The following is a 222178-nucleotide window of genomic DNA, read 5'->3' as shown; positions in this document are numbered from 1 at the left end:
TGGCGCTAAAGCTGCCATAGAGCGGTCAACAATAGGTGTTCTGATCACACTTCCGTGGAAAATCAGCTTTAATTCTGACAAACTGACCTCCGATCGCCCCAATAGTTCGGCCAAAGACATAAAGTTCCCTTTTTCCATACGTTTTGAAATCAGTACCAGCCCTGTCCCATCATAGAAAATAGCTTTGATGCGCTTACGGTTTTTCCCGAAGAACAAATACACATGTCCCTGATCCATAATCGCCTGCATTTGATGGACACATAAAGAATGTAATCTTTCAAAACCACACCGCATGTCGATACTTTCGCGATATACAAATGCCCGAAGCCCCTTGCGGTCTAAAAACATGATTTACCTCGCTGAAGTTCAAGGATGGTTTTTACGGCAATAGATTCTGGTATCTCTAAAATATATCCTTCTGGAGTTCTAACCGTCACAGTTAGACCCAGATTAGTTTTTTCTTCTAATGAAGGTCCAACTGTGACAGTTGGACCTGGTTGGACTGTTAATGCATGAAAGTCAGATTTAATATTTTTCTTGGGCTTCAATCGCCACGACATAATAGTTGCATAGGGGATGTCGATTTGTTGGGCTGTTGCTTTAACTGGTACATCCAGGGCAAATAATTCTTGGATTCTGGACTTTATGGATTTCGGCCAAGGTTTTCTGACGGAGCTCACTTCGGAATGATATTGCCGAGTCAGCTCTTGGATTTCTTCTATTAGTTGGTTCGCACGCTGTGTTTTCATGAATCGCAGCATGCTGGATATTGATTTCAGTTCCTAGACGCGTTTTATGCAGTGGTTACGGATGCTTCCATGAAATCCAATTTAAGCCACAACCAAGTTCAAAATATTTTTGCTCGGAAAAGTATATTTATGTGAACAAATGAAAAACCCCGGTACTTTCGCGCGGGGTTTACTGATTTTAATTTGAATGGATTCGGAGGGTTTTTGGCCGCAAAAAATTAATTCATAAATATGTATAGACGACCAAACCACTATGATCTCGAACCAATAAATTATTTTTTCCAAAGAATTCCACATGAGGGCGATTAGAGAAATCTGGCACTCCCAGTTTAGAATCATAGGATGTGAATGACTCATGAACCAACTTTCCTGTCATAACTTCCACAACTTGATGTGCAAATCCCTCAAGATGTGAATAAAAGGTGGTATCTTTGCCAATTGTTGGAATGCCGTTTGTAACAGATCCGTACAGGTAATTCAAAACAACAAAGCGAGAGTCTGGCGAATAAGTGATCTTCGTTAGTTCTAAGAAGCATCTCGACGTACAATTATAATTACCCGAAGCTTGAAAGCTTGGAAACTGAGATACGGTTTTCCTATCTTCAACATTATCAAAATCAAAAGCGCTAATCCATTTGCCATCTTTTTTGATCGACCTTTCATCTAAGATCAGCCTTCCGTCGGGCGAAAAAACTGAATCCAATCCGCCAGTGAAATTAAAGCCTGGATCGTTATATATGGGATCTTGAGGTATATCTATTTCATAACTATCATCGTTTAATAGCTTGCGGACCCGGATTACATGTGCGGGGTGATAAATGCCAGGCATGTACTCTCGTTTATATCTAATTAATGCGTACTTTCCAGATGAGGCCAGCGAGACACCACTCACAATAGCACTTAGTTCGATACGTGCTGGAAAGCGTTTCACCGAATAATTCTGCAGGTCAACGCTAACAATTTCACGAGTTGCAGCATCGTATGCAGCAAAATATCCGTTCGCCACAGAGCCTGCTTGATAATTTGATGCTGGCAGTTCAAGTATTATTTTGTTTTGATCGATATCCCAAAACTGATATTTAATAGCATACCTACTCGGTTGTTTTGAATCATGAATACCAACAACTATATGATGCGTATTAGGAATAAACTGACTCATTATCAATTGAGAAGAACTATCAAGGTCATTCTGGTCAAAAATATTTTGAATGGTTTTATCAGTCGTGTTCAGAATTTTGTACGTTTGACCGTGTTCACCAACGTAGCTAAATAAAATATATTTTCCATCCGTTGATGATGGACTAAATCCTGAATAACTGTAATATCTTTCATCAAAGAGCAATTTTGATTCAGGGGCAAAAGAGTCTCCATTTGCATTCAAATTATAGATGTAGATCCTGAAACGGTTTTTGGAAGGAACAATAGTTGTCAAAACTTTGCCATCTGAACTCATAAATTCATTGTGTGATAGCGATTTGTATTCTTCTGGAAGCAAAGGATCTCTCAGCATCACTTGCGAAATTTTCGAATCTGCAAATGAAATATATTTCAAAATTCCACGGCCAGCATCACCATTGCTAAAAAATACGCCACTGTTGGTAATCCAGCTATTGGTAAGTTGGTTGTCTTTCACAACGGCTAATTCTTTAAACTGAACCTGGCCAGCTGGTCGCAAATCATCGTTATTGTTTGCAGATTTATCAGGCGTATTTTGTGACCCAGTCTTACTGTTCGAATCTTGTTTTGCGACGATTTCGACTGGCGATGAAGTGGCTACATGATCTGAGTTATTAGCGCAGGCGCTAAGCGTTAACTGAATTACGAAAAATAAGAGTAGTGAGTTATTATGTGTCATCGCGATCTCTCCTGAGTAAGGAGGGGACTGTATCAAAAGCAAATCTGCGCATCAACTGTTATGATTTAGACGATGGTGAAACTTTTACATTTTTAAATTTCATTTCTAAATGGCGGAGCTCGCAGAGCATTGGCGAATAAAATCCAATGTGACCTTGGCATAATGCCGTCAGTTTTGAATGGACCTTTTAGCTCAAGGCCTAATTTCGACTTAAAAACGAAATTAAGCCGGTCGAACTAAAAAGCACTATAATTTGGACCAAATGAAAAACATGAATAATAAGTTCAGTCAAATTGAGCAAAAATCGTCAAGGTCACATTTCTTTTTGCTCGGCTCTTTCCAAACTCTTACCGTCTGCCACAGGCGCTCATACAGTAGATTTTATCTGTCGAAATTTTGGATATAGGTTATTTTTAATTCATCGGTTAACATTGCTTTTTCTAAATCAAAGTGCGTCTTGGGGGCAATTATGAAAAAACTTATTTTCGGGAGCTTAATTTTATCTTCAACTCTATTTGCGGGTTGCAACAAAAACAGTGACACTCCGATCAATACTGCTGAAGTATGCAGAAAAGAAGCGACCGATGCGTCCAATGAGGTTAATAGGCTAGCTACAACTATATCCGTCTCTTTAACTCGCGCACAGATCGAGAACGTCAATATAGCTTGTAATAACTATCAAGAACTTATCAAAAGTCAGTCTTGCAAAACCAGTGTTGCAGATTTAATAGCTTCTTTAAAAAACACCCCTTCAAACGAAAAGTTTTGTACCGACGTGAAAGCCATGGTTGCTGATTTTAAAAAAGTTAATAGCGAGCAAAGCACTTCGTACAAAAGGATTCTCTGCGGTCAAGATGTGTTGAGATATTATGCAGAGGCTGACTATAGGACCCGTGAACTTAGTTACCGTACTTCGCCACATCAAGATGTTGGAATGGCTTTGGCTTTTTGCAATGATTTCAAAAGTAAAATGGGCAACTCGGCTTGTGTTGCTCCTGATGCTTTCCCACGTTATCTTGACTCAACGTCTCTAGCTAGTGCCTGCGACAGAACTCAAAAATTTTTTGCTTCTAGTCTAAAAATTATGTCCGATGAAGAGGGCAATCCAAAAATAGCTCAATTGCACTCAAAGATTAAAATGACTTTATTAGTAGATGATTCTGTTCTAATGGATTCGACTTTAGAATTTCAAGACGGAAAATTATTTAATGCAAATAAAAAAGCGGCTGATGATTTGTCATCTTCTTGCCATTTCACGCTCAATAAAACCAAGCTCGTAAACGGATCTGTCCTTGAGTTTGATAAGTTTAAAGACTATGGATGGAATGTAGTTCTTTCAAATCAAACTACTGGTGGCGACTATCCCGAAATTAGCTGTTCTAATTCAAGATGGAGCGACGGAGCAAACATTAAGATTGATGACCTCAAAAATGCATTTATGGGTATTTTTAAAATTGAAATCGTAAAATGATTCACAAAATGTACATTTAACTTCGTGTAATTAAAGCCCCTACCTAAAAACCCAAATTTCGATCAAAAAGGTTCAACGATGTTGAACCTTTTTTCTTGGAGCTGAATCTGAAGTCAAAGCTCGTGTGTATTTCGAATATGAAATCATATTCTTCTGGGCGGTGGCTGCATTCCCGGCCATAACTAAAATCATTGTTTTGAGTTGGCCCGCAAAAGCGAGCACGATTCCAATTTTAATTATTGCGGCAATAAATTTCATCATGCGACCGAACCTCTTTCTTTTTCACAGCGCCGAATAGCCATGGCCACCGTTGATCGCCGAATCTTGTAGATTTCGGCGATCTGACGCTGGGTAAGGCCCTGTTCCCGATAAAGTTTTGCCAGCTCAAGGGGATTGGGCATTGTTTTTTTCCACTGAACCGCATAAACTCTTCTTAGAGTGAACTCGGTTGGTTCGACTACATTAGCCTCGGGCCTACCAAATTTCTTCTAAGAAATTTAAAAAAACCACCCACCAGGTGGTTTTTTTATTTGTCCTTCCCCCTCCAGTAAATTGAAAAGCCATCTCATGGCTGTGTTTTATTTCCTCTGATGGTCGGCTTCTGCGGACCAGATTTCCAGATAAACCTTTACCATTTTATCTATATCCACCTTCTTGAGAAGGGCGGCATATTGAGTTTCAATTTCTTTTTTCTTACTTATCAACTTGGATTTTTTGGCAATGGCAAAATAGATTTCTCTTTCGGGGAAGGGGGTGTCCATGTAGGAAATCACTTTGGACTTCTTGATATAGCACAGCCCTGCATTAAGGCCGTAGACAGTGTATTGAACTCGGTTTGCCTCTAATAGTTTAAAAACAGATTCGATATCGGGGACTTCATACAGGTTCTTTTTGTAGTTGATATTCTTTTCGGTCAGATAGTCTTTAAACAACCCGATTCCTGCATCACCAATTAAACCTGCTCCGGGTTTATCATAAAGATCCTGAATTGATTTTATTCCCGCATCTTTACGAAAAAAATAACAACCTTGTCCTTCAAATAAGGAGGCTCAAGGTAATCAAGATAGACCAGTCTTTCATTTGTCTTGTGCTGCCCGATTAAAAAATCAACGTGGCCGTCTTCTGCCAACTTCTGAACCCGTTTCCAGGGGCCTGAATAACTGACCCTGTAATCGAACTTCAAGCTTTTGAATAGCTGATGAGCCAGGTCTACCCCCACGCCCTCTAAGGCGGTAGCGCTTTTCTGCCACGATACGGGCGGATATGACGGGCTGCCTGTGATCCTATACGGCTGAGCATAGGCATTTATGCTTAAGCAGAGACAAAGAAAGCACAGGGTTTTGATCATAAGTTAATTTATGTTCAGAACCCTACAGAGGCTATCTAAATTAGCTCTTTGTGATTTTTATGGATTTCCAATTTGGTGTTTAACACCTGATTTTATTTCTCGCGACAAGTGATCGTCGTGCTGCGACCTTGCAAGTTGACTTTAAACGACTTACCGCTGGTTGAATTCAGCATGGTTGAGGCATTCGCAGTCAGATCGTCATTGATGTGAGAGTTAAAGTAGGCATGCTGATTCCAGACTTTACGACTTGGCATCCACGAGCCTGCGGTGGCGGGCTTGAAGACACGAAGGCCTGTGATGGTTTGGGCGATCTCTTTTTCTGCATCTACTTTGTACAGACCTCTCACGCCATAGTTGTTGGCCACCGCCACCAATTCTGCATAGCCATCGCCGTTCACGTCGGCCACCACTGGATATTCACGTAAAGTACCTGAAGGGTTGATGGTTGACCAAACAACTTTCAGGTCGCCGGATTTGTCCATTTCGTAGATACGCAGGAATTGTTCGTCGCCATAGATGATTTCCGGTTTGCCATCGCCATTGAAGTCGAAAGATGTGATGCCCGTAACCAAAGAGCTGCAGTCCTGGGTCACGCTGCCAGCGATTTTATTTCCATAGTTATCAAAGATAGTCAGTGATTTCCCTGTCGCAATGGCGATCTCCAAAGTGTCTGACTTACCATCAAAATCGCCAATCGAAGCCTGGCCGCCGCCAATAACGGGACGCTGTTGGGCGTCCAGCCTACAGATAAGATCAGAATGTTCTGCCAATGCTTTGTCAGAAAGGATTTCTCCGGTAAGACCATTATAGATCGTCAGATAGCCACCACCCGTGACAACGACTTCAAGCTCTGCTGTTTCTGGCATCAAATCAGCGGAAGCCGGTGTGCCCGTGCGTTTGAAGGACCAAAGCTTTTTGCCTGTTTCGTCGTATACAGCGGTGTTGCTCACGATATAAGGTGCACTGCCTTTTATTGTGCTCAGGCTGGTTGCATAGGTGTCACAGGAAGTTGTCTGCTCATCCAAACGGAAAGAGACAGAGGGTTTTTTCGAAGCATCTTCAGAGACAATGTAATTACCGGCAATGATTGAAGATCCAGCCTGACTCGAAAATTGAGCTCCGGCAAAACCACCTTTGCATCCACCCAGCGCCGTCGGCAAAGCCAGAGTCCAGCGCAGAGAACCATCATTGTTAAGGGCAACCATGGAGTTCTTCTTCTGTTGAAGATAGAAAATCTCAGGACGGCCGTCGCGATCAATATCCAATAGCAGAGGGGATGTCGAAGCATAAGGGCGAATACTGTCCTCTGAAGCGCTCCATTTGGTTTCACCTGTGCGACCGTTGATCACACGCAAGATGCCGTCGCTTTCATAGGCTCCATTTTTAAATGTGACGAATAGAATTTCTGGAGTGCCGTCGCCATCCAGATCTCCCACAACAGGAGCAGCCATGACTTGTTTGTATTCCGGAAGCAAACTGGCTTCGGGGTCCCACGCATAGTCCAGAGTGGGTTTGACTTCTTCTGTGATCATCTCACGGCAGATGGGTGCTTCGGGAATTCCGGCTGACTCCAGGGAGGCCATGTCGGCGAACTGAACCTGTTGTGGCGCACAGTTTTGAAAGGTGGTGACCAGAGTGATTGAGCCCAGAATGAAAGCACCATTTTTAAACTTCATTGATTCCCCCGTAATGTTCGTTAAGCAACCTGGGTGCCAGGTTATAAGCATCTGAGTGCATAGGAGCGTCGCTTCTGTTTACATTGTCTAAGGGCTGGTCCTGTTTTAAGAACTACAAGCAATATCAAAAGCTTAAATATGCAGTGAGGAAGAAATGTTGGGAATCCTTTTACAGGACCCCGGCGGATGTCTTGGCTTGAGACAAACTTGAGGCCTGCAAAAGTTGCGGCCAAAAATTAGATAAAAATTATGGGGACAGAAAATAAATAGATTTCCTCTATCGATCATTAGGGAGAATCAATTTTACATTCTATAGAGGTTTGCAAACACTAGAGAGGCCAAACAACCGATTTTATAATCACAAAGGAGAACATCAGTGTTGCAAAAACCGCTTATGGGCGCCGCTCTTATCGCTCTCAGCCTTCACGCTGGGTCTGCATTTGCAGCGTCCTCAGATAAAAACGTCAATGTTCAGCAAGCTCCAACCAATAAGTTCTGATGGCCTGAGCGTCTGGATCTGGCTCCTCTTCGTCAACACTCCGTTGAATCTGACCCAATGGGGAAGGGCTTTGATTATGCAAAAGAGTTTAATAAATTAAACCTGGAAGAAGTAAAGAAGGACATCGCTAAAGTCCTGACGACGTCTCAGGATTGGTGGCCTGCAGACTATGGTCACTATGGCCCGTTCTTCATTCGCATGGCGTGGCACAGCGCCGGCACTTACAGAGTGGGTGACGGTCGCGGTGGCGCAGGAAGTGGTCAGCAGCGTTTTGAGCCGCTGAACAGTTGGCCTGACAACGTGAATTTGGACAAAGCCCGCCGTCTGCTGTGGCCGGTAAAACAAAAATACGGCAAAAGTCTTTCCTGGGCGGATCTGATGATTCTCACGGGCAACGTGTCTTTGGAATCCATGGGTTTCAAAACCATCGGTTTTGCCGGCGGTCGTGAAGATCAGTGGGAACCGGATGTTGTTTTCTGGGGAGCTGAGAAGAAGTGGATGGGCGATGAACGTCGCAATAAAGAAGGCCGTTTGGACAAGTCGCCAGTGGCGGCGGTGCAGATGGGTCTGATTTACGTGAATCCTGAAGGCCCGAATGGCAATCCGGATCCGATCGCGGCAGCCAAGGACATTCGTGACTCCTTCGGCCGAATGGCGATGGATGATGAAGAGATCGTGGCTTTGATCGCTGGCGGCCACTCTTTCGGTAAGGCGCATGGCGCTCACAGACCGGACAAGTGTGTGGGGGCAGAGCCATCAGCAGCGCCGTTGGAAGAGCAGGGCCTGGGTTGGAAAAACAAATGTGGTACAGGCAGCGGTAAAGACACCGTGAGCAGTGGTCTGGAAGGTGCGTGGACTCCGACGCCGACTCAATTCTCAATGATGTATCTTGCGAACCTCTTCCAGTTTGACTGGGTGAAGACCAAGAGCCCGGCGGGTGCGACGCAGTGGATTCCGAAGGGGGGCGCGGCTGCCAATCAGGTGCCTGATGCTCATGATCCGAATAAACGTCATGCACCGATTATGTTTACGACGGATCTTTCGTTGAAAGAAGATCCTGCCTTCAACAAGATTTCCAAAAAATTCCTGGATAATCCCAAGGAGTTCGAAGCCGCATTTGCGCGAGCGTGGTTCAAGCTGACTCACAGAGACATGGGCCCGCGTGCGCGCTATCAAGGGAAGGATATTCCTAAGGAGATCTTCAAGTGGCAGGATCCAATTCCTGCTGTCAATCATAAACTTGTGAGTGGCGCTGAGGTGGCACACCTTAAAAAGTTGATCGCAAGTTCGGGTCTTAGCAATTCAGATCTCATCCGCACGGCGTGGGCTTCAGCGGCCTTCTATCGTGGGACGGACAAACGTGGTGGCGCCAATGGAGCGCGCATCATGCTGGCTCCGGCGAAAGACTGGAAAGTGAATGATTCGCAAGAGATCTCTAAAGTCATCGCGAAGCTTCAGGAAATTCAAAAAGGCTTTAACAAGGGCAGCAGAAAAATTTCAATGGCGGATTTGATCGTGCTTGGTGGAGCCGTCGGTGTTGAAAACGCAGCCAAGGCGGGCGGCTATAAGTTGACTGTGCCATTCAAGCCAGGCCGCATGGATGCCACTCAGGAGCAGACAGACGTGGAATCCTTCAGCGTTCTGGAGCCGAAAGCTGATGCTTTCCGTAACTACTACGGCGAAGGAAACTATCTTTCTCCGGCAGAGGCTTTGGTGGATCGTGCGAATATGCTGACCTTGACGGTTCCAGAAATGACGGTGCTGTTAGGAGGTCTGCGTGTTCTGGATGTTAACTCGGGCCATTCAAGACACGGGGTATTTACTCAGAAGCCGGGTGCCTTGAGCGCGGACTTCTTTGTGAACCTGCTGGATATGTCGACGAAGTGGCAAAAATCTTCTGAAGACGGTCTTTATGAAGGTCGCGACAGAAAGACGGATGCTGTGAAGTGGACGGCCACACCGGTGGATCTGATCTTTGGATCTCACTCTGAGCTGCGCTCAATCGCTGAGGTGTATGCTTCCGCCGATAGTAAAGAGAAGTTTGCCAATGACTTCGTTAAGGCCTGGGACAAGGTCATGATGTTGGACCGTTTTGATCTGAAATAAATGGTTTTGAGCCGGGCCTCTTCTTGGGAGGCCCGGCTTTCTTCGCAAGGTGTGTAAAAATTTTCTGACGAAATGTTACACAACGCGCAATATATGTTCGATCCCTGTAATCTTTCTGCTAGATAGCTGACCCATCAAAAAGACGAATTTTGCCTCGCTAACGGCAATAATTTCAGATGGGGAGACTTCATGAATCGTATGATGGCTATTTTCGGCCTGCTTTTGGTTGCCACCTTGGCCTCTTTCAATGCTTTTGCGCAATCTCGCTCCGAGCTGGAGCGCCGACTGATGGTTGAGGATTCATACGAGGCACCTCGCGGTCGTCTGTTCAATGAACAAGCCTATCTTCGCGGCGAAACTTACCTGAGCCAGTACACCAATGTGATTGTTATCAATAAGTCGGCGAAAGGGCCTCAGGCGCAGACGTTGCGTCTTTATACAAACCGCCAGCTTCAGCTTTCCACTTATGTTTCCACAGGCCGAGAGGATTTGGAATACATCAGCAAAGTTCGTGGTGTTGTGAACAAGATCTTCAAGGGCACCACGTCTTCTCACTGGAGACACACAACCCGCGGATTCTATGCAATCAAGCGCGTTCACGGTTACAACTACCGTTCTGGCGAATCCAAGTTCCAGATGCCTTATGCGATGTTCTTCAATGAAACTCGTGGTTTGGCGATCCATCAGGTGCCGCCGGATCTTTCTGGTGGTGAGGCGGCCGGCGAGGCTATGTTGGGTCAGCGGGCTTCTTCTGGTTGCGTGCGTGTTCACAAGGCTCAGATCCAAACAATCCACCGTGCGGTCACTGCCGCGGGCAAGGGTTCTGTGCCGGTTCTGGATACCCGCACGGGTCAGCCTAAACGTGATGAATACGGCAAAGTTCGCTATGAACAGGGCTACGAAACAATCGTGATTGTTGAGGAATACTAGTATCACGCCACAGGGGAGCGTGGCTTGACCTGCTCCCTAAACGGACATAAAAAGGCTGGGTTATCCCGGCCTTTTTTGTTTTTAGGAGCTTTCCATGAACCTGATTGAAATCGTCAATGTGCCCGATGAAAAACGTGATCACCAGTGGGAGATTGATTTCTTCATGTCCGTCACTCAGGGCAACATCAAGCTTTTGGTGGAAACTCCTCAGCAGGGGCCGGACGGCTGGCCGTATCTTTTGGTTGAAACCGGTGAAGACGCCACAGAGCCTGCGAACAAAGTCATGCAGTGGGCAGCGATGAAAGGTGTGGGTTTGGTTGTCAATCCACGCAAATCCTATCCGGATTATGTTTTCACCTACGGCATGCTTTGGAACTTCAAGGAAACCGGTCGTTTCTATCAAGAGGCGGCACAGGCTTCGGTGGGCAGCGTGGAAATGGAAAAAGGTCAGGGCTTGCACGCGGGGCCGCCTTCTCCGCAGTATCTTCCGCAGTATGTTCGTAATATTTTAAAAGAATTCTTCCGTGATCAGGGCGTTCTTCGTCCGCGCATTCTGGTGATGAGTCAGGATCGTAAGCACTATGATCTGGCATTTTCTTTGGAATCTTTGGGGAATCCTCCAACCAAAGAACATCAGGGCATTGCTGAGGCTCTGAGCTGGTTCCTGCCTCCGCATTATTCTGTGGTGCTGGTCTCTGAAATTGGTCTTCCGACTTTCACGGATCTTTAGTCTTTAAAACTCTTCAGAACGATACCAACAGGCCGGGCGCTCTTTTAACAGAGCGCTGGCGCGGAACGTATCCAGGCGGCATTGGGGACTGGGATAGTCTAACAAGGTTGTCTGAACGATGTCTGTCTCGGCTTTCTCCAGACTGGGAGAGGGATCGTTGTTCGGCAGAACTGTCCACTGCAGCTTTGCTGTGATCAACCCGGCCAGCAGAGCTCGAGGACATATCTGCGGGTTCTGAGTCATGCAAGTCTGCTCCAGCAACATCTCATCTTTGCTTGCAACCTGTTGTGGTGATGAGCTTAGTTGTTGCGCTATTTGATTGAAGCACCCTTGAACAGAGTAATAATCCGCCGCCCCTTCAGCGGAGGCCCAGCTGACATTGCCATGGATGTCGGGGAAATAGGGGGCGCCACCTTTGTGATGACCGACTTCGTGGCAGATCATCAACGTCAAACTGTCCAAGGTCATCGAAGGATGTCGAGCCAAGCCGCCATAGATCACCACCAAGCGGATGTCACTAAAGCGCAGAGCTTGGGCATTGACAGTGTTGTTGGCCCAGCTGCCTTCGAAAATAAGGTCGGAATAATTTTGTGCAAACAGATCCAGTAGTTGATGGAACTGGATTTCAGAGATTTCTTCTTGGGAAGATGCCTTTTCACTCAAAGCCGCAGCTGGCAGCAGAGCCGGGCACAACGAGTGCCTGATGACGATGTGAGCGGGCCACAAAATGGTGAGAATAAGAAGGGCCAAAGAAATCTTCATGGGCCGGGATAGTAAACAAAACTCTGGCGGATCGACTATTCAAATGGCGTCTGATTGAAAATATTGCAGGATTCTTGCGCCTTCGAAAAAGAGTCGCGGGATCCGAAGATCCCGCGACAAGTGGTTTTGGCAGTGATTTAATCCAGCTCACCCGGACGAGGCAGAAGGTCCATCAGACATTCGCGCCAGTACTCGGGAGCTTCCTCTGAATAGTCAATCGCGACATGGAAACCTTTTTTACCCAGAAGCTGCGTGCGTGTGATCACACCCGAGATTTCCAGATTCATTTCTTCCAGGTGCATAAAGACCCGGTCGCCAATCAGACAGTCCAAATTCAGATTCTTACGAAGAGCTGACGGAATCAGGTCTTCGCGTTTAATCAGAAGCAAAAGTCCTGTTGAAGAAGCTTCGATGATCTCACTGTTCTTTGCGATTTTGGCAAAGTCATCCAGTGATGTGAGATACGAAATATGAATGGGAGAGACTTCGGTCCTTGGAGCCACTCTGCGGTTGTATTTTGTACTTCCCATCTTTCACCTACCTTGAAACAAACTACATTAGTGTCGGTTATAAGACTCTTCGGCAGGACTCGACCAAAGTTAAGAGGGAATTACAAAAAAGCAGAAGCTCCACTGTGAAATTTGCCTGACAACTCCGCGCCCTTCAGAGGAGGATTTAAACTCTGTGGCGTTCGTAAGAGTGAATGTCTCAGTCTGAGAATCAATATTTTGCCAGTCCCCTATAGAAATCCGTGAAACCACCGACGGTTGCTCGAAGATTTTAAGCGCTTTAAAACACGCCTCTTTTGCGCACCACAAGGCGGCCGCACTGGGGCTTTGGCGGAGTTCTTCTTCAGAAGAGACACGTGCCACGACCTTCTCCTGCACGCGGGAGGTGATTTCTAAGTCCACTCCAATCGGGGAGTCGCACAGAGCAAACATGCCCAGGTCGTGGGTGTGAGAGACGGAGTGATACAGTGTTTTGCCTTGAGTGCGTTTTTGTATTTCGGCACGCAAGAGACCCCGGTGGTTGGGATTGTGACTGCCCCAATCCGGATGCGCAAAAATCTGTAAGCTGGGGCAGTGAAGGATCTTTTGGAAGGACTCAATTGTGCTTTCAGAGAAAATCATCGGCAGTGAGTCCTTGGGGTGAAAATTAAACAGTGAATTCCGCGGGCCAAGTCACGGGCTTGCCGCTGGTGATATCCATCATGCGATCCAAAGACACTTTGGCCTTCAGGCGCAGGGATTCATCAAGACCCACTTGAGGTTTGGAGGTCTCAAGCGCGTACTTGATCTTTTCCATGGAGTTCATCTTCATGTAAGGACAGTTGTTGCAAGAGCAACCTGAATCCAAAACAGGAGCTTGGATCAGTTCCACATCAGGACGCAGCTTTTGCATCTGGTGGAAGATCCCAGTTTCCGTTGCGACGATGAATTTCTTGGCCGGATTCTTTTGAACCTCTTCCAACAAGCGGGAAGTGGAGCCGATGACAGAAGCATATTGCAATACGGATTCATCACACTCAGGGTGCGCAATCACAACCGCATCTGGGTGCTGGGCAATGAGCTCATACAATTTCTTGGCGTTGAACAGCACGTGCACTTCGCAAGCGCCCGGCCACAACACGAATTCGCGATTGAGTTTTTTAGAAAGCCAACGACCCAGGTGCTGATCCGGCCCAAACAGGATCTTACGATCTTTGGGAATGGATTCGACGATCTGTTGAGCGTTGGAAGAAGTGATGATCACATCAGAGATGGATTTCACTTCCGCGCTGGAGTTGATGTAAGTCACCGCAATCCCATCGGGATGCTGACGACGCCAAGCCAGGTACTTGTCGTAAGGAGCCCCTTTGACCAAAGAACAACTGGCTTCCATATCCGGAACCAGAACTGTTTTGGTAGGGTTGAGGATCTTCACACTTTCAGCCATGAAGACAACGCCGGCCAACAAAATGGTGTCCTGTTGAACCTGTTGGCCCATCTTGGCCAGATAGAAGCTGTCACCGACATAGTCCGCGATGTCTTGAATATCACCCTCTTCATAGTAGTGAGCCAGAATAACCGCGTTTTTCTCTTTTTTAAGTCGCTGAATATCAGCAGCAATATCATAAGCCATAATCAACCTCGGGCCTTATTGTAACCCAGATGAACACAGAAAAAGCTCATATAGCACGACAGGCACAAAAAGCAACCCCACAAAGGTCCAACCATGATCCCCACACACCAAGATGAAGTTAGAGCAAATAGCTGGGATGGCTTAAAACAAGTTTTGCCCAAGTTCCACAGCAGCCAATCCCAAAGGGATGGCGTCCGCGAGGACTGTCCGAAGGGCAAAGCTTGTTTTAAGCCAGCCCAGCGGTCTTGTTCTAAAGAGTCGTTCCGCCTTTGAGGACGTTGATAATGGATTTGGAAACAGTTTTCAGGGATTCAAAGACGCCACGGCCCTCAGAGGCGCAGCCTTCGATTTCAGGAGCATTATAAGGGTTCAGAGCACTTCTTAGCTCTGCCAAGGATGCGACATTCGGCAGATCACGCTTGTTGTATTGCATGATCAAAGGAATCTCACGGATGTCATAGCCTTGTTGTTCCAAGTTTCTCTCAAGATTGCGCAGGGATTCCAGGTTTTCATCCATACGTTCGATTTGAGAGTCCGCCACGAAGATCACGCCATCCAAACCTTTTAAGATCAGCTTGCGGGAAGCATCATAAACCACCTGACCAGGAACAGTGTAAAGGTGGAAGCGGGTTTTAAAGCCACGAATGTCGCCGACGTTCAAAGGCAGGAAGTCAAAGAACAAGGTGCGCTCAATATCCGTGTTCAATGCCACGAGCTTGGATTTTTGATCCTCGGCCGTTTTTTGATAAACCCACTGAATGTTCGTGGTTTTACCGCCCAGGGAAGGGCCGTAATACACGACTTTGCAGTGAATCTCTTTGGCATTGTAGTTAATAAAGGACATTACAGCTCCACTCTGTTTTGCAGGGCACGACCCATAGTTCTATCATCTATGAAATCGATGTCGCTGCCAATAGGAACTCCATGGGCAATGCGAGAAAGTTTCAAACCTTTGCCTTGCAGCTGCTTTGCCAGGTACAAAATCGTGGTGTCGCCCTCAAGATCGGCATCCAATGCGAGGATGACTTCTTTGATAACCGGACCGGTGCCGTTCAAACCATCATCAACACGGTCGATCAGCTCTTTGATTTTCAACTCTTTAGGACCGATGCCTTCCAGCGGGGAAATGGCCCCGTGCAAGACATGGTAACGCCCCCGGAACGCGCCGGAAGATTCAATACGCATGATGTCCGCCGGCTCCTCCACCACGCAGATGGATTCGTCCGAACGGTGCGCATCTTCGCAGTAGCGGCAGATGTCCGTGTCCGTGTAGTTAAAGCAGCGAGGGCAGTCATGCACCTCGGCCTTCACACGCAAAAGTGCCTCGCTCAAACGCTCTGGGTATTCGTTCCCCGTGCGTAAGATGAAATAAGCCAGACGTTGAGCAGTCTTGGGCCCGATACCAGGCAGACGGCTCAACTCGTGGACTAATTTTTCAAGGGCAGAGATATGTAACACTAGCTACTCCAGCTTCGGACACCGGTCGGTGCCCTCAGCACTGTGGCCACAGGCCTAGAACATTCCTGGGATATTCAAACCGCCAGTGATTTTTTCCATTTCTTTTGCGGAAGTATCACGAGCTGTTTTAACTGCTTCGTTGACTGCAGACAGGATCATGTCCTGAAGCATTTCCACGTCGCCGGCTTTCAAAACTTCAGCGTCGATGTTCAAAGAAGTGATCATGTGGTTGCCGTTCACTTTTACTTTTACAGCGCCACCGCCAGAAGTTGCTTCGTATTCAGCCTTGGCAAGATCATCCTGGGCTTTTTTCATCTTCATTTGCATTTGGTTGGCTTGTTTCATCAACTGAGCCATTCCGCCGGGCATACCCTTCATAGAATTCTCCTTTTTAGTGGCCGCGTTTGTTTAGTTCAACGATGGACTTGATCTGCCCCTTGAACACGGTCTGTGCAGCCTTGACCATGGGGTTTTCGTTGATCTTGTTGCGAAGCTCTTCCTCGGCCAACTGCACTTTTTTCTGCTGGATGGCCTGGGCGGATTCTCCGACCTGATCACGACTCATTAATACCTCAAAAGAATACCCAGCACCCCAGTATGAATCAATAAATCCCTGTAGTTTTTTGCGCACTTGGGCGTCGGCCATTTGGTCTTTCAGGAAGGCCAATTTCACAGGAACGCCAAGGCTGATCAGCTTTCCTTCTTCTTTCACAAAAAGAAGATTTTCGACTTTGGCAGCGAACAAAGCATCGTCCTGGCGAAGCAGTTCCACAAAGTTCACCCAGCGTTCTGTGGCAGAAGACCCTGTGGCCAACTTCGGTTTTTCCGCAACTGGCGCGGCTTGGGGGGCTGGGGCAGGTGCCGGAGCACTGGGCGCTGTTGCCGAGGTGGTGGCAGCAGGCTTTTGTGTCGACAGGGATGATACCGCAGGCTTGGCTTTGTTCAAAGCCGCCTTCATGGCCTCCAGTCCTTTGGGACCGTCTAAAACTTTTTGGGCTTCTTCAATGCGATCGTGACCTTTGACTGTGGGGGCTACCGGCGGAACGTAAGGCCGGGCACCACCTGCGCTTTGAGGGGTTGCAGCTCCACCTTGCAACAAGGTCTTCAGGTCCACAAGTTTGGGAGCCGAAGCCATGCGAAGCAAAGTCACTTCCAGAACAATACGAGGATCTTGGGCGCGCGGAATGTCGTTGCCACCCTTTAAGGCCATGTCGAAAAGCATGTGGATGTCTTCTTCAGGAAGACGCCCCGCCATTTCGCTTAAGGCTTGCATTTCAGAGTCAGGCATTTCCAGAATCTGAGACGCTTGCGCTTCGGACACTTTGATCAAAAGCAGGTTGCGAATCATTTCCAGAAGATCTTGCGAAAATAAATGAGGCTCAAAGCCCGCGGCTGCGATCTTTTCAATCACTTTCAAAATCGCCTGAGAATTGCGATCAATCAGTGCATTCAAGGTTTCAAACAGCAACGCACGGTCTGTCAGGCCCAGGATTTCAACAACACTGGCACGAGTCAGCGGACCATTGGCAAAGGTGATCACCTGATCCAGCAAGCTTTGCGAGTCACGCATGGACCCGTCACCTTGACGAGCCACCACCCACAGGGCTTCATCCTCTGCCGTCACACCTTCGCGATCACAGATCAGCTTCAGGCGCTCAGTGATAGAGCGGGTGGAAATACGACGGAAATCAAAACGCTGACAGCGGGATAAGATCGTTTGCGGGATCTTGTGCACCTCGGTTGTCGCCATGATGAAAACCACATGCGAAGGCGGCTCTTCCAAAGTCTTCAACAGGGCGTTGAAGGCGCTGGTGGAAAGCATGTGCACTTCGTCGATGATATAGATTTTGTATTTACCACTGGAGGGCATAAACGCCACAGTGTCGCGAAGTTCACGGATTGCATCCACACCGTTGTTGGAGGCTCCGTCGATTTCGATCACGTCAATGCTGGAACCGCCGGCGATCTCTTGGCAGGAATCACACTCGTTGCAGGGAACAAAGTTTTGAGCATTGGGACAGCGAAGAGCTTTGGCAAGAATACGAGCTGAAGAGGTTTTTCCAGTTCCACGCGGGCCGGTGAAAAGCAGAGCATGCGGAAGGCGGCCGTTTTTTAAAGCGTTGGAAAGTGTTTGGGTAATATGATTTTGCCCGACAACGTCGGTAAATGATTGGGGACGCCATTTGCGTGCAATCACCTGATAAGACAAAACCCACCCCTGACAGTTCGTTTCTCGGTTCGCGCGAAAGATAAAAAAGCGGCCGAGCACCCCATATCACATAGTCCCTCGAGTGCCGTTGCTTCCTTCCGGACCTAGCGGGATTCGTCAAGAGAGCTATTGTATGGGACCCGGCCACCGCTGGATGTAACCCATTGGAGAGGGGATTACATTCGATAACTGGGTGCGGCATAGAAGTAAGTTTGGGGGCAGCTCCCGCTCCGTGGGACACGCCTTCCGGGCTCTGCCAGCGCCGGGGCCCTTGGCCCCGGTTCGGGCCGTCCGGGCCCCGCTGGAGGTCCCACTCCGGGGATCTGCCCCCAAACTTACTTCTATGCCGACGTTATCTCTGGTTTTGAGTATGGAATTTGGGGGTGGTGGTGTTTTTTGGCAGGCTGGCCCCTATGGGGCGCCGCTGGGGAGTTTTGTGGGAGGGTGGGTCGTGGCTTGCTGTTTAGTTGGGGGTGGGGGAGCATTTAGGAATGTGAGGTGATTCGTATGTTGAAGATGGTATTGGTTTCTTGTTTGCTGGGTTCTTTTGCTTTTGCTCAGACCATGGGGGTGAAAGACATTCCTGCGGATGGAGAGACGACGATTGAAATTACAAAAGGCTCCAAAGCTAAAAATGAATATGAAGTTGTCACCAGTGAAGATGAGATCGAAGGGGATGCGGCTCCGCTTTTGAAAGATGCTCGTTTGAATTGGAAGAAGGCCTGTGCTGATTGGAAGGCTGAAACCAAAGAGCTGAATAAAGAAAACCAGGTTCTGACCCTGAACTGTGGGAAGATGACGTGCGCCACAGTTTCTATGGAGTCCACGTGCCGATCTCAAAGTAAAGTGAAGATCAAGACGCGTATCAAGTAGTAGAAATTTCCAGCTACTTCTAAAGAGGCTCAATCTTTTTATAGTTTAGCAGGACATTTCCGCTTCTCATGGTTTTTGCCGAAACCAGCTTCAATCGGAGTGGGCGAGTCAATCCCTGGAACATGGTTGTGCCTTCGCCCAGTGCCAACGGATTTAACAAAATGGAGTAGTCATCAATCAGATTTGCCTCGGCCAGCTGAGCGATGATTTGACCACTTCCCAGAATGGTCATGTCGGGTCCGTCTTCGGCCTTGAGTCGCTTGATTTCTGCCAGCAGATCCCCGTTTATCAGAGTTGTGTTTTCCCACGTGGCTTCACGCAGGGTTTTTGAAAATACGATCTTCTTTGAGCTGTTCATTCCCTGGGTGGTCAAGGGGTCGTCTTTCCACACATCCTTAGAGGTCCAATAGCTCTGCATCATCTCGTAGGTTTTTCTGCCGAAGACCAGGGTGTTGCCGCTGTTGGATTTTTCGTCAGACAGATCCTGTTCATCTTCGCCGAAGTTGTGCCAGCTGATATCTTCGTTAGGCCCCTTGAAGTATCCATCCAAAGTGATCAGATTAAAAACGCTCAGCTTCGCCATTGGTCCTGCCTTTTTCTGAGTAATCTCGTTTTCTTTCTGACGAATGTACCTTGAAAAGCGGGATTTACCAAAACATCACTCGTTTTAGCCTGTCCTTTGTTCCGGATCTTGCCCAGTCCTGTAGATGAAAAAAATGTAAGCAATGTAGTCTGACACTCGCCTGCTAAACGGCAGTGAAGGGGTTCAGATGACATTGAAACAAAATACCGTCGCCTTGGTTCTTGCTCTGGGAGTGGGTTTGCTGGGATGCCAAGGGGGAGCCAACGACTACGTTGAGTCGTCTTCCATGCAAAACGAAAATCAAAATCTGACAGATACAACCGACACAGCTATGACAGACGGTGAGGATATCGCTGATCATGTTCATGATGATTTCGGCATCTCAGAAGAAATTCAGGCTCTGGGATGTGTGAAGGCGTCCTCTTCGCAGAAAACTCAGGTCAATCTCGGGCTCTCCAAAAAAGAAGAGTTTTTGCAGAAGTGCTCAAAGGAAACCAATGGTTCCTTCTGGTGTGATCAGGTGATTCGTCCGAACCCGAAAAGTGTGAACACCTTCCGCTGCACCTATGGCTCCAGTCAGGTGCATAATCTGATTCATCCCGACGAAAGCACCTGGAAGTATCCGATTGCGGGAGTGCGCATTTTGCAGGATCTTTCCGCCAAGGGAATTAAGATCAGTCAGATCTATAATTGGTGGAGACCTGAACCTTATAATAAAAACGTGGGCGGGGCCGCTGGTCGACATCCTTATGGAACATCCATCGACGTCAGATTTGCCAGCAACAGCGAAGCGGACCGCGCCTTTAAAGAGCTTTGCAAAATGCGCAAGGCCAAGCGCCTGAGAGCCATTGGTCATTATGGCAGCGCCTCTTTGCATATCGGTGTGGGCGATAAAACAGCCAACACCTGGGGCAAAAGTTGTGGATCTTGAATGTAAAGAATTTGGCACGTAAAGGAATAAAAAAAGAGGAGCCTTCACGGGCTCCTCTTTTAGTTTGTTCTTTAGGCTTTAAGGCTTACATGGAAAGAGCTTTTTTCAAGTTCTCATCCAACTTCGCCAGGAACGGCTCAGTGTTCATGTACTTGTCAGCTGGAACCTTGTCGCCATAGATGCAAACCGCAAGGTCTTTGGTCATGAAACCAGCTTCAACAGTCTCAACGCAGACTTTTTCCAAAGTCTGAGCGAACTTCACAAGCTCCTGGTTGTTATCCAGGTTACCACGGTGCTCAAGACCGCGAGTCCATGCAAAGATGGAAGCGATTGGATTCGTGGAAGTTGGCTTGCCTTGCTGGTGCTGACGGTAGTGACGAGTCACTGTGCCGTGAGCTGCTTCAGATTCCATGGTCTTGCCGTCTGGAGTGACCAGTACGGAAGTCATCAGACCCAAAGAGCCGAAACCTTGTGCCACAGTGTCGGACTGAACGTCGCCGTCGTAGTTCTTACATGCCCACACGAAGTTACCATTCCATTTCAAAGCGGAAGCAACCATGTCGTCGATCAGACGGTGCTCGTAAGTGATGCCAGCAGCATCGAACTTCGCTTTGAATTCTTTTTGATAGATCTCTTCGAAGATGTCTTTGAAGCGACCATCGTATTTTTTCAGAATGGTGTTTTTAGTGGAAAGGTACAACGGCCATTTCTTAGTCAACGCCTGGTTGAAGCAAGAACGTGCGAAGCCAGTGATGGATTCGTCGGTGTTGTACATGGTCAAAGCGACGCCATCACCTTTGAAGTTGTAAACTTCGTGAGTGATTGGTGCGCTGCCATCTTCCGGTTGGAAGGTGACTGTCAGCTTGCCTTTGCCTTTGGTTACGAAATCAGTTGCACGGTATTGGTCACCGAAAGCGTGACGGCCGATGCAGATTGGTGCTGTCCAGTTAGGAACCAGGCGAGGAACGTTTTTGCAGATGATAGGTTCGCGGAATACAGTACCATCCAAAATGTTACGGATAGTGCCGTTCGGGGACTTCCACATTTGTTTCAGGTTGAATTCCTTTACGCGAGCTTCGTCCGGAGTGATCGTCGCGCATTTGATACCCACGTTGTACTTTTTGATCGCCTCAGCAGCGTCAACAGTCACTTGGTCGTTGGTAGCATCACGGTGTTCCATGCCCAAGTCATAGTACTTAATGTCGATATCAAGATATGGAAGGATCAATTGTTGTTTGATGAATTTCCAGATGATTCTTGTCATTTCGTCGCCGTCGAGCTCAACGACGGGATTGGCAACTTTGATTTTTTTCATAAGTCGTGTCCTTTGTGATGGGATTGTAAAAGCGCCCTGAAAATATAGAATGGTGCCGCCTGTAAGACAAAGGAAAACAGGGCATCAAAGCCAAGGAAGGGGCAGACCTTGAGGTAAAACTCGTTATGTGATGATATAACGCAAGGTATTGAAAATAGGGCAGATACTTTAAACTCAATAAACAATCTGCGAGATTTGTTCGACTTACCTTAAGAGGCCCCGCTCAAGGAAGGAGAGATGGTTGGTCAGGGCTTCATCAATGGCGGCTTTGCTCTCAAGGCTTTGGAACTGTCCATCAATCAGTAAAACCGAGAAGCCATGAATGCCTGACCACACGGATCGGGCGGCAATGGTGGGATCTGTCTTGCGGAAGGTTTGGGACTTTATGCCCGCAGTGATGCACTCGATAAGAATATTTAAAGCTCTCCAGCCGGCCTCTTCGACTTCGGGGCGTTGTTCTTTGGCGCAGCGGAGTTCCTGATGAAACATGCTGCGGTAGTGGCCGCTGTGTAGAAGTGCGAACTCGATATAGACTTTGCCGATGGCTTGCAGGCGCTGGCGGGGCTGGCGATGGTTTTCCAGCTCTTTCAGGAACGCCTGGGTCAGTTTGTTAAAGCCTTCCTCTGCGATATGCGACAATAAGTCCTGCTTGGATTTGAAATGACGATAGACGGCCGTGTGACTCACTTTAAGGCTTTGGGCGACTTCGCGCAAAGTAAAGTCCGCTTCGCCTTTTTTCTGAATGATTTCAACTGTTCTTCTGATGGCGGCTTTTTTAAGGTCGCCATGATGATACGTCTTTGCCATGAAAAAAAGACTAGCAGGTTTTTTCTATGTTTACAATGGTCACATTAATGTTAACATTGGAAACATGAGAAAGCTAAATCCGTTCTATCGTCTTCTTTTGATTTTCACCCTGTTGGCCGTGGCCGCGAAGTTTGGCGGTGCTCTAGCGCAGTGGAAGGACGTTCCGCTGTGGATCATGATTCAGGTCTTTTTTCTGGCGGGGGTCAGTCACTTTACGCCCTTACGTCATGAATTCGTAAAAATGATTCCGCCGAAGATCCCCGCGAAGATGTTTTTGGTCTATTTCACAGGTGCCCTGGAAATTCTGGGGGCTTGGGATCTGACGAATCCTGAAAACAGGGCCATCACGGGATGGGCCCTGATTCTGCTGCTGGTGTTGATGTTCCCGGCCAACTACTACGCCGCTAAAAGCAACATTCACTTCCGAGGTGCCAAACCATTGTCAGTCCTGCAGCGGGGGGCGGTGCAGATTCTCTTTATTGCCGCTTTGTATGTGGGAGCTATCTTATGAAAAAGATCCTGGTGATAAATGGACATCCTAATAATGTTTCCCTGTGTTCTTCCTTGGCGCAGCAATACGCAAAAGGAGCCACAGAGTCCGGTTTTGAAGTTCGTCTGGTGCAGCTCTCGGATTTGAAGTTCGATCCTGTCTTGCATAAAGGCTACTTAAAGATTCAGGAGCTGGAGCCTGATCTGGTTCAGGCGCAGAAGGATCTTCTATGGGCAGAACATCTTGTGATCGTGCATCCGATCTGGTGGGGGTCAGTGCCGGCGTTGCTAAAGGGATTTTTGGATCGCGTTCTTTTGCCGGGTTTTGCTTTTAAGTATCACAAGGACAACCCATGGTGGGACCGGTTGTTGAAGGGACGAACGGGAAGACTGATTGTGACGACGGATGCGCCATCATGGTGGAACAAGTTTGTCCTGCGCGATCCCGTGATCCGCATGATGAAGAACTCGGTTCTGGAATTCTGCGGTATCAAACCTGTCAAGGTCACGCAGTTAGATCGAATCAAAGATCGTCCTAAAGATGTGATCGAGTCCTATCTTAAGAAAGTTTATGAACTGGGTAAAAGGGGAGCCTAAGCTCCCCCTTGCGATTATCGCTGCAAGATCGTTGGATTTTGCAGGCGGGCTTCCAGTTGCTGAAGTTGTACTTCCAGAACTTCATGATTCCGTTCCGGAGCTGAATAGCGTACCAATTTCGGTCCTCTCAATGTAGCAGACGCTAACGCAAGCATGATCCTCGTGCTCTTATAAGCGAGATACAGAAGGAAGCTTGTAAGTTGACCGGCCTTTTTTACGCTTTCAATAGACACATCAGTTGAGGTTTCAACGAGTTTCAATAAGTACCGCTCGTTTTGGAATTCCCATTGTTTTTTTCTACGCAGTAGTGCGTTCATAGCTTCCTCCTCAGGATTGATAATGCTTGCGGCAGCTCTGTGCAAAAGGCCGTTTTGACAGATAGATGCGCAAGGGTTGTTTGAAAGTTCAGCTATGACACCACTTCAGAATCAAAGTGCGGACACGGGTGTTGGGGACCTCATTCAGTACAATGAGACCAAAGCGTCGCCAGAGCTAAAATTAAATTTTGGGTTAAGATCTAAAGACGAAAAGTGACTAACACTTTACGTGCTTAGAGATGCAGTTCAATTGTCGTGGGATTGAATCTGTGACCTATGAATGAATGTCAGAGGCCACGTCCACGTTAGTAGATCCGCAAATATTTATATTTTGAATCATCATAATAATCATGATGGCCTCCTTTCATTAGAGATAAATCCAATATCGAGGATTGTTCAAAAAAAGTAAACTGATTTTTTTGAAATCCTTTGTAGAGGCCAGTTCCAAGATGGAACCTTGATTCTGTGATGGTGAAAATTTAGTTCTTTTTTGTCAGAACTTCGATGAGCTGTTTGAAGTACGCAGGCATTTCCGAGCGGGGATACCATGCCAAAGCGACAGAGTAATCCAAATGCAACTCATCAGCGAGATAACAAAGGCTGCCATCTTTGATAAACGGGCGAGCAAACTCTTCTGTCAGAGACGAATAGCCCAGCCCCTGTTGCAACATGTAGGTGAGCGCATCGATGTTGTTGGCATAGTGGCGCAGCTTCTGCGCTTTTCCTGCCAGTTTATATTTCTTCAACAGATCCAGCGTGACGGTGTCTTGAGGGTCGAAATCAATAATGGGTTCGTTTGCAAGAATGTCGTCGAGCCTTCGTTTTTTCCACGCCGAGGGTCCGACCAGGTAATATCGCTCTGGCGCCATCACCTTGGAATCCAGCTCCAGGCCCACTTGATTTGCGGGCAAGGCGCCGATTTGCGCAAAGCCGGTTTTTAGTTTTCCCAAAACACTGTCGGTGTCGGTGATATCAAAGCGCACGCGCAGCTTGGGATTTTTTTTAACGACGGTGCTGACTTTGGGGATGATGCGCGAGCGCATCAGGGTGGAGGTGCCGCTGAGGCAGACCTCAAAGAAGGCCGATTCTTTTTTTCCGGAAATTTTAGACAGGGTGTCCCCTTCGAGATCGCGGGCCGCCTGGACATAGCGCAGAAGGGATTCCCCTTCCTGGGTCAGACGCATGCCTTTACGGGAGCGGGTGAACAGCGTCACACCCAGTTGCTTTTCCAAGCTCCGGATACGTTGGGTCACCCCTGTCTGGGTGAGATTTACTATTTTAGCAGCTTCCAGGACCGTGCCTTTTTGAACAACGGCCCAGAAAGCTTCAAGGGAAGGGCTTAGTAAACTCATTAATAATGATAATAAAGTGATATATATGAATTATACAAATACTTTCTTTGAAAATAATTTCGCCTCCAACAACGTAGGAGGTTGTGATGAAACTAAAATCTTGGATTGTACTTTTCGGTGTAACTCTTTCGGCGGTGACAGCTCAGGCAGACTGCCTTCCGGATCGCGCCAGCTCTTATCAGTGTTATTTTCCTCAAGAGATCACGTGCTCGTTGAACGGCGATCCCGTCACAGCTGCTGGTCAAAAAATTCTGAAGCTGAAGTATGACAACCATGGCAAGGTTCAATACAGCTATTCAGTCTGGGTGCCGGGCAAGTGCCCAAGCCGAAACTGCGGTTCGGATGTTGAATATACTTATGAAGGATCCAGTGAAGAGGCCGGTAAGACGGGCAGTGTAAAAAACTACAATGATCAACAACTGGTCGCGAGCCTCGCAGGCGCCAATGGGCTGGAGTTTATGATGATCCTGAATCACTCTATTCCAGCAGGATTGAAAGCCCGAGTTCCCATGAAACTGCAGGTCATGCAGGTGAAGGGCATGTATGTCACCGGAAACGGTACTGATTGGTATTGCCAGTAGCAGGTGGATACTTGGGGCTTCTGGGTCGCGGTTTTAAGGGTCCTTTTGACAAAAGCATCAGAAAACCGTCAACTGTTCTAGGGGACAAAGCGCTGTGGTTGCGATTATATTGTCCCCGGACCTGAGGTCCGCTGAAGGAGATCTAATGAAAACGCTGGCTCTTGGAATTTTGAGTGTCCTGTCCCTGGGAATGTCGGCACAGGCGCGCTCGATTTGCGAAGTCAGCGGATTGGTGGATCGTCTGACCTGTCCTTATTTGGTAAAGGAAATTGCGGGGCCTCACCTCACCCGTCAGGTCAAGTACTCCTTACCGAAAGGGCGCGCTCCCAAGGCGGGTTGGCCGACAGTTGTCTTGTATCAGGGAAGTCTGTTTCCGGTGGAGTTTTCCAGAAGCAGTCTGATGATCGCAGGCGGATACAATGAGATCCGCCTGATTCAGTCTTTGTTGGATCACGGTTTTGCGGTGATTGCACCACCGGCCATCGAAGGCATCGCATGGATGACCAATATTGTGGGTGTCGACTACAACACTTCTGAAGATTTCTTCTTCGTCGCAGAGCTTTTAAAAGCCATGGGGAATGGGGAGTTTGGGAAGTTGAACATGGCGCAGTTGTATGCCACAGGCATCTCCAGCGGTGGATACCATTCCAGTCGCATGGCCGTGGCCTTCCCGGGAGTGTTTAAAGCTCTGGCGGTGCATTCGGCTTCCTATGCCACTTGCGGTGGCCCGATGTGTTTTGTGCCTGAAGCGATGCCGGAAAATCATCCGCCAACGATCTTCCTGCACGGCCGTCTGGATCCTGTGGTTCCTGTGCGCACGATGTATCCTTATTATGAAAGTCTGCAGGCGCAGGGAATTGAGACAGCTGCATTTGTCAGCCCTTGGGCACGCCATGAATGGCTCGAAGAAGCCCCAGATCTGATTACAGACTGGTTTTTAAAGCACCCCTAAATAGATTCAACACGTTTATTTCACACAGAGTCGAAGGAAAACCCTTCGGTTTTTTGTTTTCTTTCAGGCTCTTTCGCCCTTCAGGTGTAAGGTTGCAGACCAGTTAAAAATTCGCAGACGCAAAAAAATCTTCAGGTCAACCTAGGCTTCCAAATTCAATCAAACCAACAAGACTAGGAGGTCTTTGTGAAAGCAGCAAAATTATTTGCAGGTATCGTGTTCTTTGCATCCACCTATGCGATGGCATATCCGATGGTGGGGGATAAAGTGGAATGGACCGGCACTGTGGTTGGCACCGACGGCTCTTCAACAGAAATCAAAGGTTCCAAAGAGGTGCTCAGTCAGGATCCGACCACGATGAAGTGGCTGGTGAAGTCCTGGATGCAGATGGGGAAATGGGAACGCTGTGAAACCAAGGAAATGAAAAACCTTTACACGCCCGAGAAGTGGCAAAAGATCATGACCAGTTGTGTGGTTCATGGAGGTGTGATGGAGGAAGTCACGGTCCCGGCGGGAACTTACAACACATGCAAAATGACGAAGACCTGGGAGAGCGGCCACCATGAAGGTGATTCAGTGACCATGTGGTGGGGTGATGTACCGTTCGGTCTTGTAAAGGTGATGAAGACCGACGGAGATTCTGGCAAAGTAAAAACCATGGAGCTCAGTACGGTGACTTTGGGCCAGTAAGGCGCTTATCACGGCACTGATTTCCTCAAGGGCCGCAGCAGCGGCCCTTGTTTTGTAACAAGAGGCTTATGAAAGTGAAGGTCATCAAGGCAGACTTCTCTAGAATGAAAACTGATTCAACAGACCCTCACAACAAGGAGCCAGGTATGAGAGACGAATTACAAACTGCTCGCCGAAACTTCCCGCGGGCTGAATATCAACTTGTAAAAGATAGTTTTCCAGAAACCCTTCATCATCTGTCGGAAGCCCGATTGAATGCGCACATCGCCCGGTGTGAACGTTTGATCGCCAGCTACAAAGTTCGACTTAAGGATAAAGAAAGTTTGGCCCATGTCTGGCGTGGTTCGGCCAAAATAAGCAGTGGACGCTTAATCCGCTATCGCATGAATCATCTCGGCATCAGTCTCAAAAAGTTTAAGGCCGAACTCAAAAAAAGCGCTTCTGCGACATCGGCTCGCAAACCCAAGGACTCTGGTTCTTCTGCAAAATCAAAACGAGCTGGAACATCGAAAATGTCTTCCGCACATGGCGGCACTCGACGTATTTCTGCCACTCGCGCTTCCACAAAAACAAAACGTCAGCTGAAGTATCCTGACTTGCCAGAGTCAGGAACTGAAGAAGTTTCTCACACTTTGACGTTGCAGCCGAAAATGCGACTGGCCCGTCGCGGCGGCAAAACAAGTTCGACGCAGTTCCGGGAAGCTCAGCGCAGGGAAAGTGGACCTTCCAATCAAGTTAATCCGTCCTCGCGAACGCGCTAAAATAAAAGACCCGCTTGTTTGTCAGCGGGTCTTTCTTTATCCGATTTTCCAGGCGATTTTTTCCAAGGCTTCAACTTCTTCGGCCCAATAGGTGTATTTATTAAACTCGGGGAACAGACGGGGGAAGCTCGGGTCTTCCCAGCGTTTGGCAATCCATCCGGCATAGGACACAATTCGCAGACCTCGCAGCATGGGAATCCACGACCATTGATGATCGGGGAATTCGCGCAGTTCTTCGTAGCCTTGAATGATCTGCATTTTTTCATCATCCAGGCTGTCTTCATCACCCGACAATAACATCCAGAAATCCTGAATCACCGGTCCATTGACGAAATCGTCAAAGTCCACCAGGAAGAATTCTTGACCGTTATTCAGCAAATTCCCCTTGTGACAGTCCCCGTGGATACGGATGAACTCTGACGGATCAAAGTTGTCATCAATGGCATACAAAATATCTTCAGCGGCGATGTTGTAGCGCTGGCGCAGTTCCGGGGTGATCCAGTCTTGCAGGAAATCCAAAGTGTCCCAGCCACCATAGTAGCTGGTATCCAGAACCGGGCGGTGTGGAGCTGCTTTCTTCGCACCGACATTGTGAACTTGCGCCATCAGCCGGCCCACTTTGTGAAGTTCGCCTTGTAGGAACTCTTGCGGCATGCGGCCCAGAACTTTCGGGAAGAAGGCGACGTACATTCCATCGACTTCCAACAAGGTGGAATCATGGCCTTGCAGCAAAGGGGCGACGGCGGGAATGCCTTCGGCCTTCAGGGACAGCAAAAACTCATGCTCCTCCAGGATGGCTTCTTTGCTCCAGCGGTTGGGGCGATAAAATTTGGCGATGACGTTTTTATTCAAAGCCCCGGGCGTGCAGGGTTCTTCCAGCTTGATGTCAAAAACGCGGTTTTCATAGGAATTTAGCTGCGTGAACTCGCCCGTTGGATAAAGGCCAGCATGTTCTGTCGCCAGAAGCACTTTTTCAGGGTCTAAACTATAGAAAGAAGAGCTTTTATCCATTATCTGATCTTGCCACTTTTTAAGGCTTAAGTCATTCTCTGACTGATGAGCGGCAAAGAAACCTTTATCTTCGCAAAATGGCCCGTAGAGGTGCATCGACGGAATTTTCGTCGCTCGGTTTCTATTTATCTGTACCCCAATAAACCGATCAAGGTCGTGGCGGCAAAAAGCACCAGTCAGAAAATCATTATCGATTTTTTGATGGCGAAAAAAGACTGGATCGAAAAAACATTCGTGAAATTTTCCGAGATCGCTGAAAAGTTCCCGGAAAAGCGCATCAGGGCTTACGAGAATTTTCCGTTTAAAGGGACCGAGCGAAAGCTCAAAGTGGTGATCACCTTGCACAAAAAAACTTTTGTGTCGATCACGGATGAGCATCTGCTTTTACATATCCCACGCAATGACTGGAGCGCAGATTCCCTGATCGAAGAGCATCCCACAGCCCTGAAGGAAATTCGTCATTTCTATAAGCGCGAAGCGGTGGACTTTTTAAGTCAGCGTGTGGCCTATTGGTCCGAGCAGATGAACCTGCGCCCGTCACAGGTTAAATTCCGCGAACAAAGGACCCGCTGGGGCAGTTGTTCCTCGAAAAAGATCATCAACCTGAACTGGCGTCTGATCGTCTTTGCCGAAGAGGTGATTGATTATGTGATTGTTCATGAGCTGGCGCATTTGCAGCACATGAACCATTCAGATCGTTTTTGGGGTCTGGTCGAAAAGTATGTCGCTAATTACAAGGACATCGTCAGAACCATGAGGGAATCCCAGTATCTGGTGGAATTCCTCTCTGAAAAATCCTAATAAAGTCCGTTTTGAGTCTTTTGACGCATCAGTTGCAGGGCCAGCAAGGTGCCGACGTAGCCCACACACGCACCAAAGATGATATCGCTGACAAAGTGGTCATGCACCACCACGCGGGTTAAGCAAACCAGCATCGCAAACGGAATCCAGAACCAGCGAAAGCGCGGGAAGGCGACACTCATCATCGTTGCCACTGTGAAGATCACCTGGGAATGGCCGGAAGAAAACGAATGCCAGTGCCAGTGCGTCGTAAACGGAGTGAAGATGTGCGGATCAAAATCCGGTGTTTTGTGAGGCCTCTGACGGCCGGCGGTGAACTTAATAATATGCGTGATCACGCCCGCCACCAATAAAGACACCAGAAGATTCAAACCCCAGCGACGATAGTAGTCGACGCGGGACAGGTGGGATTTCAAAGCGCCAACGTGCGGGGCGACCCATTTGCAGAAGGCCCAGATGATCAAGGCGGCTGCAAAATAGTATTCAGACAATGCCACGTCCGTCAGGATGCGTGCGGGTTTTCTCCACAGAGCTGTGACTTCCTTTTCAGCGAAATACAGGGATACTTGCTGGTCCACGAAGTACATCGCCAGCAGGGCCAGCACGAAGCTGACAAGAATAACTTTAATTAGATGTTGGGTCAGTTTTTTAGGGTCGCTCAAAAGCTCGCCGAATTGTTGTACAGGCATGTAATTCCTTCCAAGGCTCAGTCTAAAACCTAACTGTATTGAAATACAAGGCCTGCTGAGGGGTGACGAAATCTGGCCCAGGCCTTGCTTAAGGACCTTTGCGAATTGGTTTATTGAAAGAATACTTGGAGGTTTCTCATGTTGCCAATGCTTCAAAAGCATACCTTGATCACGGCGGCCTTGTTGGCGTCGTTGTCCCTTACTGCATGCGGTAAGAAAAAAGACGTTTTCTCAGAGCCTAATAAACAAGCTAAGCCAACGGACTCGAGCCAGACTGACAATACCAACGGTGAAATCGGTGGTGGTCTGCCTGCTCCGGGCAGCAACGGGAAGGACACGACTCAGCCGTCTCCGATTCCAAACAAAGGTCAAGGTCAGGGGAAAAATCCAACAACTCCTCCTCCGCCACCTCCCACGCCAATCAATCCACAAACTCCTGTGAATCCGACGACGCCTCCTGCAGTGGTGGACACTCGTCCAGCCCCGGCTCCAGGGACTCATGTTATTCCGGGTGACTACAGATCCAATGATCCGTCCAACGTGATTCGCGATAATTTGACGAAGCGGATGACGGGGGGTGTGACAGCCGATGGTTTGGTTTACACTTCTTCCGGTACAGACGAGCTTTTAAACTTCTTGAGAGCTCGTAACGAAAAAGTCAGCTATGAAACTCGTCGCTTGAACTTGGAAGCGGCAGCCTCTGTTCAACATGCGAAGCTTTCCGTGGACAGCATGTCTGGCGATGTGATCATCACTTTGAAAGTCCGAGAAGGCAACGATATCAAAGTTTATAACGTCGCGGGTTCTCAAGGCGAAGGCACGGCTTCTCCGGTGAGATCTGTTGGTGCTGGTAACGGCGAAAGAACCACAGGCACACGTGCATTGGAAGGCACTGTGAAGTGTCTGGATCTGGATGGCGGTTGTGAAAACGTGTTTGCACGTTTGAAGATCGGTTCCAGTCCTTCTTCTGCGATCATCAACGTGGTGTTCAGAAGCTCTTCTGCGGACTTGTATTTCAATTTGCCAGAGCAGTTCTCTGACAATCCAGAGTATCTGATCTTGCGTGATTACGTGAAAAACACGATCCGAAAAGAAAACACCGTGGATAGAATCAAGTCCGTGGGCTTGTATTCTTTCGAAGTTGTGAATGGTCGTTCTGGTTTCACGGTTGTGACTAAAGGTGCGAACAACGAACTTCTGGCATTTGCGGGTCCTTTGCTGGCTCCTGAAGCGGGGACGGGTGTGAATATTCCGCTGACTCGTATTGCGAAAGATCAGGAAGACTCTTTGGATCTGGTTTCCTTGGGCAACTCTAAGCTGACTTATGCAAACTGGATCGGTGAGGCTCGTTTGGTCGCCAACAACGGTTTGGGTCAGATCCGCATTGCTTTAAAAATGAGAAAGCGTGCGTCTTATGCCCAAGATCAGTTCGCTGTGACCTTCATGCGTAAGATCAAACCTCTGGTTGAGATCAACGACGAAAACTTGAAATAGCCCTAAAAGACCCTTCGTTGGGTATGTTTCTTATGCCGGCCACTGATTTCCTCCAAGATCAGTGGCCTTTTTTCGTTCTTTCGGGGTCATTTTGTCTCTTTAATAGTTGGTACGCTGGTTGCTTTAACGGGAAGTGGGGGAACTTCTTAACCACTTGGGGGACATAATGACTCTAAAACGCAGCCTTTTACTTTCATTTGCAGCAATCACTCTGTTTGCAGCCGCAGCAGAGGCTTATATTGTACCAGGGGCACCTCGCCCAGAGACTCCATACCCAACTCCTGATGTCGGCCCTGGTTTCCCAGGTGATTTTGGCCCTGGCGGTGACTTCGGTCCCGGCTATCCTGGTCAGGATGATTTCGGCAATGGCGGCGGCTATGGTCGTCAGGAGCGCAAGGTTGTTTATCTTAACCGCCGTGTGAACAACGAAACTTTGCACCTTCGCCAGTTGGCAGGGATTGGTGAAAGCTATCGCGGTTATGAAGTGGAATCCGTCGAAGCTCAATTCCGCAGCAGCGGCTATAACACCGAAGTGGCTTTGCTGACAGACGGTCGTATGAATGAGTCTGTTTATTCCCCGCAAGGCGCCGTGTTGCTTCGCCCGCGTTATCGCGCGGTTTTGGGTGAAGACATCCGCACATTGCAGTTGGAGATTCGTGGCAATGCACAGATCGAATCTGTGACTGTGAATCTGCGTGAGCGTTCTTACCAGCCTCCAACGAATCCAGGTCGCACGATTGATGTTCCGTTGTATGTGAACCGTCGCTTGTACGGCAATGATCGTTTGGATCTGGGCATGTACTTGGATATGAACCGCTACCGTGGTTATAGAATCCAGGCGATCGAAATCGAAGCCAATGCAGTTTACAACATGGCTTTGATGGATCTTTTGGTCAATGGTTTCAATCAAGGTCAGACACTGCAAGTGGATCGCTACAGTCATCGTCAGTCTGTTTACCCACAAAATGCTGTGATCGGTCAGACAGCTTCTAGCATCGTTCTTTACACTCGCGGAGACTTGGATGTGCGCGCGGTGACTTTGAAGCTGACTCGTCGCTAGGATTTTTGCTTTCAAAACTTGATCGACTTAGAAAGGCCCTCGGTTTCGAGGGTCTTTTTTTATGCTTTGCGATAACGTAACGATCTTCGCGCACAAATCCGCTTGTTTTGGGGATTCAAATCAGGTGAACTAGTTTGGTGCAAAGGAGAACCGTTTCTATGCAAAACCATCAGCCAGAGTTTAGCAAAGGCAAAGAAATTTCAAAGGGTTCGCTCGTTCCGCCCGTATTATCTGATTATATGAACTATCGCCAGTTCTTGGGCGATTTTTATCTGTATAAACGTAAAGCCTCTAAGGGTTCTTTGCGTGCTTATACGTATGCCGTTTTCTCTGCAGCAGCCAATATCAAGTCCCCGAACTATTTGAAAATGATCATCGAAGGGAAAAGAAATCTTTCCGACGATATGATCGGCAAATTCGGTAAGGCGCTGGGTTTCATGAAGGAACAAACGGAAGAATTCCGTCTTTTGGTTCAATTCACTCAAGCCATGGACCCTGCTGAACGCAACATGTACCTCAAGAAATTGAGCGAACACCGTGTGGCTGGGAAGCTGAAGTCTGGCGAAATCGATCGCAAGACCTGGGAAAAGGTTCCGAACTGGGTGGCTTGGATTATCTATGCGATGATCGACCAGGACGGTGTTTCCTTCGACACGGCGACCTTGAAGAACCTTCTGCGTGGCAAGGCTTCTGAAGATGAAATCGATCATGCTCTGTCTACTCTGATCAGCTCAGGCGATCTGCGCCGTGATGAAGTGACGGGAGAGCTTAAAAAAGCTCGCAGTCTGACTGAATCCCCGGAAGAAATCCCGGTGGCGTTGGTTCGTAAACTTCAGTCCCAGTTGATGTACTTGGGGCTTGAGTCCTTGTACCAGGATCAGCCGACCGAGCGTGAATTCGGCACGTTGACCTTGTCTTTGACCAAGACAGAGTTTGAAGAAATCAAATTCAAGCTTCGTCAGATGAGAAAAGCCCTGCACAAGGACAACTCCATTGCGCGCATGAAGGACAAAGGGGAAAGAGTCTATCAGCTTAATATCCAGTTGTTCCCAGTGACCAACGCGGTGGAATCAGTGGTGAAAGCTCCGGTGATGAAGTCCTCTTTGGATATCGTGACCGAGATGCCGATTGTCGAAGCCCCGGCTGCGGTGGTGGTTGAACAAGCCCCCGTGGTTCCAGTGGCGGCGGCTCCGGTAGCCCCAGCGCCAGTGACCAAAGAACAGAAGAATGAACGCTCAAATGTGAGCTCTCTTGCCGCTACGGCCGCGTCCGCTGCCGACCTTTTCCGTTAATTTTGCACAATCCAGGGGCTGTCACCGAACATGACGGCCCCTCGGATAAATTTAAGATTCTTAAATTTTGGTGTCAGTTTTGCCCCATTTTTCAGGCAGCAATGTGGATAACTCTGTGGAATAGACCCATAAATGGTGGATATCTCAATCATTTGGCGTAAATTGTCTCCTGCTAACGTTAGGATCTCGTTAGGATGACACCACCCAAGCAAGACAAAAGTCCTGCGTCACGAAAAATTTAATCGTTGAAAACGGGGGTCCAAATGGGAAGGATAAACGATTTTCATTTTCCCGCAAAATGCGAGACAATGAGAAAGATATGTTTTCACACTATGGGGGCGTACTGGCTTCGACGTGGGTGCTGAAGCATAAGGAGCATACCGGGGCGGATGAGGACCTCGTTAAAAACGTCCATTTTGTAATTGGCAACGATTACGCACTTGCAGCTTAATTAAGCAGCACGATCAACCTTGTGGTGGTTCCGCACTTGGATTGATCGTCATTTAGGGACCTCGGCGTGTTGGGTTTTCTCCAGCAGACTCGCTTAAATTTACTGGGGGAGAGGTCTTAGGGATTTTGTCTGTGGAAGCCCGAGGACCAATCTAAAACACTGACTAAGTATGTAGCGCCTTATCGTGGATCATTTGCGGACGGGGGTTCAATTCCCCCCGCCTCCACCAATTTTTTTCTCGAACATTTTCGAGCAGGACATCGAACGGTTTTTCGTAAGAAAATTCGATAGTTCTGTGTTTTAAAATCGGGTTCGATAGCACAATTTTAACCAAGCGTGCTTTCTCTAACTCATTTCCATCTAAGCTGATGAAATCACTCACTTTAGGTAAGAGTTCGATGATCTTGAGACCATTTTGCAGGATTTTATTCTCAACAGTCTGATAAGTGCGTAGTTCATCATCTAGCGCACCTAACGTCTTACGTTTAATATCCATGACCTCGGCATGTTCGTGGATACTGATGACCTCTTCTTGGTAAAGGCGGTCGATCTTCTGGATGCTGGCATTGATCTCCATTTTCTTCGCAGAAATCTCGCCAGTGCGCTTGTCGATGTAGTAGCTCAGGTCCATAGATCGCTCACCAAGCATCGTGATGAAGGCTTCTGTCGCTTTTGGAGTGAATCCGCGGAATGGCTCAAATGCCATCTTGATTTGCTCGGTGATCTCTTCCTGCTTCGTCATTACTTTGTGCTGATCGCACTTAGGATTGGCGCACTTGTAGTAAACGTAAATCCTGCCTGATGCTTTCTTGTGAGACTCGGCGGTGATCGAGTGATTGCAGAACCCACATTTGAAAATTCCTATGTATGGCTTAGGAATCGGTCCCTTCTTCATAAGTCGATAGTTAGTTGCTCTGATTCCTTTGATTTTCTGGCACTGGTCGAAAAGTTCTTTTGTGATAAGTGCCTCGTGAATCCCTTTCTGCATTTTATCTTTCCATTTTCCACGACTCCCTCTCATGTAGCCGTAGTAAAATGGATTCGTAATCATCTGCTCGATAATGCGCTTGCTGGTGATCTTGTCTGGGTAATGCTTTTTAATCAGCTCGACAAAGTATTCCAGCGGATAGTTGCCAGTGGCGTAGAGTTCAAAAATCTGTTGTGCAATTGGCGCTGCTTTCTCATCAATGACGACGGTTGCCTTGTTGGTCTTCGGATCACGAAAATTTTTGTAACCAAACGGAGCTTTGCTATTCCAGTAACCTTGCTCCCATCGTTGATCGAGGCCCTTATTGATCTCGCTCTTTAGATTGTCGATGTAATACTTGCCCATGACGGTGCTGAGATAGAATCGCAGCAGTTCTTGCGGTGGAGAATCTTGATTGAGAATGAGGTGATCTCTAGTGAAGTGGAATTGTACTTCATGAGACTGGATTAATTCATCGATCAGAGTTGCTGATTTAAAGCCACGAACGGCACGGTCTACTTTATCGAAAATAACGTGCTTGATGCCGTTGTCTTTCACATACTGAACCATCGCGAAGAAATGCTTACGATCATTCTCTTTGGACGCGGACTCGTCCACTTTCCATGAGTGCTTGACGTCGAGATTATGTTCTTGTGCGTACTTGATAGCGAGGGATAACTGCGCATCGAGAGAAAATCCATCTCTCTGATCTTCTGATGATACTCGTGAGAAGATTACGGTCGTGTTATTTCCTTTCTGCTTTGCCATTGTTTGAGTTTCCTTTCCAGCTCAACTGATACGTCTGATAGACGGCTCAATTCGTTTTCAAAAATAATGTCAGCAACTTTAGTGAACTGATGAATCATGCTGTTCGAGTTTGTTGCTGACTGCTCTTGGTATAAAATTCTTCTTTTAGATCGTTTACAGATTTTGCATTCGGAGTAGAGACCTGATCCTCGTTTGTAAAACTCCGATGTTGGTTTCTGTTCGTTGCACCGAGTGCATTTCTTGAGAGATAAATTGTCCATGCGTAGCTCCTCGATGAGAACTACGCATGGGCTTCGGACAAATTTAGTGAGCGATGGCTACGGCTTGATCCGTCTGACCAAGCTCACCAGCGAGGATTTTCATACGATCCTCAACTTGATCTTTCTCGCTCTTGTCATCCAGACATTCGATATAGAGAAAATATCTTTTAGTTTTGATCCCCTCACGAACAATTCGGATGTGATAGTGCTTTCCGTTCTCGGCCTGATATCCAGCATCTTTGTATGATGGATGCTTCTTCGTGCTGCCGTAACCTAAAGCGGTGTTGAGTTCGTTAATCAGACGATCCCGCGAGAACCGGAATCTATGTTTGTTGTTCAAGTAGTCACTGATCTGCTTGATGCTGATACGTCCTTTGCTGGCATTTTTCACTTCATGGACTTCTTCGTACATGAGGCAAATGTCGTCCAGGAAGTCATTTACCGTTGCATCGACGCTATAGTTTGGTTGGTATCCAAACACCTGATTTACAAAGTAAGCGATCACCTGAAAGCCAGGTCTGCGATCACTGATTCGAGGATATTTCGATTCGTCGTTTACGACCTGGCTTAGTTTGAAAAACAATGTTGATAGAAGTTCCGGGAATTTATCGGTCCATCGCTTCATGAAATCCCCGATGGCTTCTGGACGTGATTCAGTCAGAGTGACTTTCACCAATCGTCCTTCCGTTTCATCGGTCAAACCTTTGTGAACGCTGGTAAGTCCGATCACGAAGTAGTTGTCGAGTTCGATATATCCTTGGCGCATCTGACGGGTTTGGATTCGACCACTGGTCAGAAGTGAGTCCAAAGCTTTCAGTTCTTCATCCGTGGCGTTCTTGACCTCATCGAATACGAGAAAGATCGAGCCAGCGGCGTTACCTAAAAATACTCCCACTTCGTAAGGACCGGATGGTAGCTTGGCTACTTTAACAGTGGATTGTCCTCGTCGGCTGTAGAGGTAGCTGACAAGGCCATCTGACAAACAATTCTTTCCCGATTTCGTTGGTCCCAAAAACAAGTAACCTGGGAGTTGCCCTGGAGCCAGATGAGCAAGCATCGGCTGAATCAGATAGCCCAGGTAATTCACGAATGAATTTGAGTCGTGGTCCCATGCAAAAGTTGACTTTAAATCGTCAACGAAACTTTTGAGAAGTGTCTCATCTGTCTTTGTGGAGGTGATTTCTGCGGCATAGGTCTTCTTCGGTAATCGATTGGAATCGTGGTCGTGCCATCCGGTTTTGATTTGATAAACGGGTCGATCGTAAATCACGACCTCATGGAGAGCAGATTTTAAAAATGCCTCTCTTTCAAAGTTCAGAAATCTTACCGTCTCCGATGTTTTATCGATATGAACTTTCTTTTCTCCTCTCCATACACGGAAGGTTGCAGGGGCAAGACGTTCTGCAAGCTTTCCTGAAATAGTCTTCAGAGGACTGTAGCTTTCAGAAGAAAATGTGTGTCTTCGGTTGTCCGTGTGTGGATTAGCCTTGGGATAAATTTTCTGGCAGATTGATCCGCCAAAGTAGAATTCCCGATGAGATGATGGGTAGAGCCCACCAAATATGTGCATGAGCTGCATGCGCCAATCGTTGTCTTTTTCAGCTAGCTCGTTGCAAGTGGCGTCATAGGTTTCTTGAAATAGTTGTCGTGCTTGCTCTTCAGATTTCCACTCACCACGTCGCTTGAGCTCGTGAATAAATAGAGTACCCATGATCTCCACAGGCATAAATCGCTTTGCCCACGACATGACCAAATGATCGTTCTCATTTTTTGTTCGCTCCGCAGTTGTGGAAAGTGTGGGAATTGTGGTGCTGACGGCTTCTGAAGCCACAGTTCCCACGATTCCCGCAGTGTTTTCATTATCGTTTTTCATATTTGAACCTCCTGAGGGGGGTTAATTCGTTATGAGCACGATTATTCGTCCTCACCAGGGGTACGCAGGTGCTTCGGACAAATTCGATTTAGCTAGCTCTTGGAAAATCTGTCCGATTGGCTTGCGTAATAGATAGTAAGGCAATCAGGCCGACCACAAAGAAAGAGGTGTTCCTATGGAACTGCTACTAAACGAAAAATCGGATATTAAATATAAAAATGCTAACAATGAGGTTTTGGCTCGATACAAAGGGGATTTGGACTACTGGGAGGCTCGTTGCCAGATGTGCGTCGATTCTCTAATAGAGAACATGAACGACATTCTTACTGGTGATGCTGAACATGATAAACCGTTCTATGCGATTCAGTTCAAAATTATAGAAGTCTGTTCTCCTCTCAATGATTTCCAAAACTGTTTCTGGCCACACGATCTTTACTACGTCATTTGCTCAGCTTGGAATGAACTAGCTTTTCTAGAGCTACGGATATCGGAGCTATGGAAGGACCAGCATTGCAAATATGAGTTCGATTACCTGCTAAGGAGCCTAAAGGATTTTTTAAATTGTGTTAGCGAATACTCTGAGTCCCTTGATGGGTTTTAATACACGCAAGAGTTCTCGTGAATTTGTCCGAAGTACTTGCGTAGTTCCTGATGAGCAGGAATTAACCTGCCGATGAAAGGAAAATTCATGAGTTTGAGTGAGTCAGAGAATCAATATCCAGTTATCAGCGAACTTCCCGTTGGCGCGGACTATAATGCAGAAGGGGTGGAAAGAATGTCTGTCCAATTAAGTTTCGCCGCTAAGCTTGTCACGGAATTGACGAAAGATTTTCTCGTTGTAGATCGTTGTTCCGAAGTCCGAGCCAGTACAATGTCTTTAGAAAAATGTGCGAAAGACTTAAGTAGAGCTGCTCGGCCCGTTCTAGCAGCCTACTGGAAGCATCTGATTCATACCAAAGACCGATCCACCTCAAGAGGGATAGCAGATGAGAAAAAGGATTCGATCAAGAAATTTAAAGATGCGCTCGCAAGCATCATGAATGTGAACGATGCGATATTTGAATCGCAAAGGACCCTCATGATCCTGCTGGGCATAATAGACCGTTATCAGTTTCATTCGAACGCTAACGACGATTGGGTTGTTCTAAAAACTTTAGGGATTATCTTAGAAGGAGCCATTACAGACACGGATAGCATAAAAGGTCATTATGGTGCTCTTCTTGACGAAATGAACGATCTTATTAAAAACAATCCAAGCCTGCGTCATTAACGTGGTCTTCGCCGTACTTCTTTTCGAGGAAGTATGGCGAAGAAGGTTTTCGGGTATATTCGACGATCTCTAGAGAAAGAGAATTTATCTCTACAGGCGCAGGAGAAATCTATCCGCGCATTCGCGGAGTCCCAGTCGTGGAATCTTTTAAACATCTACTGCGACCCTGGCGATTCGGGTAAGACGCTCAATCGCCCTGGGTTTCAAAAGATGATGAGCGATATTTCTAATCGGTCTGAAAAGATCGATCTAATCCTCGTAATGAAACTTGATCGAGTATCTCGTCATCTAAAAGACATTCTTGTATTGATCGAAGATGATCTGCAACCGAAGAGCATCGGCCTTAAAAGTGTCACTGAAACTTTCGATAGTAGCACTGCCGAAGGTCGTCTGATGATTTCGATGCTTGGTAGCTTCGCCGAATTTGAGCGAAATCGAATCAGTGAACGCATGATGGATGGAAAACTTCAGCTTGCAGAAAATGGTGGCTGGAATGGTGGGCTGATTCCTTTCGGATACCACAAGTGTCCAGCTACTCATCAAGTAGTCCCTCATCCTGCGGATTCTGAAACTGTCCGAAGCATTTTTAACCTGTTCGTGGATCGAGGTCTTAGTTCTATCAAACTGCGCGATCTGACAAGTTGTCCACTTCATCGCGACAGCATTTATGATCTTTTAAGTAATCCGTTCTACGTTGGCCTCGTCGAATACGCAGGACAACTGAACCGCGGAATCCATGAGCCAGTCATTTCATTGCGATTATTCAACAAGGCTCAGGAAATGAAGTTACAGAAGGCAAGAACTCGGTCGGCTTCGTTCTTCAAGATTCATGGCACGAGTAAAATTCCGCTGATTCTTTCGGAATCGGGACGAGCTGATTAACGAAAACCAGTAAGCCGTGAGTAAAGCTGTAACCGAGGGTAACGAGGGGTGAATCACGGTTAACTGCGGCTCACGTTCAAGCGCGCACCGCAGACAGCACCTCATCACGCAATAAACCATCGATTAGACCGTTCGCAATTACGAGCAAAAATATTTTTTACGATCATCTATCCGGCACTCATCGCCGTATTCCACGTTTTCCTCGTTGAAAGGAGGTGATTCGTAATTACGAACGCAGTCACATACAGCGAACAGGATCATTCAAGTTTTTAGTTATATGGCACGAAAAGAATTTTGATGAAAAGAAAGAAAAATAAACTAGATAAAAGTGAACATTGGGGGCATCGCTTAAAGAAGGTGATGACCGAAAAAGATATGTCTCAGCGTGACGTGGCGGCGATCTGCAATACTTCAGTCAGCGTAGTGTCTGCATGGGTTAAGAACGGAAGCTCACCTGCTGATCTGATGGCGGTGAAGATGCTCGCTGATGAACTGAAAGTCAGTTTCTCGTGGCTCGTCACTGGAACATACGAATCAGGAGCTACCCAGCCGTCAATGACCGAAATCTTTGATGAGACCCCTTACTTCGATGGATACGCAAGGGTACGGATTGATCGTTTAATTCCTAAAAAGAAGGAGAAAGAATAAATGAGCACACTAATCCTTAAGGAAGTCGACAAACAGAGAGTCGTTAACGATCTACGTTCAGAGTTTAAACCTCTTGATGAAGTTTGGGATATTGATCTTCTTGAAAATGGTAATATTCAGCTTTCTGCACGTTACTACAAACTGATTCTAAAATTTAAAGATACCAAGCAAGGGTTCAAGTCTTCCGTTTCTATGAAGTGGAACAGCATCTCTTACCTGTTCATTCTAGCATCATTGCCATTCTTCTTAGTACCTTGGATGTTCTACACCTTGTTTTTCGCCAATCCTAAGATGAACAAGGCCAAGCGATTGGTCGAAAGAACTCTGAAAGAGAAATATTCAGAGGTTAAGCATGCTTCGTAAGGTCACAAGTACGTGTTCTTTACTGTTGGCGCTTACTGGATGCGCAAGTATAGACCATGCTCTTGATAACGCCGCTCCTAAAGCAGAGGTCGCTTCCGAAAAGTGGGCCGAGGCCGATAAAACGGGCTCTACAAATGACTACTACCTATGGAATCCAATAAATCCCGGTAAGGATGCTTGCTACGACAAAACAGGATTTAAAACTGACGCTAAGAATTGTGACCTTGCGAAATCCGTACTGCGCCTAAAGTTTGCAGTTAATCCAAGCGCGAGTAGCCAAACTCAATTTGCTTGTAAAAACATGAGTGATGTTAACAACGATTCTCGGTACTACTTAGCCGAGCAATGTGCAGAATACTATCGTAGTGCTCTAAAAAACTTTAAAGACTCCTCTGTCCTAAATACTTACGATAACGATTTTATCAAGAGTCATCTTCCGATAACTTTTAAAGCAGTGAAAAGCAGCATCGAGTCTTCCTCAAAAGAAGATCTCTCAAAAAATCTTGCTGAGGCTGAGGCCATTATAAAATCTGAACCAGCTAAGAATACTTCTTCAGCAGAGGACTCTGAAAAAATAAAAAGAGAGTTTCGCTCTTACTTTCAACAGATTCAAAAATCTCTAGGTCTTTCTGAAAAGGAATTGGGCTACGAGTTAGTGCGTGGTGATGGTGTCGGAGGAATTGGATTCGCACTGGGAGAAGTTCTGTTTCGAATACACAAATCATCTTTGATTGATGATGTTAAAAGCAGTGCGTACTCCAACAAAGCAGGGCGACATATTCTTATCGACGGAGTTTCCGCATATACCAACCAGAAGGTTCAGATCCACTTCATAGTGGAAAAGAAATACGCAGTACTGCTATCGATACGAGCGGGAGACAACGTTACGACTGGTGCTGAAGCCGTAATGCTTTTAGCTCCCATTATTTCCGAACTTGAGGAATGATTAGATTTTCCTCCAGTAGTCACAAACTTCTGATTCGATTCGAACTTCAATGTCGGGAAGTACCGTTCTCATTCCTCCGATCATGATTCCTTCCGCCTCATGCCGTCGGTCATTCAACTGCCCATTATCTGTGAGCTCAATTACAAATTCGTCGTGGATGTAGTTCACGACTCGAAATCCAGCCGACACCAAATTGAATAAACTAATTTTTGTTCCATCTGCAGCTAAACTTTGGAATGGGAAGTTCTTAGCCTGGGTGAATGTGCATCCCGCTCTCATGCGTCCGCTAATTGTCGAGGCCGTAGCTTTAGTTCGATACGCATGCCCCTCAGATGAAAGATAGCTATTCATCTCTGGAAATGCTTCAAGCCATCGAGATTTGAAGTTCTTGGCGGTTCTAAGGTCAAGGTCGTCAATTCCATAGGTGTACTTGGCGTACTCCAAGAACTGTTTCACTCCAAGTCCGCCAGGAAAACCAAAGTTACAAGCCTTAGCGTATGCTCTCTCCTGCTTGGTGACCTCCTCCTGCGGTTTACGCAGAACAATAGATGCGAACCATCGGTGGAGATCCTCGCCCTGGTTTATAAGTTCACCCATTCTGCTAAATCCGAATAGGGTGACACACGTTTGAGCTAAGGCGCACAATTCAATCGTTGAGTAGTCAGCAATTAGAAATTTGTGCCCAGGCTGAGGGATAAAGCACTTTCTAACTTCTTGATCTCTAGGAAAGTTCTGAAAATTTGGATCGTAGCTGCTCGTTCTTCCGGTTGAGACGAGCGTATTGTAGTGGGGATAAAGTATTTCCGTATCGAGTTTGTCGAGATATGTCGACTGCAACTTTCGGAGAGAATGGAACTCAAGATAGGATTTGAAAAACGGGATGGATTCCGAGAGCTCAATCAAATGACGTTCTGCTGAAGAAACTTTTCCGGTTTTTGTGACTGGAAGATGAATTTCATACGTCGATTTTAGTTGGTTTACAATCTCTTCGTATTTCGCCTCACTTCCTGCTCCTGGCCTCCATCCGTAAGACGCAAGGATAGAGAGCTCCTGTTCAATTTTTGTCATAGTATCCGTGACCAGTTTTTGTACTTGCTGGCGATTGATGTGATAGCCAACTCGCTCGACTTTCCTGAGGGCATAATCTGCTTTGACCTGAATGTCCTGAGTAAGCAGGTTTGATCCTTCTATTTTTCGAATCTTCCAATGAAGATAATCGTAACAGACCCTAATCGTCTCATGTTGCACGACGATCGAATCATCATCGGTCATCTCAGAACAGATAAGTCTTCGCAGGCGTAGTATTGTATTGAGGTCTTTGATATTGGAGGGGACAAAAAGAGTTCCATCAGTGGCCAACGACACTAATTGAAATAAAAGTTTGAGATCAATGATCCGCGATTCTTTAAACAGAAACGACAAGTCAGTGCTCAAGTCTCTTTCGATTTCGATAATCGAGTTCACGATATCGAACCCGACGACTTGCCAGTGATCCGCTAGTATAGATTGAAATTGCTCAATCGGAACACTTACGACCTCATGATCCATACGGTATGTGCAGTGACGCCCATTGAACAAAAAGAATACTGGTTTTAGTTGCCGTTGCTCTCCTAGCTCGATCTGCGATTTACGTTCTAAATTCTCCTCTTGTTGCATCGAAAATTTCCTCTATAGCGCCGTAGTTGGCTCATATCGAGCCGCAGCTGCTTGAGCCCGCCGCTCCCCGCGTTGTTGTTGATTGGCCGCTGATAGCGGCGAATGACCTTCCTCAAGCGCGATTACAACGCAACCAACCCTGTTAGTAGCTAAAGCTTTTGGAAATTAAATTTTAATAGAGAAACGATTCGATAAAATGAATTACGTCTTCTCGAAGTTCTTTTTCTTCAGGAGTGTAAAGACCATCTGCTGACTCTACGTTTACGGATTCGACGAGAACGTAATCGCAATAGATCTGATAGCGAATGATGGTTCTTTGCTGTCTTGGAACAGGAGATACTTGTTGAATGGAAATCGAATTTAATTCCTGAGTGATTTTCAAAGACGCAAACTCATGCTTTGAGAGTCGCAGAAGTCTTCTCATGAACTTATCCCATGATTCTTTGTCGAACTTAATCCCTATTGCCGCCCTTGTTTCTTTCATTCACGAGATAACGTGAGTAACGGCCCTTATTGACTCAAATAATTTTATTCGAGGGACATTCACACAAATGAGCGCATAATGATGGTGTGGGCCGTGTGTGAGGTAATGATTGGATACAATGAATCGAGAGCTGTATGAGTCCCTGTTCAAGAAAGGGCTACAGCAGTATCGAAAATTGATCCAGTATAAATGCAGACAATGGAGTACAGCAAAGCTGCACGAAGACGACTTATTTTCTGAGTCTTGCATCGTACTCATGCGAATTGTTCGTCACTATCATCAACTTGGTATTGAATCCAATGAATTTAAAAATCTGCTGATGAAGTCGATCAAGAATCGAGTCGTTGATCTTAAGCGGAAATACTTTACTAAGAGTCGTAATCAATTTTTGGAAAAAGAATACGACCAGAATTTCGATGACCTCATGTTAGAAGACGCATGGTCATTTTCGTCATATTGTTCTGACCCTAGTGAAATTGTCGAAACAATCCAGATCATTGAAAAACTCCAATCCATTTTAAGTGAAGTTGACCGTAAGATGCTTGATGCAATTCTAAATCCAAGTGACGATCTAATTAGGAGAGCTAGGGAAAAAGATATTCAAGTGTTTCAGAAGTCACGACGCAGAAGTCATGGAAGCAAGACTGAAATCCCTGTTCACCTGTTAGGAGCTGAAGCTGGATTGAGTTATCGTCAGGCTATGAGATCACTCGACCGAATACGTCACATACTCAAGCAACTTAACGATGACTGACTCTAGACTGTACTCACAGTATAGGCGTGATTACTTTGTCAAAAATGAATCTATTGATTGGCAAGAATTGCTTTCAGAAAATCTAGCAGTCGAGAAATCTGTTGTTCAGAAGTTATGTCGATGAGCTGTAGTAGCTCATCTTTTTCTGTAATAACTTTCTGGTACTTTCTGACTCTTTCATAAAAACTTTTCTGTTTTATTCCGCCATATATGGCTAATAGTGTATCTAATTTTTGTCCTTCTGGTATATCCATTCTGCCTGTTTCAATATGGGCAATGTAAGAATCAGATTTTCCGATGAGATCACCAGCTTTTTTCATAGACAAATTATTTGAAATTCTAAGATCCCGTAGTACTCTAGCTTCGTTGGTTAAAATTATTCGATTACTGCGACGACTATTTTTTCTGGACATAAGCCACCTATTTATAACAAATACGGTAAGGTCTATGTGAATGGACTTGTGGTTTGTCGCCAAATATTCTCAAAGAATCGGATTATAGAGGTGAGGGGATCATGCAAAGACCAGTATCCAGAGATCATGGGAGATTTAAAACAAATATCCCAGAACAGACCGCGATTTTTCCCATCATGTTGCGTATTCCATCGACAAAAATTGAAGGATTTTTTGATTTTGGTGGATTAGGAACTGGTTTTTTCATTTCTAAGTTTGGAATCTTTCTCACGGCTAAACACGTTCTGGAAAAGCATATGCAATATCAAAATGGAAAAGGTCTTGAAGCTTGGGTTGTAATTGATGGACAAAATTTCACTTGCCCCATCCGTGATATACAGCTTCATCCAACTGCCGATTTAGCTGTCGGGTATATTGCTCCTCCATATAAAGATGGGAAACCAGCAAAAGAATTTGCGATTTCGTTATGCAAAATTTCTTCTGATAAAATTAAAGCGAATGATGCTGTTTACTCTTATGGATATCCAAGAACTATTCTAAAGCATGACGAAAACGATGCGGATACAGTTGTTATCGACATGAAACCAGATTATTATACAGGGAATATTTTGGAGTATCACCCAACTGGAGTAAGCATCTGTAGGTGGCCGATCTATCGTCATTCGATGCCAACTGCTTCTGGAATGAGTGGCGGTCCATTGCTTCATAAAACTAGCAATACTGTTGTAGGCATCAACTGCACAGGTGACAGTACCAATGATGCTGATATTGAGCATGGATCAGCTACGGATGTGACTCTTTGTTTAGATCTACTAATTGAAGCAGAGATACCTAACTACAAAGGAAAATCTTTAGAAGCTCTATTAAAATATGAAAATAATCTTTTTTCTATTACCTAGCGAAGACGACTTATTTGTCGTCGTCTTCGGGTACATGGTGAACATTTCCAACTTCGTCTTTATACAAAGCACCAATAGTTAGGCCGTAGTCGATTCGTTCTTTATCATTTTCAAAAGTTGGAACAAGTCGCTTACTCATATTGATGCCAGATTTGCTAGAGAGAAATCTTCGTTCATATTGAATGATTTGATCTTGAGACATTTTCTTGAACAGTTTGTATGGAATAAATGAGATCAAGGTGTTTGGTTTAGGTGGGTGGAAATAGTTTGCTTTGGTAAGCTCGTCTAAGAAATCGTCGATGCTATTTGGAACATTAAAATCTGGAAATTCGATTTTGCAATTTTCTTTGTTCTCAAGTTCTCTTCTTTTGACTCGATGAAGTAATTTTTCTGAAGACGTAAATGTTGCTGATTTTTCAATGTGTTCTACGCGAAAGTAGCCATCAACAATATCTTCGTCGATGAGACTTTTGATGCTTGATTCTGCGAGGCATCTTGCGAGTTCTGAAATTGTTTTTATACCATAGTTTTTTTCGTTGTTAGCAAACTCTGACGGATGAAAATAGTCTTTAGATTTTTCTGTTGAATAATCCCAAATTGCATTTCTAAATGTTGTTGTATTGATTGTTGTGCATGATTTTCCGTCTGTTAGAGATTCAACTAACAATACCCGCATAGATGGCCGTGCTAGCCATTGATCGAACATCCAATCAACAGTAAGCCGAGCAATATCGTCGCCTAGTCGTTTTTCAAGAGTTTTGAGACGAGGATTTTGAAACATACAAAACTTGTAAGCCTTCTCAAGATTGGCAAGATTCATTTCGTCATAATAAACGGAGCGAATAAGTTGTTGTTTAATTTGTTCTTCTGAAAATGTACCTGACATAAAGCCTCCACAGGTAAAAGTTAATCAGTCTTTAAAGTAAGACTGAAAATTAATCTCTATTACTGTGAACGGTGGTCAGTTCTTTTATATTATCGAAGTGCCATTTCTGCGTTCGTGAGGTTCTTTTATTAAACTCTTAAAGTTTAGTCAATCCTTCAAAAGCTACACGCTTACTAAGTATGTAGCTCATTGTTCTGCAGAGAATTTGACAGTGGGATTTGTTCTCATCACCTTTTGAGAGGGGTATGGTTCAACATTCTGAAATGAGGGCACTATTTCAAATCAGTTTTGATCTTGTAACTACCTAAAATATCTGATAAATTCTGATAAGTCTCTTGTGTGAAGCTGAGAACAAAATTAGGGGCTACCGAACCCCGCCTCCACCATTTATCGGAAGCGAACCACTGTCCATTGGTGGTTCGCAAAGTCCCAAAAACATTGGAAAATTATTTTTGAAAAGGTGTTCGCCTATCTATCGTCTAGGTCAGATGGTGGAGAGAGTCGAACACCTTTTCCTTTGCACGTTACTTCGTAAACCCTGCGTAATACGCGCTATTGACGGATGGCTCGTGCGTGTGCCAGGGGTGTTGGTGGGATTTTTCCTTCGGCCACCATGTGTAGCGCCATTGAAAGGTACGTTCTCGGATCGAGGTCGTTCTTTTTGCAGGATTCGATAATTGTGAATAACGTAGCAGCAGTTTCCGCGCCAGCATGATTTCCAGATCCGTAATAGTTCTTGCGCCCCACTACGGCATGACGGATGGTGCGTTCAGCTTCATTGTTGGACAGCGGGATACGCTGATCCCTCAAGAATAACGTAAACCCATTCCATCTCTTGGTAAGATACTCAATGGCCTTGCGCTTCTGGCTTCCCGGACGGGACTTGGGGTGCTCTTCTAAAAGTTTTTGGTGAAGATCTTCGGCGACGGCGCGACTTTTCTCATTTCGCAAACGCAGAAGTTCTTCAAACGACGTGGCCCCTCGCTCAATCTCAAACAACCTGTCAATGTCATCCAGTATTGGTTTTACGGTGGGATCATGGTCTTCAATTTTTATAAATTCTCGGCGCGCATGCGCCCAGCAAAATGCCTGAGGAATGCCAGCTTCTTCAAGTACGTTGTAACCGCCATAACCATCGGTAACCACGGGACCAGTATAGCCACTTAAAAACTCTTGCACGACTTGCCCAGAACGAGTTGGTTTGAACAAATAGTGACTGCCGTAGCGATTGCTCACGATCCACATGTATCCGTCTTTTTCGTTCTTATTTTGGATACCCCATGGGGTTTCATCCAAGTGAAGTGCTAGATCGCTTGATTTTAGCTCGCTCAAGATTTCCGTCTGAACAGGTTCAAGGCTTGCTGCTGCAAGCCCGCTAAGGCGTGACAATGTACTGTTCTTGATCCCTTTAAGACCAAGGGACTCTATCTCTCGGGTTTGCCGTTCCAAAGGCATGTGACTGATATACTTATCAGCCACGACACTGACCACAAAGTCAGTCGAATAGTTCATGCCAGGCAATAGGCTGGAGGGGCCATTGGCGGTGATGATGACTTCTTTGTCCGGATCCGAGTTAAATTTGGGATCAAGCTTATATTTGTACTTTTTATGAACTTCTTTGACGTAAGAGCGTTCGATTATCTGAATACGGAAGGATTCGTCGTACAGGCCAGTATTTTTCCACATCGCAGGCTGTGGGTTTTCAATGCCACGTGATTTGGCTTCTTCGTTGAGTTCGTCGTCGTTAAGGTGGTGAGCAATTTCTAATTCTGGCAGGTTGGCCCATTTATTCTTCTTTTGATCTTCTCGGGATACTTCCGCCGGGAAAGCTGCCTGACTAAATAGAAGTGCTTCGGTTTGGCTTCTATCGCGGGGACGGTCTGTAGCCTCGGCGCGCTTCTCAGAGGATTTACCGAAAAGACTGCGACGAAGAAGCTTTACTTGCTCCTCCATTGCAAATGCCGACTGCTCTTTCTCAAACCGCTGCTTTTCGATGGCCTCAATCCGAGCTTCAAGCTTGCGATTATGCTCAATAAGATTCGCCATCAGCTGCGCAACCAGCTCTGGGCTTTCCTCTTTGAGGATTTTCTTTATTTTCTTGAGATCATCTTGTGCCATCTATGGATGACTTTGGCTGAGTCCTTTCGGGAGTTCAACAGACTCCCTTTGCGTCACTGGACTTTGTGGCGACAATGATCTGTCAACGACGGGTTTGCGTACAACACTGCCATGAAGAATCAACTTAAGCTCGTCCTGCGAAATCTCGTACCGACCGAGGAGCTCAGATAATGACATGAACCGACCTCGTTCAATCCTCTTTGCAATCAGCACCAGGCCACTGCCGTCATAAACCAGTATTTTAACCCGCTTCCTGTTCTTTCCAAAAAACAGGTAAATGTGCCCTTGATCCATAATGGCATTCATTTGATGTACACACAGAGAGTGCAATCGCTCAAATCCACAACGCATATCAATCTCGTCGCGGTACACAAAAACTCGGAGTCCTTTTCGGTCAACAAACATCACATTTCCCGAAGCTGACTTAGAAAGGATACAGCCTTGTGTTCTGGGAGGCAGATTAGGTATCCATCTGGAGTTGTGACTGTGACCATCTCAACTTTATGATCCGGTGATAAAGTTGGTATTGTGACGGTCCCAATTTTAGTTTTTTTGACCACCGGCAGGCTATGAAAATGACTGGCGGCCTTGCGGCCGCGGCTATCCGGAAGTCCCTCTGGCCGCCATTCCAGAATCGAGTAGTATGATATATCAATGGCCACAGATATGGCCTTGCCGTTCATACCAAGGGCGTACAGCTTGCTAACTCGATCTTTGATGGCATTGGGCCAGGCTTTACGTTCGCTACCAACCTCGGCTTGGTATTGTTCTTTGATCTGCTTGATTTCTTCGATGATTTTATTGGTTTCGCTCATGCCCCGAGCATGACAGGACGGTGGATCGGACGGAAGACGCGTATTACGCAGGGGTTACGGTCAGAAGAATCATTAAAGCCAACCAAACAAAGAAAACGAAAAAGTAGGAGGATCAAATGAATAACCTTATTAAAATCGCGGTCGTATTGGCCTTTGCCGTTTTAGCCAAGGGCGATGACTCTGCCTGGCAGATTGTTTCACAGTCACAAGATTTCAGCGTTGGCTTTCTGGAATAGTCTCTAATCCGTTCTGCAACGGCTTTTCATCAAAGCCCCCAAGGCCGTATGACCTCATTGCCACAGCGACGATCTTATACGCCACCTTGATAGCGTAGGCGTTGAATGGGGAACCGATTGGGTCATCAAGCATATTCTTCAAGAAGAGCTTACATCAATCGATATTGATGAAGTTTTTGAAGATACTGTTCGCCAATGTTATCCAGAAACAGTGACAGTTGGTTGTATTACTGTGGACATAATTAAAGTCCTTAAATCTTAGGACTAAACTTCTAGAAGAATCGCCCGTGATGAGTAAAAAGACGGACTTGAAGCAAATGAAAAAATATCGTATGACGATGGTATTACTTTTTATTGGTAGCAAAAAATTGAAGACTCCCTATTGCAGGAAGTCTCCAATTTAACAACGACATTCAGTTTTACTAAAGAAATCAGATCTATGAAAATAAACAGCGAACGCTATCCAAAAAAAAGTCCTAAAACTCATGGCCACGACCGTTTTTGTTTCGTAAAGCCCACCTTGATAAATATGGACTGCCAAATACAACAATACAATTGAACTAAGTGATGCCAAAACAACGGAAAGCTTTTTCACGCAAGTTTTCATCTTAAAAGTAGAAACTCCGGCCAACAGATAGAAAAATCCTGCTATAAAATTAAACCATAACACGAGAGGAACAATATTTCCTCTCGTTGCAATTCCTTCTTCAGTAAATAAAGAACGCCCACCCGAAACTACTGTCATAATGCCAAAAACTAAAAACAAAACAGCAATTTGAAACTTTCTTTGTTTTAATAAATTCATAAATACACCTTAGTGCCTCCAGCCTTCATGTTTAAAAAGCTTTTCGTAGTCCAATAGGGCCTCATGAATTTTTTTGTGACCACTTTCATATTTACCATTTTTAAAATCCTCTGCTCCGTCAAGGATCAAACCAAGTGCTGGATGAATAGCAGCATCCGCATCTGGCTCAAGTTTACAAGTCTTAAAAATATCATTTACGGTATCTGTTAATTTGTTACCGTATACTTTTACGCTCTTTACATCTTCCTTCTTCTTACTCAATTCCTTCATGTGATTTAAAATTTTTTCCATTCGTACCTTTAAATCATCTGTTGGTTTGAATTGTTTATTGGAAGGAGCTTGTTTTTCAATTTTTTTGGAATGACCAGCATGGTGGTCGTGATTCTGAGCATACGCAAAACTCATGATGAAAGATAACAATGTGACAATAATAATTTTCATAAATTCTTCCTCTTATTTAATTAAATACAAATATGAATCAACTAGGGCATGAACTTCATGCTCAACATTTTCTGGAATTTCAAAAAAAGCTCCAGCTTGAAGGTTGTGCTTTACTCCATCTATCAAAAACTCAACTTCCCCAAACTGGACTATCAAAATAGCTTTTGTAGAAGTAGTGTGTTTTTCAAGAACCTGGCCTTTCTTGAGGCCTAAGCCAATCACCTTAAACGATGGATTAGCTAAAATCTTGACCGTTTTTGAACTTTCACTTAAAACAATTTCATCTTTTAAAATTCGTTTCATTTTTTTGCCTCGCTGTTGTTCTTAAATATTTTACTGCTGACTATTTTAAGTATCTTCAAAGGCACCTTATCTGCCAAAGCTTGTGCGGACTCTTCTATGATTTTCACTCTCTCTATACTTAAGGTATCCATAAATTTTTTACCGGAAGTAGTAAGCGATAGTGTTTTTGCCCTCCTGTTCTCTTGATCTTCTTTTCTTTCAATCAGGTCTTTCTTAACAAGCTCATCTATCATTCTGCTAGTAGCAGACATTGATAGATTTAAACTTGTGGAAATATCGTTAACATTAACGACACCCTCTCGATCAATAATATGAAGTGCTGCAACTTGCGAAAAACTAAGATGCTCTTCACTAACCACAACAGCAAGGCGCTGAATTACCTTACTAAAAAGTATCCTTGTGAAGCGTTCAACGGGGGAATTAATTATTCTATTGCTCATGTCTCTATTATATGCAATAATTGCATAAACGCAACAGTTGTATTGGGGAATATTTATGACCGCTGGTAACTACTTAAAAGTATTAATATTTTTAATTGCGCTTAGCAGCTCACCTTTAGCTATTAGCGAAGAATTGGCTAAGTCATTAAATGTTTTGACTCTGCGGGAGTTGGAATCAGAAATGATAAATCAATCCTTAGATATTAAAATTAAAAGCTATGAAGTCGATGCCGCCAAAGAGAAGCGAGAAGCACTTCCATCTAATTATATTCCAAGGCTTACGCTCGATGGTAACTTTAAGTATTTATCAGAAATACCTGAAATAAACATGGCCCCAGGAAGAACTTTAAAATTTGGAGATAATAAAAATTATAGTATTGGCCCAACACTTTCTATGACCATTTTCGATTTCAATTCAAAAGAAAATTTTCAGACATCATTAGATAAAAATCTGTCGTCAAAAGAAAATGAGGCCAAAGGTTTAAAAGCAAATATTCTATTTAAAGTTCGTTTTCATTACTTGAATATTGTATTCCTTCAGGAAAAAAGAAACCTCATATCTGAATCACTCAAAGTTGCCAATAAGCAATTGAAAGATGTCATCGCGAAGAATCGTTTTGGCTCAGGCTCTAAACTCGATCTTCTAACCGCTCAAAAAGAAGTTCATGAGTTGGAACTACAGCTCAAAGAAATTAATTTCAATGTAACTGCTGAGCAAACAGAACTTTACAAGATTACATTTTATCAAAAAATTAAAAATGCAGATCTGATAGGCAACACCAATCGACTAGAAAATTTGAATGATCTGCAAAGCCGTTTTATGAATTATAAACAATTCGTCCAAGACGCTGGAAGTAATGCAAAAGTTAAATCCATGAAAGACTTATCAGATTCATTTGAAAGCCACGCACAATCAATCAGCAAGCAAAGATATCCAAAAATTAATCTTATTGCTCGAACTTCTCTTGATTATCCAAACGGGCCTGATTTGACTGCGTTTAACCAAAATACAATCGGTGTTTCTCTATCCATGCCTTTGTTTGACGGTGGAGAAATTTCACACAACGTAAATGAAAAAAAACTACAGGCAATGGCCTTGAAAACTCAAGCTATCAACGAAGAAAGAAATATAAACGAATCCATATTTTTGGCGACAAAACGAATCGAAAACCTTCAAGAACAAAATGAAATTATTCAAAAAAAAATCGATGAATCTAGTGAGATTGCCCATCTAATGTATAAAAGTTATCAAGATGGTAGAGCAACTTTTATCGAAGTTGAGAGAGCAAATGTAAAAAGACGTGAATCCAAACTAAGTCTCAGCTCAAATCAATATCAAATCATTCTTAACTTAATTCAATTAGCTAATGTGGCAGGAGAATAAAAATGAATTTTAATAAAAAATACCTACTTATCATCCCCTTGGTAATTATCGTTATTGCCACAGTTAAATTCATTAAAGACAAACTTTCTCCAATGCGTTTTTCAGGGACGGTAGAAGCAACTCAGGTTATCTTATCTTCAAGGATTAGTAGTGTGCTGTCCGAGCTCGTTCGACACAGTCAAAAGGGCAATTTAAGTCAAAAAAATGTGTCGATTTCAGCGTAAATAGCTGAAATCTGGAAGGTGACCCCTGTTCTCAAAGGAGAGCAAACCATGATAAAAGGGAGTCACAATGAGTCAGATCAAAGAAAAGAAAAAGCGCGCAAGAAGATCGCCAGAAAAAATGGCGGAACTGGTTTTGGAAGCAGAACGAGTCGGACAAGGCGTCGTGTGTCGGCGAGAAAATATAGCACCGGCGCAGATGTCTCGATGGAAGCAAAAGTTTCTACAGGCCGGTATTGCGGGTCTCAAAGACCTAAAGCGCGGTCCAAAACAAAAAGCAGATCCAGTAGTGGAAAAGCTTCAAGCCGAAACCGAACGCCTCAAGGAAGCCCTTCTAGAGACAGCCATAGAGTTGCAGGCCTTAAAAAAAAGCGGCTATTAGGACTAGAGGGCCCCCTTTACAATCGCCACCTGACCAAGGCGCACCGCGAGGCTCTGGTGGAGTTTATCGATAAGGCTCGCAAGAGCGAGTCGCTCCTTGCTGTTTGCAAATACCTGCAACTAAATCCAAGAGCCTATTACCGTTGGAAACAAGATCCCGCCAAAGAAAATCATGGCGGGGGCGGTGGCAAAAATAAGATCACACCTCTTGAAGAAAAGCGAGTGATTGCTCTCGCGAAGAGGCGCCCCGATTGGCATTGCCGACGAATCGCTTATTATCTTGAAAAAACCGCGAAGGCTTTCGTCGGAAAAACCAAAGTAGCGGAGATCATGAAGTCACACGGGTTAAATCACCCCTTTGTACCAGAAAAGCCAAGGCCAGTAGTACCACCAGCAGATATGCTTTTGCACGAGCCCTGGCAGAAGAATTTACTGTGGGGTATGGATTGGACCTGGGTAACTGTGAAGGGGAAATTTATGTTTTGTCTGGTTCTTCTAGACTGGTATTCAAGAAAGATTTTATCTTGGGGTCTTTACCATCAGATCACCCAGATCCAAGTTGTTACTGTCGTCACCGAAGCCGTTGCCATCGAGAAAATTGACTTACTTCCGAGTGGTCACCTCAAGCCCTTTGTTGTCGCAGACCATGGCAGTGCCAATATTGCAGCCTATACAAAAACTAACATCGAGGTCCAAGGATTGAAGTTGTGGCTAAGCGGCATCGGTAGACCCACTGGCAACGCCAGAACTGAAAGAGTGATTGGAACATTGAAGCGCGAAGAAATAAATCTTCAAGAGCAGTATGCTGATGAAACGGAAGCAAGAGATCTTATCGGCAAAGCCATTAACGATTATAACTTCAACCGACCAAACCAAGGGAACGGAGGCTTTGCTCCAAATTCAGTTCATCATCAAGGACGGTATGAACTATTGAAGCGCAGAGAAAGAGCTAGACATAAAGCTCAAGAACTGAGAAGAAAACACTGGGAACAGGCAATGACATCTTCAACAGAGTCTTTGACTTAAATTCTCCTCTCGAGACTGTGTCACCCCTGCTCGGACAGAACAGTAGCAACATAAAAAGTATCGCGTTTAATGAGGGAGATAGCATAAAAAAAGATATTGTGCTGGTAAACTTAGATTGTGAAGATATCAATGTTACCTATGCACGTCTCCTTGACGATTATGATCGTGCAAAAAAACTCCTCTCTAGTGGTGCAGGTTCAAAAGAATCTTATGAAAAATCCAAATCATTATTTAACGAAATTGAAGTCAAAAAAAGTTGGTGTTTAATAAAATCCCCTATAGATGGGGTTATTACTAATAGCTTTCGTGAAGCTGGAGAATATGTTACTCCAGGTACAAAGCTAGTGTCTATTTTAGATAAGAATAATTACTGGGTGTTTTTTTATATTCCACAAAATCTAATCAATAGATTCAATACGGGAGATACAGTTTCAACTGTTCTTCCTGAAACAAATGAATCTTTTCAAGGAAAAATCGTAAAGATTAATGAAACAGCAGAGTTCACTCCTAAGAATGTCCAAACTTATGATGAGAGAGCAAGACTTGTTTATGGGGTCAAAGTAAAAGTCGACAACAAAAAAAATCGGCTTAAACCGGGCATGTCACTCGACTGGGAGATTAATAAATAATGAGTTTAAATATCCAAATCAATCAAATCCTGAAGAAATTTGGAGAAGTCGTAGCACTTAATCATATTGATGATTCTTTCGAGTCAGGAAAACTACATGGTCTTATTGGGCCTGAGGGGGCAGGAAAAACAACTCTGCTAAGAAATATCATGGGTCTTCTCATTCCGAACTCAGGGAATATTAATTTTTCGGAAAACGACAATTCCATTATATTTTCTGAGATAAAAAGCAAAATTTCCTATATGCCGCAGAGACAAAGTTTGTATCCTGATTTATCTATAGAAGAACATTTAACTTTTTTTAAATCCCTATATGGAATAGATGATGCCACTTTTCATAAAAAATCAAAAGAACTTTTAGAAATCACAAGGCTCAATAAATTTCTTGATCGCCCCGCAGGAAAATTATCTGGGGGAATGTATAAAAAACTAGGTCTGATGCTTTCATTACTTCAGTCTCCAAAGGTACTTTTATTAGACGAGCCCACCAATGGAGTCGATCCAATAAGTCGTCGTGAATTTTGGGAACTTCTAAATCATTTAATTTCTGACAACATCATTATTATTTATGCCACTTCTTATATGGATGAAGCAGAACGATGTGATTTAGTTCACCTGCTTGATAATGGAAGGCTTTTTTCAAAGGGCCCTCCTGATGAGCTTTTAGAAAAGGCAAAAGTAAAAACCTTTGATGAGTACTATCTGACTCATACCAAGGAAACCGTATGACTATAAAAAACTCTGTAGAAGTCAAAAATTTAAGCGTTCAATTCGGTGATTTTTTTGCGGTTAAAAATATTACATTTGATGTAAAAAAAGGGGAAATATTTGGTTTTCTTGGTGCTAATGGTGCGGGAAAGACGACCACAATAAAAGTATTGTGTGGCGTCCAGCGACCAACATTAGGTGAAGTCAGTGTCAACGGTGAAAGCTATGAGGATATCACGGCACTTAAAGGTCAAATCGGTTATATGTCTCAAAAGTTCACACTTTATGATGATCTCACCGTCTATGAAAATTTTTCTTTCAATTCAAGTCTACGAAAATTAGATCGTTCCTTCTTCCAGAAAAGAATTAAAGAGTTGTTGGACTTTATTGGCTTTGAGTACCCATTGCATGCTTTAGTAGCTGACCTTCCAGGCGGAATTAAGCAACAAGTATCTTTAGTCGTTTCTATGCTACATGATCCAGAGGTTATATTCCTTGATGAGCCAACAGCAGGAGTTACCCCCTACTACCGAAACAAGTTTTGGGATCTCATTAGAACGCTTTCAAAAAAAGGAAAAACTGTTTTTGTCACCACTCACTATATGGATGAAGCAGAATATTGTGATCGTATTGCCTTAATGAGAACAGGAGAAATAATCGCCTTAGATACACCAAAAAATCTTAAAAAGAAGGTTTTTCCTGAGAAATTATTGGAAATTTCAAATTTAGATAAAGCTAGCAATGTTATAGAGCAACTTAAGGAAGATAAAAATATCTTAAGTCTTCTTCCTTTCGGGTCTCGTTACCACTTAATTTTAAAAGACCTTGCTGCACATAAAGAGTTTCAACGTAAGCGCCCCATGACGCCTTTTTGCCGGACCTCTTAAAAGCACATAGTCTGAACTTCACAAGGAGGTTCAGTATGAGATCAATATCCAAACATTCCGACAAAGAGATATTCTGGCGGGACCAGGTACGATCATTCGCCAGGTTTCACGGATCGCAGGCGGCGTTCTGCAGACACCACGGGCTCTCAGTCAGTACATTCCAGTATTGGTACCGCAAGTTTCATCAAACAGATCGCGAAGTACAGATCATCGAGCCATCGCCATTTATTGAGGTTCAAGTTGAGTCCCCCCCTTCAAAGCACAATATGCCCGATGCAAAGTGGGTTGCAGAGCTGATCCTGCATCTTCAGGAGGGCTTGCGATGAAATCCCCGAAAGAGTTTAAAGGAGTCTTTCTTCACAGAGATCCCGTGGATATGAGGAAAGCCATCAACGGCCTCAGCGTTATAGTGCAAGAAGCTGGTATGGGGGATCTAATGGGGCCTTATCTATTTGTCTTTTGCGGTAAGCGCCGGGACGTGATGAAGGTTCTTTATTTTGACAGATCCGGATTCGCGCTTTGGCAAAAGCGATTGGAAAAGGACAAGTTTCCGTGGCCCAAGAAATCCTCTGTGGAAAACGTGCAGTTATCCACAGAACAATTTACTTGGCTACTTGAGGGCTACGATGTCTGGAAGATGAAGCCGCACGCGGAGTTAAAATTTGAAAAAGTTTGTTGAGAGCTTTAGCTGAATGCTTGATACTCGCAAAAGGCATGTCAAAGTCGGAAACACTTTCTACACCAGAACAAGAAATGGCTCTGCGAATTGCAGATCTGGAAAAGCTTTTAAAGCAAGAGCGTGAAAAGAATAAAAACTTTGAGAGTCAGGTCAGTTGGTTGACGGAGCAACTTAAAGCTTTAAAGCGCAATCAATTCGGAGCAAAGTCCGAGCGCTGGGAATCCCAAGAACAGTTAAAGTTTAATGAAGCCGAAGTGGAATCTCAAAGTCCTACCCCCGACAAAGAAGACTACACAGTTGAAGTGCGAGGGCATACCAAGAAGATTCGGGGGCATAGAAAGCCCCTGCCGGAGAATCTGCCCCGCGAGATTGTAAAAGTCGAACTTCCAGAGTCCGAACAAATCACGGAGCAAGGTGAAAGGCTCAAAGTCATTGGCTGGGAGATCTCTGAGAAACTTAGGTACGAGCCGGCCAGGATCAGCGTGCTTGAGTATCACCGGGCCAAATACGGTGTTGGCAGTGGTGATTACGAAAAGACCGCGCCGCCGGTTCCTTCAGTGATCCCAAAAGGCATTGCTACACCAGAGTTATTGGCCGCTATCGTTGTAGGTAAGTATAGCGACGGCTTGCCACTTTATCGTTTAGAAGAGATTTTCGCCCGTCAGGACGTGGAGTTGAGCCGTACAACAATGGCTAGATGGATGGTGCAAGTAGCTCAAGCCCTGATGCCAATCAGAAACGTCTTATCCGACCGGATGTTGAGTGCACACGCCATTTCCTGCGATGAGACGAGTGTTCAGGTGTTAAAAGAAAATGGCCGTTCTGTCGAGAGCAAATCGTGGATGATTGTGCGGGCAACTCCGTGTGAGAAAAGCAAGATCGTATTGTTTGATTACAGCCCTTCTCGTAGCGGCGAAGTGATGAAGAGCCTCTTTGCGGGCTACGAGGGGCGCCTATTGTGTGATGGTCTTGATGTGTACAACGGTCTTGAAAGTGAAACATTGGTTCGCTTCGGCTGCCATATGCACGCGCGCCGCCGGTTTGAACAAGCGGTCAAAGATGGTGCTAAATCCGGAAAAACCATGGCGGCTCAAGTGATGGACATCTACAAAAAGCTTTATGACTTCGAAGAAAAAATACGAGATCACGCACCCGAAGAAAAAGTCAAAGCGAGATTGAGAGATCAAAAACCTCTGCTTGAGGAAATTAAGCAAATCGCGGAATCCAATATCGCAAAGGTTCCAGACAAGAGCAAGCTGGGACAGGCTTTCAAGTACTACTTGAATGAGCATACGTATCTGACGAGGTACTTAGACGATGGGTTGATGGAGCCAGACAATGGGTTCGCTGAGCGCGCCATCCGCAAGTTTGCTATCGGCAGAAACAATTGGCTTTTTAGCGACACGCCCGATGGCGCGGAGGCCAGCAGTATTCTTTACAGTCTCGTGGTGACAGCAAAGCTCAATGGCGTCAATGCTTACAAGGCCCTCTGTAAAATCTTGACTGATGTTCCTCTGGCCAAAACCGTGGAAGATTATGAACGTCTCGCCGACGCCATCTTAACATCCGAGGCACCGGTTTAACAAAAAGGCGTCATGGGGCGCTTACGTTTCAACTGAAATATTCGCACATATTTAATGTTAAAGAAATTGAACCGAATTTAGAAGATGTTTTTGTACGCCTAGTTGAGGGAGATAGATAATGAATAAAGAAATCATTACCCGAGTACTCTCTGTTGCGAAAAAAGAACGCTATCATATTTTAAGAGATCCCTATGCACTCACAATCGCCATTGTCGTTCCGCTATTCATAGTTTTGGTTTTTGGATTCGTCATAGACTTTGACGTAAAGAACATTCCAATTAGCTTTCAAGATCAGGATCAAACAGCTAAATCTCGCGACTTGTTAACAAAACTGGAAAACTCAGGATATTTCAAAATTCATCAGAAACTTTATAGTGTGGATGAAGCCTTTAAAGACATCGAAAATGGAAATTCAAAAGCATTTGTACAGATACCACCAGGCCTAGAAAAAAACATTCTTTCAAAAAATTACTCCCAAGTACAGGTGCTTTTGGATGGAGCTGATAATTCTACCGCGGGAGTTATCCTCGGTTATTTATCTAAATTTACCGCATTTGTAAACGCTGAATATTTTGGTGTAAAACAGAACTATAAAATAAATGAACAATTTTACTATAACCCTCAACTTTTGAGTTCATGGTTCGTAGTGCCAGGATTAACGGCTATTATCCTTGCCTTGATTTCTATTCTTTTAACGGCTCTAACAGTAGCAAAAGAATGGGAAAATGGTTCTATGGAGCTTCTTCTTTCGACTCCAGTTAAGCCAATTGAAATCATTCTTGGAAAAATGATTCCCTACTTAATTATTGGTGTTTTGGCCTTAGTATTGGTGCTAATTGTTTCTTTTATGGTTTTTGAAATTCCATTTAATGGAAGTCTCATCACTTTTATTTTTACGAGCATTATATTTCTTATTAGTTGTCTGGCTCAAGGAATACTTATTTCAATCTTAGCGAAAAACCAACAACTCGCGATGCAAATATCAATGATAACCGGATTACTACCATCTCTCTTATTATCAGGTTTTATATTCCCTATTGAAAATATGCCTAGCTTTTTTCAAGGCCTAACTTCAATATTGCCAGCACGATGGTACATTCTTATTAGTCGATCAATTTTTTTAAAAGGTGCAGATATAACAAATGTCCTTGTTCCTACATTGGCACTAATTGTTCTCTCAAGTGTACTTGTATTTATAGCATTGAAGAATTTTAAACCAAATCTGGAGAATTCATGAACAATTTATATAAATCATTCTTCACGATTCGTGGTTTTATAAAAAAGGAATTTTCCCAAATACTACGCGATACCAAGATGAGAATTGTTTTATTTGTACTTCCTATAGTGCAATTGGTTGTTTTTGCAGTGGCCATTTCAACAGAAGTTAAGAATATTAAAATTGGCTTTCAATACAATGTATCTGATTCTGAATTTGTCCAAGTCATCGAGCATATTGAAAAAAGTGGTTGGTTTAAAATTGTACCTTTAGGGTTTGGTGAAGATATCGCTTTAAAGATGAAGAATGGTGATTTAGATGCTGTTTTGATTGCCCCATTAGAAAAGATGAGCGTAGATCGCGAGCGTGACAATTTAGGATATCAATTAGTAATTGATGGTACCAATTTAATCAGGGCCCAATCTGTTGAGAGATATATAAATACAATTTTATCCAACAAGCTTATGGGGCAAACAAGCCCTCCACTCTCGCTCAATGTTCGCACGCTGTACAATCCAGAAATGCGTAGTCCTTATTTTTTGATTCCTGGCACGATGGCCATGATTGTAGGGCTCGTCACAGTACTTTTAACAAGTATGTCGCTATCAAGAGAAAAGGAAATGGGAACTCTAGAAATGATTTTAGTTTCACCCATTAGCAGTATTGAACTAATTCTCGGAAAAACTATTCCTTTTTTGATTTTAGGAATAATAAATGCTATCACAATTTTATTTTTCGCCATTGTTATTTTTAGAGTTCCAATGAACGGAAGCTATTTGCTTCTTGGCCTATCGGTATTTGCGTTTGTGTTTTCAACAGTGAATGTTGGAACATTTATTTCTACTTTTGCAAAAAACCAACAACAGGCCATGCTTGGAGGTTTTATTTTTTTATTTGTCGCCAATCTTTTGGCCGGAATCATGTTCCCAATCGACAACATTCCTATATTTATGAAGTGGCTGGTAAATTTGAACCCTTTAAAATTCTACGTTGAAATTTTGCGCGGACTTATGCTCAAAGATGCATCATCATCTTTTGTCATTCAGAATATTTTGGCTTTATTTGCAATCGGATCAGGTTTTGCTTATTTAAGTTATAGAAGAATGCAAGAATACTTATCTTAAGAAGAAAACTTAATTTCAGATTACTAAAAATATTTCAAAACTTATTCTTAAATAATAAGGTATTCCATTTTCTCAGAAAAAAAGGAAGCGTGACAGCTCCACCGAATCCTATAACGACCTTAGCTGCTGCTTTAAAAGAAGCCTGCGGAAGTAACGTAACCCCTGCGTAATACGCGTCTTCCGTCCGATCCACCGTCCTGTCATGCTCGGGGCATGAGCGAAACCAATAAAATCATCGAAGAAATCAGTGAACCCTGCGTAATACGCGCTATTGACGAAGAGCCCGAGCATGTGCCAATGGCGTGGGCGGAGCTTTTCCCGCAGCGACTAAATGCAGAGCCATCGACAAATAACTTCGCGGATCAAGGTCATTCTTTTTACAAGATTCAATTACAGTGAAAAGTGTGGCGGCGGTATCTGCGCCAGCGTGATTTCCAGATCCGTAATAATTCTTTCTTCCGACTACAGCATGACGGATCGTACGTTCGGCCTCATTGTTTGAAAGAGGAATACGGTTATCATTTAAGAACAACATAAATCCGGCCCACCTTTCTGTGAGATACTCTATAGCCTTTCTTTTCTGACTGCCAGGGCGTGAATTTGAGTACTCTCCTATGAGATTTTTATGAAGACCCTCGGTAATCAACTGACTTTTCTCTTTTCGTAGCCGCAAAAGGTCTTCAAAAGAGGAAGCCTCTCTTTCAATTTCAAATAATCGATCAATATCATCTAAGATTGGTTTTACTGTTGGATCGTGGTCTTCAATTTTTATAAATTCTCTGCGTGCATGTGCCCAACAGAATGCTTGGGGAATTTCTAATTTCGCTAGTATGTTGTATCCAACATAACCATCAGTAACGACAGGTCCACTGTATCCACTCAAAAAATCCTTAACAACTTGTCCTGATCTGGTGGGCTTAAAACAATAATGACTACCGTAACGATTGCTTACCACCCACATGTAGCCATCTTTTTCAGTCTTATCTTGGATTTTCCAAGGGGTTTCATCCAGGTGTAAGGCAAGATCGCTTGATTTCAATTCTTTGAGAATTTCAGCTTGTACAGGTTCAAGACTAGCAGCTGCAAGTCCAGACAATCTTGAGAGAGTACTATTTTGGATCCCTTTTAAACCCAGCGATTCCATTTCTCGGGTCTGTCTTTCTAAGGGCATGTGGCTGATATATTTATCAGCCACAACACTGATAACAAAGTCAGTTGAATAGTTCATTCCTGGCAATAGGCCCGAAGGGCCATTGGCAGTGATAATAACTTCTTTATCTGAGTCTGGAATGAACTTTGGATCCAGTTTATATTTATACTTCTTGTGGATTTCTTTGACATAGGATCTTTCAATGATTTGTATTTGAAAAGATTCATCATAAAGACCCGTATTTTTCCACATTGATGGATGTGGATTGTCGATACCACGAAGTTTTGCTTCTTCATTAAGTTCGTCATCTGAAAGATGGTGCGCAACTTCGCAGCTAGGTAAACCTGACCATTTATTTTTCTTTTGCTCTTCACGTGACACTTCAGCAGGGAACGCCGCTTGGCTGAATAACATAGCCTCGGTTTGGCTTTTGTCACGAGGACGATCTGTGGCTTCAGCTCGTTTTTCAGTGGATTTACCAAAAATACTTCTACGGAGCAGCTTTATACGCTCATCTAGGTTGAATTTAGACTGCAGGCTAAGCGCTTGCTCCTCTTGAAGTTTGGCAACTAATAGTTTTTGCTGTGCAATGAACTCGAGAGCTTGCGACAGAAGTGCCTGCAATATGCGGGGATCTTTTTCGCTTTCAATAATTTTTCGAGTTCTTTCATCCATCAGCCGGGAGTTTGTAAAAACCCTTGCGGAAGATCAACAGCTTCCCTTTGCGTCACTGGGATTTGTGGCGCTAAAGCTGCCATAGAGCGGTCAACAATAGGTGTTCTGATCACACTTCCGTGGAAAATCAGCTTTAATTCTGACAAACTGACCTCCGATCGCCCCAATAGTTCGGCCAAAGACATAAAGTTCCCTTTTTCCATACGTTTTGAAATCAGTACCAGCCCTGTCCCATCATAGAAAATAGCTTTGATGCGCTTACGGTTTTTCCCGAAGAACAAATACACATGTCCCTGATCCATAATCGCCTGCATTTGATGGACACATAAAGAATGTAATCTTTCAAAACCACACCGCATGTCGATACTTTCGCGATATACAAATGCCCGAAGCCCCTTGCGGTCTAAAAACATGATTTACCTCGCTGAAGTTCAAGGATGGTTTTTACGGCAATAGATTCTGGTATCTCTAAAATATATCCTTCTGGAGTTCTAACCGTCACAGTTAGACCCAGATTAGTTTTTTCTTCTAATGAAGGTCCAACTGTGACAGTTGGACCTGGTTGGACTGTTAATGCATGAAAGTCAGATTTAATATTTTTCTTGGGCTTCAATCGCCACGACATAATAGTTGCATAGGGGATGTCGATTTGTTGGGCTGTTGCTTTAACTGGTACATCCAGGGCAAATAATTCTTGGATTCTGGACTTTATGGATTTCGGCCAAGGTTTTCTGACGGAGCTCACTTCGGAATGATATTGCCGAGTCAGCTCTTGGATTTCTTCTATTAGTTGGTTCGCACGCTGTGTTTTCATGAATCGCAGCATGCTGGATATTGATTTCAGTTCCTAGACGCGTTTTATGCAGTGGTTACAGAAATCAAGCAGATCAAAGAACAATACCAAGCCGAGGTTGGTAGCGAACGTAAAGCCTGGCCCAATGCCATCAAAGATCGAGTTAGCAAGCTGTACGCCCTTGGTATGAACGGCAAGGCCATATCTGTGGCCATTGATATATCATACTACTCGATTCTGGAATGGCGGCCAGAGGGACTTCCGGATAGCCGCGGCCGCAAGGCCGCCAGTCATTTTCATAGCCTGCCGGTGGTCAAAAAAACTAAAATTGGGACCGTCACAATACCAACTTTATCACCGGATCATAAAGTTGAGATGGTCACAGTCACAACTCCAGATGGATACCTAATCTGCCTCCCAGAACACAAGGCTGTATCCTTTCTAAGTCAGCTTCGGGAAATGTGATGTTTGTTGACCGAAAAGGACTCCGAGTTTTTGTGTACCGCGACGAGATTGATATGCGTTGTGGATTTGAGCGATTGCACTCTCTGTGTGTACATCAAATGAATGCCATTATGGATCAAGGGCACATTTACCTGTTTTTTGGAAAGAACAGGAAGCGGGTTAAAATACTGGTTTATGACGGCAGTGGCCTGGTGCTGATTGCAAAGAGGATTGAACGAGGTCGGTTCATGTCATTATCTGAGCTCCTCGGTCGGTACGAGATTTCGCAGGACGAGCTTAAGTTGATTCTTCATGGCAGTGTTGTACGCAAACCCGTCGTTGACAGATCATTGTCGCCACAAAGTCCAGTGACGCAAAGGGAGTCTGTTGAACTCCCGAAAGGACTCAGCCAAAGTCATCCATAGATGGCACAAGATGATCTCAAGAAAATAAAGAAAATCCTCAAAGAGGAAAGCCCAGAGCTGGTTGCGCAGCTGATGGCGAATCTTATTGAGCATAATCGCAAGCTTGAAGCTCGGATTGAGGCCATCGAAAAGCAGCGGTTTGAGAAAGAGCAGTCGGCATTTGCAATGGAGGAGCAAGTAAAGCTTCTTCGTCGCAGTCTTTTCGGTAAATCCTCTGAGAAGCGCGCCGAGGCTACAGACCGTCCCCGCGATAGAAGCCAAACCGAAGCACTTCTATTTAGTCAGGCAGCTTTCCCGGCGGAAGTATCCCGAGAAGATCAAAAGAAGAATAAATGGGCCAACCTGCCAGAATTAGAAATTGCTCACCACCTTAACGACGACGAACTCAACGAAGAAGCCAAATCACGTGGCATTGAAAACCCACAGCCTGCGATGTGGAAAAATACTGGCCTGTACGACGAATCCTTCCGTATTCAGATAATCGAACGCTCTTACGTCAAAGAAGTTCATAAAAAGTACAAATATAAGCTTGATCCCAAATTTAACTCGGATCCGGACAAAGAAGTCATCATCACCGCCAATGGCCCCTCCAGCCTATTGCCTGGCATGAACTATTCGACTGACTTTGTGGTCAGTGTCGTGGCTGATAAGTATATCAGTCACATGCCTTTGGAACGGCAAACCCGAGAGATAGAGTCCCTTGGTCTTAAAGGGATCAAGAACAGTACATTGTCACGCCTTAGCGGGCTTGCAGCAGCAAGCCTTGAACCTGTTCAGACGGAAATCTTGAGCGAGCTAAAATCAAGCGATCTAGCACTTCACTTGGATGAAACCCCATGGGGTATCCAAAATAAGAACGAAAAAGACGGATACATGTGGATCGTGAGCAATCGCTACGGCAGTCACTATTTGTTCAAACCAACTCGTTCTGGGCAAGTCGTGCAAGAGTTTTTAAGTGGCTATACTGGTCCCGTGGTTACCGATGGTTATGGCGGTTACAACGTACTTGAAGAAGCTGGCATTCCTCAGGCATTTTGCTGGGCGCATGCGCGCCGAGAATTTATAAAAATTGAAGACCATGATCCCACCGTAAAACCAATACTGGATGACATTGACAGGTTGTTTGAGATTGAGCGAGGGGCCACGTCGTTTGAAGAACTTCTGCGTTTGCGAAATGAGAAAAGTCGCGCCGTCGCCGAAGATCTTCACCAAAAACTTTTAGAAGAGCACCCCAAGTCCCGTCCGGGAAGCCAGAAGCGCAAGGCCATTGAGTATCTTACCAAGAGATGGAATGGGTTTACGTTATTCTTGAGGGATCAGCGTATCCCGCTGTCCAACAATGAAGCTGAACGCACCATCCGTCATGCCGTAGTGGGGCGCAAGAACTATTACGGATCTGGAAATCATGCTGGCGCGGAAACTGCTGCTACGTTATTCACAATTATCGAATCCTGCAAAAAGAACGACCTCGATCCGAGAACGTACCTTTCAATGGCGCTACACATGGTGGCCGAAGGAAAAATCCCACCAACACCCCTGGCACACGCACGAGCCATCCGTCAATAGCGCGTATTACGCAGGGTTTACTTTAAAAAAGTCAAAAGATTTATGATTAACAACGATCTCGCCATTTTTTGTAATGGTGATGAATTTTTTAAGGCTGTGCTTTTCAGATTTTAAAATGCGATTCTGGATTTCTTTATTCGTTTTAATTTTTAATTTGTCTATGTGGGTAAGCACATCATCGGGAGAAATTCCCGTACCATCATTTTTTAACTGCGAGAAAAAATCCTTCAACTTATCAATGTTGGCATATCGTTTTTGAATTGCTTGTTCTGCACTTTTAATGCGATCCATTTTTTGAAGGACAAGCGGGTGCAGTCCGTAGTTTTCTTTTGTCCTTATTTTTTCTAAATATGGATCAATGATGTCTGTGAATGTATCGCCTTTGATTGGAAATTTAATTGGCTTCTCATTTTCATAAGCGAAGGCCGTATTAAATTTTTCGTGCATGATGAGTTGACGGAAAATGATCTCTGTGTAGATATATCGCTCTCTACTAATATGATAAAAAAAGGAAATATCCTCAAACCACTTGCGGGCTTGCTCTAATCTTTTTTTATCGGTCTTATCGGTAAGCTCTAAAATCAGGCTTGGCATTACTACTTACTCGGAAAATATGGTTTTAGTGTTGTCTCAAGACCTGTTTTTATATTTGAAAATGATGGATCAGATGTTTTCAGGGATTTTTCAACCAAAGAAATAAGCACGGATTTGTCAGTCGCTAAAACCTCTTCAACTTTTGAAATTATGCTTTTTCCGGGGAAATACTCTAAAACCTTATCCCAAGAGTTTTGAATAGCATCATCTAATCTCTGCTTTTCCTCACTCATCAAGTTGGCCTGAGATATTTCGGTATTGATATTGGTGATGGCTGTTTGAAAATTCGTATTCATATCACTAAATTGATCAGCACATGGAACAGAGTTGATATGATTTTGAGCTTTCCTCATCGCTTGTCTTTTGGATCGTTCCAAAATTACTTTATTTGTTGTAGGTGCTAAATTCGCTTTTGCTTTGTCTTGAAAAGTTGCGAAGGATTGACTCGCTTCATCGTCCGCCTTACCTAAATGCTTTGCTAGCAATATGAAAATATCCTTGATGCCAAATATGGATTCCAATTCGTGAATAGGAAGGACATGGACTCCCAAGTTAGTAAATTCTTGTATTTCGTCTGCTGTTCTAAAATCCCTATCAATGATCGCAATCGGGGTGTCCAATCCCACGTAGTTTGACCGGTTTCAAGGGGGGCAAATCCCACGTAAGTGGACCGGCTTTGGGGGAAGTAAATCCCACCTAATTTGACCGGGCAATTGCTTACGTTTTCAGCACATTTTCTCCATCTGATCCCATGCGCTAAGCTGCTGGTTTAACAACCAGACTACAGCAAGGAATACGCATGCGGAAACTCAGAAAAAAGGACTTGGAGAAAATCACAGTGGACCGAAAAATCGTCGAAGGCCTTCGCGAAGGACACTCACTCACCGCACTGACTAAATCAACTGGTAAAGGCAAAGGTTACGTCATAAAAATCCGCGACCAGGCGATAGAGCATGGCTATGTAGCCGTCGCAAACCCAGAGAAGAAAATCTACTGCAAAACCTCAAAAGAAATCCCACCTTACCCAGAGGCGCTGTTTCCGCTGCGCGATGGTCGCAGCGAGAAGGCCATTGAAACGGATGCCATCTTAGATCCCAAGCGCGAATGGATCAAGGAGCGCATTGAACTTGGCTGGAGTCCGCAAAGTATTTTTGAAGAGCTTCCGCTCTCTGTCCCGCGATCTAACTTCTACCGCTACATTCACCGCCACAAACTTATGCGATCCGCACCTGCGCGCAATGTGATGGAGCTTGTTCACTCACCGGGGGAATGTCTGCAGGTGGACTGGGGAAAGCTCTTTGACGTCGTCGATCCTGTCACAAAAAAGAAAAAAACAATTTGGATTTTCGTTGGCGTTCTTGGGCATTCTCGTTACGAGATGGCCCGAGTTGTAGAGAAACTCGACTTTGAAACAACTGCCGAAGTTTTAATAAGCATGTTTGAGGAACTTGGCGGAGTCCCTCGTAAAGTGACTTCTGATAATCCCAAAGTCTTTGTTCATGAGGCATCAAAGCACGAGCCGACGTTGAACCCGGCCTTTGAAAGACTGGCCTCGCACTACGGGTTCGTTGTCGAGGCATTGCCGCCTTATTCTCCAGAGAAAAAAGGCAAAGTGGAGCGAATGGTTCCAATGAAGCGTCGCCTTTTTGAATCCTACGATAAGTCCCAATATTCACTGAGCGGCGCACAGTCACACATGAATAAAAAGATGAGTATCGCCAATGAGAGAAAGCACGGGACTCACCTACAAAAACCTTTGGATGTGTTTCTTAACGATGAAGCCTCGTTGTTAAAGCCTCTTCCTTTATTACGCTACGAAGTGGAAACCATCACTCGCTCAACAGTGAGGTCTGATGGTTATGTTCGCTTTGCAAACAAGTACTACCGAGTAGACACAAGACTCAAAGGCGAAATAGCTTTGGTGATTGGTAATTCAGTTCAAGTAAGTATCTACTGCAACGGTCGACTGTTAGAAGTTTACGAGCGCATCCAAGATAAATTCACAAGTAAAGCCTGTAAAGATCATTACAAGGAGTCTTGGGAGAAGACTCTTCAAGATCATGGTCACTATCTGAAGCAAGCAAAAATTATCGGCGTCAATGTTGAGCGCTTTGTAGGAATTATTTTGGCTCGAGGCGAAGGTTTTGTTGATACACGCAGCGTATGGGGTCTTCTGACGCTGAACAAGAAGTACAGCAATGCCGACATCGACAAGGCCTGCCTTTCAGCGCTGGAGTTATCACAGGTAAATTTAAAAACAGTTCATCAACTATTGAATATTATGGCAAAGCCAAAACCCAAAGCTCCTCGTCATGAGGAGGTTTTATCCGCGCAGACGGTGGGAGGTAAGTTTGCGCGCGACATGAGTGAGTATAAAAACCATTTACGTCTGGTTCATAGCAACCAGGCCCACTGAAAGGAAAGACAGTTATGACAATAGATGTGATACGCGATCAGTTAAAGCAGTTACGAATGCCCGCGGCATCCGCAGAGATCGAGGGTTTAGTTCAAAAAGGAAAACGCAGCCAGGATCTTAAGTGGCTCAGTGAGCTTCTATCCACGGAATTAGATGCAAGGGCAGATAACGCCGTAGAAAAAAGGATTAAGAAAGCGGAGTTCCCAGAGCGAAGAAGCTTTGAGCAGTTCAATTGGGATTTCAATAAAAAACTCCCGCGCGAAAAAATCGAGGATCTGAAAGATTTAAAGTTTATCGAGAACAACGAAATTGCATTGTTTTTGGGAAGTCCCGGCACGGGCAAGAGTCATCTTGCGATTGCTCTTGGGATGAGCGCTGCGCAGGCTGGTCACAGTGTTTTTTGTACGAGTGTAAAAAGACTTGGGACAAAGATCCGTAAAGCGCGCGAGAACAATAAGCTCGATGTTTTATTCAAACAAATTCTAACATCAAAGCTATGGATCTTGGATGACTGGGGCGTCGTAACAATGCCACGAGACGTGAGTGAGGAGATCTTCGATTTATTTGATCGACGCAAGCACAATTCGGCTATGATCTTAACCAGCAACCGCGACGTTGAAGAATGGCCACAAGTTTTTACCGATCCGATCCTGGCAAGTGCTGCCATCGACAGGATGTTCGAGAATGCCCATATTTGCATTTTTGAAGGCCCCAGTCACCGCATGAAGGGACGAATAACTTTCAACGATATTGACAGCGAGTAGAAAGACCAATAAACCCTCAAAAATCAGGTGGTCAAAGTATCTGAAACGAACCCGGTCAAACTAAGTGAAACGGAACAATCGGGGTTAAGTTTTGAACAATTCCAGATTTAACGGCTTCATAACAGGCTTTTACACGGTCGCAACTACCAACGGGAATAACTTTGATTTTTGATGAGCTGAACCAACTAGAATAAATACGATCATCTTTCCCGCCTTCTGGCCCTTCACAAAACACAATTTTATCGACTTTAATATCAGCGGAAACAGCACCTAATAATAGATGTAAAAACTCAGGAGGAAATGAGTTTCCATTTTGTAGAATTTCAGGTGTCTGTCCCGGCCTAACGATTAAGTAATCAGCCTCTCGTCTTGACTCCGCAAAAGAATAGTCGTGGGTGATGTAGATAAATTTAATATCCGGGCGAGCATCCTCAAGTGCATCCCAAAGTGATTTGGCTAAAAATGGATGCAAATGGATTTCTGGCTCATCAATAATTAAAATCTTTGCAGTCGAGTCCAGTATTCTTGCGATCATGTAAAAAGAAACAAGCTCACCATCACTTAATTGGTTGGGTTGATAAACTTGTTCCTTTTCGCTGGATAGGCTAGATTTTACTAAAATTTTATTTTGCTCAACAGATAGCTCTCTTTTGGGGAACACCTCTCGCCAAAGAGCTTGAATTTTAGTTAGGGTAGTTTCAGGAATAGTAAGAGCGGTTTTATCTTGTGCCTTTTTAAACATCTCTTTAAAGGCAATTGATGCGGAAGTTTCCTCCGCAAATAGTTTCATTAGTAATGAGGAAAATTCACTCGAGTATTTGTATAAATCTTGTTTGAATTGATTCTTAGATTGCTCGTATTGTTTTTTTACTTGATCCTCGGAGTTGAACGAAAATTGTTCGGGTGGTGTTATGACCCGCTTTGCTGATATTCTATCTGAGTTCCTATGTTGCTGGGTCAAAGTCACACCTAACCGTGATTTTCCTGCTCCATTTGGCCCGATAATTACAAGTGGGCCTTTGCCGATTATCTCTGTAGTTCCAATTTTTATTTTCTCTTTTTCCATAATAAATCCTTAACTTTTATCCCTAAATCAGTTCGTTAGTTGTGATGTATTTATTGATTTCATCCATCACCGCTTGAATATCGGTGGCCAAATCTTTTTGAACTTCGGGGGCGGTGGCTTTTAAATAAATTCCCCAATACCGTTGGATGTTTTCAATTTGATCCTTGGGAATGGATAATTTTTGAAGGTTGGTTCCCCGATTGGTGAATGTGGCCTTGATTGCGGTCTTTACCGATTTTTTGTCCACCACATCGCCACGGACTAATAATAAAAGGTCGTGATAATCTTTCATGCGACTGTTTTGATCCGCCCGTGCGATGGCGGTTTCTAATTTTTCGGCGAAGATACTTTCAACGGGATAGGCCCACAGATGAATTTCTTTTTCAAAGAGTGGGGCCTTTTCTGTTCCTAAAAGTTTCATTGTGATTTCTGTGGGCTTCACGGCATCGCCCACACCAATATCAATAAAGACTTTGGTTTTTGTGTTTCCTAATTTTCCGATGACCGATACTTGATAACCCGGATATTTCATGTGGGCATGGGGTAATGGCCCTACATCCAAGTTTTCAAAGATAAAACCATCGGGCAATGTTAGTGCGGACACTTCGGTTAGATACTTTTTTACATCATCAATGGATGCGGTCAGGTCTTTGATTAAAAAATCGAGATCCCGTGTTTCCCTTTGAAGGTCAATATATCGGAGTAAGCACATCGCCCCTTTAAAAATAAAGTTTTTTCTATACGGTGAAATAGCGAGCCGTGCGAGCCATCGTTCAAGCACAACTTCTTGCCAAACATCGTTAAAAGTTCGCCCCTGTTTTTGGGCGATGTTTTTTACTTTTTCTTTTGTGGATTGTTCTATGGCCTTGGTGTTGATTTGGTTCATGTGAGTGCCTCAATGTAAGGGACAATATCCACCCGCAGTTTTTTCGCATAACGAGCGAGCTTAGGTAGATCGGGTTTATGTTCGTCTGTTCTTTTGAGATAAGATTTTAGGGAATACATGGCGGATTCTTTTGATAGAAAACGGAAGGCATCCACCACACATCTTTCTTTATCAAAAATGTTTATTTTATATTCGCCGAGCTTGATAGTGGTTCGTCCAAGCTCCACATTTCTCATGCGGACGATTTTAGTTTTTGGCCGTCTCATTCCTTTGGAGTCATTAGGAACAGCGATCCAGTATTGCCTTTGAATTTCTTGAGTAAGTCCATAGTAAGAAAGTGCGGAAATAAGGCAGATCGTCCCATTGGGAATACTGTTAGCGATCTCTAGGAGGTCATGCCATTCAAAAGGGGCGGAGCTTTCAACCTTGGGATTGCGATAAGTCCCATAGGCAACTCGCTCAATGACTCCAATTTTCGCATAATAAGCCAGTAGGCTTGGGCTTAGTCCAAGTTCCTTGGCTTCCTTCGTGGTAAAGGATGGCCGTTTTAGGAGGCGATTAAGGGCCTTATTTGTTCTCATGGGATAATTTTATCAATTTACCTCACTTCGTTCAAGTGAGGAGTTTTTCTAAAATTCAAAAGTCTGGGAATTTAATATTTATATGAGGCCCAGTGAAGCCCAAAAAATCATAAGTATTTAATATCACTCAACTAAATTTTATTAAAGATACCTCCACCACTAGTAACAACAGACGAACCATTGGACACAAGAAATCCAAGGGTTTGTTTGAAAAGACCATTGGTGAAAATTGAAAAGCCATCGGACTTTGAGTCCGATGGCTTACTTTTCTGGTTTTCAAAATCATTCAAATTCGATTGCTCTTCCAATTCATAAAAGACCTTAATGCCATCCTCTAGACGTTTAAAAATAGCTTAAAGCGAGTCGGTTACAACCGCTGACGTTGAAGGCATTTGTTCTTTTCCGGGCATTCCTTCTACATCAAACCAAATAGTTCCCATATTAACTTGCTTGGCTCCACTAAAGGTTTGGATCGATTGTAACTTAGGTTTAGAACGCCATACAACCTTTGCATTTCCCGTGAAATATTGCTTTGTCGAAAACTCATTTGTAACAAGATTACATTCTCCGCCTGCGGTTACCTGCGTGTTCTCAGGTACAAGTTTTTTCATATAGACATAATTACTAGGTAATCCAACCGGTGGAGATTCAAAAGGCGAAGTCGTTGCTTTCAAATAAAAGCATTGTGGAGAGGGTCCTTTTGCGAGAGCCTTGCAAAATGTTTCTTCATTATCTGGCAATGAAAATGATCCACTTTTTAGATTTGGGAGTTTATTAATTTCCTTTGGAGTTTCCATTTTAGCATAGAAAGCGCAGGTTACGGCGGCATTGGTCCATTGATCGGCATTCCATTTTTCAAACTCAGTCTTTGGTTTCATATTTAAGCGGTGGGAAATAATATCTTTTGCCCAAGATTTTGGCTCTCCTGCTTGCGCAAAACAAGCTTGAAATATGACAAGTGAAATGAACAAAACTTCTTTCATGAAGACCTCTGAATTTGATTATTTTATAAATGGTATCTTTTCCCTTAAATTAGCACAAATAACTTTTTACAAAACTATCTGCTAGGCATTCTCATCGCCTTCAGCCACTTGGATGCCTTGGATTCTTGAATGAGCTGAAACTGTGCCTTGCGAACCTGGCTGATGACTGCTGGAAGATTGCCACTAGCAACAGCGGCAAAAGCCAATACGACTGCGATTTTGATAAGACTATTCATTTAGTCCTCCTATTGTTTGGTTTGTTGAATTGGTTAAGTTTAACGATTCTTATAACCACACATGGACTCCATGATTTGCCAGTTCGACTAGGAATCTTTTGGCAATTTAATTCCTTCGCAATGGCATTCCCTGAAAGCCCTGATTGGTGGAGCTTTATAATTTTTCTGACAATAATTTGTTCTTTTGGATCAATGATGAGTTGCCCATCAAGGTAAGCATAACCGTATGGCGTATGACCACCGCGCTTAGTATGTAGCGATCTATGTGGATTTCATTTCCATTGAGAGGATTTCTTAACGTCATTCCGCTCTTTTTAAAGATTCACGCACAGTAGATTATGGAATGCCTGTTCGTTCTTCTATATCTCGAATAGAGAGTCCACTTTTGTAAAGAGGAGCACATTCTTCGAATATTCGCGCTGGTGTTCTGATAGTAAGTTCAATAAAATTGTGATGATGGAGGGGTTCGCTTATCGATACTTCACCCCCACCATCCTTCGCCCTCCGGGCTACGGCTTGGCGGGCCCGTGTTTGTAAAAACTAGAGAATAGATGAAGTGGAATGCACGCGAAGGATGTCACGCCGAAGCTTTTACGCAGGCGGACCGTCTCTTCAAATCTAAGAGGTCCTGCGATAAGCACAAAACATGCAAGCGAAAGCGCGCATGTACGTCTATTCAATTAAAAGCATAAATCACTCAAAATTCTATATCGGAATCACTGCCAATCCAAAACAACGCCTCTCGGAACACAACAGCGGAAAATCCCTGTACACCAACAAATACAAACCCTGGAAAATGGAAGTCTGCATCTGGTTCGCATCCGAGCAAAAAGCTAGAAGCTTCGAGAAGTACCTGAAATCCGGATCCGGCCGCGCTTTTTGTTCAAAGCATTTTTGAGATCCTATCGACTGTAGGAGATTTTTCAGTGCCCTTTCATATTTAGTAATAGAAAGATTGAAAATAGAGGTTATATGCCTCAAGTTGCTATCTTAAAAAAAGGAACTCCTATGGAACTCCCATTCTCTGCCGCCGCTGATCGTAACAAAGAGCCCATTTTGGTAGTTCTTAAGAAAGTCCTTCGTCCCGAAGATCGCAACTTGCTTGAAGTCGGTGCGGGCACGGGCCAACACGCGGTTTATTTGGCGCCCTTCTTCCCTAAGATGGAATGGACCCCCACCGAAGTGGACGACAATTTGCCGATGCTTCGTGAGCGCATCAAACAAAGCGGAATTCCGAACATCAAAACCCCGTTCCGTATGGTCGTCGGGGAAGACGACTTTCCAATTCGCACGTTCGATGTGATTCTGACGATCAATACTTTCCACATCATGTCTTGGAAAGAGTGTAAGACCTTTATCAAACTGATTGCGGGCCGCTTGGAAGAAGGCGGGAAGGTTCTGATCTACGGGCCATTTAATTACAACGGCAAGTTCACAACCCCCAGCAATGAAGAGTTTGATAAATCCCTGCGTGAAAAGGACCCACAAAGTGGCATCCGTAACTTCGAAGATGTCCTGGCGGCGATGTTTAAGAATGGCTTTGAGTTTGTAAAAGACTACGAAATGCCAGCGAACAACCGCATGCTGCTGTTCCGCAGGCTTAAATTCGTCAGAAAGAAGTGAATCCTTAAATGGACGGGGTGGTCATTTTTTTCAAAAAATGCCCACAAGCTTCGAGCGCATCTGTTTCTTTCGATCAAACTTTCTGCCGTCGGCTACAAAGGTGCCATCACCTACGGCATGCAGGGTGCGCTTTTCTTTTCGTGAGGTATCAAAGTAAGCGGCCACTCCCTCAAGCACGACGATGTCGTGTTTCTTGATGAGGTCGACGACTTTACATTCAATGTTCGCAACACATTCGTTGATTAAGGGGGCTTCAACATACTTTCCCTTAACAGGCGTAAATCCAAATTGATCAAACTTGTCAGTGTCCTTGCCGGAACACGTTCCGACGCCGACCACTTTATCCAGCAGATCCACAGTCGGTATGGCAATGACACACTCGCGATTCTTCGCTAGTGCCATGCTTTGCGAAGATCCATTTTCTTCATAGCAGAATCAGACGCCCCGCCAACTTGAGCGTCAAGATTTGGACTGGTGTTTTTAAACAAAGCGCAATAGAGTTCTACAGATATATAACTTCAGATATTGGTCGGGGGATCAATGCCTTACGTTAATGTTCAGATCACAAAGGGCGCTACTAAAGAACAAAAAGCGCAAATCATCGCCGATATCACCCAGTCTCTGGTGAAAGTCCTGGGCAAAAAGCCAGAGCACACCCATATCGTCATTCAGGAAATTGCGGACGAGGATTGGGGTTTTGAAGGGCTGCCCACGGATGAATGGAAGAAAAGACAGAAATAGCCCCTGACGAAACCAAATGCGAAGTTAAGATTGGGCTCATCCCGTCACGACTTTGGTGTAGCCAGCCCCTCATGTCCGTTTGCGCAGTTTTCTTGAATGATCCTTCGGGCTTGTATATCATCCAACGAATGGGTTGTGAGGATCTCATTGGACTTGCGTGAAAAGATAGAATCATCAGAGTATTTTAGTTTCTGGAAACTTCAGAACAAACTTACCCTGGGATCATTAGTTGCCATTTTGTTCTTGTCGGCTCTTTTTGTTATCGGAAGTTTGGCCCTTCCCGAAATCAGCACCATTCAAATAGTTGCCTTTATCGTCATGATCCCAGCTTTGGCTTGCTTTGGGATCGCCACCTGTCACTTATCCAATCTTGAATCCGCGAAAACTCAGAAAGAATACGAAAGACTGCTGGCGCGCCTGGCGGAAACCGAGGATTCGCAGATCACCCTGGATCGCTTTTTTTCGATTGCCAGCGATCTGATGGCTGTCGCAGGGAAAGATGGTCATCTTAAGAAAGTCAGCAAGTCCCTTGTGAACACCTTGGGATACAGTGAAGCGGTTTTGTTAAGCACACCTTTCTTTGAATTTATTCATCCAGAAGACAAGGAAGCCACCCGGGAAAACATTAAAACCCTGAATCTGGGCGTCCGCACGGTTGGATTTGAAAACCGCTACCGTGCCGCAGATGGCAGTTACCGAACCTTGAGCTAGAGTGCCGCCGCAGATACGGAGCTTGGAGTCAGGTTCGCTTCTGCCAGGGATGTGACGGATGAACGGAATTTTAGAAACCGTATGCAGCAGATTCTGGATGCTTCACCGTTTTTGCTAGTGGTGAAAGATAACAATGGCATGATCACAAGCTGCAACACGTCCTATGCCAGCGCCGTGGGAGTTCGCAGAGACTTGTTGATTGGTCAAAACTGCCGGAATTTTATGGCTCCGGAATCTATCAGCTCAATCCTGGAAAAAGAGCAAGAAGTGCATAGTACTCTGAAGTCCATGACCTTCGAGGAAGTTCTTGTGATCCGGGGAGTCGCGGTGAAACACCAGTCCACAATCTTCCCGATTCTGGACCAGCAGGGACTGGTGATCTCATTAGGAAAAGTGTCCTTAAATATAACGCCAATCTAAGCCAGCGGAAACTATGAAAGAAAGCGATTTCGAGGGAACACTAATCATCTCTGAGCACATAGACTGGCGCTCGGGCAGAAGCCTGGATGTAACCATCTCCCATTTGTGAATAAACGTTTCCGCCCCAGCACTTCAAATTTCCCGAAGTGGTGACGGCACAGGTATGGCCTTTTTGGACAGAGGCGTGCACGAAGCGTTCAAAAGGCATTAACTCAATTGGGTTGGTCTGATAACTTGAAAAGGTCGAGCCAGCATCCAAGGCACCTTTGCCGATATCGTGATAGTAACTATAGCCCCAACAGATAAGTTTTTGGCTTGTGCTAATTGCGCAGAAGTTGTTCGTTCCGCCATAGATCTTTGCAAAAGTCTCGGTGCTGTTGATAAGAGTGGGAACGGTGCTGGCCGTTGTTGTTCCATTGCCGTGTTCATACTGGTTGTTTTGTCCCCAGCATTCGATGCGTTTATCAGATTTGCGAATGGCACAGGCATTTTGTATGGCAATCGCAACTTGATCATATTGTGTACTCCAGCCCGGTGCGGTCGGAATCGACTTATCCGCAATATCAGCCCCCAGCCCTAGGGCCCCCGAGTTTCCACCCCAGCAGCGAATTGTATCATCGGTCGTCACACCACAGGTGGAAGAAAACGAAGCCGTCAAAAACTTAAACTTATCGGTGCCACTGACTTTTGTGGGAATTAGCCTTTCTGTGAAGTCCCCTGTACCGAGCTGCCCCCAAACGTTCTGACCCCAGCAATATACATCTTGATTCGTCGAAAGAGCGCAGACACTGCGTCGGTGAGCAACAATCGTCGTGAATTTTTCACTGGTAAGGGCGGCTGTCGGAATCAGGCGCAGGTCTTTGGTGCCATCGCCGATCTGACCTTCTAAGTTACGCCCCCAGCAGTAGGCGGTCCCGTCAAAAGAAAGTCCACAATGGAAAGACTCTCCACTGGTAAGTTCTTTGAACTTCAAAGGGGAAACTATCGGGAAGAAGGTCGGGCGCCAATGTTGGGAGCCAGTTCCAATACGGCCGCGGTCATTCGGACCCGTGCAAAGAGCGTTGTCATTGTTGTCAATTGCGCAGGTGGAAAACCCGCCGACAGTGACTTTCTTCAGCGAGGGCAAAAGAATATTCGGGGTGATCAATATTTGATCTCCGGATCGCGCTTGTCCGGTTTGCCCGTTGCTGTAATTGCCCGAACACAAAAGTTCCTGCTCGGTACTAACCCCGCACCCGTGACCGATTCCGAAATCGTATTTTACAAATTGATGATCCCCAAGCATCCGTGTGGGTGTTGAGTGATATACCCCACTCCCAGTACCAAGATCCGCAAAACCATTGTCCCCCATGCAATACAATGCGTGGTCGTTCATATTGCGTGCGCAAAGATGATTTCGTCCGGCGAAAACTTTGTCATAAAAGGTGCCTGCATGAATTTTAGTTGCCGACGTACTTTGTAAGTTGGCGTCAGTTGCATCTGAAGGATTTTCGTGGAAGTAAAGACCCCAGCAGTAAAGTTCATTGTCGATGGAAATTGCACAGCTAAAATCAGCTCCGCTGGCGATCTCTTTGAAGTTGGTGCCCGGTAGTACATAGTTCGGGGTGCTTTGTGCTGTGGTGTTCCCGGTCCCAAGCTGACCGTAGTTATTCGCACCCCAGCAAAGAATTTTATTGTTGGAATCTATTCCACAGGCATGTTTGTCGCCCACTTTGATTTTTTTAAACTGGATCGTGGCATCATAGAGTGTTGGGGCACCCAGGGATGCGGTTGCGGTTTGAGAGGCAATATTGTTGGTATTGTTACCCCAGCAATAAAGAAGATTTGTCCCTTGTTCGATGGCGCAGTTCGTTTGAGTGCCAGCGTCGATCTCGGTGAACTGAAGTCCACCTTGAACCAGTGTGGGAGTCTGGCAGTCATTGGGGTTAGCACCTGTTCCACAGGCGGGATTATTGGTCACTCCAAAACACATGGCCTGGCCATCGGTTCTGATTGCACAACTATGATCATAGCCGCCAGCGATATCGATAAAGCGTAGGTTAGAATCCACCTCGCGTGGGCTGTTGGCATCGCTAGAAGTTCCCAGGAAGTCCTTGGTGCTGGCCCCGAAGCAGTAAAGTCGGTTGTTGGTATCGAGGGCACAAGTGTGATTAAGAGAAGCTTCTACATCCACATAGCGCCTCTGTTCAGCTCTGTTGGAAAGAATATATCGAGCCGATCCGACCCGACCGACCGAGATGTTTTTCAAGCTGCTTCCGGTGACATTGAAAAGAAGCTGATGGTCCTTTTCAAGAGGACCAAACTGGGGATCTCCTTCAGAAACTAAGGGAACAGTGACGTTATGAACGGTTTGATTGGCCGGGAAAAGAATTTCCAAAGGGGGAATGATTTTATTGTGGGCTGTTATGTCTGATCCGTAGAAGTTGAATGACACGGGCACGTCATACGGTTTCGCAGTGTCGATTTTTAAAGTGATCGTGATCTGGCTGGTTGTTTTCGACAACTTTTGATCAAAATTCATTAGCTCTATGATGGCTGGGGAGGTGTCTCGCACAAACACTTTTGAAACAGCTTTTGACCCATCGATCAGATTGTCCTGAACTGGGGCTACACATAGCTGATAGCTTTGATCTGTGGCATGGCTGAGGGTGCTTGTTGAAGAGACCTCGACGGCGCTGGAATATGCTGAAAGATCAGAGCAGTCCAGTGGCAATGGTCCGAATTGGAAAGCATAGTGAGTGTATTGAGAGCTTGTTACTTGCAAGATGGATGAGCTATCTATGGTAGCTTGCGCGGGAACTCCTGAGACAACGAACGAGGGTTCGGTTGTGCCATCTCCCACCTGTGATCCAATTTGAGCCACGATGGAAGCATCCAAAGAGCAGCCCAGGTTGCCCAGTACCAAATAAAATAAGGTTCTTCCGAGGTTCTTGTGCCCTTACGCCGGGTAGAGTTCAAGTTTTCCGCAGTAGAACAAGATCGCGATTCGGTAGTTGGCAAAGTTTCTGAAGCCACGAGCATTGGCTTTGATGGATTGGATCTTCGAGTTGAACCCCTCCATCATCGCGTTGGTGATGTGGTGGCGTAAGTAGGTCAAGATGTTGTCGAGATGCCGGCGCATGAGCTTGGCGACGTCGCTCATCGGTTTAAGCCTGGAGTGCGTCGCCCACCAATACCATCGGTCGAAGAACTTTCTCGCCGAAGCTTGATACGTGTAGCTCCAAAACTCCGAGAACATCTCCTTCATCGACCACGCTCGCCCTGATTTAAGTTTATCCATGCGAAGCTCGTTGAACCGAGAGGTCTCGGCATCGCTCATGTTCTCGGGGTTTTTCAGAAACAGATATTTCGCACCTTTGAGTGTCTCGACATCGTCTTTCATAAACGCCCGATGCTCTTGGCGCCTCACTTTGTCGACCGCATCGCCCAAGTATTTTGAGATGTGGAACTTGTCGTGCACGATGTCGGCTTGGGGCGCATTCGTCTTTGTTGACGTGATGAAGGCGTCCCACATATCCATCGCAACAGCATCGATGCCGGATCTCGTCTCCTCTGGAAGCTTCTGCCAGAGTGAGTCTGTGGCCTCAAGTGTTCTGCCTTCGACGACATCTAGAACGCGTGCACCACCGATGTCGGTCATCAGTGAGGCGTACTTGTGACCTTTCAAAAAACTTTTCTCATCGATACCGACGTGTTTGATCTCATCAAGCTTGCGACGCTCAAGACCGCGTTCGACCGCGCGCTTTTGGATGTGATGGACCTGGTCCCACGAAAGCCCTAAAAGCCTTGCCGCCTCTTTGAGGCTCTTGGCGGCAATCATGACGTCAATCGCGAGCCTCTCAAAAAGCAGAGTGAAGCGAGAGTTCGGACCAGCCCATGGGACGTTGATTGTCTTCGCCCCATGCTCCTTGCAATCTGATCTTGGTACACGTGAGCGAATGATCGTTTGAAATTGCATCGTGTCCAAATGCCGCCACCTGCGCTCCTCGCGGTGATCTTTGATCGAACACGATCGCCCGCACTCGGGGCACTCCGGCTCGTGGCCTTTCGACCACTCGACATCAACCTCGACGAGACGATTTACGGTATCAAGGTTGACGTTAGTGACTGACCACGGCGGCACAAGACCGAGAAGCTGCTCGAACAACTGGTGTGAATCGGATGGATTTCTCATCCGAAAATCGAAGCTCATAAATTAAGCGAATTCAATTCGTGCGCGCCGGGCTACCCACAAAAAACTCGGAATACCCAAATAAAGAGGCCCAGAGGACGACAGTTCTGAAAAGTTCCACAAGAAACTCTTCGGGAGAGGGGATCTTGATCTAAAGTAAAATGTGTTTTAAACTAAAAAATGTGTTTCGCTGTTGCGAGCCTCAAGAGGAGGTCTTTCCTGTATTGCAGGGCGGCCATAATTTAGACCGCCCGATCGGACTACTTCGCTGCCGGACGCTGGAAACCCAGCTTTTTCTTCGGCTTTTTGAATGGATTGATTTTAGCAGGTGCCTTTGTCGCGGCCGGTTTTTTTACAGCAACCGCTTTGGCTTTAGCGCGAGGGTGAGAATTGTATTTTGAAGAATCAATCTCCCTTTTCCCGCCACGGCCTTCCAGTTTGTTGATCAGAAGCTCGTCACGTTCAGTGACAAGATTGATGACGGTCCCTTTGCGCCCCGCACGCGCGGTACGGCCGGCACGGTGAAGATAATTTTCCATTTGTCTAGGCAGGTGGAAGTTGATGACCCGGTCGACATTCTGAATATCCAAGCCACGGCCTGCCAGATCAGTAGCCACCAGAAGTTTGATCTTGCCGTCGGCGAACTTTTTAAGATTCGCCCTGCGATCATTCTTTTCCATTTCGCCGCGATAGACAGCCACTTCGTGCCCCTTGGCCTCGAGCTCTTTTGCAAGTTTATCGCATTGTTCGCGTGTGTTGGTGAAAAGAATGGTTCCGCCGTCGACTTTTTGGGCTAAAAGTTTATCCAGGTGGGCCCAGCGATCACCATCTTTCACGATCAGGTTTTTGGTGGTCAGGCTTTTGACGACCTTGCCACTGCCAGAACTGCGAATGACTTCGGCGTCAGCAAAAAGATCATTGATCAGATCCTGCACGGTGGGGGAAATCGTGGCCGAGAAAAGCGCCAACTGGACATCCTTCGGGCAAGAGTAATAAACCTTGTTGGAATCCGCCAAAAAGCCCTGATCCATCATCTGATCAGCTTCGTCAAAGACCAGCATACGCACGTCTTTAAGATCAATCTTATCCATGTCCATCAACTGCGCCAGACGCCCAGGGGTCGCCAGAAGAATTTCAAACATGCCGGAAGTGTTTCTTCGGGCTTGTTCCATGGCCATGCCACCCAGTGCGGGGCGCACTCTTAAACGAGTGTCGTGGGTCAGAGTTTTAAATACCTTTGAAACCTGCTCACCCAATTCGCGTGTTGGCACCATGACGATGGCGCGTGGTGAAGATTCGGCCGTGACAGGCTGGTCACTGTCCTCCAGTGATTTCAGAAGATGCAGCATGGGAAGAGCGTAAGCCAGTGTTTTACCGCTTCCAGTTTCAGAAACACCGACAACGGACTGGCCGCTCATAAGCAGTGGCAGGGTGTTGCTCTGGATCTCCGTGGGTTTGGTGATGTGTTTTGCAGTCAGGGTTTTGATCAGGGAAGGTAAAAGGCCGAAATTTGCGAAGTTATTCATGGGGCCGACCCTAACACGGATGGCCCCGGGATTCGATCAGGAAAAAGGCCTCAAGGGCCTTCTTGGAAAATTTATCGGGCTTATTGCTCGGCACAGAGCAGGTGCTGGCTCTGATTGCAGGCACTCACGCCGCTGGAAATCGCTGTGCCCGAGCTTAAAGAGGTGCCTGTTCCGACACGTCCATTGCCGTCAGCCTGCTGATAGGTCCAATTAATACAGTTATCAGTCGTGTACGGGATCCAGCCAGTGGTTAAGCCCGTCCAAGTGTCGGTGGCGGGCAGGTGCTCTTCCAGCTCTCCGCTGAAAACGCCGTGTTCGTTGGTTTTACCATAGTGATAAGTTTTATCTTCATTCACGTAGATCGTATTTGGTAAAAGCACCCAGTTGACGGCTTCAGACATGCCGGTGGCACTGTCGCAGTCATGGCTTGAACAAGGCCCACGAAGGATCGCCGGGGTCGGGCTGAAGTCACCCGGATCCCGGGCGCCGATCACGGCTTTATAAGTCCCGCTCAGCCCTTTGGCTGTCGCGTCTGTCGCGCAGGCAGAATCAAAACCCGAAAGTCCCGCATTGCCCTGACGGGTCGTCACAGACCGGAAAAGAATCTTCTGCGTTCCTGCGGGTGGGGCTTGGCGGGTCTGTACACAGTAAACGGGGTGCTTGGCCGAACACGCCAGCAAATTGGCGTCGTGATCATAGTACAGAGGTCCACCTTGGTATTGGGTCCAACCCAGATCCACAAGCTCCTCTTTGATAGAGGACTTGCCGTAAGAACCCATGGTGGCGCTGGTATTGTCAAAGTCGGAGGTGGTCCAATTGGAACAAGTCATGTCCGAGGCAGTCCAGTCATTCTTGAATCCTGTCCAAACATATTTGGTGGCCGCCGTGATGGTGTTTGTCAGGGGAGTGTCAGGGAAGTCGAATTTGACTCCTTCAGCGGGAACATCGACCGCGGTGCCGATGACGGTGGTCAGATCTTCGCGGCGATACTCTTTGTTTTTGCGCAGAATCCAGTCTGATCCCAAGGGGCGACGGTTCGTTGTGAAGATCAGGGCTTTGAAAACACCCGGAAGCCCTTTGGCCACTCGTTCGGTTTCGCAAAGGGCGTCGAAGGAGGCCAATCCAGAACCGGTACCCGAGGAGGCTCCTGAGCCATTCACCTCTGTGGTGGTCACAAAAATAATGCGGAAGTTTTCTTGGGTGGTGATGGGAGTGACACCACCACTATCACCTCCACCGCCCCCTGTGTCGCCGTCCCCCGTGCTGGGAAGTTCTTCTTCGGGCTCTTTCTTGGCTTCACAGGCTGTCAGGGAGCCGACAGTGGTCGTTGTCATAATGAATGCGAGAAAAATATATAGAAATTTGTTCATTTTTGATGCTCGCAAAATCTTGTGATGAACTGAAGGGGTTTGCTGAATGTTGAATCGTTCCGGTAGTACGTCGGGTCGTGCGACTTGGACCTATGTCCTGGGAGCTGTCCGTCTTGTCATCCCCGGTGACCTATGAGCAAATTATCATCAGATCGAGAGGACAGATGGCAAAGCTTTTTGAAAAATGGAACTTGGGCAGTCTTGAACTTGAAAACCGCATCGTGATTGCACCCATGTGCCAGTACAGCGCACAGGACGGGCAGGCCTCGTCGTGGCATCTTATGCATTTAGGATCTCTTGCTCATTCCGGTGCGGGTTTGTTGATCCTTGAAGCAACGGCGGTGACTCCTGAGGGACGTATTTCGTGGGGGGACCTGGGGCTTTACGATGATTATTGTGAAGCTGCTTTGGAAAATGTGATCACAGAAGTGCGTCGTTACTCCTCTATGCCATTGGCGATTCAACTGGCTCACGCGGGCAGAAAGGCTTCGACAGAAAAGCCTTGGCGCGGTGGCAAGCAGATTGTTCCTTCGCAAGATCACGGCTGGCAGACGGTGGCTCCGTCAGCTATAGCGTTTCATGAAGGGGATCATCCCCCCGTAGAGCTGACTCTTGGGGATATCGCCGATATTAAAAAAGCCTTTGTCGAATCTGCCCAGCGAGCGTCCCGCATGGGTTTTCAGGGAATCGAGATTCATGCGGCTCATGGATATTTGCTTCATCAGTTCCTTTCTCCACTTTCAAACAAACGTCAGGATCAATATGGCGGAAGTTTGGAAAATCGCATGCGCTTCCCGTTAGAGGTGTTTGCTGCCGTTCGCGAAGCGGTCGATGACGATGTCGCTGTATGGGTGCGCATCTCTGCCACGGACTGGGTTGAAGGGGGATGGACCTTGCAAGAGGGCATCGAGTTCAGCCGACGTCTAAAAGAGCTTGGCTGCCCGGCCATTCATGTCAGTTCAGGTGGACTTGATCCAAAACAGAATATCTCTTTGGGAGCTGGTTATCAGGTGCAGTTTGCGGAGAAAATCAAACACGAGGCGCAAATTGAAACCATTGCCGTGGGTCTGATCACAGAGCCCGAACAGGCTGAGGAGATTTTGCAATCAGACAAGGCGGACGCGATCGCACTTGCCCGGGCTGTGCTGTATGATCCCCACTGGCCCTGGCATGCGGCTGCAAAATTAAATGCTTCTGTGAAGTGCCCGCCGCAGTATTTACGCTCACAGCCAAGAGGGTTTACGAACCTTCTTCAATCTGATATCACGGAGTCAAGATGAGTGCAGACCACAGCTATCAAAAAGAAAATGAATTTGCCATCGACTCAGAAGCAGATCTGATTAAGTCATTTCGTCCCCGTGATCAGAAAAAGCTGATTTTGCCTGAACGGCTTCGATTTCCTTTTCGCGTTCGTTCTTACATGACCTGGAAGGATCCATCCGGAGTTTATACCTATCTGGTTTTTAAACTGCCGAATTGGGATTTACCTAGAGGCGTAGCCTTTAAAAGAACGGCCAGCAGTGGAGAGCCTACCGGGGGGCTTTGCAGTTGGTGCCATGCCTATGGTTCGTCCGAGGAAATTGGTTTGTTGTCGGTCGCAATCAGCGCCAATGTCAGCACGTCCTATTTCGTCTGTCAGGATCTAAGCTGCATTGAAAAGATCGAAGAGACCGCGATGCTTGCCGGAAAAGATCCGGACAAAAACATCGCTGAGCTTTTTTATCGGATGGAAAAGTTGTTCGAAAGAATCAGCAACTATAAGCCCGAGAGCTAATAATTTTTAAACCTATTTCTTCAGCGTCAAGCGCACGGGGCAGTGGTCTGAACCCATAACGTCCGGGCAGTGAGCGGCTGCTTTAAGGCGGTCGGAAGCCTCCTTATTCACCAGGAAATAATCCAGTCGCCAACCAATGTTCTTTTCGCGAACTCCGGGGCGATAGCTCCACCACGTGTAGTGTTCCGGGCCTTGTTCAAATTTGCGGAAGCTATCCACCCATTCAAGCTTATCCAGAAAGTGGGTCATCCAGGCGCGCTCTTCTGGCAGGAAGCCTGCATTCTTCGTATTCGTCTTGGGATTTCGCAGGTCGATTTCCTTATGTGCAATATTGAAGTCACCGCAGATAATGACCTCGCGGCCTTTTCTTCTTAAAGCCTGTAAACGTTTTTCTGCCGCCGCACAGAACTCTAACTTAAAGGACAATCGTGTGTGTTCACGCTGACTGTTGGGGAAATAGCTGTTCACCAGTGTGATGGAACCAAAATCAGCCTCCAGCCAACGGCCTTCACTGTCGAATTTGGGAATACCCAAGCCAACGCGAACGTCGTCGGGTTCCTTGCGCGAATAAAGGGCCAACCCGGAATAACCCGCTTTTTCGGCAAAAGCCCACGAGGAATGATAGCGTGCAGGATGGTACAGAGTCTCATCCTTTTCGATCACATCGCTGTTGATTTTGATTTCTTGCAGGCAGACGATGTCGGCCTTTTCTTTCTCAAACCATTCACGGAAATTTTTTCTGTGGACCGAGCGCAAGCCATTTACATTCCAGGATATCAGTTTCATGACCTTACAATGGCGTAATTGCTCTGGGTAAGCAAGCGCGCTATAGTTCAGGGATGAAAATTTCGCGAATCCTTCATGCAGGCTACCTTCTTGAAAGTAAAGGGACTCAGATCGCTTTTGATACGATCTTTGAAAACCCGTTCAGTCGAAACTGCTATGCATTTCCGAAAGTGAGCTTTGATCAGGCTCAGATTCGGAAATTGAAGCTGGATGCGGTTTTCATTTCACACTTTCACGATGATCACTGGTCCTTGGACAGTCTGGCTCTGTTGGATCGGGAAACGCCCATCTATGGATTCTGTGTTTTTGAAGAATTCTTTTCTTTGACTAAAAAGCTGGGGTTTAAGGAAGTACATTCCTTAAAACTCAATCAGCCAGTGCAGGTTGGAGGTTTCACAGTCACGCCTCGTCGTGCTTTGGATGAAGATGTGGATTCTTTATTCCAAATTCAGGCCGAGGGCTTGAATGTTCTTAATGTCGTGGATTCCTGGATCGACTACGACACGTTGGATCTGTTGGTGGCACAGGGCCCTTGGGATCTGATCATGTGGCCGTTTCAGACGATGCGAGAAATCGAAGTGCTTTCGCCCTCGCGCGCAGAACCCGCCTGCGGTGAACTGCCCCCAGAATGGATTGAGCAGTTAAAGCGTCTAAACCCCAAATCCGTCATCCCCAGCTCCTGCCAGTTTCAGATGGAAGACTGGTCTTGGTATAACAAAGCCTTCTTCCCGATCACATATGCGCAGTTCAGGCATGAACTGGTGCAGGCGTTGCCCTCTGTAAAGGTTGTTAGGTTAGATCCCTCTTTGTCGATCGAGCTATCAAAGGAAAGTGTCTTAGCCGCAGCGCCCTTGCCTTGGATGTCGCGGCTGGCGACAGAAGAGGTGGATTACGAGTACGATGCCGAACAAGTTATTCCCAGCACGGCAGAAGTTGCGCAAAAGCTTGGGCCCACGTCTGACGCGGTCAGGGCCCAAGTTCAGAACTACTGTCGATTTGAACTGCCGGAACGATACGGATCTTTGACCGAACCTGAAGAGAATTATTTCGAGAAGCCCTGTCTGTGGCAGCTGTCTGTCTTTGACGACAAAGGAAACGCGGAAGTTTTCTGTTATCTAATTGAAGGTCGGAAAGTTCGGCCAGCCACACAGGTGCAATGTGCGCAGTCCGTCGCATGGCAAACGGAAGTTCCTTTGGCTAAGCTGCATGCCGCCTTGGAGCTGGGGGAGTCTCTGACTTCGATGTATATGCGAATCAATGACGGCCCTGGCGCTCCAGAGGCGGATGTCATGCAGGATCCGCTGGTGCGTTGCCTTTTTGAAGGTCTGTTTGCAAGTTATCAAAAGGCGCAGTTAAAGGCTATGGGCATAGGGTAGGCACCCGGCCCTTGTTCAAGACAGGGTGCCAGCGTGTACATTCAATGCTTATGAGGAGCATTGGTTGCATAATCAACCATACCTTGGAAATCAACCAGCACAACGGGCTCATTGCCGACGACCCAGGCATCGTGTCCTGGAGGAATCAAAGAGACATCACCAGGTTTGCAGATGATTTCTTTGCCATCGTCCATCTTGATGCACAAAGTTCCTGAAACATGATACTGGAAGTGAGGAGCTTCGCAGCTGTCGGTTTTTGCGATTTCTTTCACGGATGTGGACCAACGCCAGCCCGGCTGCAGGGTGGCTCGGCCGATGACGGCGTCACCAAAGTTAACCAACTCAAGTCTGCCTTTGGGGAAGTCGCGGACCTCGTCAGGTTTGGCGAAGTTCTTGGCCGACAGGGCCCCGGTGACTTTGGCAAAGCTTGTGGTGGCGGTTTTTCCTTGAGTCTTTGCGGAAGATGTTTGCATAGCCATAATTGCCTCCTATACGGATCATACCCCTGTTAACCTTTGACGACGAGATGCGGTGTTGTTCTACAATGGACTTAGGTAAACTAGGTAGCGTCAGGGGAGCGACAAGATGAATCCAAAAGTTGAGATGATGACTTCGCTGAAATTAATGGGCCTAAAGACCACGCTTCGCTTAAGTCGAGAAGACCGAAATGACATGACTCAAGTTCCCGTACTTTGGCAGAAACTTGCTTCCCAACAGGGCAAGCTACAAAGAAAGAATCAAGAGCGTATGGCCTTGATCACAGGGGACCTTCCTTTGCCAGCTGAAGAACAGTCTGTCTATCATGCGCTTTTTGAAGTTGAAGAGTTTACTGACATCGAAGGATTTGTTCAGATGACTATTCCAGCGGGAAAAATTGCCAGATTTGTTCATGTGGGCCGGCCAGAGCTTGTCGGGCAAACAGCAATGAGGGCTTTGACCGAATGGCTTCCCCAGTCTGGGGAACTTTTGCGGGCCAATCAGGAACTCTTCATTTATCCTGCAGCCTATGATCGCACCAATCCAGATGCGACATTTGAGTACTGCCTGCTGTTGAAATAAAAAAAGGGCCTGACCGCGTGGATCAAGCCCTTGGAAGGTTCGGTTTCTTTAGAACTTACTTCGGTAAAAAGTTTAGATGTTTGAAGTAAGCCTCAGAAGCAGAGGATGTGTCATTTGAGTCGTGCTGAATTGTAATGGCCACGATTTCCATATCCTGGACATTCTTATCAGGGAATGCACGCTTTAAGTCTGCAGCCAAGTCACGTTTGTAGTCTTGTATCTTGCCCAGCATGTCTGAGTTGTTTAGCAACAACTGTTTTGCTTCCGGCAACGTCGCGACAACTACGTTCTTGTTGGAGTACCAGTTTTCAAAGATATCGCCCGCTTTGCGGTTTTCACCGGCCACGGCACCTCCATAGTAGTAGCCAAACAAGAAGACTTTGTCGTTCTTGGCGTCGATCACGGTTCTGTCGCCGTTCGCGCGACCGTCACGGATCGTGAACCATACCTGGAAGGCTGAATCATCTTTGCCAGTTTTACCTTTTACCGGATCAGCTCCCACAACATCTTTCGTTACTGCCAGCTTCAGACTCATCTCCGGGAATTCCACTGGAGAGAATCTGTAAGCCAAGCTCGTCATGCGGATGGAGTTGTTCTCACTCTTCATCAAGGCCCACTTGTTGCCTTCATATTCGTATTCCGCGGTGGCATAACCAAAGTTTTTGTTGTCATCCAAACCACCTGGAGAGCGGGACTCATAGTTGAACTGGTGGTCCATGCGGAAGTGAACCATGTTTTTATGGTCGTAAACGATACGGATACCTTCTGGCATATTTTGGCGGGTCACGGGATTGACTTTGATGCCAGCCATGACATCCCCAAGCTTCGCCACATCCAGAACTTGGTAGGGATCATAACGAAGACCAGATTGAGGCAATTTCACCTTCACCTCATAGTTATCTGCCGGATCATTTAGTTTTGGCAGAACCTGACGGGAAAGTTCGTAGGTATTGCCGTAAGGGATCAGCTCGACTAAGTGTTCCTGTCCCACACCGAGCTGAGCAACTATTCCCGGGCTTTTCACACGGTAGTATCGTCTGTCTTTGATATAATGAGCATTGGCCGCAGACAGAATCACCTGCGTATTCCAGTTGAAGTTGTTTTGGTCGTTACTGATGTCTAGTTCCGCCAAAGTATTCACAAGACCTTTCATGAATGCTTTTTGGTTGAAGCGGGAAGACAGAATACCTGCCAAGTGATCCGCATGAATGGTACCCAGATCCACGGCTTTCAAATTTGCCGGGAACTTGGAGGAAGACACCGTCACAACGCCGTCATTGTCCTCGTCGAACTGACCAATGAGCTTCGTCGCTTTCATGAAGATATGGGAATCTTCTGGAGCGCTTTCAAAAGTCACAGAGAAGTAACGGGTCAAACCAGTCAAAGAGCGCTCGTTTTTTCTCCAGAATGCATCCATGGCTGTCGGGGTGATGGATTTGGAGGCTGTTTTTTCTGTTTGGCAGATCTCAGGTCCTTGTTTCTCGGAAAGGGCTGAAACCAGGGCAAACGGAACGTCTGTGGTGTTCAGGATGCTAGAGCCATGCAGGGGGGCCGCGATGGAAACCATCCCTTTCACCGTCATAGAGATAAAGTTCGGAGCTTTCAGGAAAGCGTGCAATGTATCCACGGCCCCTTTGGAGTAGCTGAGGAACAGATACTTTGGGGCTGCGTGACCACGCTGAGTGCGTGCTTTATAGTCCTGGCGCAGATAATTCAGAATGATGTCAGCATTCACTTCGGCGCCACAAGTGCTTTCCACGGGTGGTTGAATCACACGCAAACCCATCTCGTCGCTCAGGGCTGAAAGCCCCAGACTGAAGATCTCTTTGTCGAAGATGCTGTTATAGATGCCCGGTACATAAACGATCGTCAGGTCTTCCAGTTTTTGGTTATAGATCTTTGTCAGCGGTGTCGGATAGATTCGGCCTTCTAAGTCCGCTTCCTTGATGGCTTCCTTCAAAAGACTTTGCGCAAGAGACAATTGTCCTTTGGAGTCCGCTTTGGTCAAAGCTTTGAAGGATTGATTGGTATTCTTTTTATCAGAAACCCATTTGCGGGCAAACTGCATGTCGCGCGTTTCAGGCAGGAATGGCTTTTCTTGAACCACGATGGAGTTTTCCAGCAGATAAGGCAATTGATACATCTTCATGACAGCGCGTTTGGCCGGCAAAAGAATTCTTTTGATCGTATCGACAATATCACTGTCTGCGCCATCGAGGTTGACGTTCTGAAGATCCAGATTGGCCGTTTTCTGGTCTTTCAAAAGACCGACTTTCTCTTTTACTTTGGCGATGCGTGGATCATTCATCAGATTTTCAACAGAACCCGCTGTCAGGACAGCGTCAGTCACTGCACCGATGTCCTCTGGGGAAATCATCGTCGTGACATCAAACTTGGAAACGTCAAAGTTCATTGGCGACATGCTGCGCCCGGAAGGATCTTTGAACGGATCGAATTTAAAGGCTTCCATGAAGCTTTTCATTTCAGATACCAGGAAGTAAGGACGTGTATCGGCCACGAATTTGGTCAAGTGGCGGAAGATGCGTTTTTGACTCAGGTCCTTGGCGTCAGTTTGAATGCCCTGGCGAGAATTGGTAATGACTTGTTTCAGGGCCTCCTGGCCAGAATCGTTGTGTTTCTTGACGGCATCAGCAAAGAGATCTTTTGCGGATACTCCGATGAAGGAAAGAATGTCTTTTGAGCGGATTTGGCCGGGAACTTTGCGTTTTGTTGAAGCCACCAGACCGTAAGAAGAAGCCGCCGTCAATGAGCCGTGAGTGCGGTACATCTTCGTGAAGGCCCCCAGGGAGTTCTGGATAAAGTGACCGTCTTTCAAAGTCAGGATAAAGTCCGGGAAATCAAAGTTTCTTTCAGAGGCAGATTCGATGATACGATACAGAGCATCCGGATAAGGTGTCATGTCAGAGGCTTTCATGGCCTCGTTGGACGTGATGGGCTTGGCAAGCGTTGTCGTGGAATGAAGCGCTTTGGCCAACTGCAGGGGATTGCCAGTGACAGGCAGATAGAAGTAAAGGTCCTTTTTCTTGTCGTATTTAACTTTTGCTTCACCCGTTTGAGTGATCACGGTCATCAGGGTCTCAGAGGAATTGTTGCGGTTGATGTAGACTGCCATGTCGAACCAGGATTCTTTGCGGAATTCAGAAATCAGGTTCTTCATGTTGTTACGATCTTTTAGATAAACCGGAGCCCAGGTGCCCAAAGCCATCAAAGGCATGGTCACGTCTTTGTCAGACTGAAGCTGTTGCACGGAGTTGAGGCCGGCACGCTCGACGATTTTGTGAACGTCAATGCCGATGAGTTCCTGTTCTTTTTTGCCTTCCTGGAAGCGTCCGATATTTCCGTGGTCTGACACCAGAACCACTTCCACGTCCTGACCTTTTTCTTTGAAGGATTTAATCAGGCGTTTAACCTCTGCATCCAGTGTTCTTAGGATGGGATACAGACGATCCAACTGGGTGTGTGCGGTGGAATCCACGGCGCCGATGTAACCTGTCATGAATTTCTTGGGTTTTGCTGCCAACAGATCATCCATCACTGTTTTGACTTCCAGTTTGGGAACTTCTTCTGTCGGGAAGTACATCAAAGCTTCAACATAAGGATTAAAGAAAGCATCGAAGGCACCCATGTAGTACTTTGGGAACGCCAGACGACGATAGTAGTCACGGGGATCACCCTGAACTGATTGAGACGATTCATCAAAGTAAGTGGCTTCGACGGATTTGATTCGGCCCGCAGCTCCGAACAGATTGGCGGTATCAGTGACCACCGACCAGGACAAGTCCGTCATTGAAGGGAACGGGGCAATGTGGGCGCCGGCACTAGTGAACTCTTTAAAAAGTCCCTGTCTTTGTGCTTCAAGGAAGGCGAAGTAACTGAATCCATCCACAGCCAGAACGACAGTTTGAACCTGCTGTGCAGCCGGTGCTGCCGCCTGAGCTTTCTTCCAGGGAAGGTCGAAGGCCTGAGCCGAAGGCGCACAAGCCATTGCAATCACACTGGCCGCCAGACCCGCAGTAAACAAGCGAACATAGGCAGATGGACGTTTCATAGATCCTCCAAATAAATTTGTCTCACTATGAATAGAGGCAAGGTCGGTGCCAACCGAGCCGGAGGATTTAGGGCTATAAACGACTATATTCCTTTGCAGACCAAAGGGAGTGTCTCATGTTGAGAGGGTGACATTTCTGAGAAGCCGTTGTCTAAAACTTGCGTTCCATGGTTACAAACGCTGTTTTATCCCCGAACAACGTCATTGTGACCCGAGTGGACTTTCGGGGGGTGTCGGATCGGTAAATTTCATACTCCACCACGGCCAGGTCTGCCATAGAAGGGTTTTTGTCGTAGAGATACTCTTTAGGTACAAAAGTGGAAGCGGCAATGATTGCAGCAAGATGCTTGTTGACGCCTTTGGATCTTAAATAGGTGTCAGCGAGCTTGATAAAGTACCCGTGGCACCAACGGTTTGAATAGTCATCATGGATATGTCGGCGTGAGCAGGCGGCTCCATTTGGATCACCATCCATCGCCAGAACGTCTTTTTCCGTAAACCCGAAAACTCGAACGGGCTGCTGTCGGGGATCTTTGGGGGCGCTCATTACCACCATTCGTCGGTCAGGAGCTGTGTTAATATTGTAAGAGACGGAGCGTTCATAGGTTCGGCTTTGCTCTAAAATGGCCTGACGGATCTGGGGTTCTAAAGAGCTCCAGCTCAGCCGTCTGTCGGAGGTTTGACCCGTGGAGGTCACGTTCACATCATAGACGACGACATCACCAGCGGCTTTGGCAACCGATGAAAGATTTAGAGTCATAAGCAAAGATTGATTTCATAAGCATCTTTCCTATTCGGAGATCGGAATGATGCAAGCCCAGGGCCAGAGAGTATAAACATCTGTTGTTGTTTAATTGGAACTGCGGGCAAGAGCAGTGTCTATAAGCCGATGGGGCTAGCGTGGATTGTCACGACAGGGGATTTACGATTACGAAATTGTATTGATCCAAGCGTCAACAGAAGGGGCGTATCTGCTGACGATTTCGTGAGTCCAGAGGGCGGTGATCGCACCGGCAAAGATATCCATCGTCCAGTGCGCTCTTAATAACAGAACTGCGACCACTTCAAAAATGACAACCGCGCAAGCCAAAGCCATAAAGAAGGGTCCGCCAAGTTGGGCAATCTCCAGTGCTCCCAAAACTGCTAAGGCGGTGTGCCCGGAAAAGAAAAGATCGTTGGAAACTCCATAGGTCACAAAGATCGATGGGACCCCAGGATCGCGCCAAATCATGCCTTCAGGGGTTGGTAAAACAGTTACGGCTTGATTGATCTGTCGCAAGGTGAACAGAACCAGCAAAGCCAACAAAGGGCGAATGCTGGGTCCCAGCAGTGTTTGCGCAATCAGATAGATACCGACAGCATCGATCACCAGAGAGCTGGAAATCAAAAGTCCGTTGGCCACTTTGGGGGTGCGGTTCAGATACTGGCTCCAGCGATCGGTCAGAACATGGAAATAGTCGCCGATGCGATCCTTGAATGGCATCTGACGCTGTCCCAAAAGCTTTTGAGTGAAAAGCCACAGTCCTACGGCAGCAACGGTCAGTCCAATTTTTATGGCGATAGTCATGCTTTTAATCCTGATTTGATAAACTGACTTACTTGCTCCAAAACCCACTTTGGATCGTCCAGAGTTAGATCATGTCCTGCTTCAGGATGTCTGACCAGTGGTACATTCCATTGGCGGGCGATTTTTTCAGAACATTCAGGATGAACCACGCGATCTTTGGCGGACGAAAGGATCAGAACCGGAGCTGGTGGTTCCCTTCGTTGGCGTATCTGAGTCGCCAGACCCAACTGCCAAAGGAAGTTCGCAGGCCGCACGGGCAGTTCTCGACTGCGTGCTCCCCAATGCTTGGCAAGTTCGCTGACGGATTCCTGCGGCGTTTGTGTGGTCGTCATACGAAGGATCATTTCTTCACGCTTATGCAGATCCTTTTGCAGAGCCGACTGGAAAATGCGCCCAAACGAATAAGGCGTCATTCTTTTATAGAACGGAGAGTTGTTCAGGCTTGAGTTAATCAATATCACGGCCGCGACTTCATCGTTGTGGCGGTGAGCCCATTCTAAAGCCAGCATTCCACCCAATGAAAAACCAAAGAGAATCTTTTTGCCATCTGTGGGGGCTTGTTCACGCAAAGCCTGGATATTCTTGGATAGGCTTAAGGGGGTTCTGTGACTATTCAGCCGGCCATTGCCCAGGATGTCGGCGGTGTGAAATTGGTCCAGAGGAAAACGTTCCTGCAATTGGGGAAGAAAGTTCCACCAATGGTAGGACTCGCTCATGATCCCTCGAATTAACACCCACTGTCTCTGCATGCGAACTTAGACCCTCTTTCCCGTCCTCAAGAAATAGTCGAAGTCTGCTGGTGGGTCAAATCCACAAGGGCTGCGTCAAAAGCGTAGCTTTTGACAAAGCTTCTGTCTGAAAATACAGCTTAGACAGTAAGGGGAACGACCATGAACACAGCGACATTTTATCACGAGGCTCAGACTTTCCTTGAGCAGATTTTTGCAATGCTTGTGGCGCAGAAGGTGGTTCTTGAGAAACACTGGCATATTGATCACCTTTGCTATCGTGCTGCCTCACTGCAGTCCTATGAGAACTTTAAAAAGTCTTTCGCAAGTTTTGCTGATTTGTTGATTGAAAGTGATGTCAACGGTCGCCCGATTGCCACTTACAAGCTCAGAAAGTCCGTGCATTTTGAGGGCTGGAGCATTGACGTTGTCGAACTGCCAGCTCCCAAGCCAGGCAAGGTAACGATTGAAGGCTTTGAACATCTGGAAGTGGTCAGTGATTTGACTTTTTCTGAACTGAAGGAGCGCTACCCTCATTGTGAGTTTAACGAATCAGGCCTAAACAAAGATTTCAATCAAGAGCTGGAGATCAATCTGGGGGCTCTTGCGATCAAGTTTCATCCGTTGTCTCTGGAATCCGTTGTTCGTCTTGAAAAGAAGTCCTCAGTTTATAAAGCAATCAAAGAATCTCAGGTGTTGAAGGTCTTTAGGGCCTATGACCCGCGTATCGTGGGCACCTTTCCTTTGGATTTGGATGTGCCTGGATCAGATGTGGATATCTTGCTGTCAGCCGCAGACATGGATTCTTTGCACAACAACCTTCAGCAGCATCTGAGTTCTTATGCTGATTTTACTGTGAGGCGAACCGCTGTCAGTGGCGTGGATTCTCTAGTTGCCTCTTTTAAATTTTATGATGTTCCCTTTGAAATCTTCGCACAGAAGACCCCCACGGCTCATCAAGTGGCAAACAGACACTTTCTTGTTGAAGAGCGTCTGCTGTGTCATGGTGGGCCGACGTTACTCAGAAAAGTTCAAGGTCTTAGAGGCGATGGACTTAAGACGGAACCTGCATTCGCAGCGGCCCTGGAAATCAAAGGGGATGCATATGCAGAGTTGCTGTCTCTGCAACAGTTGGGCGAGAGCCAGCTGAGGGCTCTTCTTTGTTAGAACCACTTCTTGTGCTCAATGATCAAACAGCGGTTTGAGACCACTTTGATTCCGGCTTTTTCCGCGCGTGCTTCGGCTTCCGGATTGGAAATCCCGAGCTGTAACCACAAGACCTCGACGCCGCCCACTTCAAGAACTTCGTCAACGACATCGGGAATTCGATCGGAACTTCTGAAAACGTCCACGAACTTGCGATATTCAGGCGGAACGTCTTTCAGTGAAGAATAAATTTTAAAACCGCCAACATCATGGGCTTTTGGGTAAGTGCCGACAATGTCCCACCCGTGATCTTTCATGTAGGCCGGAACATAGTGGCTGGGTTTTGTGGTGTCGGGACTGAGTCCATAGACTGAAAACTTGCGGTATTTTTCCAACAGGGCTTTGAATTCATGGTCTTGAACATTCATAGACACTCCTTGCTTGATCTACCTTAGAACACCACAGAGCCATTGAAAAGCCAACGCCAACTCAGTTGCTTCCCTTTTGGGTCTGACTTAGTTCTTTTTCTCTGTCAGGAACACCAGGAAAGCCAGAGTGGGCATTGCAAAGCCCACCCATGATGTCAGATTCCAGCCGCCATGGGCATAAGCCCAGGCTCCAAGTGTCGAACCAATAGCGCCGCCAACAAAAATGGTTGCGATAAACAGCCCATTCAGGCGACTGCGATATTCAGCCTGCAAAGAGAAGATCGCCCGTTGACCCAAAACCAGATTCGCGGTGATTCCAGCATCCAGCAGAATGGCCGAAACCACCAGGGCGGCCAAGGCCGCCTGTGAACCGGCAGTAAAAATATGACTCAACAAAAAAGATCCTGCGGAAATCAGCATCGCCGCTTTTGTGGCTTTTTGACTCCAGCCTTTGTCAGCCGCCCAGCCTGCTAAGGGCGCGGCAATGGCGCCCGACACGCCCACTAAAGCAAAAACGGCAATGGCCGTCTGGGACATATTGAAGTCGGGTCCCGCAAGCAGCAAGGGGCTGGCTGTCCAGAACAAGCTGAAGGCGCCAAAAAGAAAAGCCTGATAAAGGGCCCGTCGCCGCAGAATAGGAGTCGTCAGATAAAGACGCCCCATGGATTTTAACAAAGCCCCATAGCGCAGATCTTTGTTCGAGGGAGGGCGCGGGGGCAAGACCAAATAAAGCACGACACCCAAAACAGTCATCAGAAAGGCGGACAGAACAAAGACCGCATGCCACGAGAACAGATCCGTCAGCAAGCTAGATGTTGGGCGGGAAAGCATAATGCCGATCATAAGGCCACTCATCAAGCTGCCGACAACCTGACCACGTCGTGTTTCCGGGGCGAAGTGGGCTACGTAAGGAACAATGATCTGAACCGTTGAAGCGCCCAAGCCTGTGGCGAACGCGGCGATAAAATAGGGAATCAACTGCGTTGCAAAAGCCAGCCCAAGAAGTCCCAGAATCGTCAACGCGATCATCGCCATCACAAGGCGACGGTTTTCCAGCATGTCCCCCAGGGGAACCATCAGCAACACCCCCAAGCCGTACCCCACTTGTGTGAGTGTGACGACCAAGCCCGCTGCTTCGGGTGCTAATCCCAGAGCCTGGCTGATCATGGCGACAATGGGTTGCGCATAATAAAGATTGGCAGCAGTGATACCAACAGCTGCGGCAAGAAGAAGAACCAAGCCTCGGGACAGGGGAGATGAGGAAGACGATGTCATAGAAACTATAACTACGCCTGTCCGACAGGACGGGCAAGATAAGGTTTTGCTTTATCCCTTTTTCAATTTGAACGCGACTTCGTCTCGGATCGTTTGTTTGTGTTCACATCCGATTCGCTTTTTAGTTAATTGTTTTAAGCGAATATTTTATTAAATATTATCGATTTTCAAAAAGACTGAGCCTTTAGTAGTTTATTTAAAAGATCTGGAGGTAAAGAATGAAATGTCCAACCTGTAAAGAACCGAATCTTGTGATTTCCGAGCGCAAAGGAATTGAAATTGATTATTGCCCCGAGTGCCGTGGAATTTGGCTGGATCGTGGAGAGCTGGATAAAATCATTGAACGCTCTCAAGAATTTGAAACAAAGAAGGAACAGCCTTCCTATCACCAGTCTCAGTCGGGTCCTTATCAGCAAAAGCCCTATAAGCGGAAGTCATTCCTGGAAGAACTGTTCGACTAGACGGAGGCTAGAGAGTCCAGTGCTCTTTTGCACAAGGGCTTTCTTTAGCAAGCCTTAGCAAGGCATTTTGGCAAAGCGAACGAATCATCTACCTGTTCTGATTCGGCATTGGTTACCTTGGCGGTGAAGAAAAGTTTAACCAACGCTCGAATCACAGGAGGATGATATGCGTGTCACAACAGGCTTACTTTTAATTTCTTTCGCACTCGGCGCATCACAAGGGGCACAGGCTTTTGTGATGACCGATGCAATCACACCCCCCGTATCTGTTCAGGGGCCGATCACCCCTGAACATGATGATCCACAACCTCCGGGTTGGTCCGCCTGGTCCAGCATCGGAGGTGTTGGAACCTCTGACCCGGCTTCGTGTTCACGTAGTGGCTATCGCACAGATCTTTTTGTACGAGGTACAGACAATGCTCTTTGGTATCGTGCCTGGAATGGAACCTCGTGGGGCTCCTGGAAGTCTTTGGGAGGCTATCTCACCTCCTCACCGGCGGTCGCTTGCTGGGGTTCCAATCGTATCGATGTGTTTGTGCGAGGCGGAGACAATGCTCTTTGGCAGCGCACCTTCCGCAATGGAGCTTGGCAACCGTGGGTTTCTTTGGGCGGATTTTTGACTTCGGGTCCGGCGGCAGCAAGCTGGGCGGGTGGACGATTGGATGTCTTTGTTCGTGGTGGCGACAATGCCCTCTGGCATAAATGGTTTTCTTCCGGTGCTTGGTCGGGTTGGGAATCGCTTGGCGGTGTTCTGACATCGGACCCCGCAGCTGTGTCCTGGGGAGCGAATCGTATTGACGTCTTCGTGCGCGGCACAGACAACGCCCTTTGGCACCTATGGTATGCGGGCGGTTGGTCGTCCTGGGAATCCTTGGGTGGCGTCTTGACGTCATCGCCGGGGGTATCGTCATGGGGAAATGGTCGTCTGGATGTGTATGTGCGAGGAACCGACAATGCTCTTTGGCATAAGTGGTTCCATGGTTCATGGTCGGGGTGGGAATCCTTGGGTGGAGTCCTGACTTCGGGGCCTGATGCAAGTTCTTCGGCGAAAAATAGAACCTTGGTGTTTGTGTTGGGGACAGACAGCGCAGTTTGGTATCGTTCTTACAAACAGTGAAAATAAAAAAGCTCCCCGGAAATTTATCTGGGGAGCTTTTTTTTTACTGACCGGGCATCACGAAGTGCAGCTGTGCTCCTGGTCCCAGGGGCAAGCCCAGTAAAATCCAGGCAAAGAGCAGCAAAGACCAGAAGATGGTGAAGGCGATGGAGTAAGGAAGCATCAATGCAATCAAGGTGCCGATGCGAGCCTTCGGGTCATACTTATTGGCGAATGCGAGAATCAGAGGGAAGTAAGGCATCAACGGAGAAATAATATTCACCACCGAGTCCGCCACACGATAAGAAGCCTGAGTCAGTTCCGGGGCAATACCCAGGAGCATGAACATGGGAACAAAGACCGGAGCCATCAGGGCCCACTTTGCGGAGGCGCTCCCCAGGAACAAGTCCACCACACACGTCAGAATGATAAAGCCAATCATCAGAGGAATGGCGCTTAAGTGCATGTCTTTTAGAACTTCTGAACCTTTCACAGCCAGGATCAATCCCACGTTCGAGGAATTAAAGAGCGCAATAAACTGAGCGGCGAAAAAGACCATGACCAAATAAGGCGCCATGGTGGCCATGGATTCCTGCATGGCATTGGTCACATCAGATTGGGATTTAAAAGTCTTGGCAGCAAATCCATAAGCGACACCTGTTAAGGCGGCCAGGAAAAAGACCATGGGAATAATACCCATCAGGAAAGGAGAATTTAGCAGGGAGCCGTTTTGAGCATTACGCAAAAACCCAGTCTCGGGGACTGTGCCCAGAAGGACCAGTGCGATGAAGACAAAGAAGACAATCCCGGCCCAGCGCAGACCTTTTCTTTCATAGGCATTCAAAGGTTCTGGGGAGGTGTGTTCGGCAGAGCCCTTGTATTCGCCCAGGAACGGGATCGTGATTTTTTTGGCGACCAGGGTTCCCACGCCGATGATCAGGATGGACGACACGGACATGAAATACCAGTTCACAACCGGAGTCACAGTGTATGCCGGATCAATGATTCGTGCGGCCTCTTGCGATAATCCGGAAAGAACCGGGTCCGCCACACTGAGCATAAAGTTGGCGGCAAAGCCTCCGGAAACACCGGCAAAGCAAATGGCCAAGCCCGCCAAGGGATTAAGACCGGCGCTATGGAAGGCCATGGCTGAAAGTGGAATCAGCAAAACATATCCGATATCCCCTGCTGTGTGGGACATGATCCCTGCCAGAAGAACCGCAGGTACCAGAAGTTGTTTCGGGGATTTTAAAACCAGCAAACGCAGCAAAGCCCCCAGCAATCCACTTTTTTCAGTCAGGCTGAATCCCAGCATTGCCACCAGTACGGTGCCCAGCGGGGCAAATCCGGTAAAGTTCTTAAGCATATCGGTCAGCACCATATGCAACCCCTGCACAGACAGCAGGTTGACAGCGGTGATTGTTTCTTTCTTTACGGGATGAACAGCTTCAATACCCAGACCGCTGATAACGGCAGAAAGCAGAACAACCAGGAACGTGAGAAGTAAGAACATCAGAGCAGGTTGTGGCAGCGCATTTCCCGCTTTTTCCACTTTCAGCAGAAACTTATACAGTGGACCTGACTCGATAGAATTTTCCGAATTCGACATGTGACTTTTCCCCCTCACGAAAGTATAGCTTAAAGAAGCATCATGCAGGCAACCACGGAATTCTCAAAAAAAGTTTTAAGTTTTATCATGAAGATCCCACGAGGGAAGATTGCCACTTATGGGCAGATCGCCGCTTTGGCGGGAAAGCCACAGGCGGCTCGGGGAGTCGCATGGCTTCTTCATTCATGCAGTGAGAGTCATGATCTTCCCTGGCAGCGGGTTTTGAATTCCAAGGGGAAGATCTCTTTTTCTCCGGGCAGTGCCGAATTCAAAAAACAAAAGAAACTGCTTGAAAGCGAAGGGGTGGAATTCTCTGGGGCCAACCAGATTGACATGAAGCGTTTCCAATGGAGGAAAAAGCCTAAAACCGCCCCCAAGGACCCGAATAGGCCGGTGATGTTTTCAGGGCGATAATAGAATCTTGTCGAACTCGGACGGCAAATGTATTAGTTTGTTCCTATGGAAAATACGAATTGCTGTGTCTGCCAAAAGCCGAAAGCCACCCTTCAGTGCGGAGCTTGTAAAGAACCTGTCTGTAAGAAGTGTGCGCAGTTTTTAGAAGAAGGAAGCTTTTCGTTCTTGAAAGAGGTCCCGGAATTTCTATCTCATGGGGCTTATTGTGGTCCATGTTATGATGCCAAGATTGTTCCGGAGCTTGGGGCCTACAACGAAACCATGGAAGCGGCGAAGAATATCGCCGTCTTTATGAAAGACCAAAGCAAGGAAACCCGCAATTTTTCCCGCAAAGAAGCGGCTTTAAAGGTCGTGGACTGTGAGGATCGTGAAGAGGCTTTGTTGCGTCTGGCCTTTATGGCGGTGAAGGCTGACTTTAATGCTTTGATTGACGTCGAGCTTTCTTATGAAAAAATTCGCTCTGGCGGGTCTTATAAAACCCACAAGTGGAGTGCCAAGGGAATCCCCACAACTTATCACGGGCGTCGCTAAAAAAGGGTCTTCGGTCGAAGACCCTTTTTACTTTCAACTACTGCACGGTGATCCAGACATTGTATTTGCCATACTGACGGACCAGGCGGTTGAAAATGTAACCATTGTCAGGGTGCATGCGAATGCAGCCGTGAGATGCTCTGGTGCCCAGTTTGGACCAGTTTCCTTGAGGCGTGCCATGCAGAGCAAAGCCTCCGGTGATAAAGACCGCATAGGGCATATTGCCTAACCCCTTATAGTCTCCGCCCGGATACTTTCTTGAGGAGTAGCGGTCATAGATACGACCATCCGGGTGTCGATCAAAATTGGGGGTCGTATAACCGGACATACCCGTCGACACCAACCAAGACCCCCGCAGACTGCCGTTGACATAAAGGTACATGCGCTGAGTGGACTTCACAACCTGCGCCCACACGGCACAGCTGTTGCGGAAGCAATTGGCAAAGCCGATGATCTCATCAATAAAGCTTTCTGGAAGGTGAGACGGTTGGCCCGTTTCTTCTTCGTAGATTCTATCGAATTCTTCCAGAATCTGTTCGATATTGGGATCAAAGGGGTTGATCTCTTCGATGACATTGGGTTCGTGATTTCTCATGCTTTCTATTGGCTCTGCTTGGGCCGTGCCGACTGTCAAAAATAGCAGAGCTGTGATTGCGCCTGTTATTTGTTTTAGTGTTCTCATGTCACACCTCATCCGTTGTGAGTTGTACTTGTCCTCATTGTACTTTGTGGGGACAGAAATCTAAAAAAATCAGTACAGATTAAGACATGTAACAGGGTAATTGTGATAGAGTGGAAAGGCTTGGACACGGAAGTCGTGTTGATGAATCCGAGGTTTTTCGTATTGGGGAAGGATGCCCCAGCAGTTCGAGGTTGAGGGGGCGGTTCTTGTGACACTAAAAAACTATCATGATCAGGCTGTCTATCGTCAGCACTGCCCCGTGTGCATACAACCGCTGAAGGGGTGCTACTGTCCGCACATCCAGCGTTTTGATCCCCACATCAGCTTTGTGATCCTGATTCACCCGATTGAAATGCGCCGAAGAATTGCCACGGGGCGAATGTCTTATCTTTGTTTGGAGCACTCTTACCTGATTTCTGGGCAGGACTATTCTGACAATGAACTGGTGAATGCACTGATTTGTGATCCCCACAGGCACTGTGTGATCCTGTACCCGGGGCCAGACTCACAGAATCTTTCCCTGATGTCAGAAGGCCAGCGCACGGACCTGGTGCCAGCGGGAAAAAAGCTGACCGTGTTTGTGATTGATGGCACTTGGGCCACGGCCAAAAAAATGATGCGCGAAAGTCAGAATCTGAAGACTTTGCCACAGGTCTGCTTTTCACCGACAAAACCGTCAAGCTTCCGGGTGCGCAAGCAGCCCGCGGACTTTTGTTATTCAACGATCGAGGCGATTCATCAAACAATTGAGATCCTGGGTCACAGTCGGGGATTTAAGACCTCCTGCAGACAGCACGACAATCTGTTGGAAGTGTTTGATCTGATGGTTGAACGACAACTTGATTATCTGCGGATGTCTGAACAGAAGAACGGGGCCTATAACTCTCGCCAGGAAAGAAAAAGGCCCGTGGAAAAAGAATCCTAGGCTTTCGAGTTGATCTTGGCTGCCAGGTACTCTTCGTAAGTGATGTGATTGTCGTATACAACCGAAGTGTCAATTTCGATAATGCGGTTGGCGACAGTCTGAATCAGTTCGTGGTCGTGGGATGTGAAGATCACCGTGCCCTTGAAGCGGCTTAAGCCCTCATTCACGGCCGTGATGCTTTCCAGATCCAAGTGATTCGTGGGTCCGTCCAGGATCAAAATGTTAGAACCAGCCAGCATCATCTTGGCAAACATACAACGGACTTTTTCGCCCCCGGAAAGAACCTTGGGCTGTTTCAGGGCGTCACTGCCACTGAAAAGCATTTTACCCAGGAATCCACGCAAGAACGTTTCATCTTTTTCAGTCGAGAACGGGCGCAGCCAGTCCACCAACGTTTCTTCATCCCCATTGAAGTATTTGGAGTTGTCCGTTGGGAAGTATGAAATGGAGGTTGTGATGCCCCAATTAAATGTTCCGGAATCTGCTGCCATCTCGCCAGACAGGATTTCCAGCAAAAGTGTTTTCGCCAGATCGTTTCTTCCCAGCAAAGCGACTTTGTCGCCCTTCTTCAAAGTGAAGCTGACGTTCTTTAGCAGAGTTTCACCTTCCCAGGTTTTGGTGATCTTGTCGACGGTCAGGATGTCGTTACCCAGTTCGCGTTTGATATCAAAGCCAATGAACGGCTGTTTGCGCGAAGAGGCGGGCAGATCATTGAACTCAAGCTTTTCCAATTGTTTCTGACGGGAAGAGGCCTGTCGGGACTTGGAGGCATTCGCGCTGAAGCGCGCGATGAAGGCCTTAAGCTCTTCAGCTTTTTCGGCGCTCTTCTTGTTCTGATCGGCGCGCAGGCGTTGATTTAGTTCGCTGGACTGTCGCCAGAAATCATAGTTTCCGCTGTATGTGGTCACTTTGCCGAAGTCGATATCCGCGATATGAGTGCAGACCTTATTCAGGAAATGACGATCGTGCGAAATCACGATCACAGTGTTTTCAAAGGTTTCCAGGAACTGTTCAAGCCATTGAATCGCATAGATATCCAAGTGATTCGTCGGCTCATCCAGCAGCAGAATGTCGGGACGACCGAACAAGGCCTGCGCCAAGAGGACTTTGACCTTCTCGCCGCCGGTCAGTTCTTTCATCAGTTTTCCGTGAAGCTCTTCAGGGATGGCCAGTCCAGCCAGCATGACGGCCGCTTCGGACTCAGCTTCCCAACCATTTAGTTCGGCAAATTCGGTTTCAAGCTCAGACGCACGAACCCCGTCTTCTTCCGAAAAGTCAGGTTTAGCATAAAGGGCGTCCTTTTCCTGCATGACTTTGTACAGACGCTCATTTCCCATCAGGACGGTTTTTAGAACAGGGAACTCGTCATAAGCATAGTGGTCCTGTTTCAGGATGGAAATTCTCAGGTCTGAGGCAATATGAACCTCGCCAGTGTTAGGCTCGATCTCCTTGGAAAGGATTTTCAGGAACGTGGATTTGCCGGCCCCATTGGCACCGATAAGTCCATAACAATTCCCCGGAGTGAATTTGACATTCACGTCTTCAAAGAGTTTTTTCCCGCCAAAACGCAAACTGACATTGGATGTGCTGATCATGAACAGAGGTCCTTTTGAAAGCTGTTTTTGTACGTGTTCCCAGAGAGAAACGCAACCCTTTACTGGGAACCGCTCTGGCCTTGGAAAAAAACTCTTGTTTCTGGCTTGAAAAGGGCCTTTTTCGGGAGCTAAATTAGGGAATTGTTTAGGAGGAAATATGAGAACAATGTTGATGATGGCTTTGCTGATGGCCGGATCGGTTGCAGGTGCTCAGACCGAAACAAAGGACTTTGATGCCAAGCTTATCCGGTCTTTGGAGCTGGAGAACATCAAAGGTTCTGTGAAGATCGAAGGCGGGCATGAAGACAAACTGGTCGTAACGATCGAAAAGATTGATTTTACCAAGTCTTGTGCACTGGATTTCAAACAAAAGGGCTCGGATCTGGATATTAAAGTTCATCGCAAAGGTGCTTTTAAGAAGTCTGACTGCACGACGAACTTTACGATTCTGGTTCCCAAAGTGATCGATCTTGAAATCAAAAATGGTGCAGGGGATGTGACAATTGCGGGGACCAAGGGTGATGTTGACTTCAAAATCGGCGGCGGTCATCTAAGCATTGATTCTGACGTTCATGAACTCGAAGGCTCCAGTGGCAGAGGCGAAATCACGGTGAAGTCTTTAGCCGGGAATGTGGATCTGAAAATGGGATCTGGCACTGCAAAGATCACTTACGCAGTGGTGCCTGTTTCAGGCAAGTTCGATCTGAAATCCGGCAGCGGCCTGGTGGAGTTAACAATGCCAGCGGATGCCAAGTTTACCACCAGCTTTATTTCTCCTGCAGGGAAACTAATCAATGAGATCGGTGAAACCTCGGGTTCCAAATTCAAGGTGTCTGTGAAATCGGGTGCCGGAAGTCTGCATATCAAAAAAGCACTCTAGTCAGCGGATAAGTTTATGGCCAAAAAAGTTCCCGTGGGCGCAATTGAAAAACTGAACAAGGTTTCCGCGGAGTCGGTGGCCAAACACACCGGAAAGAACTGGGATCAGTGGGTGAAAATTCTGGACACTCAGGGGGCCACCCACATGACCCACAAAGAGATCGTGGCCTTTCTGGGGAAGAAGTACAAGATCAAGCCATGGTGGCAGCAGATCGTGACCTCGGCTTATGAAGTTCATATCGGGCGCAAGTTTGAGGGACGCAATGCCAAGGGCGAGTACATGACCGCGGCCACGCGCACTTTCTATCTCAGCGCCGATAAGCTGTGGGACCTTCTGGAATCCCCTCAAGGGCAGGCGGTGTGGCTGAAACCGTTGTCGCCGTTTAAGTTCAAACCCAAAAATGTATTTGAAACAGAAGACGGTGTCTTCGGAGAAATCCGCACAATGAAAGAGGGCGTGCGTTTGCGCATGACCTGGCAGGATACAGATTGGCCGAAAGCGACCATTCTGCAGGTTTATCTTGGTGAACGTGGGGAAGATAAAAGTATTCTGGTGTTCAATCATGAAAAGATCAAAGATGGACGCACCAAGACGGTTTTGAAAGAACGCTGGCTGCAAATTCTTTCAGACCTGGCGGAGCTGACTCCGCCCAGAAAATCCCCAAAGAACAAGTAAGAATTACTTCTCGTAAAGGCGAGTACGGTCTTTGATGTAGGTCATCAGCGATTCGCGCGTGATCCCACGCTCGCTGACCTTGGTGTCGTCTGAAAGATAAGTGCTTTTTCTGAGCCAGTTTGTCACGGTAGATCTTGCTGACTTGGCCGTGGGAACAAAACCCTGCACCAGATCCAGACACAGTCCGCGGGCCGCGCCGGCGGAAGGGCTCAGTTGGCGGGAACTGAAGGGGCTTTTTCTGGTCCATTTGTTTTCCAAATACAATTCGGGATAGATTCGATGTTCCATCTTCGCCCAGACATCACAGTACTCGGCATTGGATTGGCTTGAGTTCATCTGGTAACTGTAGGCCTCCATGGATTTCAAAAGCCAGTCTGTCATTTCCGGCTGAAGTTTCTCTGCAATCTCCTGGCGTGTTTTCTTAAATTTCAGAATTGATACGCGCAAAGCAGGGTCAAAGAGCGACTGCTGGACCAGATCCGGATATTGTTGCTGATTCTGTTTTTGCCACAGCAAAGTGGCTTCGAAGTTCACACAAGCATCAAAGAAACTGGTGGGCATATGGCCCAGGACCGATTCATAAAAAGGTTTGCGGCAGGATTTAAGGATATAGTCCTTTTCCGCCGGAGTCAGACGATCCCCATTTTGATCAATACTTTTTTGATAGGTTTTAGACACCGGGGCCTGCTGACAGTCCCGGTTGGAGGTGTACTCCAGCCCATCATGCACAAGAAGTTTGATCAGATTGTACTTGTCCTGGGACTTTTGTTTCAGCCAGGAGGGATTAAAGCGATAGGCCGTCAGACTTTCGGCAAAATCCTCAAAAGGATTTGTTTCACCGTAGCGAGAGACAAAGGGGTGACCTTGTTTGGCTTTTTTGCGCAAAGATTCAAATTGGCCGTCCTTATTTTCCTTCCATCCGGAAATAGCCAACCAGCTTGCCGAACGGTCATAGTCCGAGAACTGATTGTCCGAATGGTTGTGGGCAATTTCATGGTAAAGAGTGTACTGGCGCATGATGGAGCTTTGTTCTGTCCAGGCATCGAAAAGCTCAATGGCGGCATTGGCAACAACGTTTCCGCCATCATCGCCGTAAGACGCACGAGTGTAACCTCGCTTAAAGCGAATCAGTTTTTTGTTGCTGCCAAAGGGAAGCTGATTCGGATGAACCAGCTCCAGCGTGCGAATCACATCGGCGATTTCTGCTGCCGTGAAAGGTGAGGCGTTGATAAAGGCGTAAGGGGATGTGTTGATATCAAACTGATCCATCAGATATAACATCTGTGGGTCCACCTCGGGACCAAAGATTTTTTGTGCGACACAAAAGGCCTTGTCGCAGGAAGGACTGATCTTAAAGGTCTGCTGAAAGTTTGCCGGAGCTTCTTTGATTTTTTCCTCGGGGTCTGCCGGGAACAGCAGACGGCTCAGAGCCAGCACAAGTTCAGGTCTTTCATTTCGGAGTTCGATACCGGAAATTGTATAGGTGCCTTCTTCAAAGCCTGGACCTAGAGGCAGGTTCTTGTAATAAGCGGCAATCGCGGCACTGGTTGTGGGAAGCTTGCGGCGGCAGTAGGCGTTTTGAACCTGTTTTTCGCTGGCAGCCCACCACGGAAGATTGTTATTGGCAGGGTGCCGGTGACTTTGCGAGTACGGCACAGGATGATCCACGAAGGCCTTTTCGGGGTTTACCTTGGACAGATGAGTGCAAGCTGAAGTTGTAAAAACGAGAATGGTAAGAACAGAGGCAATAAACTTCACGGGTTATCTCCTGGAACGAAACGGGTGCAACAGTTCCTTTTCGGAGATAGGCGGACCGTCTTAATGCTTTGAGAGAGGAAATCTCAAAATAAGACGGTCTATGTGAGAAGTTCTAGAGGCTTTCAAAAGTTCCCTTTTCGCGGTTCTTGCGAACATTGGGAACGTGGAAGACCTGGTTATGGAAAGAAATGTAAAACCCCGGTTGCAGAAGTTTTGCGGCAAGCAACGCCTCTGTGACATTCTGGGCGGCATCACTGTCGTCAAAACCCATGGGAATCATGGCGCCCGTGAAAACCACCGGAACTTTGGGTGTGCCGATTTCTTTAAAGCAGTGTTCAGCCGAAATGTGCATGGTGTCTGTTCCGTGCAAAACCACAATCGGACAACCGCGTTGCATTTGATCGCGAACCGTGGCGGAAATCAGCGATCGGTCTTCATCCGTCATGTACAAAGAATCTTTGCTGAGCAAAGGGTAGACGGAGATGTTCGTGTATGGCAGACGCATTTTTGACAAAATGCGATTCTTAATACTGGTGCCGCGATTTTCCAGGGATCCATCGAACTCATTATATGTTTTTTCGATGGTTCCGCCGGTCGTAATAATAACAACGTCTTGAATAGGTGTGCCCATGGTTAGCGATCCTATGTCAACTTTCCGGGACTGGCAAGAAATGCCAGAAAAGGGGTTCGTTGGGCGGAGCGTTTGTGATAGTTTTTTGGGGGAGCTGTGGAGGTCGAGACATGGAAGCGCGCCTGACGATGATCACTTTGGGAGTTCAGAATCTGGAGATATCCAGAAACTTCTATGAAAAAGGCCTGGGGTGGAATGTTTCGCCGGCAAGCAACGAAGATGTTGTATTTCTGCGAACGGGAGGCGTGGTTTTGGCCTTGTTCCCGAGTGTGGAGCTGGCCAAAGACGCTGGTGTTGATGCCCGTGGCAGCGGCTTTCGCGAATTCAGTATTGCTCACAATGTGAATACCCGCGAAGAGGTGGCCAAGGTTTTGGCCGAAGCGGAAAAAGCCGGCGGCCGCATCATCAAGCCCGCCCAGGATGTTTTCTGGGGAGGTCACAGTGGATATTTTGAGGATCCGGACCGTTTCTTGTGGGAGGTTGCCTGGAATCCAATGGCGCCCCTGAACGAGCGCGGAGAAATGCAACTGCCTTAATTACCAGACATTGATGATATCGTATTCGCGAATCTGAGGGCCGGCTTCAACCACGGCCACTCCGCCACTTTTTTGATCCAGAAGAGCTTCACCCAAGGGACTGTTGGGTGTGATCACCTGGATGTTTTTTCCCTCAAAGGACACACTGACGCCGCCACCTTTGGCAAGAATCAGAAAGAAACTGGTTTTGCCATTGTGTTCGACTTCAATGACTGCGGAAGAGGAAATCGGATCGTTCGGCCCGAAAGATTTCAAGTTCACATGCTTTAGATGCAACAGGGCCTCTTCAATGTCGGCGATGCGTTTGGCCTGACCGCGGGCCAAATAAGACGCTTCCAATCCCCGGGTGTCATATTCATTTTCCGCTTTGCTTTCCTCATTAGTGGCGGCATCAATCGTGGCCTTGACGGATTCTTTCAGCGCAGCGATGTCGTTTTCCAGTTGTGTGCGGATTGTTTCAATCAGTTTTTTCTTGTCCACGTGATTACCTCAATGAGTTGCAGCTTTCAGTATCTGCTTTCACTGATTGGGTGGCAACCGGAAACTAAAAAAGAGGAGGGCTTGACGGGGGATCAAGCCCTCTTTGGAAGGAGGAGGATTAGTGGGAAGGTTCAGACTTGATATCTTCGGCGGACTTTTTAAATCCTAAGCGCTCGAAGAAACCCCCTTTAGATTGGATTTCGATTCTTTTGGCTTGGGCAACCGGTGTTTTTGGCAGATAAATACTTAAGACTCCATCTTCGTGATGTGCTTCGATTTTTTCGCCATCAACACTGTTGGGAACGGTGAATCTGCGTGCGAAAGTGCTGACGACTTTCTCTTCGCGTTTTCTTTCTCCTGAAATTGTCAGAAGATTTCCGTTCACTTCAATATTTACATTCTCTTTTTTATATCCAGGTATATCCATGCTTAACAGATAATGATCCTGGGTTTCAGACACCTCGCACGCCGGAGTGAGTGTGCGTTCATAAGCCTCGTAAGAGGCGGGCGCTGCGAAGTTATCAAACAAGCGATCCATTTCGTCGAAAAGATTGGTCGTAGCTCGGCGAGTTGGCCAATAAGGTGTTAATAGTCTCATTAAAAACCTCCTTTGTTGGTTTCTTTCTCACATTACAAACCTGTGCGCGGTTTTTTCTTTGTCAAGGCGGTCCTTTTATTTTGTTAATTACCAACTTGGGTTTGGGACAAATGTGATAGAATATAGAATTTTTAGAGGGTGGGGGTAATTGTGAAAGTGGCAATCGCGGGCGCCAGTGGTTTTGTCGGCAAAGCCTTGATAGAGGAACTGCTGGGGCATCACGACATCGTGGCTCTGAGTCGTTCGGCAAAGGTGAGCACCACCCCGGGAATCGAATGGCGCTCTTGTGATCTGTTCAGTTTGCTTGATGCTGAAAAGGCTTTGCAAGGCTGTGACGTGGCTGTCTATTTGGTTCACTCGATGCGACCCTCAGCTCAACTGACGCAAGGAAGTTTTGAAGACTTTGATCTTATCGTGGCTGACAACTTTGTTCGGGCCGCCGAAAAGTGTGGGGTTAAACGGCTTCTTTATTTAGGAGGAATGTATCCCGAGGATTCCCCCACCTTGTCACGCCATCTGAAAAGTCGGCATGAGGTCGAAGAACTTTTCACAGCCAGTAAAATTCCTGCAACCCTTCTGCGAGCCGCCGTGATCCTGGGGGCTGAGGGGTCGTCCTTCCATATGATGGTGCGCCTTGTGCAGCGCCTGCCGGTGATGGTGTGCCCGAAGTGGACTCACACACGAAGTCAGCCGATTGCTTTAAGGGACGTGGTGCGAAGCCTGCACCATTGTATTGATGCCTCGGACACTGCGGATCACACCTACGATCTGGGCGGTCCGGATGTGGTGAGTTATCTGGATATGATGAAGATGATCGCCCGGATTCTGGGTAAGAAACGAGCCCTGGTGCCAATTCCTTTTTTAAGTCCGGAGCTGTCCACCTTGTGGGTGTGTCTGGTGACGGGGGCTCCAAGAGCTTTGGTGCGACCGCTGGTGGAAGGGCTGCGAGTTCCGCTGACCGTTCGGCCTGGGCACGCCCTGAGTATTCCGGGATATTCATTCACGCCGATTGAACAGGCTTTGCAAGTGGCACTTGATCGCTATGAAGAACATCGCCAGCCCCTGGCTTTTCAGAAGAATCCGATGGGGTCCTACGAGGTTCGTTCGGTCCAGCGCCTTTTGATTCCGGAAGGTTTGACGGCGGCCCAGGTTGCCAAGGCCTACATGGACTTTCTGCCAACAATGCGTCCGGGCTTTATGAAAGTGGAAGTCAGTGGGCGCTGGGTGAACTTCAGTTGGAGCTTTCCTTATTTGCGCCTTCTGATTCTGGAGTACTCGCCAGAACGAAGTTGGTCTCACCGCCAGCTCTTCTATGTGCGAGGCGGACTGTTGGCGCAAAAGACAGTTCGTGGACGTCTGGAGTTTCGGGAAATTTTGGGTGGCAAAGCCGTGATTGCTGCCATCCATGAGTTCAAGCCCCGCATGCCTTGGTTCTTGTACAGATGGACTCAGGCGTTGTTTCATGTTTGGGTTATGTATAAATTTGGTCTGTATCTAAAACGACCGCAGGCCGTCCGTTAAGGCAAAGAAGGGAAATCATGGCTCAGGCGACACATTCAACTTTTATTGGCTATATTCTTTGGATTTTCGGTTTTATGGGCGCTCATCGCTTCTATTTTGGTAAATCCGTGTCGGGCACGATCTGGTTTTTCACCTTCGGTCTGTTGGGCGTGGGTTGGCTGATTGATCTTTTCCTGATCCCCGCAATGGAAAGGGAGGCACAGAGAAACTATCGCAGTGGCCGCGTTGACTACACCATTGCGTGGATTCTTCTGACCTTCCTGGGAGTTTTTGGCGTGCATCGCTTTTATATGGGAAAATGGATCTCAGGACTGATTTGGCTCTGCACCGGAGGACTTTTCCTGTTGGGTTACCTGTACGACTATTGGAGTCTTAATGAGCAGGTTTCGCAGATAAACAGTCAGGCGTCCTGACAGGGCCCAAGCTTTTAACAGAACCCACGAAGCCCCCACAGAAGACCATGCGATTAAAAGGGCATCGAAGGGGACACGGAAGCGGTTTTCCGATTTAAAGAACCACACAGTCAGAAACAGGGACAACATCAGCAAAGCCGAGGCCTGATTGAAGGCCTCTTCATCCTTGCGAAGCACCAAAAGCCCCAGCAAGGTCAGGGGCAGAAGACCATAATAGAAGAAGTTTTCCCACGGATAGTAAAGGTCCTGAACATTTGTGGAAATATGGGGCCACAGGGGATTGCCCCAGGCCAGATAGTAGATGTAGCGAAGGCTTTCGATTAGAACCAAAGGATCTTCTTTGATGCAATTCACGCCGGCCTTCCAGAAATAGGATTGATCTGTGAAGGGGCGATCCCATTTTTTGTAAAGTCTTTCGTTGGTGAAGCCAAACATAGGTGACATCCAGCGGGCGCCGGTGGAGTCTTCGTTGTCTTTGCTGGGGCATTTGCCTTCGACGAAATTTAAAGCCCCCGCTGTCGGACCCAGCTGGGGCTTTCCATAATGCTGCCAGGTCCAAGCCATGTGGGGGGCCACAACCAGAGCACACCCCAGTCCCATCACGGCTGCTTTGCTAAAGCCCTTTTTAAACTGGTGACGGTCTTGATACAGCAGCCAAAGTGCAAAAATGGGAATAAAGAAGGCGTGATTTCCTTTAAAGTAAAAGGCCAGCGCCATTAAAAACCCGATTAAAAAGAATCCGCGCAGCTGTGGGTTGTTTAAAGTTCTCAGGATCAACCACAGAATCAAAGAGATAAAAAAGGCATACGCATTTTCTGCCATGTGAAAAGTCGCAAAGCCCGCCAAGGGGACATAGGTTGTGCCGATCGCAGCACTCAAAGCCCCGGCGAGCGCTCCGAAGCGCTGACGGACCATTAGATAGATAAGTATCACTGTGCCCCAGGAAAAGAACACCTGAGCCCAGTTGAAGAGTTCAAAGTCTCCGAGCTCGCGCAGCCACAAGCTCCAAAGCGTAAAGCCAATGGGCTGAAAGAGCTGATCAATTCTGAACTGACCGTTAAGAATTTCCTCTGAGCGAGAAAAATAGGCGCCCATATCTGAAAAAAGACTGAACTGTGGCGGAGCCTCGATGAACACCAGCCAAAAACGGAAAAGAAAAGCGATAATCAAAAAAGTCATCACGAAAAGACGTTCCGCAAGGTGACGAGCGGGAAGTCTGGCGTAAAGTATAAGAGCCAGGGACAACGTCAAAGCGATCAAACCGGCGGCGACGGGAAGATCCGTCCAGTCCTTTTCGAGCAGAACCCCATAGCTGTCGCCGCGGGTGCTGCCCGCAAAATGCCATTGTGTGTTTTGTGAAAGTGAGTCTTTGGTGTTCACCAGCAAAAGACCTTTGCGATTGTCACAGACGTTTTGAAGTCCCGAGGGCAGTTTCCATTCGCCGTGGCTGGTGCTCATTTCATGCACGCAGTTCATGGTGCGCATCTTAAGACGACTCAGGGGATAGATCATGGGCTCTGTTTCAAACTTAAGCCAGTACAAGCCTTCACGGTCTGTGTTGTAGTTAAGATATTCAAAAGACGACAGAGCCCGGGTGTTAACCGTGAGATCGGGACGAATGATTTCGATGTTCCGGGCTTGGGGGGTCAGGGCCACGAGCCAGGAAAAGGCCAAAGCCAGGCCAACGAGGCCGACCACGAGACAAAAGGTAGAGGAGTTAGCACTGTGTCTTTTCATAAGCTTGAGGAGTATCTACTGAGAGATCTTGTTTTTCCTCAAGTTACGAAAGATTCATCGAGAGTTTATTTGTCGTTGAAGCCGTTAGTGAACAAGTCGTAATAAAGTGGCGCTATGAAAGAACAACAACGCCGCATAAGGCAGAGTCGTCGTCACCAGGACCCCCCAGGGCTTGGGATTGTGCAGTACATGAAGTCCGGTCACTACAAACATGATCGGAGACAAAATAGCCAGACTCAGGGGGACACCGAGATGCACAACCAGAAGAGCTCCGCAGAAAATTTCAACAATTTTTACGGTCGGCATGATAAAGCGCGTGTCGATACAAGCCTGCACAAAGCGGTCAATGGCCGGATCTGAGGGGGGCACTTTCACCCAATGAAAGAAACCGTTCAGTCCCCAGAAAAACATCTGCAGACCTAAAATCCATCGACAGGCAATTTCGATATAATCAATCATGTGTTTGAGTGTAGCGGAAGCCGTCGATCAGATCAACAACGCCTTGATTCTTACCACTGGACTTCGTCAAAGCTCCTCGCCGGAACGCCCGGCTGCTAGCGTGTTTGAGAGCTGGAGGTGTTTCCATGGATTTGGAACTTGCGAAAGTGGACCGGGAAATCGTCAACAATGAAGCTTATGATCACCTGGCAGAGCGCTGGTATGAGGCTCAGGATGATCCCATCGCTCTTCTGCGCAATCAGCACAAGGTTGAAATGCCATGGATTCTGGAGTCCATTCGCAAGCACATTGGATATCATGCGGAAGTTCTTGATATGGGGTGCGGGGCAGGGTTTCTGGCGAATGATCTGGCCGAGGCCGGCCACAAGGTGACGGGAATTGATTTGTCCACCTCCAGCCTGAAAGTGGCTGAAGCCCGCGATCACACCCATTCAGTCCACTATCACCAAGGGGACGTCTATCAGGTGCCCTATGCCAACGAAAGTTTTGATGTCGTCGCGGCGATGGATCTGTTAGAGCACGTCTCTGATCCGCAGAAGGTGATCGCAGAAGCCTCGCGAGTTCTGCGCCCCGGGGGGCTGTTCTTTTTTAACACCTTCAACAAGAATCCCCTGGCCTGGTTGGTTGTGATTAAGGGGATGGAGTGGTTTGTGAAGAATACACCTCCGGACTATCATGTGTATTCGTTGTTCATCGAGCCCGGCAAACTGAAGATGTGGATGGAGGATTTTGGCTTGGAGCAACCGGATATCCGCGGAATACGGCCGGTGTTTTTACAAAAGCAGATGTGGCAACTTCTGCGCTCTGGTGAGGTGCCCAAAGACTTCAAGTTCACCTTCACCAAGCTTCCTTTGATTGCTTATACAGGCTTTGCGAAGAAGGTGCGGGTGCAATAACCGGTAATTTTCAATTAAAAAAATGAAACTTGAGTGACAGTAAACAAAAGAATATATGATCCTCCTATGAATTTATCTCTGGGTTTGAAATATCTTGGTTTGCTGCTGCTGGGTTTGATGGCGGGAAGCTCTTTTGCTCTGGTTGTTGGAGTGGGCCCCACGCTGGAAAGCCTGTCGATCTTGGCTTACCTGGAGTTTCATCGTAGTTGGAATCACTCGTTTTCCATGATGAGCCCGATCGTTTACTCGGTGGTTTTGCTGGCTTTGACGGCCAGCCTGTACCTGATACGGGGCCGTTGGAAGTCAATGGAGTTCGTATTGATTGCCTTTGCAGTCGTCTGCGTTCTGAATGAATTGCTTATGACGTACCTGGGAAATCTTCCGCTCAATCAGCTTATCACAAACTGGGATCTGATGTCGCCGCCACCGGACTGGATGGATATTCGCTCTCAGTGGCTGTGGTTTATGTACATCCGCTGTGCTTTGCTGGTGGCGGGGTTTTCCTTGCTTCTGGCTTCAATTCTTATGATGAAGCCTGTTCGCTCTTCGCCGTCAGATGCCTTTGCTGCCGCTTAGGCAGATTTCCTTTCGCTCCCGTGTCGTGCGAGCCACCAGAGGCTTCCGTGGTCTCACCGGCTTTTAGGAACCGTGGCAGCTCTTTTTTACCTGTCGCCCTATAGTCTTCAGCCAAAAGCGCCTTAGCTTTTTCCACAGGCCAGTGACGATGTTCTGTCAGGTAAATTAGCGCAGATTCAAAAAGACTTAACTGGGAAATTCCATGGGACTGGGCATGTCGCTGTGACATGAAGCCATTGAACTCATAGAACTCCCAGAAGAAGGACCGGTGTTCCTTATCCTGGGCCGCAGCTTTCAGGCTGTCGACGAAGTTCTTGAAAGTGCCGCTATTGGCATACAGATCCCAGTATTTTGAAAAACGATTCATCGTCTGCAACGTGGCAAAGTCCATGGACTTCGTGCGCAGAATCTGGAATGGCGGATGGGCCGAATAGACCATTTCCCATTCCTTGTCGTGTCGGGAAATAGGCGCGCCCTTCAGGCGTTTGAGAATACCAACTTGGATTTCATCCGGACGAAGTTCTGCCAGAATATCAAACCCCTTGGCAAAGCTGTGAATGTCTTCACCAGGCAAACCGACGATCAGGTCGGCGTGTGTATGAACACCTGTTTCAGCGGCCAGAAAGCGGAAGTTGTCTTTCACTTTTTCCAGATCGTTGCGACGGCTGACCAGTCGGGCGACGTCGGTGTTCCACGTTTGAATGCCAATTTCAAACTGCAATGAACCTGCGGGGAATTTTTTGATCAGCTCGCGAATTTCCACTGGCAGCCGATCCGGTACCATTTCAAAGTGCAGGAACAGACCCAGATGGATTCGCTCCAGGAAGAATTCCAGAATTTGTGTGCAAGTTGAAGGGCTCAAATTGAAGGTGCGATCGATGAACTTAAACTGGCGGGCGCCTCGATCCATTAGTCTCTGCATTTCGGCCAAGAATTGAGGAACATCGAAATTACGAACGGATTTATCCAAAGACGACAGGCAGTATTCGCAGCGATACGGACAACCGCGGGAAACCTCGACATATAAAACACGGTTTTTGATGTCCTCATCGCTATAGAATTCGTAAGGCGATTTGATGGTTTTAATGTCCGGCAGAATGCCTGCAATGAACTTTTGTTCGGGCAGGGTGCCGTTGAACAGATAGTTTCTGCAGAAGTCTCTAAACAGGAAGTCGGCCTCACCCTTGATGACATAGTCCGCGATGTGACAAAGCGGATTGGTTTCCGATTCATGACTGACTTCGGGGCCTCCTAAGACCACCAAAGTTTCGGGACTGATACGCTTAAGTAAAGACACTAGTTCCAAAGATTCTTGGGCATTCCAAATATATACGCCGATTCCGATGATCTTTGGTTTGTGACGCAGAAGACTTTCGGCGATGTCTTTGGGGTCCCGGGCAATGGTGAACTCAAGGATCTGGGCACGCGATTGCAGCTCTTCCAAATTGGCATAAAGGTACCGCAAACCAAAGGAGCTATGTTGGTAGGTGGAGTTCAAAGTAACCAGCAAAATGTCTGTCGTCATAGGCACTTATCCTAATGCATGTTTAAAAAATAAGCGAATTGTCTTTGCCAAAATGAGGACAAATTCGATAGCATTAATCTGCGGTAATGCTTTTCAAAGGACTGAAAATATGAAAACTGCCACGATGGCTTTGTTATTGTTCGTTGCAACGACTGCGACGGCGCACGTTCCGGATCTGGAAAACTTCGAAACAAAGCCGATTCTGGCTGATTTGAAGGATCTACGCGCCCTCAATATCCCGGTTTTAGCTAAAGATGAACGCATCGAAGTGGGTTACGCGATTGTGACGCCCTTGATGCAGCAAAGAATTCAGGAACGATCCCATCAGGTCGGCAAATGTGGTGGCTTTGAGGATCTGAGTCTGGATATGCACGTTCAGGGTGCTGGATTTAACAGCATTTTGGATAACTTGGCGAAAATTCAGGAGCAGAATGCCCTCTATGACCGGGCGCCGTTTGCTCCTTTGGCTTTGGAAAAGAGTGCAGCAATCGAAGCTGCGTTGACCGAAGTCAGCGAGGACAATCTTCGTTCTTATGTGACTTGGTTGTCTTCCTTCCCAAGTCGTAGCAACCGTGATGCGGAACCGAACCGCCACGTCGATGAGATGAAGACGCGTCTGGAAGCGATGTTGGCTGAATCCAAAATCCCTTATGAGATTTCACTGATCACCCACACCTCCACAAAACAGAAAAGCTTGAAGGTGCGCCTGGTGGGTAGTGAGCGCCCCCAAGAAATCGTGGTCCTGGGCGGTCACTTGGATTCCATCAATCAAAGCTGGGGTGGTGGTAAGACGGCACCTGGTGCTGACGACAATGCCTCCGGTTCCGCGAACCTGATCGAGGCACTGCGTATTCTGATGAGTAAAGCTCAGCCTAAACGCTCCATTGAAATTTTCTGGTATGCGGGGGAAGAGTCCGGTCTTTTGGGCTCGGCCGAGATTGCAAAACAGTACAAAGCAGAAAAGAAAGACGTGGTGGCAGTTCTTCAGTTGGACATGACTTTGTTCCCCGGTTCGGGTGAACTGGTTATCGGCAGCATGACGGACTTTACCAGCGCCTGGCTGCGTGAATACTTAAGAGCCGCAAATGAAACTTACATCCACGCGCGCATCGTGGATGATAAATGTGGTTATGGTTGCAGCGATCACGCTTCCTGGAATCGCCAAGGTTATCCTGCCTTGATGCCGTTTGAAGCGACATTCAGCAAAAGTAACAAAAACATCCATACGACCCGCGACGTGATCACTCCGGAATCCAACTTCAAACATTCAGCCGCTTATACAAAAATTGCGGTGGTGATGGGGATGGATCTGGCAAACTCGGATGCTCGTCAGCCTTATTAAATCCAAAATTAAAGTTCAGAACAAAAAGCCCGCTCTTAACGGCGGGCTTTTTTATTAGAACTTCTCCAGTCGTCGGATGGTCTTTTTAAGATCCATCAAAGTTTCATCTTCCTTCTGATCCTTGCGCGCCAGCAGGTACAGTGTGTGTTTCCAGTATCCGGCCTTGGGGCCAATCAGTGTGATCTTGCCGGACTGAACTTCATCCATCACATAGGGAACGGGCAGAAAGCCCACCCCAGCCCCATCGATCACAGCCCGACCGACCACAGACATGATGTCGCTTTCGAATATCACTTTTTTGCGCGCGTGAATTTCCTGAAAGAACAAATCCGTTTCATGGCGCAGTTTCATCTTGTATGACGGGATGATCAAACCCCACGGGACGGCGTTTAAGAATTCCAGCGCTGAGGTATGGCGTGAGATCCGAATCTTCAGATCTTTTAAATTCTTGGTCGAAACCATCAGGTTCACCGGCATTTCTGCGGTGGCAATTTCTTTAACATCATCGGCATAGATGGGTTTGTTCGTCAGGAGCAGATCGATTTCCTGGCTGCGCAGCTGATTGACCAAGATGTCCGAGGGGGCGGAGCTGACGAAGAAGTGTTTTTCGATGCCACGTTTTTGTTCACGAATCAACGGAGCCAGCAGATCGGCGATGAAGGGGCGTTCCACCTGATCACTGACGCCGATCCGAAAGCGCTGACTCTGTTTTTCAGAGGGGCTTTTTAGTGATTCAGCGAAATCGGCGGCAACATCGAACATCTTTTTACAGTAAGCAAAAGTGCGTTCTCCTTCGGGTGTGAGATGCAAATTTCTTCCGCGCTTTTCGAAAAGTTTTTGATCCAACGTGCTTTCCAGAACTTTTATCTGAGAACTGAGTGAGGGTTGGCTGATATGCAGATATTTGGCGGCATTGCTGACTCCACCCAGCCGGGCGGTTACATAAAAGTAATATAAATGATTGTAGTTAAACATGGTCTAAAACCTCCGAATAACATGGTTTTTTTGGCGCCTTTTTGGAACTAGGCTCTTGATGCGTTTCTGTAAGTTATGAGTTCCTTTTGGAAATCTTCGCCTAGACCCCTTAAATGTATAACTTTAACCTAAGTATGTCTTCTAAATTATATATTTAACGAATTTGTCGATTTCAACGATAATGAGAGCAAGACAAGGAGGTAGATATGCAAACAGACATCTACTACAGAGACATCACTAAAACTGAAAATCTCGAATCTTACCTGATGGAGACAGTGGAAAACGCTGTCGGAGATTTCTTCAAGTATGACAGTGGTGCTCACCTCACCGTGCGAGTCGAGACAGATCGACATCGTACACAGACTCGCAAGCCGAGCTATATGTGTGAGGTCATCTTGAAGCCATCACGCTCAAAAAGTGTGATTAAAGTCGTCAAGAGCGACGAAAACTTCAAACGATGTGTAGCGAAGACAGTGTCCGCTTTAAAAGTGGTGCTGAGCAAACGATCCTCACGTAAATCCCAGCATCGCAGAAATGATCCGATGCTGAACTATCAGCCACCCACACTGGAAGGGGTGGCCTGATTTGAAGGAAAACCCGAGAACAAGCAAGGAGCAGCCTAATGAACACGCATCTTCTTAAAAACCAGATCGACAATGAGCTCGGTCGAAAAATACGCGATCGAATCAAATGGGATAAAAGAGTGAGCGCAGCTGATCTTGAAATTGTTGCCCGGGGCAACCTGGTCATTGTCAGTGGATTCGTGGATACGTCTTACAAAAAGAATGCGGCCTTGGAGGTCATCTCAGACACGGAAGGTGTCTGGGCGATTGAAGACCGCATTGTTGTACCCACGGACTACTACAGATCAGACGAGGAGATTCTTCGTATCCTTGAAGCGCAGCTGGCAGAGATGATTAAAATCGGTGGAGAACACATCGAGGTTGAGGTCGCTGACGGCATTGTGAAGCTTCATGGTGAGGTGTTTAGACCTCGTTTGAAAGCCTTGGCCGTCGCCGCGGCCTGGGAGCTGTCCGGTGTGCAGGATGTCTTGAATTTCATTGAAATCAAAGACCCGCCACGCAGAGTTCCGGTCTCGGTTGATTTTGCTTATGAAGTGTTGTTTCCCCTGGACAGGGGAACAACGATCCAAGAAGACAACCTAAAGGAGGTGTCTTGATGAAAGTTGTCACAATTTAAGGTGCGGTCCTTTTCCCATCCCTCCATGTGCAGGCGTCTGATCCCAGACGCCTGTCTTATTTTTGTCCTTGGATTGTTTCTTCCGAACAGGTCATAATACTTCATCCCCAACGGCATGGAGTGATTTCCGATGAAAAAGATTCTTGTTTTAAATGGCAGCCCTTCCGGTGATCAGGGCAACTGTGCGCTTTGGATCAAAGGCATGAAAAAGATTTTCCCGAAGGAAGTGTCGGTGGATGTGGTGACGCTGGCAAAGTCCGGTTACAGTTCGTCCCTGAAAAAAAGAATTTCGAATGCGGATGCCATGATCTTTGTGACCGGTACGTATTGGGATTCCTGGGGCAGTCCCATGCAAAAGCTGTTGGAGCAGATGACGGAACTTGAGGGCACCAGTGCTTTAATGGGGAAGCCTGCGGCTGTCTTTGTTCTAATGCACTCCGTGGGCGGAAAGGGGATTTTGTCCCGCTTGCAGGGGGTGCTTTCCACGATGGGGTTTTTGATTCCTCCCATGAGCGGCATGGTTTATTCGTTGGTGTCTGATATCGCACTAAAAAGTCCCAGTTCCCATGCCAAGGACTTCTGGCAAAAAGAGGACGCCGAGCTCATTGTGGAAAATCTTCTGAAGGCCTGTGATCTGAATGTCCAGTGGGCGTTGTGGCCTGTGGATAAGAAGGATCCCCGTCGCAAGTGGTTGCGTTCATAGAAGAGCTGTCTAAACTGTTGTCACAGTGAAAATTGTACCGGTGTGAATAGGGTGCGGAGCTATGAGCTGCAAATAAGCGACGGCTCAGAGGGATTCTTTTGGCATCCTATTTGTAATGCTCGCGGGCATGCGCGCGTTTATTTTATCATTCATTTTTCTTTCCGGACTTCAGGCCTTTGCGGGCTTTGATGACGTCATTCCGCCGAAGCGCGTGATCTTCAACCCTGTTGTCAGCACGTCGGCTCGTACTTTGGCTCAATGGCAGTTTGGTTTTCAAAGAACCAGCGGGGCCAACATCAATTCCCACATGTTGGCCAACGCCCTGAGCGTGGGGGTGCACGAACGTGTGGAGCTGGGCACGGTTCCGATTTTTTATGCCACGGTTCCGGGCAGCCGTAACTACACAGCCAAGTTAAATTTCTATCGCGGCGACAAGTTCGACTGGGCGGCGGCTTTCACTGAAAACCGCTTTAAGTCCGAAGTAAGGCTGGACGGCAAAGTGGTCGAGACACCGGATCTGGTTCTGCGTTCTTTCCATATTGGTTTTAATTATCGCCCGGTGGAGCTGGAGGACGTCACCCTGTCGCCATTCCTGAACAATGTCTGCGGGCATATTGACTCCAAGAACACACTGACATTTGTGTATTCTTTGAAGTGTGAATCGGAGTGGGGTCTGGATTTACAGTATCAGATCAAGGACCGCGAATGGTTGACCTTTGCGTGGGGTCATTTGCGTGAAGCGGGGATTTCGCCTTACGAGGACATGAACACCGGCGCAGGTATTGCGTGGTCTCAGTTCCGTCCAAAAGAAATGTTTTCGCGCCCCTCGGTCGGCGTCTACTACACCCCCGACACCGGAAACACCCTCTTCCTCTTGTCCACCACCTTCTTCGAACTCTAAAAGGTACCTGCTTACTTTTGCAGAAGCAGCGCAATAGAAGTTTGAATAAAAAAAGGGACTGCCGTTGTATAGCAGTCCCTTTTGTTTTTTTGGTTCTTCCGAGGTTCTTGTGCCCTTACGCCGGGTAGAGTTCAAGTTTTCCGCAGTAGAACAAGATCGCGATTCGGTAGTTGGCAAAGTTTCTGAAGCCACGAGCATTGGCTTTGATGGATTGGATCTTCGAGTTGAACCCCTCCATCATCGCGTTGGTGATGTGGTGGCGTAAGTAGGTCAAGATGTTGTCGAGATGCCGGCGCATGAGCTTGGCGACGTCGCTCATCGGTTTAAGCCTGGAGTGCGTCGCCCACCAATACCATCGGTCGAAGAACTTTCTCGCCGAAGCTTGATACGTGTAGCTCCAAAACTCCGAGAACATCTCCTTCATCGACCACGCTCGCCCTGATTTAAGTTTATCCATGCGAAGCTCGTTGAACCGAGAGGTCTCGGCATCGCTCATGTTCTCGGGGTTTTTCAGAAACAGATATTTCGCACCTTTGAGTGTCTCGACATCGTCTTTCATAAACGCCCGATGCTCTTGGCGCCTCACTTTGTCGACCGCATCGCCCAAGTATTTTGAGATGTGGAACTTGTCGTGCACGATGTCGGCTTGGGGCGCATTCGTCTTTGTTGACGTGATGAAGGCGTCCCACATATCCATCGCAACAGCATCGATGCCGGATCTCGTCTCCTCTGGAAGCTTCTGCCAGAGTGAGTCTGTGGCCTCAAGTGTTCTGCCTTCGACGACATCTAGAACGCGTGCACCACCGATGTCGGTCATCAGTGAGGCGTACTTGTGACCTTTCAAAAAACTTTTCTCATCGATACCGACGTGTTTGATCTCATCAAGCTTGCGACGCTCAAGACCGCGTTCGACCGCGCGCTTTTGGATGTGATGGACCTGGTCCCACGAAAGCCCTAAAAGCCTTGCCGCCTCTTTGAGGCTCTTGGCGGCAATCATGACGTCAATCGCGAGCCTCTCAAAAAGCAGAGTGAAGCGAGAGTTCGGACCAGCCCATGGGACGTTGATTGTCTTCGCCCCATGCTCCTTGCAATCTGATCTTGGTACACGTGAGCGAATGATCGTTTGAAATTGCATCGTGTCCAAATGCCGCCACCTGCGCTCCTCGCGGTGATCTTTGATCGAACACGATCGCCCGCACTCGGGGCACTCCGGCTCGTGGCCTTTCGACCACTCGACATCAACCTCGACGAGACGATTTACGGTATCAAGGTTGACGTTAGTGACTGACCACGGCGGCACAAGACCGAGAAGCTGCTCGAACAACTGGTGTGAATCGGATGGATTTCTCATCCGAAAATCGAAGCTCATAAATTAAGCGAATTCAATTCGTGCGCGCCGGGCTACCCACAAAAAACTCGGAATACCCGTTTTTTTTGAAGCAGTGCTTCTGCAAAAGCGAGCAGGTACCTTTTAAGTCATGGACTTAGTTAGGTCGCGAACTTTTTTGGAAGCGAAGTTTTCGGAAACGAAGTTCCAGTTTACTTGGCTCCAGAAGGTTTCTAGGTATTTTGCGCGAAGGTTTCTGTAGTCCACATAGTAAGCGTGTTCCCAAACGTCAGCAACCAACAATGGAGTTGGACCGTTGTTTGTGAATGGAACCGCTGCGTTGGAAGTGGAAACCAAAGACAGCTTGCCGGAAGCATCCGCGCACAACCAGATCCAGCCAGAACCGAAAGTTTTTACGCCGCCATCGACGAACTTTGATTTCAGCTCATCCATAGAACCGAAGTCGCGAGTGATCGCTGCAGACAACTCAGCAGAAGGCTGGCCGCCTTGACCTGCCGGAGTCATACCAAACCAGAAGAAGGTGTGGTTCCAGGCCTGAGCCGCGTTGTTGAACACGCCACCAGAGGAAGTCAAAGTGATCTCTTCAAGGGATTTCCCTTTCAAAGACGCATCTGTTTCCATGAACTTGTTCAGATTGTCGATATAAGCTTTGTGGTGCTTGTCGTAGTGGTAAGTCATTTGTTCTTCGTTGAACAAAGGAGCCAAACCTGTTTTTGCGTAGGGAAGTTGTGGAAGTTTGAACATTTACGCCTCCTGTTTGTTTAGTTCTAGATGAAACTATAATGAAAACAGGAGGCGGTCTATCTCAATTAGATAAACTAGGCGTTATCGCCAAGCATCGTTTTAACGAACGTCGGCAGGCAGAACGCCGCTGTGTGCAGATCTTCGTTGTAGTATTTCAGACCTTTGGCCAGAGAGAATTGGCGCGCATGGTCTTTGTTGAAGTCTTTCGCCGGGTGATTTGTCCCCTTCACACCCATCTGCAAACTCCACATTCCTGACGGATAAGTGGTCGCATGGAACAACATCGTGTGGACGCTCTTCTTGCCGAAGATACCTTTCAAGCACTGATTCAGTTCAACGAAAGTGCCTTCATGGAACATCGGGGATTCACCCTGAGTGATCACCAAGCCGCCTTCTTTCAATGCGTTTTTACAGTTTGTGTAGAATTCGGCAGTGAAAAGACCTTTTGCCGGACCGACCGGATCAGAACCATCCACGATGATCACGTCATAAGAGTTTGGTGCAGCATCTTTTACGAACTGAATGCCGTCACCGATAATCAGATTCAATTTCGGATTGTTAAACTCTGAAGCGATCTTTGGAAGATGTTGCTTGGAAGCGCGCACAACCGCTTCGTCGATTTCCACCATTGTTACATTTTCAACCTGATCGTATTTGAACAATTCACGAATGGTACCGCCGTCACCGCCGCCGATAACCAAAATGTTCTTCGCATTCCCGTGCGCCTGCATCACCGGGTGAGTGATCATTTCGTGATAGTGGAACTCATCACGCTCTGTGCACATCACCATATTGTTGATCGCCAGGAATTTGCCGTGAGAGTAAGAGTCCAAAACACGCACGCGCTGGAACGGATTTGTCTCATCAAACAGAACTTCACCCGTGTAACGCAGGGAAAGAGCCTGGTTTTCATCCTTGTCGGTGAACCAGACGTTGCGGTCGATCTGATAACCTTTGGAAAGATCAAAGGAAGGTTTTTCGCGCATGATCTTCGGCTGGAAGTCGGATTTTTGGATCACGTGCAAAGAGCCGCGGTTCATTTCCAAAGCAGAGTAGTTTGCCTGGAAGGCTTTTTTCAGGTGCTCGAAGGAAACCCAAGGGTCCACGGAATCACCACAAGTGAACAGATCCACAGCGGCATAACGGTATTCCGGCCATGTGTGAATCGCCAAGTGACTTTCTTGGATCACAACAACACCGCTTACACCCCATGGGGAGAAGTGGTGGAAAGTGGAGTTAATGACTGTCGCGCCTGCGATTTGTGCCGCTTCAACCATGCTTCTTTCGATGATGGAAACGTCGTTCAAAACCTCAGCGTTGCATCCACTGAATTCAACCAAAATATGACGGCCAAGTGCTTTCAATTCTCATTCCTCCGGCGGCTATTGAAAATACCCCAATCGACTGCGTTGTCGGGTCTTTTCTTTCTCTCCGACGTGCTTGGAGCACGCCTCCGTTTCAGAAAAGCCCCTCCGCCTTGCGCTTGTGGCATTTTGAACAGCCTTCAATATCTGTGATCTTCTAGGAGATCTTATGATTTTAGTATTTGTCTTAAAGCGGGGGTTCTAGGGCTTTTTGGTGGCGGGGGCAAGGTATTTTTGTCCCCAAATTGGAAAAGGGCCCTAGGGGCCCTTATTTGCTTCTGATCTCGAAGCAGTTGTGAATTTTTTTATCATGGAAGTCCTGTGGGATGCTCTCGGTGGTGATTTCTTTCACTCTGTATTTGGACAGAATGTTGTCGGAAATCTTAAACTTCCTCTTGTTGTTCGAGAAATACAAAACTCCCTCGGGAGCCAGCATTTGCATGCAGCTGTCCACCAGGAAATCCTGATCACGCTCGACCTCAAATGTGTCCTCCATTTTCTTGGAATTCGAGAACGTTGGCGGATCCAGGAAAATAACGTCAAAAGTGTTCGAATTTTTTTGTGTGCGCAGCCATTCCAACACGTCGGCGTTGATGAAACTGTGACCTTCCAAGTCGATGTTGTTGAGCTGGAAGTTGTCCTGAGCCCAGCGCAGGTAGGTTTGCGACATGTCCACGCTGGTCGTGCGGGCCCCGCCCAAGGCGGCAAACACGCTGACAGACCCGGTATAGCAGAACAGATTCAGGAATCTTTTTCCCTGAACCGTTTTAAAGACCTTCTGGCGCATCGGGCGGTGATCCAGGAACAAGCCGGTGTCCAGATAATCATACAGGTTCACTTTAAATAAAGCTTGCGACTCTCGCACGACGAAGGTGTCTTCTTTGGCATCCAGCTTTTCGTACTGTTTCAGGCCCTCTTGACGCTCGCGTTTTTTGATTACGACCTTGGGGTCATCACATTTAAACAACGTCTTGAGCGCCTCTTGAACGTGAGGCAGGTGGTTTTTGTCTTTGTCGCGCAAGTCACTTTTGTCGTAGATCAGGTAGTGATCTTTGTAGATGTCAACGATGTAGGGATATTCGGGAATATCACGATCATACAGACGAAAAGCCTCGATTTGGTGGCGTTCGGCCCAGCTTTTAAGTTTTTTGAAGTTCTTTTCCAAGCGGTTTTTGATCATGTCCATGGGGGCTTTTTAGACAATTTGGACGGGATATGGTACCAATTCCTGGATGTTGGCAGAAAAAAAGGCAGAACATATAGCATTTTTACTTGCTCAGAAGGAAATGGACGTCGCTTTCGTCGAGCACGAGGGCAGGATCTACTTTTCGCGCCATTCTCGGGCAAAAGGGCCTCTGCCGTCCTCGGCAGTGGTGAAGCTGCTGCAGGGGCTTTTTGAGCAGTTTGTCGATCACAGCTTCTTTATTCTGCGCCAGCGGATTTACGCCAGCGCGGATCTGACGGAAATGTGCCGGGGGATGGTCAAGGTCGTTGCCAAGCGTGTGACCGCTGGGATTGTTCCTTGTGATCATCAGATTCCCGTTTTGGAGCCAATGATTGAAATCGGTGCGGGAAGTGAGCTTTTGCCAGTCAGCCATCATCTGAACCGAGAAAATCAGGTGCCCTTGGCGGACATCCGACAGTGGTTTTTAGAGCAAAAACCCGCCTCCAAGCAGTCATTTTTGCAAAGCTTAACTCGACTGGCGCAAAAGGTTCCGCGGGGAGATATTTTGCACGATTTCGACCGAAATATCGCCGCCGTGTTGGTGGATAAAGACGGAGAGATTCTGGGTTATGGGGTGAACTCCAACTCTAAAAACAAAACCCTGCATGCGGAAGTGAACCTGATTCAGCGCCTTTATCGAGAAAGCGGTCGGGCCATTCCCGAAGGTGCGGTCTTATATTCCACTCACAAACCCTGCAAGATGTGCGCAGGGATGATTTATCACAGTTCGATGAACCCGCAATCGATCAAGGTGTATTATTCGGTCAAAGAAGAAGGCGGTCTGTCCCGGCAGACCGTGCTGGATCAGTGGAATCTGAATGAGCTGGTGAGCGATAGTTAGTAAATCGCCTCTGGAGCACTGAAGAAAGAATGGATGGCCTTCAGCATGGTGTCCTTGCGCACGGGTTTGGACAGATGCAAATCGCAACCGGCTGAAAGGCTTTTGCGAACGTCTTCTTGGAAGGCATTGGCGGTGCAGGCAAAAATGCGGGCCGGAGTGCGGCCCAGGTCTTTTTCCAAGGCCCGGATGCAACGGGTGGCCTCATAACCGTCCATTCCTGGCATCTGCACGTCCATAAAGATGATGTCATAGTGTTCGTTTTTCACCATTTCCACCGCCTCAGATCCGCTGCTGGCATAGCTGACAGCGTGAATGGTCTTTTGCAGATAAATTCCAAACAGACTGCGATTGTCATCCACATCGTCCACCACCAAAATGCGCAGGCGGCTGTTGGAGATATTGTGTCTGATGTCGGTCAGTTGATAGCGGCCCTGCCATGGGTTGTGCATCGCTGTCTTTCTTTCCGTGGTGGTGGGGACTGAGATCGTGAAATAGAAAGCACTTCCCACATTGAGTTCACTTTCAAACCATATATGGCCATTCATCAGTTGCACGATGTTTTTTGTGATGGAAAGTCCCAGACCGGTGCCACCATATTTGCGCGTGGTGGTGGAATCCGCCTGAGTGAAAGGCTGGAAGATGTCTTTGAACTTCTGTTTGGAGATACCGATTCCTGTGTCAGAAACACAGAACAGCAGATTTCCCGAGTGCGAAGTGCGGTTCACGGCGACTCGCAGGGAAACACTGCCGCTTTGGGTGAATTTTATCGAGTTGTTCAGAAGATTCATCAGCACCTGGCGCAGACGATCCGCATCTCCGACGAAGTACTCCTCGACATCGGGTTCAATCTCGATGTTCAGTTGCAGACCTTTTTCCTTGGCGCGGAAACCAAGAACGGCCACCAGATCATCCAGCATCCCCTGAAGTTTAAAGGGCAGGGGGCGCAGTTCAATTTCGCCAGCTTCGACTTTGGACAAATCCAGAATGTCGTTGATGATCGTCATAAGCTGATGGTTGGCGCGCTGAAGGATTTCGACAAACGAGGCCTGCTGGTCGTCCAAAGTGGTTTCTGCCAGGGTGTCCGTGATTCCGATAATGGAATTCAGGGGCGTGCGGATCTCATGGCTCATGTTGGCCAAGAAGACGGATTTGGCATGTGTGGCTGCGCGGGCTTTGGTAGCGGCTCCGATCAACTCTCGGTTCTTTTTCTCCAGATTTTCAGACAGACTTTTCTTTTCTGTGATATCGACCGCCATCTTGACGATCTTGACGATGGTGCCTTCAGCATTTCTTACAGGAGTGTAAGAGCCTTGGATCCAAATGATCTCCTGCGTTTTGCTCAGACGTTTGAATTCTCCAGCTTGCGCATGTCCTTCAGCAAGTTGATTCCACATTTCTTGATATTCGAGCTCATGTTGGTGAAACTCCGGCAGGAACAAAGAATGATGCTTTCCCTGAATTTCGCTTAGCTCGTACCCGAGTAAGTTCAGGAAATTGGAGTTGGCCCAGAGAATATTTCCCTGGATGTCGAACTCTATCACTGCATTAGAATTGAGAAGCGCCTCATACACCGAATGAGTCATGGCATAAGTGTATCTATACTCTTACAAAGATATAAAATTACAAAACGGCCTGGGGATTAAAACTTTGTAATTGCACCTGGAGTTTGTCGAAGCGCAAAAAAAAGAGCCCTTGGGTTAGGGCTCTTGGAGTGTGCAATCAAAATTTCGCAACAACTTATTTCGCTGCAGGAGTTTCGAACATGGACATTGCAAAGAAACTTTTGCGGAAGGTGCTCCAGTTATTTGATTTAACAGCTGCAACTCTCCAGAAGTAATGTTTGCCAGCTTCCAAACCTGTCACTTCAAAAGAGTTACCCTTAACAGAGTACTCGTTGGCCACCAACCACTTGAAGTTAGCGTCTGTCGCAACTTGCACGTGATACTCGTCAGCGCCAGCAACGGCTTTCCAAGTCAGAGTTGTTTTGTCAGCTTTGATCGCTTGGTAGTAGCCAGGGCTTTCCAGCTGCGGTTTTGCCGGAACCTCGTTCTTTGTAGGGTCTGCTTTTGGCTGCGGGAACAAAGCATTCATTTTTTCGGTCAAACCACCATGACCACCGCCATGACCGCCACCACCGTGAGCCTCTTCAGCTAAAGAAGCAGAAGCAAGAGTCAAAGTCATAACGAACGCAAATAGAGATACCAAGATCTTCATGATTTAATCCTTTTGTAAACGATGCTTAGAAAGTAAAATAAAACTGGGATTAAGAAAACCTTCTTGCACGAAATGCTGGATGGTGTTAGAAATCCCCACGGTTTTGCGGATGATTGCTCTAATAATACTCTAAATTACTGAAATTAGAGAGGAAAGTCCGGACTCCATATGGCAGCGCAAGGGGTAACGCCCCTCGACGGTAACGTTAGGAACAGTGGAACAGAGAGAATGTCCAGGGCATTGAGCCAGACACCGGGAACGGGAGGGTCTGGGGAGCTGCTGGAGTGAAAACAGCCAAACTCTGCGCGGAGCAAGATCAAATAGGGTGACATTAGTAGGGCGGCCAGCCCGTAGTCACCGGGTAAGATCGCTTGAGGGTGTCAGTAATGCCACTCCCAGAGGAATGATCATCCACGATTATCGGGGCAAATTATGGGACCTGGTAGTTGGGACAGAATCCGGCTTATAGCAAAACCGAGATCCCGCCTTCTTTATAGATGACTCTGCAAGTTCTAAGAACCAGAGGTATCTTCGTATTTTGATTCCACTTCACAGTTCTTTTGACCGAATTACAGACCAATGGCTGTGAGGTCCTAGTAGGGCCTTTTTGCACTGGTACGCAGGACTAGATTCATTGTCCTGCGACAAGATCATTTCCGTTTGCGAGGGATTATTAGCTTATTCTGAGAACATTGGAGGGAAATCCCATGTTCTCTAAATTGCTGGCGTTGTGTCTAGTCACAACCTTCGTTGGCGCGTGCTCATCATTTAAATCCTCAAGTGAGAGAGCTCCCGCAGCAGCCTATTATGTCGATCCACAGTACTATGATTTGCAAGCTTTGTTGTCTGAGGCTTTGACCTTTAGATCCACGGCTTTGCGCTTCGCCGATGAAAAGAAACTGGGTGAAACCGGCAATATCACCTTAAGTCGATCTGAAGGTGAGTGGGTGCGCGCCATGGGGACTGACTACCTAAAAACCCGTCAGAAACTTCTGGACCTGGCGATTTCCGAGGGCGAGTACTTTTCTGAAACTAACGAGGTGAAGCTGACCCCGTATCGCGGGACCAAAATTGAAAGAAAAGCCCGTCAGGTGCGTAAGGACTTCTATCAGGATTATAAAGTCCTGAATATTGATCCGAAAGATGCTCAAGGGGAAAGACAGATCTTCCGCATGCATATGGCCCTGGCTTCTGCGCTCATGCTGATGGACAACTATCTGGTGGCAATCCAGCCGTTCAACGATAACGCTTCCTTGCGCTATGTTTTGAACTATGACGTCGCTCAAAAACGTGCGTTGCAGACTTTGGCGGATTCATACTCATCCATCTCGCGCCGATCTCAGCTGGAAAGAGGAATTGAATTTATTGATTCCGTGATGGCATGGCGGCGTTCCCAGGGAATTTCGACCAGCCCTGAAGAAAGTCATTTGTATGCAATGACTCAATCAAGCATCTGGTATTTGGCGGTAAAAAACGGAACAGACAGCAGCGCCTTTAAAGATGCCATTGCGAATCTATGGCACCGTCTGACTTTGCGAGGAAAACGCGGGGTTCGTTCTGTTTCCTACGGGGTCAGTATGGGCTTTGGCAATATGGTCGGCATGGTGGAAACCCGTAAAGGTCATCTGATCAATATGCCTGAGTCAGAAAAAAAAGCTTTGATCGCTGAAATGAAACCCCTGGATATTCTGATGGAAAAAACTCCGTTCCGTCTGACGGATAAGATGATCCCGGGCCACTATGGCCACGTTGCGATCTGGCTGGGGACGGAAGATCAGCTGAAAGAACTGAAAGTCTGGGACAGGATTCCGGCAAATATTCAGGCCAAAATCAGATCTGGTCATCGTATTGTCGAAGCTTTGCGTCCGGGAGTTGAACTTAACACCCTGGAGCATTTCCTGAACATCGATGACTTCCTGGTGATCCGCGATACTCGTTCGAATATCACAGATGAGTACCGTCGCGAGGCAGTCCTTCAGGCGATCGCCCAGATCGGAAAAGAGTATGACTTTAACTTCGACGTCCACACCCACACACGCATCGTCTGTTCGGAAATTGCCTATGTGGTTTATAAGGACGTGAAATGGCCTTTGGAAGAAACTTTGCGCCGCTACACCATCAGTCCTGACAATGTCGCGCAGTTGGCGATCGGCAATCAAAGAATCTTTGAGCCGGTGATTATGTATTACGGTGGTAAGCGTGTTTACAAGGATTTGCCTTACTCTTTAAGTCTGTTGTTGAAAGCGGATGATTCGCATTACGCCGAATTCAGAAAATTCCAGAATCTTTAGGATGTGACTATATGAAGTTGATGATCAAGTCTGCATTGATTGCCTGCGCCGCTTTGACAGCTGTGCACTGTACACATAAAGAAGTCCGTCAGCCAGCCAGCGTGAAACAAATCATCACAGATGGTGAGGCTCAGGCGCTGGGCGAACTGATGGGTGGGGATTCTCCTTTGAATTCTTACCGCCATAAGATGTCCGTGCATTTTCATACCAATGGAGATCAGAAGTATCTTTCAAAAACCGCACGCAAAGCCCTGAACGAGGCTTTGATTAAAACTCTGGGTACGGATGCTCCTGAGCAGGGTCTAGCCAAGATCGCAGGCGGCAATATCAAAGATGCCTTGATTGAAAACTTCGTTAAGACAATGCGCTTTTATAAGATCATCAATACCGGTCTGCAGGTGGATTTGATGTTCAATCCAGAGTTTAATCAGAAAAATGATTACTCTGCCGAACTAGGCAGCAATCAACTGGTCCGTTTGAGTGAAACAGGCCGTTTAAGCTCTAAATGGGAACAACTGGAAAAAGCGACGGTGACGGGAACTGTCTATAACAACTCGGCCCTTGTGCCAGTGACCAAGGGGGCTGCGGATTATATCGGTGGCTCTATGACGATCTATATTGAGATCATGGATATCGGCATTGGTGTGCCCAGTATCAGAAAGTACGGCGTGAAAGGCTTTGTGCGCTATCGCCGCTACTATCGTTCAAACCATGCTCTTCAGAAGCCGGTTGTTTGCGATGGCTATACCTTGTCAGCGAAATCAGCCGGACCGGGCGTGCCTTTGTTATATACCGTCGATCTTTACAAGAACTTCAACCTGAAAGACCTGATTCCGACCGAGGAAACACTAGAAATCTACCCGGGACTTCTGGCTTCCCATAATGAAGGTCGCAGAGAGTTGATGCCGGATACCTATGAAGAAACCGGTAAGTCCGTTCCGACGGGAACATTCCAGGTTGAGGAAAAAAGAAACTCCTCAGGCCAGGTGATCTTTAATCTAAGCAAGATTGTTTACGACCTGAAAGAAGGGGAGCTGGACCGCAGTCGCACGAAGGTGGATCTGGTGGATTATAACACCCGCTTCCATACTGAGAACGCCGCTGACGGACAGCAGGCTCTTTCCAGTGCCAGTCGTAATTATTTGAAAAAGTGTGAAAGCTCGATGGAAAAGTATCTGAATCTGAATTCTCTGGTGCAGGGGGGTGTTCTGTGAAAAAGACCGCTTTGATTTTGACCTCGCTGTTGATGGGTTCGACGTCCTTTGCTCAGGCACCTGTGGTGTCTTTGAAAGAGCGTATTGCAGCAATGGATTTCCATAAATCCAACTTTGACATGATGTTTGGCGCCGAAGCCTGCCGTCGTGTTGAAACCCTTTTAAGTGAAATTAAAAAGTTGCCAGCGGCAGAGCAAAGCCGGGCCCGTGCTTTTGTGAAGACATATGAAAGCCAGGTTCCCGAGAAAATTCTTCTGCCATTGGTTTACTGGAAGTTTGTAAAGAAAAGTTCGGTGAATGAATCCAAGGTTTTGCAATATTGGTTGCAGACCCGTTTGCAGACCTTGCGCGACTATGCCGACCATCCGCTTAAAAAAGACAAGGTGGCCCAGTCAGCAGCCCGCAGTCTGATGACCTCGTGGTCCTCAGCACGCAACTTAAGCCTCAGCAGTTTGGAGCTGACCGAGAATCTGCAACGTCGTTTCCCGGAAATGGATGACTACGCTCTGGTGGCCGGTGGCTTTGTGCCGGGCAATGTGGTGGAGTTGGTCAGTCACAATGAAGTATCTCCGGAAAGAATTCAGTGGTTCAATGATCGTGTGATCTTTGCCGGGGGCAAGCTGGATTTCAGCCAGCCTTATATGAAGATGCCTTTACATAACGACGACGAGGGGCATCCGTCTTTCAAAGATCCGATGTTTGCCAAGATTCGCGATATGATTCTGTCTGCGAAAGAATCCATCTTTATTGATATCTTCCTTTTCGGAGGCACAATGGGTGGAACTTTGAGCAAATTCCTGCTGGATCAGACGGTCATCAAGAAAAAAGCCAATCCGAACTTCAAGGTGCTGATGTTGCATGACTATGCAACCAACTACAACATGAAGGACGAGATGATGCCGATCTTTGAGTACATCAAAAATCGTGCGGCAACGGATCCGGGCCTGAAAGGGTCTGTGTATCTGCTTCAGGCCAACATCCAACGCCATCCACCGGGCATTCCTTTTGGCATCACCAATCTGATTCCCAAAACGGAGGAAACCTTCAAGTCCCTGGAAAAACGCAACACCTACTATGAATCCAAAATTGATCACAGTAAGGTGATCGTCGTGGATGCGGAATCCGATGCGCCTCAGGCGTACTTTGGCTCGAAGAACTGGTCGGACCATAGTGGCGGTTACTATTATGACAACGCCTTATATGTCAAAGGCCCGGCGGCAGCCCTGGTGCAGGCCGCGTACTATGATGACGTCGATGCCGCCTTAACGACAGACGCAAACGAGCGCAAGTGGTTCTATTACAAAGAGCAAGGCTATTCCAACGAAGCTTACCTAAAGAATCGCGATCAGATTCTTTCCTGGTTTAAGCTTAAGCGCATGACATTCCCGGCCGTGGGTGACCAGTCGGTACGACTGGCTGAAGCCAACGTCGATGCCAAGATCAAGGACACGCGCAACATGCTGGTGGATATGATCTCCAAGGCGGAAAGTCATATCTACATGGAGCATCTGTTTATCTATGATAAATACATCAACGATGCTTTGATGAAGCGCAAAGCACAAGTGCCAGGGCTGAAGGTTCGTATTCTGGCTGATCACAATGGAAATTTTGCGATGGGTGGGTTGCCAAACACGCTGTTCCTGGATCAGTTGATGCGTCATGGGGTGGAAGTGAGAGCCCGCCGCACTTTGGGCATTGAGGCGCGCTTCCCGAACGGGAAAACACAAGGGTATCATCAGGAAAATCACCGCAAGATCACGTCTGTTGATGGCAAGGTGATGCTGGTGGGTTCTTCCAATCTGAATCCAGACACCCTGCAGGGCAGCTTCCGCGAATTCGGGGCGCAGATCTTCGATAAAAAAGTTATTGGTGGGTTTGAAGAAGAGTTCCTGACCGCTTGGAATGATGACAAGCAGGTTGGTCCCTTCTACGAGACAGAGCGCTTGCAGTTGCAGATCTCGGGCAAGACACTGTCACCGGAGCTGAGCCGGATTATCAATGATCTGGGAGCCACGCTACTCAGAGCCAAGGACGACATCGAGAAAAGATAGGATTTAATGTGAAAAAGCCGAAGCAAAACTTCGGCTTTTTTGTTTTTTAGGGTATGATCCGGTCATGGAAAAAATGGCTTGGAATATCGAATCAGAATACCCTTCTTATAACTCCGTTGAATTTCAGACTGAATTTGATCTGACAAAGTCTCAGATTGATCAGATCGAAAAAGACGTCAAAGCATTGCGCGAGCCTCTGGAGACGCAGATTGAATCCATTCAAAAGATTCTGGTAAATGCAGATCAGGCGCAGGTGCTCTTGGCCAACATGAGCACATATCTGATGTGCCATCTTTCTGTGGACAGCTCCCTGAATGAGGCGCAGGCCAAAAAATCAGAAGTCAGTGATTTGATGTCTCGTATGTATCAGGCATTGGTGCCGGTGAATAACTTTGTCAAAGCCTGCTCGGATGAAATTTTAAAGAAGATCCTGGCGCATCCGGAACTGGCGGCCAGTGATTTCCTTTGGGCGGAAAAAAGAAGTTTGAAACCTTTTATGCTGTCGGATGGGGAAGAAACCCTGCTTCAGGCCATTTCCACACCAGGCCTGCACGCGTGGGGAGAACTGTATGGAAAACTCAGTGGCTCCATGCGCTGTGAATTAAAATACGCGGATCGCACGGAGACCGTGGGATTGGCTCAAGCAGCGGCGTTAACTCGCAGTCAGGAAGAAAACACCCGTCGTGTCGCTTGGACCTCCATTCAGGAAGCCTGGACCGTTCATAAGGAATCAGCTGCGGCCATCTTGAATGCTTTGGCTGGCTGGCGCCACGAAGAAAATAAGAAGCGTTCGCACACCGTGACGTCTCACTATCTGGATCAGTCCTTGTTCTACAGCCGTATCACTCGTGACACACTGGAAGCGATGTTGTCGGCTTGTCATGATAATGTCGAGCAATCCCGCAAGGCTCCTATGGCCATGGCGAAGCTGATGGGCAAAAAGGTATTGGATCCATGGGATCTCTTGGCGCAAAGCCCGATTTCCGCCTCTAAGAAAGAGCGCACGTATGACGAGGGCCTGAACATGATCAAAGAGGCCTTCGCACAGGCGGATGCCTCCATGTCTGACTTTGTCGGCATGATGGCCGACAAACGCTGGATCGAGGCTCGTGTTCTTCCGAACAAACGCAACGGTGCTTATTGCACAGGATTCCAAAAGCGTCGTGAGCCCCGGGTGTTCATGACCTATATGGGTTCCAACAGTGATATTTCCACTTTGGCGCACGAGCTGGGGCATGCCTATCATTCATGGGTGATGAGGGACATGCCACGTGCGCAGACCCGTTATCCAATGACGCTGGCTGAAACAGCGAGTATCTTCTCTGAAACCTTGTTGCACGATGTGCTTTTGGAAAAAGCACAGACGCGTGAAGAAAAAATTGAATTTGCCTGGGGAGAAATCGAAGGTGCGGCCAGCTTCCTTTTGAATATACCAGCCCGCTTTGATTTTGAAAAAAGCTTCTATGACCTTCGGGCCCAGCGTACGTTGAGTTCGGATGAGCTCACACGGTTAACAGACGAAGCCTGGACGAAGTGGTATGGACCGACCTTAAGTGCCAACGACAAGATGTTCTGGGCGACCAAGCTGCATTTTGCGATGTCCGGTATCAGCTTCTATAACTATCCGTACACCTTTGGATATCTGTTCAGCATGAGTGTCTATGCCCGCCGTCAGGAGCTGGGGCAGGACTTCATGAAAACGTACATCAATATCTTGCGCGACACGGGTCGCATGAGTGCGGAAGATCTGGTGCAGAAACATTTAGGCGAGGACATCCGTCGTCCTGAATTCTGGAAGAAGTCCATTTCCGTGATTAACAAGAAGATTTCAGACTTTGAAAAGCTCGCCCTGGGTTAGGACGAGCTTTTGCAGAAGATCCAGCCTAGTGCGGGTTGGATCTCATGGCTTGAACTTTTTGGCTGGCCGGACGGCTGTGGCACGTCTGGCTCCATTTGATGATATTTGGATAGCTCGACAAATCAAATTTCAGAGCATGCAAAATTCCGATCACAGAAGCGACGTTGATATCAGCCACTGTAAAGCGGTTTCCAACCAGATAGGTCTTTCCACTGAGTCCTTTTTCCAGAACTTGCAGATAGCGTGGCAGGATATTTTGCGCATCAGAGATGATGTTTTGGTTTCTGTGTTCTGCCGGAACGAACATGGCTTGAATCAGCCAGTCCACCGCAGGCTTTTGCAGATCCACCAGAGCCCAGAAGCTCCACTGCAACATTTGCCCTTCTTCCTCTGCATTCTGCGCCGCCATCGGGCTATTGTGTTTCTTCGCCAGATAGTTGGTGATGGCCATGGACTCCCACAGCACGTACTCGCCATCAATGATCGCAGGCACTTTGCCGTTCGGGTTGATTTTTAGGTACTCTTCAGACTTGTGCTGCTTTTCACGCATGTTCAGAGGAACCTGTTCGTAAGGAAGTCCCAGTTCTTCGAGCATCCAGTAACAGCGGCCTGCACTTGAAAGCGGAGATCCGTAAATTTTAATCATATAAAATGCCTTTCTTCAGGAGCTTGCGCTGGAATAAAAGCGCAACGCAAACTTCCAGAATCTGTTTGTTAAATAAATCAATATACCTGACAACACGACCACCCAGGCAAAGAGTGCCAGATCCGGCGGCTCCAAAAGAGCGCGGGCGGGAACGCTGGCGATGACCCCGACGGGCAGGGCTGTCAAAAGCATCCACTTAAACCATGGGACGTAAATTGAATCCGGGCGCATACCCAGACGATATATCTGATACCAGATGAACTGCAAGTTTTCTGAACGGGCAAAGATGACGGCCGTGGAAGCCATAAAGAATCTCATTGCGTACAAGGCCACCAGTCCACACGGGATCAGCACAATCAGCCACAGCAGGCGCAGCCATTCGAAATTGGGAAGCTGAATGATGCTGTAAATGAACCAGCTGCTGGCAATCAGAAGATTTCCTATCATCGCGGTGGAAGCCTTTTGCAAAGAAATCATGAACTGCGAGTTGATGGGTTTGGCCAAAAGCAGGTCCAGATCCCCTTTGCGCACTTTTTCAGAGAACTGATCCAGGTTTTCGGACAGGATGATCATGTAAAGTCCATCGACGACAAACACCACCCCCAGGAAGACGCGCATTTGTTCCAGATTCCAGTCGCCAATTTTGGGCGTATGGCGGAACAGAACTTCAAAGGTCATGATCTGTGCCAGATACCAGAAAATATCCGTGGCAATACGAGTGACAAAGTTCACCCGGTATTCCAGATCCGCAATAAAGCTGGTGCGGAAAAGAGCGGCGTACAAAGAAAGATACTTTTTGAGTGTCTTCATCCTAGGCTCCTGTTCCCGTGTAAACGTTCACACCTTTGCGCCACAGCCAGACTCCCAGCATGTTCACGATAACAATACCCACGGTGACTGAGGCAAAGGCCTGCCATACAGAGGCTATTTCCAGACGACCGGTCAAGTAGCCCACCGGCACGTAGACACCCGCACTGAAAGGCAGGGCGACCATGATGGATTTAAGAGGTTCCGGCATCAGATCCAGAGGGAAAAGTTCGCCGGTCATCAGCCACAAAGCCAGATTCTTCGCTCCGGTGATGGCGTAGACCTTGTTCAAATAGAAGGCCCCGGCAGCAATCACAAAGCTGATCGAATGAACCAGAATCAGATAATAAAATTCCAGAGCAAACGCCAGTGGCAGGCGTTCAAACTTGGTGGGCAGATTGAAAATTAGAATCGCCGCAAACGGGATCAGCATTGAAACGACGGTCGTGACGAATTTGTATCCCATCAACTGCGAGAAATAGTATTCATAAAAGGTCATCGGGCGGACCAGCAAGCTGTTGATCGAGCCTGAATCAATTTCCTGAATCATGCGATACTCGTACATCCAGCTAGTGCAGATCCGCGCGAAGAAGGCCGCCCACAGGGCATAAGCCAAATAGTACTCACGACCAAAACCGGCGATCTCTGTGGCACCTGCGCCTTTGAAGACCGCAAACCACAGCAGCACCTCAATACCCGTGGTCAGGGACGGTTGAACCACGGCATCGACAAAATAGTTCAGACGATATTCAAGATTGGACTGGACCGCGAGCTTAGCGAACGCGAGATTCCGTTTCCAAAAAGCGGCGAATGACATCTTCAAAATCGACCTCTTCATTTTCAGCCAGTTCAGTGTTTGATTTAGCAACAAATTCCGGGACCGTGCCCTGATAGACGATGTTTCCCTTGCTGATCAAAAGCAGTTTGTCGGCAAGCTTGGCGATGTCGTCCATGTAGTGGCTGGTCAGAATCACAGTGGGCTCTTTCTCTTTCACATACTGATCCAGGAATTCGCGAATGGTTTCCTGGGCCACGATGTCCAGACCGATGGTGGGTTCATCCAGGAATAGAACTTTGGGTTCGTGCAACAGAGCGCCGATGATTTCCATCTTCATGCGCTCGCCCAGACTGAGACGGCGAAGTTGGGTGTGCAGGACATGAGTGCACTGAAGCATTTCGGCCAGGTGATCCACACGTTTGCGCGCCTGCTGGGGATCCAGATCATAGATACGCGCCAGCAAAGAATACGAATCCGCCGGAGAGATATCCCACCACAACTGGTTCTTTTGTCCCAACAGAATGCTGATCTGGCGAAGGAATTCGTTTTTTCTTTCCCAGGGTCTGTACCCCAGAACACGGGCGTCGCCGCTGGTCGGAGTGACCAGGCCCGAGAGCATTTTTAGCAAAGTGGTTTTACCGGCGCCATTGGCTCCGACAAGCCCGACGATTTGGCCGGACTCAATCTGCAAAGTGGTCTTATCCAAAGCCACTTTGGAAACATGCTTGCGGTTTACGAAGCCTTTTAGGGAATTGATAAACCCTTCAGGCTTTTGATAGGTCTGATAGACCCGGGAAAGTTCTTTCGTTTCGATTACTATCGCCATGGTGGCGACTATAGCTTAGAACTTATTTGTTGATAAAAGAAAACTCTGCGTAACGTTCCTCATCACTGAAGTAAGTCTGGTGATCGGCGGAAACGTAGCTGCCTTCGATGATACGGCCTTCTTTGCAACCCTTTAAAGACTCACGTTTTCCATTGAAATCGCAGTCACCCACATACCAGGCTTTTTCAGAGTACTGGATTTTGTATCCGATAAGGCGAGAGTTCTTATAGAAAGCCATAACCTCGTCCAAACGAGTGCGGCCCGCCGCGTGGTAGTCGCCTTCCAGGATCGTGTCACCCCAAACCTGAGCCTGATCAACAGCTATGGCCTTCAAAGCGGCGCGGGTGTCTTGGGAAAGTTTGTTCAATCTTTGTTTTTGGCTGTACACGATTTCGTTGGAGTAGCCGGATTTGCAAGGTGAGGACTGGCAGGCGTGTTCGTAGTGGGCGGCTTCTTCGTAGAACTTGTCTCCGTTAGGACCCATCTGATCCGCCAAGGCCACAGAGGAAACCATAAACCCCAAAAGTGCTGTGAATGCAGTTTTCAAAGACATTTAGACCCCCCTGATGAGGTGAATATGCGCCGAAACTGAGAGAATTTTTAATACATAGAAAAGAACTTATTATACAAAAAATGAATCATCACCGAACAGAGAGGTTTGTGGCTCTGTTCGGTGGGATTGGGGGAACTATTTAAGACGGAAAACAGCAGAAAGGGGCTTGTGGTCCGAGCTTTCGATGTCGTTGTGAAGCTTGGTGGAAACAGCTTCCAAGCCGCGGACGTAGATGTGATCCAGCTTGAACCTGCGGTTATCATTGGCAAATGCCAGTTTGCGCATTTGCAGACGACCTAAAATCTGATCCAGATAAGTCAGGCGGTTTTTGTTCCACGAATTAAAGTCTCCGGCAAAGATCAGGGGGCCCTGGTGCTTTTTCAGAAATTGCGCCACTTGCTCGATTTGTTCTCTGTTCAGGCGATCAGTAACGAAATTCAAGCCATGGATGTTGGCAACCCATAAAGTTTGGGAGCTGTTGGCCAGCGCGTATTCCGTGACGAGCACCATTTTCGGGGTTTTGATGACAGGTTCACGGCCCGGGCTGCGCAGGAAGTGCACCATCAGGGGGCCGGCGTAAGAACCGCTGACCACGCCGGTTTGATCGCCATCTTTTTCAATGAAGCTGGTGATAAAGTCCCAGCAGAAGTTTTTCTGGCGTTGCAGAACTTTGGGCATATAGGAATCAATCATGCCTTCCTGAATCAGAACGACGTCTGATTTGGGAACGAAGAATTCAAAGTCGCGGGCCCAGGAATCACGGGCTTCGGCTTTTTTGATATTCCAGACAAAAAGATTGAAGTTGGCCGGCAGAAATTCCTGGTGGCAGGTGCCTATCTGTGTGTGGACATCCCTGTCGTCCGGGATTTCACTTTTTTCTTCATTGGAAAAGGCAGTGGTAGAGACAAAAAGAGACAGAACGAGGATCAATCCCTTGATCATGGTGACTCCTTAGAGAAGCCTCTCGTCAGTGAGAGGCTTTGCATTCTTAATTTAAAGTTTTTTTTCCAGCACGGTGAACTGCAGCCCTTCCACTTTGGGAATGCCGAAGCGCTCGTCGCCATACGGGAAAGGTTTGGTTTCTTTAGTGTCCTTGAAACCGTGCTTTGCGTACCAGGCGATCAGCTCGGTGCGAACTGAGATCACTGTCATGAAAATGGTATTACAATCCCAGAATTCTGCAAGGGCTTCTGCCTCGTTCAAGAGCATCTTGCCGAGGCCTTTTGACTGCAATTCCGGGGACACAGTCAGCATGCCCAGATACATTTTTGTGCCTTGTTTTTCGAGGTGAACACATCCGAGCAAATCACCGGTGTCGTCATCCTCAGCCACCAAGATCACGGAATCTTCTTTGTCGATCAGCGCCTGAATGCCTTGAGCATCAACCCGCTGGCCGTCCAACAAATCCGCCTCGGTGGTCCAACCGACCTTTGAGCTGTCACCACGGTATGCGGAATTAACCAGGGCCACTAAATCTTCAACGTGACTGTCATCAGCCTGCGTAAATTCAATATGCATAAACACTCCAGGGTACCTGCTTACTTTTGCAGAAGCGTGGCGTTGAGTGCGCTGCTTCTGCAAAAGTAAGCAGGTACCTTTTTAGATCTTTTTTGCGTAGATGAAAAGTTCTTTGCCTTGGCGGCGTGGAACTGATTTTTGCCAGCGACCCCAGAAGATGGGCTGATATGAGCTGCGCAAACGTTGGCGCAGTTCCCACTCTGAGCCTCCATAAGGAGGGCCTTGGCGTTTTTCAAATGTGAAGAAGACGCCCATCAAGTGGCCCCCTGGAGCCAGAACACGGTTCCAGATTTTGACCAATTCTTTGCGGCGCTCGGGATTGATTGCGCAATAACAGGTGTGTTCAAAGACGATGTCAAAGGACTGATTAAAGTCAGCCGGAAGCTTGAAAAGATCAGCCTCCACAAAGGTCAAATTGGGCATGTGACCATAAAGTTTGCGCGCGCGCTCTAAAGCCAAAGGGGAAATGTCCACCGCCGTCACAAAGTGACCCGAAGCTGCAAACAAAGCGGCATCATGACCTTCACCGCAGCCCAGAACCAGCACGCGGGAACGAGCGATCTTCAGGCGGGGAAGCATGTCTTTCAGGGCTTCGGCGGGTTCACCCAGGTTCCAACCGGGGTTGGCTTCTTGTTCGTAGATCTGACTCCAGTAAGTTTCCTTTTCCACATCTTTATCTGCAGCCCAGTACATCGGAATGTCATAGGTCTTGCCATTATACTCGATGAAGTCGTCGCCGAACTCTTCTAGCAGATTAAAGAAGCTCGCCTGAGCTTTGCGGGACATGACAAAAGGAACTTTGTTGGCGGTGTAGCCGTGAAAACGGTCCCATTCGTCCAAAGAAAGTGATTCCAGTTCAAAGGCGTAGTGCACCCCGAACGGAAGTTGGATTTCCCAGGTTTTGTCGCTTTTGAGTTCAACTTGTGAGGCTACGTAGGGTTCGTCAAAGGCTTCAACGATGACAGGAGTTCCGCCGAAGGTGGAAAGCAAAGTTCCACCTTCATGAACCTTCAGATTTTGCAGGATTTCCTGGCCAGCCAGAGGGTCCTGAATGCGAACTTCGCGGCTCAGGGGGTAGCCCTCTTCGTCAATCTGAAGGAACTGATTTGGGATTGGCATTATTGCGCCGGAGTTGCAGTTGGTGCCGGTGTCGCCTCTGGAGTCGCAGTCGGCTCAGCTTCTGCCGGCACTTCTTCTGCGCCCGGAGTGATCGTGGAGCCTTCAGTGAAAACAACAATGTCATTGGTGGTTTTTACGGACTGAAGAACCCACTTATCCACGTTTTCCTGATCGGAAACGTCACGGTAAAGAACGGCTTCACCTTCAATGATTTGCTCCATGGATTCGCCATCTTCGGCAACGTCTGTGAATTTGTATGCAAACACGGCGCGAACCTTGTTGTCGCTCAAGGTTTCAGTCCACAAACGAGTGATTGCCAAGTCTTTGGCGTGAGGTTTTTTAGTTGTCAGAGTCTGAGTGATCAGTTCAGCCAGCTTCGTCTGAATGCCGGAGTGCGTCTCGAATCCTACAGCCTGGGAGGTGTGAATCACATTCCACGTCCAAACAAGGGCAGCAATGAAAATTACCAGACTTACAATTTTCTTCATCTCAAGGGTCCTCTCTCGGTTTACTCAGTGTGATAAAACTGACATCCTTATCCGAGCATGATATTCCGTTTTTTTCAACACTCGTACAGAGAGGGTATCTCATGAACCAACAATGGCTGACAATCTTAATGTCTAAGGGGATTGAGCTGGAGCAAAACCTGCGTCAGCAGCTACAAAACGCCAAAGACGGCCTTAAATCTCAATTGGAAGATCGGGGAATTCGCCTGAGTGCCGCTGATTTGGCAGCGCTTTTGGAAGAGGTGTCGCCCAAGGCTTCTCATGCTGCGCTTAGTTATGCACTTGATATTGTTCGCCCTTTTTCTGCCGGGATGGGTTTGAGAATTTCTCGCCTCTCTGACACGCAAGTGGAGATGGCGGTTCCTGCTCGTACACGCAATCTGAATGAAGTCAAAACCTTGCACGAAGGGGCTTTGACGACGGCGGCGATTGAGGCGGCAAAACTTCTGTGGGCCCGCCATGCCCCGATGGGAACTTTTGATATTCATGTCTCCCGCTTGGAGTCTGAATTTTTCAAAGTCACCAGTGAGGAATGTCGTATCCGTATGGAACTTCCAGAAACCACACGTGAGGTGGTGCTGGCAGAAATCCGTGACCGTCGTGAGTCCAAAGCCGATGCCGAGCTGAAGGTCTTTGATGGCAACGATCAGGCTGTGGCGGAGTTCCGTTTGCAAATGAGTTTTAAACATACACCGGCTTTAAGCTCGGGCGTGGAAGAATAAGCACAAGGTTCTATGGAAATTTTAGAGACACAAATTGATTCCAGTTCCCCAGAGTTCAAACTTAACCGTGAGGCTATGCTTAGCATCGTCAACGAATGGCGTGAGCGTGTAAACTTGGTGAAGCAAGGCGGTGGCGAAGAAGCCACGAAGAAACACAAATCCCGCGGCAAACTGACGGCGCGCGAACGTATTGAAGCGCTTGTGGACGGTGGCACCGCTTTCCTTGAGTTCTCAACACTTGCAGCCTGGGACATGTACGAAGGTCAGGCTCCGGGCGCGGGTGTGGTGACGGGGATCGGTGTGATCCACGGAACGGAATGTGTGATTGTTGCCAACGATGCGACGGTGAAGGGTGGAACTTACTTCCCGATGACGGTGAAAAAGCATCTGCGCGCGCAGGAAATCGCTTTTGAAAACGGTCTGCCATGTATCTATCTTGTCGATTCGGGTGGAGCCTTCCTGCCAATGCAGGCCGATGTGTTCCCGGATCGCGATCACTTCGGAAGAATATTCTATAACCAAGCCCGCATGTCTGCCGCCAACATCCCGCAAATCGCGGTGGTGATGGGGTCTTGCACGGCCGGGGGCGCTTATGTTCCGGCGATGAGCGATGAAACTGTCATCGTCAAAGAAAACGGGACTATTTTCCTGGGTGGACCTCCGTTGGTCAAAGCGGCAACTGGCGAAGTTGTGGACGCGCAAGAACTGGGTGGCGCGCAAGTGCACTGTGAAACTTCCGGGGTGACCGATCACTTTGCCGAAGATGACGAGCACGCGATTGAAATCACACGTTCCATCGTGGCGCACTTAAATCACAAACGGGCTGTGCAGTTGAAAACTCTTCCAGTGGAAGAACCTCTGTTCGATCAAAAAGAACTTTACGGAATCATCCCCAAAGACAGCCGCGTTCCGTTTGATGTGCGCGAAGTGATCGCTCGCATTGTGGACGGGTCAAGATTCCATGAATTCAAACCACTGTACGGAAAAACTTTGGTGACGGGTTTTGCCCACATCTGGGGTATGCCTGTGGGTATCATCGCCAATAACGGTGTTTTGTTCAGCGAAAGTTCCCTGAAGGCCGCGCACTTTATCGAGCTGTGCGAACAGCGTGAAGTGCCATTGATCTTCCTTCAAAATATCACAGGTTTCATGGTCGGTAAGAAGTACGAAAATGAAGGGATCGCCAAACACGGAGCCAAAATGGTGATGGCCGTTTCCAACGCTCATGTGCCGAAGTTCACAGTGGTGATCGGTGGGTCTTATGGTGCCGGAAACTATGGTATGTGCGGTCGCGCCTTCCAGCCTCGTCAGTTGTGGATGTGGCCAAATGCCAAAATCAGCGTTATGGGCGGAGAGCAGGCGGCGAACGTGCTTCTGACTGTGAAAATGGATCAGATGGCGGCAAAAAAACAAACCATGTCGCCGGAAGAGCAAGCGGAGTTCAAGCGTCCGACTTTGGAAAAATACGAAAAAGAAAGCGCTTGTTATTATTCTTCAGCACGCTTGTGGGATGACGGGATCATTGATCCGGCCGACACCCGCCGTGTACTGGCGCTGGGAATTTCTGCAAGCCTTAACAAGTCCTGGGGTAAAAAAGCTCAGGGCGTCTTCAGGATGTAATTATGTCTTTTGTTGTAGTTACAGAAATGAATCAGGTGGCCTACGTCAAGCTTCATAGGCCGGAAGTTCGTAACTCTTTCAATCCCGAGATGATTGCCGAGTTGACACAGGTCTTTACGGATCTGGAGTCTCGCAAAGATCTGCGTGCGGTGGTTCTGCAAGGAGAAGGCAAAGTCTTCTGTGCCGGGGCCGATCTGAACTGGATGAAAGAGATGGTGAATTTTTCTTTCGAACAAAACCGCGAAGACTCTATAAAGCTTTATGGCATGTTTGAGTCCATTGCCCAGTGCAGTTTGCCGGTGATTGGTTTGATCCATGGTGCGGCCTTTGGCGGTGCTTTGGGGCTTGTGGCGGTTTGTGATGAAGTGATTGCTGAAGACAACACGCAGTTCTGCTTCAGTGAAGTGAAGCTGGGGATTGCGCCAGCCGTAATCAGTGCTTTTGTGAATAAGAAAGCCGTGGCTGGTAAGGTTCGTCCCTTGATGCTTTCCGGAGTGGTCTTTAACGCCCATGTGGCACATCAGGCCGGCCTTGTGACTGAAGTGGTAGCGGCGGGTGAGGGCCACACGGTGCTGCAGAAGGTTTTGCACAACTACATGCAGTGCGGGCCGGAAGCCGTTCGAGAAACCAAAAAACTTCTTAATGATCTAGACACCTTGAGCTGGGCTGAGCAGCGCAGTCGCACGACCACAGTGATTGCTGAACGTCGTGCCAGCGCTGAGGGGCAGGAGGGACTGAAGTCCTTCCTGGAAAAACGTGAGCCTGCATGGAGACTTTCCTAATGAAAAAGTTCACTCGTATTGCCATCGCCAACCGTGGTGAAGTGGCTGTTCGTATTATTAAAGCCTGCGAAGAAATGGGAATTGAGACCGTCCTTTTGCACTCTGAAGCCGATATCAACACCCGCGCTTTCAGAATGGCGACTAAAACCATCTGCATTGGTCCGGCGCCGACAGCAGAAAGTTATTTGAATATCGAAGCCAACATCAACGGGGCCCTGGCCGGGGGCGCGCAAGCGATCCATCCAGGCTTTGGCTTCTTGTCAGAAAATGCGGATTTCGCCGAAGCTGTGGGTAAGGCCGGTCTGACGTTCATCGGTCCGTCACCGGAAGCCATTCGCGCCTTGGGTGACAAGGTTCACTGTAAAGAACTGGCCAAGCAGGCCGGTCTTCCACTGGTACCTGGTTATCAGGGTGAAAATCAGGATGTGGATCATCTGATCCAACAAGCAGAAAAGATCGGCTATCCGGTGATCGTGAAAGCGGCAGCGGGTGGCGGCGGTCGTGGCATGAAGCTTTTGAAATCCTCTGCGGAGGCGCGTGAACTGATTGAGTCTGCTCAGCGTGAAGCGCAGTCGGCCTTTGGTTCGCCGAAGGTGTTCCTGGAAAAGTATCTGGATCGCGCCAAACACATTGAATTCCAGGTTTTTGGAGACAGCACCGGGAATGTTCAGCACTTCTTTGACCGTGAGTGTTCGGTTCAGCGTCGTCACCAAAAGATTATCGAAGAGGCGACATCACCTTCTTTGACAGATGAACTGCGCCGTCGCATGGGGGAAGCCGCCTGCGCTATTGCCACTTTGGGTAAATACAAAGGGGCCGGCACAGTGGAATTCCTTCTGCAGGACGGGGAGTTTTATCTGCTAGAGGTGAACACCCGTTTGCAGGTCGAGCATCCGGTGACGGAAGAGGTTCTGGGTGTGGATCTGGTCAAAATGCAGATCCTGACCGCGCAAGGGGACTATGTCCATGATGTAAAACAGATTCGCGCTCCTCGCGGGCATTCCATTGAGTGCCGTATTTATGCTGAAAATCCTTATCAGGGGGGTGTTCCTTCCACAGGTCTTTTGGGGCATGTGGAATGGCCGGAAGGCCCGGGCCGTCGTTATGAGTACGGCTTTGATGCGAACGACACGATCACACCGTTCTATGATCCGATGATTGCGAAAGTGATCGTTTGGGATGAAAACCGTCCGCGTGCGATTCAGAAAATGATCCGTGTGTTGAAGGATTCTGTCGTGTTTGGTGTTCACACCAACATTCCGTATCTGATCGAGATTCTTTCGCACAAAGAATTTGTCATGGGTACGATGACAACAAGATTCATTGAAACATACTTCAGCGAATCTTTGAAAGAACCGGCATTGACCGATATTGAGAAAACAGTGGCGGCCGGGGCGTTGTTGCAGCTGCGTGGTGGGGCAACTTCAGCAACCACGACATCTCAATCCCCATGGGCGTCTTACTGGAGAGGTATCTAATGGAAGTGAAAGTACGTATTGACGGCGTTGACCATAAGGCGCAGGCGCAATTGATTCAAGGCACGTTGTGGGTCCACTATAATGGCCGTGTTTTCACTCAGGATGTTTCCACTGGCCGAAAGTCCCGTAAAAAGGCTGGTGCCGGAGGTTCATCTGACCAGATCATGGCGCCGATGCCGGGCAAGATCACCAAACTTTTGGTGGCCGTGGGTGCGCCCATTGAACCAGGTCAGGCAGTTTTGGTGATGGAAGCCATGAAAATGGAGTACACTTTAAAGGCCGAGATTGCCGGCACCATCGACAGCATGAACTGTGCTGTGGGTGAGCAAGTGGCCCTGGGTAAAACTCTTGTGAAAATCAAACCAGCATCCGATAAGTAAGTTCTATGAAAAAGTCAGTTGTTATTGTGGAAATGGGATTAAGAGATGGTCTGCAGAACGAAAAAACCGTTCTGGATGCCGACACTCGTGTGGAATTCGCAAGACGATTGATTGCTGCTGGAACAAAGCGAGTTGAAATTGGCGCCTTTGTTTCGCCGACGTGGGTGCCGCAGATGGCGGGCACAGCAGAGGTGGTGAAAAAGGCTTTTGCCTTGGTGAAGGCCGGGGACATCCCTAAGAAGACCGAGTTTTCGGTTTTGGTTCCCAACGAGCGTGGCATGCTGGATGCCATTGCCAGTGGTGTGAAAGAAGTCGCGATCTTCGCGGCTTGTTCAGAATCTTTTTCGTTGAAAAATATCAATTGCTCCATCGATGAAAGCTTCAAACGTTTTGAGCCCGTGATGGCTTTGGCGAAAAAGCATAAAATCAAAGTCCGTGGTTATCTGTCCACGTGCTTTGGTTGTCCTTTTGAAGGAAAAGTTTCTGAGGCCAAAGTGGTGAAGCTGGCTCAGCGGATGCATAAGTTGGGTGTCTATGAGCTTTCGATTGGTGACACCATCGGTGTGGCGGATGTAGGGCAGGTGGAGTCTTTATTCCGCAAACTGAAGAAAGTGATCCCGGCAAAGAAACTGGCCGGTCACTTTCATGATACTCGCGGGCAGGCTTTGGCCAACATCCTGGCGGCGTACAAGCTGGGCATCACCGTCTTTGATACCAGCCTTGGGGGCCTGGGGGGTTGTCCTTATGCTCCGGGGGCGACGGGCAACGTGGCCACTGAAGATGTGGTTTACATGTTCCATGGTATGGGTGTGAAGACGGGATTGAATTTGGATAAGCTGATTGAAATCAATCCGTGGATGGCTGAAAAAATTCAGCACCCACTTCCTTCAAAGGTCGGCAAAGTCGGCAAGCTAAAGCCGCTGGGGAAAGTTCAAGCCAAGGTCTAAAACCTTGGCTTTTTCTTTAGTAGCCCACTCCAAAAGACAAAGTGTGCTGGAATTCATTCTTGGACATGTCCTGGTAGTCTTTAAAGACCATGGTTGTCCCTGCATTCAAAGAAAAGACACCCAAACGAATCCCCAGATTGATACCTGCATAGGGGTCATACTTCAGTTCTTTCTCTTTCGTTGTCACCACACCACCGGAAGTGGTTTCTTCTTTGCCTTGAGTGGCTTGGGCCCCAAGGCGTCCGGTTGAAAAGAAATAGTTGTTAAAGCGATAGGTGGAACGCACACCCAGTTTGTATTTGTCGTCCTGATGATAGATTTTTTCCGGCGCTGTGGAATAGGTTTCGGTGTCCGAGGCCCGTGTGTACTCGGCTTCGGCAGACAGAATGTCTTTCCCCGCCGTCAGGCGCAGACCGTACATAGCGCGAGTGGCAAGGTGATCCTTGGGGTAAGAGCGATAAACAGTTTCATAGCCGTAAAGAGGTTCGACAGAGTATCCGGAGCCCTTGGCCAACGTGAAGGATCGGGCTGTGGCGGCATTGGACGTCAAAAGGATCAAGAGGAACATTAAAGATGAACTGCGCATGTAAACTCCTACTTGAGGCTTATCGGATAGGAGGGAGGAGAATTGACAGTCCAAAGTCCAAGGTGGACTGTCAACTGTACTTATCTATTCCAAGGTATTGAGTTCTGCGGGGGCGCCACCACAAGGCATGAGTTGAATGGAAAGCTGATAAACGGCGCTTTTGTCCCCTTTGCCTTTGAACTTTTTGACGAACCCTTTTTTCATTTTATCAAGATATTCAATCGCTTCGGGCACAAGGCGTGGATCAAAAACGGTGAACATCATGCTGAAGTCCGAGGTCTCTTTGGCGGTTTGGTTTTCTAAAACTTGTACTGCATTCTTCAAAGCTTCTGTCTTGCTGGTGTGAATGCTGTCGGCAAGGCGAGAGCGGTCGGTAAAGTAGAACTGGGCTGTGTTGCGAAGGCGGTCCTTGTGTTCTTCGACGATGCCCAGTCTTTTCAGGCGCTCAACGGCTTCTTGCGCCTCTGCAAAAGAAATTCCGAAGTAGTCAGAGATGCTCTTAACGCTGCCGTCATAGTGACTGGAATCAAAGAAGGTCACCATCGCCAGGTGGTACCATTTTTTAAAGAACATCAATTCATCTTCGGGGATACGTTTTGCCAGGATTTCCTGGGGTGGGGCTTTGGTGGCTGGGTAGAAGTCTTTAAAGGCTTCCAAGCATTCCCATGCTTTCGAGTCAGCCGAGGCAATTTCAGTGAGAACTTTTTTTACGGTCGATTTATTCATGACCCTTTTGCCGTGCAGCGCCTGAGACAGCGTTGAGGCGCTGACCCCCACTTTTTTAGCAAATGATCTTAGTGAAAATTGCGGGTTTCGGGTTTGAATGTTTCCCAAATGGCTCTTAATCAAAGACAGGACGTACTGGTTGGCTTCTGAAAGTTCCATGGATTCAATTTTAGAGGGGGAAAGAGCATCTTTGAAGTCTTAAGTGGCGAGCCACAGGAAAACTAGACAGGGCGCGGTGTTTCCCGCGAAACGGGGTGTGGAAAAAGTTCTGATTTTTCTTGCCCGGAACGCCGGGTTTTGGTGTAGAAAAGGCCAATCAAGTTTTCGGAGGGGTTATGTTTAAAGTTACTGCGAGTTTGTTCCTGTCTCTTGTTTTCTCTGCCGGTGCGGCTTCTGCTGATGTTGTTGAAACACGCAAGGTCTTTGATGGCATGTCTGTGTACTGCAAAGAAGAAAAAGATGTGAACAGCAAGGGCTTTGTTCTTGAGGGTGTTCAGGCCGTGAATCTTGGCCACGGTGAGACTCGTTTGTTCCTCAGTCCTGGTTTTCTAAAATGTACATCTGAAGGCTGGAAGGAAATTTCCTCAGAGCAGTTCCTGAATTCCACGGTCGTGGGTTTGGATGGTAAAGTGTATTCTGTAGAAGGTTTGGCTCCAGAGGTTTTGGTAGTGGACGCTGCTTGGCAGAACTATCGTTTGGCGCCACTGAATAAGAATGTGGCGATCGACGTGCGCACGATTGATTTCATGAATCAGAAACAGCGCGATCAGTTGAAGCGCGATGGTCGTACAGTTTTGCATCTGGATGTGGCTTTGAGAAGCCATGTTAAGTACTCCACAGAAGGTGGGGAGGCTGTTAGCATGGGATATCGCACGACCGGGGCTTTCCGTTTGAGTTTGCAGATTGAAGCCGTCGCTGACGGTTTGAATGTGACTGTTGGTCAAGCAAAGTAAATTTTAAAGTGAAATGATCATAATGAACAAAGGCACCGAAAGGTGCCTTTGTTGTTTTCAGCTCAAAGAATCTACTTATTCTGTCGGGCTGATACTTGTCCCGCAATCTCGGTCTTTTGGGCCAGTTCCGGATAGAGCTTGGAATACCAGTAACGATTTCTAAGGATACCAGCGACGTATTCACGGGTTTCATCAAAGGGTATCAGGTCCACAAACAGCAAAGGATTGTCCACAGGATAGCGTTTCATCCACTTGCGAACATTTCCAGATCCGGCATTGTAAGAAGCCAGAGCTTTCATGTGGTCGTTCTTGTACTCTTTGACCAGTGCTGCAAAGTAGCGGGACCCCAGTTGGATGTTGGTCGCCGGATCTAACAGCTCTTTGTCGGAAATAGCACGGCGGCGCAGGTCACTGGCTGTACGAGGCATAAGCTGCATCAAGCCTGCAGCACCCACCGGGCTCTTGGTGTTGGGATTAAAGGAGCTTTCCTGTCTCATCAAAGAGATCAGCAGGAATGGATCCTGATCGCGATGGTGTTTCAGCACCAGATCCGAGAATGCCAGGGGATAGTAGTAAGATAGATTCTTCAGTGTTTTGTACTGAGGGTGTCTTTGGAACAGACGGCTCAGAACGGTGAAACGCTGATGATTCATGTCCTCGAACTTTGCCAACAAAGTGGCGACATAAAGCTGAAAGCCAGGTTCTGCCTCCGCCAGTTCTGCGTAGTCGATGAACTCCAGAGTTCTTTTTGCCAGGGCATCCTTTTGCTTTTCAAGGAAGTGTTCAACCAACTGAATCGCCCCATTAAGATCTTCAAAAGAGCTGCGGGTCTGAATGCGCTGGTCACGGAGTTCTGAAACTTTTTGGTAAGGACCATCCTCCATTGTCGCGTAGTCAGTCAGGATGTGATAGCTCAATGGGAAATTGGTGAAATGATCTTCCATGGCGCCTTCGGAGACATCATTTCCCTGTTCACGTTCGTTATGATTGATCCAGAACTGAGCCCGTGAAGTCAGGGCCACATCCTTGGAAACTTCCGAAAGCTTTTTCAGGAAACGAGTCGCGGACTCGGGCTGATTCTGCCAGATTTCAAGCAAACCGCCGCGATAGAGCCCCAGCTCGCTGATTTCCTTTTCTGATCCACATTCCATGGCGCGGGCATAAAGGGCTCTTGTTTCATTCAGAACTTTTGGATCGGGAAGTTTTTCTTCCAGCTTAAAGGCCAAAGCGGCAATCACATGTGGTGACAGGCAGACATATTTTTTTGTGACCTGCTCAGAAAGCTGCTGGCGTTCTTTGGCGCTCAAGCGCGCGACGGTCTTGATTCCTTCCGAGGCGCTACTATTAATAATTTTATCCCATTTTTTCTGGCGGATCAGCTTGACGGTTTCAGGGGCTTTAAGGCGCAGATCTTGGGGGTTCTCAGAAGCTCTCTTGTCTTTATAGAAGCTCTTGCACAAAACTTCGTTGCGTTCGATATGACAGCCCTTATAGCGGGCGGCAAAGAAATTGTGCTTTTCATTAAGTTGAATAAATAGCTCCGCCGCCTCTTTGTGCTCCTGCGAGACGGGGGAGGGGCTGGCCTGTACATTTTGTAGCATGTGACCAAAACCGGCATCGAAATAACAGCCCGCCACCGCCCCGATCAGGGCCAGGGAGCTTGAAATCATTAATAAAGTTGAGAACCGGTTTGTTTTCATATCTCTTGCTTAGGGTTGAGTGCACTAAGTGTACCCTTTGATGCCTAAGCAAAAGAAAATGAGGACCTGTTTAAATGCGGGGAAAGTGTCTCAGGTTGAGATGGAAATTAAGAGCCCTGACAGGCCTTGGCTTTAGCGGGAGTAAAGTTGTAAATCATGGTGCCGCCGTCTTTCAGGACACTTTTTTTGAGTTGATCCAGGTAAGGCGGAGCCGAACCCAACGTGGCTCTGCCTCGCGCGCGGGTGTCCAAGGTGCCCGCAACTCCCAGACAACCTTGTGTCGGTGTGTAAGGATCCCAACCATGCAGCAGAACTCCACGACTGTGGATATCTTGATTCTCAGGCTCGAGACCAACAAGTTCGATACCGTCACGAATGTTTCCGCCACGAGGGGGATTGTAGGCCTTGGTCATGATGGCGCCATTGGGAGTCTTTAAAGATCCTCTGCCATTCCCAAAGCCGCCTTCACCGCGTGAAACCCACAGGGGATTTTTATCCAGCACCGAGGCCATGGAACCATCGGCGTTCAAGATCCACATTTTACCCATCACGCCGCCGTTGGAAAAGTCATTGAAGATAAAGATGTCGTCTTTGACTTTGTCTTTATTCTTTTTCAGGGCTTCGATCGCCTGCTTTAATCCGCAGCTCAGCATTTTGTCGTTTTGAAGAGCTGTCGGGAAGTTTTTCTCGTCACAGATGCCGCCAGTATTGGAGTTAAGCATCGTGTTGGTCTTATCAATCTTTTCAGTCATGGCTGTGGCCATGGCGACGGACTCATTCACCTCGACCCCTTTGGTGGCGGGGGCTGTGGATTTTTGTGATCCCAGACCGAACAGCCCCAGGAACCATTCAATCAGGTTGAAGCTGCCGGTCTTGTAAGCGGGAACGTCCGTGTTCAGGGTGCAATTGGTGGTTGAGCCTGAACCAGAACAGGTTGCGGATTCGGTGGTAAGGTCTGCTTGTTGAACGACGAGATTAGAATTCTTAGCCAGAGCCTGAAGGTCGGCGCTGTCCGAGGAATTGTCGGTGCCTTTGATTTCAGTGACCTGGTAAAGGCTGTTGTTTTCAACCTTTTTTAAAAAGCCGCTGCCACCTTCATACTGAGGACTGACGAAGCGGGTGTTTTCGTTCACGGGTTTTAAGGTCACAGAGGAATTCTTGGGAATGGCTCCAATAGGCATGACGGCTTCTGTATCAGAAGCGGCACCACAAACCGAGTGGAGAGAGAAGACCAGGGCCCCAAGTAAAATGGATCTCATTTTTTCAATTTACATGAAGAACACTCTGATAAGTAAGGCCAGTTTGTGTCAAATGACGATATGGTCCTGTTCCGGGAGATTCGCAAGGGACTTGAAATCCCTTGCGCTGATCTTAGGTCTAGAACCAGAACTCCGCTCCCACAGAGGCGTTGAAGCCATCTGCCAGGTAGCTGTAGGTGTCTTGGTAACGATTGTTGGTCAGATTGTTCAACCGCGTGAAGACGGTGCGATCTGAAGTCCACGCAAAGGAATAAGCCGCATTGGCGATCACGTAGCCTGGGTTTACGGTAGGAACGGATTGGAATCCATAGTCTGTGCGAGTTCCAGCACCAATGAGTTCGATCGAACCTGTGTGCCTGTCAAGTGTTTGCAGATACTTCAGGCTTCCATTCACCAGTGGACGGCGCAGCAGCCAGCGATCATTGTCGACATCGCGTGGCTCCTGATATCCGTAGGTGGCCATCAAAGTTCCATTCTCAAACGGGCGCATGGTGTAGGTGATGTCGACGCCGCGGGTTTTGGATTTGGAGACATTGTTGTACTTCATAGCAGGGAACGTGCCGGTGATCTGCAGCAGATCCTTGAACTCTGCATAGAACAAGGTCACAGACAGATTCTGTCTTTCTGAAACAGCCCATTCCTGCATCAGACTGTACTGAGTTGCCTTTTCCGTTTTCAGATCCGGGTTTCCGTAAGAAGAAAAGAGTTGGAACAAAGACGGAATTTTATAGCCGGAAGCCACTTCAAGCTTGGTTCTTTCAAACAAGGTCAAGCCCAGTTGATAAGTTGAGACTGCATCCTGATCGTCCCAGTTTTCCAGGCGGCCACCCACGGCCACAGCAAAACCGGGTGTCCACGTGTAGTCGGCTTTTAAGAACAGACCTCTTTGTTCACTGAACTTATTCACGGTTTCTGTGCCTTTGTTTCTGTAAACGAAGTCTTCGTAGATATAGCTGAGGCCGCCGTTCACGGACAGTTGTTCCCCTTTATAGGGAGTGAAATCCACACGCGCTGTTTTCAGATTGGCGCCATAGCGCTGATCAGTGCCGGTGGGATTGTTCATGTCCGGGGGAGTGGTTGCGGGCCATTCGTATTTACGCAAGCTGTTTTGCATGCTCAAAGCCAGGCGCGGTTCCCACGCCAGGTCATTGAACTTCAGGTGAGCCGAAGCTGCGGATTGACGAGTGTAAGTTTCAAACCCTTCCGTATCATAAATTCTGTTGGAAGTGCGGTCTGAACCCGGAGAGTAATTGAGGTCCTGCAAGAAGCTGGTTTTCAGATGCCCTTCGACCGAGCCCTTCCAGGCATAGGCTGCGTCACCATTCCAGTTGTTTTGGGCATAGCTTTTATCCGAGTCCTCTACCGGAGACATTGCATCTTTCCAGGAGCCGTGGCCACGCATCAGAAAAGCGTGGGTTTCATCCAGAGCTTCGGTGTGAACAGCCGTAATATCGCGGAAGTTCTGAGTTCCGGCCTGAACTTGCAGGCCTGTTTTCGTTTTGAACTCCTGCGGAATGGTGTCGATTTTGATGACGCCACTGAGGGCCTGGCCACCATAAAGGACGGTCTGTCCTCCTTTGATGATTTCAATGCGACGAACGGATTTGATATCCAAAGAGTTCAGATTGAAGGTTCTTTGGATTGTTGAAGCATCATAAAAAGGAACACCGTCAACGATGATCATCACATGACTGGAATCACCACCACGAATAAATATTGAATTGGGTTGAAAGGCCGTACTGACAACCGTGACGTTGGCCTGACTGGAAAGCAGACTTGTGATATTGGGCGCACGGGATTCTTTGATGGTTTTTTCGTCGATCACGACCTTGTTGGATGTATTAAACACAACATCTTCGACCACGGTTTCAAAGCTGGGAATAGATTCCTGAGCAGCGGCCACAGCCGTAACCATAGTCGCAACAAGCAGGCCGGCAAGAAGAACAGAGTATTTCACGTTGAATTCCTTTAGACGTACGGACTTAATTTACTTCCAGCTTAAATCTATAGGTGTAACGGATCTTAACGGCAACTGATTCCTTGCCTTTGAAAGCTGGTTGAAACTCAAAACTCTTCAGCGCTGCCACGGCGGATTCATTCAACCCATATCCGGGACCGCTCAGGACCTTGACTTGTCGGACCTGGCCATGGCGGTCGATCAGGATTTCAAGAAGAACGGGACCATCAACACCGGCACTTTTGGCTTCGGCAGGATATTGAGCTTTCACTTCACGTTTCACCTTGGGGAGGCGGGTGATTTCACTCCAGCCCACGACGGGGGTGGAGTCGTCACTGAACTGGTCGGAACCCATCTCAGATTCTGCGGCGGAAGTGTGTTCGGCAAGATTTTCAGACGAGGTCGTTGGTGCGCTGGCGGAACTGGGAACAGCCGGAGGAGTAGATGGAGCGGCCACGGGGGCCGAGGCGGCTGCGGCGGGAGTATTCGCCGTCACCGGGTTGACGACAGTAAGATCCACAATTTCTCCGATCTCAGGATGAGAAGAGGGCGTGGAAAGCCTTAAGGTCCCCAAGGCCAGCAGGTGCAAGGCAAATGATAATAAAAGACAGATAATCAGCTTCTTCAAAACATTATGAACTTCTCACAAATCTTTCTTAAGTCAATCTTCGGGGCTTTTGTTGGGGGGCTTGTGAGCCGGAACAAATTGTAGTAGTCTATGACTGTCGGGCGCTAAACCCGACGTCTATGAGAAATTAAATCCGTCGTCTTATTCCTTTTCCAAGAACACTCTGAGGCCCGCACCGGGCTAGGGACGGATATATTAATATGCAAAATCATTTCATTCAGGTGACGGCAAGGTCCCTGAGTTATGAGCTTCCCCGCGGGGAAAAGCTTTTTTCGGATATTTCATTTACATGGAATTTTCAGCGCTGTGCTTTGGTGGGCCCAAATGGGGTTGGCAAAAGCACACTGGCTAAGATTATCTCAGGACAATTGGCGGCCACCAGTGGGGAGCTTCTGGTGGATCAGGCCGTCGTGTATCTGGCTCAGATGCAGGAGCGTCCCGCAACCACCGTGGCTGAGTATCTTTTGGCTTTGTGGGACAGTCCCTTGGCGGATCCCGCAGTGTGGGGACCTTTACTGCAAAACATTGCGCTCGACAAACCACTGACTGAACTAAGTGGTGGTGAATGGACCCGGGTGCGGATTGCTGAAGCCCTTTCCCAGGCAGCGGGGCTTTTGATTCTGGATGAGCCGACCAACAATCTGGATCGTGAGGCGCGCGCAGTGATTCGAGACTTTGTCCGCCGCTATCCGGGTTCTGTGCTGGTGATCAGCCATGATCGGGAACTGCTGGAGCAAGTCGATGGAATCTGGGAGCTCTCCAGTCAGGGTTTGCAAAGCTATGGCGGATCCTACTCGGCTTATGAAGAGCAAAAAGAAGCAGAACGTGAACTGCTGGCGGAACGGATCGATCGGGCTCGTCGGGATAAAAAGAAAGTGGAGCGGGAACATCAGGAAAAGTTGCGCACCCAGGAAAAGCGCATGCGCGCGGGCCAGGCCCTTGCCGACAAAGGCGGCCTGCCGCGCATTCTGGTGGGAGGATTGAAGCGCCGAGCTCAGGAAACGCACGGCAGGATTCAGACACGCGAGGAAAAGCGTGTGGAAAGATCCAAAGAAGAACTGAACTCCCTGATTCAGTCGCAGAAGATGGAAACCCATCTGGGGCTGGACTTAAGTGGCACAGAGATCCCCGACGGCAAATTGATTTTCGAGCTTCAGGATTTCAATTTGCGCTTTGAAGGTCAGGCGCATTTTCTTTGGGCCAACCCTTTGACGATGACCATGCGGGGACCCCAACGCTGGGCTCTGGTGGGACGAAACGGCTCAGGAAAGAGTTCTTTGATCAGAGCTTTGTTGGGACAAATACAGTTGTCCGCCAGCACCGGAGTCTGTCATCTGGGGGATGTGCAGGTGCGCCTCCTGGATCAGCAGTACTCGCTACTGAACCCGAATCAGTCGGTTATGGAAAACGTGATGGAGCAGAGTCGGCGTGATCCGGCCTTGGTACGAAACCAGCTGGCTCGCTTCCAGTTTATGGGTGAAACGGTGAACAGGCAGGTGTGTGAACTAAGTGGTGGGGAAAAGTTGAAAGCATCATTGGCAAAGATATTTCTGTCTGACCCCGCAGCCCAACTTCTGATTCTGGACGAACCCACCAATAATCTGGATCTGGACAGCCTGCAGGTTTTGGAACGAGCTCTGCTCGATTTTAAGGGAGCTCTCCTGGTGGTTTCGCATGATGAAAAATTCTTGCAGGCCGTGGAAGTGAGTTCCCGGATAGATCTAGGTTAAGGGCCCGGCCTTTGCAATCCGTCTGGATTGTTATGTTAGCTCGTTGGTTGACCGCCCTTAGTTTCCTGTGTTTTGGCCTACTTAGCCTTTTTGTCGTTCAGATGACAAGAAGGCCGCTCTGTATTGAATCCAAGGTTGTCGAAAGAATCGACAGGCTGGGGGTTCAATCCACCGACACCGTTTATCGTTGTGCCGTGAACAAGGAAACGCCGTTTAGCACTTACTTCAGCGAACAAAGCCGGGATCTGACCTATCGAATTCAAAAGATCGAACGTCTTTTGGAAAGCATCGAGCCTTTTGAAAGAAAGGTGCAGCTGACTATCATGGAGGACCGACCTTATCTGTTCAAGGTTCGAGGTCATCATGTCTTTATCGGAGAGAAGTTGCTGGCAGCTCCGGGTCATCTGGAAAAGGCGCTGGCCAAGGTTTGGTATCGTGAACGCAACGATGGCTTCTTCGCGCAGCAGGCTTTGATGGAAGAAGTCTTCACCGATTTTCTGGTCTATCTGGATTTGGGCGATCTGGATATCGGTGATCCGAACACTCACTTGAAAACGTCTTTGCGCAAAGTGAAGTGGCCTTATGTATTGAAGTCAGTTCCTGCGTACTGTGATTCCTCATGGAAGCAGTCTGAGCACTTTGGTTTGTGTCAGGATAAAGAAGAAGCCAGTGAGATTCTGGCAGATCAGGTTGTGGAAATGAGTCTTCGTCCCTTGCTGGTCACCAGCTGGGTGAATGCCTACCGTGGGCTTTCCATGAAGGAGCGTTTTGACTTCTACCGTATGATCCCGACCTTGTTGCGTTCAGAGCATTCCGAGCCACTGCCCATTGTGGGTGGGGCCTTCGTGGGCGAAAGAACCACAACGCTGTTAAAGGCAGCGGAAGCCATTAAGAACATCAATATGTTTGTTTCTAAGACCAAGGCGATTAAAGACTCGGAAGCTCATCGCGTATTTGTCGCCAACTTCACCAACGAACTGCGCGGCAACGGATTCCAGGATGCTTTTGCCGAGGCGTCCTTTGATATTCTGTTCATCGCCCATGGTGATCTGACCGAAAAATCTGCGGTTCTGAAGCAGTTTATGAAGATTGCCAAGGCTCAGCCCAAAATTCAGATTGCCTTGCGGGATGATGAAAATCTATGGATGCTGCCGTCGAAGTATCCAATTCCGGTAAAGTCTTTCGGTGAAATCAAGTCCACCCGAACCATCGTTGAAAAATGTGGCGGCTACAACTTCAGCTATGTCATGGATTATGCCGACGAAACAGAAAAACTGCTGGTGGTCGATCACTGTGATTTGAACAAAGAAGTCCACTATGGCCGCTATCTTAAAGAAGGTGCTGAAGGTTTCGGTGCTGAAAACAAAGGAACGGCTTTTGTGCAGTTCCACCTGCCATCACTGTTGATGAAGAGGGCGGAGCTGGAACAGGTTTCCAACGTCTTTGAATTCATTCAAAAACGCGACGTGGAAAGTTCCTCCTTTAAAAGTCTTGGCTGGCGGGAAGTTCATTGGAGCGAGCAGGCCAACGCTTATCAACCGAAGGCCTACGTCGATGCTATCGAGTGGTTCCGCGTTCCGAACTAAGGCTGTTCCAGGCTGGGAAGTTCTTCGCGGTGGCTGTTGATTTCCTGATTAAGCTTATCACGGCTGGATTCCAGATTTCTGATATCGCTTTCCAGGTTGGACACTTCGGAGCGCTTCAGAGACAGATCGGAATCCAAAGATTGAATCTGAGATTCAAAATGTGTCACCAAATAAGACTGCTTTGAACTTAACGCTGAATTCTTTTGGTGTTCCAGGCTGGTTTTCTGGGTTTCCAGCATATGCAAAGAGCCCTTGGCAAAGGACAGTGAATTCCTTTTTGCCGTGATATCCATGTCGATGCTGCGAACTTGTTTGTCTTTGCTTTCGATCAGGGACTGAACATACTTGCGACGTCCTTTGCGGTATTCAGGCAAGAATGCGGCCTCCAGATCTTTCGGACAGACGTTCTGATAGCGTTTGCCCGAAGTCCCTGCCGTATAGCCGTTGGACTTTGCGCAGTAATCACGAAGACCTTTTTGGTGTTCAGCGACTAGCACATTGATTTGTGGCCCTTCACAAAGATCGCGGGAAAAAAGATCCCCGGACTTTCCAATAAGATAAGTGTTTGGGCCCGAGCAGTACTTCTCGACGCCACTTTTGAAACCTCGGTCCAGCTGGGATTCCTGAATGTCTGCTTCGACCTTGCGGCATTCGTTCAGGGTGTTGTCGGCATTAAGCCATTGACCGCGCATGGCGACTTTCTGTCCGTGTTCAAACCAGTTGATCTCTTCGCAGTTCTTTCTTTTGAAATAGCTGGTGCAGCCGACAACAGACAACATCAAAACAACTAGCAGTGATTTGGAAACGGACTTCAAAACAGACTCCTTAGTTAACCGATCAGGCCTTTAAGCTCGACTTCAAAATTTTGCTGATCTTCCATCGCTTGCAACATCGTGGATTCCAGATCCTCGATGGCACCACTGATTTCATACAGCTCTTTGGATAGTCCCGCGGCTCTATCGCCGGACGCAGTCATCAAAGTTTCATTTATAGAATCTCTTTTTTTGGAAAGATCGGCAATCTTCTTGTCGCAATCCTCAATCAGCTTCTGGGCCTTCTTGATCTGTGTCTCAATGCGCTTGCGCTCTTCTTTGTAGTTGAACTTCGGACTGTCCGTCTCTTTGGCGGAAATTGCCCTTTGCGTCGGATGAACCTCTTCGGTCTGACGCTCGGCTAAGAAACCTTTCTGCAAGCTCCAGACGTACTCATCGTAAGTGCCGGGATACAAAGTCAGTTTACCATTGTTCACTTCCAGAATCTTGTTGGCCACACGCCCGATAAAGCCGCGATCATGGCTGACGGTGATGATCGTACCTTCGTACTTTTCCAAGGCCGTGGTCAGAGCTTCGACGGTGTCGAAATCAAGGTGATTCGTCGGTTCATCCAGTAACAGCAAAGGCGACTTCTGCAAAAGAATCTGTCCCAGGGCCACACGGGATTTTTCGCCTCCCGAGAGCACTTTCACCTTCTTATGAACATTGTCACCAGAGAACAGCAAACTTCCGGCGATATTCAAAACATCCTGTTGCGTGACTTCTTTGTGAGCCGCCGAAGCCATGGCTTCCAAGACTGAGTGTTCGGGATTCAGAGCCTCCGGGGTGTGTTGTGCAAAGTACGAGAAGCTGACTTGATGGCCCCATTTGATAGAGCCCTTCACTAGCGGAATCTGTTCGCCCAGGGATTTTAGCAGAGTGGACTTTCCGGCGCCATTGAGCCCGACAATACCCAAGTGATTTCCACGCTCTAGGCGCAGTGAAACGTCCTTCAGGATCACTTTGTCGCCATAACCACAATCGACATGTTCCACTTCCAGAATGGTTTTTCCCGTAGGCACGGCCGGCGGAATATGAATATGGGAATGAGTCGGCGCGGCCTTCATTTCGATGACTTCCATCTTTTCCAGCGCCTTCAGGCGGCTTTGCGCCTGGCGAGCTTTGGTGGCCTTGGCCCCGAAGCGGGTGACGAAGTCCATGATGGATTTGCGTTTGGCCTGCTGGCTTAGAATCTGCTTTTGCAGAATTTCATTCAGCATTTGTTTTTGCTCAAAATAGTCATCCAGACTGCCTGGGAATTTCACAATGTCGCCGGACTCCACTTCAAGGATATGATCCGTCACACGACGCAGGAATTCACGATCGTGCGAAATCAACAGGAAGGCTCCTTTAAACTCCTGCAGGAAGTTTTCCAACACCAACAAGGTTTCCAGATCCAGAAAGTTCGTCGGCTCATCCAGCAGCAGCAGATTCGGCTCCTGTCCGATTAGGAACAAAAGCTTCACGCGCATGCGATAGCCCCCGCTCAGCTGCTTGAGGTGCGATTGAAAGTGAGCCTCTGTCAGGCCCAGCTTCAAACCAAACTGCTTTAGTTCCCACAAGGGCTTCAGGCAGTTTTTTTCCAGATAGTCTTCAACTTTTTGATCCACATCCCAGTCGGCTTCCTGTTCCAGATATCCGAGGCGCAGTTGCTGGGACTTGGTGACGATGCCTTCGTCCAAATGTTCCTGATCGACGAGGATCTTAAAAAGTGTGGATTTTCCGGCGCCATTGGGCCCAATAACGCCCACATGTTCGCCTTCATTGATGGCGAAAGTGGCGTCGTCGAAAAGAACTTTGGAGCCAAAGGCTTTGTGGCCGGATTGCAGTTGTAAAAGTGTGATACCCATATAGGGCTAAACTGAAGGAATTTTGCAGCAGGGTCAAGCTGCTTAGGCACCCGTGTGCCGGAATGGAGCCCTCCCTGAGGCGGGAAGGCTTATTCCTGTCTTCTGGATTGAAGTTATTTATTATTTTTGCGGTCTTCTTTGCGCTTCTCAGTCACTTTGTTTTTTGCATTCACAAAGACCACTGTGGGCTCATGTTTTTTGCCTTCTTCCAGGCTCAGGCCGCAATAAGAACAGATGATTACCAGATCGCCCTTTTGCACGTGGCGGGCGGCGGCTCCGTTCAGGCAGATCTCGCCTTTTTTCCCTTTGATCACGTAAGTGGAGAAGCGGGCGCCGTTGTTGCAGTTATAGATATCAACACGTTCATTGATCAGAAGGCCGGAGGCCTTGATCAGATCCGGACAGATGCTCACAGAGCCTTCATAGTTCAGATCCGCGCCCGTCACAGTTGCACGATGGATTTTGGTTCTTAGCATTGAGATATTCATACATTATTCCTTAAGCGTTATGTTGAAGCGCGATCAGCATGCCCTTGAGTACAAGATCAGGGACAATCTCATCAAAAACTTTTTCTTTTTCAAATAAATACGAGAAGCCACCGGTGCCGATAACCGTCGGCTTTTCACCCTGGAAGCACTCTTTGGTGATTCTTTCTGTCAGTTCTTTGATGGTCCCCAAGTGACCATAATACAGACCCGACTGAATGCTTTCGATAGTGGAGCGGCCCAGAGCTTCATGCATGGAAACGATTTCCACAGAAGGAAGCTTGGCAGTTTTGCTTTCCAGAGCCTCCATGCAAAGGCGAAGGCCGGCCACGATCGAGCCGCCTAAGTAGTCCTTGTCCTTGGTGACGGCGCAAAAAGTTGTGGCCGTTCCCAGGTCCACCAGAATCAGGTTTTTGCCTGGATACAAATGTGTCGCGGCGATGGAGTTTGCAATGCGATCTGCGCCGACTTCCAACGGGTTGCGATACTTGATTTTCAATCCCGTTTTCACACCGGCTTGCAGGATGAATGGATTGATGTTGAAGTACTTCATGCAGGCCCCACGAAGAGAATAGATCACTTCCGGGACGACACTGCAGATGGCGATTTGTTTGATCTTGGCCGGATCAAAACCATTTTCCCGAATGGCCGTGCGCAGGAAGATGCCGGTTTCATCCGAAGAAGCTCCACTTTTGGAGTTCTTGCGGAAAGAAAGAACCATCTTGTCCTTTTCAAAAAGTCCGGCATAGATTTGGGTGTTCCCCACATCAAGACATAGAATCATAAGGTATCCTTTGGCATAAGAACGCGCACCAGTTCACTTGTCAGTTGATCCAGACTATCGCAGGCGACAGCGCTGTGATGGTCATGCAGAGTGAACTTGTGAGTGCGTTTGACAATATCAATTTCGCTTAAATCATTGTGAACAACAAAGTCCGCATTGGAATTGGCAAAGAGCTTTTCCACCGCGGCAGTTCTTTGTTCAGGACTGGCGTGACTGGTCAGTTTAAATGCGATCACTTTCAGGCTCTTATTCTGAGAATAGTCCTTCAGGCGATCCACAATCTTGTGGTTGCGCTTCAGATGAATGTGCATGGAATCTGCATCTGAGCTGACTTTTTTGACTTCAAACGGGCGATATTGCTGACCATCCACCTCAATGGTATCCACGGAATAGTCGCTGACGGCGGCTGCGTGAATCACATGCGTGAAGTTTTCGCTGGAAAGATAATGTTTTATCTTTTCATCCAAAGTGGCAAAGCTGACGAAAAGATCCCGACGGGTCACGTGCTCTGACTTGGGTGATCCATGGGCTTGCAGCAAGGTCACATCAAAACCCATCTCGGTCATATATTCCGCGATGGCAATGCCGGTACGACCGGAACTGAGGTTGCTGATGACTCTGACGGTGTCGATCGGTTCTTGGGTGCCCCCTGCGGTGATTAGAACCTTTACTTTGGACAGGGCGGCTGATTTAGGCGCAACGCTGGAGCCAGATTCAGCCACGGGCTTTTGCTGAAGAGCCTGTAAAGCCATTTTCAGAATCAAATCAGGCTCCAACAGCTTGCCCCAGCCTTCCTCTCCACAAGCCAGAATTCCGGAAGCTGTATCCAGAATCTGCAAGCCCATTTCTTTTAAGGCTTTCAAAGATTTTTGCGTCACCGGATGCAGATACATGCTGGTGTTCATGGCCGGCGCAATCAGGAAAGGTTTCTTGAAGTCATGAGCCAGAAACAGTGTTTGCAGCAGATCATCGCCAACACCTTGTGCGGCTTTATTTAGAAAGTTCGCCGTCGCCGGAGCGACCAGAATCATATCGGCCCATCTCATCAAGTGAATGTGATCCATGACGTTGCCCGCGGCATACATGTCACTGATGACCGGGCGACCGGTCAAACCTTCCAGAGTGGCATTGCCGACGAACTTCAGGGCCGAAGGGGAGGCCACCACCTGTACGTCACAGTTGTTCTGCACCAGACGGGATATCACGTGGCAGGCTTTGTAGCAGGCAATTGAGCCTGTCATCATAAAGAGGACTTTAGATTTGGACATTGTCTATCAACCTCACGTCCCCGAGTCTGGCAGCAACGAAGCGGCGGGTTCCCACATCCGTTACATAGTCCACGATAAATCCTTGGGCAGTCAGTTTTTCGGCCGCTTCCTCGGCGGTCTGGCTTTCCGTGATGGCTTTGTAAATAGCCGGTGCCTTCATGCGCTCGCTGGAGGTCAGGCGCACGTTGCGGGAGCTTTTTGCCAGACCATCTTCTTCCCGGACCGTCGGCACGGGAACAATTTCCAGATCCATAAAGAAGCTTTCCACCATCCCTTGAATCAAAGTCATTTGCTGAAAATCTTTTTCGCCAAAGTAGGCGCGTGTGGGAGCCACGATATTAAACAGCTTCATCACCACGGATAGAACGCCATCGAAGTGACCCGGGCGGTGAGCCCCATCCAAAAGATTTGAATAGCTGTTCTCGGTCACCTTGTATCGGTAATTGTCCGGGTACATTTCGTCATAACGGGGATAGAAGATGGCATCGACCTTATTGGCTTCGGCCATCGCCAGATCGGCTTCCCAGGTTTTGGGATACTTTTCCAGATCATTAGGGTCGTTGAACTGGGTGGGGTTTACAAAAATAGAAAGCACGACCACATCGTTGTTTTTGCGAGCTTGTTTTAGCAGCTCTTCGTGTCCGGTGTGCAAAGCCCCCATGGTAGGCACGAAACCCACAGAACCTTTTTGTTGTTTTCTCCAGGTGCGGAACTCCTGGGGGGATCTTAGGATGACCGTCATGAGTAGCTCTCTTTCTCCGTCGGGAAGGTGCCTTCGTGGACTTCCTTGTGGTACTGATTGAAAGCATCTTTCATGGCTTCAAAACCATTGAAGAAGGTTCTGACAAACTTCGGTTTGAATCCCTGATTCATGCCCAGCATATCCTGAAGAACCAGAACCTGGCCATCGCAGTCTGAGCCCGCCCCGATCCCGATGGTCGGAATATCCAAGGACGCTGTGATTTCTTTGGCAAGTTTAGAAGGTACGCATTCCAGCACGACAGAGAAGGCCCCGGCATCCTGCAATTGCAGGGCGTGCTCTTTTATAACTTTCTGGGCTTTTTCGTCGCGGCCCTGAACTTTGAATCCGCCAAGCTGGTTTACAGACTGCGGGGTCAGCCCCAGATGCGCCATGACCGGCACGCCGGAATCCACAAGGTGTCGAACCAGCTCAATGTTGCCCGCGCCGCCTTCAAGTTTTACCGCGTGGGCTCCGGCCTTCATGATCTTTTCAACGTAGTTCATATTGGCGGTCAGACCTTTGCGATAGCTCAGGAAAGGCAGGTCGGCGACGACAAATTTTTCCCCGGCTCCACGAACCACCGCTTCGGTGTGCAGGGCCATCATGTCCACAGAGGCATTCAGAGTGGTCTTGTGTCCGTGCATGACCATCGCCAACGAATCACCGACCAGCAGGCAGTCAATATCACTTTCAGCCAGAATGCGTGCAAACGTATAGTCATAGCAGGTGATCATGGAGATCTTTTGCTGTTTCACTTTCCTGTCATGGAAATCGAGGATGGTTTTCATAAGACCTCACTTTCGTGGATATTCGGGCCAAAGGGTTTCAAGGAAGGCTTTGTAAATCGCCTGATAAGAATCGTTGTTCAGGGCTTGAAGATTCTTTTCCACGGTCACAGCGTCTTTGCGCGCCAGTGGACCTGTGAAGGCTTCGCCAGGATTGGCCAGCGTATTTTCAACGACCTTTTCAATGTAGGGCCTGGCGGCGCTGGCAGGGATTCTCATTTCGTCGAAACCTTCAAGCATTTTGCCGATCAATAAGGTGGTGAAGTTTCCACCCAGAACACACAGGGCATGATAGCGGGCTTTTTCAAAAGCAAACACGGACGAGAAAGAGTTGGGAAGTCCCGGCAGGGCTTCGCTCAGCTCATCACAGCCGGTCAGGGCAAAGTGAATTTGTTGGTAGGACTTCAGATCATAAAGATCATTTCCGAAGGTCATCAGCGGATGAGCGGCGATCATGCCCTTGAAATAGAGAGCGCCGGAAAAGTGCACCAACACTTTGTCGTCAAAAGCTTTGAGATGTTCACTGTAGAAGGCTTCCAGGGCCGAGTCACTGATGGCCACCAGAAGGTGTGTGGCGTTGGTGGCTTTGTCTTGAAAAGCAGATTCGCTTTGGCTGCGATCCCAAGTTGTGAAATTTAAATTGAGCAGTTGGAAATAGTGTGCGAGATGTCGGGCGACACGGCCTGCACCAATAATAAGATAAGAGTAAGTTAAAGTCGTTGTCGCATTCATATAGTTCGGTACCTGTCTTTTAAGGGATCAAGTCCTCTGTAATAGTCGCAACCTAACACAATTCTAACAGATAGCAACCAAACAAAGCCTCGGAGTCCGAACCGAGATCAGACGTAAGTCCATGATTTTTGAGGATTATTGGCGGTGATCTGATAGAATTTTAAAGTAAATACTTTAAATCAAAGGGCTTTTTGTGATCTGTGGTGATTTAATATATTCTATAATAGATGAATAAATATATTTTTGATATTTTATAGTAGATGTATAGATGTATTTTTAATCTATTATAAGATATAATAAAAACTATGAGAACAAACAAAGCTCTGATCAAAACACAGCGACGAAGTTTGGATGAAAAGCTGAAATCTTTCCGCTCAGCTCGCACGGTCATCAATCCCAAATCGGGTTGGGTGAAGGCCATTCGTGAATCGCTGGGAATGACCTCCCAACAGCTGGCAGAGCGCATGGGCATTCAGCAATCCGGAGTCAGTCTGCTGGAACAGCGGGAAGCCGAAAAGAAAGTCACCCTGGAGACATTGCAAAGGGCTGCGCATGCCATGGGATGTGAGCTGGTGTACGCGCTGGTGCCCAAAGACAGTTTGGAAAAAATGGTGGATGAACAATCCAAATTGGCCGCTGAAAAAATTCTGGGAAAAACTCTGCATACGATGGAGCTTGAGCAGCAGCGTGCAGGCAAAGCTGAAACAGATCTGCATTTCCACGAGCTTGCGACGGAACTGAAAAACAAACTCGACAACCGCCTGTGGAGGAGGAAGCCATGAGTTTTCAACTGGAATACCCACCTGGGGCGACCCCTTTAAATCCGAATGAGCTGGCAGGTTTGGTGCCGACGTATATTTCCACGCAAAAAGAGCTGAACGCCGTCGAGCAGGACAATATTCTGCGCGGGGAGCAGTGGGCATTCAGTCGCAGAAGAAAGAATGTTCTGACAGAAAAATTTCTGCGTGAACTGCACCGGGAAATGTTCGGGCTGGTATGGAAGTGGGCGGGCACCTATCGCACCTCCAATAAGTCCATCGGTATCGAGTGGTTTCAGATCCCTTCGGAGATCAATAAGCTGATGGGGGATATTCAGTATCAGATCACGCATGAGACTTACCCCATGGATGAGATCGCCGCTCGTTTTCATCATCGCCTGGTTTGGATTCATCCTTTTCCCAATGGTAATGGTCGTTGGGCGCGAGTGATGGCGGATGTGTTGTTGTTTTCGTTGGGACATGAACGGTTCACATGGGGGAGCAATCTGAATATGGGCACCTTGGGAGAGCATGGAGAGGCCCGGGCCCGCTATATTCGCAGCTTGCGCCTGGCGGACAGTCGAAATTACAAGGAACTTTTAGAGTTCGTTCGCTCTTAAAATCTCTTGCGGGAAACTCCCGGGTTGCCGCATTGCGCGGCGCTGGACTCAGCCTGTGAAATGCAGGATGGTCGCACCTATGAAGTACTTATATTGGGTCGGCGCAGTTGCCGTGGTTGCATTGGGTGTGTATTTTTCCATGAACTTTCAGATTCAGGAAAGATCTATTCCGAAAATTAAATTCTCCCAGGTCGACATTCCGGAAAAGTTGGGCAAAGGGGTCTATGAGCGCCTTCGCATGGAGATCAAAAGCTCTCCGGTGGTGTTGTTGGGTGTGACGCCAAATCAAATTGAGGATCTGGAGTTGTGGAGAGGCTTTTTGGAAGCCAATCAGCAACAGGGTTCCAAGTACGACGTGATCGTAGTGGATCCGCAGCTTCCCTTCGTGGAGCTCTTTGCTTCAAATATGCGTCTGGATATCCAAAATGAAATGGATCGCTTTGTTGAGGGCATTAAAAATGCGCAAGCTCAGGGTTTGAGAGTTGCCGCGATAGTTCCTTACATCTATTCTTCGCAACTTGTGAAGAAGGGACCGGCCCTTCGTTTGAAGGAAGAGCACAAAATCGACGTCACCAGTTTTTCTGTGATGAAATTCCCCGTGACGCGCGAGCAGGAAGAAGGTTTCCTGCCCCTGTGTGAACTGGATGCCGGCCGTGATCTTGCGGGAACAGGTCATCTGGGCTGCATGGTTCGTGAGATTGCACGCAAAACGTATCGCAAGAAGTTTGAAGAAAATAAATACTCAGGAATGATGGAACAATCCGGCGCCAAAGACTACATCATCCTGCTAAACCGCAACGCCAGCCCTCGCTAAACCCAAAAGGTGCCTGCTGGGGCACCCTCCACAGGAGGGCCCACCCCAGTTTTTCTGGCTGACATGCGTTTGCTGAAAGGGAAAGAGTATGAAAAAGTTATTGGTTATTTTGAGTCTTTTCGCGGGTTTTTCTGTGGAAGCTCGCAGTGTGATGGAGCAGCCTTGGCAGACAGCTGATGGCAATCAGGTTGTTCGTTTCGTTGAGTTTAATGGCAAGCTGACTTTGAATACGCGCAGCTATTATTCCAACGGTGCTCCTTCGGACTATTTCTTTGAGTTCTATATGCCCGTGCGTGGGGATGTTCAGCCTGGCGAAACCCTGCAGGGGCGTCTGCGCAGTATCGATGGTTACTATGGCTGCGTGTTTGATGAACCCGCACAGGCCAAACTGACCACAGAAGGCACTTTGAAGCTGCATTATCCTCTTTTGACCTTCCATCGCGAAACCAGATCCGTGCGCGACGGAAATGGTGGTTATCATCATCGCCGCACAATTGATTGGAATGGCTGGGGTTGGGTCGAAAGTGTGTACCACTTTCCGGTTGAAAGATGGCGTGTGATTTCGTCTGAATGTGTGATTGTTCAAAGAAACTGGGTGACCAACGAGTTGTTCCCGGCGGCAGAAATGCCAGTGCCTCGTCCTCAATAAAGGAAAGTCTATGAAGAAGATCGCTGTCATTACCGGGGCAAATCGTGGTTTGGGTCTGGCTTTAAGTGAGGCCATGGCCCAGCGAGGTTTCAAAGTTCTGATGGCGATGAGAAATCCTGACAAAGCCCAAAAGACCTTGAACACTTTGACGATGAAGGGTCTGGATGTGGTTCCGATGAAACTGGATGTTTCGCAGGAAAAAAGCATCCACGACTTTGTGGAGGCGATCAAACGCGAGTACGGTTTTGTCGATGTATTGGTGAATAACGCCGGCATCCTGATAGACAGTGAAGATGGAGGTAATTCCTCGATCTTTAAGACCAAAGCCTCCACTTTGCAAAAAAGCTTTGCCACGAACACGATGGGGCCGTTCCTGTTAACACAGAAGATCTTTCCTTTGATGAAGCAGGAAGGTTATGGTCGTATTGTCAACGTTTCCAGCAATATGGCCCAGTTGTCAGAAAAGCAGAAATCTTCGGCTTCTTATCGTATTTCCAAAACAGCATTGAATATGGTGACCAATCTTTTCGCGTCGGAAGTGCAGGGTGAAGATATCTGTGTGAACTCAGTTTCTCCGGGTTGGGTGCGCACCGATATGGGTGGGCCCAATGCGGATCGTTCTCTCGATCAGGGAATTAAAGGTATCTTATGGGCAGCGACTCTTCCCAAAGGGGGCCCGAACGGCGGCTTCTTCCGCGATGGTGAGCCGCTGAGTTGGTAACTAATATTCGTATTCACTTCCGAAAATAACACCGACCGTGGAGCTTTCAATGGTGGTGCTTTCTTTGCCATAATAAAAGCCCATCGCAGACCGCAGGGATCTTGTCTTCCACGAATATCCCACCGATGTGTTGAAGTTCTGACCAAAGTAGTCCACATCAGATCCAAACCGGTGAGAGAAGCCACACAGCAGTTGATGGCCGTCAGCGGCCCCGTAGCGATAGCCAAAGCTTTGTGCGAAGGTGTAGCGATCCAGGTTGCCGGACTCTTCTGTGAAGGCCGAATCGGTTAAGAACTCGTGATTGCCAATCTTAAAGCCGTGTCCAATAAGCAGTTTGCCTTCTTCGTTGGTGACGGTGGCTCTGGCGCTCTGGCTTTCGCTCACCGTAAAGTCGCCGGGATTGGGCGAGCCATGGGTAAATATTTTGGCGGTGCCTTTGTTTAGATTGTACAAGGACAATCCTCGCGAATTGAAGTTCACGCCAAAGGTGTAGTGATCAAACTGAAAATGAGTCGAAAGTCCCAGAGCCACGTTCAGATTCTTATAATCGGATTTATTTTTTGAAATGACGTAAATGTCTTGAGCTGGATAGGAGCTTTCGCTGACACCGAAGGTTTTAACTTCGGTGTAGCGAGCCAAAAATTGGATGGCCAACGGAATGGATTTGAAGGCCATGGAATAGCCCGACACCATTCGGTTGATATTCGCTTCGGCATCAAAAGAGTTTTCATTGCTGTTTGATTCCCATGCAAACAAGCCTTGCAGTGTGTTGGCGACAAAGAACTCGTGAACCAGGCTGTCGCCCACCACCAGATTGCTCAGATAAGACGGAGCCAGTCCCAGAGAAGAAGAAAACGTCGAGCCTTCGCTTTTGGAATTAATAGAGCCAATCGAGTTGCCATTCAGGCTAAAGGCGTTGTCCTGGCGTTGGCGCAGAAGGCTGGGGTTGTAATAGGAAGCTGCTTTGGATCTGGTTGTGGCAACACCTGTATTGGCCATCATGCCTTCATAAAGGCCGACGGGCAGGGATTGCGCCAGAGCCGCAGAAGAGACAAAGCACAAGGTAAGGAGACAGGATAAAGCTCTCATTGTTATTGTTTTGTCAGGCGAACCTGACCGACCATGGCGTATTCGCCGAGTTTTGTTTGTTCATAAACGTTGCCCACCCAGATCTGGGTGTTTCCATTCAAAGGATAAATCTGAATATAGGCCGCATCAGCGCGAATATTGACGATCAGGGCCTTGCTGCCCGGAACCGTGACATAGTCGCGCAGCGGTCCGCTGGAGGTCTGTGAACGGCTGATGACTTTGCCGTTGTCCTTGTTTGTCAGGATGATCAGGGCGAAGGCGTCTTCTTTGTTTGGATTTCTTAGTCGTACATCCCAGGACATAAGCCAGTCGGATTTGTGTTTTTTACGATCAAAGAATGTGATTTCGCCGGAATAAACCCCCAGGATGAATTCTGAATTTTTGGTAGAGACAGCTGAGCTTTGGCGAAGAGAAGAAAAAAGATCCTTGATCTCCATTTTCTTCAGGTCCTCGAAAGCCTGTCTTTCATCGCGAACTTCCAATAGGGACTTTTCATGAACAATCCATTCGTTGACCGGCTTGGCAGGAGCGATGGGGGGTGCTGACGCCGGAGTCGGTTCTGGCGGGAGTGGGCTTGAGGCTTGTGCTGTCGCCACTGTCGGACTTGTTGAAATATTACAGGACCCTTCAAGAGTGTCGGCGCTGGTGGCCTTAAACGCCAGCTTTACGCCCAGATCGGCCAAAAAAACGGTGACGATCTTTCCTAGTATCTCGTCGGCCTTCTGATAGCGTTCTTCCAGTGATTTGAGGTTTTGATACTCTTCGAAATCCTTCTGGGTCAAAGCCACCAGATCGGTACTGATTTTATTTTTCACTTCTTCCAGGTTGGAATTTTGCGGAATTGATTTCTGGCCCGCCTTGTAAGACCCAAACGCCACGCCGAAAAGAACAAGGACAGCAAGAATTGCTTTTGTATTCATGCCTCAATGGTACGTCCCGTGATCTGAAAAAGAAAATAAAAAAGCCATCTCCGAAGAGATGGCTTTGATGCGTCGGTGACTTAACCTTTTAGAAGATCTCGTGCGCCAAGGGACGACGAGGAGCTCGGAAGTATGTGCGCGGAGAAAGATCCAGCAGGTCGCTCAGCTTCTGCATGTAAACGCAGGCATAACGATCCAGTTGATACGCGAAATAACTTTCTTCGTTTCCGGCTCTCATCAACTGACCCCAGTTGCCATTGTACATGGCCTGTTGTTTTTTGATCAGCTGGCTGATTTGAGCGTCGATTTCCGAGATTGTCTTTTGCAAAGTTTCAATCTGCGGTTCGTTCGCGGGAACTTCCTTTTCGATCTTGCGGGTCATGATGTCGGTCAGTTCATCTTCCAGCGGCTCTTTCTTTTTCATCAGAGCCTCGATTTCCTGATTGATCGGTTCGGCCTTTTTGTTGTTTTCAACTTCAACATCCAGCTCTTCGATCACCATCGCGGTTCTCCAGTTGCAATCCTTCTTCAAGCGAAGGATGTCACCGTAGATATGGTCCCCGACATAAAGGATGTCATCCCCGTCAAGACCCAGGTCAGATGTGAACTTCTTGGCGTTACCACCCTGATAGATCCCCGGAGTCAGTTTGCCTTCCATGTTGGTCATGGAACCGTCCACCGGATTTACAATCAGATACTTCTGATTTTCATAGAAGAACTTCGGCTTGGAGGCAAAAGTGATCACGAATTCAAAAAGATCCGCCCAGGACTTGTGTTCCTTCAGGAACGGCTGAATCGCATAATCCAGCAACAGCTTCGTGTAGTGGAAGTCCGAGTTCGTCAGAACGAAGATCTTTTTGCCGTGACGGCGGAACTTTTCCAACGTGGCCACCAAAGTGGGGTCCTTGATGATGTAGTGATCCAGGTTCTGTTTCACAACGTCTTTCAAAGAACCATCGCGATGGGCTTCATCCAAAGCATCCAACACGTCATCGGCGATCTGTGCGTATTCAGGATACTTGTTGGTCGTGTCGGTGTCCTTCAATTCCACGATTTGGGCAATCAGGTTCGCCAAAGAGATGGAGAAGGATGTATCCACCGCCAGATAGTCGGAGTTGGATAAATCGATATAAGTGGATTTGTAAAGCTTTTGATGGCTTTTGAAATCCAGTGGCTTCAAACCATGGTAGCTGGCGCGAATGGCCGTGTAGCGATTCAGCTTCAGCAGATTCCCCATTTTTCGGTCAATCACCAGGCCACGAATCGCGAAGTTATAGTCGAAAACCAGCTTGCGCAAAGTTTCCGGATAGCCGCGTTTCACCAGTTTGTCGATCATGGTGGTGTGGGACAGGCGCTCAAAGTTTTCGCTATTATAGCGAACGAGCGTGTGGTCCATGTCCACGCCGATGTAGCGGATTTTTTTCAAATTCAGGGTTCTGTTAACAAATACTTTTCCAGGCATATTTCGTTTCTTATCTTTCAGTAGGGAGCTGGAGGTCATTCCAAAGAAGCATGCCCCCTTGCATATTAAATACTTCTTCAAATCCGTTCATTTTGGCAAAGGCCGTGGCTTTGGCAGAGCGGGCTCCGCTGCGGCAGATAAAGACAACCGTCTTATCCTTCGGCAAAGTGCCCAGTTGCTCAGGGAGAGTGTCCAGAACCATCAAAGAGGAACCAGCAACGTGACCCAATTCACCCACGTATTCTTCGGGTTGACGAACATCAATCATCACCACGTCGTTCTTCTTTTGTAGAAGTTCGGCGGGGCCGATATCGTAAACACCTTCATAATGAGGATTCTCAGTTTTTGAATCGAAGCTGACATATTTCACTGTCATGATTTCCTCCGGCACCAGAGCCAAGACTCTAACCATAACATCTGCCGGAAAAGACAGCAAGAACCAGTCCGGCTCGGCGCAGGGCAGATTTAGGTCCTAAGTGGTTTAGGACCTGAAAATCAATTGGAAGCAGATGGCAGAACCGGGGTGGCCGCAGAAACGCAGCGGAAGCCCAAATGGGCGGCTGAATAAGACGCACTGTTATCCAGATCGACAGAGAAAATCCCTGTTTGCGTGCCGTTGTAGAGACTGCCGCCACGGGTGACCGCTCCGCCAGGAGCGTTGATCCAGGCATGGCCCATTCCACAGAAGTCATTTGAGTTGGGGTCGGAGCACAGCAGGCTGGAAGGTGGGGCGAACAATGTGGTGAAAGAATCAGCCTGTGAGATCAGTTCAGATATGTAGGTGTTGGCAGTGGCAGCCCCTGCAGAGTAGTCGTCCTTGGTCCATTCCCAGGAATTGCCGGCGAAGTCCCAGATGACTTTTCCCGTGGACAACTGGTGAGTGCGACGGTTTTTATGCCATAACGTTGGATTGCACACGGCATCCAGGGCGGCTTGGCTGTCTGGGGTTGAGTCTTCGTCCAAATCCAAGCTAAAGCACGGATGATCGTCGCCCCCTGCGGCCAGCAGCCATCCGAAGTCACTGTTAAAGTGCCCACGGTTCAACGCACCCGAAGTCACGGCACCGGAGCTCCAATTCGTTGATACAGACGCCAGATTCTGTGCCAGCTGATTCCACTGCGCATTCGAAATCAAATCGTAATCCGCACCCAGTGCTTGGCACGCGGCAATAGCATCACTGCGATTGATAGAGCCCCAGGGGCTGCCTCCAGCCTGGGAGGTGGCCACGGAGCCGACATCTTTCATTTCATATTTTGCCACACAAAATCCCGGAGGAGGCGATCCGGCTGGCGCGGGAACATAAACATAGTTTTCGGGGCAGGAATAGATGGTTTCTTCGATGACATCATCAGGGTTTTTGCTGCCGTCTTCTTTTTTCAGATCCAGCGTGCAGGCTGATAAAAGCAGAAAGGCAAAGCAGAATGGCAAGACAGGCAGAGTACGTTCAGTCATGGCAAACTCTTCGGAATCTCTTAATAAATATTAAAGAGTGATGTGACGAGAGTTTAGGAGATGTAGGAAAATATTCGCAGGATCGTCTCTGGTTGAAACGATCCTGAAGAAGCTATTGCTTTACCAGATTTGAACGCGTTCTTTTTCCGGCAGAGTCATGGGGTCGCCAGCCTTGCACTGAAAGGTTTCAGCAAACGCCGGCTGCTGCTTGATCTGTTCATTGATGCGCGCCGGACCCGAGGAATGGGGGTCGGTTTTGCGCAGTAAGGCCGCATTGTCGGGGCGGATGACTTCACACCACAGGCGACCATAGGCGACGAAGAAATCTTTCTTGTCTTTTTCAGAACCTTTTCCGTCCGGGAAGGCGGCATTGTAGGCAAAGGTCACGCCCACCAGATCGGCGACATTTTCACCCAGGGTCAGTTTACCGTCGTGACCTATTCGATTGAATTGATCGATCATTTTTTGCCCGCGCAGGTTGAACTCCATGATGTCCTTGGTGGTCATCCACTGTCGTAGGCGACCTTCGGAGTCGTACCTGGAGCCACTGTCATCAATTCCGTGACCCAGTTCGTGGCCGACGACAGCTCCGACGGCACCGAGATTTTCGATCACGGAACCGTCCTTGTCATAGAAAGGGTACTGCAGGATTCCGATGGGCAGAACGAACTTGTTTTCGTTGGGACTGTAGTAGGCATTCACGGTGAGAGGACTCATCGCCCAGGCATCCAGATTTGCGGGTTCACGCAGGTCCTGCATGGATTTTTCCCAGCGGGCCTGGCGACGCAAGATGCGGTTTTTGATGGCATCTGTTTTTGAATATGTTTTCAACGGCAGGAAATCCCATTCGCGCTCATTGTGAGGCTTGACCAGCTGCAATCGGGCCACTCGAATCTTGGCCAGGGCCTCTTTCTTGGCGTCTTTGGATAGCCATTTGTTTTTTTCTAATCCTTGCAGAATGCTGGTGCGTACGCGAGAGGCCACCTCATGGACCTTGCTTTCGTCAAAATTAGGAAACACCTGATCTATCAGAGCTGCATCCAGTTCCTTGGAAAACATGCCGCTGACCGAAGAGGTGCAGCGTTCCTGGCGAACGGGTCGGACTGCCGGGCCACCGAAGTATTTTTTTTCAAAATCAAAGAAGGCCTGGAACATTTTTGGATAGCCGTCATCCATCGTGTCCGGCAACGCACGTGTCAGCAACAGATCCTTCCAGACTTGCAAAGGACGTTTGGGAATCTCCGTGTTCAGGAAGTCCAGGGATTCGGGGATCGGTGTGCTGATCAAAAGTGATTCCGGGATATTTTTGAATATCAGATCCAGTTTCAGATTCGGATATTTCTTAGCCAGGTCCTTCTGGTAGGCCACTCGTTTTTCGCTCCAGCGCTGGTGGCGAACGGCGGTGACAGGATAGATTTTGACAAAGTCTTTTTCCAAGGCGATCAGTGCCTGGGCCCGGGTTTTGGCCTCGTCTTTTTTGATTTTCGGATCAATGGTTTGGAAGAACTGAATCAGGATACTTTCATAGTCCTTCATCAAGGCTTCTTGCTCATAGTACTTGTGATCAGGAAGATCCATCAGATTGGCCTGCATCATGGCATCATTCTTCTTTGGATCATCCAGATTGTTTGAGGGCCAAAGGCGAACCAGTCCCTCTTTTCCCTGAGGAAGAAGGGCATGGGCATAGCTCACCAGATCATCGGTGGATTTGATTTTGGCCATTTCTGCCAGAACTGCTTTCACGTTGGCTTTTTCTGCTTTGGCTTTGGCAGAGGAGTTCATGCAGGCCATATAGAAGTCACGTGCTTGTTCGGTGCGGGGGTCCAGATTCTTCTTTTTGGGAAGCTCCTTCATGAACTTCATTTGAATTTCAAGAAGACGCTCGCGGGAATCACTGAAGGCAAAAAGGTGGCGGCTGCGGTCGTCGCGCAATTTGAAGGAGCTTTCTGCTTTGGAGCAAACATACTTGTGGAAATCCTCGCAGGGATTGACGTCCGTGTTGACAGGAAACTCCCGCTTGGCCGGGATGACAGAACTGGGGGCGGTTGTTTTGGGTGTGGCAGCGGCCATCAATGGCACGGTCAACAACGTCGGCAGTAGGAGCTTCATCATCAGTAACAATCCTTTGTTCGTTTTTTCGAGATTCAATCGTACCCGGCAAATAGGGTCATTTAAAGCATTTGATCGGCGGCGTTAAGAAGAACGAAGTTGGCAAGACAAGAGGCCAGATGTAAACCAGACTAAAGGGGGAAAGATGAAACGTTTTCTGATGTTGCTTGTGGCAACGATGGCTCTGACCGCTTGTAAAACTGTTCAAATTGAAAATGGTGAAGTTCCTGATGAATACCTGGCGCGCGCCAAAAAGCTGGAAGGTGTTTATCATGGATCTTTCGAGGGTCGTTCCGGCCAGTTGACCATCACCTTTGAAGGCAATAAGCCGCTGCTTCTGTATAAGGACTCCCGGGGGGAAAGTTTGCTGGCGTCCCAGTGCCAGTCTTCCATCAACAACCTGAAGTGGGCTTACGTCACCCGCAAAGGTGCGGTGGAAAGTGTCGGGTTCTATTTCGATCCGGGTCTTTGCATGATCGATGGACGTGAGGTTCAGTTGTCCTTCAGTAAAGACTATCGCACGATTCGCCTTTCTTTGTTGGAGCGTCAGTACATGGAAAGACGCTGCCGTTGGGAAGGTGGCGGTCCTAACTTCCCGCCAAGAGAAGTCTGTGAGTTTTACCAGAACGATATCAATCTTTACGGTAAGTTCTCTCGCTAATTCGCTTCATGGCAAATCCTTCCGTCGATCTATCACCTGAACAAGCTGCCGCCCTGGATCTTTTAAGATCCGGGGAAAATGTCTTTTTGACCGGTGGGGCGGGCAGTGGAAAAAGTTTTCTGATTCGTCAGTTCATGCGTGAACTGGATGCGAAAGAAATGCCCATTCTGGCCAGCACCGGGGCCGCCGCAGTTCTTTTGGGTGGCCGGACCTTCCACAGCTTTTTTGGCTTGGGTATTATGGAAGGCGGTGCCGATGCGACGTATGAGCGCGCTTCCAAAGATAAACGTCTGATGTCGCGTCTCAGAAAAGTCGAAGGTGTGATCATCGACGAAATTTCCATGATCCCCGGTCAGGCCCTGATGATTGCGGAAGCGCTGGCCCAACGGGCCCGGGAATCCAAGCTGCCTTGGGGCGGTATGCGAATCATCACTGTGGGTGATTTTGCACAACTACCTCCCGTCACACAGAGTGGGGCGCGGGACTGGTGTTTTTTAAATGGTGTGTGGGAAGCCAGTGGCTTCCAAACGGCGATTTTGTCCCACAATCAGCGGGTCTCGGAAAATTTGTTTTTAGATGTACTCAGTGATGTTCGCCATGGGCAGGTCACAGAGCGAGTTCGCGATTTTTTGAATGATCATGTGCAGACTCACGATGAAGACGATCCAGGCACCCGATTATTTCCTCGCAAGATCAACGCCGAAAAGTTCAACGAAAAAAAACTCTACGAAATCGACGAAGAGGAGGTGGTGATCGAATCGGCATACACCGGTTCTGAACGCCACATTCAAATGTTGAAGAAAGCTTCGCCCATCGCGGAAAAGCTGATTCTGAAAATTGGTTGCCAGGTGATGTTCCTGCAAAACGATCCGCAACGCCGTTGGGTGAATGGCACCCGCGGGACGGTGACCGATATCACGTCTGATCAAGTCACGGTTCGCAAAGAGCGTGGTCGCGAAGTGCAGGTGTCCAAGTCATCTTTTGCTTTGCAGGACGCCGAAGGCATGGTTATGGCCCAGGTGGAGCAGTTCCCGCTGACTTTGGCCTACGCCACGACCATCCATAAAAGCCAAGGGGCGACGCTGGATGATTTGTGGTGTGATCTCAGTCAACTGTGGGAACCGGGTCAGGCCTACGTAGCGCTCAGTCGCCTGCGCAGCGCCGAGGGGCTTCATCTGATTGGTTGGAATCCACGATCCATCATCGTGGACCCGAAAGTTTTGCAGTTCTATAAGCAGTTTGAAGGTTTGTAATGCGTTTATTAAGTGCAGTTCTTGTGACCGTGTTTTCCTCTGTGTCATATGCTATTTATTTTCCGTTGCCAGCGGGGCATCGAGAAGCCTTTATGGGTAATGCGGGTGGAGCGATGGAGGCTTCGCCAGGAAATGCCTTGTACAATCCTGCGGGTCTGGGGTTTCGAGCGACGAACAAGCTGTCACTTTCCGTCAGCGGCACCGCCTTAACTCAGCATGAAATGAAAAGTGGTAAAAGCGATTTGAGTCCAGGGGACTATTCCGTGCGACCGTTGATGGCGTCGGGCATCTATCCGACCTCGTGGGGCACGGGTGCTGTTTTTGTGGCAAGTCCGATGATGCTAAGTCTTAATGGCTTGCTGAGTGCTCCAAGTGGCGCCTATGACGTGTCCTCTTTAACCAGTTTAGATAGCCAGGTCTTGAAGGTGGGGGCGGCCTTTGGCTCTTCCCGAAGCGAGAGTTTTGCCTGGGGAATTTCTTCAGGTTTGCAACTTGGAAACTCTCGATCTCACTCCTATACCAAGCTGCGCACGGGGGGAAACCTTTATGCGACGATGTTCACGGAAACGGAAAGCAGAATAAAAGGAGTTTTTGTTTTACCTGGCCTGCAGTTTAAACCTGTCGCTCAGTGGACGCTCGGACTTTCTGCGCAGTTTATGCCGGTGTTATTGGAGTCCACGGCGGTGGACTATACAGCGGTGCATGCCGTGGCAACGCCAAATACGGTGAATGAAGAAACCGTTTCCTACCAACCAGTCGGGGATTCTCCATACTACGTGCGTTTGGCCAATGGATTTAATTTGCTGGCAGGAAATGATGTTTTTATTGATGTCACCTACACTTCAGAATCGACGACGAAGGACGCCGACGGGCAGGTTGAAAGTGACGAGGCCTTTTTTGTCTATTCTGTTGGATGGAGAAATAAGAGTTTTGAATCCTGGCAGCCAATGGCGGGTTACAGTCATTCTGCGACCGGCAATGTGACCAACCACTTAAGCAGCGCCGGAGTGGCGTTTGTACGTGGACGAAGTGAGTTGATTTTAGGTGGCTACTATATGACGTCTGTCCCTAAGGAAGCCAATAACACTTTGGACTATTCAAGTTACGGCTTTATGTTTTCCAGTAATGTGGCTTATTAAAGAATCCACATCAGATCGCGCAACATCCCGATCACCAGTATAATCAGCAATGTTTGCACGACCAGCGCCACATAGAACCAGGGCGATAGTTTTTTCTGCGGGGCTTTTTCCACGGCAGTCCTCATAGTTGTAGGTTACGAGTGGCTGATGTTGATGCTGGAAACCACGACATGTTTAGTATCGGTTGTTTTTGAAAATATGAATATCCCCTACATAGATGATCCTGCATTATGAATGAAGTGTAATAAAAGATGTCTAAATGTTTGATATTCCTAAATTTAATCATGCTTGAATAAGCTTAAAAATAGGGCTACTGTCAGCACCATCAAAGTAAATATGGAGGACTCATGGCTCAGATCACAGAGCAAAATCCTGTAGGACTTAACGGGGTGGATTTCATCGAATATTCCGGCCCTGACGCACATTTCTTCGAACAAGTTTTCAAGCGTTATGCTTTTAAAGAGGTGGGCCAGGTTCATGGCAAAAACATCAAGCTTTTCCGTCAAGGTGACATCAACTTCATCTTGAACTGTGAGCCTCAAACTTTCGCAACTGACTTTGCCAAACTTCATGGCCCCTGCGTTTGCGCGACAGGTTTCCGTGTTGTGGACGCTGAGCATGCTTTCAAAACAGCTGTGGCTCGCGGGGCGCGCCCTTACGAAGGCAACGATCATCAAAAAGGGGCAACACCTTTTCCGGCGATCTATGGCATTGGGGATTCTTTGATCTATTTCATGGACCAAAAGAATCAGGATAAACTTTATAACGAAATCTTCCAGGTGAAGCCGGAAGACAAAGCGCCTGCGGGCGTGGGTTTCACCGTCGTGGATCACTTCACGAACAATGTGCCTAAAGGTGAGATGAACAAGTGGCAAAAGTTCTATGAAGATGTTTTCGGCTTCTATGAAGCAAAATTCTTCGATATCCGCGGCAGCAAGACGGGCCTTTTGTCCCGCGCGATGAGATCTCCATGTGGCAAGTTCTCGGTACCTATCAATGAGCCGACAGAAGACAAGTCCCAGATTCAGGAATATCTGGATGAATATAAAGGTTCCGGTATCCAGCACATCGCTTTGCTGACGAACGATATCAATTATTCTTTGGAATCCTTGAAAAACAGTGACATTCAGTTCCTGACACCGCCTCCGCACGCTTACTATGAAATGATTCCAGAGCGTGTGCCAGGTGTGACCGAAGATATTTCCCGTTTGGAAAAGAATGCGATTCTGGTGGACGGGGATAAAGAAGGTCGGTACCTGCTTCAGATTTTCACCAAAAATACTTTTGGTCCGATCTTCCACGAATTGATTCAGCGTAAGGGCCACGATGGTTTTGGTGATGGAAACTTCCAGGCCCTGTTCGATGCGATTGAACGTGATCAGCGCGAACGCGGCTATTTGACGTAGGTGATTTATGGATATGATTCGCTCTGTTCCTGTTCCGGCTTTGGGTACCAAGCTTTCGGCTGAAGAAGCCATGAGGTTGGCTATCAGTGAGGCCTACAAAGGAGCCACGCGAGTCAGTCCGAACCCTTTGGTGGGGGCCGTGATTCTGGATGCTCAAGGCGGCTTTTTGTCGGCCGGGTATCATGAATTTTACGGCGGCCCTCATGCCGAAGTGAATGCACTGAAAGATCTGAAGCCCGAACAACTTCAAGGGGCTCACGCTTTTGTCACCCTAGAGCCCTGCGCCCATGAAGGAAAAACTCCCTCCTGCGCGAAGATGATGGCAAAGCTGCCGTTAAAGAAAGTGACTTTCGGTTTGATTGACCCCAACCCGTTGGTGGCAGGTCAGGGGGCCGAGATTCTTCGTCAGGCGGGTATCGAGGCGGAGGTGTTCTCTTCTGCAGATCCTGTTCTGGAGGCAAAGCTGAAGCTGGCGTTGGAAGAGGTTTGTGAAGCTTTCTTGTGGAACTTCCGACAGAAGAAAGTTTTTGTGTCTTTGAAGATGGCCTCCAGTCTGGACGGTCAGGTGGCCTTGAAATCAGGTGAAAGCCAGTGGATCACAGGTCCTGAATCCCGTGAATATGTTCACTATATCCGAGCCTGCCATGACGCCATTTTGGTCGGCAAGGGCACCATTGAATTCGACAACCCGTCTTTGAACATTCGGCATCCCACAATTAGCAAAAAGAACAAAGTTGTGGTGATCGACGGAGAGGCCGAGTTGCTGGGGAAGTTTGCGCACCTGAAGTTGGCGGATGTCCATGACCCGGCCGATGTTTTCTGGTGTGTGGCCGAAGAGCTTCAGGAGAAAGTCGAAGCACTTCTCCAGTCCTTGGGAAGAGCCCCTCAGATTGTCTATGTGAAAACTCGTGTTAGCGGGGATCTGGATTTGCAGGATTTGCTGGCGAAGCTTTATTCAAAAGGCATCCGGTCTGTGATGGTGGAAGGTGGTGCCTTTACGGCAAGCTCCTTTATCAAAGAAGCCCTGGTGAATCGTATCTATATGTTCCAAGCACCGATCATCATGGGTTCGGGCGGGGCGCGTTCGTGGACGGAAACCATCCGGATCAGCGCCATGGCGGACAAACTACAGATTCGCAACCCTCGTTATCTGACTTTCGGTAACGATTTCATGATTACGGGGACCTTTTAAACCCTTCCGTACTTTTAATAGTGCAACCTCTACAAAGATGCTAAAACGATTCCTATTGGAAATCGGCTGCTTATTCGGGGGAGTGATGGAGCAAAGTGCACAGAAACTGGACTATCGTTGGGTTCGCTCTGACAAAGGGGCGTTAGCTGGCGTTTGTAAGGGTTTGGGCGACGCTTTAGGTATTGAAACATGGATACTGCGCGTCATTTGGTTGATTGCAGTTCTCTGGTTCGGCACTGGGATCTTGTTTTATTTGATCCTGGCGATCTGTTTGCCCCGCGTCGACAGACTGGACCAAGCTCTAGATAGAAAGCTCCTTGGAGTCTGTGCTAGAATAGCTAAACGATACCAGATTGAGGTGGGGATCGTAAGAACGGGATTTGTTCTGTTTTTACTGGTCACCTTCGGAGCCGCGATTCTGGGATACGGCCTTTGTTACTTCTTAATTCCCAAGGCCGATGAATCCGCAAGTCGCTCAAAGAGCGCAGGAGTATTTTAATATATATGGGTGATGACAGTAGTAGGTCGATCGTAAAATCCCTTAAAAACGAATGGTCTTTGTTTTTGGAGGCTTTCCAAGGCGAAGACAATGAAGCAGAAACAAAATCAAAAGACTCACAAGATGCGTTCGCCAGCGGGCAGTTGGAAGTTCTGGATCTGGATCAGATCCGGGAAATGACCAAAGCCTTGGTGGAGGATCGCAAAAAACTCAATCAAAAGCTTGAATCCCTGTCCAAAGAGATTGATCTGAACTCAGCCAAACTGGAAAGTCTGCGTTTGGTGGGTGGTCCAGAGGACGAAACCATGAATCGTATCAACGAACTTCATGATCTGGGGCAAAGCATGGCCCAAGCCCTGCAAAAGTTGGATAAGAAACTAAGATCCATCCGGGAACAGGAAGATCGATTGAATGAGGAGCTTCTGACATCCTAATGGGATGGTGGGGGCTTCTTCCTTTGGTGGCGATGGCGGACTTTGCTTTTACGGGCAAGGTCCTGAGCCTGCAAAAGAATCCATTGAAAAACAACTATCTGGTGACGATGGCCACGATATCGACCCCTATGGAAGTTGATAAAGGGGCGGACTATCGTTGTCTGCAAAAAGCCTTAAAGTCGCAAGAGGTTGTGGAATTCACGTTTGATGCAAAGCTGATGAAGATCCGCTCGTGCAAAACCCCCTAGGCATTTGATAAAGGCCCGTATTTGGATTTGGACCTTTTTGAACAGCCTATTGGTTTGGAGTGCGCTTCTGGAACTCTTTCCATTCACGCAATTTACGAATGCTTTGTTGAAGGACGGTTTCCAGAATAACCAATTCCTTCTTCGTCGGTGTGTTTTGTAAAAGCATGCGGCGGAGAACTGTAAAGACGTTGATCTTTCTTTGGCGAGTCAGATCAAAGCCCATTTCTTCCAGCCAGGTTTTGAGTGTCTGTTCGGGATTGATGCCTTCAATGCCCTGAGGAACCCGGCGAACTTTACCGCCATCCAGCTTGGTACGGTTGCCGCCCCATGCTCGACGCAGCCCGAACATCCCCAGCAGAGTGGCTTGAGCCAGATTCAAACTCCAGTTTTCACCAAACGTTGGAATGCAGGCGCAGAAGTTGGCCAGTTCCAGATCTTCTCCGGCAAGGCCCCAGTCTTCCGGTCCGAAAATCAGGTGCACAACGTAGGGAACATCACTTGAAATTTGGAATTGCGGGGACTTGGTGGCGATGTCGTGAAAGACCTCTTCCATGTCACGGACCTGACGACCTTTGCCATCACGAGCGGTGAAGGCGACCTTGATGCTTTCCGGCTCTTTGGCCAAGAAATCGTCCCAGGAGTTGTACACCGTGCGGTTTTGCAAACCTGTTTGTCCGGTCGCGGCCGCCTGTTGTGCTTCATAGGTCAGTTCGCATTTGGGGTCGATCAGAATCAACTTTTCAACACCCATGTTGCTCATGGCTCTGGAGGTGGCGCCAACATTGCGCTCATAGATTGTGCGAACCAGAACAATGCGAACTTCAAAAGGACGTTTCATCTAAAGGGCTCCCGCCAGTACCAGCCCGTCGGCGATCAGACCGCTTGTTTTCTCATCTTTGGAGGCAAGCTGGGACAGATCTTTTTCAAGCTGGGTTTTGAGTGAAGACTGTGGAGCTCGTGCCAACACCAGCTCCAGAGCTTCCAAATACAACAACCAGTCTTGCGGGGCCACTGTTTTGTGTTCGGCCAGAAGCTTTTCCAAGGTCGTCGTCAAAGCCTCGCCCTGAAGTTTGTCTTCGCGAGCCTTTCTCAAAGCTGCATAAAGACCCCGACGTTTCAGTTCTGTTTCTGAATATTTCGGAGCCGGAACACGTTTGGCAACAAAGTCTGTGGTTTCCCCGTAGGCCTCGCGGTCCGCGGGACCACCAAAGACAGACACCACCTGGGAGCCCACGGCCATGTCGAAGGTGCCCCATTCGGGAGCAAACAAAACACGGTCCTGCAATTGGGCCGAAGCCTGAGTCAGGCTGATAAGAAGAGTCTTGCCATCACGAGTGATGCGGGACTGAACCTCGCCCTTCACCACCACACCGGAAGTGAATTCCAGGTGCACGGTTTTTCCGGGGGTCACATTCAAAGATAACCATTCAGCGTCAGTGAAAGTGGACGGACATTGGCCCGGATGAGACTTCAGGAAGCCGATGGGAGTTCCAAATCCATGCGCATGATAATTCTTGTCATGTCCGGAAAGTTCCGCATCCTGATAAGACAGTTGTGAAGGTCCTTGCAGGCGAAGATAGGCAACGCCTCCGGCAGAATCTGTGATGGCTTCAACGATTTGACCTGAAATCTGAATACCTGAATTAAGTTCCGCCGTATTGACGGATTCAGCCTGGATGGCTTTGTTCAGACCTTTCAGGCCTCCCACACGGAAGGCCATCTGATCAGCCATTTCATCCAGGACTTGCACCAAGTTTTTGAAATCGGTTGCCACAAACAATTGTGGTTGCGGCTCTGTGATGTCGTAGCTGGTCTTGATGCAGTCCACGGTCAGAGGGATTTTCTTAACTTTGGCACTGAGGCACCATTTCGATTCACCGACACTGGAAAGCAAGCCGGCGCCAAAGATCTTGGGATTGTTCAAATCCCCAATCAATCCGTATTCGGCGGTCCACCAGTTCATGCGGGAAAGCTCTGAAGCCTCGGAAATATGGGTAATGCTTTTCCCCACTTTATCCAGCCGCTCTTCTGCGGCTTTGACCTGTTCCGGTGTTGAGGATGGATTTTCTTTGATATCGGAAAGATCACGGATGGCTTCGTAAAGATCCAGATCCTCTTTGCTGATGATAGCCTTTTTGGCCACCTGTGCATATCTGCGAAGGTAATCAGAAAACTCGGGATGAATCAGAATCGGCGCATGTCCTGCCGCCTCGTGAACAATGTCCGGGGCCGGCGTGTAAAGCAAATGATCCAGGGTGCGCATGTCAGAGGCGATCGGCAGAACTCCCAAAGACTGCAGTTCCATGAAGGCAGCCGGCGGAATGAAGCCGCTCACAGGAAGAGCTCTCCAGCCGAATTCCTCCAATTTTATGCTGACGTCTTCGATACGTGGAATGCGTTCGATGTCGATCCCGGTTTTTGCCAGCCCTTCCACATAACATTCATGTGCGTGCTTGGATAAGAAGGCTTTGAGCTGGCGCAGAATATAGCGCCACACGGCCTGATCAATGGCCGTGTATTTTTCGTAGTGTTGTTCTACGACGTATTTTCTTAAGTGTGGCGGTAGAAAGTCCGTCTCCATGAATATTTACGCTCTCTTAAATGTCTTTGTCGTCTTTGGAAAGATAGTTCTGAACATAGTCGGCCACGGCTTTTTCCAAAGGCCATTTCGCGGGACTCATCCCCGCGGCCAGCCACTTGTCAGTTTTGGCTTCCGTGTAATACTGGTATTGACCGCGAATATTTTCCGGCATTTCCAGCCAGTTGATTTTCATGTCCTTACCCATGGCCTTAAACACGCTTCCCGCCAGATCCAGCCAGGTGCGCGGTTTTCCGAAGCCCATGTTGTAAACGCCATTGACAGGTTTTTTATCCATCAGCTCGGCCATCCAGCCGGTGACATCTTTGACATAGACGAAGTCACGCATGAATTCGCCGTCTTTGTACTTGGGATCAGCGGATTTGAACAAACCCAATGCGCCGGTGTCTTTGATCTGATTGTAAGCTTTGAACGCCACGCTGGACATCGGACCTTTGTGGTACTCATTCGGACCAAACACGTTGAAGAATTTCAAACCATACCAGTGTGGCGGAGTTTTAGTCTGTTTCACCGCCCAACGGTCAAACAGAACTTTGGATTCGCCGTACAAGTTCAGTGGACGAAGTTTTTCCGGGTCGGTGGTGTCGTCAAAGCCCAACTCGCCCGCCCCATAGGTTGCCGCACTGGAAGCATAGATCATGGATTTGCCATGCTCGGCACACCATTCAAAGATTCTTTGCGTGTAGTGGGTGTTGTTTTCCCATAGGAAGTCCTTGTTGGTTTCAGTCGTGGAAGAACAGGCCCCCATGTGAATGATCCAAGTGACTTTCTTTTTGGCTTCATCGGTTTCAAGAAAAGGCCAAAGCTCATCCTTTAGCAGGAATTTGGAAATCTTTTGTTTGCGAAGAAGGTTGCGTTCGCCCAGACCCACAGAGTCCACGGCGACCACATCGTTGAACCCCTTTTGGTTGAGTTCCCACACCATCACACTGCCAATAAAACCGTTTGCACCTGTTACGATAATCATAGTGATTTTAAGGTATTACAGGCTCTGGGAAAGCTCAAGGCCGGGGGCGTTGTTTAGGGCCTTGGCGAATAGGAAAAAACTTCCAAAATACACCGCCGAAGTGCAACCAATTCGATCTGAGCGGGCATGGCCGTTGCTCTAGGAAAGCCGTCGGGTCGGAGGCTTTGAGTGCTCAGTTCAGCAAGGTTCTTTACAATCTCACTTTCCGTATTGGTTCTGGGGGCCAGCCTGTATTTATGGCGTGTCTCTGGCACGGAAGGCCGCGGGATTAAAACCACAGAAGACTATTGGGCAGAGACGGGGCTGGGGCCGGCGGCTCTGGAGGATCTTTTGCAGGATCAGACCTGCAGCAGTTCGCAGCGCTATTTCCTGGCGTGTGCCAACTCCATTTTGACCGTTGCCAATCGCTTCAACCTCAGTCTTGGTTTGAATGGCAAACTTGTGCCTGTACACGAGTCAGTGTCCGCCGACATGAGCTCTGAGAAGAAGCAACTGGAGCCTTGGCAGAAGTTCTTTACCGAGAATACAGACAAGGCCGTGAAGATCTCTTTCCTGAAGGTGTGGAATGAGCTGCAGGAAGAGTACATACCCGAATCTCAGCGTGCGATGATGATCGGTCTGGGGTTGAATGGGTTTATCTCTGTTTTCCGCGATCCTCATACCTACTTCATGCCGGTGTCCCAGTTCCAAGAAGTGATTTCCCGTGCGGACAGTCGCTCTGTCAGTCTGGGGATCTCTCTGGGCACGGCCCATGGGAAATATGTCATTCGTAAGCTGACTGAAGGAAGTCCGGCCAAGCTGGCGGGCTTGCAAAAGGGCGATGTTCTGTTATCGATTAACGGCACTGAAGTGAAGGGCCTTTTGCAGGCACGTGTGTCGGAACTTCTGAAAGGCGAAGTTGGAGAGATCGTTAAGATCCGCGTTTTGCGAGATGGTGAAGAACTTAAGTTCCGTCTGCGCCGTCAGGAGATCACTATTGCCACGGTTTCAACCCGTGTGATTGAAGGCATTAAGCCCATTGCAGTGATCGGGATCAACAAGTTCGCCCGCGGGGCCTGCGAAAAAGTGAAAGAGTCGCTGGATATTTTAAAGAAATCCCATGTTCGTGGTTTGTTGTTGGATTTGCGCGACAATCCGGGTGGTCAGATGGAAGAAGCCGCATGCATTGCCAGCTTATTTGTCGGACCGGATGAAAAAATCTTTGAAGTTCGTTACCTGGATCCCAGCAAAAAGTCAGAAGAATTTTATGGTGGCGAGGAAAAACGTTTTGATCTGCCGATGGCGGTGTTGATCAATGCGGCCTCCGCCAGTGCTTCTGAGATCGTGGCGGGAGCCTTGCGTGATCTGAATCGGGCGGTGCTGGTGGGTGAACGCACCTTCGGCAAAGGCTCGTTCCAGGAGGGTGAGTACTGGTCTCAGAACAAAAAGATCGCCTTGTTTGAAACCAAGGGCTTCTATTATCTGCCTTCGGGCAGATCCCCGCAGATGAAGGGCCTTGAGCCTGACGTGGCGGTGAACTTTGAGGAGATCTCTGTGGTGCGTGAGGCGGAACAGTTCATTCATCCGCTGCGTGCACCGGAACGACAGATTCGTATGCTGGGGAAAGCTTTCGCCACTGGCGACTGTCTGGAGATGGAGGACGCATTGTCTTCTGAAGATATGCAAATGACAAAAGCACGACAGATTTTATTTTGCACAAAAGCGGTCGCTAGGGCAGGGCTATGATCACGACAAACCTTTTTAAGCATAAGTTTATTCCCGCAAAAAAGAAGTCAGACTTTCTGATGATTGTTCTGCATGGTCGCGGGGACAGCATTCGTCCGTTCTTTTCTTTTGATGAAGAACTGAATCTGCCAGAGATGAACTATCTGTTGCTGAATGCTCCCAGAAAGTTCCTGGATGGCTATACCTGGTATGGTGAGCCTCCCTTCCAGGGCCATGGGGTGATGAAGATTCGGGAAAAGCTTTTTGATCTGCTCAACGATCTGGAAAACCAGGGTTGGGACAGTCGTAAGATCTTCCTGTTTGGCTTTTCTCAAGGGTGCCTGATCAGTGCCGATGTCGGGTTGAACTATCCCAAAAAGCTGGGGGGTATTGTCGGCATCAGTGGCTACTTCAATTTCTATCCGCGCTGGCGTAATAATCTGTCCTTAGAGGCCAAGCAGACTCCGTGGTTGTTTACGCACGGTTATCAGGACGACATTCTGCCATTGGAAGAAACCAAATTTGGAGTGGAGAAGTTGAAAGACGCCGGGCTCAAGGTCCAGTGGGTTGAGATGGAAAAAGATCACACTTTGAAAGAAGAAGAGTATCCCATAATAAGACGCTGGGTTCGTGACCAACTTTCTGACCTCAGAAAAAATTAGATCCTTATGATGGCCGTCATGTAGTCCGCTATCCACCCCTCCGATGAGTTAGATGTTACAGAGATTTAACAAACCGGACCAAGGGGAAAAAGATGTCTGATTCATTCTTTAAGTGGGATCAAAGTCGACTGACGACTCATGTGGATGCCATGGACAATGAGCACAAAAAGCTGATTGAAATCATGAACAAGCTTTACGATCGCAACGAAAACAAAGCGGGCAAGGCTGAGCTTGCGGCGATTGTGCGTGAGCTTGCCAGTTGGACGGTGACTCACTTTGAACACGAGGAAAAGTTTTTCGATACACTTCCGTATTCTCATGCGACTGTTCATAAAAAAATCCACCGGGATCTGATCGAGCGACTGAAAGGCCATCAGGCAGAGTTTGAAAAGACGGACACCTTGTCTCAAGCCTTCTTTCAGTTCCTAAAGACCTGGCTGACCGCTCATATTATGGGTATTGACACCAAGTACGGCGAAATTGCAGCCAAGAAGTCGGCCTAAAGAATGTGAAATGCACCTCAAGAGGGTGCATTTCCTGTTTTAGAATCCGCCTTTTTCCAGCAGACTGACCAAGGAATTTGCCTGGGGTTTGATGGGAAGTTCCAGATGATAGATCAAACCTCCTCCGCCGGCTTGCGGGACACTTTCGTGCTTGTCGTTGGTGATTCTTCCGACAAGAGCCTTTTGTGTGCCCTCCGGAGAGATGATTTCAATCTCCTCCCCGGGGCGCAGGCGGTGCCGGGCCTCAATTTTTACAAATCCCGGCTGATCTGAATCGCCAATCACGACACCTGCAAATTTCTGACTGTAGTTTCTGGAGGTTGAGTGGCGGTATTCCTGGGCATGATGGCTGAGGTTTCCAGCCACAAAACCTTTGTGGTAGCCACGGTTGGCTATCTTATCCAGCTCTAGCAGCAAACTGCGATCAAACTCTTTACCCGCCATCATATCATCAATGGCTTTACGGTAAATGCGTGAAACCATCGCAGCATAGTAGATGGATTTTGTACGTCCCTCGACTTTGAAGGAACACACCCCGGCGTCGCGCAGTTCGCGCAGATGCTCGATCACGCACAAATCCTTGGCGTTCATGATATAGGTGCCGTTTTCGTCTTCATCGATCTGGTAGAACTGGCCTTTGTTGCGCAAGTCCTCCAGATAGAACTCCTCTTCTTTGCTGGTGTCGGCTTTGTAGATATTGTAGCCATAACGGCAGCTATTGTCGCAAACCCCCTGATTGGCATCTCGATAACTCATGTAGTGTGACAGCAGGCATCGGCCCGAGTAGGCGATGCAGATCGAGCCGTGCACGAAGGCTTCCAGCTCGATGTCGGGCACACGCTCGTGGATCTCTTTGATTTCCTCCAGGCGCAGTTCGCGGCTTAGGATGATGCGGGTGGCACCCTGTTGCTGCCAGAACTTCACGCTTTGCCAGTTCATGCAATTGGATTGAACGCTCAGGTGGATGTTGACATCGGGATCCACTTCTTTGGCGATCATCATCAGGCCGGGGTCGCTCATGATGAAGGCATCCGGTTTCAGATTCACCCATTTTTTGAAGTTTTCGCGGAAGGATTTCAGCTTCAGATTTCGGGCAAAAATATTGGCCGTGACATAGATCTGTTTTCCATTCTCGCGAGCGAATTGAATTCCTTTTTCCAGATCCTCAAAGGTCATTTCATTTTCGCGGGCGCGCAGACTAAAAAGCGGGACTCCGACGTAAACTGCGTCGGCACCGAAGTTGTAAGCGTACTTTAGCTTTTCAAGAGAGCCTGCTGGCATTAGAAGTTCCGGACTCATTCCAACCCCTTTTGGTATTGATTCGAGGGGAGGTTCTAATCCTTTCGCAGCTTGAACTCAACGGAGGGGATGAAAAATACAACCCTGGGGTTGAGGACCGGGCTTTGCAGCCAGGTCCTTTTTTCTTAGATGGATTCCTTGTGTTCTTCCACCAGACTTAAAAGTTTGGCGTAAAGATCCATTTTGACTGCGGGGGTGGCCAGTTGGTCGCGATAGAATCGGCTGACCGGAATTTCAGGCATGCCGTTTTGCTCATAAATCAGCTTGTCGACGATTTTCTGAATCTGCTCCATCGGAAGACCTTTTTTCTTTTCGGTGATGATTTCCTCAACCATCTCGATCAAGGCATTTCCGGTGATGCGTTTATCAGAATTCAGTTTTTCGGCTCGTTCGCAGATTCCTTTTAGGATATGTTCCGGCTTGTTGCGACCAGCGGCGGTTTCCACCAGTTCGCGATAGACACGTTGGAAGGCCTCGATATGACGGCGCTGTTTTTCGCCCATGCGAGCGTCGCGGGATTTGGCAAAACCTGAAAGCACGGTCTTAAAGAAAGTGTTTTCCGTCATCCAGCGTTTTTCAAAAGGAAGCGGACTTTCCATCAGGAAGCGCGGATAGACTTTCATCAAGGTGCGCATGTTGTAAAGAGCCGGATGATTGACACCATCGGCGACCTTTTCGGTGTTGCCGCTGACTTTGGCTCTTTCAAAGAACGAGAATTCTTTATCGAAACGCTCGAACAAACCGTCTTTGGCCATGATATGACTGCGCTGGGTTTCGTTGAAGCCCATGCGATACAACAGACGTTCTGCGCGCTTCAGATCAAAGACCCTGTTGAAGTTCAGCACTGCTGAATGCTGGGCGAAATCTCGCAAGGGTTTTTTCTTTTTTGTCTTCAGATAGTCCGCCATTTGCGCAAAGACCTGCACAATCAGACGGGCCTTTTGCTTTTGTTCGTTCAGATTGGTTGAGAATCTTTCCACATCGTCGTAGCGGTATTTATCGTGGCGGATTCCAAACTGGCGAACACTGCCATAATCGATGATACCGGCATCGGCCAACACATTGTCGCCGTCCCAGTCCAGCCATGCGAAGATATAGTCTGTATCCAGAATAGCTGTGAATTCACCGAAGGATTTGGAAATCTCGATCAGCATTTCATCGTATCTTCCCGAACCTTTTGCCTTGATGTCCCAGACTTTGTTATCAATCTGTCGATCAATCATATAGTCGGTTGCCGCTTTCAGGTTGTCCCAGCGTTCCTGCTTCAGATATAGGAACAAGTGCGCCGGACGGATCAGATTTCGCGCAGCGCGAACACCGATGCCGTAACCTTTGCCCAGATCAATCACACACAGCATGCGCTCTGTGCCGATGCCTTGCAGGTGCATGACTTCAGCCAGGATGGAGGCACCTAAAAGCTCGTCGATTTCAGCCAGGCCGCAGCCATAGCCAAACTCGGTGCCACCGGTTTTCAAAGGTTTCTGGGCCTGAACTGCTCCAGGGGCAAGACAGGTCACGCCCGTGCCACGGCTGGATACATCCCAAGTGGTGCCGCGGTGATAGACAGTTCCGTTCCAGATGCCGCGGCCATCGCCGGATGTTTTACCCTGCTTGTTGCTGTGTTGCAGTTGCAGATAGCGGGTGGCCATGTATTTGTGAGGACGAATGGTGGCGGGATCAATGCGACGCTGAGTAAGTTCGTCGTATTCGTTGATGATCTGCAAAGAGAAAGTTTCTATGAGTTTTTGTTGCAGCTCTTCGCTCATCTGATGGGGGTGATCAGGTGGGATCAGTCCCATTTCTTTTGCGAGTATGAAGTTGAAGTATGCGACCTTGCCCGTGTTGAGTTCCCGAACCCTGTAGGAAACAAACCCGTCTTTGACTGCATCCATCCAAGGATGCACACCATTGAGTTGATCGAAAGACGAATAGAAGTTCGTCAGTTGCTGTAACTTTCGAGTGCCACTATGTTTCATCGTCATGTTGCTTCCACCATCCTTGTAGAAAAATGAGACACTCTTCATATCGGCAAGACTGGCCTGCACTTTAATATTAAGCCCTAAAAAAGTTCTTCCGAATACTAGACTGGACATAATAAGGGGAAACAATGAAGACATCTGGCTTTTTACTTCTGGTGCTGATCTCAACAACTTCGTTTGCCTTCAAAGGGTCACCCCCTGGAAAACTTCTGCGCCCGCAGTTCACGGCGGCTCCGGCCTGTGGCAGCCGACCCGAGTTTCTGACTGAGCTTCGCAGCGAGCTTGTAGGCTCCCTGAAACGCTTACCAGAAACGGTTTTGGTGGCGCGTGATGTGGAATACTATGTGGAAAGCACCTCTGGCGCGGAAAAGACTCGTTTGCATGGCTATCAGTCCTTTTTAAAGAGCTCCAGTGCCGCGCAAATCCTTTGTGGTAATGTTTCTCAGGACCTTGGCCAGAGGTTTTCTTTATTGGCACCGACCTTGATCGACACGCATAAAAAACATCGCGTCGGTCAGAGTCTTTGGCAGTTTCAGCTGCTGACAGAAGCACAGCGCTTTTCCTTCTGGAACCTGAAGAGTGCAGCGGTGCCTCAGGGGGAAAATCTGGAAGAGTGGCTGGAAGCCAGCGGTGCGCAGTACAAGATCTATCAAAGATCTCACTCCGAGTTTGAACTGATGCTGGTGAAGAAAGAGGGAGGCACGTCCCAGTATTTGTCAGTTCGCTACGATGCTGTGCCGTTCAGGCCTTAAGTCGATCATAACCTGCGGCGGAAATAGCCGGGGTACTCCAGCACCAGACAATCTTTATCCACCTTGAGGTCCGCACTAAAGTGGACCTCTTTTGTTTTTGCGTCGATGGATTCAAAGCGATAGATGCTTTGTTCGGCACCCACCTGAAGCTCTGTGTAGCGTTGTGTGGCGATCTTTGTTTTAAACTGAAGAGCATCCACCCAGGTGACCTCCAGCTCGTAAACCTGCAGGAACTGCGAGCGCATCCATTGAATCGGCAGGGTGTTGGTGAAGGGGGAGGGATAGATGTCGACGAATAGAGATTCAATCAGGTCCGAGGTGCCAACCTTCTTGGTGGGATCTGTCAGGGAATGAACGTGATAGTTTTGCACGCTGTAGGAATCGTCCAGGGTGATGCTGTACTTGATTCGTTGCAGTTTTCCATTGGCGTCAGGACAGACCAGCAGCGAGTCTGCGAAGATATTCTCGCCTGATTTCTTTATGACCAAATGCTCAAAACCCGGTCCCTGAAGGGATTCCCAGACAACGTCCTGCAGATGCATTTTCACCTCACAAAGAATCATAACACAGTGGGAAGGGATTGCCGGGTCAAAATTTTGGGGGAAATGACGATGTTTTGGACAGCTCAGTTTTTTGCTTCACGCTGAGATAGCCTCTCCGATAAGTAGGGCAGAGGTTGGTTTTTTTATGGGATCCGCATCCATTCTTAGGACATTGCTTGTTCGTTACGGGGTTGAGATCGGCCTTTTGGGTTTGATGGCCCTGGGATACCTGACCTTTCAGCGTCCAGAACTGCTGCAGCTGAGTCAGTATTCAGAGCGCCCCAAAACTGAACTGGCTGATGTTCTGAACAATGTGGAAAGTGTTGTTGCCCGCGCGGATCATTTTCATAAGGTTTTTTTGAGAACCCGAAATGCTCAGGACCTGCAGGAGTACAATCAAAGTATCTCGTCCTTGAATGGGCAGTTGGCGCGTTTGTCGCTAGCCACTAAAAAAGATCCCCCCGTTCAAGCGGAAGCGGTGAAGCTGGGGCATCTGATTCGTCAGCACATCGAAGCGGCCAACGGTCAAATGACAAATCCTGGGCGCAAACCTGCCCAGGCGCAAGTGTCCCTCGAGAAAACCAAATATCAAATTCAGCATCAACTGATCGAAATGAAAGCGGCTTCAGCGCCCTTGCGGTTTAAGCCGACCTCCCAGGGGCTTCAATTTTTGTGGGGCCTGGGGGCTGCGGTCTTTCTGATTCTGATCAGTCGTGTGCTGCAAAGAAAAGAGCTACGGCAGCGGATGCAGCTTACGCAGAATCTGGAGGGAAAATCCATTCTGCTGGACACAATCTTGAACAGTATGAGCGAAGCCCTGATCGTGGTTGATCAAAATGGCTGGTTCACGCATTACAATGCGGCCGCGCAAAGAATCATCGGATCCAAAATCAAAGAAATTTCCACTGAATCCAGTGTGGAGGCCCTGGGCTTCTATAGTCCTGAAGAAGGGCGTCCCTACACACGCAAAGAGCTTCCTTTGTATCGCGCCTTAAGTGGTGACCGAGTGGATGATCTGGAAATCTTTGTGCAGAATCAGGAGCATCCTGATGGCATGTATATTTCTTTAAGCAGCCGCCCGTTGAATGACATTGACGGTGGAATCTCTGGCGCTTTGATCGTCTTTAAAGATATCAGTCGGCGTAAGATGGTGGAACAAGAATGGATCAGGGCGCGGGAGGCGGCGGTCGAGGCTTCGCAGAAAAAATCGGACTTCCTGGCAGCGATGAGCCACGAGATTCGCACCCCCATGAACGGTGTGATCGGGATGACGACACTTTTGCGTGACACCCACCTGGACCCGGAACAGCAGGATTATGTGGGGAACATCAAACGTTCGGCAGAGTCTTTATTGATGTTGATTAACGATCTTTTGGATCATTCCAAAATTGAAGCCGGAAAAATCCGTTTGGAGCCGCAGCCGCTGGATCTGCAGTTCCTGGTTGAGGATGTGCTCGAGATGTTTAAGCCCACCATGGCGGAAAAAAATATCGGCCTGGAATGTCGTTTTGATGGAAAAGTGTCATGGCACTATCGGGGGGATGGCGGAAGGTTGCGCCAGATCCTGGTGAACCTGATTGGGAATGCAGTGAAGTTCACGGAAAAAGGTTTTGTTCGTATCGAGGTTTCCAGTCGCGGCGATCATGACGGAAGAACCTCTTTGTTGTTTGAAATTAAAGACACCGGCCAGGGATTGCAGGAGCACGAAAAGAAGTCGTTGTTCCAGAAATACTTCCAGGCTGGTGCCGGGATGAAGTTTGGCGGAACGGGCCTGGGCCTTTCTATCTGTAAACAGCTGGTGGATCTGATGGGCGGAACTATCGGTGTGGAAAGTGTGCCCGGTGTGGGCTCAAATTTTTGGTTTCAGGTGGAACTCCCTGTCTGTGCGGAAGATGAATTGACACAATCCTCGGAAACGCGTTTTGCAAAAATCTTCCGAGGTCATGTTTTGGTGGCCGAAGACCAGGTGGTCAATCAGCGTGTGGCAGAGTCTTATCTGCGCAAGCTGGGTTTGACTGTGGATATTGCAGGCAATGGCGAAATCGCTTTGAAGAAGCTTCAGGAGCAGAATTACGATCTGGTCTTTATGGATTGTCAAATGCCAGTGATGAATGGCTATCAGGCCACGCGACAACTGCGCCTGTTGGAAAACACGAAAGCTCGCAAAACCCCGGTGATTGCCCTGACCGCGGAGGGAACCAGTGGTGAGCGCAAGTCCTGCTTCGAAGCGGGGATGGATGACTTTTTGACGAAGCCTTTGGAGCTTCATAGACTGATCGAGGTTTTACACCGGTGGAACAAACCCACGGAAAAAACTTTGGATCTGAAGGCTTTGCAAAACCTGAAGGATCTGGTGTCACAGGATCGTGATCTGACGGATGTTTTAATTGAAGATCTGGAAAAGTCCGGCCCGGCTTTGTTGCATGAGATTCGCGAGGGCATCAACCAATCCAACCGGGAGCGGGTTTCGGAAGCTGCCCATGCCCTGAAATCCAGCTCGGCAACACTGGGAGCCAAGACTGTGGCTGAACTATGTCAGAAGTTGGAAGACATCGAAGACTTTGTGGAGGCCGAATTCCTGCTCAAACAAGTGGAGCGAAAGTTCTTTGAAAGCTTGTCGGAACTAAAAATGTACTCTGCCAGAACGAAGGTGGCGTGAAATGGCAAAGATACTGATTGTGGATGATCAAAAAAGTGTCCTGCTGACTTTGGAAGCTCTGCTTCTGAAGGACAATCATATTGTCACGTCCTGTACGAATTCCATCGATGCTTTGGATCGCCTGACCACTGAGCCGTTTGATTTGATGATCACGGACGCCATCATGCCGGGAGGCGCGACGGGATATGCCCTGATTCGCACCGTTCGCAATAATCCCCAGATTGCCAAGATGCCGGTGATTCTTTTGACCGGAAAGCGCGAAAAGGCGGATGTTGAAAAAGGCATTGAGTCCGGTGCGAACGACTATGCGGTCAAACCGATTGATCCCGAACTGTTGCTGGCCAAAATTAAAAATCTTCTGGCGAAAAGCGAAAAAGACACAGCTCACTTTGTCGAAGCTCCGGTTTATGTCAAAGCCGAATGGGAAACCAAGACGGAAATTATGACTGTTTCTGAGTTGGGCATGGTGATTAAGTCCAATGTGCCGATGCCGCTAGGTATGGTTTTGCGCCTGTCGAGCAGTCTTTATGATGATATTGGAATCAGTAAGATGCCCTTACGGATCACGGCTTGCGAGGAAACCAAAACAACGACGGAGACATTCTACCGTATTCAAGTTCACTTTGTTGGACTGACGGAAAAAGAACTGACGCCGTTGCGCCTGTGGATTCGCTCAAAAAAACTATGAACCTTTAAGTACTGTTGCAAAGCCACCATATGGCGTGCGCAGATTCGTCACCTGTCCTTGATACAGACGGGCCAAAATCAGCTGCATGCGCCCCTGGTAAGCATAACAGCGCAAATCGTACTTGAAGGCCTGCGGTCCCTCGGGAGTTTCAAAAGTCTGCTCCGGCGCCGGAACAAACTCTTGTGCGATCATGTCGTGGCCGACGATCTTGTCAAAAGCACTTCGACTGATGGAGGAACCACGATAAGACTGCTTCGAGCCGAAAGCATTTTTTGGCTTGAAGAAGAATCTTTTGCGATCAGCCCAAATCTCCGCCGCCTTGGATTCGCAGACATCGTAGGACTCGGGAACGGAAGTGCGAACCAGGTCCAGATCCGCACCTGACAGTCCTTGAGCTTCCAGGAAGCCCGGGACACCCCAGTCAATCAGACGCTGCTTATCAGCCAGCATCAGATATTCAAATGGATTCGGAGACAGACAGACAGCGCCGTTCAGGAATTTTTCGCGCAGAACAGAGCTGGAAGGCTCGGTCAGGAAGAAATCCGTGTAACGGTTGTAAATGAAGTCCGGTGAAAAGTCCTTGAACAGATCGCGATAGTCCACAATGCGGGAATCCCAGCCATAGGATTTAAACAACTCATTGTAAGCCAGGAATTCCACAAACAAGCGTTGCTGAGAAGGGGTTTCGTCAGTGATCGCCACTTTGAAGGGGGTCGACGCTGTCTTACCCTGCAAGGACATCTCTGTTTCAATCATGTGGCGGATTTCATCGCGCGTGAAGTCTGCCACTGGCAGGGGATGACCTTTCATCTGGTACATTTCATAGCCCAGAATCAGGAAGGCTGCATTGGTGTTCACCTCGATGAGCTTCAGATTCTGATGCTCATCCAGGTGAAAATCATAGCTCATCATGATCGACTTGTTGCCTGGGTCTTTCAGACCCTTTTCTGCGATCAGATTATCGTAGTGTTTCAGATATGAAGACTGTTCACGCAGATTAAAAAGCAAAGAAACAATTTTTTCGGCTTTTTTGATCACGGTTTCAGGCAGGGTGACGGTAAAGGGAGAAATCAGATTTTCGGAAACCAGATCCTCAAGAGGCTCGTTGGCAAGCCCCTTGTAAGAAGAACGAAGCTGTTGGATGAAATCAGCTTTCAAGTTCATGGTTACTTCAGTGGTGTGATGTGATCATCACCGGCTTTCCAGCCCGCCTGGCAAAGCTCGCCGCTTTGACAGCCTTGAAGAACGCGCAGAATTTCTTTCGCGTCGCGACCCACGGACGTGTTGTGAATGCCCATGTACTGAATTTTTTGATCCGGATCGATGATGAAGGTGCCGCGAGTCGCGATACCACGGTCTTCAAACAAGACACCGTAATCGCGGGCGATACGTTTTGTCAGATCCGCCATCAAAGGATAACCCAGGTTGCCCAGATCGTCTCGCAACCAGCGTTTGTGAGAATGAACAGAGTCCACGCTGCAGCCAATGACTGTGGCTCCAGCTTTTTGGAAAGATGTGATGTGTTCACGGAACTGAGTCAACTCTGTGGGGCAGACGAATGTGAAGTCCAAAGGATAGAAGAACAGGACAACCCATTTTCCTTTGAAGTCATTTAGGGAAATGTCACGAACTTCACCTCCATCAAAAACAGCCTGTGCGGTGAATTGTGGAGCGGGTTGATTAATCATTGGCATACAGAAGTCTCCTTGCTATTAATTGATGCCTTTGGTGGGCCTTAAAAGGCAAGGAGAAACTGTGAAAATCGTCTCTTGGAATGTGAATGGAATTAGAGCTTGTTACAAGAAGGGATTGATGGATTTTTTAAACACGGAAAAACCGGATATTTTCTGTGTTCAGGAAACAAAAGCTCACATTGATCAGGTTGAGACCGAAACACGCACGCTGCGCTGGGAGCACTCCTACTGGTCCTCGGCCCAACGCAAAGGTTATTCCGGTGTGGCCACGTTCACACACACACCTCCAGCAAATGTGCAGTATCACTTTAATGCGATTCCTGATTATGAGTCCGAAGGACGTATTGTCATGACCGACCATGGTCATTTTGATCTTTACAACATCTATTTCCCCAACGGGGGATCAGGCATTGAACGTCACAACTTCAAACAGCAGTTTTTGAAGGATCTCAATCTTCACCTGAAGGAAAAATTGCAGACGGGTCGCCAGGTGATTGTGGTGGGGGATTACAACGTGGCTCACGAAAATATCGACGTTTTTGATCCGGTCCGTCTGTCCAAGGAAAGCGGTTTTTTGCCAGAAGAACGTGTTTGGTTTGATCAGTTCCTGGAGCTGGGCTTTATCGACACCTTCCGTTATTTCAAACCCACCGAAGCAAAGCGTTATTCGTGGTGGGATATGCGCACTTTCGGCCGCATTGCCAATCGCGGTTGGCGCATTGACTATGTTTGTATTTCAAAAGGTCTTGAGAAATACCTGTCTTCAGCGGATATTCTCGAACAAGTTGAGGGCTCTGATCACTGTCCGGTCGTAGCCACATTGGACTTTTAATCCGAAGGAGTCCCCATGCTGATGATTCCATTTCCTTTTGTGATAGCCGAGCTGGTGATTTTCATTCTGGCGGTTCAGAAATGGGGCTTTCTGAACACGTTGGGTTTGTATTTGTTGCCTTGTCTTCTTGGTTTTTTGATCGTGGCAACAGTGGGTCGTCTGGCGATGATGAATCTGCAAACCTCGATGATGCGTGGGCAGCTGCCTGCGAATAAGATTTTGCATTCCGGGGCCATATTCATTTCTGGATTGCTGTTTTTGATTCCGTCTTTTTTTGCACGAGTGGCGGCTGTGGTGCTGTTCCTGCCGGGTCTTCGTCATTTTGCCATCTGGAGATTTAAGTTCTATATGGCCAAGAAGATGGCTCAAGGGTCCGCGCGAGTGTTTAACTTTGGCGGCCCCTTCGGATTTGGCGCAGGCATGGGGACAGGCGGCGGTCCAAGCAGCTCTGGTGGCTTTAGGTACTATGAGTTCCGCAATAACGGGACCGGTTTTGAGGAAGTGCGGGAAGAGCGGGAGATCAACGCAGAAGTTCTGGATGTAACCCCGTTGGAAATCACTCACGATACGAAGACGGAAAAAAACAACCAAAACGGAGAGAGTTGATTCGGCACCCTTGAGAAAGTGGGAATAAAAAAAGCGAAATGAGGAGTCTCATTTCGCTTTTTGTTTTTCTGGCGTTGGTGAAAACTAGCGAGAAACGACGCGGCCGCCTTTGGATTGGTTGGAAACCACCGGGCCGAAGTATTTGCGGAACATGGATTGTCCCAGATGCGCTGATTTGACCGTCCAGAACTTTTTGTTCACGGTGATGGCGGCCACAGCGATCTTGCGTTCGTCATCCAAGGCGTAGCCGACAAACCAGTCTGTGCGGCCACGAGGGTTGTCACCTGTGAGGTGCCCCGTCTTGCCACCCATTTCAATTTCACGGAATTTGCGGTCTTTGGTGATGGGGCGGAAGGAACGACGGGAAGTTCCCGCGATTACAGTGCGCTCCATCAGTTCCCGAACTTTTGCTGCGGACTCTTTTGTCATGATGTGACCGTTGTTCAAAGTTGCGCCTTCGTACAGCGGTTGGCCTTTTTCATCCGTCATGGTGCGAACCAGATAAGGAACTACGACCTGACCATCGTTAGCGACAGAGGCGGCGATCATCGCACCCTGAACCGGGCTCATGCGGTTGGTTTTATTGTAGCCGGAAGCCACTTCGGCCATTTCAAAGCCCTTGCCGGGAGGAACGTAGGCCACACCCATTTCAACCGGGAAGTCTGCGGGGATTTCCTGATTGAACATGAAGCGGTTGGCGTATTCGTTCAGATCTTCGGGGTGAAGATTCTCGATGCTCAAGCGTCCAAAAGCGGTGTTAATAGAGCGAGCGAAGGCGTCTTTCAGGGTGATCACATTGGTCCAACGGGTCACTTTGTCAGAAAGAACGTTCTTCTTGTAAAGCGTGTAAGCGCCGCCATTGTAGCGGATCTTGTGTTCCGGGCTGACGCCAGCCTTATCCACGGCCGCGGTGGCGGTCACAACTTTAAATACGGAAGCCGCCGGGAAAGTGGCCTGCAGATTCAGGTTCGGGGCATGAGCGTCGTCGCGCTGATAGCTGGACATGGCCAGAACCTCGCCGGTCATGGCGTCGATCATAAAGATGGCGCCGTAATCCGGTTTATAGGCTTTTAAAAGGCGATCCGCTTCGCGCTGAAGAGATTCATCAATCGTGTAGCTGATTTTGACGGCCTGGTTGTCGCCATTCCATGGGAGTTTAAGAGACTCCGGCAGGTCGTTTGCGCGAATCTTTTCACCAAGAGCTTTGGCAAGCTGAGTGCGCTGTTCAAGTTGGGATTGGATTTTCTGATGAGCTTGGGCTTCCTGACTGTCGGCAGAGGACGTGAAACCCAGAAGAGAGTAAAGGCCTATCAGGCTGGCTCCAGAAAAAACGAGCAGTTTTAGCAACTTAGATTTGTTTTTAGATGACATTGTTTTATGGTAGCACCAATTTTTTAACGCTTTCAAGAGCATTCTCAGAAGAAGGCGCGGGAAATGCCATTCTGGTGCGCTTTTCGGGGCATTCTTGCGTGACTCTCGAGGGGACTTGGACTAAAGACTAATATACATGAAGACCAAAGAACGCATTCTCGTTACCTCCATTGAACTCTTCAATCGCAGCGGTGTGGTGGCGATCACGACCAATCACATCGCCAAGGCCATGGATATCAGCCCAGGCAACCTCTATTTTCACTATGACAACAAAGAAGAGATCCTGATTGAGCTGTTTAAGAGAATGGCGAAAGAGACCTACGACGTTTGGCGCCCCAGCCGCACCAAGAAATACACGCCGTTGGCCTTTATCAGCGACAACTTTGATCTTTACTGGCGCTATCGTTTCTTCCATCGTGAAATGTACGCCCTTCGCCGTAAGGATCAGCAGCTGGCGAAGATGTGGCGCAACCATATTCAAAAAATGATGAAATTGATGGTCATCCTTTACCGCCAATGGGTGAAGGACGGCAAAATGATCAAGATCGCCGAAGTCTCTGAAATGCAGTACATTGCCGAGTCTTTGTTGGCGATGGCGACCACCTTCCTGCAGTTCTTTGAATCCGCAGAAAAACAGCCCGGAAAGCGCAGTATCGAGCGTGGTAAACGCCACGTGGCCCGTCTGCTTTTGCCCTACACAGCTGGCGAAACCAAGAACGAGTTTGAAAAATTTCTAAAGTCCTAGCCTAAAATGTCACCTGAGAACGAATATAAGGCGTTCTCAGCTGGCAGACTCATTGCTTTAGGTCAGAGTCACCGACACGAAAGGCTCTGACATGAAAACGATCGCTTCCTTCTTTGCAGTTCTTCTTTTTGCTTCCAACTCTATGGCTGCAAGTCAGTGTGCTGAGCTGAAGGCGGAACTGAAAGCCATGCAAAAGGCGCAACAGCAGATCATGGCAAGTCTTGTGAGCAATCACGAAACTTTCGCGTCTTCGATGGAAGAATATTCTGTATCTGTGAAATCGGCGCAGGGGGCGACCGTTAAGTCGGTTTCTCAGGATATGGATGATTCCGCCCAAGCCTTCCGCAAGCGCGGTGTTCAGGGGAAAAAAATGGCTGCTCAGCTCAACAACGCCACGGGGGATTTGTTGGCTCGAGTGGCTTCCTGTCTTAAGTAATTAAGACGTTATTCTATAAATACATCCTGTGGGATGGGCTTCTCGGGGGAGAGTCCATTCTGAACTCGAAGGCGACCGAATGAAGTAGGTCGCCTTTTCTTTTGATTTTCGACGGTCTCGCCTGTGTCGATGCGCAGTTTTTCTGAATCAGTTTGAGAAATTGGGGGCTCTTCAGGGGTCTGCTCTTTTCTTTTCTTTAAGCCTAAGGCTAGAATATAACGCGTCGCAATTATGAGCCTGGATGTAATCAAGCTTCAGGTTATAATTGTAAGAAGATGACTTAAGAGTGAAAATCTGCGGTCGTTCGCTATGGCGCTTCCATGGCCACAGTCAGGGAATCGTTAGGGTTTACAACGCTTTATTTAATTTTAAGTTAATGTAAGATTTTTTACTTGCAAATTTTACAGGTGTAGAACTTAATAGGTCAGTTCCAAATTGGCACTTAAGCTGGAAGGAACTCGAGGGGGCAATATGGCTATCTCTGAAAAGCTTGTCAGCGAATGCAGACAAAGACTTTTGCAAACGAAGCAAGATATCCTCAACAGAGTGAAAGAAGCTCGTTTGAACTTGGATCAGAATGAGGAAAAAGGCGGGGACGAAGGGGATCAAACCGTTCGTGTACTGGCGGAACAGGAATTCCTCAGCATGCATGAAAGAATGCGTGGGCAGTTGATGGAAGTTGAAAGCGCTCTAGCTCGCATTGAGGGCGGTACTTTCGGTTACTGTGAAGAAACCGAAGAGCCTATCGAGCCGGAAAGACTTCTGGCAATTCCTTGGACTCGCCTAAGCATCGAAGGTGCTGAGATTCGCGAATCCATGAATAAGCGCTACGCTCGCTAGTTTCATTAGCAGCGTTATAACAGTTTTAGAAATTCTCGAGGGGAAAAGGGGATGGGCACGAGTGTGCAGCATCCCCTTTGTTTTTTGGGGGCGGTCGATGAAAATAGCCCATTCGACTGCGTTGTCGGTGGCTGTCCTCGCTTCGACGTGCTTGGAGCACGCCTGCGCTGCGGGAGCCGCCTCCGCCTTGCGCCTGGGCTATTTTGATCAACCTTCTAAGTTTGTTCTGTGAATACCTGTAAAATTACCATGAGTTAACTCATTGCGTTGGCGGTGAGGGTGGGGTGTGCTATAAGCGCCTCATTCAAAAGTCATTAATAAGGAGTTAAACGATGAAAGTTCTTTCTGTTGTGGCGGCATTGTTGGTCACATCTTCTGCTCAAGCCTGGAGTGATAAATACGTAGACGTTAAAAATGGTCGCACCGTGGCGGTTGAGGCTGTGGGCGCTTCCAGCCAGGATGGCATTGTTTCCTTGCGCGTGGTTGTTAAAAACCAAGCTTTGAATTTGATCGATCCAAAAGCTGCGGTGACTTCTGAACAAGATGGATTCACTTGTGATGTTCAGCGCGTGATCCTTTTGAACAGCTCGTTTGATTCTGCAACGAAGACATTTACACAAGATTATGAAGTGAAAGTGGCTTGGACTCCGGGTGCGGACTGGAGCTCTTGCACAGTTCAGGTGTTCCATCCCTCTTTGCAGTCCAACAGTGTGGTTCTCTATGTTGAAGGCTCTGGATTGTCTCCAATCGAAGAGCGTCCCAGCGATTGGTACTAGTTCTTCTTTTGCATCTTAGTGAGTGAACTTAAAAACCGCCTGTTCAAGGGCGGTTTTTTTATTTTCGATCTTTAGCAAAAGCCTTTTGAACCAGCTCCCTTGCTTCAGACACGACTTCGGCCTCAAACCATGGATTTTTCCTAAGCCACAAGTTGTTGCGCGGGGACGGATGAGGCAGAGGAATATGGCGGGGATAAAAGCTCTTCCAGTTCTGCACAATCTCTGTCAGCCCGGCTTTTTCTAACGGTAGGAAGTGCTGAATCGCATAGTTCCCGATCAGCAAATGCAGATCGATATTTGGCAAGTGCTCCAAAATTTCATTCATCCATTTTTTCGCGCATTCCGGGCGGGGTGGCAGATCTCCGGACTTTCCTTTGCCGGGATAGCAAAAGCCCATCGGAACAATCGCGACTTTTTCAGGGTTATAGAAGTCCTCTTTTGAAATCCCCAGCCATTCGCGCAGGCGATCCCCACTGGCATCATTCCAGGGAGTGTGAGAATCATGAGCCTTAATTCCCGGTGCCTGTCCGGTGATGAGGATGCGTGCTTGTGGGGAAAAATTCAGAATCGGTCGGGGAGGCAAAGGCAGATGAGCTTTGCACAGTTTGCAATTGCGAATTTTTTTAAGAAGTTCGTCGCTCATCGAGTTATCCCTGCCATCAAATAGCAGCATATCTGAGATCAGTGCCTGACAGGGGCCGGACCCGGTGAATTTGCACTAAAGGCGGGGTTCACGGGATCGTCAGGCAAAAGTCGCAGGCCACTGAGTGCCTTTTATGAGGATATCTGCAAACTGCTCCAGACCTTTTTGATCCTCGCTATCAAAGCGATTCAGGATCGGGGCATCAATATCCAGAACTCCCAGAAGGCGGCCATTGTGAATGAGTGGAATCACGATTTCCGAGCGCGAAGCGCTGTCGCACACGATATGTCCTGGAAACTGATCGACGTCCGCGACAAGTTGAGTTTGCAGTGTCTTCGCCGCTGTCCCGCAAACACCTTTGCCGATCGCAATACGTGTGCAGGCTGGAAGTCCCTGGAAGGAGCTTAAAAGTAATTCGTCATTGTGAAGTAAATAAAATCCCACCCAGTTGATGTCGGGCAGATGCTGCTTCAGTAGTGCTGCGAAATTTGCAAGATTCACGAACCATTCTTTTTCACAAAGTCCCTGCGCTTCGGAAAGAAGTTCTTTATAGAATTTGGCTTTGTCGGAATAGTGGATCGTAGGGATGTTGTGCATGGTTGAAGTTTATCACGAAAAGCTCTGTCAAAAAAGAAGGCCCGTAAGTTCTACGGGCCTTTGTGTAGCCTGCCTTATTGTTTTAGAAATTCTTTGATCTTATTGCAAACGGGCTTTGCCTTAGAGCTTTTGACGGAAATCTCTTCCCCATCAATTTCTGCTTTGCAAGACACGTTGTCGTGTTTTTGAAAAAAACGCAGACAGGCATTGTGAACTGCCTGCACCCGCTCAATAACTATAGAGTAAGGGGCACCGATAGCCACCATTCCATCAAGGCGTTCGCTTTCTCGAACAATATCATTGTACTTGGATACATAATCATCGCTGCAGTTACCCGCGGCATCTACGCTGGCATTGCCGACCTGCTTAACTGGCGCTGTATGAACATCGGCTCCGCCGCCACCGCCCCCCGCACAAGCTGAAAGAGCCATCAGTGCCGCCAGAACCCCCAAAAGTTTGATTGTTGTTTTCATAATAAAGCCCCTTGTCCCCATCCCGAATCCAAGAATCCGGAATTTGTCTTAAGAAAATAAGCCGGAATTCTTGGTCCGGACCGCGTATATCCTAACTGGATTACTCGGAGGACCTAAAGAGCAAGGGGGGTGCCATGGTTTTTGGGAGTTATGCCATAGCCAAGGAGTATTCTTTAAATATTCGATGGGCGGGTTCATAGGTGCAGCCCAACGTTTTAGAGATCTGATAGGGTGTTTTCATTCCCGCCTCAATTGCAGTAATGATGTCAGCTCTCCAGCAGGAGCCGAAGAGAAGGCGGTTTCGGTACTGGGGATTCTTTTTTGCTAGACGCTCTTGCGATAATACATCCGAGGCTCTGATTCGGATGGAACCTTTTGGTATCAAAAAACCGTTCTCGCGAAAATGGGGTTCTTCACCCTTTAAGGCAATAGAGCTTAAGGCCAGCTTTACATCACCTAAAGCAATAACCTCCTTAGGTTTTTTTATAAGTCTTTTCCATTGATGGAATCCTAAATTTGCCGCGCATATCGCAATAGCAACCAGCCATGGAGAGAACGCCTTCTTCTGGAGCTTCATGAGCTTTTCGATAATCACATAGTCACCATGGACGGCAACCCAACTGCAAAGTAATGAGAATAGGCGCCCATCGTGAGGAACTTCCAAAGAGGCCTCGTACAATGTGCCTTCAAGATCCAGCCACTCTGCGGAAGAGCCAGCTTTTGTATTGGCAAGCTGTATTCCCATGTAAGCAAGTTTGCGATCAAGAGCGGAGCTATTCATACCCCAGTGCCTTTCTTAAAGCCAAAAAAGCTTCTTCCACATGGGCAGGCCATAGTGGATTGCCATCGCGAGCCTTCACCCACTCGATGGACTCCAGAAGCTCTTCTTCAGTGGGCTTCATATTCTTGAGATCTTCAAGGTCAGGATATGTTCGATCACAATAGGCGAAAAGTTTGGACTTGAGAAAGTCGCTGCGACCTAAGGCTTCTAGGTAAAGAGATTTGCCTTGATATAAAAGTTGAGTTCTTGTTCTCCACCCAGATGGTAAGTCTTTCTTAAGAGTAATAGGCCCGTTGTTGAGCCAATTGGGATCAAGTTCGAGATCATCTCTTTGCTTAGTAAAGAGATGAGAAGCTTCTTTGATTTCAACTGGTATTTCGGGATCTAAGCAATCTACGTCCTTGGTAGTTCGGCCGGTAATATCAAGGATGTTAAGAGCTGCACCACCAATAATAACGGCATTAAACTTCAGACCGAGATTATGTAAAAAAATATCGAACTCTTCGATAATGGTTTTCATAGACATATTGTACCACACAATACTTATAAAAGTAAAAATTAGATCTAAATATATAAATATATTGAGTTTTTATATAAAAATTAATGATGAAGATATGGTAAAAGTAGCGTCAGAATTTACGGATCAAGCCGACGACGATACCGCGGATTTCTACTTCGTCAGGGGAATACCACATGGATTTCATGGTGGAGTTGGAAGGGCGTAGTTCCACCATCTTATCTGCGGCCCCAGTTTCCGGGCGGGGACGCAGATAAAAGCGCTTCACCGTGGCTTCATTATCTACAGTGGCCACAATGATATCGCCGTTGTTGGCAGAATCTTGTTTCTGAATCAGGATAATGTCTTCATCAAAGATCCCGTCTTCAATCATGGAATCACCCTGCACCTTCAGTGCAAAGGACTTGGAAGGATTTCGGACCATGGAAGGAGGAACATCCACGAACTCGTCGTGTTTGATGGCTTCGATAGGTTGACCAGCCGCCACTTTCCCAAGAAGGGGAAGTGACAGGACCTCATCACGAGCCTGGAGGAGCTGAGTGCGAGGAGATCCTGTCTTCGTCGAGACTGATTTTGATTGCAGATGCTCTTGCACTGCCGAGGCAGAGTGAAGCACCTGAATGGCTCGCTTCAAGTTCTGGGGATTGGAAATGTATCCCTTGTTCGTCAACTGCTTCAGATAGTTCTGAACTGAGTTGAATGAAGCCAGACCGAAGTGATCCTTGATTTCCTGATACGACGGTGAAACTCCTGAGCTTAAGATGTGTGCCTCGATAAACTCGAGAACAGATTTTTCTTTCGGCGTCAGTGGGGGGAGGGGCGTTTTCATCGTCATAACTTACATATGAACTTACAGTGTAAATTATATGTAAGTCAATAGCCTATTTTCAAAAAAATAAAGGACCGGCCCAAGGACCAGTCCTTCCTCTTTTTAGCGCCCAGAATGGCTTCTATTGGCCTTTAGGGGGTGCTGGAGGAGGCTCGGTGGGCTCCAGTGCCTCGCGCGTGCTATGGCGGCGAGCAGCATGACGGTCCTTGCGGGCCGTGTCGATCACCTTTTTGGTCGAAGCATCCACAGGTTTATCCAATGTTTTCAGGATATCAGCGATGCGGATGATGTTACTACTCCAGTCAGTAAAGATGATCTGATTGGTAGCGGGAACAGTATTCATCTCGCCGTCACGGGACGGAAGAACGCGCACATCGCGCATGATGTCCTCTGCAGAAATGTGTTTTAGCTTCACGATCCACGCCACCATTCTTTGCGGCGTCACAGATGGAACCTCTGTCGTGACGTCAATCAGGTCACGCTGAATATTGCGGGCGGATTTCACGACCATCACATCAGCTTGTTTGGAAATAGCAAAGCCATTCGTGGAAAGTGCCAAAGACAATTGATTGAAAGCTTCAGGCAGCTCGACAGGTTCCTGATTGAAAATAGAGACCTTTCCGCGCACACCGGGATCAAGGATGAACTTCTGACCAGAGGCCTTCGAGTAAATCTCGATCACCTTGGAAAGCTCTTCGTTATTGAAATACATTTTGATTTTATCGGCGGCATGAGCCGGGGACACAGAGAATAGGCAAATAAACAATGCACTGCTGACGTACTTAAGCATGGAACCTCCTGCGTCTTAAAGGCTAGGAGGGGGACCAAGGAACGGCAAGTCCAGCTTTAGAGCTGAGCTGCCAAGCAAGCGGCCAAAATTTCTTCGGCATAAGGGGAAAGCACCATACGGGAATGTCCCTGATGGTTTTTTTGTTCTGTATAAAGATCGGCAGAGTCCGCCATACGCTCAATCATACAGCCCGCACGGTGCCGTTGGACTTCCATTTTGACCAGACAAGTGCGGTTGCGAAGAGAGCAGCGAATATCCTCGTAATAAACGCCAGGATTGAGGTTTTCTTCGTTCAAAGTTTTTAGGATTTGAGCTTTGTCCTGGGTGGAAAGAAAGGCGTGAGCGGGAGAAGCCACGAAAACCAAGAGAGAGAAAAGTGTTGCGAGAGTTGTGTGCATAGAAGCCTCCTTGTCATGAACTGTTACTTCTTAATCAACAGTTCTAACAAGGGCTCTATGATGAGTAAAAGGCATAGAAAGAATTCAGATATGCACGTAACGAATACTATTCGTTACGGGGGCATTCTTTTTTCTCGTCGTTGCAGGCGGGTTTGATATCAGCAATGACTGGTTGTGACTCCGAAGCCACTTGACGGGTAATCACAGGGACGGTTGTGGTATTTTTGGCGTGGCTAACCGGGGCCATCGAGCAATTCTGATAGAAAAGTATCACTACAGGATTTATCACCAGCATCGCCACGAAACTAAAACTGCCCTTGTTCATCATACAGCCTCCACACTGAGTCCTAATGGTCACACCCTTTCTTTTACGGACGAAAGCCTGCAAGACTTTAGTCAATTTGTAAGGATTCTCACCTTGATTCAAAAAAAGGCACTTTCTCATCTTGAGAGAATCAAAAGACCCGGAGATAATGGCTAAGTGGTGAAGAGGCCTATGAAAGCATTTATCTTGAGCGCAATTACGTTGATGTCATTGGGAGCAACAGCCGCCGATGTTCCTGATCTTCAGCAAGAATGTATGAACCAGCTTAAAAAATTTCCGGGCGCGTGGGACGACAAACTTCTGAAGCAAGCTTGTGACAAGGTCCAAATTGATTCCCAGTGCATGAGTGCTGAGGGGCGGCCGATCTATCACTATGAAAAACTGGCATCGACTCCGGGTGCAAAAAAAGTTTTGGTTTTCAGTTTGATCCACGGAGACGAAACTCCGGCGGGAACTGTGGGCCGCTACTGGATGGAACGTCTTGAGGGTATTGATCCGCGCAACTCTTGGCGTGTGATTCCGGTGCTGAACCCTGATGGCGTGAAATACAAAACCCGTTTCAATGCCAATAAGATTGATATCAATCGCAACTTCCCAACAAAAGATTGGGAGGCAGGGGCCCTGACAGCGTGGAGACGCTCCACAAACTCAAATCCTCGCCGTTTCCCGGGAAATCAAGGGGGCAGTGAGCCTGAAACCAAATGTGCGCTGAAACATCTGGAAGATTTCCAACCGGACTTTATCGTGTCTGTGCATACGCCGTTGAAGGTTTTGGATTTCGATGGACCGAAGGTGGCGCCGCCGCCGAAGTTTGATTATCTGCCTTGGAAGTCTTTGGGCAATTATCCGGGAAGTCTGGGCCGTTATATGTGGGTGGAAAGACAAACACCTGTGTTGACGATGGAGTTAAAAGAAAATCTTCCGCCGAATCTGGCGCCGTTTGAGCAGCTTCAGGACATTATCGGCTCTTTAGTGAAGCTGGAAACGGGCAAAAAAAAAGAGGAGACATCAACCGTCTCCTCTCCAACTAACTTTTTACCTGTCGCACTTGAACACTAGAAATCGTTGATGGAATCTTCCAGGCCAGCGAAATCGATGAATGGATTTCTATTTCCCTGCATTCTGTGAATCTCGTCATTGCGATTCAGTTCTTCTTCGTCGATAGGATCTTCTTTGGACCATTTACGAAGAGTGGCTTCCTGACGGGAATCAATAGCCAAGTCATAACGAATTGAGAAGTAGAACAACGCGCGAGCCACGTTGCCGCGGTGATTTGCTGGTGGTTCAAACACATCGCCGCTGCCGGAAGCTCCGCGACCGAAGCGGGACACTTTGCATTTCAAAGTCTTTCTGTCCTGAACAACTTCGCCGAAAGGATTGTTGCCGCGAACAGAGTTCATTTCGTTGTCTGTCGGGAACAAGTGGTGCATGTCAGCTTTTTGCATATTTTTGTTATGACGGCCAGAGAAGCGGCTTTGTGGCCAGGTGTGCTCTGTATTTACGATGTTGCCGTCGGGAATAGTGCCTGGGTGAGGGCCGTGACCACCGCGGAAGTCGTCAGAAGTTCTGATCTTGTCACAGTAAACATCTTTGATTGCGTAGTCGCCATTGCCTTGGTCAACCAAGTAGAAGCTGCCCAGAAGGAAAGTGCGGGCGCCGTCGTAGCCCAAGGAAACGTGCTGATAGCAGTTTTGACCGTTGCAGCCGTTAACGATCTTGTCATAGCTGCCGTTCACGCGAAGGTGGAAACTGCGAAGGACAAATTGAATGCTCTTTTTTAGGTCGTCGTTGGAAATTCCACTTCCCAGGTCGCGGTGGAATTGTTCTCCGTAGTAAGGCACATCGTTTGACGCGGGAGCTGCGATTGCAAACTGTCCGCAAAGTGTCGTAACAAGCACCAGAAGAGAAATCATTGTGGCCTTCACTAAAACCTCCATAGTCAGGCATTTGAGGTGCCTGGTAGAAACGCTGCGCCCTATTCGCAACATATACGGGGAAAAACACAGTGAAGTTATTTCTAAAAGATCTGCGCCTTGCAAGAAGTTAATGAAAACTAACCGTTTACAAACAAATTAGCGCGGCGCAATGGTGACTTTAAACAGAAGATTTATCGGAAATGGGGCCAGTAAGACCCCAATTACGGAAGGACTAACGGATTCTTTCGCATTGAAGATTCAGATCCCAACGGGTTTCCCAATTGTTCTGGAAAATCAAAGCGGCTTTGCGGGATTGAACGACAAGGTGGGCTTTCATCGTTCGTTTATCCAACGCCAGGTCAGAGCGAATATCAGGATCATATGTCAGTGAAGAGCCTTCTATAAAGGACTGCATCTTTAAACTCTTTGCATCTTCCTGCAGTTCCTTACCGGCAAAAGCCAGGCCCGTATAGAAGGATTCAAAGAAAGTTTCATTCATGCCCGCATCTTTGTTGTAGGGATTGTTGTGCTGAGAAAGCGGAACCCATTTTAATTCCACATGGGCATAACGCTGACCATCCAGGTAGGGGACATTCCCGATGCACATCTCAAGTTTGTGCAGTTCACGGGATTGCAGCTCTTCAGTGCTGATTGTGCAGGCGTATCCTTTGTCGGATTTCCAGCCAGAGGAAAGGAATTTTTCGCACTCGTGAGACCAGGATGTTGCAGGAAGAAGTGCCAGAGTGGTGACTAAAAGACGTTTCATTTAAATGACTCCAAAGAAAAGCCCCGAAACTGTGTCGGGGCCTTTTACTTTATTTTTGTTGCAGAATTTGCTGACAGATTTCAAACGAACCTTTCCAGTAGCTGGAACTGTTGCGCAATGTTTTTACGGGTCCAAGGTTTACAGACACAGTGATGTCGTCCACGGAGCTAAGGCTGGAAGAGTTCACAAAAGATTCACACTGTTTGTTGATGTCCAACAGGCTGTAGCCACGGAACATGAAGCTTTGCTGTTCAATCGTTCCGATGTATGCAAGTTCGGAATTGTCGTAAGTGATGCCGGACTTTCTCGCGACCTCAACGATTTGATTGCAGACTTGTGCTTCACCCTTCCAATAGCTGGAAGAATTTCTTAGTTTTTGCACAGGTCCGAAATCAATACTGATGTTAATGTCATCCACACTGGAATTGCCGATTTGATTTTTAACGAAGTCCGTACACTGTGTGTAAAGGCTCAGCAGATTTGTGACTTCAAAAGTGAATCCTTTGTTTTCGATATCACCCCGCACAAGGTAACGTGCGCCACCCGGAGGAGGCGGTGGTGTTGGCGGTGCAGGATTGCCTGGATAAGGGTTCGGGCGACCACCACGGGCAATCAGGGTTTCAATGGCGCTAAGTTGCTCCAGAACCTGTCTTTGCGTTTGATTGTCCAGACGAGTGGCATTCTGGCGAATCAGTTCGTTAACACGTGCACTGCGTTCGTAAAGACGACCGCTTAAGTCCTGCTGAGCTAGGGCCGCCGAACAGGTGACCGATACCAACATTCTTATGTGTGAGACGGAGGGTGAATTGCACCATGTGTGCCAGCTAAAATGACCCCATCTCTGCCATATAAGCGGCCTTTGGGGTGTAAGTGAAAAAAATACGGGACCGGATATCGGATAGGCACGGATATTCTTTTGTCGGGTTTTCGGCTGGATCCGGGAACCTAGTTGGTTTTTGCAAGTGATTTTTCATAACGTTGTTTTCTTGTCAGCACCCCCTTCTGAAATTTCCTTGGCAAGCACAGGCCGCCATACGTCGACATCCTCATTGAGCAATTGTGCATAGATTGCTATGGCTGAGTTGCCGTTCATAAGCTCCTTTTACACTCTCTCCGGAGTTGCAATTACTTTTGGCTCTTTGTGATCAAGATGTATCACTTGTTATGGATAAAAGTTACTTCAGCGACAACGACTTCTGGAGGAACTCGGAAGCGAACTGGAAGAATACTGTTGCCAGTCCCGCTGGTAACTAAAAGATGATGTCCATCTTCGTGGATCAGTCCGTATCGGTAGCGATCTTGGTATTGTGAAGGGACGATAGGTGAGTTCAAAATTGGAAAGCTCACTTGCCCGCCATGAGTATGACCAGCTAACACGAGAGCAATATTTTCAGGAAGGCGTGGAAATACATCGGGATTGTGAGTGATGGCGATGGTGGGTAGATTTGTGCTCTTGTACTTTGCAATGTAGTCCCAAAGGTGCTCATCTTCCCAATAATCACCTAGTCCAATAAGGCGGAACTTGGCTTCTTTCCAATCCAGATCAAGATGCTGATTATCTATAAGTTTGATTCCATTTAAAATTAAGACCTTTTCGATTTCTGTTTTCTATCTTTAGAAGTGGTTGACGTATCTCCTGTTATTATTGATCAAACACAACAATATCCTTCAGAGGGTGGCATGGTTACATACTATGTGTATCTTTCTACGGAGCCGACAGCAGATGTGACAATTACTGCAAACTCACCAGATCCTGAAGTTACTTTCTCAACGAGTAAGAAGGAACAGAGATCGTCACAAGTGTCGTTGACCTTCACTTCTGCCAATTGGAATGTGCCCCAGGCTGTTAGTCTTTTAATTTCTGACAACTCTGTGGTGGATGGCGAGAGAATTGTTAAAATTACTCATACAGCTTCTGGAGGAGATTACGAGGCCGTTCGAGTACCCGATGTGTTTTTGAATATCTACGATAATGATTACGGCAATCTTTTATTTGATATTCCTCAGATAGATCTCTCCATTAATGGAGGACAAGGGCAGTATGGTCTGTCTCTTAGTGCTGAACCTGCGTCGGATGTTCAAGTCGTAATTGATACAACTGTTTTGAAGGTAAATGGAGAGTTGAATGATCCAGTAGTGATTACGTTTACTCCGGCCAACTGGAATCAAAATCAGTACATTACTGTGGAGGTTCCGCCCGGAGCTCCGATCACGGCAAATGATTATTATCACTTAAATCATACAGTGAGCGGAACAGGACCTTATGGAGGTCAGAACGCCGGAATGGTGTTCTGGATAACCGAGTATTAGAAAGTAACAGAGAGGCGTCCGCGAGGACGCCTCTTTTGTTTTAGTAAGCAAAGATCTTTTTGATTTCTTTGTCGAGCTCTGGCGTGATTTCGACTTTGAGAGCTCCAAGGTTTTCTTGTAGTTGTTCGATGCTGGTGGCTCCCAGGATCACGCTGCTGACGCCGGTTTGGGCGGCTGTCCAGGCCAGGGCCAGTTGGGTGCGACTGCATTCCAGTTGGTCGGCGATCTTTTTTAATTCCCACACGCGTTGGCTGTTCTTTTCTGTGTAGAAAGTATCCTTCAGCCAGTCGATGCGGGACAGGCGGCCTTCGGTGACGCCTTTGTCGTATTTTCCCGTCAGCATTCCTGATGCCAGTGGGGACCACGTCACCAAGCCCATGCCGTGTTGCTGAGCTTTCGGTTGCACGTTGGTTTCAAACTTATCGCGCACCAAAAGATTGTACTGGGGTTGTTCGACTTGCGGTTTGTAGTAGCCGCCTTTGTCGCAAATATCCATGGCTTCCTGAATTTGTTCTGCGGTCCATTCGCTGGTGCCCCAATACAGAATTTTTCCGTGATGAATCAGGTCATCCATGATGCGCACAGTTTCTTCAACAGGCGTTTCCGGGTCATAGCGATGGCAGAAGTAGATATCCAGGTAGTCTGTGCCGATGCGTTGCAGGGATTTATTCACAGATTCCAGGATGTGTTTGCGGGAAAGGCCCTTGTCGTTGATGTCTTCGCTCATCGGCCAGAAGACTTTCGATGAAATCACCAGCTCATGGCGAGGGAAGTCTTTCAGGGCTCCACCCATAATGCGTTCGGATTCACCTTTGGCGTAGATGTCAGCGATGTCGAAGAAATTGA

Annotated in this window: 236 protein-coding genes, 3 other RNA genes, 3 pseudogenes and 1 riboswitch (2 of these 243 cut by a window edge); of the genes and pseudogenes, 113 read left to right on the top strand and 129 right to left on the bottom strand. The window is 47.8% G+C overall.

Annotated features, from left to right (window positions below; all coding sequences use genetic code 11):
• The 3 genes from tnpB (ACZ5ZV_RS19440) to ACZ5ZV_RS19430 all read right to left on the bottom strand — a co-directional run.
• A protein-coding gene (tnpB, locus tag ACZ5ZV_RS19440) for an IS66 family insertion sequence element accessory protein TnpB (RefSeq protein ID WP_464118794.1) crosses the window boundary here: on the bottom strand, positions 1-348 show its 5' portion. 66 nt of this gene lie to the left of the window's left edge; only the first 348 of its 414 coding nucleotides appear in the window; the start codon lies at positions 346-348; its stop codon lies off the left edge, out of view.
• Positions 339-749, bottom strand: a complete 411-nt coding sequence (locus tag ACZ5ZV_RS19435; RefSeq protein WP_464118793.1) for a hypothetical protein — start codon at positions 747-749, stop codon at positions 339-341. The genes tnpB (ACZ5ZV_RS19440) and ACZ5ZV_RS19435 overlap by 10 nt, the downstream gene beginning before the upstream one ends.
• Positions 750-972: 223 nt before the next feature.
• Positions 973-2604 (bottom strand): hypothetical protein, encoded by a 1632-nt coding sequence (locus tag ACZ5ZV_RS19430; RefSeq protein WP_464118858.1) that lies wholly within the window; start codon positions 2602-2604, stop codon positions 973-975.
• A 469-nt stretch (positions 2605-3073) separates the two neighbouring features.
• On the opposite strand from ACZ5ZV_RS19430, the gene ACZ5ZV_RS19425 reads away from it, so the two are divergent.
• Positions 3074-4075 carry a hypothetical protein gene (locus ACZ5ZV_RS19425; RefSeq protein ID WP_464118857.1) on the top strand — a complete coding sequence of 334 codons (1002 nt, stop codon included), beginning with the start codon at positions 3074-3076 and terminating at the stop codon, positions 4073-4075.
• Between the two features lie 72 nt (positions 4076-4147).
• Here the strand turns inward: ACZ5ZV_RS19425 and ACZ5ZV_RS19420 are convergent, their stop codons facing one another.
• The 5 genes from ACZ5ZV_RS19420 to ACZ5ZV_RS19400 all read right to left on the bottom strand — a co-directional run bounded on the left by ACZ5ZV_RS19420 (position 4148) and on the right by ACZ5ZV_RS19400 (position 7099).
• Positions 4148-4336 carry a hypothetical protein gene (locus ACZ5ZV_RS19420; RefSeq protein WP_464118856.1) on the bottom strand — a complete coding sequence of 63 codons (189 nt, stop codon included), beginning with the start codon at positions 4334-4336 and terminating at the stop codon, positions 4148-4150.
• Positions 4333-4476 (bottom strand): hypothetical protein, encoded by a 144-nt coding sequence (locus ACZ5ZV_RS19415; RefSeq protein WP_464118855.1) that lies wholly within the window; start codon positions 4474-4476, stop codon positions 4333-4335. Before ACZ5ZV_RS19415 ends, ACZ5ZV_RS19420 begins: the two co-directional genes overlap by 4 nt.
• A gap of 177 nt (positions 4477-4653) precedes the next feature.
• Entirely contained in the window at positions 4654-5007 is a 354-nt protein-coding gene (locus ACZ5ZV_RS19410) for a hypothetical protein (RefSeq protein ID WP_464118854.1), read from the bottom strand.
• Between the two features lie 62 nt (positions 5008-5069).
• Complete coding sequence (locus ACZ5ZV_RS19405; RefSeq protein ID WP_464118853.1) at positions 5070-5423, bottom strand: transporter substrate-binding domain-containing protein; 354 nt, start codon at positions 5421-5423, stop codon at positions 5070-5072.
• A gap of 92 nt (positions 5424-5515) precedes the next feature.
• Positions 5516-7099, bottom strand: coding sequence for an FG-GAP-like repeat-containing protein (locus ACZ5ZV_RS19400; RefSeq protein WP_464118852.1), 1584 nt, complete (start codon positions 7097-7099; stop codon positions 5516-5518).
• Positions 7100-7493: 394 nt separating this feature from the next.
• On the opposite strand from ACZ5ZV_RS19400, the pseudogene katG reads away from it, so the two are divergent.
• The 3 genes and pseudogenes from katG to ACZ5ZV_RS19385 all read left to right on the top strand — a co-directional run bounded on the left by katG (position 7494) and on the right by ACZ5ZV_RS19385 (position 11364).
• A pseudogene (gene katG, locus ACZ5ZV_RS19395) lies at positions 7494-9704 on the top strand (catalase/peroxidase HPI).
• 189 nt (positions 9705-9893) lie between these two features.
• Positions 9894-10634, top strand: coding sequence for a L,D-transpeptidase (locus tag ACZ5ZV_RS19390; RefSeq protein WP_464118851.1), 741 nt, complete (start codon positions 9894-9896; stop codon positions 10632-10634).
• A gap of 94 nt (positions 10635-10728) precedes the next feature.
• Complete coding sequence (locus ACZ5ZV_RS19385) at positions 10729-11364, top strand: hypothetical protein (protein WP_464118850.1); 636 nt, start codon at positions 10729-10731, stop codon at positions 11362-11364.
• Between the two features lie 3 nt (positions 11365-11367).
• On the opposite strand, the gene ACZ5ZV_RS19380 is transcribed toward ACZ5ZV_RS19385, so the two are convergent.
• The 9 genes from ACZ5ZV_RS19380 to ffs form a co-directional block, all read right to left on the bottom strand.
• Positions 11368-12114 carry a P-loop NTPase family protein gene (locus ACZ5ZV_RS19380; RefSeq protein ID WP_464118849.1) on the bottom strand — a complete coding sequence of 249 codons (747 nt, stop codon included), beginning with the start codon at positions 12112-12114 and terminating at the stop codon, positions 11368-11370.
• A 149-nt stretch (positions 12115-12263) separates the two neighbouring features.
• On the bottom strand, positions 12264-12656 hold the full coding sequence (locus tag ACZ5ZV_RS19375) for a hypothetical protein (RefSeq protein ID WP_347358502.1): 393 nt from the start codon (positions 12654-12656) through the stop codon (positions 12264-12266).
• Between the two features lie 69 nt (positions 12657-12725).
• Positions 12726-13256, bottom strand: a complete 531-nt coding sequence (locus ACZ5ZV_RS19370) for a 4'-phosphopantetheinyl transferase family protein (RefSeq protein ID WP_464118848.1) — start codon at positions 13254-13256, stop codon at positions 12726-12728.
• Positions 13257-13281: 25 nt separating this feature from the next.
• Positions 13282-14247, bottom strand: a complete 966-nt coding sequence (nadA, locus tag ACZ5ZV_RS19365; protein ID WP_464118847.1) for a quinolinate synthase NadA — start codon at positions 14245-14247, stop codon at positions 13282-13284.
• Between the two features lie 250 nt (positions 14248-14497).
• On the bottom strand, positions 14498-15091 hold the full coding sequence (mglA, locus tag ACZ5ZV_RS19360) for a GTPase MglA (protein WP_011166041.1): 594 nt from the start codon (positions 15089-15091) through the stop codon (positions 14498-14500).
• Positions 15091-15705 (bottom strand): recombination mediator RecR, encoded by a 615-nt coding sequence (gene recR / locus ACZ5ZV_RS19355; protein ID WP_464118846.1) that lies wholly within the window; start codon positions 15703-15705, stop codon positions 15091-15093. Before recR ends, mglA begins: the two co-directional genes overlap by 1 nt.
• A 54-nt stretch (positions 15706-15759) precedes the next feature.
• Positions 15760-16083, bottom strand: a complete 324-nt coding sequence (locus ACZ5ZV_RS19350) for a YbaB/EbfC family nucleoid-associated protein (protein ID WP_464118845.1) — start codon at positions 16081-16083, stop codon at positions 15760-15762.
• 13 nt (positions 16084-16096) lie between these two features.
• Complete coding sequence (gene dnaX / locus ACZ5ZV_RS19345; RefSeq protein WP_464118844.1) at positions 16097-17914, bottom strand: DNA polymerase III subunit gamma/tau; 1818 nt, start codon at positions 17912-17914, stop codon at positions 16097-16099.
• A 47-nt stretch (positions 17915-17961) separates the two neighbouring features.
• An RNA gene (gene ffs / locus ACZ5ZV_RS19340) (signal recognition particle sRNA small type) lies at positions 17962-18060 on the bottom strand.
• Between the two features lie 361 nt (positions 18061-18421).
• Between ffs and ACZ5ZV_RS19335 the strand changes: the two genes are divergently transcribed.
• Positions 18422-18787: a hypothetical protein gene (locus tag ACZ5ZV_RS19335; protein WP_464118843.1), complete on the top strand. Its 366-nt coding sequence runs from the start codon at positions 18422-18424 to the stop codon at positions 18785-18787.
• A gap of 19 nt (positions 18788-18806) precedes the next feature.
• On the opposite strand, the gene ACZ5ZV_RS19330 is transcribed toward ACZ5ZV_RS19335, so the two are convergent.
• Entirely contained in the window at positions 18807-19370 is a 564-nt protein-coding gene (locus ACZ5ZV_RS19330) for a dihydrofolate reductase family protein (protein ID WP_464118842.1), read from the bottom strand.
• A 187-nt stretch (positions 19371-19557) separates the two neighbouring features.
• On the opposite strand from ACZ5ZV_RS19330, the gene ACZ5ZV_RS19325 reads away from it, so the two are divergent.
• Positions 19558-20301, top strand: a complete 744-nt coding sequence (locus ACZ5ZV_RS19325; protein WP_464118841.1) for a hypothetical protein — start codon at positions 19558-19560, stop codon at positions 20299-20301.
• A gap of 85 nt (positions 20302-20386) precedes the next feature.
• Here ACZ5ZV_RS19325 and ACZ5ZV_RS19320 read toward each other — a convergent pair whose 3' ends face one another.
• Both ACZ5ZV_RS19320 and ACZ5ZV_RS19315 read right to left on the bottom strand, forming a co-directional pair.
• On the bottom strand, positions 20387-21616 hold the full coding sequence (locus ACZ5ZV_RS19320; RefSeq protein WP_464118840.1) for an NADP-dependent isocitrate dehydrogenase: 1230 nt from the start codon (positions 21614-21616) through the stop codon (positions 20387-20389).
• Between the two features lie 204 nt (positions 21617-21820).
• Positions 21821-22423 (bottom strand): TetR/AcrR family transcriptional regulator, encoded by a 603-nt coding sequence (locus ACZ5ZV_RS19315; RefSeq protein ID WP_464118839.1) that lies wholly within the window; start codon positions 22421-22423, stop codon positions 21821-21823.
• Positions 22424-22487: 64 nt separating this feature from the next.
• On the opposite strand from ACZ5ZV_RS19315, the gene ACZ5ZV_RS19310 reads away from it, so the two are divergent.
• Together ACZ5ZV_RS19310 and ACZ5ZV_RS19305 are read left to right on the top strand one after the other, a co-directional pair.
• Positions 22488-22934 carry a DoxX family protein gene (locus ACZ5ZV_RS19310; protein WP_464118838.1) on the top strand — a complete coding sequence of 149 codons (447 nt, stop codon included), beginning with the start codon at positions 22488-22490 and terminating at the stop codon, positions 22932-22934.
• Positions 22931-23509, top strand: a complete 579-nt coding sequence (locus ACZ5ZV_RS19305; protein ID WP_464118837.1) for an NAD(P)H-dependent oxidoreductase — start codon at positions 22931-22933, stop codon at positions 23507-23509. Before ACZ5ZV_RS19310 ends, ACZ5ZV_RS19305 begins: the two co-directional genes overlap by 4 nt.
• A gap of 14 nt (positions 23510-23523) precedes the next feature.
• Here the strand turns inward: ACZ5ZV_RS19305 and ACZ5ZV_RS19300 are convergent, their stop codons facing one another.
• Positions 23524-23826, bottom strand: coding sequence for a hypothetical protein (locus ACZ5ZV_RS19300; protein ID WP_464118836.1), 303 nt, complete (start codon positions 23824-23826; stop codon positions 23524-23526).
• A gap of 479 nt (positions 23827-24305) precedes the next feature.
• The gene (locus ACZ5ZV_RS19295; RefSeq protein ID WP_464118835.1) at positions 24306-25178 is read right to left on the bottom strand and encodes a LysR family transcriptional regulator; all 873 of its coding nucleotides are present in this window, start codon (positions 25176-25178) and stop codon (positions 24306-24308) included.
• A gap of 86 nt (positions 25179-25264) precedes the next feature.
• On the opposite strand from ACZ5ZV_RS19295, the gene ACZ5ZV_RS19290 reads away from it, so the two are divergent.
• From ACZ5ZV_RS19290 to ACZ5ZV_RS19275, 4 genes are all read left to right on the top strand, one after another.
• On the top strand, positions 25265-25759 hold the full coding sequence (locus tag ACZ5ZV_RS19290; protein WP_464118834.1) for a hypothetical protein: 495 nt from the start codon (positions 25265-25267) through the stop codon (positions 25757-25759).
• A 145-nt stretch (positions 25760-25904) separates the two neighbouring features.
• Positions 25905-26711, top strand: coding sequence for an extracellular medium-chain-length polyhydroxyalkanoate depolymerase (locus ACZ5ZV_RS19285; RefSeq protein ID WP_464118833.1), 807 nt, complete (start codon positions 25905-25907; stop codon positions 26709-26711).
• 186 nt (positions 26712-26897) lie between these two features.
• Positions 26898-27401 carry a hypothetical protein gene (locus tag ACZ5ZV_RS19280; protein ID WP_464118832.1) on the top strand — a complete coding sequence of 168 codons (504 nt, stop codon included), beginning with the start codon at positions 26898-26900 and terminating at the stop codon, positions 27399-27401.
• Between the two features lie 146 nt (positions 27402-27547).
• Positions 27548-28162, top strand: a complete 615-nt coding sequence (locus ACZ5ZV_RS19275) for a hypothetical protein (RefSeq protein WP_464118831.1) — start codon at positions 27548-27550, stop codon at positions 28160-28162.
• A 36-nt stretch (positions 28163-28198) separates the two neighbouring features.
• Here the strand turns inward: ACZ5ZV_RS19275 and ACZ5ZV_RS19270 are convergent, their stop codons facing one another.
• Positions 28199-29173, bottom strand: a complete 975-nt coding sequence (locus ACZ5ZV_RS19270) for a serine/threonine protein kinase (protein WP_464118830.1) — start codon at positions 29171-29173, stop codon at positions 28199-28201.
• Between the two features lie 45 nt (positions 29174-29218).
• On the opposite strand from ACZ5ZV_RS19270, the gene ACZ5ZV_RS19265 reads away from it, so the two are divergent.
• Positions 29219-29974 (top strand): M48 family metallopeptidase, encoded by a 756-nt coding sequence (locus tag ACZ5ZV_RS19265; protein ID WP_464118829.1) that lies wholly within the window; start codon positions 29219-29221, stop codon positions 29972-29974.
• On the opposite strand, the gene ACZ5ZV_RS19260 is transcribed toward ACZ5ZV_RS19265, so the two are convergent.
• Positions 29971-30663: a phosphatase PAP2 family protein gene (locus ACZ5ZV_RS19260; protein WP_464118828.1), complete on the bottom strand. Its 693-nt coding sequence runs from the start codon at positions 30661-30663 to the stop codon at positions 29971-29973. The two genes, ACZ5ZV_RS19265 and ACZ5ZV_RS19260, sit on opposite strands and share 4 nt — an antisense overlap.
• A 138-nt stretch (positions 30664-30801) precedes the next feature.
• Between ACZ5ZV_RS19260 and ACZ5ZV_RS19255 the strand changes: the two genes are divergently transcribed.
• The 5 genes from ACZ5ZV_RS19255 to ACZ5ZV_RS19235 all read left to right on the top strand — a co-directional run bounded on the left by ACZ5ZV_RS19255 (position 30802) and on the right by ACZ5ZV_RS19235 (position 35762).
• Positions 30802-32157, top strand: a complete 1356-nt coding sequence (locus ACZ5ZV_RS19255; protein ID WP_464118827.1) for a hypothetical protein — start codon at positions 30802-30804, stop codon at positions 32155-32157.
• A 166-nt stretch (positions 32158-32323) separates the two neighbouring features.
• On the top strand, positions 32324-33217 hold the full coding sequence (locus ACZ5ZV_RS19250) for a hypothetical protein (RefSeq protein WP_464118826.1): 894 nt from the start codon (positions 32324-32326) through the stop codon (positions 33215-33217).
• Between the two features lie 158 nt (positions 33218-33375).
• Positions 33376-34509: a TIGR02147 family protein gene (locus ACZ5ZV_RS19245; RefSeq protein ID WP_464118825.1), complete on the top strand. Its 1134-nt coding sequence runs from the start codon at positions 33376-33378 to the stop codon at positions 34507-34509.
• Between the two features lie 334 nt (positions 34510-34843).
• Positions 34844-35189, top strand: a transfer-messenger RNA (tmRNA) gene (gene ssrA / locus ACZ5ZV_RS19240).
• Positions 35190-35465: 276 nt separating this feature from the next.
• A complete protein-coding gene (locus ACZ5ZV_RS19235) occupies positions 35466-35762 on the top strand; it encodes a hypothetical protein (protein WP_464118824.1) in 297 nt (98 codons plus the stop codon).
• 135 nt (positions 35763-35897) lie between these two features.
• On the opposite strand, the pseudogene ACZ5ZV_RS19230 reads toward ACZ5ZV_RS19235, so the two are convergent.
• Together ACZ5ZV_RS19230 and ACZ5ZV_RS19225 are read right to left on the bottom strand one after the other, a co-directional pair.
• Positions 35898-36695 (bottom strand): annotated as a pseudogene (locus ACZ5ZV_RS19230) (recombinase family protein); the annotation flags it as partial.
• A 303-nt stretch (positions 36696-36998) separates the two neighbouring features.
• Positions 36999-38828, bottom strand: coding sequence for a hypothetical protein (locus tag ACZ5ZV_RS19225; protein WP_464118823.1), 1830 nt, complete (start codon positions 38826-38828; stop codon positions 36999-37001).
• Positions 38829-39003: 175 nt separating this feature from the next.
• Between ACZ5ZV_RS19225 and ACZ5ZV_RS19220 the strand changes: the two genes are divergently transcribed.
• The 6 genes from ACZ5ZV_RS19220 to ACZ5ZV_RS19195 all read left to right on the top strand — a co-directional run bounded on the left by ACZ5ZV_RS19220 (position 39004) and on the right by ACZ5ZV_RS19195 (position 42937).
• Positions 39004-39429: a hypothetical protein gene (locus ACZ5ZV_RS19220; protein ID WP_464118822.1), complete on the top strand. Its 426-nt coding sequence runs from the start codon at positions 39004-39006 to the stop codon at positions 39427-39429.
• A 72-nt stretch (positions 39430-39501) separates the two neighbouring features.
• Positions 39502-40098 (top strand): hypothetical protein, encoded by a 597-nt coding sequence (locus ACZ5ZV_RS19215; protein ID WP_464118821.1) that lies wholly within the window; start codon positions 39502-39504, stop codon positions 40096-40098.
• Between the two features lie 33 nt (positions 40099-40131).
• Entirely contained in the window at positions 40132-40980 is an 849-nt protein-coding gene (locus tag ACZ5ZV_RS19210; protein WP_464118820.1) for a recombinase family protein, read from the top strand.
• A 297-nt stretch (positions 40981-41277) separates the two neighbouring features.
• Positions 41278-41628: a helix-turn-helix domain-containing protein gene (locus ACZ5ZV_RS19205; protein ID WP_464118819.1), complete on the top strand. Its 351-nt coding sequence runs from the start codon at positions 41278-41280 to the stop codon at positions 41626-41628.
• The gene (locus tag ACZ5ZV_RS19200) at positions 41629-41991 is read left to right on the top strand and encodes a hypothetical protein (RefSeq protein ID WP_464118818.1); all 363 of its coding nucleotides are present in this window, start codon (positions 41629-41631) and stop codon (positions 41989-41991) included.
• Positions 41981-42937, top strand: a complete 957-nt coding sequence (locus tag ACZ5ZV_RS19195) for a hypothetical protein (protein ID WP_464118817.1) — start codon at positions 41981-41983, stop codon at positions 42935-42937. Before ACZ5ZV_RS19200 ends, ACZ5ZV_RS19195 begins: the two co-directional genes overlap by 11 nt.
• Here the strand turns inward: ACZ5ZV_RS19195 and ACZ5ZV_RS19190 are convergent, their stop codons facing one another.
• The gene (locus ACZ5ZV_RS19190; protein WP_464118816.1) at positions 42938-44593 is read right to left on the bottom strand and encodes a DNA polymerase; all 1656 of its coding nucleotides are present in this window, start codon (positions 44591-44593) and stop codon (positions 42938-42940) included.
• A 172-nt stretch (positions 44594-44765) separates the two neighbouring features.
• Positions 44766-45017 (bottom strand): hypothetical protein, encoded by a 252-nt coding sequence (locus tag ACZ5ZV_RS19185; protein ID WP_464118815.1) that lies wholly within the window; start codon positions 45015-45017, stop codon positions 44766-44768.
• Between the two features lie 169 nt (positions 45018-45186).
• Here ACZ5ZV_RS19185 and ACZ5ZV_RS19180 point away from each other — a divergent pair, with 169 nt between their 5' ends.
• Positions 45187-45831: a sigma-70 RNA polymerase sigma factor region 4 domain-containing protein gene (locus ACZ5ZV_RS19180; RefSeq protein WP_464118814.1), complete on the top strand. Its 645-nt coding sequence runs from the start codon at positions 45187-45189 to the stop codon at positions 45829-45831.
• A gap of 50 nt (positions 45832-45881) precedes the next feature.
• Here the strand turns inward: ACZ5ZV_RS19180 and ACZ5ZV_RS19175 are convergent, their stop codons facing one another.
• Entirely contained in the window at positions 45882-46244 is a 363-nt protein-coding gene (locus ACZ5ZV_RS19175; RefSeq protein ID WP_464118813.1) for a helix-turn-helix domain-containing protein, read from the bottom strand.
• A 101-nt stretch (positions 46245-46345) separates the two neighbouring features.
• On the opposite strand from ACZ5ZV_RS19175, the gene ACZ5ZV_RS19170 reads away from it, so the two are divergent.
• On the top strand, positions 46346-47143 hold the full coding sequence (locus ACZ5ZV_RS19170; RefSeq protein ID WP_464118812.1) for a S1 family peptidase: 798 nt from the start codon (positions 46346-46348) through the stop codon (positions 47141-47143).
• A gap of 10 nt (positions 47144-47153) precedes the next feature.
• Here ACZ5ZV_RS19170 and ACZ5ZV_RS19165 read toward each other — a convergent pair whose 3' ends face one another.
• The 8 genes from ACZ5ZV_RS19165 to ACZ5ZV_RS19130 form a co-directional block, all read right to left on the bottom strand.
• Complete coding sequence (locus ACZ5ZV_RS19165) at positions 47154-48029, bottom strand: hypothetical protein (protein WP_464118811.1); 876 nt, start codon at positions 48027-48029, stop codon at positions 47154-47156.
• 552 nt (positions 48030-48581) lie between these two features.
• Entirely contained in the window at positions 48582-50147 is a 1566-nt protein-coding gene (gene tnpC, locus ACZ5ZV_RS19160; protein ID WP_464118790.1) for an IS66 family transposase, read from the bottom strand.
• A complete protein-coding gene (tnpB, locus tag ACZ5ZV_RS19155) occupies positions 50148-50552 on the bottom strand; it encodes an IS66 family insertion sequence element accessory protein TnpB (protein ID WP_464118791.1) in 405 nt (134 codons plus the stop codon).
• The gene (locus ACZ5ZV_RS19150; protein WP_464118810.1) at positions 50552-50962 is read right to left on the bottom strand and encodes a hypothetical protein; all 411 of its coding nucleotides are present in this window, start codon (positions 50960-50962) and stop codon (positions 50552-50554) included. Before ACZ5ZV_RS19150 ends, tnpB (ACZ5ZV_RS19155) begins: the two co-directional genes overlap by 1 nt.
• Before the next feature lie 636 nt (positions 50963-51598).
• On the bottom strand, positions 51599-52003 hold the full coding sequence (locus tag ACZ5ZV_RS19145; RefSeq protein WP_464118809.1) for a hypothetical protein: 405 nt from the start codon (positions 52001-52003) through the stop codon (positions 51599-51601).
• Positions 52004-52012: 9 nt separating this feature from the next.
• Positions 52013-52444, bottom strand: coding sequence for a hypothetical protein (locus ACZ5ZV_RS19140; RefSeq protein WP_464118808.1), 432 nt, complete (start codon positions 52442-52444; stop codon positions 52013-52015).
• A gap of 12 nt (positions 52445-52456) precedes the next feature.
• Positions 52457-52747, bottom strand: coding sequence for a cupin domain-containing protein (locus ACZ5ZV_RS19135; RefSeq protein WP_464118807.1), 291 nt, complete (start codon positions 52745-52747; stop codon positions 52457-52459).
• Positions 52744-53187 (bottom strand): MarR family winged helix-turn-helix transcriptional regulator, encoded by a 444-nt coding sequence (locus tag ACZ5ZV_RS19130; protein WP_464118806.1) that lies wholly within the window; start codon positions 53185-53187, stop codon positions 52744-52746. Before ACZ5ZV_RS19130 ends, ACZ5ZV_RS19135 begins: the two co-directional genes overlap by 4 nt.
• Positions 53188-53242: 55 nt before the next feature.
• On the opposite strand from ACZ5ZV_RS19130, the gene ACZ5ZV_RS19125 reads away from it, so the two are divergent.
• The 12 genes from ACZ5ZV_RS19125 to ACZ5ZV_RS19070 all read left to right on the top strand — a co-directional run bounded on the left by ACZ5ZV_RS19125 (position 53243) and on the right by ACZ5ZV_RS19070 (position 63024).
• Positions 53243-54571: a TolC family protein gene (locus tag ACZ5ZV_RS19125; RefSeq protein ID WP_464118805.1), complete on the top strand. Its 1329-nt coding sequence runs from the start codon at positions 53243-53245 to the stop codon at positions 54569-54571.
• Between the two features lie 2 nt (positions 54572-54573).
• Positions 54574-54795 carry a hypothetical protein gene (locus tag ACZ5ZV_RS19120; RefSeq protein WP_464118804.1) on the top strand — a complete coding sequence of 74 codons (222 nt, stop codon included), beginning with the start codon at positions 54574-54576 and terminating at the stop codon, positions 54793-54795.
• A 67-nt stretch (positions 54796-54862) separates the two neighbouring features.
• Entirely contained in the window at positions 54863-55174 is a 312-nt protein-coding gene (locus ACZ5ZV_RS19115; RefSeq protein ID WP_464117936.1) for a helix-turn-helix domain-containing protein, read from the top strand.
• Positions 55175-55230: 56 nt separating this feature from the next.
• Complete coding sequence (locus ACZ5ZV_RS19110) at positions 55231-56199, top strand: transposase (RefSeq protein WP_464117937.1); 969 nt, start codon at positions 55231-55233, stop codon at positions 56197-56199.
• A gap of 17 nt (positions 56200-56216) precedes the next feature.
• Positions 56217-56828: an efflux RND transporter periplasmic adaptor subunit gene (locus ACZ5ZV_RS19105; protein ID WP_464118803.1), complete on the top strand. Its 612-nt coding sequence runs from the start codon at positions 56217-56219 to the stop codon at positions 56826-56828.
• Positions 56828-57556: an ABC transporter ATP-binding protein gene (locus tag ACZ5ZV_RS19100; RefSeq protein ID WP_464118802.1), complete on the top strand. Its 729-nt coding sequence runs from the start codon at positions 56828-56830 to the stop codon at positions 57554-57556. The genes ACZ5ZV_RS19105 and ACZ5ZV_RS19100 overlap by 1 nt, the downstream gene beginning before the upstream one ends.
• Complete coding sequence (locus ACZ5ZV_RS19095) at positions 57553-58422, top strand: ABC transporter ATP-binding protein (RefSeq protein ID WP_464118801.1); 870 nt, start codon at positions 57553-57555, stop codon at positions 58420-58422. Before ACZ5ZV_RS19100 ends, ACZ5ZV_RS19095 begins: the two co-directional genes overlap by 4 nt.
• 35 nt (positions 58423-58457) lie before the next feature.
• Positions 58458-58748 (top strand): IS66 family insertion sequence element accessory protein TnpA, encoded by a 291-nt coding sequence (gene tnpA, locus ACZ5ZV_RS19090; protein ID WP_464118800.1) that lies wholly within the window; start codon positions 58458-58460, stop codon positions 58746-58748.
• Positions 58745-59101, top strand: coding sequence for an IS66 family insertion sequence element accessory protein TnpB (tnpB, locus tag ACZ5ZV_RS19085; protein WP_464118799.1), 357 nt, complete (start codon positions 58745-58747; stop codon positions 59099-59101). Before tnpA ends, tnpB (ACZ5ZV_RS19085) begins: the two co-directional genes overlap by 4 nt.
• 35 nt (positions 59102-59136) lie before the next feature.
• The gene (tnpC, locus tag ACZ5ZV_RS19080) at positions 59137-60684 is read left to right on the top strand and encodes an IS66 family transposase (protein WP_464118798.1); all 1548 of its coding nucleotides are present in this window, start codon (positions 59137-59139) and stop codon (positions 60682-60684) included.
• A 118-nt stretch (positions 60685-60802) separates the two neighbouring features.
• On the top strand, positions 60803-61921 hold the full coding sequence (locus tag ACZ5ZV_RS19075) for an ABC transporter permease (protein WP_464118797.1): 1119 nt from the start codon (positions 60803-60805) through the stop codon (positions 61919-61921).
• On the top strand, positions 61918-63024 hold the full coding sequence (locus ACZ5ZV_RS19070; protein WP_464118796.1) for an ABC transporter permease: 1107 nt from the start codon (positions 61918-61920) through the stop codon (positions 63022-63024). The genes ACZ5ZV_RS19075 and ACZ5ZV_RS19070 overlap by 4 nt, the downstream gene beginning before the upstream one ends.
• 268 nt (positions 63025-63292) lie before the next feature.
• Here the strand turns inward: ACZ5ZV_RS19070 and tnpC (ACZ5ZV_RS19065) are convergent, their stop codons facing one another.
• The 3 genes from tnpC (ACZ5ZV_RS19065) to ACZ5ZV_RS19055 are packed head-to-tail and all read right to left on the bottom strand — an operon-like array spanning position 63293 to position 65663.
• Positions 63293-64849 carry an IS66 family transposase gene (gene tnpC, locus ACZ5ZV_RS19065; RefSeq protein WP_464118795.1) on the bottom strand — a complete coding sequence of 519 codons (1557 nt, stop codon included), beginning with the start codon at positions 64847-64849 and terminating at the stop codon, positions 63293-63295.
• A complete protein-coding gene (gene tnpB / locus ACZ5ZV_RS19060) occupies positions 64849-65262 on the bottom strand; it encodes an IS66 family insertion sequence element accessory protein TnpB (protein ID WP_464118794.1) in 414 nt (137 codons plus the stop codon). The genes tnpC (ACZ5ZV_RS19065) and tnpB (ACZ5ZV_RS19060) overlap by 1 nt, the downstream gene beginning before the upstream one ends.
• Complete coding sequence (locus ACZ5ZV_RS19055) at positions 65253-65663, bottom strand: hypothetical protein (protein WP_464118793.1); 411 nt, start codon at positions 65661-65663, stop codon at positions 65253-65255. Before ACZ5ZV_RS19055 ends, tnpB (ACZ5ZV_RS19060) begins: the two co-directional genes overlap by 10 nt.
• 51 nt (positions 65664-65714) lie before the next feature.
• Between ACZ5ZV_RS19055 and ACZ5ZV_RS19050 the strand changes: the two genes are divergently transcribed.
• From ACZ5ZV_RS19050 to tnpC (ACZ5ZV_RS19040), 3 genes are read left to right on the top strand one after another with little or no spacing between them, the layout of a single operon-like run.
• Positions 65715-66107, top strand: coding sequence for a hypothetical protein (locus tag ACZ5ZV_RS19050; RefSeq protein ID WP_464118792.1), 393 nt, complete (start codon positions 65715-65717; stop codon positions 66105-66107).
• Complete coding sequence (gene tnpB / locus ACZ5ZV_RS19045) at positions 66107-66511, top strand: IS66 family insertion sequence element accessory protein TnpB (protein WP_464118791.1); 405 nt, start codon at positions 66107-66109, stop codon at positions 66509-66511. The genes ACZ5ZV_RS19050 and tnpB (ACZ5ZV_RS19045) overlap by 1 nt, the downstream gene beginning before the upstream one ends.
• Positions 66512-68077: an IS66 family transposase gene (tnpC, locus tag ACZ5ZV_RS19040; RefSeq protein ID WP_464118790.1), complete on the top strand. Its 1566-nt coding sequence runs from the start codon at positions 66512-66514 to the stop codon at positions 68075-68077.
• A 6-nt stretch (positions 68078-68083) separates the two neighbouring features.
• Here tnpC (ACZ5ZV_RS19040) and ACZ5ZV_RS19035 read toward each other — a convergent pair whose 3' ends face one another.
• Positions 68084-68671 carry a hypothetical protein gene (locus tag ACZ5ZV_RS19035; RefSeq protein ID WP_464118789.1) on the bottom strand — a complete coding sequence of 196 codons (588 nt, stop codon included), beginning with the start codon at positions 68669-68671 and terminating at the stop codon, positions 68084-68086.
• Between the two features lie 2 nt (positions 68672-68673).
• A complete protein-coding gene (locus ACZ5ZV_RS19030; protein WP_464118788.1) occupies positions 68674-69291 on the bottom strand; it encodes a hypothetical protein in 618 nt (205 codons plus the stop codon).
• A 179-nt stretch (positions 69292-69470) separates the two neighbouring features.
• Between ACZ5ZV_RS19030 and istA the strand changes: the two genes are divergently transcribed.
• Together istA and istB are read left to right on the top strand one after the other, a co-directional pair.
• On the top strand, positions 69471-71087 hold the full coding sequence (istA, locus tag ACZ5ZV_RS19025) for an IS21 family transposase (protein ID WP_464117241.1): 1617 nt from the start codon (positions 69471-69473) through the stop codon (positions 71085-71087).
• Positions 71088-71101: 14 nt separating this feature from the next.
• Positions 71102-71851 carry an IS21-like element helper ATPase IstB gene (gene istB, locus ACZ5ZV_RS19020; protein ID WP_464117240.1) on the top strand — a complete coding sequence of 250 codons (750 nt, stop codon included), beginning with the start codon at positions 71102-71104 and terminating at the stop codon, positions 71849-71851.
• 55 nt (positions 71852-71906) lie between these two features.
• Here the strand turns inward: istB and ACZ5ZV_RS19015 are convergent, their stop codons facing one another.
• The 6 genes from ACZ5ZV_RS19015 to ACZ5ZV_RS18990 form a co-directional block, all read right to left on the bottom strand.
• Positions 71907-72917: an ATP-dependent nuclease gene (locus ACZ5ZV_RS19015; protein ID WP_464118787.1), complete on the bottom strand. Its 1011-nt coding sequence runs from the start codon at positions 72915-72917 to the stop codon at positions 71907-71909.
• Between the two features lie 22 nt (positions 72918-72939).
• Complete coding sequence (locus ACZ5ZV_RS19010) at positions 72940-73803, bottom strand: nucleotidyl transferase AbiEii/AbiGii toxin family protein (protein WP_464118786.1); 864 nt, start codon at positions 73801-73803, stop codon at positions 72940-72942.
• A complete protein-coding gene (locus ACZ5ZV_RS19005) occupies positions 73800-74384 on the bottom strand; it encodes a type IV toxin-antitoxin system AbiEi family antitoxin domain-containing protein (protein ID WP_464118785.1) in 585 nt (194 codons plus the stop codon). The genes ACZ5ZV_RS19010 and ACZ5ZV_RS19005 overlap by 4 nt, the downstream gene beginning before the upstream one ends.
• 353 nt (positions 74385-74737) lie before the next feature.
• The gene (locus ACZ5ZV_RS19000; protein WP_464118784.1) at positions 74738-75367 is read right to left on the bottom strand and encodes a hypothetical protein; all 630 of its coding nucleotides are present in this window, start codon (positions 75365-75367) and stop codon (positions 74738-74740) included.
• 74 nt (positions 75368-75441) lie between these two features.
• A complete protein-coding gene (locus ACZ5ZV_RS18995) occupies positions 75442-75603 on the bottom strand; it encodes a hypothetical protein (RefSeq protein WP_464118783.1) in 162 nt (53 codons plus the stop codon).
• Complete coding sequence (locus tag ACZ5ZV_RS18990) at positions 75600-75779, bottom strand: recombinase family protein (RefSeq protein ID WP_464121433.1); 180 nt, start codon at positions 75777-75779, stop codon at positions 75600-75602. The genes ACZ5ZV_RS18995 and ACZ5ZV_RS18990 overlap by 4 nt, the downstream gene beginning before the upstream one ends.
• Before the next feature lie 470 nt (positions 75780-76249).
• On the opposite strand from ACZ5ZV_RS18990, the gene ACZ5ZV_RS18985 reads away from it, so the two are divergent.
• Together ACZ5ZV_RS18985 and ACZ5ZV_RS18980 are read left to right on the top strand one after the other, a co-directional pair.
• A complete protein-coding gene (locus ACZ5ZV_RS18985; RefSeq protein ID WP_464118782.1) occupies positions 76250-76501 on the top strand; it encodes a GIY-YIG nuclease family protein in 252 nt (83 codons plus the stop codon).
• 74 nt (positions 76502-76575) lie between these two features.
• Positions 76576-77226, top strand: a complete 651-nt coding sequence (locus ACZ5ZV_RS18980) for a DUF938 domain-containing protein (RefSeq protein WP_464118781.1) — start codon at positions 76576-76578, stop codon at positions 77224-77226.
• A gap of 30 nt (positions 77227-77256) precedes the next feature.
• Here ACZ5ZV_RS18980 and ACZ5ZV_RS18975 read toward each other — a convergent pair.
• A pseudogene (locus ACZ5ZV_RS18975) lies at positions 77257-77625 on the bottom strand (flavin reductase family protein); the annotation flags it as partial.
• Positions 77626-77766: 141 nt separating this feature from the next.
• On the opposite strand from ACZ5ZV_RS18975, the gene ACZ5ZV_RS18970 reads away from it, so the two are divergent.
• From ACZ5ZV_RS18970 to ACZ5ZV_RS18960, 3 genes are all read left to right on the top strand, one after another.
• Entirely contained in the window at positions 77767-77967 is a 201-nt protein-coding gene (locus tag ACZ5ZV_RS18970) for a tautomerase family protein (protein WP_464118780.1), read from the top strand.
• A gap of 135 nt (positions 77968-78102) precedes the next feature.
• A complete protein-coding gene (locus tag ACZ5ZV_RS18965) occupies positions 78103-78678 on the top strand; it encodes a PAS domain S-box protein (protein WP_464118779.1) in 576 nt (191 codons plus the stop codon).
• A gap of 51 nt (positions 78679-78729) precedes the next feature.
• Entirely contained in the window at positions 78730-79098 is a 369-nt protein-coding gene (locus tag ACZ5ZV_RS18960; RefSeq protein ID WP_464118778.1) for a PAS domain-containing protein, read from the top strand.
• A gap of 40 nt (positions 79099-79138) precedes the next feature.
• Here ACZ5ZV_RS18960 and ACZ5ZV_RS18955 read toward each other — a convergent pair whose 3' ends face one another.
• From ACZ5ZV_RS18955 to ACZ5ZV_RS18940, 4 genes are all read right to left on the bottom strand, one after another.
• A complete protein-coding gene (locus ACZ5ZV_RS18955) occupies positions 79139-81961 on the bottom strand; it encodes an RCC1 domain-containing protein (RefSeq protein WP_464118777.1) in 2823 nt (940 codons plus the stop codon).
• A 75-nt stretch (positions 81962-82036) separates the two neighbouring features.
• Positions 82037-83272: an ISL3 family transposase gene (locus ACZ5ZV_RS18950; protein WP_464117565.1), complete on the bottom strand. Its 1236-nt coding sequence runs from the start codon at positions 83270-83272 to the stop codon at positions 82037-82039.
• 257 nt (positions 83273-83529) lie between these two features.
• Positions 83530-84795: a DEAD/DEAH box helicase gene (locus ACZ5ZV_RS18945; RefSeq protein ID WP_464118776.1), complete on the bottom strand. Its 1266-nt coding sequence runs from the start codon at positions 84793-84795 to the stop codon at positions 83530-83532.
• An 80-nt stretch (positions 84796-84875) separates the two neighbouring features.
• A complete protein-coding gene (locus tag ACZ5ZV_RS18940) occupies positions 84876-86165 on the bottom strand; it encodes a DUF1554 domain-containing protein (protein WP_464118775.1) in 1290 nt (429 codons plus the stop codon).
• A gap of 164 nt (positions 86166-86329) precedes the next feature.
• Here ACZ5ZV_RS18940 and ACZ5ZV_RS18935 point away from each other — a divergent pair, with 164 nt between their 5' ends.
• Both ACZ5ZV_RS18935 and ACZ5ZV_RS18930 read left to right on the top strand, forming a co-directional pair.
• Positions 86330-87445 (top strand): NADH:flavin oxidoreductase/NADH oxidase, encoded by a 1116-nt coding sequence (locus ACZ5ZV_RS18935; protein ID WP_464118774.1) that lies wholly within the window; start codon positions 86330-86332, stop codon positions 87443-87445.
• The gene (locus ACZ5ZV_RS18930) at positions 87442-87939 is read left to right on the top strand and encodes an FBP domain-containing protein (RefSeq protein WP_464118773.1); all 498 of its coding nucleotides are present in this window, start codon (positions 87442-87444) and stop codon (positions 87937-87939) included. The genes ACZ5ZV_RS18935 and ACZ5ZV_RS18930 overlap by 4 nt, the downstream gene beginning before the upstream one ends.
• 12 nt (positions 87940-87951) lie before the next feature.
• On the opposite strand, the gene ACZ5ZV_RS18925 is transcribed toward ACZ5ZV_RS18930, so the two are convergent.
• On the bottom strand, positions 87952-88725 hold the full coding sequence (locus ACZ5ZV_RS18925) for an exodeoxyribonuclease III (protein ID WP_464118772.1): 774 nt from the start codon (positions 88723-88725) through the stop codon (positions 87952-87954).
• A 53-nt stretch (positions 88726-88778) separates the two neighbouring features.
• On the opposite strand from ACZ5ZV_RS18925, the gene ACZ5ZV_RS18920 reads away from it, so the two are divergent.
• The gene (locus tag ACZ5ZV_RS18920) at positions 88779-90101 is read left to right on the top strand and encodes an MBL fold metallo-hydrolase (protein ID WP_464118771.1); all 1323 of its coding nucleotides are present in this window, start codon (positions 88779-88781) and stop codon (positions 90099-90101) included.
• Between the two features lie 41 nt (positions 90102-90142).
• Here the strand turns inward: ACZ5ZV_RS18920 and ACZ5ZV_RS18915 are convergent, their stop codons facing one another.
• Entirely contained in the window at positions 90143-90580 is a 438-nt protein-coding gene (locus tag ACZ5ZV_RS18915; protein ID WP_464118770.1) for a cupin domain-containing protein, read from the bottom strand.
• Between the two features lie 106 nt (positions 90581-90686).
• Between ACZ5ZV_RS18915 and ACZ5ZV_RS18910 the strand changes: the two genes are divergently transcribed.
• Entirely contained in the window at positions 90687-91160 is a 474-nt protein-coding gene (locus ACZ5ZV_RS18910; protein WP_464118769.1) for a GyrI-like domain-containing protein, read from the top strand.
• Positions 91161-91215: 55 nt separating this feature from the next.
• On the opposite strand, the gene ACZ5ZV_RS18905 is transcribed toward ACZ5ZV_RS18910, so the two are convergent.
• The 4 genes from ACZ5ZV_RS18905 to ACZ5ZV_RS18890 all read right to left on the bottom strand — a co-directional run bounded on the left by ACZ5ZV_RS18905 (position 91216) and on the right by ACZ5ZV_RS18890 (position 97545).
• Positions 91216-95229, bottom strand: coding sequence for a hypothetical protein (locus tag ACZ5ZV_RS18905; protein ID WP_464118768.1), 4014 nt, complete (start codon positions 95227-95229; stop codon positions 91216-91218).
• A 151-nt stretch (positions 95230-95380) separates the two neighbouring features.
• A complete protein-coding gene (locus ACZ5ZV_RS18900; protein WP_464118767.1) occupies positions 95381-95989 on the bottom strand; it encodes a hypothetical protein in 609 nt (202 codons plus the stop codon).
• Positions 95990-96157: 168 nt separating this feature from the next.
• Entirely contained in the window at positions 96158-96796 is a 639-nt protein-coding gene (locus tag ACZ5ZV_RS18895; RefSeq protein WP_464118766.1) for a phosphatase PAP2-related protein, read from the bottom strand.
• Complete coding sequence (locus ACZ5ZV_RS18890; protein ID WP_464118765.1) at positions 96793-97545, bottom strand: alpha/beta fold hydrolase; 753 nt, start codon at positions 97543-97545, stop codon at positions 96793-96795. The genes ACZ5ZV_RS18895 and ACZ5ZV_RS18890 overlap by 4 nt, the downstream gene beginning before the upstream one ends.
• A 141-nt stretch (positions 97546-97686) precedes the next feature.
• On the opposite strand from ACZ5ZV_RS18890, the gene ACZ5ZV_RS18885 reads away from it, so the two are divergent.
• Positions 97687-98691, top strand: a complete 1005-nt coding sequence (locus ACZ5ZV_RS18885; protein ID WP_464118764.1) for a VOC family protein — start codon at positions 97687-97689, stop codon at positions 98689-98691.
• Here ACZ5ZV_RS18885 and ACZ5ZV_RS18880 read toward each other — a convergent pair.
• Positions 98688-99098 (bottom strand): CoA-binding protein, encoded by a 411-nt coding sequence (locus ACZ5ZV_RS18880; protein ID WP_464118763.1) that lies wholly within the window; start codon positions 99096-99098, stop codon positions 98688-98690. The two genes, ACZ5ZV_RS18885 and ACZ5ZV_RS18880, sit on opposite strands and share 4 nt — an antisense overlap.
• 87 nt (positions 99099-99185) lie before the next feature.
• Positions 99186-100373 carry an MFS transporter gene (locus ACZ5ZV_RS18875; RefSeq protein WP_464118762.1) on the bottom strand — a complete coding sequence of 396 codons (1188 nt, stop codon included), beginning with the start codon at positions 100371-100373 and terminating at the stop codon, positions 99186-99188.
• Between the two features lie 218 nt (positions 100374-100591).
• Here ACZ5ZV_RS18875 and ACZ5ZV_RS18870 point away from each other — a divergent pair, with 218 nt between their 5' ends.
• Both ACZ5ZV_RS18870 and ACZ5ZV_RS18865 read left to right on the top strand, forming a co-directional pair.
• Positions 100592-100834 (top strand): TFIIB-type zinc ribbon-containing protein, encoded by a 243-nt coding sequence (locus ACZ5ZV_RS18870; RefSeq protein WP_464118761.1) that lies wholly within the window; start codon positions 100592-100594, stop codon positions 100832-100834.
• A gap of 166 nt (positions 100835-101000) precedes the next feature.
• Positions 101001-101951, top strand: coding sequence for a PLL family lectin (locus tag ACZ5ZV_RS18865; protein ID WP_464118760.1), 951 nt, complete (start codon positions 101001-101003; stop codon positions 101949-101951).
• Positions 101952-101994: 43 nt separating this feature from the next.
• On the opposite strand, the gene ACZ5ZV_RS18860 is transcribed toward ACZ5ZV_RS18865, so the two are convergent.
• Positions 101995-103539, bottom strand: coding sequence for an AbgT family transporter (locus ACZ5ZV_RS18860; protein ID WP_464118759.1), 1545 nt, complete (start codon positions 103537-103539; stop codon positions 101995-101997).
• A 42-nt stretch (positions 103540-103581) separates the two neighbouring features.
• Here ACZ5ZV_RS18860 and ACZ5ZV_RS18855 point away from each other — a divergent pair, with 42 nt between their 5' ends.
• Positions 103582-103953: an MGMT family protein gene (locus tag ACZ5ZV_RS18855; protein ID WP_464118758.1), complete on the top strand. Its 372-nt coding sequence runs from the start codon at positions 103582-103584 to the stop codon at positions 103951-103953.
• Positions 103954-103998: 45 nt separating this feature from the next.
• Complete coding sequence (locus ACZ5ZV_RS18850; protein WP_464118757.1) at positions 103999-104484, top strand: hypothetical protein; 486 nt, start codon at positions 103999-104001, stop codon at positions 104482-104484.
• A gap of 37 nt (positions 104485-104521) precedes the next feature.
• Here ACZ5ZV_RS18850 and ACZ5ZV_RS18845 read toward each other — a convergent pair whose 3' ends face one another.
• Positions 104522-105166, bottom strand: a complete 645-nt coding sequence (locus ACZ5ZV_RS18845) for a L,D-transpeptidase (protein WP_464118756.1) — start codon at positions 105164-105166, stop codon at positions 104522-104524.
• Positions 105167-105374: 208 nt separating this feature from the next.
• On the opposite strand from ACZ5ZV_RS18845, the gene ACZ5ZV_RS18840 reads away from it, so the two are divergent.
• Positions 105375-106091 carry a tRNA-uridine aminocarboxypropyltransferase gene (locus ACZ5ZV_RS18840; protein ID WP_464118755.1) on the top strand — a complete coding sequence of 239 codons (717 nt, stop codon included), beginning with the start codon at positions 105375-105377 and terminating at the stop codon, positions 106089-106091.
• Here the strand turns inward: ACZ5ZV_RS18840 and ACZ5ZV_RS18835 are convergent.
• Entirely contained in the window at positions 106088-107686 is a 1599-nt protein-coding gene (locus ACZ5ZV_RS18835; protein ID WP_464118754.1) for an ABC-F family ATP-binding cassette domain-containing protein, read from the bottom strand. The two genes, ACZ5ZV_RS18840 and ACZ5ZV_RS18835, sit on opposite strands and share 4 nt — an antisense overlap.
• A 157-nt stretch (positions 107687-107843) precedes the next feature.
• Here ACZ5ZV_RS18835 and ACZ5ZV_RS18830 point away from each other — a divergent pair, with 157 nt between their 5' ends.
• Together ACZ5ZV_RS18830 and ACZ5ZV_RS18825 are read left to right on the top strand one after the other, a co-directional pair.
• Complete coding sequence (locus tag ACZ5ZV_RS18830; protein WP_464118753.1) at positions 107844-108566, top strand: DUF4097 family beta strand repeat-containing protein; 723 nt, start codon at positions 107844-107846, stop codon at positions 108564-108566.
• Positions 108567-108581: 15 nt separating this feature from the next.
• On the top strand, positions 108582-109241 hold the full coding sequence (locus ACZ5ZV_RS18825) for an SRPBCC domain-containing protein (protein ID WP_464118752.1): 660 nt from the start codon (positions 108582-108584) through the stop codon (positions 109239-109241).
• 3 nt (positions 109242-109244) lie between these two features.
• On the opposite strand, the gene ACZ5ZV_RS18820 is transcribed toward ACZ5ZV_RS18825, so the two are convergent.
• Entirely contained in the window at positions 109245-110999 is a 1755-nt protein-coding gene (locus ACZ5ZV_RS18820; protein ID WP_464118751.1) for a hypothetical protein, read from the bottom strand.
• A 112-nt stretch (positions 111000-111111) separates the two neighbouring features.
• Positions 111112-111630, bottom strand: a complete 519-nt coding sequence (locus ACZ5ZV_RS18815; RefSeq protein ID WP_464118750.1) for an asparaginase domain-containing protein — start codon at positions 111628-111630, stop codon at positions 111112-111114.
• A gap of 110 nt (positions 111631-111740) precedes the next feature.
• Here ACZ5ZV_RS18815 and ACZ5ZV_RS18810 point away from each other — a divergent pair, with 110 nt between their 5' ends.
• Complete coding sequence (locus tag ACZ5ZV_RS18810; protein ID WP_464118749.1) at positions 111741-112166, top strand: VOC family protein; 426 nt, start codon at positions 111741-111743, stop codon at positions 112164-112166.
• Here ACZ5ZV_RS18810 and ACZ5ZV_RS18805 read toward each other — a convergent pair whose 3' ends face one another.
• On the bottom strand, positions 112167-112646 hold the full coding sequence (locus tag ACZ5ZV_RS18805; protein WP_464118748.1) for a hypothetical protein: 480 nt from the start codon (positions 112644-112646) through the stop codon (positions 112167-112169).
• Positions 112647-112764: 118 nt separating this feature from the next.
• Positions 112765-113244 (bottom strand): Hsp20/alpha crystallin family protein, encoded by a 480-nt coding sequence (locus tag ACZ5ZV_RS18800; RefSeq protein ID WP_464118747.1) that lies wholly within the window; start codon positions 113242-113244, stop codon positions 112765-112767.
• A gap of 150 nt (positions 113245-113394) precedes the next feature.
• On the opposite strand from ACZ5ZV_RS18800, the gene ACZ5ZV_RS18795 reads away from it, so the two are divergent.
• Together ACZ5ZV_RS18795 and ACZ5ZV_RS18790 are read left to right on the top strand one after the other, a co-directional pair.
• Positions 113395-114765, top strand: coding sequence for an NAD(P)H-binding protein (locus ACZ5ZV_RS18795; RefSeq protein WP_464118746.1), 1371 nt, complete (start codon positions 113395-113397; stop codon positions 114763-114765).
• Between the two features lie 17 nt (positions 114766-114782).
• Positions 114783-115178, top strand: coding sequence for an NINE protein (locus ACZ5ZV_RS18790; RefSeq protein WP_464118745.1), 396 nt, complete (start codon positions 114783-114785; stop codon positions 115176-115178).
• Here the strand turns inward: ACZ5ZV_RS18790 and ACZ5ZV_RS18785 are convergent.
• A complete protein-coding gene (locus ACZ5ZV_RS18785; protein ID WP_464118744.1) occupies positions 115071-116915 on the bottom strand; it encodes an ArnT family glycosyltransferase in 1845 nt (614 codons plus the stop codon). The genes ACZ5ZV_RS18790 and ACZ5ZV_RS18785 overlap by 108 nt on opposite strands.
• A gap of 84 nt (positions 116916-116999) precedes the next feature.
• Positions 117000-117374: a hypothetical protein gene (locus ACZ5ZV_RS18780; protein WP_464118743.1), complete on the bottom strand. Its 375-nt coding sequence runs from the start codon at positions 117372-117374 to the stop codon at positions 117000-117002.
• Positions 117375-117499: 125 nt separating this feature from the next.
• On the opposite strand from ACZ5ZV_RS18780, the gene ubiG reads away from it, so the two are divergent.
• A complete protein-coding gene (gene ubiG, locus ACZ5ZV_RS18775; protein ID WP_464118742.1) occupies positions 117500-118270 on the top strand; it encodes a bifunctional 2-polyprenyl-6-hydroxyphenol methylase/3-demethylubiquinol 3-O-methyltransferase UbiG in 771 nt (256 codons plus the stop codon).
• Positions 118271-118336: 66 nt separating this feature from the next.
• Positions 118337-118846 carry an anthrone oxygenase family protein gene (locus tag ACZ5ZV_RS18770; protein ID WP_464118741.1) on the top strand — a complete coding sequence of 170 codons (510 nt, stop codon included), beginning with the start codon at positions 118337-118339 and terminating at the stop codon, positions 118844-118846.
• Here ACZ5ZV_RS18770 and ACZ5ZV_RS18765 read toward each other — a convergent pair.
• Entirely contained in the window at positions 118794-120371 is a 1578-nt protein-coding gene (locus ACZ5ZV_RS18765) for a B12-binding domain-containing radical SAM protein (RefSeq protein WP_464118740.1), read from the bottom strand. The two genes, ACZ5ZV_RS18770 and ACZ5ZV_RS18765, sit on opposite strands and share 53 nt — an antisense overlap.
• A gap of 109 nt (positions 120372-120480) precedes the next feature.
• Here ACZ5ZV_RS18765 and ACZ5ZV_RS18760 point away from each other — a divergent pair, with 109 nt between their 5' ends.
• Complete coding sequence (locus ACZ5ZV_RS18760; RefSeq protein WP_464118739.1) at positions 120481-121713, top strand: M20/M25/M40 family metallo-hydrolase; 1233 nt, start codon at positions 120481-120483, stop codon at positions 121711-121713.
• A gap of 54 nt (positions 121714-121767) precedes the next feature.
• Here the strand turns inward: ACZ5ZV_RS18760 and ACZ5ZV_RS18755 are convergent, their stop codons facing one another.
• Positions 121768-122688: a LysR family transcriptional regulator gene (locus tag ACZ5ZV_RS18755; RefSeq protein WP_464118738.1), complete on the bottom strand. Its 921-nt coding sequence runs from the start codon at positions 122686-122688 to the stop codon at positions 121768-121770.
• A 206-nt stretch (positions 122689-122894) separates the two neighbouring features.
• Here ACZ5ZV_RS18755 and ACZ5ZV_RS18750 point away from each other — a divergent pair, with 206 nt between their 5' ends.
• The 4 genes from ACZ5ZV_RS18750 to ACZ5ZV_RS18735 all read left to right on the top strand — a co-directional run bounded on the left by ACZ5ZV_RS18750 (position 122895) and on the right by ACZ5ZV_RS18735 (position 125492).
• Positions 122895-123272: an HPF/RaiA family ribosome-associated protein gene (locus ACZ5ZV_RS18750; protein WP_464118737.1), complete on the top strand. Its 378-nt coding sequence runs from the start codon at positions 122895-122897 to the stop codon at positions 123270-123272.
• A 38-nt stretch (positions 123273-123310) separates the two neighbouring features.
• Positions 123311-123868: a BON domain-containing protein gene (locus tag ACZ5ZV_RS18745; RefSeq protein ID WP_464118736.1), complete on the top strand. Its 558-nt coding sequence runs from the start codon at positions 123311-123313 to the stop codon at positions 123866-123868.
• 150 nt (positions 123869-124018) lie between these two features.
• A complete protein-coding gene (locus ACZ5ZV_RS18740; protein ID WP_464118735.1) occupies positions 124019-124591 on the top strand; it encodes a flavodoxin family protein in 573 nt (190 codons plus the stop codon).
• 127 nt (positions 124592-124718) lie between these two features.
• Positions 124719-125492: a hypothetical protein gene (locus tag ACZ5ZV_RS18735; RefSeq protein ID WP_464118734.1), complete on the top strand. Its 774-nt coding sequence runs from the start codon at positions 124719-124721 to the stop codon at positions 125490-125492.
• Positions 125493-125607: 115 nt separating this feature from the next.
• Here the strand turns inward: ACZ5ZV_RS18735 and ACZ5ZV_RS18730 are convergent, their stop codons facing one another.
• From ACZ5ZV_RS18730 to ACZ5ZV_RS18715, 4 genes are all read right to left on the bottom strand, one after another.
• A complete protein-coding gene (locus tag ACZ5ZV_RS18730; protein WP_464117565.1) occupies positions 125608-126843 on the bottom strand; it encodes an ISL3 family transposase in 1236 nt (411 codons plus the stop codon).
• Positions 126844-126963: 120 nt separating this feature from the next.
• The gene (locus tag ACZ5ZV_RS18725) at positions 126964-127584 is read right to left on the bottom strand and encodes a superoxide dismutase (protein WP_464118733.1); all 621 of its coding nucleotides are present in this window, start codon (positions 127582-127584) and stop codon (positions 126964-126966) included.
• 74 nt (positions 127585-127658) lie between these two features.
• On the bottom strand, positions 127659-128948 hold the full coding sequence (gene speE / locus ACZ5ZV_RS18720; RefSeq protein ID WP_464118732.1) for a polyamine aminopropyltransferase: 1290 nt from the start codon (positions 128946-128948) through the stop codon (positions 127659-127661).
• A gap of 268 nt (positions 128949-129216) precedes the next feature.
• Entirely contained in the window at positions 129217-130134 is a 918-nt protein-coding gene (locus ACZ5ZV_RS18715) for a class I SAM-dependent methyltransferase (protein ID WP_464118731.1), read from the bottom strand.
• A gap of 100 nt (positions 130135-130234) precedes the next feature.
• On the opposite strand from ACZ5ZV_RS18715, the gene ACZ5ZV_RS18710 reads away from it, so the two are divergent.
• Positions 130235-131014 (top strand): Bd3614 family nucleic acid deaminase, encoded by a 780-nt coding sequence (locus ACZ5ZV_RS18710; protein WP_464118730.1) that lies wholly within the window; start codon positions 130235-130237, stop codon positions 131012-131014.
• Here the strand turns inward: ACZ5ZV_RS18710 and ACZ5ZV_RS18705 are convergent.
• Both ACZ5ZV_RS18705 and ACZ5ZV_RS18700 read right to left on the bottom strand, forming a co-directional pair.
• Complete coding sequence (locus ACZ5ZV_RS18705) at positions 131011-132597, bottom strand: PAS domain-containing hybrid sensor histidine kinase/response regulator (protein WP_464118729.1); 1587 nt, start codon at positions 132595-132597, stop codon at positions 131011-131013. The genes ACZ5ZV_RS18710 and ACZ5ZV_RS18705 overlap by 4 nt on opposite strands.
• Before the next feature lie 154 nt (positions 132598-132751).
• A complete protein-coding gene (locus ACZ5ZV_RS18700) occupies positions 132752-133228 on the bottom strand; it encodes a fibronectin type III domain-containing protein (RefSeq protein ID WP_464118728.1) in 477 nt (158 codons plus the stop codon).
• A 97-nt stretch (positions 133229-133325) separates the two neighbouring features.
• Between ACZ5ZV_RS18700 and rnpB the strand changes: the two genes are divergently transcribed.
• From rnpB to ACZ5ZV_RS18675, 5 genes are all read left to right on the top strand, one after another.
• An RNA gene (rnpB, locus tag ACZ5ZV_RS18695) (RNase P RNA component class A) lies at positions 133326-133710 on the top strand.
• 225 nt (positions 133711-133935) lie between these two features.
• On the top strand, positions 133936-135519 hold the full coding sequence (locus ACZ5ZV_RS18690) for a YiiX/YebB-like N1pC/P60 family cysteine hydrolase (protein ID WP_464118727.1): 1584 nt from the start codon (positions 133936-133938) through the stop codon (positions 135517-135519).
• Between the two features lie 11 nt (positions 135520-135530).
• Entirely contained in the window at positions 135531-136733 is a 1203-nt protein-coding gene (locus tag ACZ5ZV_RS18685; protein ID WP_464118726.1) for a hypothetical protein, read from the top strand.
• Complete coding sequence (locus tag ACZ5ZV_RS18680; RefSeq protein WP_464118725.1) at positions 136730-138784, top strand: phospholipase D-like domain-containing protein; 2055 nt, start codon at positions 136730-136732, stop codon at positions 138782-138784. The genes ACZ5ZV_RS18685 and ACZ5ZV_RS18680 overlap by 4 nt, the downstream gene beginning before the upstream one ends.
• Positions 138785-138848: 64 nt before the next feature.
• Positions 138849-140642: a M3 family oligoendopeptidase gene (locus ACZ5ZV_RS18675; RefSeq protein ID WP_464118724.1), complete on the top strand. Its 1794-nt coding sequence runs from the start codon at positions 138849-138851 to the stop codon at positions 140640-140642.
• Between the two features lie 25 nt (positions 140643-140667).
• On the opposite strand, the gene ACZ5ZV_RS18670 is transcribed toward ACZ5ZV_RS18675, so the two are convergent.
• The 9 genes from ACZ5ZV_RS18670 to ACZ5ZV_RS18630 all read right to left on the bottom strand — a co-directional run bounded on the left by ACZ5ZV_RS18670 (position 140668) and on the right by ACZ5ZV_RS18630 (position 147377).
• Complete coding sequence (locus ACZ5ZV_RS18670) at positions 140668-141288, bottom strand: glutathione S-transferase family protein (RefSeq protein WP_464118723.1); 621 nt, start codon at positions 141286-141288, stop codon at positions 140668-140670.
• A 15-nt stretch (positions 141289-141303) separates the two neighbouring features.
• Positions 141304-142098 carry an ABC transporter permease gene (locus ACZ5ZV_RS18665; RefSeq protein WP_464118722.1) on the bottom strand — a complete coding sequence of 265 codons (795 nt, stop codon included), beginning with the start codon at positions 142096-142098 and terminating at the stop codon, positions 141304-141306.
• A gap of 1 nt (position 142099) precedes the next feature.
• A complete protein-coding gene (locus ACZ5ZV_RS18660; protein ID WP_464121432.1) occupies positions 142100-142912 on the bottom strand; it encodes an ABC transporter permease in 813 nt (270 codons plus the stop codon).
• A complete protein-coding gene (locus ACZ5ZV_RS18655) occupies positions 142869-143699 on the bottom strand; it encodes an ABC transporter ATP-binding protein (protein ID WP_464118721.1) in 831 nt (276 codons plus the stop codon). Before ACZ5ZV_RS18655 ends, ACZ5ZV_RS18660 begins: the two co-directional genes overlap by 44 nt.
• Before the next feature lie 22 nt (positions 143700-143721).
• Complete coding sequence (locus ACZ5ZV_RS18650; protein ID WP_464118720.1) at positions 143722-144252, bottom strand: hypothetical protein; 531 nt, start codon at positions 144250-144252, stop codon at positions 143722-143724.
• A gap of 135 nt (positions 144253-144387) precedes the next feature.
• Positions 144388-145194: an endonuclease/exonuclease/phosphatase family protein gene (locus ACZ5ZV_RS18645; protein WP_464118719.1), complete on the bottom strand. Its 807-nt coding sequence runs from the start codon at positions 145192-145194 to the stop codon at positions 144388-144390.
• Positions 145195-145245: 51 nt separating this feature from the next.
• On the bottom strand, positions 145246-145770 hold the full coding sequence (locus ACZ5ZV_RS18640) for a GNAT family N-acetyltransferase (RefSeq protein ID WP_464118718.1): 525 nt from the start codon (positions 145768-145770) through the stop codon (positions 145246-145248).
• A gap of 81 nt (positions 145771-145851) precedes the next feature.
• The gene (locus tag ACZ5ZV_RS18635; protein ID WP_464118717.1) at positions 145852-146889 is read right to left on the bottom strand and encodes a class I SAM-dependent methyltransferase; all 1038 of its coding nucleotides are present in this window, start codon (positions 146887-146889) and stop codon (positions 145852-145854) included.
• Positions 146889-147377: a hypothetical protein gene (locus ACZ5ZV_RS18630; RefSeq protein ID WP_464118716.1), complete on the bottom strand. Its 489-nt coding sequence runs from the start codon at positions 147375-147377 to the stop codon at positions 146889-146891. Before ACZ5ZV_RS18630 ends, ACZ5ZV_RS18635 begins: the two co-directional genes overlap by 1 nt.
• Before the next feature lie 101 nt (positions 147378-147478).
• On the opposite strand from ACZ5ZV_RS18630, the gene ACZ5ZV_RS18625 reads away from it, so the two are divergent.
• Genes ACZ5ZV_RS18625 through ACZ5ZV_RS18600 form a run of 6 tightly spaced genes read left to right on the top strand, consistent with a single transcriptional unit; the run spans position 147479 to position 153324 of the window.
• Positions 147479-148117, top strand: coding sequence for a PaaI family thioesterase (locus ACZ5ZV_RS18625; protein ID WP_464118715.1), 639 nt, complete (start codon positions 147479-147481; stop codon positions 148115-148117).
• Between the two features lie 12 nt (positions 148118-148129).
• Positions 148130-149737, top strand: a complete 1608-nt coding sequence (locus ACZ5ZV_RS18620) for a carboxyl transferase domain-containing protein (RefSeq protein ID WP_464118714.1) — start codon at positions 148130-148132, stop codon at positions 149735-149737.
• A 2-nt stretch (positions 149738-149739) separates the two neighbouring features.
• The gene (locus ACZ5ZV_RS18615) at positions 149740-150519 is read left to right on the top strand and encodes an enoyl-CoA hydratase-related protein (RefSeq protein WP_464118713.1); all 780 of its coding nucleotides are present in this window, start codon (positions 149740-149742) and stop codon (positions 150517-150519) included.
• Positions 150519-151997, top strand: a complete 1479-nt coding sequence (locus ACZ5ZV_RS18610) for an acetyl-CoA carboxylase biotin carboxylase subunit (protein WP_464118712.1) — start codon at positions 150519-150521, stop codon at positions 151995-151997. Before ACZ5ZV_RS18615 ends, ACZ5ZV_RS18610 begins: the two co-directional genes overlap by 1 nt.
• Entirely contained in the window at positions 151997-152377 is a 381-nt protein-coding gene (locus ACZ5ZV_RS18605; protein ID WP_464118711.1) for an acyl-CoA carboxylase biotin carboxyl carrier protein subunit, read from the top strand. Before ACZ5ZV_RS18610 ends, ACZ5ZV_RS18605 begins: the two co-directional genes overlap by 1 nt.
• A 5-nt stretch (positions 152378-152382) precedes the next feature.
• Complete coding sequence (locus tag ACZ5ZV_RS18600; protein ID WP_464118710.1) at positions 152383-153324, top strand: hydroxymethylglutaryl-CoA lyase; 942 nt, start codon at positions 152383-152385, stop codon at positions 153322-153324.
• A 16-nt stretch (positions 153325-153340) separates the two neighbouring features.
• On the opposite strand, the gene ACZ5ZV_RS18595 is transcribed toward ACZ5ZV_RS18600, so the two are convergent.
• Positions 153341-153910, bottom strand: coding sequence for a hypothetical protein (locus ACZ5ZV_RS18595; protein ID WP_464118709.1), 570 nt, complete (start codon positions 153908-153910; stop codon positions 153341-153343).
• 84 nt (positions 153911-153994) lie between these two features.
• On the bottom strand, positions 153995-154795 hold the full coding sequence (locus tag ACZ5ZV_RS18590) for a TIGR02147 family protein (RefSeq protein WP_464118708.1): 801 nt from the start codon (positions 154793-154795) through the stop codon (positions 153995-153997).
• Between the two features lie 176 nt (positions 154796-154971).
• Between ACZ5ZV_RS18590 and ACZ5ZV_RS18585 the strand changes: the two genes are divergently transcribed.
• A complete protein-coding gene (locus ACZ5ZV_RS18585; protein ID WP_464118707.1) occupies positions 154972-155589 on the top strand; it encodes a hypothetical protein in 618 nt (205 codons plus the stop codon).
• A gap of 71 nt (positions 155590-155660) precedes the next feature.
• On the opposite strand, the gene ACZ5ZV_RS18580 is transcribed toward ACZ5ZV_RS18585, so the two are convergent.
• The 4 genes from ACZ5ZV_RS18580 to ACZ5ZV_RS18565 form a co-directional block, all read right to left on the bottom strand.
• Complete coding sequence (locus ACZ5ZV_RS18580) at positions 155661-157289, bottom strand: lytic transglycosylase domain-containing protein (protein WP_464118706.1); 1629 nt, start codon at positions 157287-157289, stop codon at positions 155661-155663.
• Between the two features lie 107 nt (positions 157290-157396).
• Positions 157397-158548: a hypothetical protein gene (locus ACZ5ZV_RS18575; RefSeq protein WP_464118705.1), complete on the bottom strand. Its 1152-nt coding sequence runs from the start codon at positions 158546-158548 to the stop codon at positions 157397-157399.
• Between the two features lie 118 nt (positions 158549-158666).
• Positions 158667-160505 carry a TonB-dependent receptor plug domain-containing protein gene (locus ACZ5ZV_RS18570; protein WP_464118704.1) on the bottom strand — a complete coding sequence of 613 codons (1839 nt, stop codon included), beginning with the start codon at positions 160503-160505 and terminating at the stop codon, positions 158667-158669.
• Between the two features lie 25 nt (positions 160506-160530).
• Positions 160531-161133 carry an energy transducer TonB gene (locus ACZ5ZV_RS18565; protein ID WP_464118703.1) on the bottom strand — a complete coding sequence of 201 codons (603 nt, stop codon included), beginning with the start codon at positions 161131-161133 and terminating at the stop codon, positions 160531-160533.
• A gap of 200 nt (positions 161134-161333) precedes the next feature.
• On the opposite strand from ACZ5ZV_RS18565, the gene ACZ5ZV_RS18560 reads away from it, so the two are divergent.
• Together ACZ5ZV_RS18560 and ACZ5ZV_RS18555 are read left to right on the top strand one after the other, a co-directional pair.
• Positions 161334-162863 carry an ABC-F family ATP-binding cassette domain-containing protein gene (locus ACZ5ZV_RS18560; RefSeq protein ID WP_464118702.1) on the top strand — a complete coding sequence of 510 codons (1530 nt, stop codon included), beginning with the start codon at positions 161334-161336 and terminating at the stop codon, positions 162861-162863.
• Between the two features lie 101 nt (positions 162864-162964).
• Entirely contained in the window at positions 162965-164449 is a 1485-nt protein-coding gene (locus ACZ5ZV_RS18555) for a hypothetical protein (RefSeq protein ID WP_464118701.1), read from the top strand.
• Here the strand turns inward: ACZ5ZV_RS18555 and ACZ5ZV_RS18550 are convergent.
• The 8 genes from ACZ5ZV_RS18550 to ACZ5ZV_RS18515 all read right to left on the bottom strand — a co-directional run bounded on the left by ACZ5ZV_RS18550 (position 164446) and on the right by ACZ5ZV_RS18515 (position 171907).
• The gene (locus ACZ5ZV_RS18550) at positions 164446-165264 is read right to left on the bottom strand and encodes a DUF2799 domain-containing protein (RefSeq protein WP_464118700.1); all 819 of its coding nucleotides are present in this window, start codon (positions 165262-165264) and stop codon (positions 164446-164448) included. The two genes, ACZ5ZV_RS18555 and ACZ5ZV_RS18550, sit on opposite strands and share 4 nt — an antisense overlap.
• A 14-nt stretch (positions 165265-165278) precedes the next feature.
• Positions 165279-167111 carry an ATP-binding cassette domain-containing protein gene (locus ACZ5ZV_RS18545; protein WP_464118699.1) on the bottom strand — a complete coding sequence of 611 codons (1833 nt, stop codon included), beginning with the start codon at positions 167109-167111 and terminating at the stop codon, positions 165279-165281.
• Between the two features lie 113 nt (positions 167112-167224).
• Positions 167225-167599 (bottom strand): aspartate 1-decarboxylase, encoded by a 375-nt coding sequence (panD, locus tag ACZ5ZV_RS18540; protein WP_464118698.1) that lies wholly within the window; start codon positions 167597-167599, stop codon positions 167225-167227.
• Positions 167600-167609: 10 nt separating this feature from the next.
• Positions 167610-168380, bottom strand: a complete 771-nt coding sequence (locus ACZ5ZV_RS18535; protein WP_464118697.1) for a type III pantothenate kinase — start codon at positions 168378-168380, stop codon at positions 167610-167612.
• Complete coding sequence (coaBC, locus tag ACZ5ZV_RS18530; RefSeq protein WP_464118696.1) at positions 168377-169648, bottom strand: bifunctional phosphopantothenoylcysteine decarboxylase/phosphopantothenate--cysteine ligase CoaBC; 1272 nt, start codon at positions 169646-169648, stop codon at positions 168377-168379. Before coaBC ends, ACZ5ZV_RS18535 begins: the two co-directional genes overlap by 4 nt.
• Positions 169635-170390 (bottom strand): pantoate--beta-alanine ligase, encoded by a 756-nt coding sequence (gene panC / locus ACZ5ZV_RS18525; protein WP_464118695.1) that lies wholly within the window; start codon positions 170388-170390, stop codon positions 169635-169637. The genes coaBC and panC overlap by 14 nt, the downstream gene beginning before the upstream one ends.
• Positions 170387-171178 carry a 3-methyl-2-oxobutanoate hydroxymethyltransferase gene (gene panB, locus ACZ5ZV_RS18520; RefSeq protein WP_464118694.1) on the bottom strand — a complete coding sequence of 264 codons (792 nt, stop codon included), beginning with the start codon at positions 171176-171178 and terminating at the stop codon, positions 170387-170389. The genes panC and panB overlap by 4 nt, the downstream gene beginning before the upstream one ends.
• A 6-nt stretch (positions 171179-171184) precedes the next feature.
• On the bottom strand, positions 171185-171907 hold the full coding sequence (locus ACZ5ZV_RS18515; RefSeq protein WP_464118693.1) for a DUF2520 domain-containing protein: 723 nt from the start codon (positions 171905-171907) through the stop codon (positions 171185-171187).
• A 305-nt stretch (positions 171908-172212) separates the two neighbouring features.
• On the opposite strand from ACZ5ZV_RS18515, the gene ACZ5ZV_RS18510 reads away from it, so the two are divergent.
• The 5 genes from ACZ5ZV_RS18510 (at position 172213) to ACZ5ZV_RS18490 (ending at position 175469) form a co-directional block, all read left to right on the top strand.
• Positions 172213-172689: a mobile mystery protein A gene (locus tag ACZ5ZV_RS18510; RefSeq protein ID WP_464118692.1), complete on the top strand. Its 477-nt coding sequence runs from the start codon at positions 172213-172215 to the stop codon at positions 172687-172689.
• On the top strand, positions 172686-173285 hold the full coding sequence (locus tag ACZ5ZV_RS18505; RefSeq protein ID WP_464118691.1) for a mobile mystery protein B: 600 nt from the start codon (positions 172686-172688) through the stop codon (positions 173283-173285). Before ACZ5ZV_RS18510 ends, ACZ5ZV_RS18505 begins: the two co-directional genes overlap by 4 nt.
• A 79-nt stretch (positions 173286-173364) precedes the next feature.
• The gene (locus ACZ5ZV_RS18500; RefSeq protein WP_464118690.1) at positions 173365-174099 is read left to right on the top strand and encodes a hypothetical protein; all 735 of its coding nucleotides are present in this window, start codon (positions 173365-173367) and stop codon (positions 174097-174099) included.
• 88 nt (positions 174100-174187) lie between these two features.
• Positions 174188-174748, top strand: coding sequence for a hypothetical protein (locus ACZ5ZV_RS18495; RefSeq protein WP_464118689.1), 561 nt, complete (start codon positions 174188-174190; stop codon positions 174746-174748).
• A gap of 10 nt (positions 174749-174758) precedes the next feature.
• Positions 174759-175469 (top strand): SDR family NAD(P)-dependent oxidoreductase, encoded by a 711-nt coding sequence (locus ACZ5ZV_RS18490; RefSeq protein WP_464118688.1) that lies wholly within the window; start codon positions 174759-174761, stop codon positions 175467-175469.
• On the opposite strand, the gene ACZ5ZV_RS18485 is transcribed toward ACZ5ZV_RS18490, so the two are convergent.
• From ACZ5ZV_RS18485 to ACZ5ZV_RS18460, 6 genes are all read right to left on the bottom strand, one after another.
• A complete protein-coding gene (locus ACZ5ZV_RS18485) occupies positions 175470-176558 on the bottom strand; it encodes a hypothetical protein (RefSeq protein ID WP_464118687.1) in 1089 nt (362 codons plus the stop codon).
• A 2-nt stretch (positions 176559-176560) separates the two neighbouring features.
• Positions 176561-177478: a hypothetical protein gene (locus ACZ5ZV_RS18480; protein ID WP_464118686.1), complete on the bottom strand. Its 918-nt coding sequence runs from the start codon at positions 177476-177478 to the stop codon at positions 176561-176563.
• An 88-nt stretch (positions 177479-177566) separates the two neighbouring features.
• Positions 177567-178940, bottom strand: coding sequence for an HAD-IG family 5'-nucleotidase (locus tag ACZ5ZV_RS18475; protein WP_464118685.1), 1374 nt, complete (start codon positions 178938-178940; stop codon positions 177567-177569).
• 10 nt (positions 178941-178950) lie between these two features.
• The gene (locus ACZ5ZV_RS18470; protein WP_464118684.1) at positions 178951-179316 is read right to left on the bottom strand and encodes a rhodanese-like domain-containing protein; all 366 of its coding nucleotides are present in this window, start codon (positions 179314-179316) and stop codon (positions 178951-178953) included.
• A 119-nt stretch (positions 179317-179435) separates the two neighbouring features.
• The gene (locus tag ACZ5ZV_RS18465; protein ID WP_464118683.1) at positions 179436-180392 is read right to left on the bottom strand and encodes a hypothetical protein; all 957 of its coding nucleotides are present in this window, start codon (positions 180390-180392) and stop codon (positions 179436-179438) included.
• A gap of 120 nt (positions 180393-180512) precedes the next feature.
• Complete coding sequence (locus ACZ5ZV_RS18460; protein ID WP_464118682.1) at positions 180513-182504, bottom strand: M13 family metallopeptidase; 1992 nt, start codon at positions 182502-182504, stop codon at positions 180513-180515.
• Positions 182505-182646: 142 nt separating this feature from the next.
• Between ACZ5ZV_RS18460 and ACZ5ZV_RS18455 the strand changes: the two genes are divergently transcribed.
• The 8 genes from ACZ5ZV_RS18455 (at position 182647) to ACZ5ZV_RS18420 (ending at position 189333) form a co-directional block, all read left to right on the top strand.
• Positions 182647-183162, top strand: a complete 516-nt coding sequence (locus ACZ5ZV_RS18455; protein WP_464118681.1) for a hypothetical protein — start codon at positions 182647-182649, stop codon at positions 183160-183162.
• Positions 183163-183170: 8 nt separating this feature from the next.
• Entirely contained in the window at positions 183171-184415 is a 1245-nt protein-coding gene (locus tag ACZ5ZV_RS18450; protein ID WP_464118680.1) for a DEAD/DEAH box helicase, read from the top strand.
• On the top strand, positions 184415-185554 hold the full coding sequence (locus tag ACZ5ZV_RS18445; RefSeq protein WP_464118679.1) for a hypothetical protein: 1140 nt from the start codon (positions 184415-184417) through the stop codon (positions 185552-185554). The genes ACZ5ZV_RS18450 and ACZ5ZV_RS18445 overlap by 1 nt, the downstream gene beginning before the upstream one ends.
• Positions 185555-185901: 347 nt before the next feature.
• Positions 185902-186960: a 4-hydroxyphenylpyruvate dioxygenase gene (gene hppD, locus ACZ5ZV_RS18440; protein WP_464118678.1), complete on the top strand. Its 1059-nt coding sequence runs from the start codon at positions 185902-185904 to the stop codon at positions 186958-186960.
• A 7-nt stretch (positions 186961-186967) separates the two neighbouring features.
• Positions 186968-188152, top strand: coding sequence for a bifunctional diaminohydroxyphosphoribosylaminopyrimidine deaminase/5-amino-6-(5-phosphoribosylamino)uracil reductase RibD (ribD, locus tag ACZ5ZV_RS18435; RefSeq protein WP_464118677.1), 1185 nt, complete (start codon positions 186968-186970; stop codon positions 188150-188152).
• 85 nt (positions 188153-188237) lie between these two features.
• Positions 188238-188651, top strand: coding sequence for a PspC domain-containing protein (locus ACZ5ZV_RS18430; protein ID WP_464118676.1), 414 nt, complete (start codon positions 188238-188240; stop codon positions 188649-188651).
• 5 nt (positions 188652-188656) lie between these two features.
• Entirely contained in the window at positions 188657-189085 is a 429-nt protein-coding gene (locus tag ACZ5ZV_RS18425; protein ID WP_464118675.1) for a hypothetical protein, read from the top strand.
• Positions 189085-189333: a hypothetical protein gene (locus ACZ5ZV_RS18420; RefSeq protein ID WP_464118674.1), complete on the top strand. Its 249-nt coding sequence runs from the start codon at positions 189085-189087 to the stop codon at positions 189331-189333. Before ACZ5ZV_RS18425 ends, ACZ5ZV_RS18420 begins: the two co-directional genes overlap by 1 nt.
• Before the next feature lie 46 nt (positions 189334-189379).
• On the opposite strand, the gene ACZ5ZV_RS18415 is transcribed toward ACZ5ZV_RS18420, so the two are convergent.
• From ACZ5ZV_RS18415 to rfaD, 3 genes are read right to left on the bottom strand one after another with little or no spacing between them, the layout of a single operon-like run.
• Complete coding sequence (locus ACZ5ZV_RS18415; protein WP_464118673.1) at positions 189380-190171, bottom strand: RNA methyltransferase; 792 nt, start codon at positions 190169-190171, stop codon at positions 189380-189382.
• Positions 190172-191914 (bottom strand): aromatic amino acid hydroxylase, encoded by a 1743-nt coding sequence (locus tag ACZ5ZV_RS18410; protein WP_464118672.1) that lies wholly within the window; start codon positions 191912-191914, stop codon positions 190172-190174.
• A gap of 16 nt (positions 191915-191930) precedes the next feature.
• Positions 191931-192899, bottom strand: coding sequence for an ADP-glyceromanno-heptose 6-epimerase (gene rfaD / locus ACZ5ZV_RS18405; protein ID WP_464118671.1), 969 nt, complete (start codon positions 192897-192899; stop codon positions 191931-191933).
• Between the two features lie 168 nt (positions 192900-193067).
• Between rfaD and ACZ5ZV_RS18400 the strand changes: the two genes are divergently transcribed.
• The 3 genes from ACZ5ZV_RS18400 (at position 193068) to ACZ5ZV_RS18390 (ending at position 195768) form a co-directional block, all read left to right on the top strand.
• The gene (locus ACZ5ZV_RS18400) at positions 193068-194624 is read left to right on the top strand and encodes a S41 family peptidase (RefSeq protein ID WP_464118670.1); all 1557 of its coding nucleotides are present in this window, start codon (positions 193068-193070) and stop codon (positions 194622-194624) included.
• A complete protein-coding gene (locus ACZ5ZV_RS18395; RefSeq protein WP_464118669.1) occupies positions 194621-195265 on the top strand; it encodes an alpha/beta hydrolase in 645 nt (214 codons plus the stop codon). The genes ACZ5ZV_RS18400 and ACZ5ZV_RS18395 overlap by 4 nt, the downstream gene beginning before the upstream one ends.
• Positions 195266-195357: 92 nt before the next feature.
• Complete coding sequence (locus ACZ5ZV_RS18390) at positions 195358-195768, top strand: bacteriohemerythrin (RefSeq protein WP_464118668.1); 411 nt, start codon at positions 195358-195360, stop codon at positions 195766-195768.
• 39 nt (positions 195769-195807) lie between these two features.
• Here the strand turns inward: ACZ5ZV_RS18390 and ACZ5ZV_RS18385 are convergent, their stop codons facing one another.
• Complete coding sequence (locus ACZ5ZV_RS18385; protein WP_464118667.1) at positions 195808-197067, bottom strand: U32 family peptidase C-terminal domain-containing protein; 1260 nt, start codon at positions 197065-197067, stop codon at positions 195808-195810.
• Positions 197068-197192: 125 nt separating this feature from the next.
• Complete coding sequence (locus ACZ5ZV_RS18380; protein ID WP_464118666.1) at positions 197193-199049, bottom strand: hypothetical protein; 1857 nt, start codon at positions 199047-199049, stop codon at positions 197193-197195.
• Between the two features lie 125 nt (positions 199050-199174).
• Here ACZ5ZV_RS18380 and ACZ5ZV_RS18375 point away from each other — a divergent pair, with 125 nt between their 5' ends.
• Positions 199175-199798: a hypothetical protein gene (locus ACZ5ZV_RS18375; RefSeq protein ID WP_464118665.1), complete on the top strand. Its 624-nt coding sequence runs from the start codon at positions 199175-199177 to the stop codon at positions 199796-199798.
• A 5-nt stretch (positions 199799-199803) separates the two neighbouring features.
• Here the strand turns inward: ACZ5ZV_RS18375 and ACZ5ZV_RS18370 are convergent, their stop codons facing one another.
• Entirely contained in the window at positions 199804-200340 is a 537-nt protein-coding gene (locus ACZ5ZV_RS18370) for a putative glycolipid-binding domain-containing protein (protein WP_464118664.1), read from the bottom strand.
• Positions 200341-200485: 145 nt separating this feature from the next.
• Here ACZ5ZV_RS18370 and ACZ5ZV_RS18365 point away from each other — a divergent pair, with 145 nt between their 5' ends.
• Both ACZ5ZV_RS18365 and ACZ5ZV_RS18360 read left to right on the top strand, forming a co-directional pair.
• A complete protein-coding gene (locus tag ACZ5ZV_RS18365) occupies positions 200486-202999 on the top strand; it encodes a response regulator (protein WP_464118663.1) in 2514 nt (837 codons plus the stop codon).
• A 1-nt stretch (position 203000) separates the two neighbouring features.
• Positions 203001-203687 carry a response regulator transcription factor gene (locus ACZ5ZV_RS18360; protein ID WP_464118662.1) on the top strand — a complete coding sequence of 229 codons (687 nt, stop codon included), beginning with the start codon at positions 203001-203003 and terminating at the stop codon, positions 203685-203687.
• On the opposite strand, the gene ACZ5ZV_RS18355 is transcribed toward ACZ5ZV_RS18360, so the two are convergent.
• Together ACZ5ZV_RS18355 and ACZ5ZV_RS18350 are read right to left on the bottom strand one after the other, a co-directional pair.
• Positions 203682-204851 (bottom strand): hypothetical protein, encoded by a 1170-nt coding sequence (locus ACZ5ZV_RS18355; RefSeq protein ID WP_464118661.1) that lies wholly within the window; start codon positions 204849-204851, stop codon positions 203682-203684. The two genes, ACZ5ZV_RS18360 and ACZ5ZV_RS18355, sit on opposite strands and share 6 nt — an antisense overlap.
• Before the next feature lie 2 nt (positions 204852-204853).
• Positions 204854-205381: a peroxiredoxin gene (locus ACZ5ZV_RS18350; RefSeq protein WP_464118660.1), complete on the bottom strand. Its 528-nt coding sequence runs from the start codon at positions 205379-205381 to the stop codon at positions 204854-204856.
• Between the two features lie 61 nt (positions 205382-205442).
• Here ACZ5ZV_RS18350 and ACZ5ZV_RS18345 point away from each other — a divergent pair, with 61 nt between their 5' ends.
• Positions 205443-206213 carry an exodeoxyribonuclease III gene (locus ACZ5ZV_RS18345; protein ID WP_464118659.1) on the top strand — a complete coding sequence of 257 codons (771 nt, stop codon included), beginning with the start codon at positions 205443-205445 and terminating at the stop codon, positions 206211-206213.
• 15 nt (positions 206214-206228) lie between these two features.
• Positions 206229-206819, top strand: a complete 591-nt coding sequence (locus ACZ5ZV_RS18340; RefSeq protein ID WP_464118658.1) for an FxsA family protein — start codon at positions 206229-206231, stop codon at positions 206817-206819.
• Positions 206820-206903: 84 nt separating this feature from the next.
• On the opposite strand, the gene ACZ5ZV_RS18335 is transcribed toward ACZ5ZV_RS18340, so the two are convergent.
• A complete protein-coding gene (locus ACZ5ZV_RS18335; protein WP_464118657.1) occupies positions 206904-208190 on the bottom strand; it encodes a penicillin-binding transpeptidase domain-containing protein in 1287 nt (428 codons plus the stop codon).
• A 136-nt stretch (positions 208191-208326) separates the two neighbouring features.
• Between ACZ5ZV_RS18335 and ACZ5ZV_RS18330 the strand changes: the two genes are divergently transcribed.
• The 5 genes from ACZ5ZV_RS18330 to ACZ5ZV_RS18310 all read left to right on the top strand — a co-directional run bounded on the left by ACZ5ZV_RS18330 (position 208327) and on the right by ACZ5ZV_RS18310 (position 210987).
• Entirely contained in the window at positions 208327-208935 is a 609-nt protein-coding gene (locus ACZ5ZV_RS18330; RefSeq protein WP_464118656.1) for a TetR/AcrR family transcriptional regulator, read from the top strand.
• 91 nt (positions 208936-209026) lie between these two features.
• Positions 209027-209371: a hypothetical protein gene (locus ACZ5ZV_RS18325; protein WP_464118655.1), complete on the top strand. Its 345-nt coding sequence runs from the start codon at positions 209027-209029 to the stop codon at positions 209369-209371.
• Between the two features lie 471 nt (positions 209372-209842).
• Positions 209843-210211 (top strand): TraR/DksA family transcriptional regulator, encoded by a 369-nt coding sequence (locus ACZ5ZV_RS18320; RefSeq protein ID WP_464118654.1) that lies wholly within the window; start codon positions 209843-209845, stop codon positions 210209-210211.
• Between the two features lie 97 nt (positions 210212-210308).
• On the top strand, positions 210309-210443 hold the full coding sequence (locus tag ACZ5ZV_RS18315) for a hypothetical protein (RefSeq protein WP_464118653.1): 135 nt from the start codon (positions 210309-210311) through the stop codon (positions 210441-210443).
• A 100-nt stretch (positions 210444-210543) separates the two neighbouring features.
• Complete coding sequence (locus tag ACZ5ZV_RS18310; RefSeq protein WP_464118652.1) at positions 210544-210987, top strand: hypothetical protein; 444 nt, start codon at positions 210544-210546, stop codon at positions 210985-210987.
• 58 nt (positions 210988-211045) lie between these two features.
• Here the strand turns inward: ACZ5ZV_RS18310 and ACZ5ZV_RS18305 are convergent, their stop codons facing one another.
• The 9 genes from ACZ5ZV_RS18305 to ACZ5ZV_RS18265 form a co-directional block, all read right to left on the bottom strand.
• Positions 211046-211630 (bottom strand): uracil-DNA glycosylase family protein, encoded by a 585-nt coding sequence (locus ACZ5ZV_RS18305; RefSeq protein WP_464118651.1) that lies wholly within the window; start codon positions 211628-211630, stop codon positions 211046-211048.
• A gap of 99 nt (positions 211631-211729) precedes the next feature.
• A complete protein-coding gene (locus ACZ5ZV_RS18300; protein ID WP_464118650.1) occupies positions 211730-212227 on the bottom strand; it encodes a GAF domain-containing protein in 498 nt (165 codons plus the stop codon).
• Positions 212228-212301: 74 nt separating this feature from the next.
• Positions 212302-212700 carry a hypothetical protein gene (locus tag ACZ5ZV_RS18295; protein WP_464118649.1) on the bottom strand — a complete coding sequence of 133 codons (399 nt, stop codon included), beginning with the start codon at positions 212698-212700 and terminating at the stop codon, positions 212302-212304.
• 148 nt (positions 212701-212848) lie between these two features.
• Positions 212849-213481, bottom strand: coding sequence for a hypothetical protein (locus ACZ5ZV_RS18290; RefSeq protein ID WP_464118648.1), 633 nt, complete (start codon positions 213479-213481; stop codon positions 212849-212851).
• Entirely contained in the window at positions 213474-214001 is a 528-nt protein-coding gene (locus ACZ5ZV_RS18285) for a DUF6036 family nucleotidyltransferase (protein ID WP_464118647.1), read from the bottom strand. The genes ACZ5ZV_RS18290 and ACZ5ZV_RS18285 overlap by 8 nt, the downstream gene beginning before the upstream one ends.
• Positions 214002-214110: 109 nt before the next feature.
• The gene (lexA, locus tag ACZ5ZV_RS18280; protein ID WP_464118646.1) at positions 214111-214827 is read right to left on the bottom strand and encodes a transcriptional repressor LexA; all 717 of its coding nucleotides are present in this window, start codon (positions 214825-214827) and stop codon (positions 214111-214113) included.
• A gap of 121 nt (positions 214828-214948) precedes the next feature.
• Positions 214949-215617, bottom strand: a complete 669-nt coding sequence (locus ACZ5ZV_RS18275) for a hypothetical protein (protein ID WP_464118645.1) — start codon at positions 215615-215617, stop codon at positions 214949-214951.
• A gap of 56 nt (positions 215618-215673) precedes the next feature.
• A complete protein-coding gene (locus ACZ5ZV_RS18270) occupies positions 215674-216015 on the bottom strand; it encodes a hypothetical protein (protein ID WP_464118644.1) in 342 nt (113 codons plus the stop codon).
• 106 nt (positions 216016-216121) lie between these two features.
• Complete coding sequence (locus tag ACZ5ZV_RS18265; protein ID WP_464118643.1) at positions 216122-216343, bottom strand: hypothetical protein; 222 nt, start codon at positions 216341-216343, stop codon at positions 216122-216124.
• Between the two features lie 168 nt (positions 216344-216511).
• Between ACZ5ZV_RS18265 and ACZ5ZV_RS18260 the strand changes: the two genes are divergently transcribed.
• Positions 216512-217399 carry a M14 family zinc carboxypeptidase gene (locus ACZ5ZV_RS18260; RefSeq protein ID WP_464118642.1) on the top strand — a complete coding sequence of 296 codons (888 nt, stop codon included), beginning with the start codon at positions 216512-216514 and terminating at the stop codon, positions 217397-217399.
• On the opposite strand, the gene ACZ5ZV_RS18255 is transcribed toward ACZ5ZV_RS18260, so the two are convergent.
• The 3 genes from ACZ5ZV_RS18255 to ACZ5ZV_RS18245 all read right to left on the bottom strand — a co-directional run bounded on the left by ACZ5ZV_RS18255 (position 217396) and on the right by ACZ5ZV_RS18245 (position 219803).
• Positions 217396-218265: an endonuclease I family protein gene (locus tag ACZ5ZV_RS18255; protein ID WP_464118641.1), complete on the bottom strand. Its 870-nt coding sequence runs from the start codon at positions 218263-218265 to the stop codon at positions 217396-217398. The genes ACZ5ZV_RS18260 and ACZ5ZV_RS18255 overlap by 4 nt on opposite strands.
• Positions 218257-218354, bottom strand: a riboswitch (purine riboswitch). (Overlaps the previous gene by 9 nt.)
• Before the next feature lie 134 nt (positions 218355-218488).
• The gene (locus tag ACZ5ZV_RS18250) at positions 218489-219022 is read right to left on the bottom strand and encodes a hypothetical protein (RefSeq protein WP_464118640.1); all 534 of its coding nucleotides are present in this window, start codon (positions 219020-219022) and stop codon (positions 218489-218491) included.
• 49 nt (positions 219023-219071) lie between these two features.
• On the bottom strand, positions 219072-219803 hold the full coding sequence (locus tag ACZ5ZV_RS18245) for a hypothetical protein (protein WP_464118639.1): 732 nt from the start codon (positions 219801-219803) through the stop codon (positions 219072-219074).
• 899 nt (positions 219804-220702) lie between these two features.
• Here ACZ5ZV_RS18245 and ACZ5ZV_RS18240 point away from each other — a divergent pair.
• On the top strand, positions 220703-221332 hold the full coding sequence (locus ACZ5ZV_RS18240) for a hypothetical protein (protein ID WP_464118638.1): 630 nt from the start codon (positions 220703-220705) through the stop codon (positions 221330-221332).
• Positions 221333-221372: 40 nt separating this feature from the next.
• Here the strand turns inward: ACZ5ZV_RS18240 and ACZ5ZV_RS18235 are convergent, their stop codons facing one another.
• Positions 221373-222178, bottom strand: partial view of an aldo/keto reductase gene (locus ACZ5ZV_RS18235; protein WP_464118637.1) — the 3' portion only. It continues 151 nt past the right edge of the window; 806 of the gene's 957 nt are visible here — the last part of the coding sequence; its start codon lies off the right edge, out of view — the gene reads right to left on this strand; the stop codon is at positions 221373-221375.

Source organism: Bdellovibrio sp. HAGR004, assembly GCF_055397015.1.
This window is presented reverse-complemented; position numbering and strand designations above follow the sequence as displayed.

Bases quoted from the DNA above. Each gene is read 5' to 3' on its own strand.
- ACZ5ZV_RS19435 (WP_464118793.1), bottom strand. From the start codon at position 749: ATGAAAACACAGCGTGCGAACCAACTAATAGAAGAAATCCAAGAGCTG.
- ACZ5ZV_RS19430 (WP_464118858.1), bottom strand. From the start codon at position 2,604: ATGACACATAATAACTCACTACTCTTATTTTTCGTAATTCAGTTAACG.
- ACZ5ZV_RS19425 (WP_464118857.1), top strand. From the start codon at position 3,074: ATGAAAAAACTTATTTTCGGGAGCTTAATTTTATCTTCAACTCTATTT.
- ACZ5ZV_RS19420 (WP_464118856.1), bottom strand. From the start codon at position 4,336: ATGATGAAATTTATTGCCGCAATAATTAAAATTGGAATCGTGCTCGCT.
- ACZ5ZV_RS19415 (WP_464118855.1), bottom strand. From the start codon at position 4,476: ATGCCCAATCCCCTTGAGCTGGCAAAACTTTATCGGGAACAGGGCCTT.
- ACZ5ZV_RS19405 (WP_464118853.1), bottom strand. From the start codon at position 5,423: ATGATCAAAACCCTGTGCTTTCTTTGTCTCTGCTTAAGCATAAATGCC.
- ACZ5ZV_RS19400 (WP_464118852.1), bottom strand. From the start codon at position 7,099: ATGAAGTTTAAAAATGGTGCTTTCATTCTGGGCTCAATCACTCTGGTC.
- ACZ5ZV_RS19390 (WP_464118851.1), top strand. From the start codon at position 9,894: ATGAATCGTATGATGGCTATTTTCGGCCTGCTTTTGGTTGCCACCTTG.
- ACZ5ZV_RS19385 (WP_464118850.1), top strand. From the start codon at position 10,729: ATGAACCTGATTGAAATCGTCAATGTGCCCGATGAAAAACGTGATCAC.
- ACZ5ZV_RS19375 (WP_347358502.1), bottom strand. From the start codon at position 12,656: ATGGGAAGTACAAAATACAACCGCAGAGTGGCTCCAAGGACCGAAGTC.
- ACZ5ZV_RS19370 (WP_464118848.1), bottom strand. From the start codon at position 13,256: ATGATTTTCTCTGAAAGCACAATTGAGTCCTTCCAAAAGATCCTTCAC.
- nadA (WP_464118847.1), bottom strand. From the start codon at position 14,247: ATGGCTTATGATATTGCTGCTGATATTCAGCGACTTAAAAAAGAGAAA.
- mglA (WP_011166041.1), bottom strand. From the start codon at position 15,091: ATGTCCTTTATTAACTACAATGCCAAAGAGATTCACTGCAAAGTCGTG.
- ACZ5ZV_RS19350 (WP_464118845.1), bottom strand. From the start codon at position 16,083: ATGAAGGGTATGCCCGGCGGAATGGCTCAGTTGATGAAACAAGCCAAC.
- ACZ5ZV_RS19335 (WP_464118843.1), top strand. From the start codon at position 18,422: ATGTTGAAGATGGTATTGGTTTCTTGTTTGCTGGGTTCTTTTGCTTTT.
- ACZ5ZV_RS19330 (WP_464118842.1), bottom strand. From the start codon at position 19,370: ATGGCGAAGCTGAGCGTTTTTAATCTGATCACTTTGGATGGATACTTC.
- ACZ5ZV_RS19325 (WP_464118841.1), top strand. From the start codon at position 19,558: ATGACATTGAAACAAAATACCGTCGCCTTGGTTCTTGCTCTGGGAGTG.
- ACZ5ZV_RS19320 (WP_464118840.1), bottom strand. From the start codon at position 21,616: ATGAAAAAAATCAAAGTTGCCAATCCCGTCGTTGAGCTCGACGGCGAC.
- ACZ5ZV_RS19315 (WP_464118839.1), bottom strand. From the start codon at position 22,423: ATGGCAAAGACGTATCATCATGGCGACCTTAAAAAAGCCGCCATCAGA.
- ACZ5ZV_RS19310 (WP_464118838.1), top strand. From the start codon at position 22,488: ATGAGAAAGCTAAATCCGTTCTATCGTCTTCTTTTGATTTTCACCCTG.
- ACZ5ZV_RS19305 (WP_464118837.1), top strand. From the start codon at position 22,931: ATGAAAAAGATCCTGGTGATAAATGGACATCCTAATAATGTTTCCCTG.
- ACZ5ZV_RS19300 (WP_464118836.1), bottom strand. From the start codon at position 23,826: ATGAACGCACTACTGCGTAGAAAAAAACAATGGGAATTCCAAAACGAG.
- ACZ5ZV_RS19295 (WP_464118835.1), bottom strand. From the start codon at position 25,178: ATGAGTTTACTAAGCCCTTCCCTTGAAGCTTTCTGGGCCGTTGTTCAA.
- ACZ5ZV_RS19290 (WP_464118834.1), top strand. From the start codon at position 25,265: ATGAAACTAAAATCTTGGATTGTACTTTTCGGTGTAACTCTTTCGGCG.
- ACZ5ZV_RS19285 (WP_464118833.1), top strand. From the start codon at position 25,905: ATGAAAACGCTGGCTCTTGGAATTTTGAGTGTCCTGTCCCTGGGAATG.
- ACZ5ZV_RS19275 (WP_464118831.1), top strand. From the start codon at position 27,548: ATGAGAGACGAATTACAAACTGCTCGCCGAAACTTCCCGCGGGCTGAA.
- ACZ5ZV_RS19270 (WP_464118830.1), bottom strand. From the start codon at position 29,173: ATGGATAAAAGCTCTTCTTTCTATAGTTTAGACCCTGAAAAAGTGCTT.
- ACZ5ZV_RS19265 (WP_464118829.1), top strand. From the start codon at position 29,219: ATGAGCGGCAAAGAAACCTTTATCTTCGCAAAATGGCCCGTAGAGGTG.
- ACZ5ZV_RS19260 (WP_464118828.1), bottom strand. From the start codon at position 30,663: ATGCCTGTACAACAATTCGGCGAGCTTTTGAGCGACCCTAAAAAACTG.
- ACZ5ZV_RS19255 (WP_464118827.1), top strand. From the start codon at position 30,802: ATGTTGCCAATGCTTCAAAAGCATACCTTGATCACGGCGGCCTTGTTG.
- ACZ5ZV_RS19250 (WP_464118826.1), top strand. From the start codon at position 32,324: ATGACTCTAAAACGCAGCCTTTTACTTTCATTTGCAGCAATCACTCTG.
- ACZ5ZV_RS19245 (WP_464118825.1), top strand. From the start codon at position 33,376: ATGCAAAACCATCAGCCAGAGTTTAGCAAAGGCAAAGAAATTTCAAAG.
- ACZ5ZV_RS19235 (WP_464118824.1), top strand. From the start codon at position 35,466: ATGTTCGTGGATACTGATGACCTCTTCTTGGTAAAGGCGGTCGATCTT.
- ACZ5ZV_RS19225 (WP_464118823.1), bottom strand. From the start codon at position 38,828: ATGAAAAACGATAATGAAAACACTGCGGGAATCGTGGGAACTGTGGCT.
- ACZ5ZV_RS19220 (WP_464118822.1), top strand. From the start codon at position 39,004: ATGGAACTGCTACTAAACGAAAAATCGGATATTAAATATAAAAATGCT.
- ACZ5ZV_RS19215 (WP_464118821.1), top strand. From the start codon at position 39,502: ATGAAAGGAAAATTCATGAGTTTGAGTGAGTCAGAGAATCAATATCCA.
- ACZ5ZV_RS19210 (WP_464118820.1), top strand. From the start codon at position 40,132: ATGGCGAAGAAGGTTTTCGGGTATATTCGACGATCTCTAGAGAAAGAG.
- ACZ5ZV_RS19205 (WP_464118819.1), top strand. From the start codon at position 41,278: ATGAAAAGAAAGAAAAATAAACTAGATAAAAGTGAACATTGGGGGCAT.
- ACZ5ZV_RS19200 (WP_464118818.1), top strand. From the start codon at position 41,629: ATGAGCACACTAATCCTTAAGGAAGTCGACAAACAGAGAGTCGTTAAC.
- ACZ5ZV_RS19195 (WP_464118817.1), top strand. From the start codon at position 41,981: ATGCTTCGTAAGGTCACAAGTACGTGTTCTTTACTGTTGGCGCTTACT.
- ACZ5ZV_RS19190 (WP_464118816.1), bottom strand. From the start codon at position 44,593: ATGCAACAAGAGGAGAATTTAGAACGTAAATCGCAGATCGAGCTAGGA.
- ACZ5ZV_RS19185 (WP_464118815.1), bottom strand. From the start codon at position 45,017: ATGAGAAGACTTCTGCGACTCTCAAAGCATGAGTTTGCGTCTTTGAAA.
- ACZ5ZV_RS19175 (WP_464118813.1), bottom strand. From the start codon at position 46,244: ATGTCCAGAAAAAATAGTCGTCGCAGTAATCGAATAATTTTAACCAAC.
- ACZ5ZV_RS19170 (WP_464118812.1), top strand. From the start codon at position 46,346: ATGCAAAGACCAGTATCCAGAGATCATGGGAGATTTAAAACAAATATC.
- ACZ5ZV_RS19165 (WP_464118811.1), bottom strand. From the start codon at position 48,029: ATGTCAGGTACATTTTCAGAAGAACAAATTAAACAACAACTTATTCGC.
- tnpC (WP_464118790.1), bottom strand. From the start codon at position 50,147: ATGGCACAAGATGATCTCAAGAAAATAAAGAAAATCCTCAAAGAGGAA.
- tnpB (WP_464118791.1), bottom strand. From the start codon at position 50,552: ATGTTTGTTGACCGAAAAGGACTCCGAGTTTTTGTGTACCGCGACGAG.
- ACZ5ZV_RS19150 (WP_464118810.1), bottom strand. From the start codon at position 50,962: ATGAGCGAAACCAATAAAATCATCGAAGAAATCAAGCAGATCAAAGAA.
- ACZ5ZV_RS19145 (WP_464118809.1), bottom strand. From the start codon at position 52,003: ATGAATTTATTAAAACAAAGAAAGTTTCAAATTGCTGTTTTGTTTTTA.
- ACZ5ZV_RS19140 (WP_464118808.1), bottom strand. From the start codon at position 52,444: ATGAAAATTATTATTGTCACATTGTTATCTTTCATCATGAGTTTTGCG.
- ACZ5ZV_RS19135 (WP_464118807.1), bottom strand. From the start codon at position 52,747: ATGAAACGAATTTTAAAAGATGAAATTGTTTTAAGTGAAAGTTCAAAA.
- ACZ5ZV_RS19130 (WP_464118806.1), bottom strand. From the start codon at position 53,187: ATGAGCAATAGAATAATTAATTCCCCCGTTGAACGCTTCACAAGGATA.
- ACZ5ZV_RS19125 (WP_464118805.1), top strand. From the start codon at position 53,243: ATGACCGCTGGTAACTACTTAAAAGTATTAATATTTTTAATTGCGCTT.
- ACZ5ZV_RS19120 (WP_464118804.1), top strand. From the start codon at position 54,574: ATGAATTTTAATAAAAAATACCTACTTATCATCCCCTTGGTAATTATC.
- ACZ5ZV_RS19115 (WP_464117936.1), top strand. From the start codon at position 54,863: ATGAGTCAGATCAAAGAAAAGAAAAAGCGCGCAAGAAGATCGCCAGAA.
- ACZ5ZV_RS19100 (WP_464118802.1), top strand. From the start codon at position 56,828: ATGAGTTTAAATATCCAAATCAATCAAATCCTGAAGAAATTTGGAGAA.
- ACZ5ZV_RS19095 (WP_464118801.1), top strand. From the start codon at position 57,553: ATGACTATAAAAAACTCTGTAGAAGTCAAAAATTTAAGCGTTCAATTC.
- tnpA (WP_464118800.1), top strand. From the start codon at position 58,458: ATGAGATCAATATCCAAACATTCCGACAAAGAGATATTCTGGCGGGAC.
- tnpB (WP_464118799.1), top strand. From the start codon at position 58,745: ATGAAATCCCCGAAAGAGTTTAAAGGAGTCTTTCTTCACAGAGATCCC.
- tnpC (WP_464118798.1), top strand. From the start codon at position 59,137: ATGTCAAAGTCGGAAACACTTTCTACACCAGAACAAGAAATGGCTCTG.
- ACZ5ZV_RS19075 (WP_464118797.1), top strand. From the start codon at position 60,803: ATGAATAAAGAAATCATTACCCGAGTACTCTCTGTTGCGAAAAAAGAA.
- ACZ5ZV_RS19070 (WP_464118796.1), top strand. From the start codon at position 61,918: ATGAACAATTTATATAAATCATTCTTCACGATTCGTGGTTTTATAAAA.
- tnpC (WP_464118795.1), bottom strand. From the start codon at position 64,849: ATGGATGAAAGAACTCGAAAAATTATTGAAAGCGAAAAAGATCCCCGC.
- tnpB (WP_464118794.1), bottom strand. From the start codon at position 65,262: ATGTTTTTAGACCGCAAGGGGCTTCGGGCATTTGTATATCGCGAAAGT.
- ACZ5ZV_RS19055 (WP_464118793.1), bottom strand. From the start codon at position 65,663: ATGAAAACACAGCGTGCGAACCAACTAATAGAAGAAATCCAAGAGCTG.
- tnpB (WP_464118791.1), top strand. From the start codon at position 66,107: ATGTTTGTTGACCGAAAAGGACTCCGAGTTTTTGTGTACCGCGACGAG.
- tnpC (WP_464118790.1), top strand. From the start codon at position 66,512: ATGGCACAAGATGATCTCAAGAAAATAAAGAAAATCCTCAAAGAGGAA.
- ACZ5ZV_RS19035 (WP_464118789.1), bottom strand. From the start codon at position 68,671: ATGCCAAGCCTGATTTTAGAGCTTACCGATAAGACCGATAAAAAAAGA.
- istA (WP_464117241.1), top strand. From the start codon at position 69,471: ATGCGGAAACTCAGAAAAAAGGACTTGGAGAAAATCACAGTGGACCGA.
- istB (WP_464117240.1), top strand. From the start codon at position 71,102: ATGACAATAGATGTGATACGCGATCAGTTAAAGCAGTTACGAATGCCC.
- ACZ5ZV_RS19015 (WP_464118787.1), bottom strand. From the start codon at position 72,917: ATGGAAAAAGAGAAAATAAAAATTGGAACTACAGAGATAATCGGCAAA.
- ACZ5ZV_RS19010 (WP_464118786.1), bottom strand. From the start codon at position 73,803: ATGAACCAAATCAACACCAAGGCCATAGAACAATCCACAAAAGAAAAA.
- ACZ5ZV_RS19005 (WP_464118785.1), bottom strand. From the start codon at position 74,384: ATGAGAACAAATAAGGCCCTTAATCGCCTCCTAAAACGGCCATCCTTT.
- ACZ5ZV_RS19000 (WP_464118784.1), bottom strand. From the start codon at position 75,367: ATGAAAGAAGTTTTGTTCATTTCACTTGTCATATTTCAAGCTTGTTTT.
- ACZ5ZV_RS18995 (WP_464118783.1), bottom strand. From the start codon at position 75,603: ATGAATAGTCTTATCAAAATCGCAGTCGTATTGGCTTTTGCCGCTGTT.
- ACZ5ZV_RS18985 (WP_464118782.1), top strand. From the start codon at position 76,250: ATGCAAGCGAAAGCGCGCATGTACGTCTATTCAATTAAAAGCATAAAT.
- ACZ5ZV_RS18980 (WP_464118781.1), top strand. From the start codon at position 76,576: ATGCCTCAAGTTGCTATCTTAAAAAAAGGAACTCCTATGGAACTCCCA.
- ACZ5ZV_RS18970 (WP_464118780.1), top strand. From the start codon at position 77,767: ATGCCTTACGTTAATGTTCAGATCACAAAGGGCGCTACTAAAGAACAA.
- ACZ5ZV_RS18950 (WP_464117565.1), bottom strand. From the start codon at position 83,272: ATGAGAAATCCATCCGATTCACACCAGTTGTTCGAGCAGCTTCTCGGT.
- ACZ5ZV_RS18945 (WP_464118776.1), bottom strand. From the start codon at position 84,795: ATGAATAACTTCGCAAATTTCGGCCTTTTACCTTCCCTGATCAAAACC.
- ACZ5ZV_RS18940 (WP_464118775.1), bottom strand. From the start codon at position 86,165: ATGAACAAATTTCTATATATTTTTCTCGCATTCATTATGACAACGACC.
- ACZ5ZV_RS18935 (WP_464118774.1), top strand. From the start codon at position 86,330: ATGGCAAAGCTTTTTGAAAAATGGAACTTGGGCAGTCTTGAACTTGAA.
- ACZ5ZV_RS18930 (WP_464118773.1), top strand. From the start codon at position 87,442: ATGAGTGCAGACCACAGCTATCAAAAAGAAAATGAATTTGCCATCGAC.
- ACZ5ZV_RS18925 (WP_464118772.1), bottom strand. From the start codon at position 88,725: ATGAAACTGATATCCTGGAATGTAAATGGCTTGCGCTCGGTCCACAGA.
- ACZ5ZV_RS18920 (WP_464118771.1), top strand. From the start codon at position 88,779: ATGAAAATTTCGCGAATCCTTCATGCAGGCTACCTTCTTGAAAGTAAA.
- ACZ5ZV_RS18915 (WP_464118770.1), bottom strand. From the start codon at position 90,580: ATGGCTATGCAAACATCTTCCGCAAAGACTCAAGGAAAAACCGCCACC.
- ACZ5ZV_RS18910 (WP_464118769.1), top strand. From the start codon at position 90,687: ATGAATCCAAAAGTTGAGATGATGACTTCGCTGAAATTAATGGGCCTA.
- ACZ5ZV_RS18905 (WP_464118768.1), bottom strand. From the start codon at position 95,229: ATGAAACGTCCATCTGCCTATGTTCGCTTGTTTACTGCGGGTCTGGCG.
- ACZ5ZV_RS18900 (WP_464118767.1), bottom strand. From the start codon at position 95,989: ATGACTCTAAATCTTTCATCGGTTGCCAAAGCCGCTGGTGATGTCGTC.
- ACZ5ZV_RS18895 (WP_464118766.1), bottom strand. From the start codon at position 96,796: ATGACTATCGCCATAAAAATTGGACTGACCGTTGCTGCCGTAGGACTG.
- ACZ5ZV_RS18890 (WP_464118765.1), bottom strand. From the start codon at position 97,545: ATGCAGAGACAGTGGGTGTTAATTCGAGGGATCATGAGCGAGTCCTAC.
- ACZ5ZV_RS18885 (WP_464118764.1), top strand. From the start codon at position 97,687: ATGAACACAGCGACATTTTATCACGAGGCTCAGACTTTCCTTGAGCAG.
- ACZ5ZV_RS18880 (WP_464118763.1), bottom strand. From the start codon at position 99,098: ATGAATGTTCAAGACCATGAATTCAAAGCCCTGTTGGAAAAATACCGC.
- ACZ5ZV_RS18875 (WP_464118762.1), bottom strand. From the start codon at position 100,373: ATGACATCGTCTTCCTCATCTCCCCTGTCCCGAGGCTTGGTTCTTCTT.
- ACZ5ZV_RS18870 (WP_464118761.1), top strand. From the start codon at position 100,592: ATGAAATGTCCAACCTGTAAAGAACCGAATCTTGTGATTTCCGAGCGC.
- ACZ5ZV_RS18865 (WP_464118760.1), top strand. From the start codon at position 101,001: ATGCGTGTCACAACAGGCTTACTTTTAATTTCTTTCGCACTCGGCGCA.
- ACZ5ZV_RS18860 (WP_464118759.1), bottom strand. From the start codon at position 103,539: ATGTCGAATTCGGAAAATTCTATCGAGTCAGGTCCACTGTATAAGTTT.
- ACZ5ZV_RS18855 (WP_464118758.1), top strand. From the start codon at position 103,582: ATGCAGGCAACCACGGAATTCTCAAAAAAAGTTTTAAGTTTTATCATG.
- ACZ5ZV_RS18850 (WP_464118757.1), top strand. From the start codon at position 103,999: ATGGAAAATACGAATTGCTGTGTCTGCCAAAAGCCGAAAGCCACCCTT.
- ACZ5ZV_RS18845 (WP_464118756.1), bottom strand. From the start codon at position 105,166: ATGAGAACACTAAAACAAATAACAGGCGCAATCACAGCTCTGCTATTT.
- ACZ5ZV_RS18835 (WP_464118754.1), bottom strand. From the start codon at position 107,686: ATGATCAGCACATCCAATGTCAGTTTGCGTTTTGGCGGGAAAAAACTC.
- ACZ5ZV_RS18830 (WP_464118753.1), top strand. From the start codon at position 107,844: ATGAGAACAATGTTGATGATGGCTTTGCTGATGGCCGGATCGGTTGCA.
- ACZ5ZV_RS18825 (WP_464118752.1), top strand. From the start codon at position 108,582: ATGGCCAAAAAAGTTCCCGTGGGCGCAATTGAAAAACTGAACAAGGTT.
- ACZ5ZV_RS18815 (WP_464118750.1), bottom strand. From the start codon at position 111,630: ATGGGCACACCTATTCAAGACGTTGTTATTATTACGACCGGCGGAACC.
- ACZ5ZV_RS18810 (WP_464118749.1), top strand. From the start codon at position 111,741: ATGGAAGCGCGCCTGACGATGATCACTTTGGGAGTTCAGAATCTGGAG.
- ACZ5ZV_RS18800 (WP_464118747.1), bottom strand. From the start codon at position 113,244: ATGAGACTATTAACACCTTATTGGCCAACTCGCCGAGCTACGACCAAT.
- ACZ5ZV_RS18790 (WP_464118745.1), top strand. From the start codon at position 114,783: ATGGCTCAGGCGACACATTCAACTTTTATTGGCTATATTCTTTGGATT.
- ACZ5ZV_RS18785 (WP_464118744.1), bottom strand. From the start codon at position 116,915: ATGAAAAGACACAGTGCTAACTCCTCTACCTTTTGTCTCGTGGTCGGC.
- ACZ5ZV_RS18780 (WP_464118743.1), bottom strand. From the start codon at position 117,374: ATGATTGATTATATCGAAATTGCCTGTCGATGGATTTTAGGTCTGCAG.
- ubiG (WP_464118742.1), top strand. From the start codon at position 117,500: ATGGATTTGGAACTTGCGAAAGTGGACCGGGAAATCGTCAACAATGAA.
- ACZ5ZV_RS18770 (WP_464118741.1), top strand. From the start codon at position 118,337: ATGAATTTATCTCTGGGTTTGAAATATCTTGGTTTGCTGCTGCTGGGT.
- ACZ5ZV_RS18765 (WP_464118740.1), bottom strand. From the start codon at position 120,371: ATGACGACAGACATTTTGCTGGTTACTTTGAACTCCACCTACCAACAT.
- ACZ5ZV_RS18760 (WP_464118739.1), top strand. From the start codon at position 120,481: ATGAAAACTGCCACGATGGCTTTGTTATTGTTCGTTGCAACGACTGCG.
- ACZ5ZV_RS18755 (WP_464118738.1), bottom strand. From the start codon at position 122,688: ATGTTTAACTACAATCATTTATATTACTTTTATGTAACCGCCCGGCTG.
- ACZ5ZV_RS18750 (WP_464118737.1), top strand. From the start codon at position 122,895: ATGCAAACAGACATCTACTACAGAGACATCACTAAAACTGAAAATCTC.
- ACZ5ZV_RS18745 (WP_464118736.1), top strand. From the start codon at position 123,311: ATGAACACGCATCTTCTTAAAAACCAGATCGACAATGAGCTCGGTCGA.
- ACZ5ZV_RS18740 (WP_464118735.1), top strand. From the start codon at position 124,019: ATGAAAAAGATTCTTGTTTTAAATGGCAGCCCTTCCGGTGATCAGGGC.
- ACZ5ZV_RS18735 (WP_464118734.1), top strand. From the start codon at position 124,719: ATGCGCGCGTTTATTTTATCATTCATTTTTCTTTCCGGACTTCAGGCC.
- ACZ5ZV_RS18730 (WP_464117565.1), bottom strand. From the start codon at position 126,843: ATGAGAAATCCATCCGATTCACACCAGTTGTTCGAGCAGCTTCTCGGT.
- ACZ5ZV_RS18725 (WP_464118733.1), bottom strand. From the start codon at position 127,584: ATGTTCAAACTTCCACAACTTCCCTACGCAAAAACAGGTTTGGCTCCT.
- ACZ5ZV_RS18715 (WP_464118731.1), bottom strand. From the start codon at position 130,134: ATGGACATGATCAAAAACCGCTTGGAAAAGAACTTCAAAAAACTTAAA.
- ACZ5ZV_RS18710 (WP_464118730.1), top strand. From the start codon at position 130,235: ATGGACGTCGCTTTCGTCGAGCACGAGGGCAGGATCTACTTTTCGCGC.
- ACZ5ZV_RS18705 (WP_464118729.1), bottom strand. From the start codon at position 132,597: ATGACTCATTCGGTGTATGAGGCGCTTCTCAATTCTAATGCAGTGATA.
- ACZ5ZV_RS18700 (WP_464118728.1), bottom strand. From the start codon at position 133,228: ATGAAGATCTTGGTATCTCTATTTGCGTTCGTTATGACTTTGACTCTT.
- ACZ5ZV_RS18690 (WP_464118727.1), top strand. From the start codon at position 133,936: ATGTTCTCTAAATTGCTGGCGTTGTGTCTAGTCACAACCTTCGTTGGC.
- ACZ5ZV_RS18685 (WP_464118726.1), top strand. From the start codon at position 135,531: ATGAAGTTGATGATCAAGTCTGCATTGATTGCCTGCGCCGCTTTGACA.
- ACZ5ZV_RS18675 (WP_464118724.1), top strand. From the start codon at position 138,849: ATGGAAAAAATGGCTTGGAATATCGAATCAGAATACCCTTCTTATAAC.
- ACZ5ZV_RS18670 (WP_464118723.1), bottom strand. From the start codon at position 141,288: ATGATTAAAATTTACGGATCTCCGCTTTCAAGTGCAGGCCGCTGTTAC.
- ACZ5ZV_RS18665 (WP_464118722.1), bottom strand. From the start codon at position 142,098: ATGAAGACACTCAAAAAGTATCTTTCTTTGTACGCCGCTCTTTTCCGC.
- ACZ5ZV_RS18660 (WP_464121432.1), bottom strand. From the start codon at position 142,912: ATGTCATTCGCCGCTTTTTGGAAACGGAATCTCGCGTTCGCTAAGCTC.
- ACZ5ZV_RS18655 (WP_464118721.1), bottom strand. From the start codon at position 143,699: ATGGCGATAGTAATCGAAACGAAAGAACTTTCCCGGGTCTATCAGACC.
- ACZ5ZV_RS18650 (WP_464118720.1), bottom strand. From the start codon at position 144,252: ATGTCTTTGAAAACTGCATTCACAGCACTTTTGGGGTTTATGGTTTCC.
- ACZ5ZV_RS18645 (WP_464118719.1), bottom strand. From the start codon at position 145,194: ATGATCAAGGGATTGATCCTCGTTCTGTCTCTTTTTGTCTCTACCACT.
- ACZ5ZV_RS18640 (WP_464118718.1), bottom strand. From the start codon at position 145,770: ATGCATATTGAATTTACGCAGGCTGATGACAGTCACGTTGAAGATTTA.
- ACZ5ZV_RS18635 (WP_464118717.1), bottom strand. From the start codon at position 146,889: ATGCCAATCCCAAATCAGTTCCTTCAGATTGACGAAGAGGGCTACCCC.
- ACZ5ZV_RS18630 (WP_464118716.1), bottom strand. From the start codon at position 147,377: ATGAAGAAAATTGTAAGTCTGGTAATTTTCATTGCTGCCCTTGTTTGG.
- ACZ5ZV_RS18625 (WP_464118715.1), top strand. From the start codon at position 147,479: ATGAACCAACAATGGCTGACAATCTTAATGTCTAAGGGGATTGAGCTG.
- ACZ5ZV_RS18620 (WP_464118714.1), top strand. From the start codon at position 148,130: ATGGAAATTTTAGAGACACAAATTGATTCCAGTTCCCCAGAGTTCAAA.
- ACZ5ZV_RS18615 (WP_464118713.1), top strand. From the start codon at position 149,740: ATGTCTTTTGTTGTAGTTACAGAAATGAATCAGGTGGCCTACGTCAAG.
- ACZ5ZV_RS18610 (WP_464118712.1), top strand. From the start codon at position 150,519: ATGAAAAAGTTCACTCGTATTGCCATCGCCAACCGTGGTGAAGTGGCT.
- ACZ5ZV_RS18605 (WP_464118711.1), top strand. From the start codon at position 151,997: ATGGAAGTGAAAGTACGTATTGACGGCGTTGACCATAAGGCGCAGGCG.
- ACZ5ZV_RS18600 (WP_464118710.1), top strand. From the start codon at position 152,383: ATGAAAAAGTCAGTTGTTATTGTGGAAATGGGATTAAGAGATGGTCTG.
- ACZ5ZV_RS18595 (WP_464118709.1), bottom strand. From the start codon at position 153,910: ATGCGCAGTTCATCTTTAATGTTCCTCTTGATCCTTTTGACGTCCAAT.
- ACZ5ZV_RS18590 (WP_464118708.1), bottom strand. From the start codon at position 154,795: ATGGAACTTTCAGAAGCCAACCAGTACGTCCTGTCTTTGATTAAGAGC.
- ACZ5ZV_RS18585 (WP_464118707.1), top strand. From the start codon at position 154,972: ATGTTTAAAGTTACTGCGAGTTTGTTCCTGTCTCTTGTTTTCTCTGCC.
- ACZ5ZV_RS18580 (WP_464118706.1), bottom strand. From the start codon at position 157,289: ATGAAAACAAACCGGTTCTCAACTTTATTAATGATTTCAAGCTCCCTG.
- ACZ5ZV_RS18575 (WP_464118705.1), bottom strand. From the start codon at position 158,548: ATGAGATCCATTTTACTTGGGGCCCTGGTCTTCTCTCTCCACTCGGTT.
- ACZ5ZV_RS18560 (WP_464118702.1), top strand. From the start codon at position 161,334: ATGCAAAATCATTTCATTCAGGTGACGGCAAGGTCCCTGAGTTATGAG.
- ACZ5ZV_RS18555 (WP_464118701.1), top strand. From the start codon at position 162,965: ATGACAAGAAGGCCGCTCTGTATTGAATCCAAGGTTGTCGAAAGAATC.
- ACZ5ZV_RS18545 (WP_464118699.1), bottom strand. From the start codon at position 167,111: ATGGGTATCACACTTTTACAACTGCAATCCGGCCACAAAGCCTTTGGC.
- panD (WP_464118698.1), bottom strand. From the start codon at position 167,599: ATGAATATCTCAATGCTAAGAACCAAAATCCATCGTGCAACTGTGACG.
- ACZ5ZV_RS18535 (WP_464118697.1), bottom strand. From the start codon at position 168,380: ATGATTCTATGTCTTGATGTGGGGAACACCCAAATCTATGCCGGACTT.
- coaBC (WP_464118696.1), bottom strand. From the start codon at position 169,648: ATGTCCAAATCTAAAGTCCTCTTTATGATGACAGGCTCAATTGCCTGC.
- panC (WP_464118695.1), bottom strand. From the start codon at position 170,390: ATGACGGTCATCCTAAGATCCCCCCAGGAGTTCCGCACCTGGAGAAAA.
- panB (WP_464118694.1), bottom strand. From the start codon at position 171,178: ATGAAAACCATCCTCGATTTCCATGACAGGAAAGTGAAACAGCAAAAG.
- ACZ5ZV_RS18515 (WP_464118693.1), bottom strand. From the start codon at position 171,907: ATGAATGCGACAACGACTTTAACTTACTCTTATCTTATTATTGGTGCA.
- ACZ5ZV_RS18510 (WP_464118692.1), top strand. From the start codon at position 172,213: ATGAGAACAAACAAAGCTCTGATCAAAACACAGCGACGAAGTTTGGAT.
- ACZ5ZV_RS18505 (WP_464118691.1), top strand. From the start codon at position 172,686: ATGAGTTTTCAACTGGAATACCCACCTGGGGCGACCCCTTTAAATCCG.
- ACZ5ZV_RS18500 (WP_464118690.1), top strand. From the start codon at position 173,365: ATGAAGTACTTATATTGGGTCGGCGCAGTTGCCGTGGTTGCATTGGGT.
- ACZ5ZV_RS18495 (WP_464118689.1), top strand. From the start codon at position 174,188: ATGAAAAAGTTATTGGTTATTTTGAGTCTTTTCGCGGGTTTTTCTGTG.
- ACZ5ZV_RS18490 (WP_464118688.1), top strand. From the start codon at position 174,759: ATGAAGAAGATCGCTGTCATTACCGGGGCAAATCGTGGTTTGGGTCTG.
- ACZ5ZV_RS18485 (WP_464118687.1), bottom strand. From the start codon at position 176,558: ATGAGAGCTTTATCCTGTCTCCTTACCTTGTGCTTTGTCTCTTCTGCG.
- ACZ5ZV_RS18480 (WP_464118686.1), bottom strand. From the start codon at position 177,478: ATGAATACAAAAGCAATTCTTGCTGTCCTTGTTCTTTTCGGCGTGGCG.
- ACZ5ZV_RS18475 (WP_464118685.1), bottom strand. From the start codon at position 178,940: ATGCCTGGAAAAGTATTTGTTAACAGAACCCTGAATTTGAAAAAAATC.
- ACZ5ZV_RS18470 (WP_464118684.1), bottom strand. From the start codon at position 179,316: ATGACAGTGAAATATGTCAGCTTCGATTCAAAAACTGAGAATCCTCAT.
- ACZ5ZV_RS18465 (WP_464118683.1), bottom strand. From the start codon at position 180,392: ATGACTGAACGTACTCTGCCTGTCTTGCCATTCTGCTTTGCCTTTCTG.
- ACZ5ZV_RS18460 (WP_464118682.1), bottom strand. From the start codon at position 182,504: ATGATGAAGCTCCTACTGCCGACGTTGTTGACCGTGCCATTGATGGCC.
- ACZ5ZV_RS18455 (WP_464118681.1), top strand. From the start codon at position 182,647: ATGAAACGTTTTCTGATGTTGCTTGTGGCAACGATGGCTCTGACCGCT.
- ACZ5ZV_RS18450 (WP_464118680.1), top strand. From the start codon at position 183,171: ATGGCAAATCCTTCCGTCGATCTATCACCTGAACAAGCTGCCGCCCTG.
- ACZ5ZV_RS18445 (WP_464118679.1), top strand. From the start codon at position 184,415: ATGCGTTTATTAAGTGCAGTTCTTGTGACCGTGTTTTCCTCTGTGTCA.
- hppD (WP_464118678.1), top strand. From the start codon at position 185,902: ATGGCTCAGATCACAGAGCAAAATCCTGTAGGACTTAACGGGGTGGAT.
- ribD (WP_464118677.1), top strand. From the start codon at position 186,968: ATGGATATGATTCGCTCTGTTCCTGTTCCGGCTTTGGGTACCAAGCTT.
- ACZ5ZV_RS18430 (WP_464118676.1), top strand. From the start codon at position 188,238: ATGGAGCAAAGTGCACAGAAACTGGACTATCGTTGGGTTCGCTCTGAC.
- ACZ5ZV_RS18425 (WP_464118675.1), top strand. From the start codon at position 188,657: ATGGGTGATGACAGTAGTAGGTCGATCGTAAAATCCCTTAAAAACGAA.
- ACZ5ZV_RS18420 (WP_464118674.1), top strand. From the start codon at position 189,085: ATGGGATGGTGGGGGCTTCTTCCTTTGGTGGCGATGGCGGACTTTGCT.
- ACZ5ZV_RS18415 (WP_464118673.1), bottom strand. From the start codon at position 190,171: ATGAAACGTCCTTTTGAAGTTCGCATTGTTCTGGTTCGCACAATCTAT.
- ACZ5ZV_RS18410 (WP_464118672.1), bottom strand. From the start codon at position 191,914: ATGGAGACGGACTTTCTACCGCCACACTTAAGAAAATACGTCGTAGAA.
- rfaD (WP_464118671.1), bottom strand. From the start codon at position 192,899: ATGATTATCGTAACAGGTGCAAACGGTTTTATTGGCAGTGTGATGGTG.
- ACZ5ZV_RS18395 (WP_464118669.1), top strand. From the start codon at position 194,621: ATGATCACGACAAACCTTTTTAAGCATAAGTTTATTCCCGCAAAAAAG.
- ACZ5ZV_RS18390 (WP_464118668.1), top strand. From the start codon at position 195,358: ATGTCTGATTCATTCTTTAAGTGGGATCAAAGTCGACTGACGACTCAT.
- ACZ5ZV_RS18385 (WP_464118667.1), bottom strand. From the start codon at position 197,067: ATGAGTCCGGAACTTCTAATGCCAGCAGGCTCTCTTGAAAAGCTAAAG.
- ACZ5ZV_RS18380 (WP_464118666.1), bottom strand. From the start codon at position 199,049: ATGACGATGAAACATAGTGGCACTCGAAAGTTACAGCAACTGACGAAC.
- ACZ5ZV_RS18375 (WP_464118665.1), top strand. From the start codon at position 199,175: ATGAAGACATCTGGCTTTTTACTTCTGGTGCTGATCTCAACAACTTCG.
- ACZ5ZV_RS18370 (WP_464118664.1), bottom strand. From the start codon at position 200,340: ATGCATCTGCAGGACGTTGTCTGGGAATCCCTTCAGGGACCGGGTTTT.
- ACZ5ZV_RS18365 (WP_464118663.1), top strand. From the start codon at position 200,486: ATGGGATCCGCATCCATTCTTAGGACATTGCTTGTTCGTTACGGGGTT.
- ACZ5ZV_RS18360 (WP_464118662.1), top strand. From the start codon at position 203,001: ATGGCAAAGATACTGATTGTGGATGATCAAAAAAGTGTCCTGCTGACT.
- ACZ5ZV_RS18355 (WP_464118661.1), bottom strand. From the start codon at position 204,851: ATGAACTTGAAAGCTGATTTCATCCAACAGCTTCGTTCTTCTTACAAG.
- ACZ5ZV_RS18350 (WP_464118660.1), bottom strand. From the start codon at position 205,381: ATGCCAATGATTAATCAACCCGCTCCACAATTCACCGCACAGGCTGTT.
- ACZ5ZV_RS18340 (WP_464118658.1), top strand. From the start codon at position 206,229: ATGCTGATGATTCCATTTCCTTTTGTGATAGCCGAGCTGGTGATTTTC.
- ACZ5ZV_RS18335 (WP_464118657.1), bottom strand. From the start codon at position 208,190: ATGTCATCTAAAAACAAATCTAAGTTGCTAAAACTGCTCGTTTTTTCT.
- ACZ5ZV_RS18330 (WP_464118656.1), top strand. From the start codon at position 208,327: ATGAAGACCAAAGAACGCATTCTCGTTACCTCCATTGAACTCTTCAAT.
- ACZ5ZV_RS18325 (WP_464118655.1), top strand. From the start codon at position 209,027: ATGAAAACGATCGCTTCCTTCTTTGCAGTTCTTCTTTTTGCTTCCAAC.
- ACZ5ZV_RS18320 (WP_464118654.1), top strand. From the start codon at position 209,843: ATGGCTATCTCTGAAAAGCTTGTCAGCGAATGCAGACAAAGACTTTTG.
- ACZ5ZV_RS18315 (WP_464118653.1), top strand. From the start codon at position 210,309: ATGAAAATAGCCCATTCGACTGCGTTGTCGGTGGCTGTCCTCGCTTCG.
- ACZ5ZV_RS18310 (WP_464118652.1), top strand. From the start codon at position 210,544: ATGAAAGTTCTTTCTGTTGTGGCGGCATTGTTGGTCACATCTTCTGCT.
- ACZ5ZV_RS18305 (WP_464118651.1), bottom strand. From the start codon at position 211,630: ATGAGCGACGAACTTCTTAAAAAAATTCGCAATTGCAAACTGTGCAAA.
- ACZ5ZV_RS18300 (WP_464118650.1), bottom strand. From the start codon at position 212,227: ATGCACAACATCCCTACGATCCACTATTCCGACAAAGCCAAATTCTAT.
- ACZ5ZV_RS18295 (WP_464118649.1), bottom strand. From the start codon at position 212,700: ATGAAAACAACAATCAAACTTTTGGGGGTTCTGGCGGCACTGATGGCT.
- ACZ5ZV_RS18290 (WP_464118648.1), bottom strand. From the start codon at position 213,481: ATGAATAGCTCCGCTCTTGATCGCAAACTTGCTTACATGGGAATACAG.
- ACZ5ZV_RS18285 (WP_464118647.1), bottom strand. From the start codon at position 214,001: ATGAAAACCATTATCGAAGAGTTCGATATTTTTTTACATAATCTCGGT.
- lexA (WP_464118646.1), bottom strand. From the start codon at position 214,827: ATGAAAACGCCCCTCCCCCCACTGACGCCGAAAGAAAAATCTGTTCTC.
- ACZ5ZV_RS18275 (WP_464118645.1), bottom strand. From the start codon at position 215,617: ATGCTTAAGTACGTCAGCAGTGCATTGTTTATTTGCCTATTCTCTGTG.
- ACZ5ZV_RS18270 (WP_464118644.1), bottom strand. From the start codon at position 216,015: ATGCACACAACTCTCGCAACACTTTTCTCTCTCTTGGTTTTCGTGGCT.
- ACZ5ZV_RS18265 (WP_464118643.1), bottom strand. From the start codon at position 216,343: ATGATGAACAAGGGCAGTTTTAGTTTCGTGGCGATGCTGGTGATAAAT.
- ACZ5ZV_RS18260 (WP_464118642.1), top strand. From the start codon at position 216,512: ATGAAAGCATTTATCTTGAGCGCAATTACGTTGATGTCATTGGGAGCA.
- ACZ5ZV_RS18250 (WP_464118640.1), bottom strand. From the start codon at position 219,022: ATGAAACGTCTTTTAGTCACCACTCTGGCACTTCTTCCTGCAACATCC.
- ACZ5ZV_RS18245 (WP_464118639.1), bottom strand. From the start codon at position 219,803: ATGTTGGTATCGGTCACCTGTTCGGCGGCCCTAGCTCAGCAGGACTTA.
- ACZ5ZV_RS18240 (WP_464118638.1), top strand. From the start codon at position 220,703: ATGGTTACATACTATGTGTATCTTTCTACGGAGCCGACAGCAGATGTG.